The sequence below is a fragment of the Salinispora fenicalii genome (assembly GCF_000514815.1).
GTDB classification, from domain to species: domain Bacteria; phylum Actinomycetota; class Actinomycetes; order Mycobacteriales; family Micromonosporaceae; genus Micromonospora; species Micromonospora fenicalii.
Map to the genome: position 1 here is coordinate 1 of NZ_AZWQ01000021.1, position 165572 is coordinate 165572.

Sequence of the window (165572 nt, forward strand, 5' to 3'; positions counted from 1 at the left end):
AGAAGAGGGTGTCGAGGACGCCCAACTGGGACGCTCCTGGCGGCCTGCCGTGGCGTGTGCTGGTGTCTGTCCGTGTTGCCGTCACTGTTGCCGTCAACCAGGTCCTGTGCCGAGGGCCGACACGGTTGCGCTCGATGAAAGCCCAGGTCAACGACATGCCATCGTAGGTCACTCTCCGTGCTGGCCGTGAGAATGCCACACGTACTATGTGGGGCCGCTGACAAACCGGTACTCGTACACAATTGCGGAAAGCGTCGGTCAGAAGGTGAATCCCAACAAGGTCCTGATTATGAGCCGAAGCACCTTAGGCATCATACGGGTGTAAATCGCATTCCATTTAAGCACGCAGTTGCTGGAGTCAGTGAGGGGGCTGGTGTAAAATGGTACGATAAGTTTCCCAAAAAGGTGCTCGGTGCCCTGCCGCAAGATTCTGTATCTGTTGGGGCGATGGACGTCGTTGGCAGTACCATATACGGTTTATCCTATGATAGGGAGGCATTTCAGGAATTCGGTGGAGGGTATCCAACAATGCATCGAGCGCCCGATAACTACAAAGGCAAACATCGCCGTAAGTGATCGGAGAAGGTTGGCGGATGTGCGGAGATGACCGGTGTCGGTAGAGATAGGTCGCGATTTCTATTGGGTGCTGCATGGGGCGTGTCGCGCAGCCCCGGCGCTCCGTCAGTCGGTGATTGGGACTGATACTGTACTGATCAGCACGATGAACAATTTTCCCGGATTTCGTAAAGTGCTGAATCCAGTCCGTGTCGAAAGCGCTGGCCGTGATTTCGTTCAGGGTGGTGGCATCAGTCGTACTCCTCTCTCGGTGGATGCGGAGTTGAGGCTAGACCGGACCATGAGGGAAGTGCACTGGAGGGCGTTCGGCTGGGCGGCGGCAGAGGCTTCATCAAGTTTGCCTCGTTGGGATGATGAAGTTGGAGTGGCCGTACGTCTAGCGATGGCGATTGCTGAGGCACGCGATGCGCCATGGGTGGGAGCCGACCACTTGCTGGAGGCGCTCCTGGCGGATTCGGCTAACGCGGCGAACAATTTTGTCCGTAAGCAAGGGGTGGATCTTGATCTTTTGACCGAGGTGGCACAACGGACCTGGCCGGTTCCTGGTGGGAGTCCACCGCGTCAAGCGCTTGTGGAGATGCTCAATCGAGTCGGTGTCCTTATTCAGCCAGGTCGAGAGAATCGTCGGCGGACAGCTACTCTGAAGGGGAGGGCGGCGGCCAGCGTCCTCCGATTAGTGGCTCAAACAAATCCCGTGCTTTTCCTCCTGGAGGACGAGGCCATCGCGGAAACGGTTCGCTTGGGACACGACCGAACAACATTGATTCACCTCATCCTGGCTGTCTTGGTTCTTGAGGAGGAGATGATGACAAGCGGGCTCTGTCCAACAGCCGGATACATGCAATCCTGTGACTTCGTGCTACGGCACTTTGGGATTGACCGAGAAGCTACTATTTTGGCCGCCGCGTCTAATCTTCAAGTAGGAGAAATTGCATCACCGCAGCGGCGTCGAAGCTGGCGAAGTAGCTCGAAAAACCCACCATGGACTGTGGCTGCTGTGCGGGCCGCCGAAGCAGCACGACTTATGGTATCTTCTGGTAATGGGGCTGCTTTGGGCAGCGCACACCTCCTGCATGCGGTTCTTGCCGATTCTGACAACTTGGGCCGAAGAGTATTAAGCGAGCAGTTCGTGGATACGGGTGCTGTGCAAGACCTGCTCGTCCGCCGCCTAGGGCTGGCGAGTAGCCCTGATGGTAGTTGAGATTAAATCTCCAGGGCCAAAGGGGATACCGGGCCGAATCTGCGCCACCCGCATCGCGGCGGTGGTCGCGGTGCGCTACTGCTTCACTGCTCCACCGAGGCAGTGGACGTTGTCGCGCGCAGACGAGATCAATCATCAGAAAGAAGTATGTGCCTCCGCTGGCCGTGGAGCTAAGTCCTTTGACGGGGACTGCGTAGATCTCGTTCTTTCTCACTTTCGGTGGTGACGGAAGGTGGTCGATGTCGTTGAGACCTTGTGTGCGAGATCGATGATCTTACGAAGATGGTGTTCTCAGGGTTGCTGCCGCTGGTGATCGACGACGTGACGGACGAGGGCAAGCATGTGAGGTCGGTAGGGCGGCCAGAGTTCAGATGAGATTAGCGGCCCGCTCGTAATTGATCGTCCATCGGAGAACCTGGTCGCCGCCCTCTGTTACCGCCGGATGTGAGACAGGGCTGCTTGCGAGACAGCCGCAGACGGCACTAACTGTCGCCCGGTTCCTCAATCAGGGAGAGCGCGCCTGATGGGCAGAGTTCGACGGCCTCGCGAGCGCGTTGTGCGGCTTCGCCTTCGGGGTGTTTGGTGATGAGCATGACGATGCCGTCGTCATGCTGGTCGAACACGGTCGGGTCGGTTAGGACGCACTGGCCGGCCCCGATACAGACGTCGGTGTTTGCCTCGATTCGCATGTGGTCCTCCGTTACCAGGCGACGGGGAGTTTTTCGGCGCCGTAGACGAACGCGTCGGACTTGAACGGGATGTCGTCGAGCGGTGCCGCCAGGCGGAGGGTGGGGATGCGGCGGAACAGGGTGTCGAAGACGATTTGCAGTTCCATGCGGGCCAGGGTTTGGCCGATGCACTGGTGTGGGCCGAAGCCGAAGGCGACGTGGTGGCGCGCGCCGCGTTCGAGGTCGATCCGGTCTGGGTCGGTGAAGACCGTCGGATCGTGGTCGGCGGCCAGCCCGGAGATGACGACTCCGTCGCCGGCGTTGATGGTGGTGCCGCCGAGTTGTACGTCCTCGGTGGCCACCCGGGCGGTGACCGTGTCGGCGATGGTGAAGTAGCGCAGTAGTTCCTCGACGGCCGGCGGCGTCTTCTCCGGGTCCTCTTTGATCATGGCTAGCTGGTCGGGGTTTTGGAGTAGCCCCACGACGCCGAGGGAGATCATGTTCGCGGTGGTTTCGTGACCGGCGATGAGCAGGAGGAAGGCCATACTGACCAGGCTCGTGCGGTCGAAGGTGCCGGCCGCGCGTTGCTTGGCGATCTGCCGGCCGAGCAGGTCGTCGGTGGGGTCGGTGACCTTACGGTCGATCAGCGCGCCGAGGTAGGTGTTCAGTTCCCGCTGGATGCGGGCCCGGACCTCCGGTGGTGTGTTGTGCCGGACCAGGGGGCCGCTGTGCGCCTGGAAGAAGTCGTGGTCAGCGTAGGGGACGCCGAGTAGCTCGCAGATGACCAGCGATGGCACCGGCAGCGACAGCGCTTCGACCAAGTCGGCGGAGCGTTGCTCCGAAGACAACATCTCGTCGATGTGCTGGTCGACGATCTGCTGGATCCGTGGCCGTAGCCCGGCCATCCGCCGGACGGTAAACTCGCCCATCAGGGCCCGCCGCGCCTGCGCGTGCTCGGCGCCATCCATGCCGAGCATGGAGGTGGGCTGGTCCTGCAACTGTTTCCTTGTCTCCGGGTCGGTGCTGACGAACGGGAAGTTGTCCCTGCGGCGGTCGGAGGAGAATCGCCGGTCGGCCAGGACAGCGCGTCCCAGCTCGTGCCCGGCGATCCACCATGCATCGCCGCCGTTCGTCAGGCGGACCTTGGTGATCGGGGAGTGTTCCCTGATCTGTTCGTATTCGGCGGGTGTGCTGAAGGGGCATCCGCGTGCGACGGGAAACTCGACGTCGGCGAGGTCGCCGGAGGCAGGCACTGACGTAGCGGTCGAGGAAGTCCCTGAGGGGGTGGTCGAGGAAGTCCCTGGCGTAGTGATCGAGGCAGTCTCTGGCATGGCGATCGTCACCTCGCAGAAGTGGATGTTGTTCCGCCTGCTCGGCCTCAGGCTAGTCGGACGGTGGCACTCCGTCCATGCCCGACCACCAATGGTGACGTTAGTCTGTCTACCCGGCCGGGCGGGCCGACAGTGGACACCTATCCGATCCGGATCGCTTCGATGGTGGTGCTCGTGCGCGCCGTACGGAAGGTGGCGATCACCGCGGTCGCGGCGAGCGCGAGGCTCGTGGCGAGGATCAGGTAGTAGGACGGAGGTAGCCAGGTGATCGTTCGTTCGCCTTCGGTGAGGCCGGCGACGATGCACCAGGCGCTGAGGATCCCGAGCCCGACGCAGAGTGCGAAGACCGTGGCGAGCGGCAGGGCTGCTTCGGCGACGATGACGCAACGTACCGTCAATGCGGGCATTCCCATGAGGCGGAGCAGGCCGAGTACCCGTTTGCGGTCCAGGATGGCGGCGATGCTGGAGACGGTGAGGGAGACCGCGGAGATCAGGGTGGCCACGAGCACGGCCAGGTGGCCGAGGTTGGCGTAGCGGTCGGCCCAGGTTCGCCACCGGGTGCCCTCGCGGTCGGCCTGGGTCATGGGCGGATACGACAGGCGTAGTTCGCTGCCAAGAATGGCGGTGCGGGCGCGTTCACCTTGTTCACTTTTTAACTTCGGCTTGTAGCTGGGAGAGGCGGGCCGCGGTCAGGTCGATCCAGCGCAGGTCCGCCTCGATGTGGAACAGGGCGTGGTCGCAGGCGAGGACGACGGCGAGGCCCGCTCCCCGCTTCTCGTTGGTCAACTCCCGCATCCGCGCCATGTGCCGGCTTCGTTGCAGGTCCAGCAGTCGGCCGGCATCGTCGCCGAGGAGTAGCGCGATGATTGTCTTGGCGAAGAGGTCGCTCTGCAGGGTCTCCGACGGCACCTCAGGAGTGAAGATCCACTCCAGCACCCGGGCACGGCCGGCGGGGGTGATCCCGTAGCGCTTGCGCTCGGGGCCGGCGCCGGCCTCAGCGCCGATCGCCACGATCCAGCCGTTGCGCATCAGCCGGGTCAGGGTGGTGTAGACCTGCCCGAAAGCCAGTGGTTTCTTCAGCCCGAACCAGCGGTCGTACCGGCCTTTCAGGTCGTAGCCATAGCTCGCACCGGTGCCCAGGAGGCCGAGGAGGGTCGTCGTGTTATCCACGTTCCGGACTATATGCACGCGGTATCTACACGTGCAATCTACTGTGGCTGGTGGTTCATCGAAGGGCGGCGGTCGCGGGGATTCTGGGTGAGCGTCAACTTGTGGTTGACGATGGCCATGCGTCAACTTATGGTTGACGCATGCCTGAACCATTGATGATTACCCACCCGGTACGCCTCGACGAGCTGATCGACCACATCAAGCAGGCGCACACCAGCGCACTGGACCAACTCGCCGACGCGGTCCTGGCCGGGGACCACCTCGGCGAGGTGGCCGACCATCTGATCGGTCACTTCGTCGATCAGGCCCGACGCTCGGGCGCCTCGTGGACCGAGATCGGCCGCAGCATGGGCGTCAGCAAGCAGGCCGCCCAGAAGCGTTCGGCGGCGAAGGTGGCGACGGCTGCGGCGCTGGAGTCGGATGGCGGCTTCAGCCGCTTCACCACCCGGGCTCGCAACGTCGTCGTCGCCTCCCAGGAGGAGGCGCGCGCCGCTGGAAACGCCGAGATTGGTCCGGCGCACCTGGCGTTGGGTCTGCTGGTCGATCTGGATGCGCTCGCCCCGCAGCTGATCAAGGCGCGCGGGGTGTCCCTGGACCGGCTCCGGGACGCGGTCGCGGCGACCCTACCGCCGCGCGTCGCGCAGGTCCCGGACCTGATCCCGTACGACGCACGAGGCAAGAAGGTGCTGGAGCTCACCTTCCGGGAGGGGCTTCGCCTCGGCCACAATTACATCGGTACCGAGCACATCTTGCTAGCCCTGCTTGAGGAGGAGGACGGCGACGGTGTGCTCACCGGCCTCGGCCTGGGAAAGGAAGGGGTGGAGGCCGCGATCCAGGGCGCACTCGCCGCGCTCACCCGCAAGGGCTAGGCGAGGCGGAGAGGGGAGACGTGATGGGGCAGCCGTTGCGCATCGCGGTGGCACAGCCACGATGCGTCGCGTACGACGTGTTGGTCAACGCGGAGGCGCACGCGGAGGCCGTCCGGGCGGCGGACGCGCGGGTGGTGGTGTTTCCCGAGCTGTCGCTGACCGGCTACGAGCTGGACGCGGCGCCGGTCGCTCCCAGCGACGAACGGCTGACCCCCATCGTCAACGCCTGTGCCGACATCGGGGCGCTCGCGCTCGTCGGTGCCCCGGTGCCGGGTCCGAGCATCGGCGTGCTGGCGGTGGACGGGGAGGGCGCGCGGGTGGCCTACCGGAAGGTCCACCTGCACGGTCCGGAAGCTCTCCACTTCGTCCCCGGCGAGCCGGCCGTGATCGACGTGGACGGGTGGCGGCTGGGGCTCGCCGTCTGCCGCGATACCGGCGTCCCCGAGCACGCCGCGCAGACGGTCGCGCTCGGGATCGACGGCTACGTGGCCGGGGTCGTCCACGCCGAGGACGAGGCCGAGCTGCACGGCGAGCGGGCCCGTCGGGTCGCCGCCGATCACGGTATCTGGGTGGCCACGGCGGCCTTCGCCGGTCCGACCGGTGGCGGCTTCGCCCGAACGTCCGGCCGCTCGGGCATCTGGTCCGCGGCCGGGGAACTGGTCGCCGAGGCGAGCTCTGCGCCCGATGATCTGGCCCGCACGGTCTTCGCCAGGAGTGTGCGCTGACCCGGCCCGGTCAGCACGGGTGATCTGCGGGTGACTGGTGGTTCCTCCTGGTCGACGGTGGGTGGTGCTGGATCATGCCCGGTCGGGGCGGAGTGGAGCTCACTCAGACGCCGGTGGTGATGCAGAACGGGTGACCGGCGGGGTCCAGCAGCACTCGCCAGCGATCCGGCTGTGGCTGGGTTGGGGGCTCGGTGGCGCCCAGGGCGAGTAGCCGGGTTTGGGCAGCGTCGAGGTCGTCAACGGCCAGGTCGAGGTGAGCCTGCTTCTCCTGGGATGGGTCCGGCCAGGTGGGAGGCGTGTATCCGGCCAGCCGACTGAAGCCGAGTCCGGGAACGCCCTCCTCGCCGAGGAGGGCGAACTCGTCGGAGGAGTAGGTGATGGGCAGGCCGAGAGCGGTGCTGTAGAAGCGTGCCAGCGCGATCGGGTCGGGGCAGTCGAAGGTGACGGCGACGTATCGGGCCGCAGCTGCCGAGGTTGCTTCGGTGCTCATGGCGGAGACGGTACTCCGGGGGTCATCGCGGGCAGGGATACCCCTGGAACGTCTTGAAGACGCTGCGGGTGCCGATCATGGTGGTGCACCTCTGGTGCTGCGGATGATCAATCGAGAACCGACTGTGCCGTAAGCATTAACCAGTATGAAACAAATACCAACTCAACTCTTCGTGTACGCCTTGCTTTCGGGATGCCTTGCATGGTGCAGGATTTGTCCGAATCCACTGACATTCCTGCTGGTGGTACCGGGTCTCCGGGCGACCGCGTGGCGAGCGGCCGTGGTAGGCAATGTGGGGGCATTGTCGACTATGGTGCGATCGCGCGTTCTATTGCTCCACGCCGAATCCTAAAGCTGGCGGCCCCAGCGGTATCAACGGCTCAAGTCGCATCGGTCTGCGGCGTCACCGCAGGGCCCGGCGTGATTAGCGCGGTGGCGGCAGCGGCCTGCTCCATCGAGCCGGATATCACACCAGACCCGGCTCCGCAGCGGCTGGCGGTCCTCCTCGCTGAGCGTGGTTTCGCCGAAGTCGAGGACAGTGACGTGGGCGAGGGAGTCGCGGAGCGCCGTGGCGAGGCGGACCGCATCGTCCTGGTTGGTGAGTGTGGTGGGCAGGTGCAGTACCCAGCGCGCGGCCATCCGCGCTACCCGCTGTTGGCTGTGCCGGGAGCGCGATACGTGCTGGTGTTCCCCATCCGGCGAGCGTGGGTTGCGTCGGTAGCGTGCGGCGCGTCGGTAGCCCGTGGCGCGTCGGTAGCGTTCGGCGCGTCGGTGTGGTGGCAGCAATCGGTGTGCCGGGACTGCCACTGGCGCAGGGCCTGTCGGATCCGTTCTGCCTCGGTGTTCGCGGTGGTCAGATCGCGGTGCAGCCGGTCGATCTCGTCGGCGATCCGGCTCAGGTACTCGTGCACCTGCTTCGGGTCGAGGCCCCGTCGGCGGACGTCAAAGATGGCGCTGCGGAGCTGGTACGCGCGCAGCCGGTCCTCGCTCGGGTAGATCATCGCTGGGCCGCCTTCGGGCACGCGACCGAACCATCGCCGATGGTCTCCATGGGTACTCCTTCTGGTTGCTGTCGAGGCCGGGGCGGGCACCTGGATGAGGTGGAGGGAGGCGCCCGCCCCGGGTGACCGCCGCCAATATGTGGCCGTCCCAGACAAGATTTATTGCAACTCTGGATTGATGCAATGCCTCGCGAGAGGATGCGGACCAAGGGATGAGGTGCCTAACGCGACGACAGTAAAGGAGATGGCGTGGACGATTCGGGGAGCACCGTTCCGCGTAGGCAACTCGGGAGATATCTGAGAGAGCTTCGAGAAAACGCGTATGTCACGGTGTCGGCCGCCGCGAAGGAACTGGAGTGGTCGGCGCCGCGGATCTGGCGGTACGAGACTGGCCAGGTCCCCATGCATCCCAACGATGTGGAGGCAATGTGCCGGGTCTACGGGGCGGCCCGGGAGACGATCGAGACGATGCGGGCGCTGGCCCGGGAGACCAAGGCGCACGGCTGGTGGCACAGCTACGGCTCGGCGATCAAGGACTGGTTCAAGCTCTTCGTTGGCCTGGAAGCCGCCGCGACCCGGATCCGACACTATGAGGTCAACCTTGTACCGGGCTTGTTGCAGACCGTGGAGTACATGACCGAGGTGATCGCCACCGATCACCCGCAGCTCAGTGCGGCGGAGCGCCAGGCGAAGGTGGAGGTCCGCCTGCACCGGCAGCGGTTGTTGGCTCGGGCGATCCCCCGGGCGCCCCAGCTCGACGTGGTGCTGAACGAGGCGGTGCTGCGACGGCCGCTGCGCGACCGGTCGGCGATGGTGCGCCAACTCGAGGCACTGCTCGTCACCGGGGAGCGGCACAACGTCGGCCTCCGGGTGCTGCCGCTGAGCGCCGGGGTGTTCCGCTGGGCGCAGGCGGGCACCTTCACCATGCTGGAGTTCCCGACCGACGTGCGGGAGCCGGAGCCGACCACCATCTATATGGACGGGCCGTGCGGGGCGGCCTACCTTGACAAGGCCCACGAGATCCAGACCTACGAGGACGCCTGGCGCTCGCTCAGCGAGCGAACGCGGGGTGTTGCCGAGTCCCGTGAGTTGATCGCGGCGATTGCGAGGGAGATGACCGATGAGGCGTGACGGGGTGTGGCGTAAGTCGTCCCGATCCGGTGGCGAGGGAAACTGCGTCGAGGTGGCGGCGTTCGCCGCCCCGGCCGGCGCACGGAATAGCGCTGTCGGCACAGGAGACGGCGTTGTCAGCGCACGAGACGGGGCTGTCGGCACAGGAGACGGGGCTGTCGGCGCATGGGAAGGCGTTGTCGGCGTACGGGACAGCAAGGACCGGCCGGGGCCGGCGCTGAGCTTCGACTCGGCGGCCTGGGCCCGGTTCGTCGCCGCCGTCCCGGCCGGGGAGCGCGACCACCAGCTCTGAGCTGCTGCTGACCGGTGTCGGCCAGGATGCCGGCGCCGGTCTGCGGCGGAGCGGTTTAGGCGCCCGACGGGGTGCCGGCACCGGCCTTCGGCGCGTCGGCTGAGGCTCCCGGCGGGCGCCGAATCGGCTGGGGAACAATGGCGGGGTGACTTCTCCCCGCGACGTCGTGTTGCTCGGCTCCACCGGTTCGATCGGCACCCAGGCCATCGACATCGTGCGCCGTAACCCGGACCGGTTCCGGGTGGTGGCGCTCGGCGCCGGTGGTGGCAACGTCGGGTTGCTTGCTGAGCAGGCCCTCGAGCTCGGCGTGGAGGCGGTCGGCGTGGCGCGGGCGTCCGCCGCGCAGGATCTCCAGCTCGCCTTCTACGCGGAGGCGAGCCGCCGTGGCTGGGCCCGGGGCGAGGTCAAGCTGCCGAAGATCATCGCCGGGCCGGACGCGATGAGCGAGCTGGCCCAGTGGCGTAGCGACGTGGTGCTCAACGGGGTGGTCGGCTCGCTCGGGCTCGCGCCGACCCTGGCCGCGCTGCGCGCCGGACGTACCCTCGCCCTGGCCAACAAGGAGTCGCTGGTGGCCGGCGGCCCCCTGGTGCGGGCCGCGGTGACCCGACCGGGGCAGATCGTCCCGGTCGACTCCGAGCACACCGCGCTCGCCCAGTGCCTGCGCTCCGGGTCCCGTCCCGAGGTACGCCGGTTGCTCGTCACCGCCAGCGGCGGCCCGTTCCGGGGGCGGCGGCGCGACGAGTTGACCCAGGTCACGCCGGAGCAGGCGCTCGCCCACCCGACTTGGAACATGGGGCCGGTCGTCACGATCAACTCCGCCACGATGGTGAACAAGGCGTTGGAGGTGATCGAGGCGCACGAGCTCTTCGACGTGCCGTACGCCGACATCACCGTGCTGGTCCACCCGACCTCGGTGATCCACTCGATGGTCGAGTTCGTGGACGGCTCCACCATCGCCCAGGCCAGTCCGCCGGACATGCGGCTGCCGATCGCGCTCGGCCTCGGTTGGCCGGACCGGGTCGCCGACGCCGCCCCCGCCGTTGACTGGACAACCAGTCACACCTGGGAGTTCGCACCGCTGGATGACGACGCGTTCCCGGCGGTCGCGCTCGCCAAGGCGGCCGGCGAGGCCGGGTGCTGCCGGCCGGCGATCTACAACGCGGCCAACGAGGAGTGTGTCGCGGCGTTCGTCGCCGGACGGCTGCCGTTCCTCGGCATCGTCGACACCCTGGAGCAGGTGCTGGCCGAGGCACCCGACTTCGGTGAACCAGGTACCGTCGAGGACGTGCTCGCGGCCGAGTCGTGGGCGCGCGGGCACGCGCAGACAATCATCGAGAAGTCAGTGGAAGGAGCTTGATGGCCTACCTGCTCGGGGTGACGCTCTTCGCCCTCGCCATCCTGATCTCGGTGAGTCTGCACGAAGCGGGGCACCTGCTGACGGCGAAGGCCTTCGGCATGAAGGTGACCCGCTACTTCGTCGGCTTCGGCCCGACCCTCTGGTCGTTCAAGCGGGGTGAGACGGAGTACGGCCTCAAGGGCATTCCGCTCGGCGGCTTCTGCAAGATCGTCGGGATGACCCCGCAGGACGACGACGTCGACCCGGCCGACCAGCCGCGGGCGATGTGGCGGTTCCCGGTCTGGAAGCGGACGATCGTGATGTCCGCCGGCTCGATCACGCACTTCGCGCTGGCCCTGATCGCGCTCTGGATCATCGCGATCACCGCCGGCCTGCCCAACCCGAACTTCCCGAGCACCCTGGCGCAGGTCCGGCAGGAACCGGCGGTCATCCAACTCGCGAGCTGCGTCGTCCCGGAGAACGAGGCCCGCGCCTGCACCGACGCCGACCCGGCCAGCCCGGCCGCGCAGGGCGAGCTGCGCGACGGCGACCAGATCACCGCGGTCAACGGCACCCCCGTCACCAGCTACGGTGACCTGCTCGTCGCCCTGCGCGCCCAGCAGCCGGGGCAGCCGGCGCAGGTCGACTACCTGCGCGACGACCAGCCGGGCAGCACGACCGTGACGCTCGGGCAGACCCAACGCCCGCCGCTGGACGACCCGGAGGGCACCGTCGGGCCGGTCGCCGCGCTCGGCGTCGGGCTCATCCCCAGCACCCCCAGTCGGATCGAGTACGGTCCGATCGGCGCCATCGGCGGCACCGCCGAGTTCACCGGCACCATGGCGGTGAACACGTACGAGGCGATGAAGCGGATCCCGCAGAAGGTCCCGGCGCTCTGGACGGCGATCACCGGTGGCGAGCGGGACGTGGACACCCCGATCAGCGTGGTCGGCGCGAGCCGGATCGGCGGCGAGGCGGTGGAGAACGACGCCTGGCTGCTCTTCTTCATGCTCTTCGTCTCGCTGAACTTCTTCATCGGCGTGTTCAACCTGCTGCCGCTGCTGCCGCTGGACGGCGGGCACATCGCCATCGCCTGGTTCGAGCGCGCCCGCTCCTGGGTCTACGCCGGGCTGCGCCGCCCCGACCCGGGCCGGGTCGACTATCTCAAGCTGATGCCCGTGACGTACGCGGTGATCCTGATCGGTGGCGCGTTCACGCTGCTGACCGTCACCGCGGACGTCGTCAACCCGATCACGCTCTTCACAAGGTGAGTGCCTGAAGTGACCGCTGTCAGTCTCGGTATCCCCGCCGTACCGCCGCCGCCGCTCGCGCCCCGTCGCACGAGCCGCAAGATCATGGTCGGTTCGGTGCCGGTCGGTGGGGGCGCACCGGTGTCGGTGCAGTCGATGACCACCACGCTCACCGCCGACGTGAACGCCACGCTGCAGCAGATCGCCGAGCTGACCGCCGCCGGCTGCCAGATCGTCCGGGTCGCCGTACCCAGCCAGGACGACGTCGAGGCGTTGCCGGCGATCGCCCGCAAGTCGCAGCTCCCGGTGATCGCCGACATCCACTTCCAGCCCCGGTACGTCTTCGCCGCGATCGAGGCGGGCTGCGCGGCGGTACGGGTGAACCCGGGCAACATCCGGCAGTTCGACGACAAGGTCAAGGAGATCGCGAAGGCCGCCGGCGACGCGGGCGTACCGATCCGGATCGGTGTGAACGCCGGCTCGCTGGACAAGCGACTGCTGGCCAAGCACGGTAAGGCGACCGCGGAGGCGCTGGTCGAGTCGGCGCTCTGGGAGTGCTCGCTCTTCGAGGAGCACGGCTTCCGAGACATCAAGATTTCGGTGAAGCACAACGACCCGGTGGTGATGGTCCGGGCCTACCGGCAACTCGCCGAGGCGTGCGACTACCCGCTGCACCTCGGGGTCACCGAGGCAGGGCCGGCGTTCCAGGGCACCATCAAGTCGGCGGTGGCCTTCGGCGCGCTGCTCGCCGAGGGGATCGGGGACACCATCCGGGTGTCGCTCTCCGCCCCACCGGTGGAGGAGATCAAGGTCGGCGCCGCGATCCTGGAGTCACTCGGCCTGCGCGAGCGCGGTCTGGAGATCGTCTCCTGCCCGTCCTGCGGCCGGGCCCAGGTCGACGTGTACAAGCTCGCCGAGGAGGTCACCGCCGGCCTGGAGGGGCTGCCGGTGCCGCTGCGGGTCGCCGTGATGGGCTGCGTCGTCAACGGCCCCGGTGAGGCCCGGGAGGCCGACCTGGGGGTGGCCTCCGGCAACGGCAAGGGCCAGATCTTCGTCAAGGGCCAGGTCATCAAGACCGTCCCGGAGGGTCAGATCGTGGAAACCCTCATCGAGGAGGCGCTTCGCCTCGCCGAGGAGATGGGCGCCGAACTCCCCGAGGAGTTGCGGAGCCTGGCCGGCAGCGCCACCGTGACCGTGCACTGATCGGCCCTTCGGGGCGGAGGGCTCTCAGGTGTCGGCGGGCGCGGGCGGGTGCCCGACGAGGTCCGGAACACCCTCGACGAGGTCCTGGACACCGATGACGGCGAGCAGTCGCAGCTGCTCGACGGCGGGACTGCCGGCCGGCGCGGTGAAGAACAACAGGCGTTGCCGACCATCCTCGCTGAGCAGGTTCTGGCAGTTGACGTCGATCACACCCAGGGTGGGATGGACGATACGTTTGCGTTCACCCCGGCGGACGGCCACGTCGCCGGTGTCCCAGAGGGCGGCGAAGTCGGGACTGCTTCGCCGGAGGCGGGTGACCATGTCGGTGGCCCGCTGGTCGTGATGGCGGCGGGCGACCGCGGCCCGCAGATCCGCGACGAGGACCCTGGAGTGATGCGGATGGTCCTCGGGCGGGTAGATGGATCGGCTACGTGGATCGGTGAACCAGCGGTAGACGAGGCTGGCGGCCGGGCCGGTGGCGGCGGGCTGGCGTCCCAGGAGCGCCACCGCGAGCGGATTCTGCACGACGGTCTCGTGTAGGTCGGTGATGATCTGCGCCGGTGTGGTGTCCAGCCGGTCCAGCAGCGCGAGCAACGCCGGTGGCACGTGTTCGGTCCCGCCACCGGTGGCTGGAGCCGGTCGGCCCGCGAGGTGGAACAGGTAGTCGCGTTCGTCGGCGTCCAGCCGCAACGCCCGCGCCAGCGCGGCAAGCATCTGGGGCGACGGCTGCGCGCCGCGACCGCGTTCGAGCTCGACGTAGTAGTCCACTGACGCACCAGCGAGGTGGGCGACCTCGTCGCGGCGTAGTCCGGGCACCCGCCGACGGGGCCCGGCCGGCAAACCCACCTCGGCAGGGGTGATCCGCGCCCGCCGGGTCCGCAGGAAGACGCCCAGTTCAGCAGTGTTCACCTGTTCAGTCTGACCCTGCACCCGGGGGTTAGCCAGGGGACGGCAACCCCCGGGTAACGGGCACCTGGTTCCGTTTCGCGTGCTAGAGCACGGTAGAGGACGTACGCGACGGGCCGGCGCTGACCGGTCTCCCCGACCCTCGGCCCCGGCTCGTGGGCTGAGAGAAAGAGGAACGGACATGGCAACCAGCACGGGTGAGGCGGTCGGTGCCCGCGTGGCCCTCGTGACCGGAGGTTCGGGCGGTATCGGAAGCCGGGCCGCCATGCGGCTGGCCGAGGACGGGTTCGCCGTCGTCGTTGGCTACACGGCAAACCGGCCCGCCGCGGATACGGTAGTCGAGGAGATCACCGCGAGCGGTGGAGCCGCGGTCGCCGTCGGCGTGGATGTGGCTGACGAGCAGGCGGTGGACGCCGTATTCGATACGGCCGAGAACAGGTTCGGCGGAGTCGACGTGGTCGTGCACGCGGCAGCGCGGATGCGCCTGTCCCCGATTGCCGATCTTGATCTGGCCGAGCTCGACGACATGCACCGGACGAACATCCGTGGCACGTTCGTGGTGGCGCAGCAGGCCGCCCGGCGGGTTCGCGACGGTGGTGCGGTGATCACCTTTTCCAGTTCCGTCGTCGGGCTGGCCTTCCCCGAGTACGGGGCCTACAGCGCGAGCAAGGGTGCCGTGGAGGCGTTGACGCTGATCCTGGCTCGGGAACTGCGCGGTCGGAACATCACCGTCAACGCGGTCGCGCCCGGTCCGACTGCGACCGAACTGTTTCTTCAGGGCAAGGACGAGGCCACGATCGCCCGACTGGAGGCCCAGCCACCGCTGGAGCGCCTCGGCACCCCGGAGGACGCGGCCGAGGTCGTCGCCTTCCTGGCCGGGCCCGGTCACTGGATTAACGGACAGGTCGTGCGAGCCAACGGCGGCATCATTTAAGAACATCGACGTGACTAGTCGACCTGTACGACGTGAACGTGCTGGGCATCCAGCGTCGGTTGTCGGAGTTCGAGCAGTTGACCGACCCGGGTGACCCGGTCGGCCAACGCCGGCTCCGTTGATCTGGCAGGCTGAAAACCGTGCTGACGACGCCGGTACGGCAACTCGGGGAATCGGAGCGTCGCGCAGTTGAGCAACTGCTCGACCTCGACCCGTACGCGGGCGCACAGGTCGCCGAGCGGGTCGCCGCGCGCGGGCTCGGCTGGTGGCGGTCCGAGGGCCGGGTCCTCGGCTACGGCCCCCGTCGAAACCTGGAATCCGTCTGCTGGCTGGGCGGCAACCTCACCCCGGTGCTCGCGACCGAGCCGGCGATCGCCGCCTACGCCGACCTGCTCGCCGGGCAGGAGCGGCTCTGCTCGTCGATCGTCGGCCGGGCCGACGCGGTGCTCGGCCTCTGGGAACGGCTCGCCTCGACCTGGGGCCCGGCCCGCGACGTCCGCCCCAACCAGCCCTTGCTCGCCACCGACACCGTGCCCGCTGTGGCCCCGGACCCGCAGGTGCGCCACGTACGCCGCAACGAGGTGGATCGGCTCTTCCCGGCCGCCGTGGCCATGTACACCGAGGAGGTCGGGGTCTCGCCGTTGACCGAGGACGCCGGGCGCGGTTACTACCGTCGGGTCCAGGACCTGGTTCGGGCCGGTCGGGCGTACGTCCGCTTCGTTGACGGCGAGGTCGTCTTCAAGGCCGAACTGGCGGTGGTGACCCGGCGCACCGCCCAGGTGCAGGGGGTCTGGGTGGCCCCCGAGTGGCGGGGTCGGGGGATCGCCGCGGCGGCGATGGCCGCCGTCGTCCGGGACGCGCTGCACCGCTGTGCGCCCACGGTTAGCCTCTACGTCAACGACTTCAACCAGGCCGCCCGGCGGGTCTACGAGCGCTGCGGCTTCCGCCCGGTGGGCACCCTGGCCACCGTCTTGTTCTGAGCGAGTAACCCGCAGCCAACCGCTGGATCAGCCCCCGCCGGCAGCTCCGGCGCAATACCGGCACGACCCTGCGCCGCGAAGCGTCAGCGAGGAGGCAGGGCGGATGCGCGCAGTGCCGCGGCTAGCCACTCCCACGGGAACTGCTCCTGCGGCGCGTTGTTCACGGTCGTGACCAACGCCATGTACCGGTCGAACGGACCCTCCGGCTGCGGCGGCGTGCGGTCCCACTCCGCACCCGCCAGCATGTGGTCAGCCGCCTGGATCCGGAACTCAGGAGTGTCGGGTGACCCGGGGCTGTCTGGCGTTGCGAAGACGCCGGTCAACCACCCGATCCATTGGTCGGCGATCTCCCGCCCCCGTGGCGAGTCCGGTGGCACCTGCTCTCGCGACGCGTCCATCGCGGCCTGGCTGATCGGCGTGGCCGCCTCCAGGCTGTCCAGCATCGGCGACGAGGTCATCAGCGGCCCGGCCCCGGTGGTGCATGCCTCGTACAGCTGACGGCGTACGGCCTGCCGCGCCTCGTTGTCCTGGACCAGCTCGGCCAGCTCGATCCACGCCTCCAACTGGGCTGTGGCGGGATAGTCGGGCAGTTCCGGCCGCACCGCCCGCCACCACTCAGTCATCCGTTCCGGCGGCTCCCAATCGGTGCAGACCTCGGTCCAGAACTCGTCTATCAACTGGTGGCGCTCCTCGTCCGACAGTCCGACCAGCTTGTGCATCAGCAATACCTGCTCGGCCGTGGAGTCCTGTTTGAGGATCGTCGACAGCACCGCGCGACGCCTGCGCAGCCCCGCCTCCTGTCGCTCCAACAGGGCCAGGTGGGTGGCGGCCAACTCGCGCAACGTCGCCTCACCGGCCAGCACCCGCCGGATTTCGCCCAAGCCGGCACCGAGCTCCCGTAGCGTCCGGACCAGTTCCAGCCGAGCGATGGCCGACACGTCGTACAGGCGGTGGCCGGCCGCGGTACTGGCGGAGGGCGTGACGACACCGACGTCCGCGTAGTACCGGACGGCGCTGATGCTCAGGCCGGTCCGCCGGGCGACATCCCCGATTGGGTACAGCTTGTTCATGTCCATGCGGCTCACCTTGCAATCTCCAGCGGCTTGAGATGCAAGTGCTGGTCCAGCACCTCTGACGAGAGCTTCACCCCCGGTGTGTCCGTCGGCGACCCTGAGGCACGCCACCAACCGGCGGCGAGTGAGACGCAGACAGCGTGAACCCCAGGACGGCGACCGGGCATGAGGAAGTGTGACCACTGAACCAGGGTTGCAAACCCGTCAACGTGAACCGGGGAGCCCTACGGCTGGCAGATCGTCGCCCGCCGACGGACTCCCGGTCGACCAGCCCCCGGACGAGGTGCTGATCCAGCAGTCCCTGCTGGTAGCGGAGAGGTTCGGGCCGCTGTTCGACCGGCACGCCAGCGCCGTACACCGGTATCTGGCCCGGCGGATCGGATCGGACGCCGACGACCTGTTGGCCGAGACGTTCCTGATCGCGTTCCGGCGACGAGCGACGTACCGGAAGCTGCACGTCAACGTACGTCCCTGGCTGTTCGGCATCGCCACCAACGTGCTGCGCCGACACGCGCGTCAGGAGAAGCGGCGGTACCGGGCCCTGGCCCGGGTCCCAGTGGATCCCGGCGGCGAGGCGTACGCCACCGACGATGCGCTCGGGCGGCTGGACGCCCAGTCCCTGCGCCGGGACCTGGCCGCCGCGCTGGCCGTGCTCAAGCGGGGCGACCGCGACGTCCTGCTCCTGTCCGCGTGGGCGGAGCTGTCGTACAACGAGATCGCGGCGGTGCTGGACATCCCCGTCGGCACCGTTCGCTCCCGCCTCAACCGGGCGCGACGGGTGACCCGTGCGGCCCTCAGCATCACGATCACCAGCGAGGAACGCGCATGAACGAGATCGCTCTGCTGCAGGAACATGGTCCCGATTCGGCACCCGCCACCGAGAGCGTGCTGAACTCCGCCCGCCACCGTCTGTTGACCGAGATCGCCGACGCGTCCGGCGAACCCCGGCAGCGGTGGGCGGGACTGCACCGCCAGCACGGCTTCCGGCGGGCCCGGGTACTGGCCATGACTGTCATCGCGGCCAGTGCGCTCTTCGTCTTCTCGGTGGTGGTCGGTGGTGTGATATCCGCCGAGCAGTCGCGGGACCGTACGCCGACCGCTGTCACCCTCGTCGCGTTCCAGATGCCGGTCTTCCCGCTCGCCCTCGATCCGGTGCCGGCTGGTCTGACGGCTCCGTTTTTTGATTTGGACGGTCGCTTCCTCGCCGGGTACAGGGCGACGGATGGGGAGAGCGGTGTGAACTTGATTGTTTATGACCGGCGCCCCGATCCCCGCGAGACCACCAGACCGGTGAGCGTGCACGGCCAACGCGGCGAGTTGTGGGAGGACCGTTCGCAGAATGGGCCCACCCATGTGTCAGTGATGTGGGAGTGGGAGCCGGGCCAGTGGGCGCAGGTCACGGGCCGAGGCCGGTTTAGCACCGAGGCGGCTGTCCTGGCCCTCGCGGACACGGTCGTCGAGCGGCCACAGGAGGTGCCGTTGCAGGTCCGCCTCGCGCCGGTGGGCTGGGAAGTGTTCGCCTTCAAGGACGACCGGATTCTCACCCTGAAGGACGAGAACTCGGACGCCACGATGAACGTGCATTTGGCTGAGCGGCCCCAGCCGGACCTTCTGGGCAACATCATGGGGGCCCAGGAGGTGAGTACGGTCCAGGTCGACGGCCGGGAGGCCCACCTCGTCCGGGCCGACGAGATCTGGTTCCTCCAGGTCCCGCTGCCGGACGGCTCGGTGTTCAACCTGCAGGCGCCGCTCTTCATGACCGCGGATCAGGTCGTGGCCATCGGCGAGCAGGTGACCGTGGAGCGTTGACACCCCCGGCGAGCCCGCAGTGTCAGTCCCTGCTGCTTGGGTGGCGGCATGAATAGTCGGCACGCCGCGGTGTGGACTGTCGTTCACCACGAGCGCGCGGCTCTCGTGCGCAGCCTGGAGACCCTGGGGACCGAGCAGTGGGCTGCTCCGACCGCCTGCCCCGGATGGGATGTCCACGACGTCGTGGCCCACCTGGTCGACACCGCGAAGACGACGCGGCTCAGCTTCGTCCGAGACATGGTCACCGCCCGCTTCGACTTCGACCGTCAGAACGAGGTGGGTCTCGCCCGCGAACGGTGCGAGGACCCGGTGGACACCCTCGCCGCCCTCCGTGCGGTCGTGACCCACACCAGCACCCCACCGGCCGCGATCGTCACCCGCCTCGTCGAGGCATTCGTCCATGGTGAGGACATCCGACGGGCAGTGGGGCTTCGCGGTGAATACCCGGTCGAGCAGGTGGCGGCGGCGCTGACCTTCCAACTACGGACGACGGTGAAGCTGGGCGGCGGCAAGGAGCGTGTGAGTGGGCTGCGGTTGGTCAGCTCGGACGCTGCCGTCGACAGTGGAGTCGGGCCCGAGGTACGGGGTTCGGCTCTCTCCCTCCTGCTCGCGGTCTCCGGTCGGCCGGTTATACCCGACGAGCTCACCGGGCCCGGAGTCGCGACCCTCATCGAGCGCGTCACCTCCGGACGGTGACCCAGGTGGTGCCCGCGATCATGCCGAGCCGAAAGCGGGCGCTCGGCATCTCGGGGCTGGCCATCCCGGGCAGGCCTGCGGGCGCTGTTGCCCGGCCACTGGCCAGTCGAGCAGACTCCATTCATGGGTGATCAGTGGGAGGGCAAGGGCTTCGGCTGGCAAAACATGTTCGTCCCGCCTGCGCAGGACCCACGGGACCAGGACACCGCCCACGGCGAGCGAGACGTGCTCCTCCGCTACCTGAGCTTTCAGCGGCAGACGTTGCGGCTCAAGTGCGCGGGGCTGACACCAGAGCAGCTTGCGAACCCCGTGGTACCTCCGTCGGAGCTGACGCTGCTGGGGCTCGTCCGGCACCTGGCCGCGGTCGAGCACGGGTGGTTCCAGCGGGTGATGCAGGGCGACCGCGGTCCGCGCCCCTTCCGCCCCAACGGAGTGCACAGCGAAGAGTTCACCTTTCCGATGCCCACGGACTCCGACGTCGAGGCGGCATTCCAGGAGTGGCAACGGCAGTGCGATGCCGCCGACGAGTTCGTGGCGCGAATGGAGCTGGACGCCCGGGGAGCAGACGATGTGGAGCTACGTGAAGTCCTGGTCCACCTGATCGAGGAGTACGCCCGCCACCTGGGCCATGCCGACCTTCTTCGCGAGTGCATCGATGGGCGCAGAGGGCAGTAGCTAGATGTCCAGGCCGTCCCGGAGACGACTGTTGGCCGGCACCCTGGTTCGGGTGCCGGCCAACAGCTTCTTTCCCCCTTGTGTGGGTTAGGTCTGTGGGTGGGGGTTTGTTTGTGCCTGGTGGTGTGGGTGGGGTCAGCTGGTCCAGTGCTCGGCGACGAGGTCGGCGGCCTGGGTCTCCCACTGGGCGTAGTGGAACGGGTAGGCCGACACCTGTACCGTCTGGGCGGCCTCGGTCAGGGGCATGTCCTGCCAGCCCTCGACCTGCTTCAGCCCGTCCAGGAACGCGGTGGTGGAGTAGGCGGGGTCGGTGATCTGTTCCACCGTGCCCCAGCCGGATGACGGGCGCTGCTGGAACAGGCCCTGCGAGTCGTGGTCGTTGCGGTCACCCAGGTGTCCCAGGTTCTCCAGCTTCGACTCCTGCAAACTGGTAGCGATCGCCACGACCGCGGCGCGCTCGTCCATGTCGGCGTTCTTCGTGGCCTCGATGATGGCCTTCACATTGCCGGTCTGCTCGTCACCCAGGTCGATACGCGACTGCTTGCCCTGGGTGCCGTGCGGGATCAGCGTGTCCATGTCCGGCTTCGCGACCTGAACGGCTGCGGCGGCCGGGGNGGGGGTGGGGGTGGTGTCGGTGAGGGTGGCCAGGGGGCCGGCGACGACACCGGTGGACAGGGCCAGACCAGCAATACCAAGCACACTACGACGCAGAATCGTGTTCATCAGGGGNTGCTCCATTCGGGGGTCGACACCCGTCACGCACGCCCGAAGGGGGGTTCGGGCGGCAAAGGGGTGCAAGCACCGTCCGGCGCTCAAAAGAACAAGAAGAGAAGAGGGGGTCGGCTACCGCGGCCCTCACCAGGGAGGCACACACATACGGCGCCGGGTCCAGATGTAACGACCGGCCGCCCACCACCATTCCCGGGGGGCTGACCCGGCTGGCATCCGCCATCGGCGGGGCACCTGCTCGGTCGTACGCAGGGTGTAACGCCCCGACGGCCGCCGGGATTCCGCCCCCACGATGTCCCCGGTCACACCGCAAGCGGGCATTAATCGGACGCCAGTGAATTGTGCGCTGAAGGGCCCCAGACAACGCGCAACGTGATCCGCTGCCGATCCGGGACTCGCAGTCAGCTTGGCTGGCGTCCCGACGGGTGCGCCCGGTTCGGCAGGGTCAAAATGCGTTGAGAGACGGGTGCCCACCGGGCGAGGCTGGGCGTTCCAGCGCCGCTCGTCGTTAGGTTTTCCCGTGCGCCTGCTCCGTGACCTGTGGGCCACCGCGCCCCGCCGCATGACGATCGTGGGCATCCTGGTCCTGCTCGGCGCCGGCGGTCAGGCCGCTGCCGCCGCGTTGGCCGGGCCGGTTCTGGTGCACCGCTCCGTCGGTGCCTTCGCCCTGCTCGCGGTGGCGCTGGTCGCCGCCGTCGTCAGCGCTCTCGTGGTCAATCTGGTGCTGGCGGGGGTGACGGCCGACTGGTCCGCCGCCGTCCGGCGCCGGCTCTGCCGGGTCGCCTTCGGGCAGGACCTGCCCACCTTGGAGGCGACCCCGGTCGGCGAGCTGCTAGACCGGATCGACGGCGACGTCTACCAGGTTGCCGCCGGAATCCGAGCGCAAGGCATCCGCATCGCCCAGATGCTGACCGCGGGCCTGCTCTCCGCAGTCGTCGCACTGGGCGTCTGGTGGCCGGCCGGGCTGACCATGCTGCTGCTCGCCGGCGTCCTGGCCGTCGGCCTACGCCGGCCCACCGCGCGCATTGTTCCCGGCCGAATGGCCGAGGAAGCGGCCTGGTCCGACCTGGCCGCGGTGATGGAGGAGGCCGTCCACGGCCAGGATGACGTGCGGACCAGCCTCGCCCAGCCGTACGTGCTGCGGCTCTGGGCCACCCGGGCGGCGGCCGTGCTCGCCCGGGGGATGCCGGTGTGGCGGATGTCGGCCCGGGTCACCACCACCGCGGTCGGCGTCACCAGCGTCGGGATCGCCGCGGTGGTGCTCGCGGGAGCGTGGGCGCTGACCAGCGGTCGGGTGGACGGCGCCCGGCTGACCGCCGTGTGGCTGCTCGCCATCGCTTACGGCGCGACCGTCGAGCACGTCAGCCGGCTGGTGCCGGAGATCCAGTACGCACTCGGTGCCTGGGGCCGCGTACGGCTGCTGGCGGGTTCCCCGCAGGAGCCGGTGGGCGGGCTGGTCCCGGTGGACGGCGATCTGACGGTGCGCGGTCTGACCTTCCGGTATCCGGCGGCCGAAGGCAGCCGTGGGCCGGCCCTGCGCGACATCCACCTCACCTTCACCCGTGGTCGTTCGTACGCCCTGGTCGGCCGGACCGGTTCGGGTAAGTCCACGCTGGCGAAGGTGCTCACCCGGGCGGTTGACGTGCCGGCCGGGACAGTCCTGCTTGGCGGCCATGATCTGCGCGACATCGATGTCGAGAAGCTGCGCCAATGGGTGGCGGTGGTGCCGCAGCGTACCGAGATTCTGGCCGGCACCCTCGCGGAGAACATCGCCCTCTTCGACCCGGGCTTGCTCGACGCCGCCGCCGATGCCCTGCGCGAACTGGGCCTCGACGGCTGGGCCGCCGAACTCCCCGACGGGCTGCGGACCCGGCTCGGCGAGGGTGGGCACGTCCTCTCGGCCGGTCAGGAGCAACTGGTCGCGTTCGCCCGGATTCTGGTGCGGGACCCGCACGTGGTGATCCTGGACGAGGCGACCGCCCGGCTCGACCCGGTCACCGAGGCGCGGGTGCAGGCGGCCACCGAACGGCTGCTGCGCGACCGGATCGGCATCGTCATCGCGCACCGGCTCTCCTCGGTCCGACACTGCGACGAGGTGGTGGTGCTGGCCGATGGCGCGGTGTTGGAGGCCGGGCCGCTGCGGGAGTCGGGGCGTTTCGCTGAGCTGCTGGCCATCAGCGACGCCGCTACCAGCGACGCCGGCACCCGCGACGCCGGCATCTCGGCCGTCGTCCCCGTCAGCACCAGTGTCCACGCGCCCGTCCAGGTTGGCAGCGGTGGCCCTAGCCCCACCAGCGGCGTCGGCGCTGGGATTGGGTTGCTGGACGGCCCGAAGCCGGATGCCGGGCCCGAACTCGGCCCGGTCGTCGCCCCGGCGAAGCCCACCTCGCCGCTTCCCGCGGACCTCTCACCAGCGGGAGCCGCGCCACGCACAGCAGCACCCACTCTGGATCTCTCGTCATCAGCCGTGGATGTCTCGCCGCCAGGCGAGGAGCGCCGGCCGCCGGCTACGGACGCCTCACCGGCGGTGGCGTCCCTTGGTCGGACGCTGCGGGAGCTCTGGCGGCTGCTCCGCAACGACCCACGGTACGGGCTGGCGGCCATGGCGCCCTTCATGGTGCTGGTGTTGGTCGGCCTGGATGGCCCGGTGCTGCCGTGGCTCTGGGCGGACGTGGTCGACGGCGTCGGTGAGCCGTGGCTGCCGGCGCTCGGCATCGCGGCCGGGCTGCTGGTCACGCTGCCCTTCCACTGGTACACGATGTTGTGGTTCCAGACCTGGTGGGTGCGGCAGATGCTGCGGATCAACCTTCGGCTGGTGCATGGGCAGACCGGGCCCCGGCGGGTCAGCGGCTACACCCCCGCCGAGGTGGTCGCCCAGGGCGGTGACACCGAACGGGTTGTGGAGCTCGCCGACAACGTGGTGGACCAGTTCTTCGGCCTGGCCCTGCTGGTGGCGATGACCGTGATCTCCGGCAGCGTCGTACCCGGGCTCTTCTTCCTCGGGACGATGGTGGTGTCCGCGCTGGTGGCCATCCTGTTCGGCCCGGCTCTGGAGCGCAGCGCACGGGCGACGGTGACGGCGCGGGCCGCGTACGCGACCGCGCTGGTCTCCGGGCTCTCCGCCGCGCGGACGGTGAAGCTGGCCGGCGCGACTGGGCCGGTGCTCGACCACCTCGCCGACCTGGATGCGATCCGCAGCGAGCGTCAGCGGCGGGAGATCACCATCCAGGTGTGGTCCCGCTCCACGCCATCGGTGGTCAGCGGGCTGTTACCGATCGGCGCGTGGGCGCTGTTCCTGGCCGGTGTTCTGTCGGCCGGCGCGACCCTGGTCGCCGTCTCCACCCTCGTCGCGGCGCGCTGGATCGCCTGGACCGCGGCGTCGCTGCTCTCCCAGGTGCCGTCGGCTCGGGTGTGGACCCAGCGGACGGTGGCGATGACCGGGGCGCCGGCGTACTCGGCGGGGCTGCCGGGGGTCGACCCGGCCGCCGGTACCGCTCCGGCGCCGCTGGCGCCGGCCCGGCACCCACTGCGTCGGCTCGAGTTGGCCGGGTTCGGGGTCCGCCACCCGGACGGGGTGGTGGCGGTCCGCGATGTCGATCTGACGGTCGAACGCGGCCAGCTCGTCCTGGTGGTCGGTCCGGTCGGGTCGGGCAAGTCGTCGCTGCTGCGGGCCCTCGCCGGGATCGTGCCGCACACCGGCCGGGTGAGGTGGAACGGCGTGCCGGTGGCCGAGCCGGAGCTGTTTCTCCGCCCGCACCAGGTGAGCTACGTCGGTCAGCAGCCCCGGGTGCTCTCCGGGACGGTCGCCGACAACATCACCCTCGGCTATCCGGTGGATGCCGCCGCGGCGGCATCCACCGCCCAGCTCGAGCCGGACCTGGCGGCCTCCGGGGCCGGTCTCGGGCTGGTCATCGGGCACAAGGGCACCCGACTCTCGGGCGGGCAACTGCAGCGGCTCGCCCTGGCCCGTGCACTCGCCCCGGGGAGCGAGCTGCTGGTCGCCGACGACGTCTCCTCCGCGTTGGATGTCACCACGGAGCTGGCGCTCTGGGCGGCGCTGCGACGGCACGGGGTCACCGTGCTGGGGTCGACCTCGAAACGGGCGGCGCTGCTCCGTGCCGACCATGTCCTGGTGCTGGAGGATGGCCGGGTGGCCGCCCAGGGCCGCTGGTGTGAGCTGGCGGCCCAGTGGTCCCACCTGGCCGGCTGACAGGAAAGGCCCGGGTGCTGGGCGCGGGGTGCCGGCCGAGTCGGTCGGGACCTATACCGGCCGAAGCGGCCGGGTCGGTCGGGTCGGCCGGGTCGGTCGGGAACGATGCCGGCCCCGCCCCAGCATCGGGGCGGGGCCGGGTGGGGATCCGCTCAGGCCAGGGCCGGAGCCGGCTCCGGGCGCTGGCCGGGCCGGGAATCGTGCTCGACCGGGTCCTCGTCAACCAGGCTCCGCTGACCGGCCGAGTCGTACGCGGTCCGGTCGAGGGTGCCCTCCCGGGCTGCCACGATCGTCGGTACGAGGGCCTGCCCGGCGACGTTGGTCGCGGTGCGGGCCATGTCCAGGATGGGGTCGATGGCCAGCAGCAGGCCCGCGCCGGCCAGCGGCAGGCCGAGCGTGCTCAGCGTCAGCGTGAGCATGACGATCGCGCCGGTGAGGCCGGCGGTCGCCGCCGAGCCGACCACGGAGACGAAGGCGATCAGCAGGTAGTCGGTGATGCCCAGCTCTACCCCGAAGACCTGCGCCACGAAGATCGCGGCCAGGGCCGGGTAGATCGCCGCGCAGCCGTCCATCTTCGTGGTGGCGCCGAACGGGACCGCGAACGAGGCGTACTCGCGGGGGACTCCCAGCCGCTCGACCGCGCGCTGGGTCACCGGCATGGTGCCGACCGAGGAGCGGGAGACGAAGGCCAGCTGGATCGCCGGGCCGGCGCCGGCGAAGAAGCGCAGCGGGTTGAGTCGGCCGGCGCCGAGCAGTAGCAGCGGGTAGACCACGAAGAGCACGATCGCGCAGCCGACGTAGACGGCGGTGGTGAAGCGGGCCAGCGGGGCCAGCAGGTCCCAGCCGTAGGTGGCGACGGCCTTGCCGATCAGGCCCAGGGTCCCGATCGGGGCGAGCCGGATCACCCACCACAGCGCCTTCTGGACGATCTCCAGTAGGGCCCGGTTGAGTGCGACGAACGGCTCGGCGGGTGGGCCGACCAGCAGGGCCGCTGCGCCGATGACGAGGGCGAGGAAGACGATCTGGAGGACGTTGCCCTCGACGAAGGCGCCGACCGGGTTGGTCGGGACGATGCCGGTGAGGAAGTCGGTCCAGGCGCCGGTCCTGGTCGGGGCGGTGGCGTCGGCCGTGTCCAGGGCGACCCCGCGGCCGGGGTTGGTGAGGAGCCCGAGGCCGATGCCGATGCTGACCGCGATGAGCGCGGTGGCACCGAACCAGAGCAGGGTGCGCAGCGCCAGCCGGGCGGCGTTGGCCACGCCCCGCAGACTGACCACGCTGATCACGATGGCGGTGAAGACCAGGGGTGGCACGGCGAGTTTGAGTAGCTGGACGAAGAGGCCACCGACGGTATCGAGGCCGCTGGCCAGCCAGCTCAGCTCAGCGGCCCGGGCGAGGTAGCCGAGGGCCACGCCGAGGACGAGGCCGAGCAGAATCTGCACGGAGAAAGGGATCTTGCGCATGAAAGGTCCAAGTCTGGAAGAACGAAAGGTACGGGCGGCGTCAGAGCTGCGGCCGCGCCGGACAGACGCCGCTGGCCTGCCGTCGAAGGTCGACGTACAAGCGAACGGTGAGATTCCAGACGTTGGTCATTGCCGGACGACGTTACACGGCTCTCCGCCGTCTGGGGAGCGGTGAACTAGTGACCCTCCCCACCCGGGTGATCCGGGCCGGCACCTGCACCAGCGACGCTGCTCGAGGCCGGCACCTGCACTGTTGACTTCGCCGCTCGGGCCGGCACCCGCACCGTTCGGCCCCGCCGGTCCGGGCATCGATATCCTGACGCCGGAGCGTCGCCCGGGATCCGGGTCCGTTCCACCCCCCGACCTTCCCACCCCCGAAGGACTCGCGATGACCGTGGCATATCTGGTGGCTGGTGTCCGTACCCCGATCGGGAGGTACGCCGGGGCGCTCGCCGGCGTCCGCCCCGACGACCTAGCCGCGCACGTGATCCGAGAGTTGATCGCCCGGTACCCGACGGTGGACTGGGCCCGGACCGACGACGTGATCCTCGGCTGCGCGAACCAGGCCGGTGAGGACAACCGCAACGTAGCCCGGATGGCGGCGCTGCTCGGTGGGCTGCCCGAGCAGGTGCCCGGCAGCACGGTCAACCGGCTCTGCGGCTCCGGCCTGGACGCCCTCGCCCTCGCCGCCCGCTCCATCGTTGCCGGCGAGGCCGACCTGGTGCTGGCCGGCGGGGTGGAGAGCATGAGCCGGGCGCCGTTCGTGTTGCCCAAGGCCGAGACCGCGTTCTCCCGTAACGCGGAGGTCTACGACACCACCATCGGCTGGCGGCTGGTCAACCCGCTGCTGGAGCAGGGTTGGGGTATCGACTCGATGCCGGAGACCGCGGAGAACGTGGCCGCCGAGTACGGCGTCGCGCGTGTCACCCAGGACGAGTTCGCGTACCGCTCCCAGCAGCGCGCGGCCAAGGCCCAGGCCGACGGTCGGCTTGCCGAGGAGATCGTGCCGGTGTCGGCCCCGGCCGGCCGGCGGGGGACCACGCTGGTGGAGGTCGACGAACATCCGCGGGAGACGTCGCTGGCGAAGCTGGCCGCGCTGCCCACCCCGTTCCGAGCCGGGGGCACGATCACCGCCGGCAATTCCTCCGGTGTCAACGATGGCGCGGTGGCGCTGCTGGTGGCCTCCGAGGCAGCACTGACACGGTACGGCCTGACCCCGTTGGCTCGGGTCGTCGGCTCCGCCGCGGCCGGTGTGCCGCCGCGGGTGATGGGCATCGGCCCGGTGCCGGCCACCCGCCGGCTCCTCGACCGGCTCGGCCTGGGGGTGGGCGACCTGGACGTGGTTGAGCTGAACGAGGCGTTCGCCGCGCAGGCGGTGGCGGTCCTGCGGGAACTGGGTCTGCCGGAGGACGCCGAGCATGTCAACCCCAACGGGGGTGCGATCGCGTTGGGGCATCCGCTCGGCGCGAGTGGGGCCCGGCTGGCGCTGACCGCTGCCCTGGAGCTGCGTCGCCGGGGCGGCCGGCGGGCGTTGGCCACCATGTGTGTCGGGGTGGGCCAGGGCATCTCGCTGCTGTTGGAGTCCGTGCGGTGAGCTGTTGGAGTCCGTGCGGTGATCAGTGGCCCCCGCCGGCACCCTCCCGCCCGGATTGACGCGCGCCTACAGTTGTCTGCATCTAAACGATCTGCGGGTCGGCCGGTGGCCTCCGCGTGTCCGCATGCGTCCCGACACCGGTACCCTCCCGCACCGCGGCGACGACTTGGGGTGTAGCACTGTGCAGAAGCAGGACGGACTTCCCGCCGAGATCGACCTTTCTCGCCCGAGCGCGGCCCGGGTGTATGACTACTTTCTCGGCGGGGCCCACAATTTCGAGATCGATCGGCAGCTCGCCGAGCAGATCGCCAGCATGACGCCGAATCTCGCCGGTACCATGCGCGCCGGCCGCGAGTTTCTCCGCCGCGCGGTCCGGGTGCTGTTGCACGACGGCATCGACCAGTTCCTCGACATCGGTTCCGGCATCCCGACGGTCGGCAACGTGCACGAGGTGGCCCAGGCGGTCAACTCGAACGCCCGGATCGTCTACGTCGACATCGACCCGGTCGCGGTGGCGCACAGCCGGGAACTGCTGGTGGGGAACGACCGGACCGGGGTCATCCACGCCGACCTGCGCTATCCCGAGCGCATCCTGGCCGAGGCTCGGGCGCTGAACCTGCTGGACTTCGACCGGCCGCTGGGCATTCTGCTCGCCGGGGTGGTGCACTTCATCGGCGACGATGACCACCCGGGCGATCTCCTCGCCACGCTCCGGGCCGCCGCCGCGCCCGGAAGCCACCTGGTGATCTCGCACTCCACATTCGAGGACCAGCCGCGCGAAATGCTTGATGCCCAGCGGTTGTCGGCGCGTACCGACACCGAGATCACCCTGCGCTCCCGTGCCGAGATCACCGGCTTCTTCGGGGACTGGACCCTCCTGGAGCCGGGGGTGGTTCACATGCCGTTGTGGCGGCCGGATTCCGCCTCCGACGTGGACGACAATCCGGAGCAGTTCGGCGCCTTCGGCGGGGTCGCCCGACACGGCCAACCGGTCGGCTGATCGCAGTGGCCGTTGTCCTGGAGTCCGGAGGGCGCGACCGTAGCCAGGCCGGCGCCCAGGGGTTTGCGGCCGAATGGGCCCGCGCCGTACGCCGGCTCGGCTTCGTCCCGTTCAGCGCCGAGGAGACCCAGCGGCTGTTGCACCTGCACACCGTCCGGCTGGCCCAGGCGCTGCGCGCCGAACCGTTCTCGTCCCACCCCGCGGCCCAGGTCGGCCAGGCGCTGGCCGAGGCGCACCTGACCGAGCCGGGGGTGCTCGACTGGTCGGTACGGGCGCTCGGTGATCAGTTCCTCGCCCGGGTGCTGCCCGACCTGGTCGGTCAGGAGGAGGTGGCGAGCCGGGTAGCGGCGTTGCAGGGCGCGATGGCAGCCGGATTCGCCGTCGCGTTGCGTGACCGTACCTTCGCCCAGCAGGAGCGGATCGCCCGCTCGGCCTGGCAGGCGCGGGACGAGGTGGAGCAGGCGTTGCGGGACAGCGAGGCCCGGTTCCGCGCGGTCTTCTCCGGTGCCGCCATCGGGATCGGCATCGGCCTGGTCGATGGCCAGATCATCGACGTCAATCAGGTCTTCGCCGACATGCTCGGCTACACGATCGAGGAGCTGCGGCAGCGCAACGTGTCGTCGCTGTTCCACCCCGACGACGCCGCCGGGATATGGGAGTTGTACCAGGAAGTCGTCGAGGGCAAGCGGGACTCGGTCCGGGTCGAGAAGCAGTACTACCGCAAGGACGGCACGGCCGTCTGGACCGACCTGGCGGTGTCGCTGGTCCGGTACGACGACGGCCGTCCCCGGTTCACCGTCGCGGTGGTCGAGGACATCACCGAGCGCTACGAGCTCCAGCAGCGGCTCCGGTTTCAGGCACTGCACGACCCGCTTACCGGCCTGCCCAACCGGACTCTCTTCTTCGAAACCCTCGGGGTGGTCTTTGACAACGCGGGTGCTGGCCGCCCGGTAGGGGTCTGCTTCCTGGATCTGGATGGGTTCAAGGCGGTCAACGACAGCCTTGGTCACGATCTGGGTGACCAACTACTCGTGGTGATCGCCGACCGGTTGTCGGACTGCGTCGCCGGGTTCGGGCACCTGGTGGCCCGGATGGGGGGCGACGAGTTCGTCATCCTGGTCGACGACGGGGAGTCCCTTGACGACGTGGTGAGCGTCGCGGAGGCCGCACTGGCGGCCGTCGCCGCACCGATTCGGATCGGTGACCACCAGCTCATGGTCTCGGCGAGCATCGGCATCGTCGAGTGCCCGGTGCACTCCACTGACCCGTCGGAGCTGATGAAGGCGGCCGACACCACGCTGTACTGGGCCAAGGCCGAAGGGCGTGGCCGGTGGGCGGTCTGGGACCGGGAGCGAAGCGCGCGCGAGATCGCCCGATCCACGCTGGCCGCCGGGCTACCGGCGGCCCTGGAGCGGGGTGAGTTCGTGCTGGACTACCAGCCGATCGTCTCCCTGCAGGACGGCTCGATGCTGGCCGTGGAGGCGCTCGTCCGCTGGCAGCATCCCAAGCTGGGTCGGCTCAGTCCGGCCCGGTTCATCGGGCTGGCCGAGGAGACCGGGTTGATCGTCCAACTCGGGGAGTGGGTGCTGCGCCAGGCGTGCCGGGACGCCGACGCCTGGCGACGTGAGGTTCCGGAGGCTCGCCTGGTCGTCAGCGTCAACCTCGCCGCGCGTCAGGTGGAACATCCCACCATCGTGGACATGGTGGCGGAGGCGTTGGCCGACAGCGGGCTCCCCGCGGAGCTCCTGCAGTTGGAGCTGACCGAGAGCGCTCTGATGGGCACCGAGGGGGAGCCGCTGCGGGCGTTGCACCGGATCGCCGGGCTGGGGGTGGGGCTGGCGATCGATGACTTCGGCACCGGCTACTCGAATCTGGCGTATCTGCGCCGGTTGCCGATCCGGTCGCTGAAGTTGGCGGGCCCGTTCGTGGAAGGGCTGCGCGAGGATGGAACAGAGCGGGCGGCCGGCCAGCGGGACGAGCAGATCGTGGACGCCCTGGTGCGGCTGGCGCGGGCGCTCGGGTTGTCGGTAACCGCGGAGGCGGTGGAGACCGGGGTGCAGGCCGAGCGGCTGCGGGCACTGCGGTGCGACACCGGGCAGGGCTACTGGTTCGGTGCGCCGGGACCGGCGGGCGAGGTCACGGCCCGGCTTCGGGGGGAGTGCACCTGAGCGGCGGGTGATCCCCGTCAACCGAGCGCATGTCGCCGTGGGCCGGCGGTGCGCCGTGGGCGCGGGGAGCGGCGGCGCGGAACCCGTCGGGGTACGGCGGATCACCGTACGTGAGAGAGAGGTTGGATCCCGCGCCACCGCTCCGCCGGGCGTTGCCGAGCGCCCGGCGCTGGCCCGTCCGGATCGGGCCTGGTCACTGCAGCCAGGATGCGGCCGGGGCCGGCAGTGGGGCAAGTCAATTCGGGTGGTGCGTGCTCGGCTGCGGTGGCCGGGGCTATGGGCGCTAGGCGGTGTCGGGGCTGCGGCGTGATGGGCGTCAAGCGGTGTCGAGGTCGCGGCGCTAGGCTTGCGCCATGACCGTCCGTGCGCCGTTGACCCCCGGCACGCTCTCTCCGTGGCGGCAGGTGTCCGCCCACATTCCCCGACCTGAGTACGTGGGCAAGAAAGAGCCCAAACAATGGCGTGGCTCACACGTGCAGACTCCGGAGACCATCGAGCGGATGCGGGCCGCCGGTCGGTTGGCGGCGCAGGCCATTGCGCTCGCGGGCGAGCACTGCAAGCCGGGGGTCTCCACCGACGAGATCGACAAGGTGGTGCACGAGTTCCTCTGTGACCACGGCGCCTATCCGTCAACGCTGGGCTACCGGGGGTTCCCCAAGTCCTGCTGCACCAGCCTGAATGAGGTGATCTGCCACGGCATCCCCGACTCGACGGTGCTCCAGAACGGCGACATCATCAACGTTGATGTCACCGCCTTCCTTGACGGGGTGCACGGCGACACCAATGCCACCTTCTGCGTGGGTGAGGTGAGCGAGGAGGTCCGGTCGCTGGTCGAGCGGACCCACAAGGCGACGATGCGGGGCATCCGGGCGGTCGCCCCCGGTCGGCAGATCAACGTGATCGGTCGGGTGATCGAGTCGTACGCGAAGCGCTTCGGTTACGGCGTGGTGCGCGACTTCACCGGGCACGGCATCGGCGAGGCGTTCCACAGCGGGCTCTATGTGCCGCACTACGACAGTCCTCGGCCCACCGATGTGATGGAGCCGGGCATGACCTTCACCATCGAGCCGATGATCACCCTCGGCACCTACCAGTACGACATGTGGGATGACGGCTGGACTGTGGTGACCAAGGACCGGAAGTGGACCGCCCAGTTCGAGCACACGATTCTCGTGACCGACGACGGCTACGAGATCCTGACCCTGCCATGACCGAGACCCCGGCGGCGCTGCGGGAGGCACACCATGCGGACGTCTCCGGCGGCTGGCTGCGCCCCGCGGTCTTCGGGGCGATGGACGGACTGGTCACCAACATCGCCCTGATCGCGGGGGTGGGAGGTGGCGGGGTGTCGGCGCGTGCCGTGCTCCTCACCGGCACTGCCGGCCTGGTCGCCGGCGCCATCTCCATGGGGCTGGGGGAATACACCAGCGTCCGGTCGGCTAACGAACAGGTCGCCGCGGAGGTGGCCAAGGAGCGGCGGGAGCTGGAACGGCATCCCGAGGTCGAGGCACGCGAACTGGCGGACACCTGGGTGGCCCGCGGCCTGCCCCGGGAGCTCGCGACGCAGGTCGCGGAGGCGGTGCGGCGCAATCCCGAGGAGGCGCTGCGGGTGCACGTGCGGGAGGAGTTGGGCGTCAACCCGGACGACCAGCCGAGCCCGTGGGCGGCGGCGATTTCGTCGTTTGTCTGCTTCTCTGTCGGCGCCCTGGTGCCCCTGCTGCCCTACCTACTCGGCAGCACCAGTCTCTGGCTGGCGCTCGGTGTCGGCGGCCTCGGACTCTTCCTGGCCGGCGCGATCGTCGCCCGGTTCACCAGCCGGCGCTGGTGGGCGGCGGGCCTGCGTCAGCTGCTGCTGGGTGGCCTCGCCGCCGCCGCGACCTACGGCATCGGAACCCTGATCGGTATCCAGGGCGGGCTGTAGGAGGAGTTCCGGTTACTCGGCGACGGGCGACAGCCGGAAAATGTGGATCTTGCGGTCGCCGGCCCGCTGCACGTAGGTCTGGTAGGCCGGCCACTCGGTCACCAGCAACTGCCAGAGTCGGTCTCGCTCGGCGCCCTCGGGCGTGTCGGCGCGTACCGGAAACCGGCGTCCCTTGATGTCTACCTCGGCCTCGGGGGTGGCGAGCAGGTTCAACGCCCAGGCGGGCTGGTGGGTTTGTCCCCAGTTTGACCCGACCACCACGTAGCCGTCTCCGTCCGGCACGTACAGCAGGGGGTTGCTGCGGGGTTTGCCGGAGCGACGGCCGGTCGTGGTGATGACCAACGACGGGAGAAGCCCGAGGGCGATCACCCGCCCGCGGCTGAGCCGCCCGACCGCACGGTCGACCGGGACGAGGAGCCGGGCGGCGGTGCTGAACCAGCGGTGGTGACCGACCCGGCGGGTGAGGGAACCCAGAATGGACATGGAGAGCATTCTGCCGATCTACGGCCGGGGTCGACGCTCCGGCCCCGTGGTCAACGACCCGCACCCGACGGGTCAGGCGGTCCTTCCGGGGAAGGGCGTGGTCAGGGGGGTGGTTCCCGCGGTTCGTCGCCAGCGGGTAGCCCGCACCGCGCAGTCAACCAGCGCCGCGAGCGCACGTTCCCGCTCGGCGCCGCTGGTGGCGGCCACCGCCGCCTGCCAGAATCTCGCCGTACGTTCCTCGACCTCAACGGCGAGCCGGAGGGCGCTCGGCTCGTCGGTGACGGGGAACGGCAGGGCGTAGCCGGCCTGGTCGGCCGGGAGGCTGTCGCCAGCGTCGGTGAGGTGCAGCACGAGGTCGTCTCGACGGCGTCGGTGTGCCGCCTCGGCGTCGCGGGCCGCCTCTTGGGCGGGACCGGCCAGGCGTACCCCAATCGGGCCGTAGGCCCAGATGGCGGCGTACTCGGCGGTCAGCGCCGCGGCGTGGGCGGAGTTCGTGCCGGGGGTGGGTGTGTTCACTGCAGCGCCTCCAGGTGGCTGGCGCGGGCGGCGGCGATGCTGGCGAGCAGCGCGGCCCGCTCGGCCGGTGCGGCCAGGCAGGCCCGGGTGGCCGACTCGCCGGCCGCCTGCTCGCGTTCGCGTAGCGCGGTGAGCGTCGCGTCGGAGTCGGCGGGGGTGCTGGCGGTCGGGGTGGCCGATGGTAGGGCGACCTTGGTGATCCGGGCCAGCTCCGCCGCGTGCGCGGCGTGCGCGTCGGTGATCGGCGTCAGCCGGCCGGCGAGCGTGGGATGTGTCGTGGCGGCGTCACGGTAGGCCGCGCTGAGCGCGAGCGCTTCGTTCACCATGGGGGCGAGTGGGTCGGGTGGGGGCGGTTCTCGGTTGAACGGGTCACAGCCGGTGAGTGACGGCACGGCGGCGCTGAGGGTCAGGAGGCCGCCCACTCGTAGCACATTTCGCCGGGAATGTCCCTTTGTTTGGTCTGGAAGCATGTCTCGCTGCGTCACTTTGCCCATCACCGCCCAAGTCAACACTATGTTGGTCAGCCCCGCGGGCGCCGGAGTCGGTGCGCCGGCCCATCCGACTGGCGGGCGGCGCGTTACGCTCTGCGCAACCACCGGCGCGTCCGCCCCGGTGGCGTGTAGCTATGGCGACCGACCGGGCGCCGCCAACAGCAGATAGGGGCGCTAGATGAGCCAGCGTGGCCGGGCCACCAGGCCCACCGGGCCGACGGGGCGACCGCGGCGCACGGGTGGCCAGCGCAGCACCGGTCGGGTCGGTCGCGGCGGCGATCTCGCCAGCCGGCGGGCCCGGCTGCACGAGGTCGTCGAACCAGTCGTCGCTGCGGCCGGATACGACCTGGAAGAGCTGTCGATTTCCCGGGCCGGCCGGCGCCACGTGGTGCAGCTGATTGTCGACGCCGACGGCGGTATCGACCTGGACGCCGTCGCCGATGTCTCGCGGGCGGTCTCCGCCGCCTTGGACGCGGCCGAGGAGGCGCGTGGGGACATCGTTGCTGGGGAGTACCAGCTCGAGGTCAGCTCACCGGGTGTGTCCCGCCCGCTCACCCTTCCCCGGCACTGGCGGCGCAACGCCGGTCGCCTGGTGCGGGTCATGGTCCGGGGTGGGCCGGACGCCGGCGACCGCCAGGTCACCGGCCGGGTGGTCGAGGCGGACGATGAGCAGGTGGTGTTGGAGACCGACGCCGGTCGGGCGGAGTGGCGCTACGCCGACCTGGGCCCCGGGCGGGTACAGGTCGAGTTCACCCGCCCGGGCGAGGCGGATGGCGCTGACGGCGCCGACGAGGTCGGCGATTTCGACGACGACGACGATGATGATGTGGAGGGCGAGGAGAGGTGAACATCGACCTCGCGGCGCTGCGCGCACTGGAGCGTGAGCGGGAAATCCCGTTCGACACGATCCTCGCGGCGATTGAGACCGCGCTGCTGACGGCGTACCGGCACACCGAGGGTGCGCAGCCGCACGCACGGGTGGAGATCGACCGTAAGACGGGCGCGGCCTTGGTCTTCGCCCAGGAGGTGGAGCCTGACGGCGGTGTGGTGCGGGAGTGGGACGACACCCCGCACGACTTCGGTCGGATCGCGGCGATGACCGCCAAGCAGGTGATTCTTCAGCGGCTGCGGGAGGCCACCGACGAGGTGCACTTCGGCGAGTACGTGGGTCGTGATGGGGACCTGGTGACCGGGGTGGTCCAGGCGCACGAGGCACGTGCCGAGAAGGGCATCGTCAGTGTGGACCTGGGCAAGCTGGAGGGGGTACTGCCCCAGTCCGAGCAGGTTCCCGGTGAGCAGTACGCACACGGCGAGCGGGTGCGTTGCGTCGTGGTGCACGTGGCCAAGGGCGTACGTGGTCCGCAGGTGACCTTGTCCCGCTCGCACCCGGCGTTGGTGAAGAAGCTCTTCGCCCTCGAGGTGCCGGAGATCGCCGATGGCACGGTGGAGATCACTGCGATCGCCCGTGAGGCAGGTCACCGTACGAAGATCGCTGTCCACTCCACCGCGGCGGGGGTGAACGCCAAGGGCGCCTGCATCGGGCCAATGGGTCAGCGGGTGCGGGCGGTCATGAGCGAGCTGCACGGGGAGAAGATCGACATCATTGACTGGTCGGAGGATCCAGCGGCCTTCGTCGGTAACGCACTTTCGCCAGCCAAGGCCCTCCGAGTGGAGGTGGTTGACTTGGCTTCCCGTACTGCCCGGGTGACAGTGCCGGATTTCCAACTTTCATTGGCTATCGGGCGTGAAGGTCAGAATGCCCGGCTTGCCGCCCGATTGACCGGTTGGCGGATTGATATTCGCTCCGACGCCGAGCCGGCTCGCCCGGCGGGCGACGCCGATGCCGATCACGTCCCGGAGCCGGGCCGCGCGATCTCTGGGGGCTAGGGGTAGACTTTCCTAGTGGTACGACGCGCGCTGCCGGAGCGCACCTGTGTGGGTTGCCGGTCTCGAGCGTCAGCCAAGGAACTGCTGCGGGTTGTCGCGGTGGGTGATGGGGCTGGTCACAGCCTTCGTCCCGACCCGGCCCGCAGGTTGCCGGGTCGGGGGGCGCACGTGCACCCAGATCCGGCCTGCTTCACGCAGGCGGTGCGGCGTCGTGCTTTCGGGCGGGCGCTGCGCCTCACCGAGGTCCCTGACCATGGTGAGCTTGCGAAGTGTATCGATGCGCCAACCACGACGTCCGGTCAACCCGACCGGACGCGGGTCGCTAGCAAGGTAGGACGACCGACATGAGCACACGATGAAGTCGCAGAAATGACCAGGCTTCAAGTGCACGAGTGAGGTCGCTGCGGGTGCTGCCCGCACGACCTCGGAATGAGGAGTGCAGTGGCAGGAAAGGCCCGCGTACACGAGCTCGCCAAGGAGCTCGGGGTCGAAAGCAAGACCGTTCTCGCCAAGCTCAAGGAGATGGGCGAGTTCGTGAAGTCCGCGTCCAGCACGGTCGAGGCGCCGGTCGCCCGACGGCTGCGTAACGCGTTCGTCAACAACGCCGGCTCGCCCGCGCCGGCGGCTCCGCCGGCGGCGACCCCGTCGACCCCGACCCCGACCCCGTCGACCCCAACCCCAGCCCCGACCCCGACCCCTCCCCGGACCCCAACCCCGGCTCCGCCCTCGGGCGGACCCCGCGTCACGGCCAAGCCCATGCCGCCTCGGCGGCCGGGTGCCCCGACGCCTGGCCCGAAACCCAAGGGTCCGGTTCCGGGTCCGCCGCAGTCCGCGACACCGGCTGCCAAGCCGGCGAGCGCCCACGACATCGAGGTGGCGGCCGCCGAGGCGCGTGCCGCCGCGCTGAAGGCCGAGCAGGAGGCCGCGGTCAAGGCCGCGCAGGCTGCCCGGCAGCAGCAGCGGGAGAACGTCCGGCGGGAGCCGCCCACCGAGGGTGGTCCCCGCCCGGGTCCCCGCCCCGGCCCTGGCACGATGCCGCCCCGGCCCGGCTCTCCGGCTGCCGGACGTTCCGGTGGGCCCACCCCGGGCCCCGGGCCCCGGTCCGGCGGTCGTCCGCCGGCGCGTGGCGCCGGTAACAACCCGTTCGGCATCCAGGGCGGCCAGCAGCGTCCCCCGGCCGCCGGTCCGGGTGGTCCGCGGCCGAGCCCGGCTTCCATGCCGCCGCGGCCGAGCCCGGCTTCCATGCCGCCGCGGCCGAGCCCGGCTTCCATGCCGAGCCAGCGTCCAGGCCGCCCCGGTGGTCCCGGTTCCGGTCGCCCCGGCGGCGGCGCCGGCCGCCCCGGCGGTGGCGGTGGTGGTTACCGCAGCGGCCCCGGTGGCGGTGGCGGCGGTGGCGGTTTCCGCAGCGGCCCCGGTGGCGGTGGCGGCGGTGGCGGTTTCCGCAGCGGCCCCGGTGGCGGTGGCGGTGGCTTCCGCGGTGGCCCCGGTGGCGGTCGTCCCGGTGGCGGTGGCCGTGGTCGCGGCGGCGGTGCCGCGGGTGCCTTCGGGCGTCCCGGTGGCCGGCCGACCCGCGGTCGCAAGTCGAAGAAGCAGCGCAGACAGGAGTTCGACAACCTGTCGGCTCCGACCATGTCCTCGGGTGCGCCCCGGGGGCAGGGTCAGACCGTCCGGTTGTCCCGAGGCGCCTCGTTGTCGGACTTCGCCGACAAGATCAACGCCAACCCGGGCTCGCTGGTCCAGGAGATGTTCAACCTGGGCGAGATGGTGACCGCGACTCAGTCCTGCTCCGACGACACCCTGCTGCTCTTGGGTGAGCACCTGGGCTTCGCCGTCCAGATCGTCAGCCCGGAGGACGAGGACCGCGAGCTGCTCGCGCAGTTCAACATCGACCTGGACGCCGAGGTGGCGGAGGACCGTCTGGTCAGCCGGCCGCCGGTGGTGACCGTCATGGGTCACGTCGACCACGGTAAGACGAAGCTTCTGGACGCGATCCGGAAGGCGAACGTGGTGGCCGGCGAGGCGGGTGGCATCACCCAGCACATCGGTGCCTACCAGGTCCACGTCCCACACGAGGACCAGGACCGGGCGATCACCTTCATCGACACCCCCGGTCACGAGGCATTCACCGCCATGCGTGCCCGTGGCGCCCAGGTCACCGACATCGTGATCCTGGTCGTCGCGGCCGACGACGGGGTGATGCCGCAGACGATTGAGGCGTTGAACCACGCCAAGGCGGCCGACGTGCCGATCGTGGTGGCGGTCAACAAGGTCGACAAGCCGGATGCCAACCCGGACAAGGTCCGCCAGCAGCTGACCGAGTACGGACTGGTCGCCGAGGAGTACGGCGGCGACACCATGTTCGTCAACGTGGCGGCCAAGCCGGGCACCGGGATCGACAGCCTGCTTGAGGCGGTCCTGCTGACCGCGGACGCGTCGCTGGAGCTGACCGCTCCGACGGACGGCCCGGCGCAGGGTGTGGCGATCGAGGCGCACCTGGACAAGGGCCGGGGCGCGGTGGCGACGGTGCTGGTGCAGAAGGGCACCCTGCGGGCGGGCGACTCGATCGTCGCCGGCGGGGCGCACGGCCGGGTCCGGGCGATGCTCGACGAGAACGGCAACCAGGTCGCCGAGGCGGGTCCGGCCCGTCCGGTGCTGGTGCTGGGTCTGACCGCGGTACCCGGGGCGGGCGACACGTTCCTGGCCGCCGAGGACGACCGCACCGTGCGGCAGATCGCCGAGCAGCGGCAGGCACGACGGCGGGCGGCGGCGTTCGCCAACTCCCGTGGCCGGGCCACCCTCGAGACGCTCATGGAGCAGCTCAAGGCGGGCGAGAAGACCTCGCTCAACCTGGTGCTCAAGGGCGACGTTTCCGGCTCCGTGGAAGCGCTCGAGGATGCCCTGTTCAACCTCGACATCCCCGAGGAGGTCCAGCTTCGAATCATCCACCGGGGCGTCGGGGCGATCACCGAGAGCGACGTCATGCTCGCGAGCGCCTCATCGGAGGCGGTCACGATCATCGGCTTCAACGTGCGGGCCGCCAACAAGGTTCGCGAGATGGCCGACCGCGAGGGCGTGGAGATTCGGTACTACACCGTCATCTACCAGGCCATCGAGGAGATCGAGGCGGCGCTCAAGGGCCTGCTCAAGCCGGAGTACGAGGAGGTCGAGCTGGGCACCGCGGAGGTCCGCGAGGTGTTCCGTTCGTCCAAGGTCGGCAACATCTCCGGCTGCATCGTTCGGTCGGGCCTGCTCCGGCGCAACGCCAAGGCTCGGCTGCTGCGCGACGGCGCGGTGGTGGCGGACAACCTCACCATCAGCTCGCTCAAGCGGTTCAAGGACGACGCGACCGAGGTACGCGAGGGCTTCGAGTGTGGTCTGACGCTGGGCGGTTACAACAACGTCCAGGTCGGCGACGTGATCGAGACCTTCGAGATGCGGGAGAAGGCGCGCGTCTGATCCGGTAGGGACACAGATCAAGGGGTTTACGCCACGATGCGTAAACCCCTTGATCATGTTCGGGTTCGTCCGTAGTCTCCGGGACGATGTTCACTGGAACTGCGGTATTCGACCTGCTGCTGCCGGGCGACTCCCGGTCGTTGAAGGCCAAGCGGTCTTACGTTCGGCCGATCGTGGCGGCGCTGCGCCGCGTCGAGGTCTCCACCGCCGAGGTGGGGGCGCTCGACCTGCACGGGCGGGCGGAGATCGGCGTCGCGGTGGTGGCCGCGACGGCGGCCCACGTACGCGAGGTGCTCGACTCGTGTGAACGCCTGGTCGCCGGCCGTCCCGAAGTTGAGCTGTTGTCGGTACGTCGGCGGCTGTACGGCGCGGACGACTGATCGAAAGACGCCGTTGCGGGGCTGCTCCGCGGGCGGCCACCGTACCGGCCGCGTACGGGCGGACCGGCGGCGCGGGTAGTGTTCGTGGTGTTGGCCGGTGGTGTGGGCACTTCAGGTGCCCGGCGGCCGGGAGCGGTACGCCTGGAGGTGGCGAGATGTCGGATCCGGCCAAGGTGCGCCGGCACGCGGAGCGGGTGCGTGAGCTGGTGGCGTCGGTGGTGCGTAGCCAGATCAAGGATCCCCGGCTGGGCATGATCACCATCACGGATGCGCGGATCACCGCTGACCTCCGCGACGCCACGGTCTTCTACACGGTGCTCGGCGACGCGGCTGCCCAGGCGAGCACTGCCGCGGCGTTGGAGAGCGCCAAGGGAATGTTGCGCAGCACCGTCGGGAAGGCGCTGGGGCTGCGTCACTCGCCGACGCTGACCTTTGTCCTGGACGACGTGCAGGACCAGGTCAAGCACATTGACGACCTGCTCGCCCAGGCCCGCCACGCGGATGCCGAGGTGCAGCGTCTCGCCACCGGGGCAGAGTACGCGGGGGAGGCCCAGCCGTACCGGCTGGAAGAGGAGCCTGAGGCCACCGGGGACGAGGTGTCGCCGCCGGGCGGGGATCAACGGTGACTGACGCCGGGGGGCGGTCCGCGCCAGCGGATGCCGATTGGGCGGCGGCGGTGGCCGCGGTCCGCGCGGTGCCGCCCGCGGGGCGGGTGCTGCTGGTCTGCCACGTGAACCCGGACGGTGACGCGCTCGGCAGCATGCTCGGCTTCGCTCTCGGGCTGCATCGGCTCGGTCTGCGACAGGTGCAGGCCACTTTTCCCGGCCCGCCGCGGCTCTCGGAGCCGCTACGCGGGCTCCCCGGCGAGCAGCTGCTGGTCCCGGCTGCGGAGGCGGTTGTCGATCCAGACCTTCTGATCAGCTTCGACGCGGCGAGCGAGTCCCGGTTGGGGGAGCTGGCTGACCGGCTGACGACCGCCGGCAGCACGTTGGTGCTCGACCACCATGCCTCGAACCCCGGCTTCGGTGCGGTCAATCTGATTGACCCGCGGGCGGCAGCCACCTCGGTGCTTGTGGACGAGCTCCTTAGCCGGCTGGGGGTGCCGCTCGACGCGGAGATCGCGGAGTGCCTTTATGTGGCGTTGACTACCGATACCGGTTCCTTCCGGTACGAGGCCACCACCGCGGCGGTGCACCGGTTTGCGGCCCGGCTGCTCGCCACGGGTATCAGTCCCGGTGATATCTCCCGTCGCGTCTTCGACACCCGCCCGTTCGGCGCCGTGCGGCTCAGCGCCGAGGTGATCGGTCGGGCCCGGTTAGAGCCCGCCGCGGCGGATGGTCACGGTCTGGTGTGGACCTGGGCGACCCAGGACGACCTGGCCCGGCATGGGCAGCCCGGGTACGTGCTGGAGGCGCTGATCGATTCGGTGCGGTGCACGGCGGAGGCTGACGTGAGCTGCGTGGTGAAGCAGACCGCCGACGGCGATTGGGCGGTGTCGTTGCGAAGCAAGGGTGCGGTGGATGTGAGCCGGGTGGCGGTGGAGTTGGGTGGTGGAGGGCACCGGCTCGCCGCCGGCTTCACCGGCCAGGGCAGCGCCGACGACGTGGTGGAGGCGATCCGGCGGGAGCTGGCCGCAGCGCTGCTCCCCTCGAACGGCGATTGAGGAGCAGCCTCGCGGCAACGGTTGACTCAGCCCTACGGTTAGTTGTTGGCTGGTCTTTCGGTTGATGATCTGTCGACAAAGATCAGGGTCGGCTTACGGGTGTCCGGTCTTCCCGCCGTTGATACTGGTGGGCAGAATTGCGGAATGGAACAGCCCCGTGACCTGACTATCGAGGCGCCGCGCGCCTGGGATCGTCCCGCTGTCACCGTGCCGGTGCTTCTCTGCCTGTCGTTGGTGGGTGGCCGGTTTCCGTCCTTCTCGATTGAGGCAAATCTGTGGACGCTCGGCACTGGTGGTGTTCTGATCTGGCTTGGCCTGGGTAGTCGGGTGCCCCGGCGGCCCGCACCGGTTCGACTCGACCGGGGTGCGGTGTGGTGGACGTTGCCGGTGGTGGTGTTCGTGGTCTTCGAGGGGGCCACCTTCGTGGCCGCAGCGGGTGACGACTTCCCGACCTTCTCGCGGCTGGCGGATCCACTGCTGGAGGACGGAGTGATCCGCTCAGCGGGTTGGTTGGCCTGGTTGTCTGCGTTCTGGGGGCTGGTGCGGCGATGATGCGGCTGTTGGCGATCGGCGGTTTCCTGGTGGCGGTGGCGCTCTTCGTCGCCGTGGAGTTGGCGGCCCGCCGGGAGGGTTCTCGCATCCCTACTCTCGGTGAGGTCTGCGCGTACGTGATGCGGTATGAGGTCGGCTCGGTGCCGGTCGGCCGGATTGGGGTCTTCGGCTTCTGGTGGTGGTTGGGCTGGCACTTCCTGGCTCGTTGAGGTGCCGTGTTCGGGCGCTGTGGCGCGGTCCGGATGGTGGGAACTGCCGGCGGTAGGCGGACCTGAACGATAGCTTGGGTATTGACCGATGCCGTGCTGATGGTGCTGGTCGTGAGCGATGGAGCCGTACCCGGCGTCGCCGCTCTCCAGGGTCAGACCGACCCGGGCTCGCTGCTCCGTGTGCCGCTCCGGCAACCCCGGGCGCCCCGCGGGTGGCAGACCTTGCCCGTGAGTGTCACCGCTGCGCTGGTGGCTCGTGCCCTGGAAGGGGCTTCCCATGTCGAACAAGCCCAAGCCCGATACCGCTGACGAGGCACGTGAGCTGCTGCGCCGTGCGTTGCAGACCTCGATGGATACGCGCCAGTGACGTCGCCGATCGCCTGATGTCCTCTTCCGACGGGCGGCATTGGCCGCCCGTCGTCTGGGTCGGTCGCTCCGGGTAAGTGGCGAGCCACAATTGCGGTCCTTACTGGACCCGTGCCAGGATCAGCGACGATGAACTCGCCGGCCGCCACCGCAACCCGCTCCGCCTCGCCTCGCAGGATCGCCGCGCTCGCCTTGCCCGCCCTGGTGGTGCTTGCCGCCGAACCACTGTATGTGCTGGTGGACACGGCGGTGGTGGGACACCTCGGCCGGGTCCCGCTCGCCGCGTTGGCGATTGGCGGCACCGTGCTGACGCTCATCGCCTGGCTGGGCACGGTCGTCGCATACGGCACCACCGGACGGTCCGCCCGGCGGTTTGGGGCCGGTGACCGCACCGCCGCCGTCGCCGAGGGGGTCCAGGCCTCCTGGCTCGCGCTCACCGTAGGGGTCCTCGTCGCAGTCGGCATGCAGGCCGGCGGTGGCGTGCTCGCCCGCACCCTCGTCGGGGCGGACAACGAGGTGGCGGAGGCCGCCGCGCAGTGGCTGCGGATCGCGGCGCTCGGCGCACCAGGGCTGCTCCTCGCCGCTGCCGGCAACGGTTGGCTGCGGGGCGTCCAGGACACCCGCCGGCCGCTGTGGTTCGTGCTCGGCCCGAGCCTGCTCTCCGCGGTGCTCTGCCCGGTGCTGGTCTACCCTGCCGGGCTCGGCCTGCCCGGATCGGCGGTGGCCAACGTCGTGGCGCAGACGATCTCCGGTGCGCTCTTCGCCGGGGCGCTGATCTCCGAGCGGGTAGACCTACGCCCCCGTCCCCGGGTCCTCGCCCAGCAGCTCGTGCTCAGTCGGGACCTGCTCATCCGTGGCATCGCCTTTCAGGCGAGCTTCCTCTCCGCCACCGCGGTGGCCGCCCGCTTCGGGGCGGCGGCGGTCGGCGCCCACCAGATCGTCCTGCAACTCTGGTTCTTCACCGCCCTGGTGCTCGACGCACTCGCCATCGCCGCGCAGGCCCTCGTCGGTGCTGCGCTCGGCGCCGACGACGCGGCCGGCGCGCGCGGACTGGCCCGCCAGATCGGGCTGCTCGGCGCTGGCTGCGGCGTGGTGTTCGCGCTGATCATCGCGGCCGGCGCCGGGGTGGTACCGGGCTGGTTCAGCGCCGATGGGCAGGTCCGTGAGGAGGCGATGGTGGCCTGGCCCTGGTTCGTTGCGATGCTGCCGCTGGCGGGCGTCGTCTTCGCCCTGGACGGGGTGTTGATCGGCGCGGGCGACATCCGCTACCTGCGGAATCTCACGATCGTCGCGGCGTTGGGGGGATTTCTGCCGGCCATCTGGCTGGCGTACGGACTAGACCTCGGACTCGGTGGGATCTGGGCTGGACTCACCTTCTTCGTGGTGCTCCGGCTGGCCGCCCTGCTGCTGCGGCTGCGCAGCGGTCGCTGGGCGGTCGTCGGCGCGGTCCGGGCCTGAGTCGCCGGCGTGCTCCGGGCCGGACCACGCCGGACGGATTCAACCACCGGCCGGAGCGGCCAGCGGTGCCTGAGTTAGGACGAGACCATGCTGGATCGCAGGGCGTAGATGGCCAGCACCAGCCCCAGGGTCACGGCGAAGCAGACGACGAAGCCGACCACCTTCATCGTGTTCGGGAAGCGCTGATACAGCCGGTGCCGGTCCTGCCGTACCTGCCACCGGCGATGCAGGGCGGTGGCACCCGGGAGCGCGAGCAGCGCGGTGGCGATCCGGTCCCCAGCCGTGCGCCGCGAGGGCGGTGGGTCGAGCATCCAGGCGGGGAGACTGGGCGGCTGCTCCGGCTGGTGCAGCCGAGGGGGCCGGCTCTGGTTTTGGGGCGACATGGACACGAACCTCCGGGTGGGCTAGGCGCTCCTTGATAGCAGTAGGCGTCAATGCGACTCGTCGCGGAAGGAGCGGGCGGGTGGCACGGACGTCCGGGTGGGCGTCCCGGTGCCGGCCGGGCCGGCCCGTCTGGCAGGCTTGGCGGTCGTGAGCGCAGACGGACTGATCGTGGTCGACAAGCCCGGCGGCATGACATCGCACGATGTGGTGGCGCGGGTACGCCGGCTGGCCCGAACCCGGCGGGTCGGGCACGGTGGCACGCTCGACCCGATGGCGACCGGGGTCCTGATCGTCGGCGTGGGGCGAGCCACTCGGCTGCTGACCTATGTGATCGGGGCCGGCAAGAGCTACGCCGCCACGATTCGGCTGGGGCAGGCGACGGTCACCGACGACGCCGAGGGGGATGTGATCTCCAGCGCCCCGGCTGGTCTGGTCACCGAGGAGGCGGTCCGGGCCGTGCTGGCGGCGCAGACCGGTGCCGTAGACCAGGTGCCTAGCGCGGTCAGCGCCATCAAGATCGACGGTCAGCGGGCGTACCGCCGGGTTCGGGAGGGGGCCAGTGTCGACCTGCCGCCCCGGCGGGTCACCATCTCCCAGCTCGACGTGCGGGCGTTGCGGCGGGACCAGCCGGACGTGGTGGACGTGGACGTGGACGTCACCTGCTCCTCCGGCACGTACGTGCGGGCGATCGCTCGAGACGCGGGCCAGGCGCTCGGCGTCGGCGGGCACCTCACCGCGCTGCGGCGTACCGCCGTGGGCGGTTTCACCCTCGCCGAGGCCGCTACCCTCGATGACCTGGAGCACCGGGCACCCGAGGTGGTCACGCTCTCCCTCGCGGCGGCGGCTGACCGGTTCTTCCCGCGCCGCGAGGCGACCGCCGAGGAGGAGCGGGTGCTCTCCCACGGCGGTCCGTTGGACCCGGTGGGGATCGACGGCCCGTACGCCGTCTTCGGCCCAGCGGGTGGGTTGGTCGCTATCGTCAGCGAGCGGGCCGGTCGGGCCCGTGCGGAGATCGTGCTGGCCCCGGCCTGATGGCACAGCGGTCGGGACAGCGGCAGGGGAGGAGCGTTATGCAGCGGTGGCGGGGGTACGACGCGGCACCCGGCGGCTGGGGGCGGTCAGTCGTCACCATCGGCGTCTTCGACGGCGTGCACCGGGGGCACCAGGCGATCATTGGGCACGCGGTGGCCCGGGCCCGGGAACTCGGCGTCAAGTCGGTGGTGGTCACCTTCGATCCGCACCCGGCCGAGGTGGTACGCCCGGGCTCGCACCCGGCGGTGCTCACCGAGCCGACCCGCAAGGCCGAGCTGATCGAGGCGCTCGGCGTGGACGTGCTCTGTGTGGTGCCGTTCACCCCGGACTTCTCCCGGCTGTCGGCGGAGGCGTTCGTGCACGACGTCCTGGTCGAGCACCTGCACGCCGCGCTGGTGGTGGTGGGGGAGAACTTCCGGTTCGGGCACCGAGCCGCGGGGGACGTGGCGTTGCTGGAACAGCTCGGTCGGACCTTCGGCTACGCCGTCGAGGGGGCGCCCCTGGTGGCCGAGGCGGGGACAGTCTTCTCCTCGACCTACATCCGATCGTGCGTCGCCGCCGGAGACGTGGTGGCCGCTGCCAGCGCGTTGGGGCGATCGCACCGCCTGGAGGGCGTGGTGGTCCGCGGCGACCGACGCGGTCGTGAGCTGGGCTTCCCCACCGCCAACCTGCTCTGCCACCGGTACGCCGCGGTCCCGGCTGACGGCGTCTACGCCGCCCGCCTGGTGCGGCGGGGGCAGCGGGAGCCGCTGATGGCGGCGGTGTCGATCGGCACGAACCCGAGCTTCTCCGGCCGGGAGCGGCGGGTCGAGGCGTACGTGCTCGACTTCGACGCGGACCTGTACGGCGAGCGGCTGGCCCTGGACTTCGTGGCACACCTGCGCGGGCAGGTCCGCTACGACTCGATTGAACCGTTGGTGGCCCAGATGACCGTGGACGTCGAGCGTACCCGTCTAGCCCTGGGGTGATCACGGAAAGTGATTGGGTTCGACACCCCGTCGGGCCCTTGCCCGGCCCGTCGCGACCGGGGCTGGTAGCCTGACGAAGACGTCGGCGCACCGACGTGGGTCCTGGCGTGCCTGCACGACGCCGCGGGTGCGAGGACCGTCCGCCGCCGGGCATCGCCCGGCCCTCCGGGTAAGCCCGCTCTGGCGGACACGACACCGATTCACTCACCGAAACAGGGAGAACATGGCGCTCGACCAGCCAGCCAAGGCCAAGATCCGCGCGGAGTACGCGACCGTCGAAGGTGACACCGGTTCGCCGGAGGTGCAGGTCGCCGTCCTCACCAAGCGGATCGCGGGCCTGACCGAGCACCTGAAGGTGCACAAGCATGACCACCACAGCCGCCGTGGGCTGCTGCTGCTGGTCGGCCGCCGCCGTCGGCTGCTCAACTACGTGCAGAAGAAGGACATCAACCGCTACCGGTCGCTCATCGAGCGGCTCGGTCTGCGCCGGTGACGTGACGGGGGAGTGGCCGCTCGGCCGCTCCCCCGCTCCAGTTCGCCGCCAGAAACTCCGACAACCAGGGCCGCACGACCCCCCGACCACCGGGAGCCGGTCAGCGCACCGGTCTCCGGTAGTGGCCTCCGGGCATCCGGCACCTCGCCGATCCGCCCGGGCGCTTCGATCGAAGACCGGCCGTCTGAACAGCTGCGCGTTGCGGTCCGTAGACGCGAAGGAGCGCAACCACAGATGACCGAGAGCAACCTCGGTACCCAGTCCCGTACCGCCACGATCGACAACGGGGCCTTCGGCACCCGTGTGATCACCTTCTCCACCGGCCGGCTGGCCCGCCAGGCCGCCGGCTCCGTCGTCGCCCAGCTCGGCGAGACGGTTGTCCTCTCCGCCACCACCGTTGGCCGGCAGCCGAAGGAGCACTTCGACTTCTTCCCGCTGACCGTTGACGTCGAGGAGCGGATGTACGCGGCGGGCCGGATCCCCGGCTCGTTCTTCCGCCGGGAGGGTCGCCCCAGCGAGGACGCGATCCTCACCTGCCGGCTGATCGACCGGCCGCTGCGTCCCTCGTTCGTCAAGGGCCTGCGGAACGAGGTCCAGGTCGTCGAGACCGTCCTGGCGCTCGACCCCAGCCACCCGTACGACGTGGTGGCCATCAACGCCGCCTCGATGTCGACGAAGCTCTCCGGCCTGCCGTTCTCCGGCCCGATCGGGGCGACCCGGATGGCCCACATCGACGGCTCGTGGGTTGCCTTCCCGACCCACGAGGAGCTGGGGCGCGCCACCTTCGACATGGTGGTCGCCGGTCGGGCCCTGCCCGACGGTGATGTCGCGATCATGATGGTCGAGGCGGAGGCCACCGAGCACACCGCGAAGCTGGTCGCCGACGGTGCCTCCGCGCCGACCGAGGAGGTCGTGGCGAGTGGGCTGGAGGCGGCCAAGCCGGCCATCCGGGAGCTGTGCCGCGCGCAGAGCGAGCTGGCCGAGATTGCGGCCAAGCCGGTCGCCGAGTTCCCGGTCTTCCTCGACTACTCCGATGACGCGTACGACGCGGTCGCGGAGCTGGCCCGGGAGGACGTGGCCGAGGCCCTGAAGATCGCCGGTAAGGCCGACCGCGAGGAGGCCCTGGACCGGATCAAGGCCCGGGTGCTCGAGGAGCTTGGCCCGCGCTTCGAGGGCCGGGAGAAGGAGCTCTCCGCCGCGCTGCGGTCGCTGACCAAGTCCGAAGTCCGCAACCGGGTGCTGCGCGAGCAGGTCCGCATCGACGGCCGCGGCCCGCGGGACATCCGTCCGCTGACCGCCGAGGTCGGAGTTCTGCCGCGGGTGCACGGATCGGCGATCTTCGAGCGGGGCGAGACCCAGATCATGGGCGTCACCACGCTGAACATGCTCCGGATGGAGCAGTCCCTGGACACGCTCTCTCCGGAGAAGTCCAAGCGTTACATGCACAACTACAACTTCCCGCCGTACTCGACCGGGGAGACCGGCCGGGTCGGTTCGCCGAAGCGGCGGGAGATCGGCCACGGTGCCCTCGCCGAGCGGGCCCTGATCCCGGTGCTGCCCTCGCGCGAGGAATTCCCGTACGCGATCCGGCAGGTCTCTGAGGCGCTCGGCTCCAACGGCTCGACCTCGATGGGCTCGGTCTGCGCCTCGACGCTCGGCCTGCTCTCCGCCGGGGTGCCGCTGAAGGCGCCGGTCGCCGGCATCGCCATGGGCCTGATCTCCGACGAGGTCGAGGGCAAGACCCGGTACGTGACGCTGACCGACATCCTCGGTGCCGAGGACGCCTTCGGCGACATGGACTTCAAGGTCGCCGGTACCCGGGACTTCGTCACCGCGCTTCAGCTCGACACCAAGCTCGACGGGATTCCGTCGGATGTGCTCGCCGCGGCGCTCCAGCAGGCCTACGAGGCCCGGCAGACGATCCTGGAGGTGATGCAGGCGGCGATCGAGGCACCGGCCACGATGAGTGACTACGCGCCTCGAGTCACCACCGTCAAGATCCCGGTGGACAAGATCGGCATGGTGATCGGCCCGAAGGGGCAGACGATCAACGCGATCCAGGACGAGACGGGCGCCGAGATCTCGATCGAGGACGACGGCACCATCTACGTCGGCGCGACCAACGGTCCCGCTGCGCAGGCCGCGGTCGAGCGGATCAACGGGATCGCGAACCCGACCCTGCCGAAGGTGGGCGACCGCTTCCTCGGCACGGTGGTCAAGACCGCCGCCTTCGGCGCGTTCATCTCGCTGCTCCCCGGCCGCGACGGTCTGCTGCACATCTCCAAGGTGGGCGACGGCAAGCGCGTCGAGAAGGTCGAGGACTTCCTCAACGTCGGTGACAAGGTCGAGGTGGAGATCGCCGACATCGACCAGCGGGGCAAGATCTACCTGGACAAGGTGCGTCCGGAGGGTGCCGAGGCTCCGGCGGAGGGCGCTGGCGAGCGGCCCGCTGGTCGGGACCGGGGCGACCGGGGACCGCGCGACCGCGGTGACCGCGAGCGTGGCGGCCGGGGTCCGGACCGCGGCGACAGCGGCGACCGTGGCGACGGCGGTGAGGGCGGCGAGTCGCGTCCGCGCCGTCGTACCCGGCGTAGCTGACCGTCGGACCAGCGCACCATCCACCCCTCGTTGAACCGGGAGCCCTTCGTGAGCCGGACTGTCTCCGTGCCGTCCATACCGGAACGACGGGGGGTGGCCGCGTTTCGGGGCGCTCCCGGCGGCGCTGCCAGCCGCGCCGTAACTCGTACGCTCAGTGACGACCCGCTGGGCGGCACGGTCCGCCGGACCGTGCTCCCCAGCGGGCTGCGGGTACTCACCGAGGCCATCCCGGCGATGCGTAGCGTCTCGTTCGGCATCTGGGTTTCGGTTGGCTCCCGGGACGAGACGGGCCCCCAGTCCGGGGCCGCCCACTTCCTTGAGCACCTGCTGTTCAAGGGGACGCACCGGCGGACAGCGCTGGAGATCTCGTCGGAGATCGAGGCGGTCGGCGGCGAGACCAACGCCTTCACCACGAAGGAATACACCTGCTACTACGCGCGGGTGCTCGACGACGATCTACCCCTCGCCATCGACGTGATGTGCGACCTGGTCGCCGACTCGGTGCTGACCCCGGAAGACGTGGAGGTCGAGCGGGGCGTGATCCTCGAGGAGATCGCCATGCACGACGACGAGCCCGGCGACGAGGTGCACGATCTCTTCGCCCGGGCCGTCTACGGCGAGCACCCGCTCGGCCGGCTGATCTCGGGGACGGAGCAGACGGTCACCCCGATGACCCGGCGGCAGATTCAGGGCTTCTACCGACGGCACTACACCCCGCCGCGGATCGTCATCGCCGCCGCGGGCAACCTGGACCACTCCAGTGTGGTCAAGCTGGTCCGGCAAGCGCTGCGGGGCACACCACTGGACACCGACCCGGCGGCGCCCGCGCCGTACCGGAGCGCCACCCCGGCGGCACGCACCCAGCCCGCGACCACCCTGGTCGGGCCGAAGGAGACCGAGCAGGCGCACGTCGTGCTCGGCTGCACCGGCATTGATCGGCGGGACGAACGCCGGTTCGCCCTTGGGGTGCTGAACAACATCCTCGGCGGCGGCATGTCCAGCCGGCTCTTCCAGGAGATCCGCGAGCAGCGGGGGCTCGCCTACTCGGTCTACTCCTACGCCAGCCAGCACGCCGACAGCGGCCTGTTCTCCGTCTACGCCGGCTGTGCGCCGGGTCGAGTCAACGAGGTGTTGGAGTTGATCCGCGCGGAGTTGGCCCGGATGGCCGCCGACGGACTCACGGAAGCCGAGTTGGCCCGGGGCAAGGGCATGAGTAAGGGCGCGTTCGTGCTGGGCTTGGAGGACAGCGGTTCCCGGATGAGCCGGCTGGCCAAGGGGGAGTTGCTGTACGGCGAACTGTTGCCGGTCGACACCTTGCTGGCCGAGGTGGACGCGGTCACCGTTGCCGATGTCAACACGCTCGCCGCGGAGTTGCTGACGCGCCCGATGTCGCTGGCGGTGGTGGGTCCGTTCGGCGAGTCCGACTTCACCGCCGAAGCGACCCCGACCACCCCCGCCTGACCACCCCTGCCGGACCACCCCCCGCCTGACTACCGCCTGCCGGACCACCCCCGCCTGGCTCCACTCTCCGCCTGGCTCCACCCTCTGCCTGGCTACCTTCGATCGCCCCAGCCGGAGCGCCGGAGGCGATCGTCACCATCGAAGTGCCGTCAACCCTCCTCCGAGGAAGTGCAGCTCAACCGCTCCGGCCGGTAGGGACCGCCAGCCCCCGAATCCCAGGCTGCGGGCACATCGGGCTACCGCGGCCCCACCCGGCGATGCGGATGTCCCGGTTGGGATAGGTTGTCGGCTGTGACTGACGAGCAGGACAAGAGCGCGGACGAGCCGCTCCGGGTCGGTGTGCTGGGCGCCCGTGGCCGGATGGGCATCGAGGTGTGCAAGGCGGTGGACGCGGCCCCCGACATGGAGTTGGTGGCCATGGTTGACCAGGGCGACTGGTTGTTCAACGCCTCCGACGCCGGAGCCGAGGTGATTGTCGACTTCACCACCCCTGACGTGGTCATGGACAACCTGCACTGGTGTATCGACCAGGGCATCAGCGCCGTGGTCGGCACCACGGGCTTCACCGAGGCACGGCTGGAGCGGATGCGCGGCTGGCTGGCCCGGAAGCCCGGGGTGGGCGTGGTCGTCGCCCCGAACTTCGGCATCGGGGCGGTGCTGATGATGCAGTTTGCCGAACGGGCTGCCCGCCACTTCGAGTCAGTCGAGATCATCGAGCAGCATCACCCGCGCAAACTGGACGCACCGAGCGGCACCGCGACGCACACTGCGCGCCTGATCGCGGCGGCCCGGGCCGCCGCCGGTCAAGGTCCGGCGCCGGATGCCACCCGGGACGAGGTGGCCGGTGCCCGCGGCTGTGACATCGACGGCGTACGCGTGCACTCGGTCCGCGCCACCGGCCTCGTCGCCCACCAGGAGGTGCTCTTCGGCGCCACCGGCGAGACGCTGACCATCCGGCACGACTCCTACGACCGGGCCTCCTTCATGCCGGGGGTCCTGCTGGCTACCCGCCAGGTGCGCAGCCGGCCCGGCCTGACGGTCGGCCTGGACACACTGCTCGACTGAGCGTTCGCCCCGCACCGGGGTCGTCCGGGAGCCGGGCTCCGCATTCGGGAGCCCGGACCCCGTGTTCCGGACCCCGTGTCCGGGAGCCGGGTCGTCAGGGAGTCGAAGTCGGCTCCGCGGGGACCGCAACGTGTAGTCGTACCTGGGCGACCAGCATGTCGTCCACGTCGAGCGCGCGGGTTGCCCCGTCCGGCTCCCACCCGGCGCCGGTCAGAAACCCCCGGGTCGCCGCATCGCCGTCGAACGCCCACGCCACCGCGCGGGTGAACCCGTCGTCGCGCCAGTGGTCCACCGCCGCGGCGAGCAAGCGGCTGCCGTGCCCCCGCCGACCCCAGCGCGGCTCCACCAGCAGGTCGGTGACCGCGACGACGTCCGGGCCAAGCGCCTCGGCGGGTTCGCCCGGCGCCTGGGCTTCGGCGTCGGCCGGACCGGAGGCGGCGAAGCCCACCAGATACGATTGCTCGGCCTGTTCGACGGCGACCAGCACCCGGTGGGCAGCCGAGGGCGGCTCTTGCACCGCTGCGGTCCACCGCTGGGCCAGCCACGCCTCGTCGAGGTTCGCGAGCACCTGCCGGGGCAGGATGCGGCGGTACGCGACCCGCCAGGTCGCGAGCTGGATGCGTGCGATGTCGCCGGCGTCCTGTGGACGTGCTGGGCGGACGTAGCCGAGAGCCATGGCACGAAAGCCTACGCAGGGTGGAGGAGGCGACGATGGCGCAGGGTGCCAGGCGAACGGTCCGACAGGTGATCGGTGTGGTCGGGCTCGCCGTCGGGGTGGCCCTGTTCCTGTCCGTGGCGGCGATGCGGCACGGCTTTTTTGACCTCGGGGTCTACTACGGCGCGATCCGCTACTGGGTGCACGACGGTGGCGAGATCTACGACTTCTTGCGCCCGTTCACCCAGTACGGCTTCACCTACCCGCCGTTCGCCGCCCTGGTCATGCTGCCGATGGCGTACGTCTCTTGGAACGTGGCGATCGTGCTGAGCGTCTCCGCGAGCGTGGTGGTCACCCTGGTGCTGTTCTGGTGGCTGCTTGACCCGATCTCGCGCCGCGCCGGCTGGACCCGCTGGTTCGCCATCGCGGTAGCGTTCTGCCTCGTCGCGGCGTATGAGCCGATGCGGGAGACGGTGAACTTCGGCCAGGTCAACATGTTGTTGCTGTTCCTGGTGGCGGTGGACCTGCTGCGACTACTGCCCTCGGGTAGCCGGTGGGCCGGCACCACCATCGGACTGGCCACCGCGATCAAGCTGACCCCGGGGATCTTCATCGTCTACCTGCTGGTGACCGGGCGCTGGCGGGCAGCGGTAACCGCGATGGGCACCGCCGCCGGCGCAACCCTGCTCGCCGCTGCCCTCTTCCCGGATGCCTCCCGGGAGTTCTGGACCGAGGCGCTGTGGAACACCGGCCGCGTGGGCGAGCTCTCCTTCGTCTCCAACCAGTCCCTCCGTGGGGTGGTGGCCCGGCTGAATCCGGAGGATCCGAGCACCGTCGCCTGGTTGGTGCTGGTGGTGGCCGTACTGGTGCTCTGGGCGTGGCGGGCCCGGTCCGCGGTGGCGGCCGGTGACGAGGCGACCGGGCTGGCGCTGACCGGTGTGCTGATGTGTCTGGTCAGCCCGGTCACCTGGGTGCACCATCTGGTCTGGCTGCTGCCGGCGCTCCTCCTGCTGTTGGATAGCGCGATGACCGCGCCCGCCGGCAGCCGTCGGCGTCGCTGGCTACTGGTGGCCGTGAGCGTCGCGTACGTGTTCCTGATCAGCCGGATCGTGTGGGCCTGGGAGCGGGACTTCTCCGGGATTGACGGCTTCCTCGGCAGCAACACGTACGTCTGGATCAGTCTGGCCCTGCTGGCGTTTCTGCCGATCCGGACCGCGGCGGACCGGGCTGCGGCCGGGACGGCCGGGCGGGAGGAGCGGGATCAATCCCGTACCGGTGTCGTACCGGTGACCTAGTGTCCCCGTGATGACCGCGCCGGAATCGCTCTCGCTCGCCCAAGCCCGACGGATCACCCTGGCAGCCCAGGGCTTCACCGACCCGTCGCCGACCGGTGTTCCCACGCGCCGGCACCTGCGTCGCGTGCTGGACCGGGTTGGCCTGATTCAGCTGGACTCGGTCAACGTGCTCCAGCGGGCGCACTATATGCCGCTCTACAGCCGCCTCGGCCCCTACCCGACGGCGCTGCTCGACACCGCTGCGTACCGCCGACCCCGGGAGCTCTTCGAGTATTGGGGGCACGAGGCGTCGCTGGTGCCGGTCGCGTTGCAGCCGGCGCTGCGCTGGCGGATGGCGCGCGCCCGTAGCCAGGCTTGGGGTGGCATGCGCCGGATCGCCGAGGAGCAGCCCGATCTGGTGGCGTGGGTCCGGGACGAGGTAGCGGCCCGTGGACCGATCACCGCCGCGGAGATTGAGCACGACGCTGACCGGGTGACCGGCAACTGGGGCTGGAACTGGTCCGCGGCGAAGCAGGCGCTGGAGTACTTGTTCTGGTCCGGCGAGGTGACGGCCGCCGAGCGTACGACGTCCTTCGCCCGCCGTTATGCCCTGCCGGAGCAGGTGCTGCCGGCGGCTGTGCTCGCGACGCCCACCCCGAGCGACGCCGAGGCGTACCGGACGCTGGTGGCTGTGGCCGCCCGCTCCCTCGGCGTGGCAGCGGAGCCGGAGCTGCGGGACTACTTCCGGTTGCCACTGGTGCAGGCTCGGGCGGCGATCGCCGAGCTGGCGGAGGCGGGTGAGCTGATCCCGGTGACCGTGTCGGGCTGGCGGCAGCCGGTCTGGCTGCACGCCGAGGCCCGGTTGCCCCGTTGGGTGCGGGGCAACCGGCTGGTCAGCCCCTTCGACCCGCTGGTCTGGGAACGGGGCCGCACGCAGCGGTTGTTCGACTTCAGCTACCGCATCGAGATCTACGTCCCGGCGCCGAAGCGGGTGCACGGCTACTACGTGTTGCCGTTTCTTCAGGGGGAGCGGTTCACCGCCCGGGTCGACCTGAAGGCCGACCGGAAGAGCGGTGTGCTTCTCGTGCCGGCAGCCTGGCAGGAGCCCGGCGTCGATGCGGGTGAGACGGCGCTCGCGCTCGCCGCCGAGTTGTACCGGCTGGCCGGCTGGCTGGGCCTGGACGCCGTGGCGCCACCGATGGCAGGTGACCTGGCGGTACCGCTGGCCGCCGCCCTCAGAAGCGTGGCGGGTGTACCGTGATCGACGTGACGAGCGTTGACGGGCCGCAGAGCCGGGCCGCCGCGGCGACTGATGCCCCGCCCCTTTCCGACGATGCTGTGCGGCCCTCGGAGGGTGCTGCCGGGCCCGCTGACGGTGCTGTGCGGCCCTCGGACAGCGTTGCCGGGCCAGCTGACGGTGCTGTCTGGACGTCGGATGTTGCTGGCCAGCGATCAGCGGCTGCTGCCCCGGCGCCTGATGGCTGGCCGGTGGGGGCGGTACCGGTCTACCCGGCTCCGCAGCCGGACCGACTGACCCGATTCGTACTCCGCCTCCACGAGCGCTCGCCTCGGTGGGCGGCGCCGCTGGCCGCCTTGGGCTGTGTCGGCGCCGGCATCAGCTACACGCTGCTGATCGACCCGACCCGGTCCGCGCCGGATGCGGCCCCCACCTGCATGCTCAAGCTGACGACCGGGCTCGACTGTCCGGGCTGTGGCGGTACCCGGGCCCTGTGGTACCTACTGCACGCCGACCTGCCGGCCGCTGCCCGGCACCATTTTCTCCTCGTCTTCGTGCTCCCCTTCCTGGCGTACCTGTTCGTGGCGTGGGCGGGCCGGCAGGCCTTCGGGTGGCGGTTACCCGAGCTGCGGATCAGCAACAAGCTGATCGGGGTTTTCCTGGCCGCCTGGTTGGCTTTCTCAGTGGTGCGTAACCTGCCCTGGGCGCCATTCACCGCGCTCTACGTCTGACTCTTCCTCGCCTTCGCGCTGCTGCCGCTGCCTGCCTTTGCTGCCAGCAAACCGCGTTCGCCTGCGTCGGCTCCGTGGCGGCGACTCCCGGACGACCTTGTCCGACCGGGCTTTGCGCTGCGGTCGACAAGGGGCGGCGGTCGACTAAGGGTGGCGCTCACCACACGCCCACCGCCTCTTCCCGTCGCGCCTGTACTCCCGTCGCGCTTGTGCCCGCCCCGGGGAGTGTGGCGGCCAGAGTCTGATCTTCGTCGACTGCGGGGTCCGATTTCCGTCGGCGCCGGTCGCGCCACTACAGTCGCAGGAATGCCGGACATGGTGCAGCCCCAGGTCAAGCTCATTGCGTGGACCCAATTCGCGGCCCCAGACGACGTTGGGTGGTCGACTGACGCCGACGGGGGGCAGGCGCTCGCGGAGTTCGCTGGCCGGGCCTGCTACCAGAGTTGGAAGAAGCCAAACCCGGCGACGGCGACCAACGCCGGCTACCTCGCCCACATTCTCGAGGTGGGCCACCTGAGCGTGTTGGAGCACGGCTCGGTGAGCTTCTACTTCACCGGGGTGTCGCGGTCGCTCACCCACGAGTTGATCCGGCACCGGCACTTCTCGTATTCGCAGCTGTCCCAGCGGTACGTGCCGGAGCGGGACGCCGCGATGGTGGAGCCGGCCGTGATCGCCGACGACCCGGAGCTGCACAAGCGGTTCGTGGAGGCCGCCGAGGCGAGCGTACGGGCGTACACCGAATTGCTGGAGGGCCTGGAGCAGCGCTTCACCGACGAGCCCAACGCCACCCTGCGGCGTAAGCGTGCGCGGCAGGCGGCGCGGGCGGTGCTGCCGAACGCCACCGAGACCCGCATCGTGGTCACCGGCAACTACCGGGCGTGGCGGCACTTCATCGGTATGCGGGCGACCGAGCACGCCGACGTGGAGATCCGCGAGCTGGCGGTGGAGTGCCTTCGCCAGTTGCAGGGGGTGGCTCCGAGCGTCTTCAACGACTTCGTGATCTCCTCCCTGCCCGACGGCACCGAGGTGGCGGCCAGCCCGCACGCGGAGGTGTCCTGAGCCCTTCCCCGTCGGGGGCTCGGAGGTCGTCCGCTAGGTTGGACGCATGACGAGTGACCTCCCCGACACTCCCCCCCGGACGGCCTCCCGGCCGTTCGGGCGGGTGCTCACGGCCATGGTGACACCCTTTACCGCCGACGGTGCGCTCGATCTGGACGGTGCGACCCGGTTGGCGAACTACCTGGTCGACGAGCAGGGCAACGACGCGCTGGTGGTCAACGGCACCACCGGTGAGTCGCCGACCACGACCGACGCGGAGAAGGAACGCCTGATCCAGACGGTGGTCGCGGCCGTGGGCGATCGAGCCAAGGTGGTGGCCGGGGTCGGGACCAACGACACCCGGCACACCATCGAGCTGGCCGCTGCCGCGGAGAAGGCCGGAGCACATGGCCTGCTGGTGGTGACGCCGTACTACAGCAAGCCGCCGCAGGCGGGCCTGGTGCGACACTTCACCGCGGTGGCCGACGCCACTGAGCTGCCGGTGATGCTCTACGACATTCCGCACCGCGCCGGGGTGGCGATCGAGACCGAGACGCTCGTCCGCCTCGCCGAGCACGGCCGGATCGTCGCGGTGAAGGACGCCAAGACCGACCTGACCGCCACCAGCTGGGTGACCAGCCGGACCGGCCTGGCTTTCTACTGCGGTGAGGACCCGCTCATCCTGCCTGCGCTGGCGGTGGGGTCGGTCGGGGTGGTGGGCACGTCGACCCACTTCACCGGGGCGCGGACCCAGGAGATGATCCGGGCGTTCGAGGCGGGAGACAACGCCACGGCGCTCGCCCTGCACCGGCGGCTGCTGCCGCTGTACACGGGTATCTTCCGGACTCAGGGCGTGATCATGGTGAAGGCCGGCCTGGCGGCGAAGGGACTGCCCGCCGGTCCGGTCCGTTCCCCGCTGGTGGACGCCACCGCCGACCAGCTTGCCCAGCTCCGCGCCGACTGTGCGGCGGCGGGCCTGGACCTCCCTGAATGAACGAACGACACGACGGACGCCGGGTGACGGCGTCGCAGAATGAGGTGAACGCGTGACCGAGGCGCGAATCGAGACAGAACTGCCGCCGCCGCTGCCCGAGGGCGGGCTGCGGATCATTCCGCTGGGCGGGCTCGGCGCCATCGGTCGGAACATGACCGTCTTCGAGTACAACGGGAAGCTGCTGGTCGTCGACTGCGGCGTGCTCTTCCCGGACGTGGAGCAGCCGGGCGTGGACCTGATCCTGCCCGACTTCGCCCCGATCCTGGATCGTCTCGACGACGTGCAGGCCATCGTGCTCACGCACGGTCACGAGGACCACATCGGCGCGGTGCCGTACCTGCTCGCTCACAAGCCGGACATCCCGCTGGTCGGCTCGGAGTTCACCCTCGCCCTGGTTGAGGCGAAGCTCGCCGAGCGGCGGATCCAGCCGTACACGCTGACGGTGCGGGAGGGCGGTCGGGAGCAGCTGGGCCCCTTCGAGTGTGAGTTCTTCGCGGTCAACCACTCGATCCCGGACGCGCTCGCCGTGGCCATCCGCACCCCGGCCGGTCTGGTGCTGCACACCGGTGACTTCAAGATGGACCAGCTCCCGCTGGACGGTCGGATCACCGACCTGGCCGGCTTCGCGCGGCTCGGCGCCGAAGGGGTGGACCTGCTCCTGTCCGACTCCACCAACGCCGAGATTCCCGGCTTCGTCACGCCGGAGCGGGAGATCGGCCCGGTGCTCGACTCGATCTTCGCCAAGGCTCGGGGCCGGATCATCGTTGCGTCGTTCGCCTCCCACGTGCACCGGGTTCAGCAGGTCTTCGACTCCGCGGTGGAGCATGGTCGCAAGGTGGCCCTGATCGGCCGGTCGATGGTGCGCAACATGGGCATCGCCCGCGACCTCGGGCTGCTGAACATCCCACCTGGGCTGGTTGTCGGGCTCGACGAGGCCACCAGCATGCCGCCCGACCAGATCGTGCTGATGTCGACCGGCAGCCAGGGTGAGCCGATGAGCGCGCTGGGCCGGATGGCCAGCGGTGATCACCGGCACATCACCATCGCCCCCGGCGACACCGTGGTGCTCGCCTCCTCGCTGGTGCCCGGCAACGAGACCTCGGTCTACCGGGTAATCAACCGGCTCGCCCGGGCGGGTGCCGTCGTCGTGCACAAGGACGTGGCCAAGGTGCACGTCTCCGGGCACGCCCCTGCCGGCGAGCTGCTTTACCTGCTCAACATCGTTCGGCCGAGCAACCTGATGCCGGTCCACGGGGAGTGGCGACACCTGCGCGCCCACGCCCGGCTGGGCATCGAGTCCGGCGTCGCCGCCGATCGGGTGGTGCTCTGTGAGGACGGCGACGTGGTCGACCTGGTCGAGGGGCGAGCCAGCCTGGTCGGGCAGGTCAAGAGCCGGTACGTCTACGTGGACGGTCTCGCCGTCGGTGACGTGTCGGAGTCGCTGCTCACCGAGCGACGGATCCTCGGCGACGGTGGGTTCATCGCGGCCACCGTGGTGGTCGACTCGGTCACCGGGAAGGTGGTTGGTGGGCCGACCGTCTCCGCCAAGGGTTTCTCCGAGGACCCGGAGGCGTTCAGCCCGGTGGTGCCGTTGATCACCGAGGCGCTCAACCGGGCCGCCTCCGATGGGATCACCGACCCGCACCAGCTGCAGCAGATTGTGCGACGCACCGTGGGGCGGTGGGTCAACGACGCCTACCGCCGTCGGCCCATGATCGTGCCGAACGTGGTGGAGGTCTGAGCCGAGGCGGGGCGAGGTCGGGGAGCCGGCCCGGGTCTAGGGCAGCTCCGCGACCGCGTCGGCGTACGCCGAGCCGGTGCGTACCGCGGCGGCCAGCAGCACGTCCAGCTGGGTGGGCGCGACCCCGTGGGACAGGTCGGTGCTGACATCACCGGCCAGCACCAGCTCCGCGCCGGAGTCGTGCACGTACGCCGTCGGTAGGAGCCGGTCCTGGTTCCAGGCGTTGCAGAACGCGTACGCCTCGGCACGTCGGTCGGCCGGCAACCGGCGGCTGGCCACGGCGCGTACGTGCAGGACCTCGCCGCGCTCGCCGGTCCGCCGTACCTGGATCAGCGCCTCGCCCCAGCGCCCCACAACGGTGTCCGTGGCGTCCAGGATGTACTGGTCGCCGCGCCGGTCCAGGGCGTTGGTGATCGCTGCCAGGCTGAGCGGGGCGGGCTGGTCGTCCGGTTGGTCGTCCGGTTCGCGGTCGGGTGCGTCGTCGTCTGGGCTCTCGAACGGCAGCGCTACCGGGTGAGCCAGGGCTCGTTCGGTGGCGCCCCGCACGTCCAGCCAGGACGCGATCCGTCCGGACTGGTGCCCGGTGCCGTTGCGCGCGTCGAAGCTGCCGGCGAGCCCGGTGGCCAGGTCGGTCAGCGTCGCCCCGAGGGCGGCGATGTCCAGGTCGGCCGGGGGTCGTTGCCCGTACGCGGGGCGGCGTATCCGCTGCTCGCCGAGGTCGGCGGCGACCGCGACCCCGCACACCAGCGCCCCGGCGGCGGCGAACTCCATCGCGGACAGCTCGTCGGGAGCCCGATCCAGCCGGGGTAGCTGCTCGGTGAGCAGGGCCAGCCCGCGGACCGGGTTCCCGCTGAGCGCGCAGAAGCGCAGGTGCGCCGCGAGGTACGCGAAGCCGGCCCGTTCGCGTCGGTGCCGCTGGTAGGCGCGCACGTGCGCCGCCGCGGCCGCCTCGGTCGCGCCGACCCGGAGCCACGGCAGCATCCCCGCGGCGAGCCCCCGCTCGGGTGCTCCGGTGCAGTCGTCCGGGTCCACGCCGGCCAGGACGTCCAGCGCGGCGGACCACTCCTCCCACCCGGCGAGCAGCTCTGCCCGTCGGACGGCGGCGCAGCTGAGGCAGCCGTCGGCCGGGGTGGCGGGCGTCGCTACCCAGCGGTCGTACCAGGATCGGGCGGTCGGCTCGTCGCCGAGGTGGTCGGCGATCCGGCAGTAGAGTTCGGCGGCGGTCGCGGTGTCGGCGGTGCCGAGGTCGTCGAGGAGGGCCCGGGCCTGGTCCAGGCCCCCACGCGGGCTACCGAGCAGGGCTTCGACCGCGTACCGCCGGTAGCGGGCCAGGGTTTCGTGGCCGTCGGGTGGCAGCAGGTCGGGCCGCCGGTCCACGGCGGCGAGGCAGCGGCGGACCGGTTCGACCAGGCGCCACCGACCTTCGTCGAGTAGGTAGGTCTCGATCAGCGCGAGCCGGGCGTCCAGCGCAGACTGGTCGTCGCCGGCGGCGTCGGCGCGCGCGGCGATCCGTTCCAGCTCGGCGCTGCGGGCCTCGCCGTCGGGGGAGTCCCGGGCGTCGGCCAACTCCTCGGCGAGGGGGCGGCCGTCCCGCCCGGGTCGTTGGCGCCGGGGTGGCCACCCCGGCCAGCCGAACTCTTCCAGCCCACGACCGCCGGGTTGCCCGATCACGACCGCACCCCGCCGGGCAGCCGGGCCACCTCGGTGGCGAGCTGGCAGCCGGTGGTGATGCCGCGGTCGAGGAGCCGGTCGAGTTGGTGTGGGGTCACCCCGCGCTCGAGGTCGGTGATGACTTCCCCGCAGATTCGCGCCTGACCGTCGTCTTCGACGTGTACGAACGCCTTGGGCCAGAGCCGGTCGTGGTTCCAGGCGTTGCAGAAGGCGTGCAGTGCGGGAACGTACTCGATCGCGAACGTGGGTGCCACGACGGTGCGTACCTGCAGTAGCTCCCCGGCGGTCCCGGGCCGCAGGAACCAGATGAGGCTGTCGGCCCACCGGCCGACCAGTTCCCCGGCCGGGTCGGTCTCCACCGTGTATCCCCGTCGGGTGAGTACGGTGGCGATCAGCTCATCGGTGAGTGGGCTCAGGGCGCCCGGGTAGCCGCCCAGGAGGCGGTCCGGAATGTCCCCGGTCGGCGACGCCATGCGGCATCCCTTCTGAGGCGAATATCACGACCGGCGGCGGATTCGCGTGCCGACGCGCGGACACGACCTGGAATAGCGGCGATCCGCCGGGTACCGCCGCTAGGTTGATGCTATGGCGGGCCGTACCTCTCAGGCGAGCCGGCGGCGCGGCGCGTCGCCGCGTGGCAGCGCGAACAACCGTGCCCGGCAGCCGGCGAAGAAGCCCCGCGCTGCCCCCAAGCGTCGTCCACCGGCCCGCACCAACCCGGCCGGCTCGGTGGGCCGGGCGCTCGGGGCACTGTGGATGGGCCTAGCGCACGGGGTGGGCTGGTCGGTTCGCGCCGCCGGCCGGCAGGCCGCCGCGGCCCGCGGCCTCGACCCTGAGCATCGCCGCGACGGCGCCGGGCTGCTGATGCTCGGCCTCGCGCTGCTCAGCGCGGCCAGCATCTGGTTCGAAAAGGCCGGACCGGTGGGGGAGCGGCTGGCCGACACCGTACGGCTGTTTCTCGGTGCGATTGCCGTCGTGGTGCCGGTGCTGCTGATGATCGGTGCCTGGCGGCTGATGCGGGAGCCGACCGTTTCGGAGCATCGGGGGCGGGGCCCGGTCGGCTGGGGGTCCATGCTGGTCGCTACGGCCGCGTTGCTGCACATCGGGCAGGAGCCGACCTCGCAGGTGCAGCGGGACTTCGCGGGCGGCCTGATCGGCGCGGGGGTGGGGAGCCTGCTGGAGCGGGCGGTGACGGCCTGGGTGGCCGTGCCGCTGCTGCTGTTGCTCTTGGTCTTCGGGCTGCTGGTGGTCACCGCGACTCCGATCAACAAGGTTCCGGAGCGGCTGGGTCTGTTGGCCGGCACGGTGGTCGGCACGTCGGCCGACGCGGGGGTCGCCGAGGAGGCCGCGGCGGAGACCGGCAAGCCGGTTCGCAAACGTGCGGCGAAGCGGACGCCGCCACCGCCGCCGGACCCGGATGACTTCGCCGATGATCTGGCGGGCGCGGACCTGCAGGAGACTCTGGTGCTGCCCCGCAAGTCGTCGACGAAGGTGCCGGCGAGTCGGAAGCCGGCGGAGCCGCCGGAGCATTCGCCGCTGCCCACTCGCGCCGAGCAGCTTGCGTTGACCGGGCTGGCGGGCGACTACGCGCTGCCCCCGGCGACCCTGCTGGGCAGCGGTGCCGCCCCGAAGAAGCGCAGCCGGGCCAATGACGAGGTGATCGCCGCGTTGACCGGGGTGTTCGAGCAGTTCGACGTGGATGCCGCGGTCACCGGCTTCACCCGGGGTCCGACGGTTACCCGGTACGAGGTCGAGCTGGGCCCCGGGGTCAAGGTGGAGCGGATCACTCAGCTTTCCCGCAATATCGCGTACGCGGTGAAGTCACCGGACGTGCGCATCCTCAGCCCGATCCCGGGCAAGAGCGCGATCGGTGTGGAGATCCCGAACACCGATCCGGAGAATGTCGCCATCGGCGACGTGCTGCGCTCCCGGGCAGCCACCAGCGATCATCACCCGATGGTGGTCGCGCTCGGTAAGGACATCGAGGGCGGCTACGTGGTGGCCAACCTCGCGAAGACGCCGCACATTCTCATCGCGGGGGCCACCGGCGCGGGAAAGTCGAGCTGTCTGAACTCACTGCTGGTCTCTCTCCTGACCCGGGCCACCCCGGACGAGGTGCGGCTGCTGCTGATCGACCCGAAGCGGGTCGAGATGACCGGCTACGAGGGAATCCCGCACCTGGTCACGCCGATCGTGACGAACGCCAAGAAGGCGGCCGACTCGCTGGAGTGGGTCGTGCGCGAGATGGATATGCGCTACGACGATCTGGCCGCCAACGGGGTGCGGCATATCGACGACTTCAACCGCAAGGTTCGCAATGGTGAGATCACGGCCCCGCCCGGCAGCGAGCGGGAACTGCGGCCGTACCCGTACCTGCTGGTGATTGTGGACGAGTTGGCCGACCTGATGATGGTCGCCCCGCGTGACGTGGAGGACTCCATCGTCCGGATCACCCAGCTCGCCCGGGCCGCCGGTATCCATCTGGTGCTCGCCACCCAACGTCCGTCGGTGGACGTGGTGACCGGTCTGATCAAGGCCAATGTGCCGTCCCGGCTCGCCTTCGCCACCTCGTCGCTGGCGGATTCGCGGGTGATCCTGGATCAGCCGGGCGCGGAGAAGCTGCTCGGTCGCGGTGATGGTCTCTTCCTGCCGATGGGTGCGGCCAAGCCACTTCGAATCCAGGGCGCGTGGGTGACCGAGCGGGAGATCGCCGATGTGGTCCGGTTCTGTAAGGAGCAGCGGGAGCCGGAGTTCCGCTCGGATGTGCTCACCGTGGCCCAGGAGGGCAAGAAGAAGATCGACGAGGACATCGGCGATGATCTCGACCTGCTGGTGCAGGCGGTGGAGCTGGTGGTGACCTCACAGTTCGGCTCCACCTCGATGCTGCAGCGCAAGCTGCGGGTCGGTTTCGCGAAGGCGGGTCGGCTGATGGATCTGATGGAGACCCGCGGCGTGGTCGGCCCGTCCGAGGGCTCCAAGGCCCGGGATGTGCTGGTGAAGCCGGACGAGCTGACGGATGTTCTGGTCGGCCTGCGCGGCGGCGACGACTGACCGCGGCCGCCGTCGTGCCCAGCGGGGCCGGTCTGGCCCCCGGTTCGGCCGTTAGTGGTAGATCTTCAGGCCCACCACTCCGGCGATCACCAGCAGGAGGCAGAGGATCCGGGGCAGGCTGGTTGACTCGTTGAGCGCCACCATTCCCACCACGGCGGTCCCGACCGCGCCGATGCCGACCCAGACCGCGTAGCCGGTGCCGACCGGGATCTCGCGGAGCGCGTAGGCGAGGCCGATCATGCTCAGGGCGGCCGTGATGGCGAAGACGATCGTGGGGACGAGCCGGCTGAAGCCGGCGCTGCGGTCGAGGGCGATGGCCCACGCGGTTTCGAGGAGTCCAGAGATCACCAGCACGATCCAGGCCATTGCCGGACGGTAGCAGCCGCCGGACCGGAGCAGCGCGCTAAAAGTGATCTTCACCACTCTCAGTAGAGCTAAACCTGACTCTATCTTGCAGGATCGGTCCATGCCGCTGCTTCTCACCGACTCTGAGGTCGCTGCCGGGCTCGATGCTCCGACGACCGTCGCCGCGATGCGGGACGCGCTGCGCGCCGCTCACGACGGTCGACTGGTCGCCCCGCCCCGAGCCACCGCGCCGCTGGACGGGGGCCGGATGGTGCTGACCGCCGGGCACCTGGTCGGTCAGTGGTACGGCTTCTGCTCGTACGACACCTTCAGGCTCCCGGGAAGCGAGCAGATGGTGGTGCTACACGACGCTCGTACCGGTGGCGTCCGGGCGGTCGCGGTCGGGGCGGAGCTGAGCTCCCGCCGTACCGGTGGGTTGGGCGGGGTCGCCATCGACGCGCTGGCCCGCCCGGACGCGGTCACCCTCGGGGTGGTCGGCTCGGGCCGGCAGGCGTGGACGCAGGTCTGGGCCGCCGCGGCGGTACGGCCCTTACGAGAGGTGCGCGTGTACAGCCGCTCAGCGGCGCGGCGTACCGCATTCGTCGACCGGGTCCGCGCCGAACTGGGCGTACCGGCGCGAGCAGTTGACTCCGCGGCGGCGGCCGTCGCCGGCCGGGACATCGTGGTGATCGCCACCACCAGCACCACCCCGGTCGTGGACGCCGCGGACCTCGCGCCCGGCGCCCACGTGAACGCGGTGGGCTTCAAGCAGGTCGACCGGCACGAGTTCGGCCCAGATCTGCTGGATCGGGCCGAGGTGCTGGTCACCGACTCGCCGGCCCAGGCCGCGGGGTACGCCCCGCCGATGCTCGCCGCCCTACCGCCGTACGTCGGACGGCTGCGCGACCTGGGTGCGGTCCTGGCGGCGGCGGTGCCCGGCCGGACCAGCGTGGACCAGATCTCCGCCTTCTGCTCCACCGGCCTTGGCGGGACCGAGATCTTCCTGCTCGATCGCATGGTCCGGATCGCCGCGACGGTCTGACCTGCCGCTGCGGCCCGGCGGACCGCAGCGCACCTGCCGCCGCGGCCCGGCGGGTTGGCTGACCTGCCGCTGCGGCTCCGGCGGGCCAGCTCCGGCGGGAGCCCGTTCGAGGCCTGCCGCTGGCGGTTGCCGGGAGGCCAAACCGCGCCCGGTACCCTCGGATGGTGTCTGCCACCCCTCCCGCACCCGCCGACGGCCGCCGCGTCGCCCTGCTGACCCTGGGCTGTGCCCGCAACGAGGTCGACTCCGAGGAACTGGCTGCCCGGCTGCACTCCGAGGGCTGGCAGGTGACCACCGACGGTGAAGGCGCCGACGTGGTGGTCGTGAACACCTGCGGCTTCGTCGAGAAGGCCAAGCAGGATTCGATCCAGACGCTACTGGCCGCCGCCGAAACCGGCGCGAAGGTGGTGGCGGCGGGGTGCATGGCCGAGCGGTACGGGCGGGAGCTCGCGGAGAGCCTGCCCGAAGCGCAGGCGGTGCTGAGCTTCGACGACTATCCGGACATCTCCGATCGACTCGGAGCGGTGCTCGCCGGGACCGCGGTTGCCGCGCACACCCCGCGGGATCGGCGGGAGCTCCTACCGCTCACCCCGGTACGGCGGGCGGAGGCGGCGGTGTCGTTACCGGGCCACGGCACCCCGGCCGCTGTGGCGCAGCCCGGTGTGCGTTCCGCTCCGATCGAGGTCGACGAGCGTACGCCGGCGCATCTGCGCCCGGTGCTGCGGCGCCGGCTCGACACCGGACCGGTCGCGTCACTCAAGCTGGCCAGCGGCTGCGACCGACGGTGCGCCTTCTGCGCCATCCCCACCTTCCGCGGTGCGTTCGTCTCCCGTCCGCCGGAGGCGCTGCTCGCCGAGGCGGAGTGGCTGGCCAGTACGGGTGTGCGGGAGCTCGTGCTGGTCAGTGAGAACTCCAGCTCCTACGGCAAGGACCTGGGCGACCCGCGGGCACTGGAGAAGTTGCTGCCCCAGCTCGCCGCGGTGGACGGCATCGTTCGGGTGCGGGCGAGCTACCTCCAACCGGCGGAGACCCGGCCCGGTCTGGTCGAGGCGATCGCCACCACGCCGGGCGTCGCCCCGTACTTCGACCTGTCGTTCCAGCACTCCAGCGAGCCCGTGTTGCGGCGAATGCGTCGGTTCGGCTCCACCGATCGGTTCCTGGAGCTGCTGAGCAGCATTCGGGCGCTGGCTCCGGAGGCCGGCGCGCGGAGCAACTTCATCGTCGGGTTCCCCGGCGAGACCCGGGCCGACGTCGCGGAGCTGGTCCGCTTCCTGGAGGAGGCGCGGCTGGACGCGATCGGGGTGTTCGACTACAGCGACGAGGATGGCACCGAGGCCGCCGGTCTGCCCGGCAAGGTCACCGCCGCCACCGTCAAGCGCCGCTACGACCGGCTCAGCGGACTCGCCGACGAGCTCTGCGCGCAGCGGGCCGAGCAGCGGCTCGGCTCGACGGTGCAGGTGTTGGTGGACTCGGTCGACGGCGGTGTGGTGGAAGGCCGGGCCGCACACCAGGCTCCCGAGGTGGACGGCTCGACCACCCTGGTCGCGCCCGCCGAAGGCGGGGTGGACCTGGCCGCCCTGCGCCCCGGTGACCTGGTTCAGTGCACGGTCACCGCCACGGAGGGCGTGGACCTGGTCGCCGTACCGGATGCCATGATCTCGGCGGCTCCTGGCGTGGCACGGTGACGGTGGGTCCGGGGGACTCGGCCGGCGCACCCGATGTGGGGCCAGGCCGGCGGCGGGACGCGGCGATGACCGGAGCGGCGGAGCCAGCCCCGGCGGCTCCCCGGGTGCCGGTGCTCAACGCCGCCAACGCGTTGACGCTACTGCGGCTGGTGCTGGTGCCGGTCTTCGCTGCCTCGGTGGTCGTCTCCGAGATGACGCATGTCGGCTGGCGGATCGTGGCCTGCCTGATCTTCGTCGGGGCTGCCTTCACCGACTTGGTGGACGGGTGGATCGCTCGCCGGTTCGGGCTGGTCACCTCGGTGGGCAAGGTGGCCGATCCGATCGCCGACAAGGCGCTCACCGGCGTCGCGCTGCTGCTGCTCTCCTTCTACGACCAGCTTCCCTGGTGGGTGACGGGAATAATCCTCCTGCGGGAGCTGGGCATCACCGCGCTGCGGTTCTGGGTGATCCGGCACGGCGTCATCGCCGCCAGTCGGGGCGGGAAGATTAAGACGGCCCTGCAGACCCTGGCAATCGTCTGGTACCTCTGGCCCATGCCGGCGCCGCTGGACCTGGTCGGACCATGGGTCATGGGTGCCGCGGTGGCGGTTACGGTGGTTAGTGGCCTCGACTACGTGGTGCAGGCGCTGCGCCTGCGGCGGCGAGAAGCGGGCTGACCAGGTCCGGCGAAGGGGGAGCCAGCATGGGGCTGGGAGCGGACGGCGAGCGGCCCGCCGAGGGCCCGGCCGCCAGCATCGTGCATGACCTGGCGGAGCGGCGGGAGACGCTCGCCACCGTCGAGTCGCTGACCGGTGGCCTGCTCGCGGCCACGATCGTGGAGGTCGCCGGGGTGAGCCGCGTCTATCGCGGCGGGCTGGTGGTCTACGCGACTGAATTGAAGTCCCAGCTGGCTGGAGTGCCGGCGGAGCTGCTTGCGAAGCGCGGTCCGGTCGACCCGGAGGTGGCCGTGGCGCTCGCGCTGGGAGGCCGGCGACGGTGCGCCGCCGACTGGGCCCTGGCCACCACTGGGGTGGCCGGACCGGAGCCGCAGGCCGGTAAGCCGGTCGGCCTGGTCTACGTGGCGGTGGCCGGTCCGAGCGGCAGCGTAGTCCGGCGACTGGAGTTGGGCGGGGGCCGTGATCTCATCCGGTCCGCCACCGTGGTGCAGGCGTTTCGACTGCTGGCCGAGCAGGTGGCCGGGGTGTCCCACGATGCCGCCGGCGGTGGTGCATAGTGACACCGACCGTGATACGGTCGGCACTCTTTGTCGACAGCGTTGCCGTTCGGTGGGCTCGCCGGCCCGCAGCTTGATGTGGCAGGCGGGGCGGTATGTCGGCCAAGCCAACACCGGGTACGGTTGCGGGAAGGTTCCGGTGGTCGGGGCCCGGATTCCCCGGGTCGTCGAGGCACGGAGTGTTCCTCCAGGGGAGGTGCGATGGTCCTGCTACGCCGGCTAATTGGTGACGCGCTACGGACACGCCGGCAGGGGCAGCACCGCACCCTGCGCGAGGTTTCCTCTGCCGCCAATGTCAGTCTCGGCTACCTCTCCGAGATCGAGCGGGGGCACAAGGAGCCGTCGAGCGAGCTGCTGGCCGCCATCTGCGACGCGCTTGGCGCCCGCCTCTCGGAGCTGTTGCGTGAGGTGAGCGACACGGTGGCGCTCGCCGAGCAGATGTCGGGAGTGCTGGTGCCGGTTCAGGAGGAGCCGACCGGGCAGCAGCCCGCCCCGGTCCCGGCCGCCAGCCGCGGCAAGACCGCCGGTCGGGCGGTCCGCCAGGTCTCCGCGGACGGCACTGTGTCGGTGCAGGTCCGCCAGGATTCGCCGCTCAAGGCGACCCTGCACACCCGGGTTCGCACAACGGACCGGGATGTGGTCTGCGCCGCCTGAGCGCGCGTAAGGTTGATCGTGGCCCCGCTGCGTTGTCGGCGGCTGCCCAAACTGGCATCCGCCTGCGACGATGGAGCCACCGCCGTCGTGGCCGGCCAGGTCGCGGTCGGCCGCGACGCTAGTGAGGGGATACCGCGGAGATGGCGAACCCGTTCGTCAAGGGTTGGAAATATCTGATGGCGCTCTTCGGCACCAGACTCGACGAGCGTGCCGATCCGAAGGTGCAGGTCCAGCAGGCGATCGAGGAATCTCAGCGGCAGCACCAGTTGCTCGTCCAGCAGGCCGCCGCGGTGATCGGTAACCAGCGGCAGCTGGAGATGAAGCTGTCCCGGCAGATGTCCGAGGTTGAGCGGTTGCAGGGCAACGCCCGCCAAGCCCTGGTCCTGGCCGACCAGGCCCGCGCTCGGGGCAGCGTCGCCGAAGCCACCCGCTACGAGCAGTCCGCCCAGGCGCTCGCCACCCAGCTGGTCACCGCGGAGCAGGCCGCCGAAGACCTCAAGACCCTGCACGACCAGGCACTCGGCGCGGCGGCGCAGGCGCGTAAGGCGGTCGAGAACAACGCGATGATTCTCCAGCAGAAGCTCGCCGAGCGGGCGAAGCTGCTCAGCCAGCTCGAGCAGGCCAAGATGCAGGAGAAGGTCGCCGCGTCGCTGGAGTCGATGTCCGCGATCACCGCCCCGGGTACCACCCCCACCTTGGACGAAGTGCGTGAGCGCATCGAGCGGCGCTACGCCAACGCGATGGGCCGCGCCGAGCTCGCCGGCAACTCGGTCGAGGGGCAGATGCTCGACATCCAGCAGGCCGCCGTCGACGCGGCCGGTTCCGCCCGACTCGATCAGATCCGTGCCGGCATGGCCGGGGAGCAGCTACGCGGCGCGGTCGAGCGGCCCGCCGTTCCCCGCCCCGAGCAGCAGGGTGCTCCGGTCGCCGACCCGGCCGCGGCGGCCCGGCTAGACGAGATTCGCTCCACTCTGGGCCGCGAACGCGGCACCGGGGACAGCAGCGCCGCCGGCTGAGCCGGGTTGGGGAGGGGACGTGGCAGACGAACGGACGCGGTACTTCCGGCGGCTGCGCCGTCGGCGGCGGTCTGCCCGCCGATGGAGTGTCATCGCCGGTGGGCTCGGCGGCGCGGCGGCGGTGCTGACGCCGTACGCCGGTCTGGGGTTGCCCGACGCGGCCTGGGCCGCCGGCGCCGGCGGGGCGATAGTGCTCGCGGCCTGGCGCTGGGCCGACCTGCGGGCGCTCGCCGCCCAGCCGGCGCCGCCGGCGCTGGACCGAGCCGCGGCGGCGGCCCATTCGCGGGCCCGGCTGGTCGCGGCGGTGCAGCGCCTTCCGGCCGGCTCCGGCCTGCTCGCCGAGGCCCACCGGGTGCGGGCCCGGGTCGCGCTGCGCGGTACCAGTGCCGTCGAGCCGTGGGGCCGGCTGGATCGGGCCGGGGCGACCTTCGCCGGCCTGCGGGACCGGCTGACCGGGTTGGCGGCGCCCGCGGTCGCCGAGGCCACCGCGGCCGACCAGTCGCTGCGGGACCTTGCCCTCCAGGTCGCGGAGGTTGAACGGGCCATCCGGGTCGCGCCGCCCGAGACCCGGCCTCAGCTTGAGCAGGCCCGGGCGGCCCTCGCCGACCAGCTGCACAGCGGCGTCGCGGCGTACGAGCGGCTAGTGGGTGCTGCCGCTGGCTACGTGGCCGAGAACGTGCGGTCCGACGTCCAAGAACCTTCGACGGCCCGGCTAACTGAGGCGACCGACCTGCTGCACGGGGTGGCTTCGGCACTGGCGGAGCTGCGCACCACCGACCCCACCTTCCGTACCTCCTGAGGCAACGGAGCTGGCCGCACCGGCGGGTTGCCGGCGCGGTGACTCGACGACGTGACCCTCGGCTGGGCGAACCAGGCCGCTCAGCCGGGCGTTGTCACGGCGATCGGGGTGGTGAAGGGTGACATCCCGACGACGTTGAAGGCGCGGATCCGATAGTGGTAGGTGGCGTGGCGGGCCAGGCCGGTGTTGGTGAACCCCCGTCCGTTCACGGTGAAGGTGGCTACCTTTTGGGTGAACGCCGGGTCCGTGGCCCGCTGCACGGTGAATCCGGCGCCGGACCCGGCGGGTACGCTCGCCGCCCAGCCGAGGATGACCGTCGCCGTCTCCGGTGCGGACGTGGCGGTGGTGACCGTCACCGACTCCGGTACGCCGGGCCGGGGCGGTGTGGATACCTGAGCCACCGTGGACCACGGCGAGGCCGCGCCCAGGTAGGTGGTGCGCACCCGGTAGTAGTAGCGGGTGTCCGGCACCACGGCCGTGTCCAGATGGGTGTCCCCGACGCTGATGGCTGTGGTGCCGGGCCCGCTGGTGAAGGTGGGGTTGGTGGCGCGCTGCACGTCAACGCCGGTGGCGAAGGAGTGGTTGCGCCAGTGCAGCCCCACCCGGAGCGGTGCCGCCGGCGGCACCGCCGCGGCCAGGCCGGTGGGGGCGGTTAGCCGCACCGAGGCGGGCGCACAGTTCGACCAGGCCGAGCAGCTGACGTCGTTCTCCGCCCGGATGCGGTAGTAGTAGGTCACCCCGGGCGTGACGGTCGCGTCGGTGTAGTGGGTGGCGCTGGCGGCCACCGTGATCATGGCGAGCTCAGCGGTGAAGGTCGGGTCCACGGAGCGTTGGAGTTGGTGGCTGGTGGCGGCGGGCCGACTGCCGTTGCCGGTCCAGGCGAGCAGGATCGCTGGCAGCGCGGTGGCCGAGCCGGGCACCGGGGTCGCGGACAGTCCGGTCGGGGCCTGCGGCGCGACCCGCAGCACCAGCGGTCGGCTCAAGCCTTGGTCGCGATAGCCGGCGAGCTGGCTGTACCAGCGGTACTCCCAGCCTAGGTTGACTGGCTGGAGGACCGCCGGCGCAGCCTGGCCGTCGCGCGCTGCCCCGCCGAGGTGCACGCCGGTCGACCGTCCCGGTTCCAGCGTCCGTACGCTGTCCGTGATCTTGAATGGGAGGGGTGGCGCGACCGGGCGCAGCGCGACCACCACATCCTCATGCGGGTTGACCCGGACCACTTGTTTCCAGCCCACCTCGTTCGGGGCTGGTGGGCGCAGCGTGCCGTCCCACCCGGCCCGGTTGATCAGCTGCAGGTCGACACCGTCGAGGCGGACCGGCTGGGTGTGCTGGCTGGCGCCGCGCAGCCGCCACAGCTGCACGCCGCCGCTGGCTGGATCTCCCGGTGCTGTCGGCTCGACGACTGGCACCACTTCGGTGGCCGGGTCGGTCGGGCCGAGTGGCACCACGGCCGGGGTGTGTGGGCCTCCGGGCGGCGGGCCGACCCCGAAGCGGCCGGCGATTCGACCGTACGTGGGCTCGAAGACCTGCTCGATCACTTTCACCGCGAGCGGCAGCAGGACGGGGGACACGTCTTCGGCGGGGGTGAATGCGACCGTGGTGGCATGCACCGGGACGGTGGTCTCCCGCGCCGTGCGGGTGCCGAAGGCGGTGTCGTAGGCCGGCTGCGGCACGATCGGCGGGCGCTGACTGGCCGCGTACGCCCGAGGTAGCCGCTCCTGGAGGCGGGCCAGGTCGTAACGGGGCGCCGGGACACCGGTCACCCGGAACTGCAGCAGGGTACGGGTGTTCGGCCCGTACCCGGGACGGCTCGGTGGTGTCCCACCCTCGGCGGTGTAGTCCGCGGCTTCGGTGTGGTGGTCGTAGCGGGGGTCGAAGTCAGGCAGTGGGGCCGGGGCATCGTTGTAGAGGAGCACGGTGCTGCCGGGGGCGACGGTGGCGAAGTCCACCAGCACATCGGCCTGCTCTCCGGGGGCGAGTAGCAGCGTGTGCCGGTCAACGTTGAGGACGGTGGGGTCGCGCCGGTCGTACCGGTAGGTCACCGGCTGGTTGGGGAGTACCGCGGGGGCGGGTAGGAGGCCCCCGTCGTTGCCGATCTGCACTAGGTCAGGGCCGGCGGCAAGCGGATCCGGTACCCCGCCTTCCCGCCCGTCTGTCGGCCACCGGGTGGGTCGGCCGGGTACCGGACTCGCCGCCACCATCGGAATCTCGCCAGCGTCCGGGTCAGTCAGCTCGCCATCGTCGTTCCACATCGGGCCGGGGGAGCGCGTCTGGTAGAGCTGGAGGTTGAGGCTGCGGTCCAGGCACGCGTTGAGGACGCGGAACCGGTAGGCGCGTGGTTCGACCGCCAGCCAGGGGTACGCGACGCCGTTGATCAGTACCGTGTCGCCGTACGCGGCTGGGACCGCCGATGGGTGGGGTACGCCGGGTGCCATCGGCGGCTCGTCCGAGGCGTCGCCAATCGGGTCGTGGTGTGGGTTCGGGGCCGGCCTCGGTCTGAGGCTGTTGGGTTCGGTTGTGCTGTCGGGCCTGGGGCCGTTGGGCTCGGTGCCGTTGGGGCTGGCGGCGCCATCCGTCCCGAGCTCTTCGGCGGTTCGCGTCCACGGCCCGTAGTCCCAGCGCCCGGTGGGGTTGATGCCGTCGTCGCGGTACGGGTTCTGCCGGGGCTGGTAGATGTGTGGGTGCCAGAGGCTGCCCCGCGCGCCCCACCGGTCGCGGTCCCAGGTCGGGTCGGTGGCGGCCAGCTGGCTGTCGTCGGGTACGAAGGTCTTGTCCTCGAAGACCAGCGGGATCTGGTCGGCGGGCAGCACTCCGTCGGCGACCAGGTCGTCCTCGACTGGCTCGGTGATTAGATAGATACCTATTTGTCCGGAGTAGCTGGTGAGCCGGGCCAGTCCGACAGTGTTGTCGTGGAACGCGAGGAGCCGACCGCTCTGCTCGTTTGGGTAGTACAGCGTGGTGGCGCCCCTGCCGGGTGGTGGCATGTCCGGCACGGGGGTCAGTCCGGGACCGGTCGGGTATGGGGTGATCTCTGCAGCGGGCGTGATCCAATGCCATGGGTTTCCAGCGCTGATCCAACCGGTCTGGACACCAGCGAGGTGCAGCACCGCCCGATTCTGCGGGTATGGTGCCGGCCCGTCGAGTGGCCCGCGACCGGCCCCGTCGATGGTCGGATCAACGGGCAGGAACAGTTCACCGGCTCGGCCGGTGGGAAGCTGGTTGATGAACTTGACCCGTACTGGTCGGCCGCGCCGCGCGACGATCACCGGGCCGAGGTGGACCGGGCATTTCGGTGGGATGACAGTGTTGTGCCCAGTCGAATCGGTACCAAGGTTCAGCTGCCGGTATCCCCGCAGCCGGGTGGCCGGAAGGTCCCGGTGCAGCCGTTGCGCGTACTCCTGCAGACCGATTTCGTAATAGTCGCAGCCCGGGTAGGTGATGGTGTCGGGTACGGCCACCGGCAACCGGCCGGGGTCGTTGGCCGAGCCGAGCGTGGGCAGCGGGTCAACGAATTTGCGGATGCCGGTGCCAGGCACCACGGCGCCATCATCGTCCAGGCTCGGCAGCGGACTGTGGGCGTAGTTCGGTACCGGGCCGAAGTAGCGGGGTAGCGCCGCCGGGTCCAGTGTCGCTGGTGCTGGCCCGGCTGCGGGCCCTGCTGCCGGGGCCGGCGTCGCGGATGTCGGCGGTGCCGTCGCGGTGCCGTCTGCACCTCGGGCCGCCGGCACCAACGGATCGGAGCCATTGGTGGCTTGCGTCGGATCGGTGGCGGGTCGCTCGGCCCAGGGGATCCGGAGTCTGCGGAACAGGTCCATGGCTCTCCCGGCGTTGGGCGCGGTACCGACCACCTCGGTGTGGCGGTGGACGCGCAGAATAGACGGTGTGTGAGCACTTATTTGCAGGATGTGACCTGAGGGGTGGGTTTGGAAGTATCCAATCGTCCCTTTCTGGGCCAGCCCGCCGCGTCGTCCCGGTCCAGGCCAGCGAGGAGACGTAGCCCATCCTCGCTGGGGCTGCCGGGAGAGGCGGACAGCACCAGCAGTTCCACACCGGAGTCGTCCGGTGGTGCGAGGCTTTCCTGGTGCAGTTCCAGCAGCCCGACCAGCGGGTGCCGGTAGGACCGCCGTCCGTGGGGGCGGGCGCGTACGTCGGCACGTGCCCAGAGGCCGCGGAAGCGCTCGCTATTCATCGCCAGTTCGCCGATGAGCGAGGTGAGGCGGGGTTCCTCGGGGTACTTGCCGGCAGCCAGACGCAGGTGCCCGACCACGATGAGGGTGCACGCCTCCCAGTCGGTGTACAGGCCGTGCTCTCTCTCCTCAAGGAAGACGTGCCGGGCGGTGTTCGAGCCCGGCATCGGTAGGCCGTAGAGGAGCCGGGCGAGGCGGTTGCCGGCGAGCACGTCCAGCCGATGATTCATGATCAGTACGGGTGAGTCGGCCATCAGGTCGACGACGCGGAGCAACTCCGGCCGGATCCGCCCACCGGGCATCCGCGCGCGGTGGCGGCGCTGCCGGGCGAGTCTGTGCAGGTGCCCACGTTCGGTCTCATCGAGGCCGAGGACGCGAGCGAGTGCGTCGAGGACCTGGTCGGAGGGCTGGGTCGCGCGACCCTGCTCCAAACGTACGTAGTAGTCGACGCTGACTCCGGACAGGTGCGCGACCTCCTCGCGGCGTAGCCCCTGGACCCGGCGATGCCGGTCGGTGGGGATGCCGAAAGCTGCCGGATCGACCCGGGAACGCCGGGTCCGTAGGAAGCCCGCGAGACTATCCATCCTCCCAGTATTGCCGGGCCACGGCCGGGTGGGTGGTACTGCTGTTACCAGGATGTTCCGTCCGAGGAAGCGGCACCCCTGAATGTCGAGCGCCCCGGCGCCCAGGATCGAGACACCGACCTGAAGGGGAGCCCTCATGAAGACGCTGATCGTCTATGCCCACCCCGAGCCGAAATCGCTCAACGGCTCGCTGAAGGACCTCGCCGTCTCCACCCTGCGTACCGCCGGACACGAGGTGCGGGTCAGCGACCTGTACGCGATGAACTGGAAGGCGGTCGTGGACCGCGCGGACTACGGACCCGCCGCCTTCGATCGGCTGAAGGTCGCCCTGGACTCGGGCCGAGCCTTCGACGCCGGGACACTCACCCCGGACGTCCTCGCCGAGCAGGAGAAGCTGCTGTGGGCCGACACGGTCATCTTTCAGTTCCCGCTGTGGTGGTTCACCATGCCCGCGATCCTCAAGGGCTGGGTGGACCGGGTGTTCAGCGCCCACTTCGCGTACGGCGTCGGCGAGTACAGTGACACCAGGTTCGGTGAACGTTTCGGCGAAGGCACCCTGGCCGGCAGGAAGGCGCTGCTGTCGGTGACCGCCGGTGGATCGGAGCCGCACTACTCCGATCGGGGGATCAACGGACCCATCGAGGACCTGCTGTTCCCGATCCAGCACGGCATTCTCTACTACCCGGGTATGGAGGTGCTGCCGCCGTTCGTGCTGTACGGCGCTGATCGGCTGACCGACGAGGACTACCCGGACATCGCCAAAGCCTGGACGCAGCGCCTACTCACCCTGGAGTCGACCGAGCCGATCGCGTTCCGACAGCAGAACTCCGGCGACTACGAGCTCCCCTCGTTGCGGCTGAAGGAGGGGCTGGAGCCCCAGGGCCGTACCAGCTTTGGGCTGCACCTGAGGGACTGACCGGGGTCGCCCACCACCGTCTCGACGGTCTGTCTCAGCCGGGACGTTCGGGTTGGCAGGTCGGGCACCAGTAGGTGACCCGTTCATCCTGCTCCTGCCGACAGATCGTGGTGCCGCAGCGGAGGCAGGGCTGAGCCCGCCGGCCGTACACGTAGGTGGTCTGTCCCCGGTGCCGCGATCCGGTGGTGCTCTGGGTCCAGTGCCCCCGGTTGGCGGCGAGCAGCCGCTGCGCCAGGGCGACCAGGCCGATCAGGTCGGGTACGGCGCGCACCGGCGTCCACGGCGACACCCCGCGCAGGAACAGCACCTCGCACTTGTAGAGGTTGCCGACCCCAGCGAGGCTGCGTTGGTCGAGTAGGGCGGTGCCGATGGTGATCTCGGGGCCGGCGGTGAGGCGCCGGACTGCCTCGACCGGGTCCCAGTCGGGGCCGAGGAGGTCCGGGCCGAGATGGCCGACGAGGCGGTGCTCTGCGGCGGTCGGCACGAGGGCGAGGTCGTGCAGGTGATAGCCGACGGCCACCGCCCGGGGGCCGCGCAGCACCGCCCGGATCAGGTGTGCTGGGCGGGCGGACCAGCGCCGTCCGGGCGGATACGTTCGCCAGGTGCCGTCCATCCGTAGGTGCGAGTGCAGCGTCCAGCGCTCGCCGTCGCCGTGGTCGGTGTGCGGAGCCGCGAGCCGCAGTAGCAGGTGTTTGCCCCGGCTGGTTGACTCCCGGACCGTCCAGCCGGCGAGGTTCGTCGTGGCGAGCTGTGGCACGCGGAAATCAGCGCCGACCAACCGGTCGCCGGCCAGCGCCCGCTGAAGTACATGGGCGGTGTTCCAGACGGTGTCGCCTTCGGGCACCTACCCATCCTCCCGCTCGGGCGGCGTCGGCGCTGCCGTCAACCGGCGGTGACGCGGAGCTGGTCGCCCGGCACCACCCCGAGCAGGTCGGCGGCCCGCCCACCGTTGACCGCGACCGCGACTTGGCCAGCCGAGTCGACGTGCACCAGGAGTTCGCCCGGCCCGACATCACCGAAGGTGCGGACGCGTACCGCCGGCTGGTGCTCGACCCGGAGTGACCGGGGTAGTGGTTCCAGCAGGTTCCCCGACGCCGCCAGCTGCACGTTGCCGAAGTGGTCCACGGTCAGTATCTCGGCGGTGAACCCGTCGGTCTCCGGCCGGACCAGCGGCGCCGGCAGCCGGACCAGGGTACTGGGATCGATGGCCGGACCGGCGTCGGCGAGCGGCGCACCGAGCGCCAGTCGGGCCGTGACCGGCGCGAAGATGTCCCGACCGTGGAAGGTGGCGGACGGCTGCGCTCCGAGCCAGTCCCGGTTTGTCAGCTCCACCGCCGTGCGGACCCCGCCGAGCGCCACCGCCGCGTCCAGCAGCAGCCCGTTGTCCGGGCCGACCAGCAGTCCGTCCCCGGCGGCGAGGGCGACGGCCCGACGAGCTGTGCCCACGCCAGGGTCAACCACGGCGAGGTGGACGGCGGCTGGCAGGTACGGCACGGTCTGCGCCAGCACCGCGGCGCCCCGCCGTACGTCGCCGGGTGGGACCAGGTGGGTCACGTCAATCACCCGGGCGGTGGGTGCCACCTGGGCAAGCACTCCATGGCAGGCGGCCACGAAACCGTCGGCGAGGCCGTAGTCGGTGGTGAAGGAGATCCAGGGCGTCGGCGCCATGGACGGAAGGCTAGCTGAGTCGGCGGACCGATCATCCCCGTAGGCGGAGCCCGCGGGGGGTGGCCCGGAACCCGGCGGCGGTCAACGCGTCGCGCAGCGGTGACGAGCGCACCGCCTCGCCGTCGGCCCGTTCGACGGAGATCGTCCCGAGGGCTCCCCCTTGTACGGCGTCGGCGAGCGCCTTACCGGCCGTGGCCAGCAGGTCGCTGTCGTTGGTGAAGGAGAGCAGCGTCCGACCGCCCCGCTCGACGTAGAGAACCAGATTGCCGGAGACCAGCACCACCAGGGCGCCGGCCTTGCGGCCGGCCCGGTGCCCGGTCGGGGCGGCGCCGCCGTCCCCGGAGTCGACCACCCGCTCCGGCCAGGGCAGCGCCGCGCCGTACGGGTTGGCGGGGTCGGTTGCGGCGAGGACCAGGGCCAGGCCGGCACGGACCCGCCCGCCGTCAGCTGGGTCGGCCAGCGCGCGCAGTCGGTCGACCGCCCCGGGTACGGCGAACTGCGCGGCCCCCAGCCCTTCCACGAAGTAGCCGCGACGGGTGGCGCCCCGCTCCTCCAGCGCGGACAGTACCGGGTAGACCGCGGCGAACCCGCCGGGCACCTGCTCGGCCGCGACCGCTCCCCGAGTCACCACACCGTGCCGCTCCAGCAGCACGTCGGCGAGGGCCGCGGCTCGGCGGGTCGGGTCGGTGTCCCGCTCCGGTAGGCGCGACCAGCGGCCGGCGACGGTGGGCGGGCCGCTGCGTGCCGGTAGGGCGACGCGGCCGGGTCGCCGGTAGCGGGTGCGGGGTGCGGCCGGGCGGGACCGGTGCGCTCCGCGACCGGCCAGTAGGGCCCGCAGCGGGGCGAGAGTGTCGTTGGTCAGGTGACCGGCCCACACCAGATCCCAGACGGCGGCGGCGAGTGCGGCGTCGTCGGTGGAGCCCAACCGATCGGCGAGGGCACGGAAGAACAGCGCCTGTCCATCGTCGAGGGCGTCGAGCACCGCGTCGTGCAGCGGAGTACGGGTCAGGGCCGCATCCGGCGGGGGGAGTAGCAGCGGGGCGGTGTCCGCGTACGCGAGGACCACCCAGCCGTCCCCGCCGGAGATCGCCCCGGAGCCGGCCCACACCACCTCGCCGCTGGTACACAACTCGTCGAGCTGGGCGGGAGAGTAGTCGGCGATCCGGGCCGGCAGCACCAGCCGTTCCAGGGCGGACCCGGGCAGGGCCAGACCCTGCACCTGCTCCAGGGCCGCGGCTAGCGCCGGCACCCCCCGCCCCGCCGTCCCGACCTGTTGCCAGCGGGGCAGGAAGGTGGCCAGTGCCCGGGGCGGCACCGGCTCGATCTCCCGGCGCAGCGCCGCGAGGGAGCGGCGGCGCAGCATTCGTAGCACCTCGGCGTCGCACCACTGGACGCCGACCGTGTCGGGGGCGAACTCACCGGCGAGCACCCGCTTGGCGGCGGCGAGCCGGCGCAGCGCCCCTTCGACCACCGCCACCCCGAGCCCGAATCGGGCGGCGCAGGTGGCGGCGGTGAACGGCCCGTGCGTGCGGGCATAGCGGGCAATAAGGTCACCGAGCGGGTCGGCCACCGGGGTCAGGTACGCCTCGGCCACGCCGCCGGGCAGCGCCACGCCCAGCGCGTCTCGCAGCCGGGCGGCGTCCTCGATTCCCACCCAGCGTTCCTCGCCGGCGATGCGGACCCGCAGCACCCGGCGGGCAGCCACCAGTTCGGTCAGCCACTGCGCTGGCGCCCCGCGTTCGGCCAGCTCGGCGGTGCTGAGGTCGCCGACCACCCGCAGCAGCTCGACCACGTCCTCGGCGTCGCGGGGGCGGCGCTGTTCGGTGCGCCAGCGCAGCTGGCGTTCGGTTTCGGCGAGCACCGCCGGGTCGAGTAGCTCCCGCAGGTCGACCCGGCCGAGCAGCTCGCCGAGCAGGGCCGAGTCCAGGGTGAGGGCGGCGGCGCGCCGCTCGGCGAGGGGAGCGTCACCCTCGTAGAGGAACGTCCCGACGTAGCCGAAGAGCAGCGACCGCGCGAACGGCGACGGCTGCGCCGTCTCCACCTCGACCAGGCGTACGGTGCGGGCGGCCAGGTCGCGCATCAGGGCGGCGAGCGCGGGCTGGTCGAAGACGTCCTGAAGACATTCCCGGGCCGCTTCCAGGGTGACCGGGAAGTCCGCGTACTCCCGGGCGACGTCGAGGAGTTGCGCGGCGCGCTGCCGTTGCTGCCAGAGTGGCTGCCGGCGGCGTGGATCGCGGCGGGGCAGTAGCAGCGACCGGGCGGCGCACTCGCGGAACCGGGCGGCGAACAACGCCGACGTGCCCACCGACTCCTCGACCAGCTGGGTGATCTCGTCAGGCTCGAAGACGACCGCCTCCGCGCCCGGCGGCTCGGCGGCGGTGTCGGGCAGGCGGACGACGATCCCGTCGTCGGCGGGGAGCACCTGGGCGTCCACCCCGTACCGCTCGGTGAGCCGGCGGCCGATGGCCAGCGCCCACGCGGCGTTGACCTGGGCGCCGAGAACGCTGTGTACGGCGAGCCGCCAGTCACCCAGCTCGTCGCGGAAGCGCTCGACCACCACGGTCCGGTCGTCCGGCAGGGTACGGGTGGCCGCCTGCTGCTCCCGTAGGTACGCCAGCAGGTTTCCCGCTGCCCACTCGTCGAGGCCCCCGGTGCGCAGCGTGGCTATGGCGGCGTCGTCGTCGGTTTGCAGCAGGGTGCGGAGGCGGGCACCGATGGCCCGGCCCAGCTCCACCGGGCGGCCTGGCTGGTCGCCCTTCCAGAAGGGCATCTTGGCCGCCTGGCCGGGGGCCGGGGTTACCAGCACCCGGTCCGGGGTGATGTCCTCGATGCGCCAGGACGATGAGCCGAGGAGGAAGACATCGCCGACCCGCGATTCGTAGACCATCTCCTCGTCCAGCTCGCCGACGCGTGCGGCCCGCTCCGCTCCGGCCAGGAAGACGCCGAACAGGCCCCGGTCGGGGATGGTGCCGCCGCTGGTTACCGCGAGCCGCTGGGCGCCGGGCCGGCCGGTCAGCAGGTCGGTGGCGCGGTCCCAGACCAGGCGGGGCCGCAGCTCGGCGAAGGCGGTTGACGGGTAGCGGCCGGAGAGCATGTCGAGTACCGCGTGCAGCGCCGAGTCGGGCAGTTCCGCGAAGGGCGCGGAACGGCGGACCAGGTCGGCCAGGTCGCTGACCTGCCACGGGTCGAGTGACACCATCGCCACGATCTGCTGGGCCAGCACGTCGAGGGGGTTGCGGGGGTGGTGCAGCTCCTCGATCGCGCCTTCGGTCATCCGTTCGGCTACTACTGCGCAGGCGAGCAGGTCCCCTCGGTGTTTGGGGAAGACCACGCCCCGGGAGACAGCTCCGACCTGGTGCCCGGCGCGGCCGATTCGCTGGAGCCCGGCGGCCACGCTCGGTGGGGCCTCGATCTGCACCACCAGATCGACCGCGCCCATGTCGATGCCCAGTTCCAGGCTGGAGGTGGCGACCACCGCCGGGAGCTGTCCGGATTTGAGGGATTCCTCGATGTGTTCGCGTTCGCTTCGGGAGACGCTGCCGTGGTGGGCGCGGGCGAGCACCGGCGGCGCTCCGGTTCCCGACCCGGCCTGTGCCATCAGCTGGGCGGGCGGTCGGGGGGCGCGCCCTGGCCCGCCCGGCGTTGCGGTGCCGGGTGCTGCGGTGCCCGGCGTTTCGGTGCTCGGTGCTCGGGTGTCCAGCGCCTCGACGCCCGGGGCTTTGCCGGCGGACTCCTCAGCGGCCAGTTCGTTGAGCCGGGCGCAGAGTCGCTCGGCGGAGCGGCGGGAGTTGGTGAAGACGATGGTCGAGCGGTGCGCCCGGACGAGGGCGTAGACCCGCTCCTCCACCGCCGGCCAGATCGACGCGCGGCGGGGGCCGTCGAGGTCGGGCCCGGGCTGCTCCGGCTCGTCGAGGAGGGTCATGTCGGCGACCGGGACTTGGACGCCGACGTCGATGGTCTTGGCGGTGGGCGGGGCGACCACGTCAACTGGTCGGGCTCCACCGAGGAAGCGGGCGCAGGCGTCAACCGGCCGGACGGTGGCGGAGAGGCCGATGCGCTGGGCCGCGGTGGGCAGCAGCTCGTCGAGCCGTTCCAGCGACAGCGCGAGGTGGGCACCGCGCTTGGTGCCGGCCACCGCGTGTACCTCGTCGATGATGACCGTCTGCACGCCCCGGAGCGAGTCGCGGGCGGCGGAGGTGAGCAGGAGAAACAGCGATTCCGGGGTGGTGATGAGGACGTCCGGCGGGGTCCGGGCGAAGGCGCGGCGCTCGTCGGCGGGGGTGTCGCCGGTGCGCATGCCGACGGTGATCTCGGGCGGGGTCAGACCCAGTCGGGCGGCGGCCTGCCGGATGCCGGTGAGCGGGGTACGCAGGTTGCGTTCGACGTCGACCGCGAGCGCCTTGAGTGGGCTGACGTAGAGCACCCGGCAGCGCTGCCGGGGCTGCGCCGGGGCGGGCTCGCGGGCCAGCCGGTCCAGCGACCAGAGGAACGCGGCCAGGGTCTTGCCGGAGCCGGTGGGGGCCACGACCAGTGCGTTACGGCCGGCACCGATGGAGCGCCAGGCTCCCGCCTGGGCTGTGGTCGGCGCGGCGAACGCCGCGGCGAACCAGGCCCGGGTGGCCGGGCCGAACGCGTCGAGCGCCCCGCCGTCGGCCGTCTTTCTCTCCACGCCCCTATCGTGCCCCCACCGTCCGACAGGTACCGGGTGCTGCAGTGTTCTGTCCGGCTGCAGGGTAAAAGTATTGAATGTGACGATGGATAGCTTAAGTCTTACTTAACAGCTTGATTGTGACCCACAACATAAAGTAACTTCACTCGGAATGCGGCGCGAGGTGGGGGGGCGGATGACGGTCGAGAAGACGCCCGCGGCGCCGACAGTGAGCAGGCGGGCGGTGCGGGCGGGCACCGATGTGCTCATCCGAAAGGTCGACAGCCACCTCGCCGCTGTCCGCACCGGCCTGGCTGGCCCGGAGCTGGAGCTTGCGGAGCGACTCGCCACCGTGTTGCGGGAGTTGGTTGCCTCCACCGCCTGGGCCAGCGCCGCGGACCGGGGTCGAGTGCGCGCGGCTGTGCACTACTTCGTCCTGCGGCGGGAGAGTCAGGGTCGGTTGCTTTCGGTGCGGTCGCTGACCGCCGCCCAGCGGGTCGTCAACCGCGTCGTGCTCGACCTCGGGCGTCCTGACCTGCTGGTCGAGGCTCGTTGGGACCGTCCTCCCGGGAGTCCGCCGCGCTGACTGCCCCGAGGCCGCCACCGCGCTGGTTGCCTTCAGGGTCGGTTCACGTCTTGCCCTACGGGGAGTGTCAGGGCACGCTGAGATAGCGAAAGTTGTCAATGTAGTCCCCGATGTGCGGTCGTGCCCACCGGTACGGCCCGCCCCGACCCGGAGGACCCATGAGACCCCGTACCCCTAGACCCGTCTGGTCGACGGTGCTGGCCGTCGTGGCCGCGACGGCGCTGACCGCCACCGCGGCCGCCGCTGCGCCGGTGCACCCCCACCTCGCGCCGCCCTCGACTGCCGTCGACGCCCCGGACATCCCGCTGGCCAACGTGAAGGCCCACCTGACCCAGCTGCAGTCGATCGCCAACGCCAACGGCGGAAACCGGGCGCACGGTCGACCCGGCTACCTGGCCTCGGTGAACTACCTGCGGTCACAGCTCGACGCGGTCGGCTACACCACCACCGTGCAGTCGTTCACCTACGCCGGTGCGACCGGCTACAACCTGCTCGCCGAATGGCCGGCGGGTGACCCGGACGCCGTGGTCCTGACCGGAGCGCACCTGGACAGCGTCACCAGTGGACCGGGCATCAACGACAACGGGTCCGGCTCGGCAGCCATCCTCGAGGTGGCACTGGCCGTACCGAGCAGCGGCTTCACCCCGGACAAGCGGCTACGGTTCGCCTGGTGGGGCGCGGAGGAGCTGGGTCTGCGCGGTTCCCGTCACTACGTGAACAACCTCTCGGGCGCGGAGCGCGACCGGATCAAGCAGTATCTCAACTTCGACATGGTGGCTTCGCCGAACGCCGGCTACTTCGTCTATGACGGCGACGACTCCGACGGGGTGGGTGCCGGCCCCGGACCCGAGGGCTCCGCCGAGATCGAGCAGACCATCCAGGCGTACTACACCTCGATCGGCGTGACGACTCAGGGCACCGACTTCGACGGCCGCAGCGACTACGGGCCGTTCATCGCGGTCGGCATCCCGGCCGGGGGCACGTTCACCGGCGCGGAGGGCATCAAGTCCAGCGCCCAGGCGGCGCTCTGGGGCGGGACGGCGGGACAGGCCTTCGACTCCTGCTACCACCGTTCGTGCGACACCACCGCCAACGTCAACGACACGGCGCTGGACCGCAACGCCGACGCGATCGCGTACACGGTGTGGGAGTTGGCCCAGACGTCCCCGCCGGGTGACACGATCTGGAGCGACACCTTCGAGACCGCTACCGGCTGGGTCGTGGACCCGGCCGGCACCGACACCGCCACAACCGGGGCCTGGGAACGCGGTGACCCCGCCACCACCAGCAGTTCCGGGACCACCCTCCAACTCGGCACCACGGTCAGCGGTAGCTTCGACCTGGTCACCGGCGCGGCTGCGGGCAGCAGCGCGGGCAGTCACGACGTCGACGGTGGGGTCACCACGATCCAGTCCCCGGCGGTCAGCCTGCCGTCCACCGGCGCGCTGACCCTCAGCTTCTCCTGGTATCTCGCCCATCTCAGCAATGCCACCAGTGCCGACTACCTGCGAGTCCGGGTGGTGGGCAGCAGCACCGTGACGGCATTGAGTGTCACCGGCACGGCGAGCAACCGGGCTGGATCCTGGCAGCTGGCCAGCACGGATATATCATCTCTAAGCGGTCAGACAGTACAAATCCTGATTGACGTGGCGGATGCCAGCAACCCGAGCCTGGTGGAGGCCGCCGTCGACGACGTGCGGATCACCCAGAGCTGACCGTGCGCCGGAAGGGTCCGGGTCGCCGAGACCCTTCCGGCACCGTCAGCAGACTTTCAGCTACTCCAGATAAAATGGGCGAATGATCGACTCGTCTGCCCAGGAGGGCAGCAGTAGCGAGCCGGGTAGTGCCCGGCTATCCCTGGTCCCGATATCGACGGGAGCCCTGAAGCTCCCGTGTTGATCGTCGTTGGGCTCCTCTTCATCGTAATTCTCACTGCAGCCACCGGATACTTCGTGGCCCAGGAGTTCGGCTATGTCGCCGTAGATCGGGGCAAGCTCAAGCAGCGTGCCGCCGAAGGTGACAAGGCCTCCGCCCGGGCCCTGGAGGTGACCGGGCGGCTGTCGTTCATGCTCTCCGGCGCCCAGCTCGGCATCACGGTCACCGCGCTGCTGGTCGGCTACGTCGCCGAGCCGTATCTCGGCGCCGGCCTGGCTGACCTGCTCGGTCTGTCCGGGATGTCCGACCGGGTCAGCGGGCCGCTCTCCGTCGCGTTCGCGCTGCTCATCGCCACCATCGTGCAGATGGTGCTGGGTGAGCTGGCACCCAAGAACCTCGCTATCGCCCGCCCCGAGGCGCTCGCTCGGGCGCTCGCCAGTTCCACCCTGATCTACCTCAAGGTCGCCGGTCCAGTGATCAAGCTCTTCGACCGGGCTGCCGTCCGACTGCTGCGCCGGGCGGGTGTGGAGCCCGTCGAGGAGCTGCCCAGCGGGGCGACCCTGGAGGATCTGGAGCAGATCATCGCCGAGTCCCGCGAAGGCGGGCACCTGACCGCGGAGATGTCCACCCTGCTTGACCGCGGGTTGGACTTCCGTCAGCTCACCGCCGGGGAAGCCATGGTGCCCCGGGTCGACGTGCACACCGTCCGCGCCCACGAGCCGGTCAGCCGCGTCGTCGAGCTTCTCGAGACCGGCCGTTCCCGGTTCCCCGTCCAGGGAGCCGAGGGCGTCGACGACGTGATTGGTGTGACCGGCATCGCCGATGTGCTCGGCGTGCCGTTGGAGCGCCGGACCACCACCCCGGTCGGTACGGTGGCCGTTCCCCCACTGCTGGTGCCGGAGACCCTGCCGTTGCCGACGGTGCTGGACCGGCTGCGCTCCAGCCACCGGCAACTCGCCTGTGTGGTCGACGAGTACGGCGGCTTCGCCGGCGTGATCACCTTGGAGGACATCGCCGAGGAGCTGGTGGGGCCGATCCGAGACGAAGATGATCCGCCGGAGCGGATACCGACTCGACAGCGCGATGGCTCCTGGGTGGTGCCGGCCCGCTGGCGGATCGACGAGGTCGCCGACAGCACCGGGATCTCGCTGCCCGTGGCTCCGGAGTACGACACGCTCTCCGGACTGGTCATGCGGGAGCTGGGCCGGGTACCCGAGGTCGGTGACCAATTGGAGGTCGCCCTGCCGGCAGATGGGGATGAGGCGGCGGTCGGCCCTCGGGCGCTGGTCGAGGTGCTTGTGGTTGACCGGCACGTCGCCGACTCGGTTCGGCTGCGCCTGCAGGAGTCGGAAGGCCAGCCGGAGGTGCAGTCATGAGCGTCAGTGTTGCCCTCACCGCCTCGGTGGTCCTGCTGGCGTTGAACGGGTTCTTCGTCGCCGCCGAGTTCGCCCTCGTGGCGAGTAAGAGCTACCGGCTGGAACAGGCCGCCGCCGGTGGTGGCCGAGGTGCCCGAGCCGCGTTGGACGGCGTACGCGAACTCTCGCTGATGTTGGCCGGCGCGCAGTTGGGCATCACCCTGTGCACGCTGGGGCTGGGCGCGCTGGCCGAGCCGGCGATCGAACAGCTGCTCAGCCCGCTGCTGTACGCCGTGGGCCTGCCCAGCGCGGCGAGCCACGTGATCGCGCTGATCTTCGCGTTGAGCCTGGTGACCTTCCTGCACCTGGTGGTGGGGGAGATGGCGCCGAAGTCGTGGGCGATCACCGACGCGGAGCGGTCGGCGACGTTGTTGGCGCTGCCGTTCCGCGCTTTCGCCCGGGTTGCCCGGCCGGTGCTGTCGGCGCTGAACTCCCTGGCGAACGGCATCCTGCGGCTGGTCAAGGTCCAACCACAGGATCAGCTGGCCCAGGTGCACGGCCCGGAGGAGCTGCGTCTGCTGCTGGAACAGTCCCGCGAGCATGGGCTCCTCGGTGCCGAGCAGCACGAGTTGCTGACCAGCATGCTGCAGTTGCAGGGCACCACCGTGGCGCAGGTGATGGAGCCCTTTGACCGGATCGTCACCGTGCGCCGGGATGCGGACGCGGGCCAGATCGAGCAGGTCAGCCGCGACAGCGGGCGGTCCCGCCTGGCGGTGCTCGACGAGGCCGGTGAGGTGTGCGGGCTGGTGCACGTACGGGAGGCGGTTCGGGCGGCGGCCAGCCGCTCGACGGCGACCGCTGAGGAGCTGATGACGACCGCGTTCACCCTGCCCTCGTCCGCCACGGTCACCGAGGCGGTGGCGGCGATGCGGGCCCGACGCTCACAGCTGGCGTTGGTCCGCAACGGTGGGGGGCCGACCCGTCCGGTCGGTTTCGTCGCGCTGGAGGACCTGCTGGAGGAGGTCATCGGCGAGTTCGACGACGAGACGGACCAGGTTCCGCGGGGACGGCGGTTGCGCTGATCCGGTCTGGGTAACCGGGGCCGGTGCGGTTGACGGGGGTGTCGCCGGAGTCCGGTCGGACGGGGCTGACCGTCCGGACCGCGCTGGCCAACCCGAGTACCCGCCCCGGCCTGCGGCTGCCGGGGCGGGTGACCGTCAGCGCGGGCTCGGTTGACGTTCCGGTGCTGCATGTCCGGCTCGGCCTGGTCACCTCGGCCGAGCCGGACGACCCGGAGGAACCCCGGCGGTTGGTGCAGTTCCATCAGGCGGAGATCGCCACCGGGTTCGTCCTGCGCGCCGGGCGGGCCCGCAGTATTCCGTTTTCGTTCCCGATGCCCTGGGAGACCCCGGTCACGGTCGTCGGCGGAGCACCGCTGCTCAGCCTGCGGATGGGGTTGCGTACCGAGGTGGCGATTGAACCTGGGCTGGATCAGGGCGCGATGGTGCCGCTCTTCGTGCACCCGCTGATCGCCCAGGCGCACATTCTCACCACGCTGGACCTGCTGGGGTTCAGCCTGCGACAGGCCGGCTCGGTTGCCGCCCGGTTGCCCGGGGTCGAGCAGCAGCTCTCGCTGTACCAACGGTTGGGCTACTGGGTCGCGCCACTGTATGCCGGCCCGATCACCGAGCTGGAGGTGACCTTCATCGCCAACTCCGCCGGCCTCGAAGTGCTCCTCTGGTGTGATCGGCGGCTGGCGTTGGCCGGGATCACCCACCAGAGCATCAGCCGGTTTCGGATCTGGCATGACGGCGCCGAGCGGCAGGACTGGGTGGCGATCGTGGATGGGTGGCTGCGGAGCGCGATCAACCGGCACGCGGCGATGGCGGCGCACGCCGACTGGTCGGCCCCGATCAATGAGTCCGCCCATGTGAGCCGGCCCCCGGATGATCCGCTGCCGCCCGGATTCGGGCTGGGCGGCACGGCCGGGGGCCCGGGTGTCGGCGGCGGCGGTGGCGACGGCACGTGACCCGGAGCGGTTCCCGGCGGGCGGTCTTCGCGCCGGGGCGGGTCAGCCGCTGACGGTGGCGATGGCACGTGACCGGCCGGTTCAGTGCGGTGGGGAACGGGCGGGGAAGGTCAGCCGCTGGCGGTGGCGAGCTTCAGGCTGAAGCCGAGGAAGAGCGCACCAACCGTGGTTGTCGCCCCCGCGGACAGGCGGCGGCGTTGCTGGAACTGGGTGGCCAGGAAGGTACCCGCGAAGATCAGTATGGTCAGGAAGAGCGCGCTGATGAGCTGCGCGATCAACCCGAGCAGTAGGAACGACAGCGCCGGCCAGGCGTAGTGCGGGTCGACGAACTGGATGAAGAACGAGACGAAGAAGAGGATCGCCTTCGGGTTGAGCAGGCTGATCACCAAAGCCCGACGAAACGGGCTGCGTAGGTGGGCGGCGTCGTCGGCGTCGAGAAGTCGCGGGGCTGCCGGGTCGTGCCGGGTCCGCCACCGCTGCCAGGCCCCGCGCAGCATCCCCAGGCCCAGGTAGCCCAGGTAGGCGGCGCCGGCGTATTTGATCACCAGGAAGAGCGGCGGGTACGCCTGGAGCAGGGACGCCACCCCGGCGGCCGAGAGGAACATCAGGACTCCGTCGCCCACGAACACCGCACCGGCCGCGCGGTAGCCGGCGGCCACGCCCCGGCGGGCGGCGGTGGAGAGCACGAAGAGTGAGTTGGGTCCGGGCAGCATGATGATCGCCACGGTGCCCAGCACGTACGTCCAGATGTCGGTGATCCCCAGCACGCCGGACATCATGCCGGTGCTGACGCCACCGGGGCGAGTCTTTTCGCGGCGCTGGTCTGTGTCGTTGGCCACCGCGAGGGCAGGGCACGGGGCTGTGCGAACGGTCAGGGTGCCGGGTCGGGTGGCTGGCGGCGGCTGCCGACGATGTCGGCGAGGTTGGTGAGCAGCGCGGCGGCGACGATGCCGACCTCCACGACGAGTGCGTAGCGGAGGGCGGTTGACCAGTGTCCGCCGTTGGCGGCGACCGTGCCGAGCAGCGTTGCGGTGATCACCGTCAGCCCGATCGTGGCGCCGACCTGTCGCATGGTGCGGTACATGCCGGCGGCGCTGCCGGCGTCGGACTTTGGCACCTGCGCCAGGGTCAGGGTGTTGTTCGGTGTGATCACGAGCCCGTTACCGACCCCGGCGAGAAACAGCGGGAACGCGTTCACGACGGAGAATGCGGTCCCGGTAGAGCTGGTGAGGGCGGTCATCAGGGCGAGGCTCGCCATGACGGTGAGCAGCCCGATGGAGATCAGCCGGCGGCCGAGTCGTCTGACGTGTCGACCGCCGAGCAGCGCGCCCAGCGCGGACCCCACCGCGAAGGGAACGATCGTGAGACCGGTGTGCAACGGACTGCGGTGGAGACCGTACTGCAGGTGCAGGCTGAAGATCAGTGGTAGCGAGGTGAAACCGGCGTAGTAGAAGAAGCCGAGCAGTATCCCCAGGCGGTACGTCCGATGGGTGAACAGGCGAAAGTCGAAGACCGGCGGGTGTCGCCGTGCAGTGGACGTCTCCCAGGATCGGAAGGCGACGAGGACGCCGATTCCGGCCGGCACCAGCAGCCACGGCAGCAGCCCTTTCCACTGCTCCCGTTGCAGCGCGGGCAGGATCACCAGCATGATTCCGGTGCCCAGCAGCAGTGTGCCGATCAGGTCGGGTCGGTGATCTGTCTGGTGGCTCAGCGGCTTCGCCGGAAACTGCCGCCAGACGAGCACCGCCGCGGCGACGCCGACCGGGACGTTGCTGAGAAAGACCAGTCGCCAGCCGTTCTCCACCCCACCGAGAGCGATGATCAGCCCGCCGATCACCGGTCCGATCGCGGTGGCGACGCTGGTCGTGGCATTGAGAATCCCGAACGGGCGGCCCCGCCGCTCGGGGTGGAACAGCTCCTCGACCAGGGCCGTGATCTGGGGAACGAGGACACCGGCCGCGGCGCCCTGCGCGAGCCGGGCGACGACCAGCGCGGTGCCGGAGCCGGCCGTTCCGGCGATTGTGCTGGCCGTGATGAACAACGCGAGGCCGAACAGGAGTGCGTGGCGTCGCCCTCTGGCGTCACCGAGTCGTCCGGCGGGGACGAGTGCGAGCGCGAACATCAGCGCGTAGCCCGAGACGACCCACTGGACAGCACCGGTGCCGGCGCCGAGCGCGCGTTCGATCGAGGGCAGCATCACGTTGATGACGCTCAGGTCGAAGAAGCTCAGGAAGGAGACGGCCGCCGCGATGGCGATGATTCGCCACCGTCGGGTGTGCTCGGCCCCGCTCGGGGCGTGCGACCGCGACATCCACCCCTGCCTGATTCTGAGCTGACCGCTTCGTGCTCATCGAAGGTAATGCGGGATGTCACCGGAAGCCGGGAATGTGACTAAAGATCTTGAAGGTCCGGCATCGGCATGTCAGCACCTGTTTGCCGCGCTGTTACTGCTGGGGCCCGCGTTTCGTGGTGGGAGACCGGCAGGATGAGGCGGTGGCTGCGCTAGACCCACAGCAGGAACCGGCGGTGCAGGTCGGCTGTCGGGTGGGTCTGGACCTGGGCTAGCTGCTCGGCCGCTTCGGCCATGAGCGCGCCCAGGTAGATCCGCAGCGCGGTGCGGTCGTTGCGGTATTCGGCCAGCAGGGCGTGTCGGGCTGTCGGGCAGGGCCACTCCGCCGGACAGCTGCCGCATCCCCAGAGCGGGCGCATCGGTAGGTGTGGTCGGTCGGCGGCCGGGTCGTCCGGAGTTGATTGTGGGGGCCTCGGGCTGCTCGTCATCGCAGCACCCGGAGCACGATGGCGGCCACGATGATCACCAGGATGAGCGCCGCGATCACCTGGTGCCGGGTGGTGGCTGGCGGTGGGGGTGTGGTTGGCGTGCTCGGCCGCACCCGGTCGCCGTCGGGCAGCGGCGGCGACCCGTGCGGGTCGCGATACGCGCGTCGGTCGGGGTGCGCCGGCTGGTCGCGGTGCACTGGCTGGTCGGCGGGTGCGTTGTCCTCGGCCATCACAGTCTCCGTAGCCCCGCGAGTACCGCGGCGAGGATGTCGTCACCGGGAACGGTGTGGACGACCCGGGCCCGGCCGACCGCCCGCCCGCCGGAGAGCAGCCGCTCCAGCCCCACGTCGGAGACCGTCACCGGGTGGTCGGGGTTGATCGCGTCGGCGAGCGCGGTGTGGCGCGTCCGTCGCGGTAGGAGTGGTGGTGGTGCGGTGGTGGTCGTTGGCACGGCTCGCCTCCCGGGTGTGGTGGTTGTTGGTTGTGGAATGGACCGCCCCATCACCCCCCTCCCGGTGGTGGGGCGGTCCGGCAGCGCCTCCGGCGGGTCGGGCCTCCACCGGCTCACGCCGTCTACGGGCAGTTTTCCGACAGTTGTGGGGCCAACACACCACGTAGTACTTAGTTTTTGGGACGTCTGGAACGTTTGAGGGAGGTTGGAGCATGAACCACGCAGTCATCGCGGCGATGGCGGAGGCGGGTGAGACCGCCGAAAGCCTCGCAGCTCAGGTCGGTGTGGACCCGAAGACGGCCGCGAAGTGGGCGAGCCGTGGACGGATTCCCCAGACCCGGCACCGCGCGAAGGTGGCCACGATTCTCAAGCGGGAGGTGGAGGACCTGTGGCCGGATGCGGTGCGGCGCCGCGAGCCGGCATGGTTCCGCCCGTGGGCCGACATTGAACGCGAGGCGGTGTCGCTCCGCGCGTTTCAACTTGCGTGGGTGCCGGGCCTGCTGCAGACGACGGCGTACGCCCGGGCGACCCTCACCGGTGAGGCGCTCAGCCCCGAGGCGGTCGAGGAACTGGTCGACGTGCGGATCAAGCGGCAGGCGATTCTGCGTCGAGACCGTGCGCCGATGTTCATCGCGGTGCTGGACGAGCTGATCCTTCGTCGGTCCGCCTACGGTGACCGGGCGTTGATGCGGGAGCAGTGCGAGCAGTTGGCGGCCTCCGCGGAGTTACCGAACGTGTCCATTCATGTCGTGCCGCTCTCAGCCGGTATGCACCCTGGCCTCGGTGGTCCGTTCACCCTCGCCGAGTTGGAGAAGGGCACAGTGGTAGCCCATGTAGACAGTCAGGCGAAGGCGCAACTGGTCGATGGCGTCACGGATATTGCTACGCTGAGTCGACGGTGGGAACGCATCCGCGGGGAAGCTCTCTCCCGGGGGCAGTCCCGAGACCTGCTCAGGGAAGCGGCAAGTTCATGGACCTGATCGGTGCGCAGTGGCGCAAGAGCAGTAAGAGCGGCAACAACGGCGGCGACTGTGTTGAGGTCGCCGGTAACCTTCCCGGCGTCGTGGGTGTCCGGGACTCCAAGGACCCGACCGGGCCGGCGTTGGCTTTCGGTCCAGCGGCGTGGCGGGCGTTCGTCGCCCAACTCCCCGGACAGCCCTGACCCCGCCCACGGGCAGCCCCGACCACTCCGTAGAACACTGAACCCCCAACCCGGCAGACTGCCAGGTTGGGGGTTCAGTCGATCTGACCGCCGGTCCTGCCGGTTGCGGCGCCCGAGCTAGTGGTAGACGCGAGCGACGGCCTCCGGTGTAGTCACGGCCGGTGTCGGGCCGGGGGAGCCCCGGTGCTGGTGGAGTTACAGGACACCGGCGCTGTAGTTCTTGAAATAGTGCACGCCATCACTGGCTGTATCCCCCAGCGCCTTTCGCCGGTTAGTGTTGAACCAAAGCTTGTCCTGGTTGGCAACTCCGACCCCCTCTATCTCGAAGAGATTGGGGTAGGCGCTGGAGGTGATCCGGAATGATAGATCCCGGTCCGCTTCTATCGTGCCCGAGGCGGTGGCTATATTACGGTAGACAAGCACGATGCTGACGTTTTCGTGAGTCAGGGGAAAGTATAGGGTGTTGTTGTGGTAGCCGATCCCTTGAGTTTCGAAAGAGGTAATATTGGGGACGGTGCTTCCATTAACGAGCGCATCCTCGATGTTGAGGTCGAAAGTACTGGTTACGTCGATGGTGCCGCTGGTTGCGGAGAGGGGGAGTGTGCCTCGGTAGAAGGTGTGGTGGTTCTTGAAGAGGAAGTAGATATTGTTTGCATCCTTGCTGGTAATTTTCACGCCCGACATGGACTTGTTGAGATTGTTGTGGCGAATTGTATAGCTGCCCACTTGGTAGTATGTGGTTCCTACGTACTTCAGCTTCACAAGGCTCGTGCTGCCCGCCTTCATTGTGACGACGAACATGTAGAAGCTTCCGTTGTTCGAGTGCAGCGCCATGTCATTGGCATGTCCAAGCTGGCTCGTGTAGGTCTGCCCACTATCGCCATTGGTCATGAGCGTGGTGCTTCCGTCGCTCATCTTGGTGCGGTAGATGACTGCTGCGGTATTGCCCTTTTGGATTTTTGCTGAGTAGACGTAGGTGGATCCCACGCCAAAAGCCTGCGTTGAGTAGGAACTATGTGCGTTGCCGAGGGATGCGACCGTGCTGTATGTGTTGAAATAATCTGCGCTGGCGGCTACGGGTGCCACCACTAAGGCGGAAATTGAGGTGACCATGAGTATTGCTATACGCGCTAGATTTCTCTTGACCGTATTTCTTGACACGTGTGTCTCCTCTGATTTTACCAACATGGACAGGTGCTTCTCAATGATCGTGTACCCGTACACGGTCTGGTTGCTGTACTATCAGGACTCAGTGTAGTTTTGGCGCTGGTTGCCCCCTTCGGTGCGTAATCTAAACGTGTAGTTCGGCGAAGCGCAACTCCGTCGCTGTCCATGCCGGACCGCCATGTGCCAGCCGTCTTGGGTGTCGAGCCGGGTCTCTCGTCGTGAATGACGATAATGGCGTCCTCGTCGTTGAGATGGATGCAAACCTCGACCGCCGTGCCGCGGGTGCCGAACCGCGTTGCCGATCTCCGGCGCCGTGGCGCGTCCGGGAATCCAAGAATCGGCCGGGTCGGCGTTGGTCTTTGCCCAGCGGCGTGGCGGGCGTTTGTCGCCCAGCTCCCCGAGCAGTTCTGCCCTCCCCGGCAGTCCTGACTCCACCCCCGGGCAACCTTGACCTGGCTGTTGAGTCCCGGGTTGATCAGACAGCAACGACTGGTAGTCGTACGGTGACTGTCAGTCCCTGCCCGGGTGTCGAGTCCAGGGTCGCGGTGCCGTCGTGTGCTTCGACGATGTCGCGGACGATGGCCAGGCCCAGTCCGGTGCCGCCGGGCGCGGACCGTCCGGGGTCGGCCCGCCAGAACCGGTCGAAGGCGTGCGCCAGCCCTTGGGCGTCGAGCCCGGGACCCGCATCCTGCACGACGAGAACGGCCTCCTCGTCGTCGCGGTGGACGCGAACCTCGACCGCCGTACCGGGTGGGGTGTGCCGAACCGCGTTGCCGACCAGGTTCTGCACCACCTGGCGGAGCGCGATCGCGTCGCCGGTGACGGTCACCCGTTCCGCTACGGCGAGAGTGAGCCGGTGGTGGGTGGCGGTGAACCGGAGGCTGTCCAGCACATCCGCGCAGACCCGGCCCAAGTCGACCTCGTCGTGTGCCAGGGGTTGGTGCGCGTCCAGCCGGGCCAGGGTGAGTAGCTGCTCGACGAGGGCGCCCATCCGGGTGCTCTCGGTGCGGATCCGGCGCATCGCCTCGTCCACGCCGTCCCAGTCGGTGATTCCGTCGTTGAGGTAGAGGTCGGCCCAGCCGTGCACCGCGCTCAGCGGCGTACGCAGCTCGTGTGAGGCGTCGGCGACGAACGTCCGGGTTAACGCCTCGCTGCGTTCACGCTGGTCGAATGCCTCGTTCAGGGCGGTGGCGACGCTGCCGATCTCGGTGCCTGGGTCGCCCACGGGTACGCGTCGGCGCAGGTCGCCACGGCCGATCTCCCGGGCGGTGTCCGCCACGGCGCGCAGCGGGCGTAGCCCGGTGGTGAGTACCAGCCGGGCCAGCGCCACCCCCAGGACGACGATGAGCAGCCCGGCGGCCACCTGGATCAGGACCAGCCGGCGCAGCGTCGCCGCGTTGTCCGCCAGGGTCACCCCGACCACCAGTCCGGTCACCGGACGGACCTGCCCGTTGATCTCCAACGGGAGGGCCTGCTCGGGGGGAAGTAGCTCGCGGCGCACCCGCAGTGCCGTCTCCGGATCGTCACCGATGGTCACCGGATGTGCCGGCAGCTCGTTGATCGGCGGCACCACGGGCCGCCGTGCGTCACCGTGCTGCAGCGGCAGCCGGCCCAGCACCAGAGTGCCCTCGGCGTCGTAGAGGGCCAGGTAGGCGTTGGCGGGCACGAGCTGTTCCATCCCGGCGGTCGGCATGGCCTGCCCGGCGAGGCGGGCCCGCGCCAGGCCCCGGTCGAGGACCAGCTCGATGGTGTTGTCGACCCGCTCGTCAAGGAACCGACGCAATGCCAGATAGGCGGTGACATCAGCGGCCAGCAGCCCGACCACCAGCAGCGCGACCGTGCCCACCAGCAACCGGCCGCGGAGGCTCCGCACGGCCGGGCGCCTCATTCGGGCGGTTCCCGCAGGACGTAGCCGAAGCCGCGCACCGTGTGCAGCAACGGCGGATCCGAGCTGTCGATCTTGCGGCGGAGCTGGCTGATGAACTTCTCCACCACCCCCGGGTCACCGGGGAAGTCGTACTGCCAGACCTGGGCGAGGATCTGCTGCTTGGATAGGACCCGGCCGGCGTTCTCCAGCAGATGCCGCAGCAGCCGGAACTCGGTCGGCGACAGCTCGACCGGCGTACCCGCCCGGGTGACCGTGTGCGCGTCCTCGTCGAGTTCCAGGTCGGCGACGGCGAGCCGGTTGGTCGTGCCGGGGCGCCCACCGAGGCGGCGCAGCACCGCGTTCACCCGGGCGACCACCTCCGCCACGCTGAACGGCTTGGTGATGTAGTCGTCGCCGCCGAGGTTCAGCCCGGTGAGTCGGTCCTCCAGCGAGTCCTTCGCCGTCAGGAAGACCACCGCGAGCTCCGGGAGCCCACGGCGCAGGTCGTGGACCAGGTCGAAGCCGGAGCCGTCGGGCAGCATCACGTCCACGATCGCCAACTCCGGAGCCAGCTCACCGGCGACCCCCAGCGCCTCGGCCCGGGAGCCGGCGGACCGGGCGTCGAATCCGGCGACCCGTAACGTGCGCAGCAGCAGCTCGGCCAGCGCCGGCTCGTCGTCCACCACCAGCACGCGGGCCCGCCAGACCGAGCTCAGCTCGGCGGTTGATCCCGGCCGTGGTTGCCGGGCGGAACGTCCTGTCGGTCCGGCCATGGCGTCAGTATCGCCGGTGCGGGGACCGGGGAACCTGCCAATCGGCTGCCGAACGGCTGACGGTTTGCTGAAGACCCGACAGATCGTCCGCTGACTGCCCCGGGTGGGGCCGGGTTCGAGTCGCCCGATCCGGATCGTCAGCAAACGGGAAGGTACGCCGGAGGGGACCGGCAGGTCGGTGCGTTTGCCTTGGGGCATGAGCCGGACTGATCTGTCGACCAAGGCCCGCCGACCGCGCCGGACCTCCGCCTGGAGCCGGACCAGATCCCGTCGTACCGGATCCCGCCGTACCGATCGCTCGCTGGCCCGCCGGCTGCGGTTGCCGCTGGTGCTGGTCGTCGTCGCGCTGGTGCTGGGCTACGGCGCCGACCGGTTCCTCGCCGCCGCGGTCGAACGGCGGGTGTCCGCGGCGGTCGGCTGTCGCCTCGACGGTGCCGAGCTGACCACCTCGCTGCCCGGCCCGCTCATCGCCCCGCGGCTGGTGACCGGGGACCTGGGTACCGTGACCGTGCAGGGCGCCATCGACACCGAGGCCGGGCCCACCCACCTCCAGCTCTCCCTGCGTGACGTGCACGCCCGGCCGTTCTCGGACGAGCCGGTCGAGGTCGCCGGCGCCGAGGCGACGGTGACCCTCCCGTACGACCAGCTGCCCGGCACCGAAGCGGGCCAGCAGCGGTTCGAGAACGCCGGTGACCAACTCGCCGTGGTCCGGCCGGGCGTGGTCCTGGGCGGCGACATTCGCGTGCTCATGGACCTCGCGGTGGCCGGCGCGGAGCTGGTGCTCACCCCGGCCACGGTCGAGGTGGCCGGGCAGCAGCTACCCGTGGACCTGGTCGCCCCGCTTCTCGGCGTACGCGACCCGGAGCTCGCGGGGCAGTTGGAGCCGCGCCAGGTCGCCCTGCCGGGCCTCCCGAACGGTCTTACGCCCGACAGAGTCGCCGCCGGCCCCGATGGCCTGACCCTGCACGCCAGCCTCGACACCAACGAGCTCACCTCCGCCGCGGGCGACTGCCGCGCGTGACACCCCTTGATCCAGTGACCCAGGCCCACCCCACTCCCTTCGGAGGTTTCCTTGCGTAACGCCCTGTACTCGTACGGCCGGTTGGCTGCCCGCCGGCCCTGGCAGCTGCTCACCGCCTGGCTCCTGGTGGCCGTGGCCGTCGTGGGCGCGTGGGTGGCGGTGGGCACCAGCATCGACGACGCCATCACCATTCCGGGCAGCGACAGCAGCCGCGCGCAGGAGATCCAGAATGCGGTCTTCCCCGCCTCCGCGCTCGGCAACGGCACCTTGGTGTTTCACGACGCGGACTCCTCGGTCACCTCGCCCGAGGGGCGGGCGGCGATCGAGGCTTCGCTGCTGGCGGTGCGGGATGTGGACGGGGTGACGCAGGTGGTGCCCCCGTTCCCGCAGGAGCCCGGCCAGCCCGCGCCGCGGATCAGCGCCGACGGGCACACCGCGTACGCGCAGGTCTACTTCGATGTGCCGTCCGCGGCCCTCAGCGAGCAGGATGCCGACCGTGTGTTGGCCGCCGCCAGCCCGGCCGTGGACGCCGGGCTGGAAGTGCTCCCCGGAGGTCAGCTCGCCCAGGCGGCGACCGGCGATCCGGGGCACCGCAGTGAGTTGATCGGTCTGGCCGTGGCCGCCGTCGTTTTGCTGGTGGCCCTCGGCGCGGCCGCGGCGATGGCCCTACCCCTGGTCTCCGCGTTGGTCGGTCTGGTGCTCGGGCTCGCCGCCATCGGACTGCTCAGCCAGGTAGGAGCGATCCCGGACATCGCGACGACGGTGGCGAGCATGATCTCGCTCGGCGTCGGCATCGACTACGCGCTCTTCATCGTCGTGCGGTACCGCACGGCCCGGCAGGAGGGGCAATCGCACGAGCGGGCGTTGGGGGTCGCGGTGGCCACCGCGGGTGCGGCGGTGCTCTTCGCCGGCGCCACCGTCGCCGTCGGCCTGGGTGGTCTGCTCCTGGCCGGGCTGCCGCTGCTGACCGCGCTGGGGTGGACCGCCGCCGTGGCGGTTGGGCTGTCGGTGGTGGCCGCGGTCGGCGTGCTGCCGGCCGTCCTCGGGGTCGTCGGCTCGCGGCTCGACGCCGGGGCGCTGCCACGGCGTCGGTCGAAGAAGGCAACGAAGGTGGGCTGGTGGCACCGGACCGGCGAGCGGACGGCCCGGCGGCCGTGGCTGGCAGTGGTCGGCTCGCTCCTGGTGCTGGCGGTCTTCATCGCGCCGGTGGCGGACCTGGAGCTCGGCCAGCAGGACGGCGGCCACGACCCGGTCGGTACGCCCACCCGGCAGAGCTACGACCTGCTGGAGTCGGCGTTCGGCCCGGGTGTGAACGGGCCGCTGCTGGTTGTCGCCGACCTGGGGGACACCGCCCAGACCGACCCGGCCACGGTGCAGCGGCAGGCCGCCGCCCTCAGCTCCGCCCTGACCGACGTGCCCGGCGTGCAGTCCGTGCAGGGGCCGCGGGTCTCCACCGACGGCAGTGGCGCGCTCTGGCAGGTGGTGCCGACGACCGCCCCCAGCGACCCGGCCACCGGTGACCTCGTCACCCAGCTGCGCGAGGAGATCCTGCCGCCGCTGGCGACCGACGGTACGCAGCTGCACGTCGGTGGGCAGACCGCCGCGAAGATTGACTTCACCGACCAGGTGGCGGAGCGGCTGCCGCTGGTGCTGGCGGTGGTGATCGCGCTGAGCTTCCTGCTGCTGGTCGTCCTGTTCCGATCCTTCGTGATTCCGCTGACCGCCGCGCTGATGAACCTGCTCTCCGTCGGCGCCGCGTACGGCATCCTCACCTTCGCCTTCGCCGAGGGGCACCTCACGGGGCTGCTCGGGCTGGACGGGCCGGTGCCGATCGAGAGCTACATCCCGCTGATCCTCTTCGCAATCCTGTTCGGACTGTCGATGGATTACGAGGTCTTCCTGGTCTCGTCGATCGCCGAGCGGTGGCACGCGGTCCGGGACAACCGGCGTGCGGTGGTGACCGGGCTCGGCTCGGCGGGACGGGTCGTCACCGCGGCAGCGTTGATCATGTTCAGCGTCTTCATCAGCTTCGCCGGCCAGGACAACCCGTTGATCAAAATGTTCGGGGTGGGGCTCGGCGTGGCGGTGCTGCTCGACGCGGTGGTCGTCCGCGGGTTCCTGGTGCCGGGGATCATGGTGCTGCTCGGCCGCGCCAACTGGTGGTTCCCCCGCTGGTTGGACCGGTTCATGCCCCGGGTCGACCTGGAGGCGTCCCCCGTGACCGACGAGACGCCCGATGGGCTCCCGCCGACCGACGCCCAGGTCGCCCTGGAACGCGTGAGCGAGTAGCCGTCCCCATCGGTGCGGACCGACCTCCGCCGGAATGTCCAGCCGGACCCCTGGTGGGTGTCCGTCCAGCCGAACGCCTCGCCCGCGACGCCGAACCCGCGAACTCGCCAACTGGACGGCGAGTTCGCGGGCGTTGCGGGGTCGTTCGCGCCCGTGCCACTGGGGCTCTGTCGTGCAAGGAAATCGTCAAAGTACTTGCAAGTCCGCCACTGCAGGGTGATGCCAGCCGGCCGGGCCTCGGAGCGCATCCACCAGCGGTCCGGGGCCCGGCTCAGGAGCATCTTTCCTATGAGCGGGAGCCCCCATGTCACGAGTGTCGAGCATTCCGGACAACGGTGAAACCACCGCCCGTCTCCTCCTGCAGCGTCTGCGTGACCACGGGATCACGAACGTCTTCGGCGTTGTTGGACGGGAGGCTGCATCGATCCTCTTCGACGAGGTCGAGGGCCTGGACTTCATTCTGACCCGGCACGAGTTCACCGCGGGTGTCGCCGCCGACGTCCTGGCCCGGATCACCGGCCGGCCGCAGGCCTGCTGGGCAACCCTTGGTCCCGGCATGACGAACCTGACCACCGGTGTCGCCACGTCGATCCTTGACCGCTCGCCGGTCATCGCACTCGCCGCGCAGTCGGAGTCCCACGACATCTTTCCGAACGACACGCACCAGTGCCTCGACTCCGTCGGCGTCATGCGACCCATGACGAAGTACGCCCGGGAACTGGAGCGCCCCAACGAGGTCACCGACCTGGTTGATTCGGCGATCAGTGCCGCTATGAGCGAGCCGGTTGGGCCGAGCTTCCTGTCTCTCCCCGTCGACCTGCTCGGCGCCGCGGCTGACCTGTCATCGCCCCGGCCGCCGACCCACCCTGTCGCCAAGCCCGTCGCCACCGTCGACGCGAACTGGCGGCACGCGGCCGACCAGGCAGTGGACCTGCTCGCCCGCGCCGAGCACCCGATTCTGGTGGTCGGCGCGGCGGCGATCCGCTCCGGGGCGGTCCCGGCGCTCCGAGAGCTGGCCGAGCGACTTCGGATCCCCGTCGTCACCACCTACCTGGCCAAGGGCGTGCTGCCGCACCGACACGAGCTCAACTACGGTGCCGTGACCGGCTATATGGATGGCATCCTGTCCTTCCCCGCGCTCGAGACCCTTTTCGGCCCCGCGGATCTCGTGCTCACTGTCGGCTACGACTATGCCGAGGATCTGCGGCCCTCGATGTGGGGCCGAGGCGGGCCCAAGAAGACCGTGCGGGTGTCACCGACGGTCAATCCGATCCCTCGGGTCTACCGCCCTGATGTCGATGTGGTGACCGACGTCCTCGCCTTCGTGGAATATCTGGACGAGCGGGCCACCTTCGCGGCGAAGACCCCGCACGACATCTCCGCCCTGCGCGCCCGGGTCGCCGAGTTCCTGGCTGACCCGCAGAAGTACGCCGACGGCATGCGGGTGCATCAGGTCATCGATGTGATGAACACCGTGATGACGGAGACCGCAGATGCCGGACAGGGCACCATCGTGTCGGACATCGGCTTCTTTCGACACTACGGTGTTCTGTTCGCCCGTGCCGACCAACCGTTCGGCTTCCTCACCTCGGCGGGCTGCTCCAGCTTCGGATACGGCATCCCGGCCGCCATCGGAGCCCAACTTGCGCGTCCCGGTGAGCCGACGTTTCTGATCGCAGGCGACGGTGGCTTCCACTCCAACAGTGCCGACCTGGAGACGATCGCCCGCCTGAACCTGCCGATCGTCGCGGTCGTGGTCAACAACGACACGAACGGTTTGATCGAGCTTTATCAGAATCTCGGGCACAAGCGTTCACATGACCCCGCGGTGAAGTTCGGTAGCGTCGACTTCACTCAACTGGCCCAGGCGAACGGCATCGACGCGGTACGCGCGACCAGCCGTGAGGAGTTGCTTGCTGCCCTGCGTAAGGGGGCGAGTTCCGGAGGGCCGTTCCTCGTCGAGGTACCGGTCAACTACGACTTCACGTCCGGTGGTTTCGGGGCACTGAGTATCTGACATGGTCACTACACTGCCCGCTGCGACCGGCTTCCTGGCCGTGGCCTCACCAGATAGCGGAGTCGCGCTCCGGCCGGCCTTCGCCGCGCAGGGTTCCCGAACCGTGGTGCGGGAGAGCAACGGTAGGCAACATCTGTACGCGGTCCTGCTGCACGCTGGTGCTGTCCCCGATGGGTCCGTGGCCCGCCGCGGCGGCACCGCCGTGCTACTCGCCGGGGAACTCTACAACCAGCCCGACCTGTGTTCGCTGCTGCCCGACGGTGCCGCCGCCGACAGTGACGTCCATCTGGTGCTCGCGCTGCTCGACAGATACGGCGTATCCGCGTTCCGGCTGTTGAATGGTCGGTTCGCGGTCGTCGCGATGCTCGGGAACCGGGTCCTCCTCGCGACCGACCACGCGGGTTCGGTGCCGCTGTACGTGACCGCCAGGCCAGGCCAGGTCGCAGCGGCGACGGAGGCGAAGAGCCTGGCCGGCACGGCGGGCGTGGGCGTGCCGCCCGGCGCTCGGTCCCTGGCGGCGCTGCCCGGCGCTCGGTCCCTGGCGGCGCTGCCCGGGGTGTGCCAGCTGAGGGCCGGCATGGTCCTGGAGATCGATGTCGCGAAGGGCGCGACAGATGTCCACCGCACCTGGAGGCCGCCGCTCGAGCGTCGCATCCTGCCCGAGGGGGAGGCCACTGACCTGGTCCGGGACACGCTACGGCACGCTGTGCGGGCCCGGACCGGGACGGACACGCCCTTGGTCGTCATCTCCGGCGGCATCGACTCGTCGAGCGTCGCGGCGCTCACGGTAGAGGCGGCTGGCGGCGCAACAATCGACACGCTGGCGATGGGCTCCGAGCATGACAACGAGTTCCCCGAGGCCAGGACCGTCGCCGAGCACCTGGCTACGCGACACAGCGAAATCATCGTGCCGACCGCCGATCTGCTGGCCCAACTGCCGTACGCCGTCTGGGCGGCGGAGACCACCAACGTCGACATCATCGAATATCTGCTGCCACTGACGGCGCTCTACCTTCGGGTAGGCGATACGCCCCGGCGCATCCTCACCGGGTACGGTGCCGACATCCCCCTCGGCGGTATGCACCGGGAGGGCCGGCTACCCGCGCTGGAGCAGGCCGTCAGCCATGACATGGCCACCTTCGACGGGCTCAACGAGATGACCCCGGTCCTGTCCGCCGTCGGGGGCCACTGGTCCACACACCCCTTTTGGGACCGCGAGGTGTTGGCGGTCCTGACCTCGCTCGAAGCCGGGCTGAAGCACCGCTACGGGCGAGACAAGTGGGTGCTACGTACCGCGATGGCAGATCTGCTGCCGGCGACGACCGTGAATCGGCCGAAGCTCGGGGTGCACGAGGGCTCCGGCACCACCGCCGCGTTCTCCGCGTTGCTCGTCAGTGCCGGGGTGCCCCCGTCCCAATTGCGCGAAGCCAAGTATCTCGTCCTCCAGGCGCTGTTCCGCCGAGTTGTCGCCAATGGAGAGCACCCGGATGCTGTTGACTTCGCGAAAACTGTCGACGAGGTCGCCGGAATGCAACGCCGGTCCGTCGGATGACGAGCGGCTTCCGTGTGTCCTGACCTTCGACCGGAAGAGCGGTGAAGTGGTGGAACGTATAGACACAAGCATCTCACCCCGCTACGCCCAGATCCCCACGTTCATGCGGCTGCCCTTCGACCGATCCCCTCGCGGTTATGACGTTGTGGTCGTCGGCGCACCCTACGACTCGGGGGCGAGCTATCGGCCCGGCGCTCGGTTCGGCCCGCGTGCCATCCGTTCGGAGTCGGGCCTCATCCACGGTGTCGGAATAGACCGGGGCCCGGGCACCTTCGACCTGATTCGCTGCGTCGACGCGGGTGATCTCGACCTCACGCCGTTCAACATGCAGATCGGCATGGACTCGGCCCAGCGGGGGCTCGAACAACTCCTGGAGCACAACGCGGCGCTTCTCATGCTCGGCGGCGACCATTCGATGACGTTGGCCGCCCTGCGCGCTACCGCCGCCAAACACGGGCGCCTCGCCGTCCTGCACCTCGACGCGCACTCGGACACCAACCCACCGTTCTACGGCGGCGAGTACCACCACGGAACCCCGTTCCGGCACGCCATCGAGGAAAAACTCATAGACCCGCACCAGACAATTCAGATCGGGATCCGTGGCCACAACCCGCGACCTGACTCACTCGACTACGCGCGGGGGCACGGCGTACGGATCGTCACCGCAGACGAGTTTGCCGCGCATTCCGCGGAGAGCGCGGCAGCTCTTGTGCACAGCGTCGTGGGGGACAGCCCCCTCTACGTCTCCGTGGACATCGATGTCGTCGACCCCGCCTTCGCGCCTGGCACGGGTACTCCCGCCCCCGGTGGTCCCTCATCGCGCGAGATCCTCGCCCTGCTGCGCGCGGTCGGCGCGCTGCACCCGGTCGGTTTCGACGTCATGGAGGTATCACCGCTCTACGACCACGGCGGCATCACCGCGATCCTGGCCACCGAGATCGCCGCCGAACTGCTGTACCAATACGCGCGTGCCCATCACCCGGAAGGGAAGAGACCATGACCACGATCGACTGCAGCGCCTACTCGACGCAACTGCTCGCTCTCGCCGCTCGGCTGCCCCGGGTGCCGCGTGCCGACCTGTACGGCTTCCTGGAAGCGGCGAAAGGCTTGTCCGGCGAACTGCCCGGCGAGCTCGGCGACGCGCTTGACAAGTTCAACACGAACGGCAGCGTCGACGGCCACCTTGTCCTGTCCGGGCTACCAGTCGAGGACGAGGGGGCCCTGCCGGCGACCCCGACGAGCACCCCGGCACCTGAAGATCGGCCGCTGCTGACCATGGAGGCGATGCTAGCGATCTTCGGCCGGCGGCTGGGCCTGCACACCGGCTACCAGGAGCTGCGTAGCGGGACCGTCTTCCACGATGTCTATCCGTCACCCGGAGCGCATCATCTCTCCTCCGAGACCTCCGAGACGCTGCTCGAGTTCCACACGGAGATGGCGTACCACGTCCTGCAGCCGAACTACGTCATGCTCGCCTGCTCCCGGGCCGACCACGAGCGGCGAGCCGCCACGCTGGTGGCGTCCGTGCGCAACGCGCTACCCCTGCTGGCCGCCACGACCCGCGCTCACCTCTACGAGCGGCCGATACCGTGTGCGGTTGATGTCGCGTTCCGTGGCGGCGTCGACGACATCGGCACGATCGCCGCCGTCAAGCCGTTCTATGGCCCCGAGTCGGACCCGTTTCTCGGCTACGACCGGGAGCTGCTCACCCCCCGGGACTCGCGGGACGTCGCGGCCGTCGCGGATCTGTCGAACGCACTTGACAAGATCACCGAGGCGGTCTACCTCACCCCCGGGGACGTCCTGATCGTGGACAACTTCCGAACCACACATGCTCGTACCCCGTTCAGCCCCCGCTGGGACGGGCACGACCGCTGGCTGCACCGCGTCTACATTCGTACCGAGCGCAACGGTCAGCTCAGCGGCGGTGAGCGCGCGGGTGACGTGGTGGCGTTCACCCCCCGCCGGTGACGCCGCGATGGGTGGCGGCCGAGTGCTGACGGAGTGACCACAGACTGGCGAACGCCGCGCGGCCGGCCCGGGCCGCGGCGGCTAGCCGGATAATGGCGGTTGAGCACAGGTTCCGTGTTCGGCTCGGCATTCAGGAGGACAACCCACTCATGACCGACAGCTCTGTCTCCGCGCCACGGGGCTTCGCGGTGCACACCGCCCACGTGGGCATCCGCGAGGGCGAACGGGACGACCTGACCATCCTGTTCTCGACGCTCCCGGCCGCCGTCAGCGCGGTCTTCACCCGGTCACGGTTCGTCGGTCCCAGTGTCACACTGAGCCGACTGGCCGCCGCCGACGGGCGGGCCCGTGGGGTGGTTGTCGTCGCCGGAAACGCGAACGTAGCCACGGGGGCCCGGGGCCTCGAGAACGCGCGTGAGCTGCGGCTTCTTGCCGCGAAGGCGATTGGGGCAGCGGAGGAGGAGCTACTGGTCGCCTCCACTGGTGTCATCGGGCGGCAGTATCCGATGGATGGCTTGCGAAAGCATCTCACCGCTGTGACCAAGCCTCCGGCGGACAGCGGGTTCGTGCGGGCGGCACGGGCGATCATGACGACCGACACCCGGGAGAAGATCGCGGTACGCCGGATCGGCGACGCCACGCTCGTCGGCATCGCCAAGGGCGTCGGCATGATAGAGCCGGACATGGCCACGCTGCTGACCTACTTCGCCACCGACGCACGGCTGGCCCCCGGGGAGCAGGACCGCCTCTTCCGTCGCGTGATGGACCGCACCTTCAACGCGCTCAGCATCGACACCGACACCTCCACCAGCGACTCGGCGGCCCTCTTCGCCAATGGTCTGGCTGGCGAGGTCGACGCGGAGGAGTTCGAGCGGGCGTTGGCTTCGGTCGCGCTTGAGCTCGTCAAGGAGATCACCCGCGACGGCGAAGGCGCGACCAAGACGATCACCGTTGAGGTGAGCGGTGCCCGCGATGTGGACCAGGCGAAGCGGGTCGGGAAGGCCGTCGTCAACTCACCGCTGGTCAAGACCGCCGTCCACGGCGGTGACCCCAACTGGGGCCGGGTCGCGATGGCTGTCGGTAAATGCTCCGACGACACCGACATCGATCAGGACGCGGTGACGATCCGGTTCGGCGACACGGTTGTCTACCCGCCGGCCGGCACTCCAGTAGATCAGAACGATGACCGGGCCCGTGAGCTCGTAGCCGAGCATCTTGCCCAGGATGAGGTCGTCATCGGTGTCGACCTCGACATCGCGGAAGGGGCCTTCACGGTCTACGGATGTGATCTGACCACCGACTACGTTCGTCTCAACGCGCACTACACCACCTGAGCCAGAGCGGGTGTCGCCGACTGACCCGGGGGCGCGGGTCGATCCACGCCCCGGCGTTCGGTCAGTTGCCGACGAGGCCCATGAGAAAGGCGTCGTAGCGCGTACCCGAAATCGCGGCGGGGGGCAGGGCCGCCTCGATTTCCAGGAGCTGCCCGGCACTGAGGTTCGTCTCGATGGCCGCAAGGTTCTCCACCAGGTGATCGCGGCGCCCGGTGCCCGGAATCGCCACGACGTCCTCGCCTCGATGGTGTAGCCAGGCCAGGCTCAGCTGGGCGAGCGTCAGCTCGTGTCGTTCGGCAAGCGCCCGCAACGGTTCCAGGGCAACAAGATTGCGGGGCAGGTGCTCCTCGGAGAACCGCGGCAGGGTACGCCGGAAGTCGCCTTCGCGAAAGGTGGTCGTCGGGGTGACCTGCCCGGCGAGAAATCCGCGCCCCAAGGGGCAGCTGGCGATAACTCCCACACCGAGTTCGCGACACACCCCGAGCACGTTCTCCTCGATGTCGCGGGTCCACAGGGACCACTCGGACTGCACGGCCGTGACGGGATGAACGGCGTGCGCACGCCGCAGCGTCTCCGCCGAGACCTCGGAGAGGCAGACGTGACGAACTTTGCCTTCCCGGACGAGCTCGGCCATCGCTTCCATGGCCTCCTCGATGTGTTCACCCGGCGCGACCCAGTGCTTGGTGTAGATGTCCAGATGCTCCACGCCGAGTCGGTTCAGTGACGCCTCACAGCGACTTCGGATGTAGGCGCGGTCGCCGCGAACCCCCAGGAAGTCGCCGCTGGCAGACCGTTCGAGCCCCACCTTGGTGGCGATGAGGATCCGGTCGCGCCGGCCCACCACGGCCGCGCCGACCAGCCGTTCGCCATAGCCGAGGCCCTGGACGTCGGCGGTGTCCAATAGGGTCACGCCTCGATCGATCGCCTCGTGCACGGTGGCGATCGCCTCGGCCCGGTCCGTCTCGCCGTAGAACGAGCTCAGGCTGAGACAGCCGAGCCCTTGCCCACTGACGGCAAGGTCACCCAGCTTTCGGGCGGGTGTCCTGCTCCGGTCAGCCGAGGAGTCGGTCACAGCTCTCCTCCAGTACGTCCAGTGCGTCGTTGAGCAGGGTCTCGGGCATCACCAGTGAAGGTAGGAAGCGGAGCACGTTGCCGTAGGTGCCGACGGTGAGGAGGACGACGCCCTCCGCCTGGCAGGCCCGGGCCAACCGGTCGGCCCCGTGCGCGTCTGGGCGGCCGGTGTCGGGGTGCACGATCTCGGCGCCGATCATCGCTCCACGGCCCCGCACCTCTCCCACCTCGGGGTGGGCGGCGGCGATCGCGGTGAGGCGGGTGGTCAGTGTGGTCCCGATCTGCCGTGCCTTCGCCCGCAGATCCTGCTCCCGCATGGAGCGGATGGCAGCGAGGGCCGCGGCGCAGGCGACGGGGTTTCCGCCGAACGTCCCACCGAAACCGCCGGGCTGCACCGCGTCCATGAACTCCGCGCGCCCGGTGACCCCGGCCAGTGGCAGACCACCGGCGAGCGCTTTCGCGGTGATGACCAGATCTGGCGTGATTCCCTCGTGGTCGCTGGCGAACCAGGCACCGGTCCGACAGAAGCCGCTCTGAATTTCGTCCGCTACGAAGAGCGCTCCGTTGCGGCGGCACCAGTCCGCCAGTTCGGTGAGGAAACCCGGGGCCGGGACGACAATCCCGCCCTCTCCCTGCAGCGGCTCCACCACCACCGCGGCGACGTTCTCCGCGCCGACCTGGCGTTCGAGCGTCTCCACGGCCCGGCTGACCGCCTCCTTTCCCGTCATGCCCTTCGGGTCGCGGTACGGGTACGAGGCAGGAATGTGGTGAATATCCGGCACGAACGGCCCGAAGTGCTGCTTGTAGGGGGCGTTCTTGGCGGTCAACGCGAGCGCCAGGTTGGTCCGGCCGTGGTACGCGTGGTCCAAGGCGACGATCGCCGTACGTCCCGTGGCCGCCCTAGCGACCTTGACGGCGTTCTCGACGGCCTCAGCACCGGTGCTCAGCAGCACGGATCGCTTTGGATGGTCGCCCGGAGTCAGCCGGGCCAGTTCCTCGCACACCGCGACGTAGCCCTCGTACGGTGTCGCCAGGAAGCAGGTGTGCGTCAGGGACGCCACCTGCTCGCGTACCGCGGTGACGACCTCCGGCGCGGGGTTGCCCACCGAGGTCACGCCGAGGCCCGAGCCGAGGTCGATGAGGGTGTTGCCGTCGACGTCGTGCAGCAGCCCCGCTCCGGCCGCCTCGATGAACGTCGGAACCGCGCAGCCGACGCCCCGCGCGACCGTTGCCCCGCGTCGCTCCAGCATGCTCCGGGACCGTGGCCCGGGTAGCTCGGTAACCAGTTCACGCTGCAAGGCCCGAACGGAGGTGGTCGACATGGTCACGAGTCTCTCCTCTGGACTTCTGCGAGTTCGAGGCCCAGGCCGGGCCCGCCGGACTGTCGCTGACGGCGTTGTTCGCTCACCGAGCGACCACATGAAACGGATGGTATCAACCGTGGTGGATTAATTTCGAAGAGTGATGGGAAGAATTCATCAAGGTTTTTCCAAGATGGATTCAAACACGGCGGGTGATCCTTCTTGGGCCGATGACAAGGGGATGACCATGGCCATGCTGAACCTCAGTTCCGACGAACTGCTCACCACGACCAAGTCCGTTCGTAAGCGACTCGACCTCACCCGCCCTGTCCCGCTCGAACTGGTCAAGGAGTGCCTGAAAGTAGCGCTGCAGGCGCCGACGGGAAGTAATCGCCAAACGTGGCACTTCGTCGTCATCACCGATCACGACAAGCGCAAGGTGATCGGTGACTTCTATCGGCGTGCGGTGCACACCTACCTGGCATCCGAGGGCTCCTGCGGAACGCTTTTCCAGGAGGACGCCGAGCGGCACCGCACACAGCAGCGGGTGGCCGACAGTGTTGCCTATCTCGGTGAACACATGGCCGAGGTTCCGGTACATGTCATTCCCTGCCTTGATGCCACCGCCGCGCCGGAATACAACGATGCCGGCCGGTGGGGATCGATCATCCAGGCCTCGTGGAGCTATTCGCTCGCAGCCCGGGCGCGGGGCCTGGGCACCGCGTGGACAACCCTGCACCTCATGTACGAAAGGGAGATTGCTGACCTGTTGGGGCTGCCCGACGGGCTGATCCAGGCGGCGCTGCTGCCGACGGCCTACACGATCGGCACGGACTTCAAACCGGCCCCACGACAGCCACTGGAGTCGGTGCTGCACCTCAACTCGTGGACGGCGGGGTGACGGGCGCCCGCGGCAACCAGGTGGGACGGCGGGCGGTGGGGCTGCGGGACAACCTGGTTCCGTTCGCGCCGCAGGGCTGGCTGGCTCGCCCCTGCGGCGGCGACGCTGGTGTGGAGCTTCGTCGGCTGAGAGGCGCCTACACGGAGAGTTTCGCCACCCCGCGACGCGAGCGGGGCTACCGGAGCCCGAACGGGTACCAGAGCGGGGGCAGCCGTTTCGCCGCCTGTTCGGCCAGTTCGAGGATAGGTCTGATCGCCCCCCAGGCGCCCGTGTTCAGAGCTACCCTCCGGCCGCGGAGGACTGCCTCAAGGCTGGCGGCTCCGCCAGCGCCACTTGCGGTCCGCACTCTGCTCACCAGGTGGTGAAGTTCAACCCTGCGGGTGGGGCTCATGTCCGTCAACACCAGGTCACGCACCAACTCCTGGGCGAAAGTGAGGTTGTTGTCGGCGACACAGGAGCGGATCAGGCCAGAACGCAGCGCGCTGTGCACAGCGTCCACCGGCACGCCCAGCAGATGTAGGACCGACGACAGGAGTCGAGGCTCGACCACGGTACCGATCACGGCACAGACCTCGACTACCGCGAGCGCATCCGGCGGGCACTCCGCCAGCCGTCCCCGGACGACGACCTTCACCCGGAAGGGTAGTTGCCTTCGGAGGGTGTGGGAGTCGACTTCCGGCGTCAGTGAGAGGGCCATCCGGGTTAGCAGGAAGGGGTTGCCGCCCGTCAAACGGTGCAGGTTCGAGATCTCGTCCGAAGAGACGTCCATGCCGCAAAGACTCGTGATCACCGCTTCGGATCCAGCTCGCGGAAACGGCGTGAGTAGGAGATCGTCAACTATGTCCTCCTGGAGGATTCCGGAAAGCGTTTGCTGTAGTTCCGGATTGGTTGATACGGCATGATCGCGCACGGTGGCGATTACGGTGAACCGGGGGTCTCGGGTCTCCCGAATCAGCCGGTGCAGCAGGTGCAGGCTCCCACTGTCCGTGTAGTGGATATCTTCGAGGAAGAGCGCGATCGGTGCCTGCCGACCGGCCTTGTCGATAGCCCGATACACCTCCTCGTAGCTCGGCCGCCGCTCTGGTGCCGGGTCGCTCCGATCTTCCGTCGTCGCCTCGTCGTTCGCCATGGCGTTGGGTCGGGCGACGCAGCGGCGTGACGTCCGAGCTACCTGGCCCCAGATGTCCAGCTCCGACGCGTCGGTGGAGTGTTTCCCCCGGGCCCAGATGACCTCGGTCCCGGCGGCGAGGAGTTCCCGCTCGAATGCCTGGAGGAGGAATGTCTTGCCCACTCCTTGTTCGCCAACGACGAGTAGCACCCGGCCGTAGCTACCGGGTTCCGCCATCATCCGGAGACGCGCCATGGCGGCACGGCGTCCGACCAACCGTTCATCGGCGGGTGGAAGCGGGCTCGTCGGGGTTTCAACGGTGGGAGTTGGCATCGACTCCGTGTCCGGGGTGACCACCACGGGCTCACCGATCGAAAGCTCCTTCCGGAGGACGGCCTGGTGCAGCTTCTGTAGCTGGGTGCTGGCATCTACTCCGAGTTCAGCGGCGAGGTAGGAACGAATGTGTTCGTAGGTCAGCAGTGCTTTCGCTGGTTGGCCGCTGTGGTACTGGGCCAGCATGAGTCGGCCTGCCAGGCGTTCTTGCATGGGGTTGCGGCGGACCTCTTCCCCCAGCCGCTCGATCACTTCGTCGTGCTGGTGCAGCTTGAGCGCTGCGTCCGCCCAGATCTGCAGTCCTCGGAGTCGTAACTGGTCGAGACGGGTGGCTTCGAGTGCCGCGAAGCTGTAGGCCGTCAGCTCGTCGTACGGCGTGCCGTGCCAGAGGGAGAGGGCGGACTCTGCAGCTCCTTTCGCGGAGTTGGGATGACCTTCGTCCATTAGTTCCGAGGCGAGCTCGATGGCATCTTGAAACTGCACGAAGTCGGTGCACCCGAGGTCTGTCTCCAGCATGTAACCGGACGCTAGGTGGCGGATCCTGATCTGGAACTGGTGGTTCGTCCCGGAGGTTTCATCAAGTGACTGCCGCAACCTCGAAATGTACGAATAGATTGTGCTACGAACAGATGCTGGCGGCTTTGCCCCCCAGAGCGAGTCAATTATCCTTGGTATGGAAATGGACTTTCCGGCATTGATGAGTAGTAGTGCGAACAGGGCGCGTTGGCGTGGAGGTCCAAGACGGAAGCACCGTTTGTCGCCGGCTCTGATCGAGATCTTTCCCATCGTCTGGATCGTCACGGCCGAGGCCGTGGCGCACCTTGAGTACGGGGTGGTGAGCGCGCGGTTCGGGTTGGTGGCTCGGCGTGGTTCCTCGGCTGATTTGGCTCTGCCTCGCGGTGGCGGTGTCCCGGTGGTGTGGCCAATCGGCTTGGCCTTGTCGGCGGTCTTGCGGAGCTCGGTGATGTACGTCTGTGCGGTGCGGTTGGCCGGAGCGCCCCCTTTGCCGCTGGGGCGTTCCGGTGGTTGCTTCGTCTTCACGGGACTTCCTCACGTCGGTTGTTCGACGGTGGCGGGGAGGGGTCGGGTAGCCGACAAGCGGGAGGGGGCAGAGGGTGGGTGTCGCAGAGTCAGGGGATGAGCGCGACGCGAGCCGCCCGACTTTGATCGATATATATAAGTAGAGGGTGTTGGGGGGCGGCTTTGATACATCAATCCGTCAAGATTTTGCGCCCAGGACGACCGTCTGCCGGTGTTGACCAGGGCTTCATCGCGTCAGCCGATCGGTGTGGGGCGTGTTCGGCGAGCTGGTTCGGATGGATGCCGACGTGGGGATCGAGCTGACCGGAGCACTGTCGAGGGTCGTGCCAGGTTCAGCGGCCGTACCCGGGTGAGATCGACGATGCCCCCCGGCGTCGCGGAAGGCGCTGTCCGCGCTGCTTATCGGCGTGGCCCGGCGGTGCCGGTTGGGCGGGCATACGCAAGGATAGGTATGCCGTTCACCCCTTACCTGCGGGAGTCGTCTGTGACTACCGACCTGACCGCGCCGACCCGGATCCGGTCGGATGTGGCGCCGATCCAACGGCGAACCCTGGGTCTGCTGTTCGGCACCCAGATCATTGGTGGCATCGGCGTCACCATCGGAGTCGCGGTCGGGGCGCTGCTCGCCGCCCGGATCGCCGGCACCGCGGTCGCCGGTCTGACCCAGAGCGCCGCCGTGGTGGGCGCCGCGCTGCTCGCCATCCCGATCACCCGGATCATGAACGGGCACGGGCGTCGTCCGGGGCTGGTCGTCGCCTACCTGGTCGGCGCGGTCGGCGCGGTGCTGGTGGTGCTCGCCGCGGTCACCCGAGTCGTGCCGCTGCTCTTCCTCGGCAGTCTGCTGTTCGGGGGCGGCACCGCCGCGAACCTCCAAGCCCGCTACGCCGCGGTGGACCTCGCCGAGCCGGCGCGTCGGGGCCGGCAGCTCGCCCTGATCGTCTGGGCCACCACCATCGGGGCGGTGGCCGCGCCGAACTTCGCGGCGCTCGCCGACACGGTCACCGGCGGGTGGGGGCTACCGCCACTGGCCGGCCCGTTCGCCTTCAGCGCCGTCGCCTTCGTGCTGGCCGCCGGCGTGCTCTTCGCGCTGCTGCGGCCCGACCCGCTGCTCACCGCGCGGCGACTTCCGGTGGCCGAACCCGTGACGCCCCCGAGTTCGGTGGCCGAACCCTTGACGCCCCCGAGCTCGGTGGCCGAGCCCGTGACGCCCCCGAGTCCGGTGGTCCGGCGCGGTGCGGGGATGCGGGCGGCCTGGCAGGTGGTACGCGACCGCCCGGCGGCCCGGCTCGGTGTCGCGGCGGTGGCGGTCGGGCACGCGGTGATGGTGGCGGTGATGTCGATGACCCCGGTGCGGCTCGGCGAGTCGCACGGCGACGCGGACGTCCTACGGGTGGTCGGGATCGTGCTGAGCCTGCACATCGCCGGCATGTACGCGCTGGCCCCGCTGGTGGGCTGGCTCGCCGACCGGCTCGGCCGGCGGGCGGTCATCCTGGGCGGGGTCGGGCTGCTGCTCGCCGCGTGCGCCGTCGCCGGCACCGCCGCCCACCACACGCCGCAGCTCACGGTGGGTCTGGTCCTGCTCGGGCTGGGCTGGTCCGGCACGATGGTGGGCGGCTCCACGCTGCTGTCGGAGTCGGTGCCGGCGGCGGTGCGGCCCAGTGTGCAGGGCTTCTCCGACCTGACCATGGGGCTGGCCGGGGCCAGCGCCGCCGCGGTCAGCGGGTTCGTCATGCGGGCGGCCGGCTATCCGGTGCTCACCCTGCTGGCGGCGATCGTGGTGGTGCCATTGGTGGCGTTAGCGTTACGTCGGGGGCCCACCGAGGGCGCCTGACCGGGAGGATGACACGTGCGGCTGACCGACTTCTGGGCGCGGCTGGAGGAGGCGTTCGGGCCGGGCTACGCGGCCAGCATCGCCAGCGACCAGGTCCTGGCGCCCCTCGGCGAGCGGACGATTGAGCAGGCGCTCGCGGCGGGGGAGGAGACCCACGTCGTGTGGCGTGCGGTGGTCGCCGCGTACCCGGACCGGGTGCCCGCGCGGCTCCGCTGAGTAGGCATTTCGTTACGTTCGCGGGTCGCGCCCCTGCTCGTACACCTGTTCGGCTATTGTCCACAGCGAGGCGCTTATCCACAGCTCGCGGCATGGTCGCTGGTGTTCTGTCGGACCATGCGCCTAGCGTGTCCGCGTGACGCGAAGCTCAGCGAAGTCGGCGAAGGCAGGGGTGGCGACGATGGCGGCAGTGCCTGATCGGGAGAGGGCACTCGACCTTGCTCTCGCTCAGATCGATAAACAGTTCGGCAAAGGTTCGGTGATGCGACTGGGGGAGCGCCCGGTCGTGCAGACTGCGGTGGTTCCGACCGGGTCCATCGCGTTGGATGTGGCCCTCGGCGTGGGCGGCCTGCCCCGGGGGCGGGTCATTGAGGTCTACGGCCCGGAGAGCAGCGGTAAGACGACGGTGGCACTGCACGCGGTGGCCAACGCCCAGCGCTCCGGCGGCATCGCCGCCTTCGTTGACGCCGAGCACGCCCTCGACCCGGAATACGCCCGGGCCCTCGGCGTCGACACCGACGCCCTGCTGGTCTCCCAGCCGGACACCGGCGAGCAGGCCCTGGAGATCGCGGACATGCTGGTCCGCTCCGGTGCGCTCGACATCATCGTCATCGACTCGGTGGCCGCGCTGGTGCCGCGCGCCGAGATCGAGGGTGAGATGGGTGACAGCCACGTGGGTCTCCAGGCCCGGCTGATGAGCCAGGCCCTGCGCAAGATGACCGGTGTGCTCAGTCACACCGGCACGACCGCGGTCTTCATCAACCAGCTCCGCGAGAAGATCGGTGTCATGTTCGGCAGCCCCGAGACCACCACCGGTGGGCGGGCGCTGAAGTTCTACGCCTCGGTCCGGCTCGATGTGCGCCGCATCGAGAGCCTCAAGGACGGCACCGACGTGGTCGGTAACCGCACCCGGGTCAAGGTCGTGAAGAACAAGGTGGCCGCGCCGTTCAAGCAGGCCGAGTTCGACATCATGTACGGCAAGGGAATCTCCCGCGAGGGGTCGCTGATCGACGTGGGTGTCGAGCAGGCGATCATCCGGAAGTCCGGCGCGTGGTACACCTACGAGGGTGATCAGCTCGGCCAGGGCAAGGAGAAGGCCCGCGAGTTCCTTCGGGAGAACCCGGACGTGGCGGCCGAGATCGAGAAGAAGATCCTGGAGAAGCTTGGCGTCGGTGCCGGTGCGGGTGACGCCGCTGGCGGTCCGGAGCTGCCGCCGGTCGACTTCTGAGTAAGGACCGGTGACGTCACGACGAGCCCGTACGGGGCGGGGGTGGGACGCCAGCCCACCGCGCACGGGTGATGCCACCGCGGCGGCAGCCCCTCGCCGTGGTCGACGTAACGCTGACGCCGCGACCAGCTCGGCCTCGCCCACGGACGAGGCCGAGCTGGCGCGGGAGGTCTGCCTGCGGCAGCTCGCCGTGCGTCCGCGTACCCGGGCCGAGCTGGCCCGAGCGCTGTCGCGGCGGGGCATCTCGGCGGAGGTCGCCATGGCGGTCCTCGACCGCTACGACGAGGTCGGCATGATCGATGACGCGGCTTTCGCGCGGGCCTGGGTCTCCAGCCGGCACGCTGGCCGTGGCCTCGCCCGCCGTGCCCTCGCCACCGAGCTGCGTCAGCGTGGCGTCGATGGTGATGTGGCGAAGGCTGCGCTCGGCGAGCTGGATGACGAGACGGAGGCGGAGACGGCCCGTGCCTTGGCGGAGCGGAAGCTGCGCGGCACCCGGGGCGAGCCGGCTGCGGTGTTTCGGCGGTTGGTCGGCATGCTGGCCCGCAAGGGCTACTCGCCAGGGGTGGCGATTCGGGCGGTGAAGGAGGCCCTCGCGGCGCAGAGCGCCGAGGCGGCCGAGTTCGCGGAGCAGATCGAAGCTGAGGCGCTCAGTGACACCGAGGTCGATCCTTGATTGAGAAGCCTACGTAGCTGCGTGGTATCCGCCATGCCAGCCAAGGCGAATTAAGTCCCATTTGTTCGCTTTGGCCTGATCATTGATCAGCGTTGCGTAATGCTGTAAATCCTCTCCGTTCGGATGTATTGATCATCGTTTCCTTGACCGGACCGGCTCCGGGGACCTAGCCTCGCCATAAGGCTCACATTGCCCGACCAGCGCAGGCAAAGCGCACAACATAGATCGCGTAACAGAACCGCATCACTTTGGCCGATTCGTTGGCCCTGTGTCAGCTCCGGACCCGGCCGGTCCGGAGCCGACGCGACAACTGCAGCTCCCGTCGGCAGTGCCGCCGCGGCACCGTCGACGGGAGGGCTCCCCTTTCGGCCAGCCGCTCCGGTCGGGCGTCCAGAGCCGCGGGAGCGCGCCCACCGCACGTTGCCGGCGGCGCGACGGTCAAGGGGAGGCGCGCGATGGCGAGGCGGCAGGGGTCGACAGGAAGTTCACCATGAACGGGCTCGACACGGTCCTCCTCGTGGCCGTTCTGCTACTTACCGTCGTGGTGGTCGGCGCGGTGCTGGTGGGCGTCCGGGCCGTACGCGGAATCACCGGCACCTCGCGGCCCGAGGACCCGGCCTTCATCGCGGAGAAAGACCGCCAAGAGCAGTCCCTCGCCGCGCTACGGTCGGCCGCCGACGAGGCCAACAGCACCATCGACGCGGCGAAGTCCGCTGCCGCCGCCGCCCGCACCGAAGCCGCCGCCGCCCGCGCCGAAGCCAAGGCCGCCCGCGCCGAAGCCCGGCGGGTGCTCGACGGCGCCCGCGCCGAAGCCGACACCATCCTGGAACGGGTGCACAAGCAGGCCGAGGCCGAAGCCGAACAGCTACGGACCGCCGCCCGGCGCAGCGGAGAACGGGAAGCCACCGTCCTCGCCGCGACCACTCGGGAACAGGCGGCCGAGGTGGAGCGGCGAGCCGCCCGGATGGACGACCGGGAGCGGCTGCACACCGAGGAGGTCGAGCGGCTCGCCGAGCGGGACCGGCAGCTCAGTGCCGCCAACGCCGCCCTGGAGGCCCGGGAGTCGGCGCTCGCCGAGCGGGACCGGGAGCTGGAGCAGGCCGAGCAGCAGCGACGCCGCGAGCTGGAGCGGGTCGCGGGGCTCACCGCGGAGGCGGCCCGCGGCGAGCTGGTCGAGGCGATCGAGGCGCAGGCCAAGCGGGAGGCCGCGCTGCTCGTACGGGACATCGAGGCCGAGGCGCGCAGCACGGGCGAGGAACGCGCCCGGCACATCGTGGTTGACGCCATCCAGCGGGTGGCCAGTGAGCAGACCGCGGAGAGCGTGGTCAGCGTGCTGCACCTGCCCGGCGACGAGATGAAGGGTCGGATCATCGGTCGGGAGGGGCGCAACATCCGCACCTTCGAATCGGTCACCGGAGTCAACCTGATCATCGACGACACTCCGGAGGCGGTGCTGCTCTCCTGCTTCGACCCGGTGCGTCGGGAGGTCGGCCGGCTCACCCTGGAGAAGCTTGTCCTGGACGGGCGCATCCATCCGCACCGGATCGAGGAGGTGTATGACCTGGCCCGGCAGGAGGTGGAGCAGCTCTGCCAGCGCGCCGCCGAGGATGCCTTGGTCGAGGTCGGCATCACCGAGATCCACCCCGAGCTGGTCGGCCTGCTGGGCCGGCTGCGCTACCGCACCTCGTACGGGCAGAACGTGCTCAAGCACCTCGTCGAGAGCGCCCACATCGCCGGGATCATGGCTGCTGAGCTGCGGTTGGACGTGCCGACGATCAAGCGGTGCGCGTTCCTGCACGACATCGGCAAGGCGCTCACCCACGAGGTCGAGGGCAGCCACGCCATCGTCGGCGCCGACGTCGCCCGCAAGTACGGCGAGAGCGAGGACGTCGTGCACGCCATCGAGGCGCACCACAACGAGGTGCCGCCGCAGACCGTCGAGGCGGTGCTCACCCAGGCCTCGGATGCCTGCTCCGGGGGTCGACCGGGGGCCCGCCGGGAGAGCCTGGAGGCGTACGTGCGGCGGCTGGAGCGGATCGAGGAGATCGCGGGGGGCAAGCTCGGCGTGGAACGGGTCTTCGCGATGCAGGCGGGCCGGGAGGTCCGGGTGATGGTCCGGCCGGACGACGTGGACGACATCAGCGCCTCCGTGCTGGCCCGGGATGTGGCCAAGCAGATCGAGGAGGAGCTGACCTATCCGGGGCAGATCCGGGTCACCGTGGTCCGCGAGTCCCGGGTCACCGAGATCGCCCGCTGAGCCGTCGATAGGCCCGCCGCGTCGGTGCTCATCCGTTCACCGTGTTGCGTGCACGCCTGCTCAACGGGAGCGTGTGCGCAGCTGTCAACGGTCGGCCCGGGAAACCCGGGCCGACCGTTGCATGAGTCGGTCAGGTACCGCCAGCGCCCTCGGCTTGCGAGGTGAGGGCGGCCGGCGGCAACTGCGGGGCTGGCGTGTTGGCGGTGCGCCGGCCGCGGGAGAGCCGGTTCTGGACGGCCTGGGCCAGCTTCGACAGCGAGTAGTTCACGGCGATGAACAGCACGGCGAGCACGGTGTAGACCTGGATGGGGTTGTCCAACACGCCGATGATCTGCTTGCCGATGTTGAGCGTCTCCTCATAGCTGATGATGAAGCCGAGCGAGGTGTCCTTCAGGACCACTACGAGCTGGCTGATCAGCGCGGGGAGCATGATCCGGAATGCCTGCGGCAGCAGGATCATCCGGGTGGTCTGCAGCGGGGCGAGCCCGATCGCGGCGGCGGCCTCGGCCTGCCCGCCGGCGAGGCCCTGCATGCCGGAGCGGAGGATCTCGGCGATCACCACGGAGTTGTAGATGGTGAGGCCGATGACCAGGTACCAGAGATTGTCGAAGGTGATGCCGAACTCGGGGAACCCACGCGCCACGAAGAAGATCGTGATGACGACGGGGAGACCTCGGAAGACCTCGACGCAGAAGCGGGTGACGATCGACAGCGTGCGGTTCAGCCCGCGGAGCAGGTAGGCCAGGGGAGCGGCGAACCCGGCGTAGCGGCGCTGGGCCAGGCCCTTGAGCTGGATCCGCAGCACCGCCAGCAGGGTGCCGACCACCAGCGAGGTGACGATGGCCAGCGCCGCCGCGATGAGGGTGTTCTTGATGCCGACGCCGAGTCGTTCCCAGACCAGGGCGAAGTTCTCGTTGCCGGGGTCGATCAACGGACCCCACAGCTCCATCGAGAGCTGGCCGGTCTCATCCAGCGGCCGGTAGATCAGGAAGTACGCGCCGACCAGCAGCCCAATGAGGGCGGCGACACTGCTGAACAGGGTGATCCGGCGCTGCCGGGGCCCGGGGACGTCGTAGAGGACGCTGCTCTGCTGGGTCATCGGGCCACCGCCTGCCGCTGTTCGATTCGGTCGAGGAGCATGCCCAGGGGCACGGTCATGATCAGGTAGCCGATCGAGATGCCGATGGCGACGGGGATGAAGGGCTCGCCTCCGGCCGATGTCAGTTGGTCCGCGGTTGCGGACAGGTCGCCCACGACACCGAAGAAGCCGATCAGCGCCGAGTTCTTGATCATCGCGATGATCACGGACCCGAGTGGAACCACCGACGCCGCCCACGACTGCGGCAGCACCACGTACCGCAGGTTCTGGGTGAAGGTCAGCCCGAGCGACCGAGCCGCCTCCGCCTGGCCGGCGGGTACCGCGTTCACGCCGGAGCGCAGCGCCTCGCAGACGAACGCCGCGGTGTAGAGCGTCAGGGCGATCAGCCCGAAGCGGAAGTACGGCAGGTCGGTGCCGAGCCGGCTGAACACGATGTCGAGCCCGGGGATGCGGAGGAAGTCCGCGTTGGAGCCGAGCGCGGGGAGGCCGAAGGCGGCGAAGAACATGACGATGGTCAGCGGCAGGTTACGGAAGATGTTGACATACGCGGTACCGACCGCTCGCAGGGGCGGTACCGGGGAGATCCGTAGCACCGCCACGACGGAGCCCAGAATCAGGGCTCCGATCGCGGCGAGGAAACAGATCTGGAGGGTGAGCCAGAATCCACTCGCGAAGACGTCGAACTTGTCGATGAGCACACTCACGGTCGGTCTCTCTCCCCACCCTCCAGATCAGCCCGGGTCAGCTCAGTAGCGGTCGATGGTCGGCGGCGTGCCGAGCTCGGCACCGAACGTGCCGGCGGTGTCGTCCCAGGCCTGCTGCCAGCTGCCGTCGGCGAACGCCGCTTCCAGCACGTCGTTGACGAAGTCGCGGAACTCGGTGTCGTCCTTCTGCACCCCGATGCCGTAGGGCTCCTTGGTGAAGTTCTCGCCGGCCAGCTTGAAGGATTCCTCGTCCTTGGCGATGTAGCCGAGCAGGATCACGTTGTCCGTGGTGACCGCGTCGACCTGGCCGCCCTGGAGCGCGTCGCGGCACTTGTCGTACGTGTCGAAGAGGACTAGCTGGGAGCCGACGTCCTTGACGTACTGCTTGATCTCCTCGGCCGGAGTCGATCCGGTTACCGAGCAGACCTTCTTGGTGCCGTCGGAGAACGAGTCCGGCCCGGTGATCGAGGTGTCGTCCTTCTTCACCATGATGTTCTGGCCGGCCTCGTAGTACGGCCCGGCGAAGGCGATGCGCTCCTTGCGCTTGGGGTTGATCGTGTAGGTCGCGGCGACAAGGTCGACGGTCTCGTTGACGATCACGTCCTCACGAACCTTCGAGGGGGCCTCGACCCACTCGATCTTGTCCTCGGGGATACCCAGCTCCGAGGCGATGATCTTCGCGATCTCGACGTCGAAGCCTTCCGGCTGGCCGGACAGGCCCTTGAGGCCGAAGCCCGGCTGGTCGAACTTGGTGCCGATGGTGATCGCCTGGGCCTCGTTCAGGCGCTCCATGGTGCTGCCGGCGGCGAAGGACTTGTCGCTGCCGCCGCTGCCGGTCTCCTCGCCAGCGTCGTCACCACATGCGGTCAGGCCGAGTGCCAGTGCGGCGACCGCGGTGAGCACCGCCGCGCGCTTGGTACGCATATCTGTCTCCTTTTCGACGGGGCGGGCCGGGGGCGGCACGCCCACAACGGACGCCTAGTGCGTGAGGATCTTGGAAAGGAAGTCCTTGGCCCGCTCGCTGCGCGGGTTGGCGAAGAACTCCGTCGGGGGTGCGTCTTCGACGAGTTGGCCGTCGGCCATGAAGACCACCCGGTTGGCCGCGTGGCGGGCGAAGCCCATCTCGTGGGTGACCACGACCATCGTCATGCCCTCGCGGGCCAGGGAGGTCATCACGTCCAGCACCTCGCCGACCATCTCCGGGTCCAGGGCGCTGGTCGGCTCGTCGAAGAGCATCGCCTTGGGCTGCATCGCCAACGCCCGGGCGATCGCCACCCGCTGCTGCTGACCGCCGGAGAGCTGGGCCGGGAACTTGTCGGCCTGGTTGGCGATGCCGACCCGGTCCAGCAGGGCCAAGCCGCGTTCGCGGGCCGCCGCCGGCTTCTCCCGGCGGACCTTGATCGGCCCGAGGGTCACGTTCTGCAGGATGGTCTTGTGCGCGAAGAGGTTGAACGACTGGAACACCATCCCGACCTCGCTGCGCAGCTTGGCCAGGGCGCGGCCCTCGGCCGGCAGCGGCTGACCGTCGAAGGTGATGCTGCCGGAGGTGATCGGCTCCAGCCGGTTGATGGTGCGGCAGAGCGTCGACTTGCCGGAGCCGGACGGTCCGATCACCACGACGACCTCGCCGCGCCCGACCGACAGCGAGACGTTGTCCAGTACGTGCAGCGGCCCGAACCACTTGTTGACCGATTCCAGCACGATGAGCGGTTCGCTCGTCGTCACGTCGTCCACCGTCCCTGTCGTCACGGGTGGGAGGCCGATTGACCTCCGGTTGGCAAACTCTAGGCGGGGAGATGTGGCGTGGGGTGGCTCAGATGGTCACGGAGCAGTAACACCATTCCGCGATGAGCTGGGGAGGCGGCTTTCTGGCCGCTCGGTGGGCCTCACGGGGTCGGGTTTACTCCGTGTCGTACGGCGGAGGGCCGCCCTATACCCGATAAAGTGTCATCTTCCCGCTGGTTACCGCACCATCACTCGAGGGAATTTTGCCCGGAATGGTCACAGACCGGTAACTTGCCCCCGGCTGGGGCTAAATGCCCCCCACCATCGTCAGTAAGGCCCGATCCGGGGCCGGTGAGACGATCGCAGCGAGGAGGCGGCATGACCGAGCTGTGGAACTGGAGAATTGACCAGGTACGGCCGGCCGAGGTCTGGCCGGCGCTGGCCGAGGCGCTTGGCCGGGTGGTGATGCCGCTGGCCGTCGCCGACCCGGCGCGCCTGCCGAGATACGCCGTGGTCTGCGACATCTGGCAGGCGCCGGGAGAGTTCGCCACCATCGTCGACTGCTACGGCGTGCCGGACACCCTGGCCGAGTTGCCCAGCATCGCGACCCTGGCTCGCCTGCTGAACCGCAACTGCGTGCTGCGCGACGACACCCTCGACGAGACCCGGCACCTGCTGGTGGCCCCGGACGGGACGATCCGCCCGGTGCACTTCGACGTCCGGGAGACCGACGACGGCGAGGTGCTCAGCCACCAACGACTCTGCACCGAAGCCAACCCTGGCTGTCGCGGTTGGTCCCGGTGCCACCGCTCCCGTTGGGCCCCCGACTCGGTGCTGCCCGCCCTCGCCGCAGCCTGACCTGCGCGAAGAGCGAAGTGTCCGGGCGCCATTCGGATCGTTAACCATCGACGTGCGCCAGCCGGCACCAGCGACCATGATCGAAATGTCGGCGCAGTAGGTTGGTCAGGTCCTGATGGTCGGTAGGTGCGGGCCTTATGCGATCGCCGTCTTTGGATTGCCTACCCACGGAGGTGGGACACATCGCTAGGCTGGCTTCGTGCAGCTACCGCAGCTCGCGAGCCGTACCGGTCAGGCCCAGCTGAGCCGGTGGGCCAGCTTGACGGCGCCGGCCCGGACGTCGAGGACCTTCCGGTCCGGTGGTTGATCATGCGGGTTGGAGTGCTCATTCTGCCGTCCGCTTCCTGGACGCAGGCTCAGGAGATGTGGCGAACCGTGGACGAGATGGGGTTCGCGCATGCCTGGACGAACGATCACATCGCCTGGCAGGACAGGGTCGGGAAAGAGTGGTATTCGGCCGTCCCGACACTGGCCGCCGGGGCGGTCGTCACCCGTCGGATCCAGTTCGGCACTCTCGTCTCGTCGCCGAACCTCCGCCACCCAGTGCCGTACGCCAAGGAGGTCGTCACCCTCAACGACCTCAGCGGCGGGCGCTTCATCCTCGGCATCGGTGCCGGTGGGAGTGGAATCGACGCGATCAGCCTCGGCCAGGAGCAGGAGTGGACCGCCAACGAACGCGCCGAGCGGTTCGCCGAGTTCGTGGAGTTGATGGCCAGGCTGCTGTCCAACCCCGTCACCGATGCCGACGGCAAGTACTACCGGGCGCGGCAGGCACCCATCATGCCGGTGGACACCCCGCCCGTACCCATACCGCTGGCGATCGCCGCCTACGGTCCCCGGGGCATGGCCCTCGCCGCGCGTCACGGCGAGATCTGGGTGACCAATGGCCGGTCCCCGCGCAACGGGGTCGTTGCCCCGGTGGCCCGACCCGACGACGTCGCGGGACAGGTACGTCAGCTGGTCAACATCTGCGATGCTGCCGATCGTGACCCGGCAACCCTGCGTCGGCTGTTGATGTACGTGAACCGGGAGCCGCCGGCACTCGCCTCCCTGGACGTGTTTCGGGAGACCGTCGACACGTACCGCCGGGTGGGAATCACCGACCTGGTCGTGCCGTTCCCTGGGCTGGCGCCCTTCGAAACGAGCATGGAGGTGCTCGAACAGGTGGCCGGGATTCTGCCCGAGCTGTGAGGTGGTAGCTCGATTCCGATCCATCCGGTCAGCCCGGATAGGCTGTCGTGGTCATGACTACCGCAGCGGCGAGCAGCCCCCGCACCTACCAGGTGCGCACCTACGGCTGCCAGATGAACGTGCACGACTCCGAGCGCATCTCCGGCCTCCTCGAGCAGGCCGGCTACCTGCGGGCCGGGGCCGCCGACGACAGCCCGGACGTGGTTGTCTTCAACACCTGCGCCGTGCGGGAGAACGCCGACAACCGGCTCTACGGCAACCTCGGTCAGCTGCGTCCCCGCAAGGACCAGCACCCGGAGATGCAGATCGCGGTGGGCGGCTGCCTGGCGCAGAAGGACCGCAGCGAGATCGTCCGCCGGGCGCCCTGGGTGGACGTGGTCTTCGGCACGCACAACATCGGGTCGCTGCCGGTGCTGCTGGAGCGGGCCCGGCACAACGCCGCCGCCGAGGTGGAGATCCTGGAGTCCCTCGAGGTCTTCCCGAGCACCCTGCCGACCCGGCGGGAGTCAACCTACGCCGGCTGGGTGTCGATCTCAGTGGGCTGTAACAACACCTGCACGTTCTGCATCGTGCCGGCGCTGCGCGGCAAGGAAAAGGACCGCCGCCCCGGCGACATCCTCTCCGAAGTGCGCGCCCTGGTCGACGAGGGTGTGTTGGAGGTGACCCTGCTCGGGCAGAACGTCAACTCCTACGGCATCGAGTTCGGCGACCGGTACGCCTTCGGTAAGCTGCTGCGCGCCTGCGGCGACATCGACGGTCTGGAGCGGGTGCGGTTCACCAGCCCGCACCCGAAGGACTTCACCGACGACGTGATCGCCGCGATGGCCGAGACACCGAACGTCTGCCCCTCGCTGCACATGCCGCTGCAGTCCGGCTCCGACGACGTGCTGCGGGCCATGCGACGCTCGTACCGGTCGGAGCGGTTCCTGGGCATCATCGAGAAGGTGCGGGCGGCGATGCCGGACGCGGCGATCACCACGGACATCATCGTCGGCTTCCCCGGCGAGACCGAGGCCGACTTCGAACGCACCCTCGATGTGGTCCGCGCGGCGCGGTTCTCCTCGGCATTCACCTTCCAGTACTCCAAGCGCCCCGGTACCCCCGCCGCGACCATGGCCGACCAGCTACCGAAAGCGGTGGTGCAGGAGCGCTACGAGCGGCTGATCGACTGCGTCGAGGAGATCACCTGGGCGGAGAACCGGCGGCTGCTGGGGAAGACCGTGGAGGTGCTGGTGGCCGTCGGCGAGGGGCGCAAGGACGAGCGCACCGGCCGGCTGTCCGGGCGGGCCCGCGACGGCCGACTGGTGCACTTCGACGCCGGCAGCCTCGCCGGGCAGATCCGTCCAGGGGACATCGTGCAGACCGTCGTCACCTACGCCGCCCCACACCACCTCAACGCTGACGGTGAGCCGCTGGCACACCGGCGCACCCGGGCCGGCGACGCGGCCGAGGCGGGGCACCGACCCCGTACCGCCGGGGTGTCGCTCGGGCTGCCCACGGTCGGCGCTCCGCCGCCGACGCCCCCCGCGGCCTCGTCGGCCTGCCCCTGCTGACATCGGGGCTGACGCTGTGCGGTTGACCCCTGAGCCTGCCGCAACGCGGGGCTGAACACGTCGGGGCCCCGGTTCACGAGGAACCGGGGCCCCGGGGCGGCCTAACGGATCAGCTGGACTGCTCGGCCAGGCTGAGGAACTGACGCTTGGAACCGAGGGCCTGCTCGGCGTCGCGGACCCGCCGGGCGTCCCCGGCGGCCTTCGCCCGGGCCAGCCGCTCCTCGGCCTCGGCGACCTGCGCCCGCATCTGCGCAAGCAGGGGGTTGTCCTGGGGGGAGGTGCGTCGCCACGCGGAGTCCATCACCTCGCGGACCTTGTCGTCGACCGCGCGCAGTCGACGCTCCAGGCCCCCCGCGGCCTCCCGGGGCACCCGCCCAGCCTCGTGCCACTGCGCCTGGATCTCCCGGAGCTTCGCCTGCGCGCCCTTCGGGTCGCCGTCGACATCCAGGGCCTCGGCCTCCGCCAGGAGCGCCTGCTTGCGCTCCAGGTTGGCGCGCTGCTCGTTGTCCCGGGCGGAGAAGACCTCGCTGCGCCGGGTGAAGAACGCGTCCTGCGCGGCCCGGAACTTCTCCCAGAGCCGCTGCTCGGCCTCCTTCGAGGCTCGGGGCGCGACGCGCCACTGGTTCATCAGCTCCTTGAGCTGGCCGGCAGTGTGGGCCCACTCGGTCGAATCCTGAAGCTTCTCGGCCTCGACGACCAACTCCTCCTTGATCGTCTGCGCCTGCTTCCGCTGCGCGTCCAGCGAGGCGAAGTGGGCGCCCCGGCGGCGGGTGAAGCCGTCCCGGGCCGCCGCGAACCGCTTCCACAGCTCACCGTCGGTCTTCCGGTCCACCCCGCGGATCGACTTCCACTCCCCGAGGATCTCCTTGAGCCGGTCGCCGGCGGTCTTCCAGCCGGTCGATTCGGCGGCCAGCTTCTCTGCCTCCTCAACCAGCGCGGTCTTGCGGGCGAGGGCTTCGCTGCGGGCGGCGTCGCGGGCGGCCCGAGCCTCGGTGGCCTTCTCCTCCGCGAGGGTGGCGAGCCGGTCCAACCGGTTGGCGAGGCCGTCGATGTCGCCGACGACGTGCGCCTCGGCCAGCGAGGCGCGCAGTCGGCGGATTGTGCTGAGCGAGTGGTTCGCATCAGCCGCGCCCGAGTTGAGTCTGGCCTCGGTCAGCTCCACCTCGGTGATCAGATCGGCGAACCGGCGGGCGAAGTGCGCCAGCCCCTCCTCTGGTGCACCCGCCTGCCAGGAACCGACTACCCGCTCGCCCTCAGCGGTTTTCACGTAGACGGTGCCGTCTGCGTCCACCCGTCCGAAGGCAGTCCAGTCGCTCATGTTGCCCATCCTCGTTCTCCCGGCGTCACGGGTCAGTCCCGCGCGCCGCCACGGCGCAGCCCAACGTTCTCCACGGCATTGTCACAGGTGCGCCCCCGCCTCCGTCGAGCGCCTATCGCCGACCGTGACCATACGGTGTCCTAGCGCCCCGGTGGGCCGCATGGGGCGAGTGTCGGAACCTCCATTTGGGTGTACTCGTCGGTAGCCGGAATTCCGATGTTCGGCCGCGGGAAGGCGCGCGGCGGTGCCTCCGGACCAGCCGCTACCGTGGCCCTCGTGCCCCTGGTCGCCGCCGCCGTCTGTCCGCACCCGCCGCTGCTCGTTCCCGAGGTGGCGGGCGCCGCGTCCACCGAGTTGGACGAGCTGCGTACCGCTTGCGATGTGGCCGTGGCCCGACTGCTCGCCGCCGAGCCGGACCGGATCGTGGTGATCGGGTGCGGGCCGTCGACTATGACCTTCAGCGCCGCGGAGCAAGGCTCGTTCCATCGGTACGGGATCCACCGGCGGGTGCCGCTGTCGCCGACCAACGCCGCGGACCGTGCCGACAACGCTGCGGTCGGGCCGGCGCGCCTGCCGCTGAGTGTGACGATCGGGGCGTGGCTACTCGGTCGCGCCGGCACGGCGCTGCCCCGTTCCGCGATGGCGGTCGCCGCCGACGAGCCCGCCGCCCGCTGCGCCACCCTCGGCGCGGGCCTGCTCAACCCAGACCTGTTCGATCCGGACCTGTTCCACGCGGGCCTGTTCGATCCGGACCTGCTCAACGCGGGCCTACTCGGTTCAGTGACCGGGAACGCGTCGGAGGGCGGTACGTCCACTCGGCTCGGACTGCTCGTCCTAGGTGATGGGTCGGCCTGCCGGGTGGAGCGGTCGCCCGGCTATGACGATCCGCGCGCCGAGCCGTTCGACCAGGCGGTGACGCGGGCACTGGCCGATGCGGACACCCGTGCCCTCGGTGCGTTGGACGCGGAGCTGTCGGCGGGGCTGAAGGCCACTGGCCGCGCGCCCTGGCAGGTCCTGGCCGGCGCGGTTCGGGCGGCTGGGGGTGCTTGGCGTGGTGAGCTGGCCTACGCCGCGGCCCCCTACGGCGTGACCTACCTCGTCGCTTCCTGGGCGCCGTCGGGAGCGGCCCGGTGAGCGCCGCCGGCGTGGCTGAGGGCGCTCGCCCGGAGGAGGCCGTGGTGCCGGCTGAGGGCGCCCGCCCGGAGGTGGCCGCCGGCGCGGCTGACGGTGCCCCTCTGGCGGCGGACGGGGTGCCGGCTGACGGTGACCCGCCGGTGGCGGGCACGGTGGTGGGCGTGGTCGGTCCGACCGCGGCCGGCAAGTCGGCGTTGAGCATCGCCCTCGCCCATGCCCTCGACGGCGAGGTGGTCAATGCCGACTCGATGCAGCTCTACCGGGGCATGGATATCGGCACCGCCAAGCTGACCATCGGCGAGCGTGCGGGCGTGCCGCACCACCTGCTGGACATCTGGCCGGTGACCGAGCCGGCCAGCGTCGCCGAGTACCAGCGGCTCGCCCGCGCGGCGATTGACGACATCCTGGCCCGGGGGCGGGTGCCGCTGCTGGTCGGCGGTTCGGGCCTCTACCTTCGCGCCGTGCTGGAACGCTTCGAGTTCCCCGGCACTGATCCGGTGCTCCGGCAACGGTTGGAGGCGGAGCTGGCGCAGGCCGGCCCGGCCGCCCTGCATGAGCGACTGCGCGCGGTTGACCCGGACGCGGCGGCGAACATTCTGCCGGGCAACGGTCGGCGGATCGTCCGGGCGTTGGAGGTGATCGAGCTGACCGGCGCGCCCTTCGCCGCCGCGCTGCCCGACCCCAGACCGTACTACCGGTCGGTCCAGGTCGGTGTTGACCTGGACACCACTCAGCTCGACGAGCGGATCGCGCTGCGGGTGGACCGGATGTGGGCCGACGGCCTGGTCGCCGAGACCCGGGTGCTGGCCGACCAGGGTTTGGCCGCCGGGCGTACGGCCAGCCGTGCCCTCGGCTACCAGCAGGTCCTGCGGTTCCTGGCCGGAGAGCTGACCGAGGCCGAGGCGTACCAGGAGACGATCCGCGCCACCCGCCGGTTTGTCCGTCGCCAGCGGTCCTGGTTCCGCCGGGATCCGCGGATCACCTGGCTCGATTCGGCCGGAGCCGGGCTGGTGGCAGAGGCGCTGCGAGTGGTCCGGCCCGCTGCGCGATGATGGGGCCGTGGAGTTCACCAAGGGGCATGGCACCGGCAATGACTTCGTGATCCTGCCCGATCCCGACGGCACCCTCGAGCTGACCCCGGACTTGGTCGCGGCCTTGTGCGACCGGCGGCAGGGGGTCGGTGGGGATGGCGTGCTGCGGGTGGTCCGTGCAGCGCGGCACCCCGCCGGGGTGGCCCTCGCCGGTGCGGCCGAATGGTTCATGGACTACTGGAACTCCGACGGCTCCGTGGCCGAGATGTGTGGCAACGGCGCCCGGGTCTTCGTCCGCTACCTGCTGGAGACCGGGCTGGCTGTGCCGTCGGACGCGGCGCTGCCGGTGGCCACCCGGGCCGGCCTGGTGTGGGCGCGGGTCGAGGGGGAGGAACTGGCGGTCGAGATGCGGCGGCCCCAGTTGGCCGGCACGTCGTTCGCAGTGCTCGGCGGGCTGGCCCTGCCCGGCACGGCGGTTGATGTCGGCAACCCGCACCTGGTCTGCCCGGTGCCGGCTGGGCTGGAGCTGGCGGCTCTCGACCTGTCCCGGGCCCCTGAGTTCGACCCGGTGATCTTCCCGGCCGGGGTCAATGTCGAGTTCATCACCCTCGGGGACCCGACGGAGGGCACCGATGGCCACGTTCGGATGCGGGTCTACGAGCGGGGTAGCGCGGAGACCCGCTCCTGCGGCACCGGTGCGTGTGCGGTAGCCGCGGTCGTCCTGCGGGACACGGGCCGGGACACCGGTGTGGTCGCCGTGGATGTGCCCGGCGGTCGTCTGGTGGTGACCCAGACCGCCCAGGGCTGCTGGTTGGCGGGGCCCGCCGTACTGGTGGCGAGCGGCGAGGTTGCGGTCGGGGCGCTGGTCTGACCACCCGGCGTGGCCCGACCCGTTCGGGCGGGTGGTTGAGTGGTGCGCCAGACGCCATGGCCGTGAGCGTCGGCCCACGAACTACCGCTATGGGCCGTTACCCGGTGTGGCGTAGCTCCGCGAGGAGTTGCTCCACCCGGTATCGGATCTCATCACGGATCGGGCGGATCGCCTCGACGCCCAAGCCGGCGGGGTCGTTGAGATCCCAATTCTCGTGGCGCCCGGCTGGAAAGTCGGGAAGATCACTGCGGCATCCGATGGTGATGATGACGTCAGCGGACGCCACGGTCGCGGGCCGCAGTAGCGTCGGCACCTGATCGGTGATGTCGATGCCGACCTCCCACATGGCGACCGCGGCGGCGGGGTCGACCTGGTGGGCGGGGGCGGAGCCGGCGGAGCGCACCTCGACGGTGTCGCCGGCGAGCCGGCGTAGCCAACCGGCGGCCAGCTGCGAGCCGCCAGCGTCGTGGCGGCAGACAAACAGCACAGTGGGTTTGTCGGCCGCGGTGGATTCGGAGGAAGCAGCCCCGAGGTGCTCCTCGTCGATCTGGTGTGAGCTGGGCGGCGGGCTGACCGTGCAGCGGCGGCGGTCCGCTTGACGGGTCGGTGGCGCTTGGCTTCCCGTCGCTGCCGGCTCCGCGGGGACGACGACCTGGTCGGCCGCGGCGCCGGCGTCGGGGTAGAGGGCGATGAGCAGGACGACGCCGAGGGCGAGTCCGGCCAACTGGGCCAGGATGAAGCCGGGCACCGAGGTGGGGGCGATGCCAGCGAAGGTGTCGGAGAACGCCCGGCCGATAGTGACCGCGGGATTGGCGAAGGAGGTCGACGAGGTGAACCAGGAGGCGGCCCCGATGTAGGCGCCGACGGCGGCCGGGGCGACCGAGGCACGCCCGGACCGGGCGAGGGCGAAGATCAGTAGGACCAGCCCGGAGGTGGCGACAATCTCGCCGACCCAGAGGTGCCAGGCGGCCCGCTCCCGGCCGGCGAAGTCGATCACGGCGAGGTCGAACATCAGATGTGCCAACACCGCACCGGCGATCCCGCCGAGGATCTGGGCCGCTCCGTAGGCACCCAGGGAGCCGGCGGTCAGACCGGTGCCGGCACGCCGCCCGAGGAACCAGTCGGCGGCGGAGACGACCGGGTTGAAGTGGGCCCCGGAGACCGGTCCGAAGATCAGGATCAGCGTGCCGAGGGTGAAGGCGGTGGTGATCGAGTTTGCCAGCAGCTGAAGGCCGACCTCGTCGGGGGCGAGGGTGGTGGCCATGATTCCGGAGCTGACCACGGCGGTGACCAGCAGGGCGGTGCCGGTGAACTCAGCCAGCAGGCGTCGCCAAAGTGTGCCGGTCATCGCTTGGTATCCCACCATCTGCGGTCGCCGAGGATCGGCGAGATGCGGTTACCAGCTGTGGTGCTGCCCAAACTACGCCCGGACCACCTGCTGGTCGAGGTGATCCGGGTGCGGTGGGTGCGGACCCTAGGGGGTGGCGCTCGCGTTGGCGGCGATCTCGGGCAGGTCGGCCGGGCCCGGGTCGGCGGCGGGCGGTGGGGTGGTCGCCGGGTTCTGCGCGGCGGCGCGGACTGCCGCGGCGACGGCCGGAGCCACCCGGGAGTCGAAGACGCTGGGGACGATGACCGTTGGGTTGATCTTCTCCTCGCCGACGACATCGGCGATGGCCTGGGCCGCGGCGATCGCCATCTCCTCCGTGAAGCCCTCGGCGTGCGCGTCCAGCATCCCCCGGAAGACACCGGGGAAGGCCAGCACGTTATTGATCTGGTTGGGCTGGTCGGAGCGGCCGGTGGCGACCACGGCGGCGTGCTTGCGTGCCTCCCGCGGGTCAACCTCCGGGTCCGGGTTCGCCAGCGCGAAGACGATCGCGTCCTTGGCCATGGCGGCGATGTCGTCTCCGGTGAGCAGGTTGGGGGCGCTCACGCCGATGAAGACGTCCGCGTCCCGTACCGCCCCGGCCAGGTCGCCGGAGTAGCTATCCCGGTTCGTGTGCTCGGCCAGCCACTGCCAGGCCGGGTTCAGTCCGGTCATGCCACGGTGCAGCGCACCCTGCCGGTCGTACGCGATGATGTCGCCCACGCCCTGGCGCAGCAGCAGCTTCATGATCGCGGTGCCGGCGGCCCCCGCGCCGGAGACCACCACCCGCACCTGCGCCAGCTCCTTACCGACGACGCGGAGCGCGTTGGTCAGCGCGGCCAGCACGCAGATCGCGGTGCCGTGTTGGTCGTCGTGGAAGACCGGAATGTCCAGCGCCGCGCGCAGCTGTGCCTCGATCTCGAAGCAGCGCGGCGCCGCGATGTCCTCCAGGTTGATCCCGCCGTACGCGGGTGCGATCGCCTTGACGATCGACACGATCTCGTCGGTGTCCTGGGTGTCGAGCACCACGGGCCAGGCGTCCACCCCGCCGAAGCGCTTGAACAGTGCCGCCTTGCCCTCCATCACCGGCAACGATGCCGCTGGCCCCAGGTTGCCCAGGCCGAGCACGGCGGAGCCGTCGCTGACGACCGCCACCGTATTGCGTTTGATGGTCAGGCGCCGCGCGTCCGCCGGGTTCTCCGCGATCGCCTGGCAGACCCGGGCCACCCCCGGGGTGTACGCCCGGGACAGCTCGTCTCGGGTGCGCAGCGCGACCTTCGGGCTGACCTCGATCTTGCCGCCGAGGTGCAGCAGGAATGTGCGGTCGGAGACCTTACGCACGTTGACCCCGTCGAGCGCGGTGAGCGCGTCAACCACCTGGTCGGCGTGGTTCGCGTCGGCAGTGTCGCAGGTCAGGTCGACGGTGACGTGGGTGTGGTCGGAGTCGACCACGTCGAGCGCGGTGACGATTGCCCCGGCCTCGCCGACCGTGGTGGTCAACCGCCCGATGGAGGAGGCATCCGCGGTTACTGCGACCCGGACCGTGATCGAGAATCCGGCACTCGGCAGTCGGGTGGTGGCCACACAGTTCCTTCCGATGATGCTGAACGACTCGCCCCGCATTTCTACTCGCCCCCGGCTACCGCGCCGCATCCGACCCCGTTACCAGCCGGTAGCCCGGGCATATTGCCGATGCGGGTGGCGTTGTCACATGTCAGGATTGCTAGGAGCCGGCCGCAATTTCCCGGCAGCACGGCGGGCAAACAGCCGGCCGGCAGCAAACAGACAGGAGGCGCGGTTTGCGAGAGCAGGAGACCTTCCTTCCCGACGAGGGCGACGAGTTCGACGCCACCACCGGTGAATTCGAGCTGTCGGAGCGGCAGGCGCTGCGGCGGGTCCCCGGCCTCTCCACCGAGCTGACCGACATCACCGAGGTTGAGTACCGCCAGCTCCGACTGGAGCGGGTCGTCCTGGTCGGGGTATGGACCGAGGGCTCGCAGCAGGACGCCGAGAATTCCCTCACGGAACTGGCGGCGCTGGCCGAGACGGCCGGCTCGCAGGTGCTTGAGGGGCTGATCCAGCGCCGGCAACGGCCCGACCCGGCCACCTACGTTGGCCGCGGCAAGGTGGATGACCTGGGGGCGGCCGTGCTCTCCAGCGGCGCCGACACGGTGATTTGCGACGGGGAGCTCTCCCCGTCCCAGCTGCGCAACCTGGAGCAACGCACCAAGGTGAAGGTCGTCGATCGCACCGCCCTCATTCTGGATATCTTCGCGCAGCACGCGAAGAGCCGGGAGGGTAAGGCGCAGGTCGAGTTGGCCCAGCTGGAGTACCTGCTACCCCGGCTGCGGGGTTGGGGTGAAACCCTTTCCCGGCAGAGCGGTGGATCCGGCCGCGGCGGTGGTGCCGGCGGCGGCGTGGGCCTGCGTGGCCCGGGTGAAACCAAGTTGGAGACCGATCGACGGCGGATCCGGCATCGCATCGCCCGGCTGCGCCGGGAGATCAAAGCCATGCGCACGGTACGTCAGACCAAGCGTGCCCGTCGCTATCGCAACGAGGTGCCGGCGGTGGCCATTGCGGGCTACACGAACGCCGGCAAGTCCAGCCTGCTGAACCAGCTGACCGGGGCCGGCGTGCTGGTGGAGAACGCCCTCTTCGCCACGCTGGACCCGACGATCCGGAAGGCGATCACCTCCGACGGGCGTCACTTCACCTTCTCCGACACGGTGGGCTTCGTCCGGCATCTGCCGCACCAGATCGTCGAGGCGTTCCGCTCCACCCTTGAGGAGGTGGCGGAGGCCGACCTGGTAGTACACGTCGTTGACGGCACGCACCCGGACCCGGAAGAGCAGGTTCGTGCCGTCCGTGCCGTGCTCGCCGAGGTGGGCGCCGACCAGCTGCCGGAGCTGCTGGTCGTCAACAAGGTCGACGCGGCTGGCGAGGAGACCCTGCTCCGGCTCAAGCGACTCTGGCCGGAGGCGGTCCTTGTCTCCGCGCACTCCGGGTACGGCATTGACGATCTGCGCCGCTCGGTCGAGGCCCGGCTTCCCCGTCCGGCCGTGGAGGTCCGCGCGGTCCTGCCGTACGAGCGGGGTGACCTGGTGGCCCGGGCGCACCAGCAGGGCGAGGTGCTCAGTACGGCGCACCTGCCCGAGGGCACCCTGCTGCAGGCCCGGGTCGGTGCGGCGCTCGCCGCCGAGTTGGCGCCCTTCCAGTCGACCGAGGTGACCGGTCCGGAGCCGGCGACGGTGGGCTCCGGGGTGCGTTCGTAGCCGTTCAGGGTGGGCGGTGATGATCCGCTGCCATGCGACACTAGGTGGATGCGTCGCTTTCTCGCCCTGATCACGGGTGCCCTCAGCCTGCTGGGGGCAGCCGTGGTAGCCATCGGTGTAGTCCTGGTCGTGGTGCCGTCGCCGGCTGCGGCGGAGGGGCAGAAGCGTTGCACCGTCACCGACGATCGGCTGCGAGAGTTGTCCGGGCTGGTGGCCACCGAGACCGGTTACATCGTGGTCAACGACAGCACCGACGTGGAGAGCCACAGGCGGGTCTTCTTCCTGGACGCCGACTGCGAGATCACCGGGGATCCGGTCCGCTACTCCGTCGGCGGTCCCCTCGACACCGAGGATCTGGCGTTGTCGCCAGACGGAAAGACCCTCTGGGTCGCCGACACCGGCGACAACGTGACCAGCAGTAGCCGCCGGGAGCGGGTGGCGGTGTGGAGCATGCCGGTGAGCGGTGACGAAAGGCTGACGCTGCACCGCCTCGCGTACCCAGACGACGAGCCGCGGGACGCCGAGGCTCTGGTCATCGACGATGACGGCGTCCCCGTGATCATTACCAAGGTCGCCGCCGGCAAGGCCGAGATCTTCACCGTTGATGGGGAACTACCCAGCGGCGACACCGAACCGGGCAAGATGAAGAAGCTCGGCGAGGTGGAGCTACCGACGACCGAGACCGAGAACCCGCTCGGGGTGCTCGGACGCACGGCGATCACCGGAGCTGCCCGTTCCCCGGATGGCGCTCGGGTGGTGCTGCGTACCTACGCGGACGCCTTCGAGTACGACGTCGTTGACGGCGACCTCGTGACGGCGCTGACGACGACGGAACCGCGGGTGACTCCGCTCGAGGATCCGTTTGGTGAGGCGATCACCTACACCCCGGACGGCAAGACCTTTCTGACCGTCTCCGACGCCGGCCAGCTCGACGACGGCGAGCCGGTCGACGTCTTGTCGTACGCGCCGACGGCGAAGACGGAGCCAGCCCCGAACGCCGACGGATCGGAGGAGTCAGCGGCTTCCTGGTTCGACAGCCTCTCCCTGCAGGAGGTCGCGTACCTGGTTATCGCCGCCGTGGGCCTGCTCGGTGTGGGACTGGTCGGGGCGGGCGTGACTGGCGTCGTGCGGGCCCGGCGGCGACCGGCCGAGGCTACGGGCGCCAGCAGGCCAGCCGATGACAACGGTTCCCGCGGCCCCACCGAGCGTCCCCGCGGCGCTGTTTACGGCGGTGCGCCGGCCGCCGGGGTGCGCCGGGAGCCCGGTCGGGCGGTAGCCCCGACCGACCAAGGTGGGTTTGGCGGTGGCCGTCCGGCGGAGGGGGGTAGTCCCGCTGCTGGTGTCTACGGCAGGCGGCCCGCCGATGGTGCTGGTGGGCCCCGTCCCGCTGCGGGCGCCGGTGGCGGTCGCGCGGCCGGCGGGGGGCGTGGCGGCGGTGTGTATGGCGGGGAAGCCGGTGGCGGCGTGTACGGCGGTGGTCGTGCCCAGCCACCGCGCCGCGACGGCGGTGCGGCTCCGCGCGATGGTCAGCGCCGCGAGTCCGGATCCGGCCCCAGCGGGCCCGTGTCGGAGTCGGGCGGTGGACGCGGCCACTACGGCGGCCGCTACTGATCCGGCCAGCCACTACATGGGCCGCTACTAATCCGGCCGCTGTTACCGGTCCGGCCGCTGCTACGGCGGCCGGCACTACCGGTCCGGCCGCTGCTACGGCGGCCGGCACTGGTCAGATCCGTCGGAGCACCGTGACGACCCGCCCCATGATGGTGGCGTCGTCGCCCAGGATCGGGTCGAAGGCCGGGTTCTGCGGCATCAGCCAGACGTGTCCGTCCCGCCGCCGGTAGGTCTTCACCGTCGCCTCGCCGTCGAGCATGGCGGCCACGATGTCGCCGGATTCGGCGGTGGGTTGCTGCCGGACGACTACCCAGTCGCCGTCGCAGATCGCCGCGTCCAGCATCGAGTCGCCCTTGACCTGGAGCATGAAGACCTCTCCCTCGCCGACCAACTCGCGGGGGAGCGGGAAGATGTCTTCGATGGCCTGCTCGGCGAGGATCGGACCACCGGCAGCGATCCGGCCCAGCATCGGCACATAGGCCGGGACTGGTCGCTGTGCGAGTGCCGCCTCATCATCGAGAGCATCGCCGGGGGGCCGGACGTCAACCGCGCGCGGCCGGTTTGGGTCGCGGCGCAGAAAGCCCTTCTTCTCCAGTTCTTTGAGCTGGTAGGCAACGCTGGACGGTGACACCAGCCCGACCGCCTCGCCGATCTCGCGCACGCTCGGCGGGTAGCCGTGTCGCTCGACCCAGGTGCGAATGAAATCCAGGATTCGCCGTTGTCGAGCGGTTAGTTCAACGGTTTCCGGTTCCGGGAACGCGCTGACGACGGGGGTGACCGGGCGCACAGCGGGCGAACCGGTGCGGCCCCGCGCGGCACGTCGACGGCGGGTGCTCGCCGTGCCCGCCTCGGTAATCTGCTGCGGGCTCTTCGGCCGGTTGGTCCGCTCCTCGGTCACGTCCGTCCTCCCTGGTCGGCGCTTGGGTGCCCCGTCGTTCGTGGTGTTGGCTCGCGGCGGAAGCCCGTCATGAGCCGGTCGTCCCTGACCGTATAGGCGAGATCAGCCTTCTTCAAACATCTGTACGACCTTGGCCGGCGTGTCGGGGTGGTTCTCGCCTGGGTCGCACTCCTGTTCTGGTAAATAGTACGACGGATCGTACTTGTGTTCTAATTCTGGGCTTGCGGGATGGTTGGCCGGAGTAGCCCGTAGCGATTCGGGGGTGCGGAGGGTTGGAGTTCTCGGTGGCGTTTGGGACCGGCCAGGCGGGCCACGTAGGTGGGGTGAGCCAGGTCGCTTGGTGACGCGCCGGACAGGCTCGCCAACTTGACCTCAGTTCCCGGGCGGCATACGGTCGACCCCTAGATGTAGTAGTCATTGGGCAATAGTTGCCTATAGGTTGGGTTCGACTACGGACCGCACTTCATCCGCCAGCACGGCGAAGACCGTCGAAAGGACGGCTCCGCCGTGGTGACGCGTGTCCGGGTGCGGCCCGGTTCGGCCCATGGCCGATGAAGGAGGTCGGGCTCCATGCGGTGTCCGTATTGCCGGCACCCCGACTCCCGGGTCGTCGACTCGCGGGAAGCCGACGACGGCCAGCTGATCCGGCGCCGGCGGTCCTGCCCAGAGTGTGGCAAACGGTTCACCACGGTGGAGGAGGCGGTCCTCGCGGTCGTCAAACGCAGCGGGGTCACCGAACCCTTCAGTCGTACGAAGATCATCGGCGGGGTGCGCAAGGCGTGCCAGGGCCGTCCAGTTGACGACGACTCCATTGCCCTGCTGGCGCAGAAGGTCGAGGAGACCGTACGGGCTAAGGGCGCTGCCGAGCTTCCCAGCCATGAGGTCGGGCTGGCCATCCTGGGGCCGCTGCGGGACCTGGACGAGGTGGCCTACCTCCGCTTTGCCAGCGTCTACCGGTCGTTCGAGTCGCTGGCCGACTTCGAGCGAGAGATCGAGACGCTGCGGACCGCGGCGCAGGTCCGCGAGGGAGGCTGAGGCGGTCGGGGCAGCCGGCCCACCAGACAGGACCGCGCGTGAGGCGCGGACGGGTTTGACGGTTAGACCGCGCGTGAGGCGCGGACGGGTTTGACGGTTAGACCGCGCGTGAGGCGCGGACAGGTTTGACGGTAAGGCCGCGTGCAGGACGCGGACGAGGGGCGATGAGATGCCGGGGGACGGTGTGACAACGAGCAAGTCACGGAGCAAGGCGGGAGCGGGTCTGAAGGTCGAGCGGGTGTGGACCACTGAGGGAGTCCACCCGTACGACGAGGTGACCTGGGAGCGTCGGGACGTCGTGATGACGAACTGGCGGGACGGCTCGATCAACTTCGAGCAGCGCGGCGTGGAGTTCCCACAGGAGTGGAGCGTCAACGCGGCCAACATCGTGACCACCAAGTACTTCCGGGGTGCGGTGGGGACCCCGGAGCGGGAGTGGTCGCTTCGGCAGTTGATCGACCGGGTGGTGGCCACCTACCGCACCGCCGGTGAGGAGTACGGCTACTTCGCCACCCGGGCCGACGCCGAGATCTTCGCCCACGAGCTGACCTGGATGCTGCTGCACCAGGTGTTCAGCTTCAACTCGCCGGTCTGGTTCAACGTCGGCACGTCCTCCCCGCAGCAGGTCAGCGCGTGCTTCATCCTCTCCGTTGACGACTCGATGGACTCCATCCTGGACTGGTACAAGGAGGAGGGGCTGATCTTCAAGGGCGGCTCCGGCTCCGGGGTCAACCTCTCCCGGATCCGCTCCTCGAAGGAGTTGCTCTCCTCCGGCGGCACCGCCTCCGGCCCGGTCAGCTTCATGCGCGGCGCCGACGCCTCGGCCGGCACCATCAAGTCCGGCGGCGCGACCCGGCGGGCGGCCAAGATGGTCATTCTCGACGTCGACCACCCGGACATCGAGGAGTTCGTGGTCACCAAGGCGCGCGAGGAGGACAAGGTCCGTGCCCTGCGCGACGCCGGATTCGACATGGACCTGGGCGGCGCGGACATCGTCAGCGTGCAGTACCAGAACGCCAACAACTCGGTCCGGGTCAGCGACGAGTTCATGACCGCGGTGCAGGACGGCGGCACCTTCGACCTGCGTGGCCGCCTCGACGGTACGGTGATCGACACGATCGACGCGAAGCCGCTGTTCCGGACCATCTCCCAGGCGGCCTGGGAGTGCGCCGACCCCGGGCTCCAGTACGACGACACCATCAACGACTGGCACACCTGCCCGGAGACCGGGCGGATCACCGCATCGAACCCCTGCTCGGAGTACCTGCACCTGGACAACTCCTCGTGCAACCTGGCCTCGCTCAACCTGATGCGGTTCCTCCGCGCCGACGGCGGCTTCGAGGTGGAGAAGTTTGTCCGTTCGGTCGAGTTGGTCATCACCGCGATGGACATCTCGATCTGCTTCGCCGACTTCCCCACCGAGAAGATCGGCGAGACCACGCGGGCGTACCGGCAGCTCGGCATCGGGTACGCCAACCTCGGTGCGCTGCTGATGGCCTCCGGCCTGCCGTACGGCTCGGACCAGGGTCGCACGCTGGCCGCGGCGATCACCTCGCTGATGACCGGCACCGCGTACCGGCGCTCCGCCGAGCTGGCCGGCATCGTCGGCGCGTACGACGGCTACGCCCGGAACGCCGAACCGCACAAGCGGGTCATGCGCAAGCACGCTGCCGCGAACGACGAGATCAAGCCCACCGGTGCCGTCGCCACGGCGGTGCAGCGGGAGGCCACCCGGCAGTGGACCCTCGGCAACAAGGTCGGCGACCGGAACGGCTGGCGTAACTCGCAGGCCAGCGTCCTGGCGCCCACCGGCACCATCGGCCTGATGATGGACTGCGACACCACCGGCGTCGAGCCGGACCTGGCGTTGGTCAAGTTCAAGAAGCTGGTCGGTGGCGGCTCGATGCAGATCGTCAACCAGACCGTGCCGCGCGCCCTGCGCACCCTCGGCTACCCGGAGGAGCAGGTCGAGGCGATCGTCGAGCACATCGCCGAGCACGGCCACGTGGTGGACGCCCCGGGTCTCAAGCCGGAGCACTACCCGGTCTTCGACTGCGCGATGGGCGAGCGGTCCATCGCCCCGATGGGCCACGTGCGGATGATGGCGGCTGTCCAGCCGTTCATCTCCGGCGCCATTTCCAAGACGGTCAACATGCCGGAGCAGGCCACCGTCGAGGACGTCGAGAAGATCTATTTCGAGGGCTGGCGGCTCGGCCTCAAGGCGCTGGCGATCTACCGCGACAACTGCAAGGTCGGCCAGCCGCTGTCGGTGGCGAAGAAGGAGAAGGCCGCCACCCCCGCCCCGGTGGAGGCGGCGCCGGCCGCGGTCGAGAAGGTCGTGGAGAAGGTCATCGAGTACCGGCCGGTGCGGAAGCGGCTGCCGAAGAAGCGTCCATCAGAGACGATCTCCTTCTCGGTCGGCGGGGCGGAGGGCTACCTCACCTCGTCGTCCTACCCGGACGACGGCCTCGGTGAGGTCTTCCTCAAGATGTCGAAGCAGGGCTCGACGCTGGCCGGCGTGATGGATGCCTTTTCGGTGGCCATCTCCATCGGTCTCCAGCACGGCGTCCCGCTGGAGACGTACGTCAGCAAGTTCACCAACATGCGCTTCGAGCCGGCCGGCATGACCGACGACCCGGACGTGCGGATGGCGGCCTCGGTGATGGACTACATCTTCCGGCGCCTGGCTCTGGACTTCCTGCCGTACGAGCGCCGCGCGGAGTTGGGCATCTTCACCGCCAAGGAGCGGGCCGCCCAGCTCGCGGCCGAGGCGGAGGCGGAGGCGAACACGGCGGACCTCACCGCGATGGCTTCCTCCGCCCCGGTCGAGACCCGGCCGGAGGAGCCGAAGGTCGGCCCGATCGCCCAGCCGGCTCAGGAACTGGCCGACGTCGCGGCGGCACAGCCGGCGCCCTCGGTGGGGTCGAGCACCGAGCTGCTGGAAGCGGTGATCGGTAAGGCTGCCGACGCGCCGCTCTGCTTCACCTGCGGTACGAAGATGCGCCCGGCGGGCAGCTGCTACGTCTGCGAGGGCTGCGGATCCACCAGCGGTTGTAGCTGACGTATGTGCCACGTGTGACCTCGGGTGAAGGGTGCCCGGGGTCACACGTGTGGCGGCCGGTGCGGGGCATCGGACTCTCCTCCGTGGTGCGATCCTGAGGGCGTGACGGCAGCCGATACCTATCGCACCTTCGCCACCCGGGAAGCGTGTGGCGTGTCGCCGGCGTACGAGCGCTTGGCGCTGGCGGTCTCCGGTGACGCTGAACTGCTCGCGTTGATCGAGTCGCTTCCGCCGGCCAAGCGGCAACCGAATCTGCTCTTCGGGGTGGTTCGGCTGCTCGGTGGCCCGGTCGAGGACCCGACGGCCTTTCACGCCTATGTCCTGGCGAACTGGCCGGCGATCGAGGCGGAGATCCGGCGCAGGGCGACCCAGACGAATGAGGCCGGGCGGTGCGCCGTCCTGCTGCCGTTGCTCGCCGCGCTACCCCAACCGCTCGCACTGTTGGAGGTCGGTGCGTCGGCGGGGCTCTGTCTCTACCCCGACCGGTACGCGTACCGCTACGACCGCCAGCCGCTGGGCGACGGCCGCCCCGTCCTCGACTGCTCGCTCACCGGCACCCTGCCCCCGAGCCGGCTCCCCACCGTGGTGTGGCGGGCCGGGCTGGACCTCAATCCGCTGGACGTGACCGACGCGGACGATCTCGCCTGGCTGGACGCTCTCATCTGGCCGGAGCACGCCCACCGGCGGGCACGGCTGCGGGCGGCGGCGAATCTGGTCGCGGCCGATCCGCCGCTACTTGTCCGCGGTGACCTGGTGGACGACCTGCCGGCGGTGGCCGCGCTGGCCCCACCCGAGGCGACCCTGGTGGTCTTCCACACGGCGGTGCTGTACCAGGTGCCGGAGCACCGACGCCGCGCCTTCGTCGATCTGGTTCGTGGGCTGCCCGGCACCTGGATCGCCGCGGAGTCTCCACGTTCACTGCCCTACGACGGACTGCCCGAGCCACCCGGTGCCGGCTTCAGCCATGTGCTCGCGCTCGACGGGAAGCCACTGGCCTGGGTTCAGGCGCATGGGCAGGCCGCAGCCTGGTTCGGCTGAGCTCACCGGCCCGCGGTGGCAGCGGCTGGTTGAGCTGGTCACCGGCCGGCGGTGGGTGCCGCCGCGGGGTCCCGACCGCCGGGTCCTACACTGCCCGGCGTGGGTGGGAAGCGACAACCGTTGGCGAACCGGCCGTTGACCGAGCCGCACCCGTCTCGGTTGCCGCCCGAGGACCCGCAACGTGAGCGGATCTGCGCCGCCCACGCCGCTGCCCTGGCGGCCGGAGAGGCCGGTTACCCCGACCCGGCCACCGGTCTGTTCGTGCTCACCGCCGGCTTTCTCGCCCGCCGTGGTACCTGCTGCGGTCGCGGCTGCCGCCACTGTCCGTACCTCGACTGAACCCTCAGCCGGGTCGGTGCGGCGCGCGGCTGCCGAAGTCGCGTCAGCCGGCGGCGACGAAGACGCGGGAGGCCACCTCGCGGGGGAGGCGGACGCGATCGCCGTAGCGGTCGATCGACACGCCGTCCCGCTCCTGGGCGACGGTCACCGTGGCACCTGGGTCAACCCCGGCGGCGTGCAGCTGGCGCAACACGTCCGAGTTGCTTTGGAGGCTCTCGCAGATTCGCCGGACCACGACCGTGCCGGAGAGGCCGGGGAACGCCAGGTTGCGCTCTCCCTCGGCGGGCTCCGCGGCGGAGGGGTCCGCCGACCCCAACGCCTCCAGCCCGGGGATCGGGTTGCCGTACGGCGACCGGGTCGGGCGGTTCAGTAGGTCGTAGACCCGCTGCTCGACGGCGTCGCTCATAACGTGCTCCCACCGGCAGGCCTCCTCGTGGGCCTCCTCGTAGGGCATGCCGATGACGTTGACCAGCAGGAGCTCCGCTAGCCGGTGTTTGCGCATCACGGAGACCGCCGCATCGCGGCCGGCTTCGGTGAGCGTGAGGTGGCGGTCGCCCTCAACGGTGAGCAGGCCGTCCCGCTCCATCCGGGCGACGGTCTGGCTGACCGTGGGACCGCTCTGGCGTAGCCGCTCGGCGATGCGGGCACGCAGCGGCGGCACACCCTCCTCCTCGAGCTCGAGGATGGTCCGTAGGTACATCTCGGTCGTGTCGACCAGTGAGTGCGCGATGATCTCAATCACCCGTTAACGAGAAACAAATCGGACGACAAGTGTCTCACGCACGACCCCCACTCATCCACGTGACCCGCTGCCGCAGGTTGTGGTTGACCATGGCGGTCGCCGACTCCAGCTGGGGTTTCGCGGTCACTAGGCCCTCGGATTCGGTGTGAGACACGTCGATGTTACCTGCGCCGATGGCGCCGGTCGCTGAGGCTGGACCCGTCGGCGCGAACTGGCGACAGAGAGTCACGTATGCCAGATCGGCATGAAGTTCACTCCTTCCGTCTTCGACGGCATTCCCAACCCCCTGCCAAGGTCGAGTCCCGGCACTCTCCATGGTCGGGCCAACGACAAGTAGGGAGTCATGATGACGATGTCGACACGGCGGGTGGTCGCCGCAGTTGCCGGGGCGACGGCACTCATTCCGCTGTCCGCCTGCGCCACCGCGGACACGACCGGGGAGCGGGAGCGCGGCAGTGTGACGACCGTCGGTACCTCAGCCGCTGCGGACCTGAACCACGAGTTCCGGCAGCTGGAGGAGAGCTTCGACGCTCGGCTGGGGATCTACGCGGTCGACACCGGCACCGGTCGGACGGTCCGCTACCAGGCCAACGAGCGGTTCGCCTACGGCTCGACCTTCAAGGCGCTGGCCGCCGCCGAGGTCCTTGACGCGACCACCGACGCCGAGCTGGAACAGGTGGTGCGGTACTCGGCGGACGACCTGGTGGACTACTCGCCGATCACGGAGCAGCACGTCGCCGAGGGCATGACGTTGCGGGCCGTCGCCGACGCCGCCGTTCGCTACAGCGATAACACCGCCGGCAACCTGCTGCTCAAGCACCTTGGGGGGCCGGAGCGGTTCGAGCAGGAACTGAAGGGAATTGGCGACAACGTCACCGACGCGGCTCGATACGAAACCGAACTCAACGAGGCAATCCCGGGCGACCCACGAGACACCAGCACCGCCCGAGCCCTGACCGAGGACCTGCGAGAGTACGCCGTTGACGACGCGCTCGAACCCACCGACCGCGACCTCCTCAACGCCTGGTTGCGGGGCAACACCACCGGTGGCGAGCTGATCCGCGCCGGCGTCCCCGACGGATGGGTGGTTGGGGACAAGACCGGGGCAGCCGGGTACGGCACCCGCAACGACATCGCGGTGATCTGGCCGCCGGATCGCGCGCCGATCGTCCTCGCCGTGCTGTCCAGCCGGGACGAACCGGACGCCAGCTTCGACAACGCCCTCATCGCCCAGGCCACCGAGGTGGTCATCGCTCAGCTGGGAACCTAACCCCACCAGGGCGGGGCGCCCGTACGCAGATAGCCGTGCAGCACCCGCGCGACATGCGCCATGGTCGCCTCGCTGCCCGGCTGTGCGACGGCGGGTACGCGGGAGGCGGTCAACGCGGCGACCGCGTACGACTGCCCGTCGGCGTGCTCCACCACCCCCACCTCGTGTCGCAGATGCAGCAGGGTGCCGGTCTTTGAGGACCAGCGGGTGGCGTCGGAGGTGAAGTCGGGTGCGAGTCGATGCCGGAGCAGGTTGTCGGCCATCAGCTCGCGTACTCGGGCGGCGGTGGCCTCGCCGATCGCCGTGGGCCGCCAGACGGCCTGCAACAGGTCCACGAAGGCCCGGGCCGACCCGGCGTTGGCGCGGGTGACGTCGAGTTGGGCGACCGGGTGGCCGCTCCCGGCGGTCGCGGCGCCGATGGCGAGCGCCTGAGCCAGGTGCGCCTCATCGGGCCGGAGCCGTTCCCTCGGCGTGTCGGTGAGGTCACTGATCCGGTGTCGTACGGCGATGCCCTCGATGCGGAGTCGCCGCAGCTCGGCGGCGACCGCAGCCGGTGGGGTCAGGTCGAAGAGGGCGTCGGCGGCGACCCCGTCGCTGATGGCGATGCTCAGGTAGAGCAGGTCGTCCAGGGCGATCCGGGCTGGGTGGCGAAACCGGCTCAGCCCGGTGGTGCCCGGTGTGGTGATCAGGCCGGGTGTGATGTCGATCGGCGTCGCCGGGTCGAGCTCTCCGCGCGCCACCCGTTCCAGGACAGCTACGGCCAGCGGCACCTTCACCAGCGACGCCGCCGGAAAGGGGACGTCGGTGTCGAGGCCGATCTCGTCTCCGGTGTCGAGGTTGCGGACGAGGAAGGCTCCATGCAGCCCCGCCTCCGCAAGGAGTTCGCGCGCGTTGCGCAGCACGGCGGAGACACTCACCTCGGCTCCCCGGTCGGTGGTTGGTCCGGCAGCCGGCCCCCGGCGGGTTCCCGGGGGTCGGCCGGGGCGCCCAGGCAGCGGGCGATCTCCAAGTGCAGGGTAGAACGCAGCTTGTCGAGGTCCTTGTGCGCACCGGCGGCGACGTCGTAGCCGCGCTGGAGCCGGGGATCAGCCAGGGTGCACCAGTGCAGCCCGAAGTCCTCGGCCTGCTGAGGGGAGCAGAGCAGCAGGTCAGGGGAGCTGAGGGCCTGGGCGGCGGCATCCACCAGGGACGGCGTGACCGCAACCTGGGTCGGTGCCAGACCGACGGACTGGCCGGTGCGGGTCAGCGGATCCCGCAGGTGCGCGACGTCGTCCTCCGGTTGAATGAGGATCCGCCGTCGCGCCGCCGTGTCGGTTCGGCCGGCGCGCAGGGTCTCCAGGAACACCATCCGGGCGGGGAAGGCGGTCCGGGAGGCCAACCCGAGCGGAATCCGCCAGACCGCCGCCTCGGCCGGAACCGCGACGATCCCGGCGCTGACCTCCAGGGTCCGACAGAGCTGTTCGCGCACCGGCGGGTCGGCCGGCCGTACCTCCAGCTGGATCCGTTGCCGCCGCCCGGCGGCCACCAGGGCGGCCAGGCGGTTGGGTGGGCAACTGTCGGGTACGGCGAGGCGCAGCGGGCGTAACTGAGCCCGCTCGGCGTCCTCGGTCATCGCGTCGGCGAGGTCGACCAGGCGGCGCGCCGTGCGCAGCATGTCCTGGCCGAACGGCGTCAACCGGACCGCCCGGGAGGACCGGTCGAAGAGCGGGGCGCCGAAGTGTTTCTCCAGGACGGCGATGCGCCGGCTGGCCACCGACTGTGGGATTCCCGCCGCTGCGGCGCCGGAGGTGAAGCTGCCGTGGCCGCTGACGGCCACGAAGGCCCGGCAGGCGGCCACCACATCCACCCGCCGATTCTACGCAACCGGATGGTGTTGACTGGGCGTCATGCCCAGTACCGAAAGCCTGTTGGTCGAGGCCGACCAGCTCGATGCCGAGATGCACGGTGCCGACCCGCCGACCCTGCTCGACGTCCGTTGGCGCCTGACCGGCCCGCCCGGGCGCGACGACTACGCTTCCGGGCACCTGCCCGGTGCGGTCTTCGTCGACCTGGACACCGAACTGTGTGGCCCACCCGGCGCTGCCGGCCGGCATCCGTTGCCTGACCCCGCCGCGCTCCAGGCCGCGCTGCGGGCCGCCGGCGTCCGGGCCGGGCACCCGGTCGTGGTCTACGACGGTGGGGACGGCATGTCCGCCGCCCGCGCCTGGTGGACGCTGCGCTGGGCCGGCCACCGGCCGGTACGCCTGCTGCACGGCGGCCACCCCGCCTGGGTGGCGGCGGGGCTGCCCACCTCCACCGAGGTGCCCACCCCACGCGCTGGTGACGTTGAGGTGCGCCCTGGTGCCCTGCCGGTGCTGGTCGCGGCCGAGGCGGCCCGGCTGGCCGCGGCCGAGGCGGGGACGCTGGTCGACGTCCGCGCCGCACCGCGCTACCGGGGGGAGACCGAGCCGGTCGATCCGGTTGCCGGGCACGTGCCGGGTGCGGTCAACCTGCCGGCACCGGAGTACGTCACTGAGGGCCGCTTCCCGGCGGCCGACGTGCTGCGGGAGCGGTTCGCCGCCGCCGGAGTGGCCGCCGTCGAGCCGGTCGGGGTCTACTGTGGCTCCGGCGTGACCGCCGCCCAGGCCGTTCTCGCCCTACACCTGGCCGGTCGCCCGGATGTCGCCCTCTACGTCGGGTCCTGGAGCAATTGGGTGGCCGACCCGTCCCGCCCGGTCGCGACCGGGCAGGAACCCGGGGCCACCCCGGCCTGACCCCCGGCCCCACGTCACCGGGGGCGGTGACCCGCGCCACGGGGTGCCACTCATGTTTCCGGGAACGACTGCCCACGCCGCGCCGACACCGGCGGCGTGGGCAGCGCGTGCGACAGGCCCGCGGAGTCCTCGTGCGACGATAGGCCCATGTCGGACGACACAGTGGTGGTGTGGGGCGAGGCACTGCTCTCCTACAACCTCGGCGACCACCCCCTCGACCCGGTACGGGTCGAGCTGACCGTCGCGCTCGCCCGAGAGCTGGGTGTGCTCGGGCGTCCGGGGGTGCGGCTGGTCGAGCCGAAGCCCGCCGACGACGAGCTGTTGACCCGGGTGCACGACCCGGCTTACCTGGAAGCCGTGCGGGCCGCCCCGCAGGATCCGCTCTGCACCGGGTTCGGGCTGGGTACCCCGGACAATCCGGTCTTTCCGCAGATGCATGAGTCCAGCGCATTGGTCGCCGGGGCCACCGTCGCGGCAGCCGAGGCGGTCTGGCGGGGCACGGCACGTCGGGCGGTCAACGTGGCGGGCGGGCTGCACCACGCGATGCCTGACCGGGCCGCCGGCTTCTGCGTCTACAACGATCCCGCCGTGGGCATCGCCCACCTGCTCGACCTGGGCGCGCGTCGGGTCGCCTATGTCGATGTGGACGTTCACCACGGCGACGGGGTGCAACAGGTCTTCTGGGATGATCCGCGGGTGCTCACGGTGAGCCTGCACGAGACTCCACTCGCGCTCTTTCCGGGCACCGGGTTCCCCGACGAGACCGGTGGTCCGCAGGCCCAGGGAACCGCGGTCAACGTGCCGCTTCCACCAGGGGTCGAGGACGCCGGCTGGCAGCGGGCGTTCCACGCGATCGTGCCGTCGGTGCTGCGCGCGTTTGCGCCGGAGATCCTGGTCACCCAGTGCGGCGCGGACGCGCACCGGCTCGACCCGCTAGCTGACCTGCGCCTGTCGGTGGACGGGCAGCGTGCCACCTACATCACTTTGCGGGCGCTCGCCGACGAGCTCTGCGAGGGTCGTTGGGTCGCCACCGGCGGCGGCGGATACGCGCTGGTCGAGGTCGTGCCCCGGGCCTGGACCCACCTGCTCGCGGTGGCCACTGGTGAACCGCTCGCGCCGGCGACGCTCTGTCCGCCCGCCTGGCGCGAGCTCGCCCAGGTCCGCCGTCGGGGACAGGAGGTGCCGTTGCGGATGACCGACGAGGTCAACCCGTCGTACGAGCCGTGGCAGCCCTCCGGGGAGCCGAATTCGGTGGACCGGGCCATCGTGGCCGCCCGCAAGGCGGTGTTTCCGCTGCTCGGGCTCGACCCATACGACCCGCGCGACTAGGGCCCGTGTTGAGTCACCCGCCGGTCGCGCTGACCTTCGACGACACGGCCCGAACGCGGCGGGAGGAAGGACGCTCGCGTGACCACAGGTGAACAGCCAGTGGACGTGCTGCTCAGCGACGGCACCACGGTCCAGTTGCGGCCGATCCGGCCAACGGACGCGCCGGGCATCGTCGCCATGCACTCGCGCTTCTCCGAGCGCACCCGCTACCTGCGCTACTTCTCGCCGTACCCAAGGATTCCGGAGCGCGACCTGCGGCGGTTCGTCAACGTTGACCACCACGACCGGGAAGCCTTCGTCGTGCTGGCCAGCGACCAGATCGTCGCGGTCGGCCGGTACGAGCGGCTGGGCCCAGCCGCCACCGAAGCCGAGGTCGCCTTCGTGGTCGAGGACGCATACCAGGGCCGGGGAATCGGATCGGTGCTGCTGGAACACCTCGCCGACGCGGCCCGGCGGGTCGGCATCCCGACCTTCGTGGCGGAGGTGCTGCCGGCCAACAACGCGATGCTCCGGGTCTTCGCCGACTTCGGCTATCAGGTGCGGCGTCAGTTCGCCGACGGTGTCGTGCACCTGAGCTTCCCGATCGCGCCGACCGAGGCGACCCTTGAGGTGCAGCGGGGCCGCGAGCATCGCACCGAGGCCCGGTCGGTCGCCCGACTGCTCGCGCCGCGGGGGATCGCCTACTACGGGGCCAGCGCCACCGGGCAGGGGGTCGGCGCGGCGGTCCTCGGGCACCTGCGCGACTACGGGTTCACCGGTGCGGTGGTGCCGGTGCATCCGAGCGCGCGAATGGTGGCCGGGCTGCCCGCGTACCCGTCAGCCGTCGCGGCGGGCCGGCCGATCGACCTGGCGGTGGTGGCGGTGCCGCCGGCGGCGATGGAGACGGTCGTCGCCGATGCGGCCGCCGCCGGAGCGCACGGTCTGGTCGTAATCAGCGCGGGTTTCGCCGAGGCCGGTGCGGACGGCGCGGTCGCCCAGCGTCGGCTGGTTCGGGCGGCGCACGCGGCGGGCATGCGGATCATCGGCCCGAACTGCTTGGGGATGGCGAACACCAGCACCGAGGTACGCCTGAACGCCACGCTGGCGCCGCGGTTGCCGGTCCCCGGTCGGGTGGGGCTGTTCAGCCAGTCCGGTGCGTTCGGGGTGGCGCTGCTGGCCGAGGTGGAGCGGCGGGGACTTGGGCTGTCCAGCTTCGTGTCGGCCGGGAACCGGGCCGACGTCTCCGGTAACGACCTGTTGCAGTACTGGCAGGACGACCCGAACACCGATGTGATCCTGCTGTACCTGGAGACCTTCGGCAATCCCCGCAAGTTCGCCCGACTGGCCCGGGGCATCGGGCGGGATAAGCCGATCGTCGCGCTGGCGCCGTCGGCCCACGCATCCGGTCCCGGCACGTCAGCGGGTTCCGGCACGGTCGTGACCGGTTTGGGTGCAGCGGGTCCCGGTGCGGTCGGCCCCGAGGCGACAGGCCCGGATGAGGCCGCGATCAGCGCCCTCTTCGCCCAGTCCGGGGTGATCCGGGTGGACACCGTCGCCGAATTGCTCGATGTCGGCGTGCTGCTGGCCAACCAGCCGCTGCCCGCCGGCGACCGGGTGGGGATCGTCGGGAACTCCTCGGCGTTGACCGGGTTGGCCGCCTCCGCCGCCACCGCGGCGGGGCTCACCGTAGCCGACGGCTACCCCCGCGATGTCGGACCGAACGCCGGGGCGGCCGACTTCGCCACCGCTCTCGGCGCCGCCGTGGCCGACGACGGGGTGGACGCGCTGGTAGCCGTCTTCGCCCCGCCGCTGCCGGGCCAGCTACCCGACACCGAGACTGACTTCACCTCGGCGCTGCCCGCGGTGCTCGCCGGCGGCAAGCCCACCGTGGCGACGTTCCTGGCCGGACGCGCCCCCTCCGGGGTGCCCGCGTACCCGAGCGTGGAGGAGGCGGTGCGCGCCCTGGGGCAGGTGACCGCGTACGCCGGATGGCTGCGTCGCCCCACCGGCACGTATCCGGAGCTGTCGGAGGTGGATCGGAACGCGGCCCAGGTGGCGCTGCGGCCGGAGGCGTTCGACCCGGCCGGGCTGCTCGCCGCGTACGGGATCAACGTGGTCGAGTCGGTGCTGGTGACGTCGGAGCAGGAGGCCGTCGCGGCGGCGCGAAAGCTGGGATACCCGGTGGCGATAAAGGCCGCCGACCCCGGTCTTCGGCACCGGCTGGACCTGGGCGCGGTCCGCCTCGACCTGGCCGACAAGGCACGGGTACGACGCGCGTACGCCAAGATGGCGGCGGAGTTCGGCGCGGATGTCCTGGTCCAGCCGATGGTCGCGCCCGGAGTGGCCTGCGTGGTGGAGCTGGTGGAGGACCCGGCCTTCGGGCCGGTGGTGGGCTTCGGCGTGGGGGGTGTCGCCACCGAGCTGCTGGGCGACCGGGCCTGGCGGGCGGTGCCGTTGACCGACCGCGACGCCGCGGAGTTGGTTGACGAGCCCCGCGCGGCCCCACTGCTGCGCGGTCATCGTGGGGCGGCGCCGGTGGACCGCAACGCCCTGGCCGAGTTGCTGCTGCGGGTCGGGCGGCTCGCCGACGAACAGCCCCGGGCCCGCACTCTGACGCTGAACCCGGTGCTGGCCCGGCCGGACGGCTTGTCGGTGCTGCACGCCACCGTACGGCTCGGCTCCGCTACCGTCCGCCCCGACACCGGCCCCCGCCGCCTATGACGCGGGTCCGTGCGGTGTGGCCTGGAGCGGACGGTTCCGTAGCTGGTCGCGCGGGTCAGCAGGCGTACGCCTCCAGACGCTGTGCCCGCTCCGGGGCGCGCAGCTTGTGCAGGGTCCCCTTCTCGATCTGGCGGATCCGCTCCCGGGAGAGGCCGAATTCCCGACCGACCTCGTCCAGGGTGCGCTGCCGTCCGTCGTCCAGCCCGAACCGGAGACGGATCACCGCCTGCTCCCGCTGGGAGAGGGTGGCGAGAACACCCCGCATCTCTTGGCGCAACTCGCCACAGCTGGCGGTCTCATCGATCCTGGCGGTCGAGTCCACCGCGGCGACGAAGTCGCCGAGCGGGCTCTCGCCGTCTTCGCCGACCGTTTGGTCCAGGCTCACCGGCTCCCGGTCGTAGGAGATCAGCTCGATCACCTGGATTTCCGGGATGTCCAGTGTGCGCGCCACCTCCGCGACCGTGGGCTCGCGGCCCAGCGTGACCGACAGCTCGCGCCGGGTCCGTACCATGCGGTTGACCTGCTCGACCATGTGTACCGGGATGCGGATGGTGCGGGCCTGGTCGGCCATGGCGCGGGTGATGGCCTGGCGGATCCACCAGGTGGCGTAGGTGGAGAACTTGTAGCCCTTGGTGTAGTCGAACTTCTCGACCGCGCGGATCAGGCCGAGGTTGCCCTCCTGGATCAGGTCGAGGAAGGCCATCCCGCGGCCGGTGTAGCGCTTGGCGATGCTGACGACCAGGCGGAGGTTCGCCTCCAGCAGGTGGTCCTTGGCGGCGCGCCCCTCGGCGGCGACGAGCTCCAGGTCGGCACGGAGCGCGACGGAGACTGGTGTGCAGGTGGCCAACTTGGTCGTGGCGAAGAGCCCGGCCTCGATCCGGCGGGACAGTTCGACCTCCTGGGCGGCGGTCAGCAGCTTCGTCCGGCCGATGCCCTGGAGGTAGGCCCGGACCAGATCGGTGGAGACACCGCGCTCGTCAGTGGCGTCCAGATCGGTGAGGGTGTCGGCGCCGCCCGTGGGGCGCATCCCGTGATCCATCATCTGTAGAGCCATCTTTCGTCTCTCCCCGTATCCACGTCTGTGCCGTGAACCGGCGCGGTTCCGCCGGTTGACAGTCAGCTTGGTGCGCCGGGCGTGAAACGGGAGTGAGGCGCGATCCGCAGCGGGACCGGATGCGGGTGCTCCGGGTCACACCCAGCCTTCTCGAGCGGCGTACCAACCGAGCTGCATCCGGGACGCCGCCCCGGCGAGATCCATCAGGTGGCGCAGACGCCGTTGCAGGGTACGCAGCGACAGGCCGAGCTGGCTGGCCACGACCGCGTCGGTGAGCCCGGCCAGGAGCAGGGTCAGGATCTGGCGGTCCATTTCCGTCGGGCTGTCGGCATGGCCGTCGGGGTCTTCGCTCAACGTGCCGGCCGCCGACAGGGTCAGCGGGTGGGCCTCCCGCCACACGGCTTCGAAGAGCGCGTCCATCGCGGCCAGTAGTCCGGTGCGGTGTAGCAGCACCGCACCGGGCTCGCCCTCGGATGTGTCCGTTAACGGGACCAGTGCCAGCGCGGCATCAGCGATGATCAGCTTGATCGGCAGCGACTCCGTCACCCGTAGCTGAACACCATCGCGGAGGGACTCCAGGGTCTCCGCGACCACGCCGGGCGCTGCCAGCGCCGGCCGGTCGATCACCACCCGGAACCGTACGCCCTGTCGCACCGCCACCGACTCCACCGTGTTGGCGCCGGGTGGCACGGCGACGAAGGGAGGGGTGACGAAGCTGCGGACCTCACGCCGGGCGGCGTGCTGCACCTGGGCGAACCGGTGGCGGAGGGCGTCAACACCGGTGATCACCTCGATCAGCTCGCCGAGGGAGCGTTCCGTGCTGGCCCCGCGGTACTCCTCGGCGAGGGTGACCAGGGCCAGCTCCGCGGCGCGCAGCGCGGACTGCTGCTCGCCGATCAGTGCCCCGAGCGCGACCGCCGGCGGCGCCACCGAGAACGCATCCTCCGCCGTCTGCTTCGTCAGGCCGCGGTCGGTGAGGCGGGACAGCGCCGCAGCCGCGTCCGCCACGGGTATCCGCAGGACATCGGCGAGCTCGACCGGTCCGGCCTGACCCTGCCGGACCAGTAGGCGGTAGATCGTCTCGTCGTTGTGGCTGAATCCCAACACGCCCAGCATGAGTGGCTGCCTCCCTCGGCCCGCTGCGGCATGGCGGGCATGAGCCACCCGGATGCACCTGGAACGGTCGTCCGCGCTGGCCAGGGGCCCCGGCGGGGTCCCCGGACGATACCGGTCCGGGGGCCCCACCGGCCACTTCATCGCAGGCCGTAGGCGCGGATGAGTTCTTGGCGGATGGCGAAGCCGGCGTCGGTTTCGGCGGCGGCGCGGATGGAGATGAAGCCGTCGGGTTGCTTCGGCAGCTTCAGCTGTCCGGTGTGGCGGTCGCCGTCACCTTGGTTGAGGGTGACGGGTTGCCAGGTGGTGCCGTCGTCGTAGGAGACCTCAAGCTCCACCGAGGTGATGGTGCCGGCACCGGTAGTGCCGGGTCGTGCTCCGGCGGTGATACTGACTTCTTGCTGAGTGCCGGCTTTGACGTCACCTCGTAGGTCGGTTTCCAACTCGTAGTCGAGTTGGAGCAGCGGGATGGGGATGGGCTCGTGTAGCGGAGCGTCATTGGTGCTGGAGATGAAGTCCCACTCGGTGTGGGTGCGGGTGGAGAGCCGCCACTCATCTGCCGGGCGCGACGCGTCCAGCACCAGCCGGTAGGGCAACGTGCCGCTCGGCACCTTCCGAAAGCCCAGGGAGGCGGCCCTGGTGTTCTCGAACAGGAGGGTGTCGCCCTGGTAGAGCTTCAGCTGGGTCGGCACCGCGCGGTACGGGTAGTACCCGCCGTGCTCAAGTACGGTGCCCGACGGGCTCCACGGCTGCACCTCGAAGAAGACGATGTCGCCGGCTCGATTGTTCTGTGCGCTGCCGTCGGTCCGGCCGAAGGCTGGCCGGACAGCGGGTGCGAACCAGTCCAGGCTGGTGGTCGACCCCTTGTCGTACGAGTTGATGTGGGAAGCGTCAGTCCAGAAGCGTTGCTGATGGGTCTCGCGCCAGTCGATTCCTGGGGTGACCCACTCGGTACGGGTGCCGGGGTGCCACTCCGGCTCGAGGTAACCGAAAGAGACGGCGAAGGTCAGGTCATTGCGGTAGCCGTAACCTTCGGTGTCCTGAACGGCGTGGTAGCGGGCATCGATGCGGGCCAGGTCGCTGTGCCTCGGGTGGTAGGTGAGCGGCTGTTCCGGTACCTGCTCCCGCCAGACCTGGGTCAGGTCGTAGATGGTGTCGGGGTACTGCTCCTGGCTGACCTTCAGTTTCGGCAGGCCGTGTTCAGCGAATTTGATCAGGGCGTTTCCGATGTCGCGGTGGATGCTGGCGACGGGAATGGGTGCCTTAACAGGAATGGGCGATTCGCCGACCCATTCATAGAGGATTCCGGGGTTGTCGTTGACGATCAGGAGCATTTCGGCTCCGGCGGCTACCGCGGCGGCAGTCTGGTCGGCGGGGTTGACCTCGTCGTTGCGGGTGACGACGGCGATTTTGCCGTCGGCGTCGAGGTTGGTGTAGTCCTCGGGGGTGCCGTTGCCGGCATAGATGGGGCGTAGCCACTGGGTGCCGGTGGTGATGGTGCTGCCGGGTTGGACGGCTGCGTCGATGGGGAGTAGGCCGAGGGCGCGCAGGCTCAAGACCGGCTCGCCCTTACGCCACCGGGCCGTCATAGCGAAAGAGGTTTCGCTGCTCTTCTCGGTCGGCAGTACGTACAGGTCGTCGTACGCTTCCGGGATTTTGTTTATGTAGTGGAAGGGGCGGCCTTCGGGGTATTCGACGACGTACTCGAGTTTGCGCTGTCGGTCTTCGGTGCGTTGGGGTGTGGTGGTGTCGAGGAGTCGGGCCTGGCTGGCGTCCAGCGTTACCTCGGTTGGTTTGTCGAGCACGGTTTCCGGGGCGACCAGCAGGGCGAGGCCGAGGGAGTCAGCCCGTTCACCTGCAACGTTCAACTCGCCGTACACGGTGTAGGTCCCGGGCCTGCGGCGTAGCGTCCGCTCACCGTCAACGTCAAAGAACACGGGCGACGAATCGGCGGATGTGATCGCGAGGCGTGCGCTGGCGGGTTCGCCGTTACGGTCGCGGAGTTTGATGGTGAGGTCGTAGTGTTCGTCTTCTTTGATGAGGCCGAGGCTGGTGCGGGTGACGGTTTCGCCGGTGGTGGGGTCGGTGCCGACGAGGTAGCCGGTGTGTTCGCCGATGTCGGCTGCCGTTGGGTCACCGGTGACCGGGACGTCGACCTGACCCTCGGCGGGCACGGTGACCGTGTGGGTGTCGACGGTGAATGCGTCGTTGCCGGTGGTGGTGAGGTTGAGGGTGATTGGGGTGGGGCTGGTGTTGGTGAGGGTGATTGGTTTGGTGACGGGGGTGTCGGTGGGTTGGTGTGGCCAGTCGAAGTAGCCGAAGTAGGCGGAGCCGGTGGCTCGTACGGTGGTGTCGATTGCGGCGGCGATGTCGAGGCGGCCGGTGCCGACTTGGTATGCGCTGTAGGTGTCGGCTAGGCCCTCGGTGCTGCTCATGAGGGCGGTTTTGAGCTGCTGGCCGGTCCAGTTGGGGTGTTGTTGGGCGAGGATGGCGGCTGCTCCGGCCACGTGTGGGGTGGCCATGGAGGTGCCGTCCTTGCTTTGGTACATGCCGTCGCCGGGGCTGTGTTGGGATCGGGCGGCGTTGATGGCGACGCCGGGGGCGGTGAGGTCAGGCTTCAGCGCCCCGGTGCGGGCCAGTGGTCCGACGCTGGAGAAATTGGCGCGTTGGTCCTGCTTGTCGACGGCGCCGACGGTCAGCGCGCTGGCCGCGGTGCCGGGGGTGCCGATGGTTCCGTAGTTGTTGCCGGCGGCGATGACGAAGAGGGTGTCATGCTGCGCCGAGAGGTTGTCCACGGCGAGGGTCAACGGGTCGAGTCCGTCAGTGCGGGACGAGTCACCGAGGCTCATGTTGATGACGTCGGCGCCGGATTCGGCGGCCCACTGCATGCCGGCGATGATCCAGGAGTCCAGGCCGTACCCGTCGTTGTTGAGGACTTTGCCGATGAGTAGGTCGGCTCCGGGTGCGACGCCGGTGTTGTCGCTGTCGGAGGCGGCACCGGTGCCGGCAACGGTGGAGGCGACGTGGGTGCCATGCCCATCAACATCGGTGGTGTCTTCGTCGGGGACGAAGCTGACCGCGTCCTTGATTTGGTTGGTGAGGTCGGGGTGGGTGGGGTCGATGCCGGTGTCGAGGACGGCGACGGTGGTGCCGTCGCCGTCGTAGCCGGCCTCCCATGCTTCGGGGGCGCCGACCTGGGGGACACTCTCGGCGAGGGTGNCGGTTACCTGGCCGTCGAGCCAAAGTTTGGGAACGCTGCTTTCCGCGCGGGTCTGATCGGAGCCGGAATCGGCACTGATGGTGGTCCAGAGGGTGCGGGTGTCTTCCTTGTCGGTGGTGAGGGCGTGGCCGTTGATGGCGGGTAGGTCGTGGGTGAGGGTTGCCCCTTCCGGTGTAGCAGCGGTACGGGCTGCTGTTTCGGGGTAGGTGGCGATCAGCGGTATGTCGGTGGTGTGGTCGTCGTCGTAGCCCATTTCGATTAGGTCGGTGATGTTGAACAGCCGCTGGTCGAGTTGGTCGTCGGCGAGGAGTGGTTTGGCTTCGTCGGGGATGACGTAGAGGTCGTCGCCGTGTTGTTGGACGCTGAAACCGCCGGTGGCGTCGTCGGGCTGGTCGACCTCGGCCATGGTTTTGCCGCTGGTGAGGGTCCGGACGGTGACGACGTCGCCGGTGACCAGGGTGACGGTGTGTGCGCCGGTGATCGCGCCCGCGGGTGTGCCGGTTGAGGCTGAGGGGGGTGGACCGGCGGTCGCGGCGGTGGGATTGATCGCGGCGGCGGAGGCCGCGATCATCCCGGCGGCCACGATGGCGGCGATCAGCCGCTGGCGTGACCCGCCAGTGGCAAAGGGTCCTGGATTCGAAGACATGGGCTAGGTTCTACCTATTTTGGTCGGCTAGGTGAACCTTTGGCGACGGGCGGGTAGCCGCCACGGCGCTACTTCGCCACCGCGTGACGGTGACTTCCGCTACCCGGCGGGGTCCCCGGACCGTTCTCGGTTCGGGGACCCCGGTGGTTGGGTCAGTGTCCCCGGACCGTCGCTGGGTTCGGGGATCGCACCGGTCAGTTCAGCGCAGGCCGTAGGCGCGGATGATTTCCTGTCGGATGGCGAAGCCGGTGTCGGTTTCGGCGGCGGCGCGTACAGAGATGAAGCCGTCGGGTTGCTTCGGTAGCTTTAGCTTTCCGGTGTGGCGGTCGTTGTCGCCCGGTTTGAGGGTGACGGGTTTCCAGGTGGTGCCGTCGTCGTAGGAGACTTCGAGCTCCACGGTGGTGATGGTGCCGGTGCCGGAGCCGCCGGGCTGTGGTTTGGCGGTGATGCTGATTTCCTGCCGGGTGCCGGCCTCGACGTCGCCGCGCAGGTCGGTCTCCAACTCGTAGTCGAGCTGGAGCAGTGTGAGCGGTTCCGGGTCGAACGGGCCAGCGTCGTTGGTGCTGGAGATGAAGTCCCACTCGGTGTGGGTGCGAGTGGAGAGTCGCCAGTCGTCGGCCGGGCGCGACGCGTCCAACACCAGCCGGTACGGCAGGGTGCCGGACGGCACCTCCTTGTGTGGCAGGTAGGCGCCGACGGTGTTCTCGTGCAGCAGGGTGTCACCTTGGTAGAGCTTCATGTTGGTCGGCACCGAGCCGTAGTTGAAGTTGCCGGCGTGTTCGAGCTGGGTTCCCGAGGGGCTCCAGGTCTGTACGTTGAGGAGCATGCTGTCCTGGTACCGGCTATTGCCGACGCTGTAGCCACGGCCGAAAGCAGGCCGGACGGCGGGCGCGAACCAGTTCTGGCGGGTGGTCGTGCCCTTGGCGTACGTGTTGATGAACGTCCGGTCCTCCCAGTCGTCCTGGAAGCGGGTTTCGAACCAGTCGGTCTCTGGGCTGACCCATTCGGTGCGGGTGCTGGGGTATTGCTCGCGCTCGGGGAACCCGATCGCGGGGATGAAGGTCAGGTCGTAGCGGTAGCCCCCACCAGTGGTGTCCTTGATGGCGTGGAAGTGGTTGTCGATTCGCGCCAGGTCCTGATGGCTGGGGTGGTAGGTGAGTGGCTGGTCCGGCACCTGCTCTGACCAGGCCTGGTTCAGATCGTAGATGGTGTCGGCGTACTCCTTCTGACTGACCTTCAGTGGCGGCATGCCGTGTTCGGCGAATTTGATCAGGATGTTTCCGATGTCGCGGTGGACGCTGGCGACGGGGATGGGCGAGTCACCGACGTATTTGGAGTGGATTCCGGGGTTGTCGTTGACGACCAGGAGGAGTGCGGCTCCGGCGGCGACTGCTGCGGCGGCCCGGTCGGGTGCGCTGATAACGTCACTGCGGGTGACAACGGCGATCTTGCCGTCGGCGTCGAGGCCGGCGTAGTCCTCGGGGGTGCCGTTGCCGGCGTAGACGGGGCGTAGCCATTGGGTGCCGGTGGTGATGGTGCTGCCGGCTTGGGCCACGGCGTCGATGGGGAGCAACCCGAAGGCACGCAGGCTCAGGACCGGCTCACCCTTACGCCACCGGGCTCCCAGGGTGAACGAGCTCTCGGCGGGCTTTTCGGTCGGCTGGACGTACAGGTCGTCGTACCAAATCGGAATTCTGTAGGCGAACCGGAAGCTATCGGTGTCGGTGTAGTCGACGGCGTAGTTGAGAGTGCGCTGTCGGTTCTCGGTGCGTTGGGGGGTGGCGGTGTCGAGGAGTCGGGCCTGGCTGGCGTCCAGCGTTACCTCGGTCGGTTTGTCGAGCACAATCCCTGGGGCGACCAGCAGGGCGAGGCCGAGGGAGTCCGCCCGTTCACCCGCAACCTCAAAGTCACTGCTCAGGGTGTAGGTCCCGGGTGCAAGGCGCAAGGTCCGCTCACCGTCGACGGCGAGGTATCCGGCGAACCTTTCTCCGGCCTCGTTCAGCAGGACGGTCGCGCTGGTGGGTTCGCCGTCGCGGTCGCGGAGTTTGATGGTGAGGTCGTAGCGTTCGTCTTCTTTGACGAGGCCGAGGCTGGTGCGGGTGACGGTTTCGCCGGTGGTGGGGTTGGTGCCGACGAGGTAGCCGGTGTGTTCGCCGATGTCGGCTGCCGTTGGGTCGCCGGTTACCGGGACATCGATCTGGCCTTCGGCGGGGACGGTGATGGTGGAGTCGTTGAGGGTGAATGTGTCGTTGCCGGTGGTGGTGAGGTTGAGGGTGATCGGGGTGGGGCCGGTGTTGGTGAAGGTGATCGACTTTGTGACGGGGGTGTCGGTGGGTTGGTGTGGCCAGTCGAAGAAGCCGAAGTAGGCGGAGCCGGTGGCTCGTACGGTGGTGCTTACCGCTGCTGCCACGTCGAGGCGGCCGGTGCCGACCTGATAGGGGGTGTAGCTGTCGGTCAGAGCTTCGGTGCTGCTCATGAGGGCGTTCTTGAGTTGGGTTTTGGTCCAGTTGGGGTGTTGTTGGGCGAGGATGGCGGCGGCTCCGGCCACGTGTGGGGTGGCCATGGAGGTGCCGTTGAGGCTTTGGTACATGCCGTCGCCGGGGCTGTGTTGGGATCGGGCGGCGTTGATGGCGACGCCGGGGGCGGTGAGGTCAGGCTTGAGGGCTCCGGTGCGGGTCAGTGGTCCGACGCTGGAGAAATTGGCGGGTTGGTCCTGCTTGTCGACGGCGCCGACGGTCAGCGCGCTGGTTGCGGTGCCGGGGGTGCCGATGGGCCCGCCGTAGTTGTTGCCGGCGGCGATGACGAAGAGGGTGTCATGCTGCGCCGAGAGGTTGTCCACGGCGAGGGTCAACGGGTCGAGTCCGTCAGTGCGGGACGAGTCACCGAGGCTCATGTTGATGACGTCGGCGCCGGATTCGGCGGCCCACTGCATGCCGGCGATGATCCAGGAGTCCAGGCCGTACCCGTCGTTGTTGAGGACTTTGCCGATGANNAGGTCGGCTNCGGGTGCGACGCCGGTGTTGTCGCNGTCGGAGGCGGCACCGGTGCCGGCAACNGTGGAGGCGACGTGGGTGCCATGCCCATCAACATCGGTGGTGTCTTCNTCGGGGACGAAGCTGACCGCGTCCTTGATTTGGTTGGTGAGGTCGGGGTGGGTGGGGTCGATGCCGGTGTCGAGGACGGCGACGGTGGTGCCGTCGCCGTCGTAGCCGGCCTCCCANGCTTCGGGGGCGCCGACTTGGGGGACGCTGTCGGCGAGGGTGCCGGTTACCTGGCCGTCGAGCCAGAGCTTGGGAACGCTGCTTTCCGCGCGGGTTTGATCGGAGCTGGCGGTGAGGGTGTTCCAGAGGGTGCGGGTGTCTTCTTTGTCGGTGGTGAGGGCGTGGCCGTTGATGGCGGGTAGGTCGTGGGTGAGGGTTGCACCCTCTGGTGCGGTGGTGGTGGTGCGGGCTGCTGTTTCGGGGTAGGTGGCGATGAGGGGTAGTTCGGTGGTGTGGGCGTCGTCGTAGCCCATTTCGATTAGGTCGGTGATGTTGAACAGTCGCTGGTCGAGTTGGTCGTCGGCGAGGAGTGGTTTGGCTTCGTCGGGGATGACGTAGAGGTCGTCGCCGTGTTGTTGGACGCTGAAGCCGCCGGTGGCGTCGTCGGGCTGGTCAACTTCGGCGATGGTTTTGCCGTTGGTGAGGGTCCGGACGGTGACGACGTCGCCGGTGACCAGGGTGACGGTCTGTGTGCCGGTGATGGTGCCTGCGGGTGTGGTTGTGGGGGGTGGGCCGGCGGTCGCGGCGGTGGGATTGATCGCGGCGACGGAAGCAGCGATCATCCCGGCGGCCACGACGGTGGCGATCAACCGCCGCCGTGACCCGCCAACGGCGGGGGGTTCTATATGGGAAGGCATGGATCTAGTTCTACTGATGTTGCCCGATCAGGTGAACAGCTTTCTGCTGGCGGGTAGCCGTCACGGCGCTACTTCGCCACCGAGTGACGATGACTTCCGCTGCTGGGCGTCTCGAGCGGTCGGCGGGCTGAGGCCCAGCTTCGTTGTCTAGAGCATGGTCTGGTGTAGACCGGGCGGGGTCCCCGGAGTGTTGTTGGTTCGGGGACCCCGTTGGTTGGGTCAGCGCAGGCCGTAGGCGCGGGTGATTTCTTGTCGGATGGCGAAGCCGGTGTCGGTTTCGGCGGCGGCGCGGAGGGAGATGAAGCCGTCGGNTTGTTTCGGTAGCTTCAGGGTTCCGGTGTGGCGGTCGTTGTCGCCCGGTTTGAGGGTGACGGGTTTCCAGGTGGTGCCGTCGTCGTAGGAGACCTCAAGCTCCACCGAGGTGATGGTGCCGGAACCGGTGCCGCCCGGCTGTGGTCGGGCGGTGACGCTGATTTCCTGGCGGGTCCCAGCTTTGACATCGCCGCGTAGGTCGGTCTCCAGCTCGTAGTCGAGCTGCAGCAGCGTGATGGGGACGGAGTCGAACGGGCCAGCATCGTTGGTGCTGGAGATGAAGTCCCACTCGGTGTGGGTACGGGTCGACAGTCGCCAGTCGTCGGCCGAGCGCGATGCGTCCAACACCAGCCGGTACGGCAGTGTCCCGGCCGGCACCGCCTTGTTTGACAGAATGGCACCCGTGGTCTGCTCGTGCAGCAGGGTGTCGCCCTGGTAGAGCTTGATGTGTTCTTGGGAAAGAAGCCCCGTCGTCCCGCCATAGTCGAGCACGGTGCCCGAGGGGCTCCAGGGGTGCGGGTTGAGAGTCATGTAGTCCTGGTACCGACTGTTTTGGACCCGGGCCGACTGGTTGAAGGCCGGTCGGATGGCGGGTGCGAACCAGTTTACTGTGTTGGTCGTGCCTTTCGCGTAGGTGTGTTGGTCAGCCCTGACGTTCCAACCGGGCTGTTCGTGGTATTCGATCCAGGGGATGTCTGGGGTGACCCATTCGGTGCGAGTGCCGGGGTACGACTCTGGCTCGTTAACCGCGATCGGGAGGCCGATGGTTGTGTCGGCGCGGTAGCCGGAACCTTCGGTGTTGTGGACGGCGTGGTAGCGGGCGTCGATTCGGGCCAGGTCGTGGTGGTTGGGGTGGTAGGTGAGGGGCTGGTCTGGTACCTGTTCCCGCCAGACTTTGGTCAGGTCGTAGATGGTGTCGGGGTACTTGTTTTGGGTGACCTTCAGCGGTGGTATGCCGTATTCGGCGAGTTTGATCAGGGCGTTTCCGATGTCGCGGTGGATGCTGGCGACGGGGATNGGTGATTCGCCGACGTTTTCGTGGAGGATTCCGGGGTTGTCGTTGACGANNAGGAGCANTTNGGCTCCGGCGGCTGCCGCGGCNGNGGCNCGGTCGGCTGCGCTGATGTCGTCGTTGCGGGTGACGACGGCGATTTTGCCGTCGGCGTCGAGGTTGGTGTAGTCCTCGGGGGTGCCGTTGCCGGCGTGGATGGGGCGTAGCCATTGTTTGCCGGTGGTGATGGTGCTGCCGGGTTGGACGACGGCGTCGATGGGGAGTAGGCCGAGGGCGCGTAGGCTCAGGACTGGTGCGCCTTTGCGCCATTTAGCTGCCATGGCGAATGAGGTTTTGGTGGCCTTCTCGGTCGGTAGGACGTATAGGTCGTCGTATGCCGCTGGGACAGAATGGTTGTAGTAGATCGGGGCGGTACCGGTGCCATGGTCGATGGTGTACTGGAGATAGCGCTGTCGGTCTTCGGTGCGTTCGGGTGTGGTGGTGTCGAGGAGTCGGGCCTGGCTGGCGTCCAGGTTCACCTCGGTTGGTTTGTCGAGCACGACTTCCGGGGCGGCCAGTAGGGCGAGGCCGAGGGAGTCAGCTCGTTCACCCGGGATCTCCGCCTTCGTCTCCAGGGTGTAGGTCCCTGGCGGGAGGCGCAGCGTCCGTTCGCCGTTGACCGGGATGTACCGGGGGAACCAACTGTCGTCCGCCCGTAGCACGACAAACGCTTGGGTGGGGTCGCCGTTGCGGTCGCGGAGGTTGATGGTCAGGCCGTAGCGTTCGTCTTCCTTGAGGAGGCCGAGGGCGGTACGGGTGATGGTGTCGCCGGTGGTGGGGTCGGTGCCGACGAGGTGGCCGGAGTGTGAGCCGACGGTGATTCCACTCGGGTTGGCGGTTACGGGGACGTCCACCTGGCCGCCCGCGGGCACGGTCACGGTGGAGTCGTTGAGGGTGAATGCGTCGCTGCCGGTGGTGGCCAGGTCGAGGGTGACCGGGGTGGTGCCGCTGTTGGTGATGGTGACTGGTTTGGTGGCGGGGGTGTCGGTGGGCTGGTGTGGCCATTCGAAGTAGCCGATGAAGGCGGAGCCGGCGGCGCGTACGGTGCTGTTCACGGCCGCTNNCACNTCNAGTCGGCCGGTGCCGACCTGGAACGCGGTGTAGCTGTCGCTCAGCGTCTCGGCGCTGCTCATCAGGGTGTCTTTGATTTGTTGGCCGGTCCAGTCAGGGTGTTGCTGGGCGAGGATAGC

Annotated in this window: 135 protein-coding genes and 4 pseudogenes; 87 read left to right on the forward strand and 52 right to left on the reverse strand. The window is 69.8% G+C overall.

The window, feature by feature from the left end:
• The first annotated feature begins 721 nt into the window (after nucleotides 1–721).
• Nucleotides 722–1777: a Clp protease N-terminal domain-containing protein gene (locus tag B116_RS26580; RefSeq protein ID WP_155255743.1), complete on the forward strand. Its 1056-nt coding sequence runs from the start codon at nucleotides 722–724 to the stop codon at nucleotides 1775–1777.
• Nucleotides 1778–2259: 482 nt separating this feature from the next.
• Here the strand turns inward: B116_RS26580 and B116_RS0111040 are convergent, their stop codons facing one another.
• From B116_RS0111040 to B116_RS0111055, 4 genes and pseudogenes are all read right to left on the reverse strand, one after another.
• A complete protein-coding gene (locus B116_RS0111040) occupies nucleotides 2260–2466 on the reverse strand; it encodes a (4Fe-4S)-binding protein (protein ID WP_018722102.1) in 207 nt (68 codons plus the stop codon).
• Nucleotides 2467–2477: 11 nt separating this feature from the next.
• Nucleotides 2478–3776, reverse strand: coding sequence for a cytochrome P450 (locus B116_RS0111045; RefSeq protein WP_027660123.1), 1299 nt, complete (start codon nucleotides 3774–3776; stop codon nucleotides 2478–2480).
• Between the two features lie 140 nt (nucleotides 3777–3916).
• Nucleotides 3917–4414: pseudogene (locus B116_RS0111050) on the reverse strand (FtsX-like permease family protein); the annotation flags it as partial.
• A 7-nt stretch (nucleotides 4415–4421) separates the two neighbouring features.
• On the reverse strand, nucleotides 4422–4946 hold the full coding sequence (locus B116_RS0111055) for a PadR family transcriptional regulator (protein ID WP_018253657.1): 525 nt from the start codon (nucleotides 4944–4946) through the stop codon (nucleotides 4422–4424).
• A 140-nt stretch (nucleotides 4947–5086) separates the two neighbouring features.
• Between B116_RS0111055 and B116_RS0111060 the strand changes: the two genes are divergently transcribed.
• Nucleotides 5087–5815, forward strand: coding sequence for a Clp protease N-terminal domain-containing protein (locus B116_RS0111060; RefSeq protein WP_027660125.1), 729 nt, complete (start codon nucleotides 5087–5089; stop codon nucleotides 5813–5815).
• A gap of 23 nt (nucleotides 5816–5838) precedes the next feature.
• Nucleotides 5839–6540 carry a carbon-nitrogen hydrolase family protein gene (locus B116_RS0111065; RefSeq protein WP_027660126.1) on the forward strand — a complete coding sequence of 234 codons (702 nt, stop codon included), beginning with the start codon at nucleotides 5839–5841 and terminating at the stop codon, nucleotides 6538–6540.
• Between the two features lie 103 nt (nucleotides 6541–6643).
• Here B116_RS0111065 and B116_RS0111070 read toward each other — a convergent pair whose 3' ends face one another.
• The 3 genes and pseudogenes from B116_RS0111070 to B116_RS28255 all read right to left on the reverse strand — a co-directional run.
• A complete protein-coding gene (locus B116_RS0111070; RefSeq protein ID WP_018722096.1) occupies nucleotides 6644–7030 on the reverse strand; it encodes a VOC family protein in 387 nt (128 codons plus the stop codon).
• 372 nt (nucleotides 7031–7402) lie between these two features.
• Complete coding sequence (locus B116_RS0111075; RefSeq protein WP_027660127.1) at nucleotides 7403–7669, reverse strand: hypothetical protein; 267 nt, start codon at nucleotides 7667–7669, stop codon at nucleotides 7403–7405.
• 110 nt (nucleotides 7670–7779) lie between these two features.
• Nucleotides 7780–8031: pseudogene (locus tag B116_RS28255) on the reverse strand (DivIVA domain-containing protein); the annotation flags it as partial.
• 249 nt (nucleotides 8032–8280) lie between these two features.
• Here B116_RS28255 and B116_RS0111085 point away from each other — a divergent pair.
• From B116_RS0111085 to ispG, 5 genes are all read left to right on the forward strand, one after another.
• Nucleotides 8281–9162: a helix-turn-helix domain-containing protein gene (locus B116_RS0111085; RefSeq protein ID WP_027660128.1), complete on the forward strand. Its 882-nt coding sequence runs from the start codon at nucleotides 8281–8283 to the stop codon at nucleotides 9160–9162.
• A 4-nt stretch (nucleotides 9163–9166) separates the two neighbouring features.
• Nucleotides 9167–9454 carry a DUF397 domain-containing protein gene (locus B116_RS0111090; protein WP_027660129.1) on the forward strand — a complete coding sequence of 96 codons (288 nt, stop codon included), beginning with the start codon at nucleotides 9167–9169 and terminating at the stop codon, nucleotides 9452–9454.
• A gap of 145 nt (nucleotides 9455–9599) precedes the next feature.
• On the forward strand, nucleotides 9600–10811 hold the full coding sequence (gene dxr / locus B116_RS0111095; RefSeq protein WP_027660130.1) for a 1-deoxy-D-xylulose-5-phosphate reductoisomerase: 1212 nt from the start codon (nucleotides 9600–9602) through the stop codon (nucleotides 10809–10811).
• The gene (locus B116_RS0111100; protein ID WP_018722091.1) at nucleotides 10811–12061 is read left to right on the forward strand and encodes a M50 family metallopeptidase; all 1251 of its coding nucleotides are present in this window, start codon (nucleotides 10811–10813) and stop codon (nucleotides 12059–12061) included. The genes dxr and B116_RS0111100 overlap by 1 nt, the downstream gene beginning before the upstream one ends.
• 9 nt (nucleotides 12062–12070) lie before the next feature.
• Nucleotides 12071–13243: a flavodoxin-dependent (E)-4-hydroxy-3-methylbut-2-enyl-diphosphate synthase gene (gene ispG / locus B116_RS0111105; protein ID WP_018722090.1), complete on the forward strand. Its 1173-nt coding sequence runs from the start codon at nucleotides 12071–12073 to the stop codon at nucleotides 13241–13243.
• Between the two features lie 24 nt (nucleotides 13244–13267).
• Here ispG and B116_RS0111110 read toward each other — a convergent pair whose 3' ends face one another.
• Nucleotides 13268–14152: an MmyB family transcriptional regulator gene (locus B116_RS0111110; protein WP_027660131.1), complete on the reverse strand. Its 885-nt coding sequence runs from the start codon at nucleotides 14150–14152 to the stop codon at nucleotides 13268–13270.
• Between the two features lie 178 nt (nucleotides 14153–14330).
• Between B116_RS0111110 and B116_RS0111115 the strand changes: the two genes are divergently transcribed.
• Complete coding sequence (locus B116_RS0111115; RefSeq protein ID WP_018722088.1) at nucleotides 14331–15083, forward strand: SDR family oxidoreductase; 753 nt, start codon at nucleotides 14331–14333, stop codon at nucleotides 15081–15083.
• 140 nt (nucleotides 15084–15223) lie between these two features.
• On the forward strand, nucleotides 15224–16063 hold the full coding sequence (locus tag B116_RS0111125; protein ID WP_018722086.1) for a GNAT family N-acetyltransferase: 840 nt from the start codon (nucleotides 15224–15226) through the stop codon (nucleotides 16061–16063).
• 83 nt (nucleotides 16064–16146) lie between these two features.
• Here B116_RS0111125 and B116_RS0111130 read toward each other — a convergent pair whose 3' ends face one another.
• Nucleotides 16147–17139: a MerR family transcriptional regulator gene (locus B116_RS0111130; protein WP_027660132.1), complete on the reverse strand. Its 993-nt coding sequence runs from the start codon at nucleotides 17137–17139 to the stop codon at nucleotides 16147–16149.
• A gap of 280 nt (nucleotides 17140–17419) precedes the next feature.
• Here B116_RS0111130 and B116_RS0111135 point away from each other — a divergent pair, with 280 nt between their 5' ends.
• From B116_RS0111135 to B116_RS0111150, 4 genes are all read left to right on the forward strand, one after another.
• The gene (locus B116_RS0111135; RefSeq protein WP_018722084.1) at nucleotides 17420–17965 is read left to right on the forward strand and encodes an RNA polymerase sigma factor; all 546 of its coding nucleotides are present in this window, start codon (nucleotides 17420–17422) and stop codon (nucleotides 17963–17965) included.
• Nucleotides 17962–18945 carry a hypothetical protein gene (locus tag B116_RS0111140; RefSeq protein WP_027660134.1) on the forward strand — a complete coding sequence of 328 codons (984 nt, stop codon included), beginning with the start codon at nucleotides 17962–17964 and terminating at the stop codon, nucleotides 18943–18945. The genes B116_RS0111135 and B116_RS0111140 overlap by 4 nt, the downstream gene beginning before the upstream one ends.
• Before the next feature lie 48 nt (nucleotides 18946–18993).
• Nucleotides 18994–19641 carry a maleylpyruvate isomerase family mycothiol-dependent enzyme gene (locus B116_RS0111145; RefSeq protein ID WP_027660135.1) on the forward strand — a complete coding sequence of 216 codons (648 nt, stop codon included), beginning with the start codon at nucleotides 18994–18996 and terminating at the stop codon, nucleotides 19639–19641.
• Between the two features lie 123 nt (nucleotides 19642–19764).
• Nucleotides 19765–20316 carry a DinB family protein gene (locus tag B116_RS0111150; RefSeq protein ID WP_018722081.1) on the forward strand — a complete coding sequence of 184 codons (552 nt, stop codon included), beginning with the start codon at nucleotides 19765–19767 and terminating at the stop codon, nucleotides 20314–20316.
• Between the two features lie 135 nt (nucleotides 20317–20451).
• Here B116_RS0111150 and B116_RS0111155 read toward each other — a convergent pair whose 3' ends face one another.
• Nucleotides 20452–21039: a hypothetical protein gene (locus B116_RS0111155; RefSeq protein WP_027660136.1), complete on the reverse strand. Its 588-nt coding sequence runs from the start codon at nucleotides 21037–21039 to the stop codon at nucleotides 20452–20454.
• A gap of 526 nt (nucleotides 21040–21565) precedes the next feature.
• Between B116_RS0111155 and B116_RS0111160 the strand changes: the two genes are divergently transcribed.
• Entirely contained in the window at nucleotides 21566–25255 is a 3690-nt protein-coding gene (locus B116_RS0111160; protein ID WP_027660137.1) for an ABC transporter ATP-binding protein, read from the forward strand.
• Between the two features lie 152 nt (nucleotides 25256–25407).
• Here the strand turns inward: B116_RS0111160 and B116_RS0111165 are convergent, their stop codons facing one another.
• On the reverse strand, nucleotides 25408–26715 hold the full coding sequence (locus tag B116_RS0111165) for a dicarboxylate/amino acid:cation symporter (RefSeq protein WP_027660138.1): 1308 nt from the start codon (nucleotides 26713–26715) through the stop codon (nucleotides 25408–25410).
• A 388-nt stretch (nucleotides 26716–27103) separates the two neighbouring features.
• On the opposite strand from B116_RS0111165, the gene pcaF reads away from it, so the two are divergent.
• The 5 genes from pcaF (at nucleotide 27104) to B116_RS0111195 (ending at nucleotide 33398) form a co-directional block, all read left to right on the forward strand.
• On the forward strand, nucleotides 27104–28309 hold the full coding sequence (pcaF, locus tag B116_RS0111175; RefSeq protein WP_027660139.1) for a 3-oxoadipyl-CoA thiolase: 1206 nt from the start codon (nucleotides 27104–27106) through the stop codon (nucleotides 28307–28309).
• Nucleotides 28310–28490: 181 nt separating this feature from the next.
• A complete protein-coding gene (locus B116_RS0111180; protein WP_027660140.1) occupies nucleotides 28491–29309 on the forward strand; it encodes an SAM-dependent methyltransferase in 819 nt (272 codons plus the stop codon).
• Between the two features lie 5 nt (nucleotides 29310–29314).
• Entirely contained in the window at nucleotides 29315–31477 is a 2163-nt protein-coding gene (locus B116_RS0111185; protein ID WP_027660141.1) for a putative bifunctional diguanylate cyclase/phosphodiesterase, read from the forward strand.
• 353 nt (nucleotides 31478–31830) lie between these two features.
• Nucleotides 31831–32688 (forward strand): type I methionyl aminopeptidase, encoded by an 858-nt coding sequence (map, locus tag B116_RS0111190; protein ID WP_026321691.1) that lies wholly within the window; start codon nucleotides 31831–31833, stop codon nucleotides 32686–32688.
• A complete protein-coding gene (locus B116_RS0111195) occupies nucleotides 32685–33398 on the forward strand; it encodes a VIT1/CCC1 transporter family protein (protein WP_018722072.1) in 714 nt (237 codons plus the stop codon). Before map ends, B116_RS0111195 begins: the two co-directional genes overlap by 4 nt.
• 12 nt (nucleotides 33399–33410) lie before the next feature.
• Here the strand turns inward: B116_RS0111195 and B116_RS0111200 are convergent, their stop codons facing one another.
• The 3 genes from B116_RS0111200 to B116_RS0111210 all read right to left on the reverse strand — a co-directional run bounded on the left by B116_RS0111200 (nucleotide 33411) and on the right by B116_RS0111210 (nucleotide 34828).
• On the reverse strand, nucleotides 33411–33881 hold the full coding sequence (locus tag B116_RS0111200) for a nitroreductase family deazaflavin-dependent oxidoreductase (protein WP_018722071.1): 471 nt from the start codon (nucleotides 33879–33881) through the stop codon (nucleotides 33411–33413).
• A gap of 72 nt (nucleotides 33882–33953) precedes the next feature.
• Nucleotides 33954–34397: a ferritin-like domain-containing protein gene (locus tag B116_RS0111205; RefSeq protein ID WP_018722070.1), complete on the reverse strand. Its 444-nt coding sequence runs from the start codon at nucleotides 34395–34397 to the stop codon at nucleotides 33954–33956.
• Nucleotides 34394–34828: a hypothetical protein gene (locus tag B116_RS0111210; RefSeq protein ID WP_033667580.1), complete on the reverse strand. Its 435-nt coding sequence runs from the start codon at nucleotides 34826–34828 to the stop codon at nucleotides 34394–34396. Before B116_RS0111210 ends, B116_RS0111205 begins: the two co-directional genes overlap by 4 nt.
• Before the next feature lie 238 nt (nucleotides 34829–35066).
• On the opposite strand from B116_RS0111210, the gene rimP reads away from it, so the two are divergent.
• The 10 genes from rimP (at nucleotide 35067) to B116_RS0111265 (ending at nucleotide 44859) form a co-directional block, all read left to right on the forward strand.
• A complete protein-coding gene (gene rimP, locus B116_RS0111215; RefSeq protein ID WP_027660143.1) occupies nucleotides 35067–35735 on the forward strand; it encodes a ribosome maturation factor RimP in 669 nt (222 codons plus the stop codon).
• Nucleotides 35732–36775 carry a transcription termination factor NusA gene (gene nusA / locus B116_RS0111220; protein ID WP_018722067.1) on the forward strand — a complete coding sequence of 348 codons (1044 nt, stop codon included), beginning with the start codon at nucleotides 35732–35734 and terminating at the stop codon, nucleotides 36773–36775. Before rimP ends, nusA begins: the two co-directional genes overlap by 4 nt.
• Before the next feature lie 15 nt (nucleotides 36776–36790).
• Nucleotides 36791–37123 (forward strand): YlxR family protein, encoded by a 333-nt coding sequence (locus tag B116_RS26590; RefSeq protein WP_026321689.1) that lies wholly within the window; start codon nucleotides 36791–36793, stop codon nucleotides 37121–37123.
• Between the two features lie 93 nt (nucleotides 37124–37216).
• Nucleotides 37217–40231: a translation initiation factor IF-2 gene (gene infB, locus B116_RS0111230; protein ID WP_018722066.1), complete on the forward strand. Its 3015-nt coding sequence runs from the start codon at nucleotides 37217–37219 to the stop codon at nucleotides 40229–40231.
• 86 nt (nucleotides 40232–40317) lie between these two features.
• Nucleotides 40318–40611 (forward strand): DUF503 domain-containing protein, encoded by a 294-nt coding sequence (locus tag B116_RS0111235; protein ID WP_018722065.1) that lies wholly within the window; start codon nucleotides 40318–40320, stop codon nucleotides 40609–40611.
• 155 nt (nucleotides 40612–40766) lie between these two features.
• Nucleotides 40767–41237 (forward strand): 30S ribosome-binding factor RbfA, encoded by a 471-nt coding sequence (gene rbfA / locus B116_RS0111240; protein WP_018722064.1) that lies wholly within the window; start codon nucleotides 40767–40769, stop codon nucleotides 41235–41237.
• Nucleotides 41234–42274, forward strand: coding sequence for a DHH family phosphoesterase (locus B116_RS0111245; protein WP_027660144.1), 1041 nt, complete (start codon nucleotides 41234–41236; stop codon nucleotides 42272–42274). The genes rbfA and B116_RS0111245 overlap by 4 nt, the downstream gene beginning before the upstream one ends.
• 144 nt (nucleotides 42275–42418) lie before the next feature.
• Nucleotides 42419–42826, forward strand: coding sequence for a hypothetical protein (locus tag B116_RS0111250; protein ID WP_018722062.1), 408 nt, complete (start codon nucleotides 42419–42421; stop codon nucleotides 42824–42826).
• Entirely contained in the window at nucleotides 42826–43035 is a 210-nt protein-coding gene (locus B116_RS0111255; protein ID WP_020608265.1) for a DUF6186 family protein, read from the forward strand. Before B116_RS0111250 ends, B116_RS0111255 begins: the two co-directional genes overlap by 1 nt.
• A gap of 495 nt (nucleotides 43036–43530) precedes the next feature.
• Complete coding sequence (locus B116_RS0111265; protein ID WP_027660145.1) at nucleotides 43531–44859, forward strand: MATE family efflux transporter; 1329 nt, start codon at nucleotides 43531–43533, stop codon at nucleotides 44857–44859.
• Between the two features lie 74 nt (nucleotides 44860–44933).
• Here the strand turns inward: B116_RS0111265 and B116_RS0111270 are convergent, their stop codons facing one another.
• Nucleotides 44934–45242, reverse strand: coding sequence for a hypothetical protein (locus B116_RS0111270; RefSeq protein ID WP_033667582.1), 309 nt, complete (start codon nucleotides 45240–45242; stop codon nucleotides 44934–44936).
• A gap of 97 nt (nucleotides 45243–45339) precedes the next feature.
• On the opposite strand from B116_RS0111270, the gene truB reads away from it, so the two are divergent.
• From truB to dapB, 6 genes are all read left to right on the forward strand, one after another.
• Complete coding sequence (gene truB, locus B116_RS0111275; RefSeq protein WP_018722057.1) at nucleotides 45340–46275, forward strand: tRNA pseudouridine(55) synthase TruB; 936 nt, start codon at nucleotides 45340–45342, stop codon at nucleotides 46273–46275.
• Between the two features lie 38 nt (nucleotides 46276–46313).
• The gene (locus B116_RS0111280) at nucleotides 46314–47243 is read left to right on the forward strand and encodes a bifunctional riboflavin kinase/FAD synthetase (protein WP_018722056.1); all 930 of its coding nucleotides are present in this window, start codon (nucleotides 46314–46316) and stop codon (nucleotides 47241–47243) included.
• Between the two features lie 223 nt (nucleotides 47244–47466).
• Nucleotides 47467–47736 (forward strand): 30S ribosomal protein S15, encoded by a 270-nt coding sequence (gene rpsO, locus B116_RS0111285; RefSeq protein ID WP_018722055.1) that lies wholly within the window; start codon nucleotides 47467–47469, stop codon nucleotides 47734–47736.
• Nucleotides 47737–47970: 234 nt separating this feature from the next.
• Nucleotides 47971–50334, forward strand: coding sequence for a polyribonucleotide nucleotidyltransferase (locus B116_RS0111290; protein ID WP_027660147.1), 2364 nt, complete (start codon nucleotides 47971–47973; stop codon nucleotides 50332–50334).
• 93 nt (nucleotides 50335–50427) lie between these two features.
• On the forward strand, nucleotides 50428–51795 hold the full coding sequence (locus B116_RS0111295; RefSeq protein ID WP_397540722.1) for a M16 family metallopeptidase: 1368 nt from the start codon (nucleotides 50428–50430) through the stop codon (nucleotides 51793–51795).
• A 291-nt stretch (nucleotides 51796–52086) separates the two neighbouring features.
• Nucleotides 52087–52860 carry a 4-hydroxy-tetrahydrodipicolinate reductase gene (dapB, locus tag B116_RS0111300; protein ID WP_018722052.1) on the forward strand — a complete coding sequence of 258 codons (774 nt, stop codon included), beginning with the start codon at nucleotides 52087–52089 and terminating at the stop codon, nucleotides 52858–52860.
• Between the two features lie 94 nt (nucleotides 52861–52954).
• Here the strand turns inward: dapB and B116_RS0111305 are convergent, their stop codons facing one another.
• On the reverse strand, nucleotides 52955–53536 hold the full coding sequence (locus B116_RS0111305) for a GNAT family N-acetyltransferase (RefSeq protein ID WP_018722051.1): 582 nt from the start codon (nucleotides 53534–53536) through the stop codon (nucleotides 52955–52957).
• A 35-nt stretch (nucleotides 53537–53571) separates the two neighbouring features.
• On the opposite strand from B116_RS0111305, the gene B116_RS0111310 reads away from it, so the two are divergent.
• From B116_RS0111310 to B116_RS0111335, 6 genes are all read left to right on the forward strand, one after another.
• Entirely contained in the window at nucleotides 53572–54810 is a 1239-nt protein-coding gene (locus B116_RS0111310) for a glycosyltransferase family 87 protein (RefSeq protein ID WP_027660149.1), read from the forward strand.
• Nucleotides 54811–54820: 10 nt separating this feature from the next.
• Entirely contained in the window at nucleotides 54821–56050 is a 1230-nt protein-coding gene (locus B116_RS0111315; protein WP_027660150.1) for a winged helix-turn-helix domain-containing protein, read from the forward strand.
• Nucleotides 56047–56757, forward strand: coding sequence for a DUF2752 domain-containing protein (locus tag B116_RS0111320; RefSeq protein ID WP_027660151.1), 711 nt, complete (start codon nucleotides 56047–56049; stop codon nucleotides 56755–56757). The genes B116_RS0111315 and B116_RS0111320 overlap by 4 nt, the downstream gene beginning before the upstream one ends.
• Nucleotides 56758–57072: 315 nt before the next feature.
• A complete protein-coding gene (gene thyX, locus B116_RS0111325) occupies nucleotides 57073–57816 on the forward strand; it encodes an FAD-dependent thymidylate synthase (protein WP_026189578.1) in 744 nt (247 codons plus the stop codon).
• A 46-nt stretch (nucleotides 57817–57862) separates the two neighbouring features.
• Entirely contained in the window at nucleotides 57863–58789 is a 927-nt protein-coding gene (gene dapA / locus B116_RS0111330) for a 4-hydroxy-tetrahydrodipicolinate synthase (RefSeq protein WP_018722047.1), read from the forward strand.
• Between the two features lie 52 nt (nucleotides 58790–58841).
• A complete protein-coding gene (locus tag B116_RS0111335) occupies nucleotides 58842–60530 on the forward strand; it encodes a ribonuclease J (RefSeq protein ID WP_018722046.1) in 1689 nt (562 codons plus the stop codon).
• A gap of 36 nt (nucleotides 60531–60566) precedes the next feature.
• Here the strand turns inward: B116_RS0111335 and B116_RS0111340 are convergent, their stop codons facing one another.
• Nucleotides 60567–62201, reverse strand: coding sequence for a type III secretion system chaperone family protein (locus B116_RS0111340; RefSeq protein ID WP_018722045.1), 1635 nt, complete (start codon nucleotides 62199–62201; stop codon nucleotides 60567–60569).
• Nucleotides 62198–62674, reverse strand: a complete 477-nt coding sequence (locus B116_RS0111345) for a type III secretion system chaperone family protein (protein ID WP_027660152.1) — start codon at nucleotides 62672–62674, stop codon at nucleotides 62198–62200. Before B116_RS0111345 ends, B116_RS0111340 begins: the two co-directional genes overlap by 4 nt.
• A gap of 112 nt (nucleotides 62675–62786) precedes the next feature.
• On the opposite strand from B116_RS0111345, the gene B116_RS0111350 reads away from it, so the two are divergent.
• On the forward strand, nucleotides 62787–65252 hold the full coding sequence (locus B116_RS0111350; RefSeq protein WP_027660153.1) for an FtsK/SpoIIIE family DNA translocase: 2466 nt from the start codon (nucleotides 62787–62789) through the stop codon (nucleotides 65250–65252).
• A gap of 51 nt (nucleotides 65253–65303) precedes the next feature.
• Here the strand turns inward: B116_RS0111350 and B116_RS0111355 are convergent, their stop codons facing one another.
• The gene (locus tag B116_RS0111355; protein ID WP_025619211.1) at nucleotides 65304–65618 is read right to left on the reverse strand and encodes a DMT family transporter; all 315 of its coding nucleotides are present in this window, start codon (nucleotides 65616–65618) and stop codon (nucleotides 65304–65306) included.
• 100 nt (nucleotides 65619–65718) lie between these two features.
• On the opposite strand from B116_RS0111355, the gene B116_RS0111360 reads away from it, so the two are divergent.
• From B116_RS0111360 to pspM, 7 genes are all read left to right on the forward strand, one after another.
• Nucleotides 65719–66639, forward strand: a complete 921-nt coding sequence (locus B116_RS0111360) for an ornithine cyclodeaminase family protein (RefSeq protein WP_027660154.1) — start codon at nucleotides 65719–65721, stop codon at nucleotides 66637–66639.
• Nucleotides 66640–66800: 161 nt separating this feature from the next.
• Complete coding sequence (gene rimO / locus B116_RS0111365) at nucleotides 66801–68324, forward strand: 30S ribosomal protein S12 methylthiotransferase RimO (protein WP_027660155.1); 1524 nt, start codon at nucleotides 66801–66803, stop codon at nucleotides 68322–68324.
• Between the two features lie 65 nt (nucleotides 68325–68389).
• Nucleotides 68390–68980, forward strand: a complete 591-nt coding sequence (gene pgsA, locus B116_RS0111370) for a CDP-diacylglycerol--glycerol-3-phosphate 3-phosphatidyltransferase (protein ID WP_026321685.1) — start codon at nucleotides 68390–68392, stop codon at nucleotides 68978–68980.
• 26 nt (nucleotides 68981–69006) lie between these two features.
• Entirely contained in the window at nucleotides 69007–69537 is a 531-nt protein-coding gene (locus B116_RS0111375) for a CinA family protein (protein ID WP_027660156.1), read from the forward strand.
• A gap of 201 nt (nucleotides 69538–69738) precedes the next feature.
• Nucleotides 69739–70191: a helix-turn-helix domain-containing protein gene (locus B116_RS0111380; RefSeq protein ID WP_018722037.1), complete on the forward strand. Its 453-nt coding sequence runs from the start codon at nucleotides 69739–69741 to the stop codon at nucleotides 70189–70191.
• A 140-nt stretch (nucleotides 70192–70331) separates the two neighbouring features.
• A complete protein-coding gene (locus B116_RS0111385; RefSeq protein ID WP_018722036.1) occupies nucleotides 70332–71207 on the forward strand; it encodes a PspA/IM30 family protein in 876 nt (291 codons plus the stop codon).
• Nucleotides 71208–71226: 19 nt separating this feature from the next.
• A complete protein-coding gene (pspM, locus tag B116_RS0111390; RefSeq protein WP_027660157.1) occupies nucleotides 71227–72006 on the forward strand; it encodes a phage shock envelope stress response protein PspM in 780 nt (259 codons plus the stop codon).
• 80 nt (nucleotides 72007–72086) lie between these two features.
• Here the strand turns inward: pspM and B116_RS0111395 are convergent, their stop codons facing one another.
• Nucleotides 72087–75908 carry a hypothetical protein gene (locus tag B116_RS0111395; RefSeq protein ID WP_188116021.1) on the reverse strand — a complete coding sequence of 1274 codons (3822 nt, stop codon included), beginning with the start codon at nucleotides 75906–75908 and terminating at the stop codon, nucleotides 72087–72089.
• Nucleotides 75896–76774 carry a helix-turn-helix transcriptional regulator gene (locus B116_RS0111400; RefSeq protein WP_027660159.1) on the reverse strand — a complete coding sequence of 293 codons (879 nt, stop codon included), beginning with the start codon at nucleotides 76772–76774 and terminating at the stop codon, nucleotides 75896–75898. Before B116_RS0111400 ends, B116_RS0111395 begins: the two co-directional genes overlap by 13 nt.
• A 136-nt stretch (nucleotides 76775–76910) precedes the next feature.
• On the opposite strand from B116_RS0111400, the gene B116_RS0111405 reads away from it, so the two are divergent.
• Nucleotides 76911–77690, forward strand: a complete 780-nt coding sequence (locus B116_RS0111405) for an NAD(P)H-dependent oxidoreductase (protein WP_027660160.1) — start codon at nucleotides 76911–76913, stop codon at nucleotides 77688–77690.
• Between the two features lie 34 nt (nucleotides 77691–77724).
• Here B116_RS0111405 and B116_RS0111410 read toward each other — a convergent pair whose 3' ends face one another.
• From B116_RS0111410 to B116_RS0111420, 3 genes are read right to left on the reverse strand one after another with little or no spacing between them, the layout of a single operon-like run.
• Nucleotides 77725–78534 (reverse strand): DNA-formamidopyrimidine glycosylase family protein, encoded by an 810-nt coding sequence (locus B116_RS0111410; protein WP_027660161.1) that lies wholly within the window; start codon nucleotides 78532–78534, stop codon nucleotides 77725–77727.
• A 38-nt stretch (nucleotides 78535–78572) separates the two neighbouring features.
• On the reverse strand, nucleotides 78573–79358 hold the full coding sequence (locus B116_RS0111415) for an S-adenosyl-L-methionine hydrolase (RefSeq protein ID WP_027660162.1): 786 nt from the start codon (nucleotides 79356–79358) through the stop codon (nucleotides 78573–78575).
• Nucleotides 79359–79389: 31 nt separating this feature from the next.
• On the reverse strand, nucleotides 79390–84027 hold the full coding sequence (locus B116_RS0111420; RefSeq protein WP_027660163.1) for an ATP-dependent helicase: 4638 nt from the start codon (nucleotides 84025–84027) through the stop codon (nucleotides 79390–79392).
• Nucleotides 84028–84202: 175 nt separating this feature from the next.
• Here B116_RS0111420 and B116_RS0111425 point away from each other — a divergent pair, with 175 nt between their 5' ends.
• From B116_RS0111425 to B116_RS0111445, 5 genes are all read left to right on the forward strand, one after another.
• The gene (locus tag B116_RS0111425) at nucleotides 84203–84592 is read left to right on the forward strand and encodes a hypothetical protein (RefSeq protein WP_027660164.1); all 390 of its coding nucleotides are present in this window, start codon (nucleotides 84203–84205) and stop codon (nucleotides 84590–84592) included.
• Nucleotides 84593–84750: 158 nt separating this feature from the next.
• Nucleotides 84751–86307 carry a M20/M25/M40 family metallo-hydrolase gene (locus B116_RS0111430; protein WP_027660165.1) on the forward strand — a complete coding sequence of 519 codons (1557 nt, stop codon included), beginning with the start codon at nucleotides 84751–84753 and terminating at the stop codon, nucleotides 86305–86307.
• A gap of 177 nt (nucleotides 86308–86484) precedes the next feature.
• Nucleotides 86485–87843, forward strand: coding sequence for a hemolysin family protein (locus B116_RS0111435; RefSeq protein WP_027660166.1), 1359 nt, complete (start codon nucleotides 86485–86487; stop codon nucleotides 87841–87843).
• The gene (locus tag B116_RS0111440; RefSeq protein ID WP_018722025.1) at nucleotides 87840–88904 is read left to right on the forward strand and encodes a hemolysin family protein; all 1065 of its coding nucleotides are present in this window, start codon (nucleotides 87840–87842) and stop codon (nucleotides 88902–88904) included. The genes B116_RS0111435 and B116_RS0111440 overlap by 4 nt, the downstream gene beginning before the upstream one ends.
• Nucleotides 88905–88927: 23 nt before the next feature.
• Nucleotides 88928–89851, forward strand: a complete 924-nt coding sequence (locus B116_RS0111445) for a sporulation protein (RefSeq protein ID WP_026321683.1) — start codon at nucleotides 88928–88930, stop codon at nucleotides 89849–89851.
• 110 nt (nucleotides 89852–89961) lie between these two features.
• Here the strand turns inward: B116_RS0111445 and leuE are convergent, their stop codons facing one another.
• From leuE to B116_RS0111470, 5 genes are all read right to left on the reverse strand, one after another.
• Nucleotides 89962–90630: a leucine efflux protein LeuE gene (gene leuE / locus B116_RS0111450; RefSeq protein ID WP_027660167.1), complete on the reverse strand. Its 669-nt coding sequence runs from the start codon at nucleotides 90628–90630 to the stop codon at nucleotides 89962–89964.
• Between the two features lie 92 nt (nucleotides 90631–90722).
• Nucleotides 90723–92162: an MFS transporter gene (locus tag B116_RS0111455; RefSeq protein ID WP_027660168.1), complete on the reverse strand. Its 1440-nt coding sequence runs from the start codon at nucleotides 92160–92162 to the stop codon at nucleotides 90723–90725.
• Between the two features lie 191 nt (nucleotides 92163–92353).
• The gene (locus tag B116_RS0111460) at nucleotides 92354–92629 is read right to left on the reverse strand and encodes a hypothetical protein (protein WP_026321682.1); all 276 of its coding nucleotides are present in this window, start codon (nucleotides 92627–92629) and stop codon (nucleotides 92354–92356) included.
• Nucleotides 92626–92859: a hypothetical protein gene (locus B116_RS0111465; RefSeq protein ID WP_027660169.1), complete on the reverse strand. Its 234-nt coding sequence runs from the start codon at nucleotides 92857–92859 to the stop codon at nucleotides 92626–92628. The genes B116_RS0111460 and B116_RS0111465 overlap by 4 nt, the downstream gene beginning before the upstream one ends.
• Nucleotides 92859–93080: a hypothetical protein gene (locus B116_RS0111470; protein WP_027660170.1), complete on the reverse strand. Its 222-nt coding sequence runs from the start codon at nucleotides 93078–93080 to the stop codon at nucleotides 92859–92861. Before B116_RS0111470 ends, B116_RS0111465 begins: the two co-directional genes overlap by 1 nt.
• Nucleotides 93081–93292: 212 nt before the next feature.
• Here B116_RS0111470 and B116_RS0111475 point away from each other — a divergent pair, with 212 nt between their 5' ends.
• Entirely contained in the window at nucleotides 93293–94060 is a 768-nt protein-coding gene (locus B116_RS0111475; RefSeq protein WP_018722018.1) for a DUF5753 domain-containing protein, read from the forward strand.
• Complete coding sequence (locus B116_RS0111480) at nucleotides 94051–94242, forward strand: DUF397 domain-containing protein (protein ID WP_027660171.1); 192 nt, start codon at nucleotides 94051–94053, stop codon at nucleotides 94240–94242. Before B116_RS0111475 ends, B116_RS0111480 begins: the two co-directional genes overlap by 10 nt.
• Nucleotides 94243–94437: 195 nt before the next feature.
• Here B116_RS0111480 and B116_RS0111485 read toward each other — a convergent pair whose 3' ends face one another.
• From B116_RS0111485 to B116_RS0111500, 3 genes are all read right to left on the reverse strand, one after another.
• Nucleotides 94438–95403, reverse strand: coding sequence for a hypothetical protein (locus B116_RS0111485; RefSeq protein WP_223874563.1), 966 nt, complete (start codon nucleotides 95401–95403; stop codon nucleotides 94438–94440).
• Nucleotides 95404–95884: 481 nt separating this feature from the next.
• Nucleotides 95885–97297: a sensor histidine kinase gene (locus B116_RS0111495; RefSeq protein ID WP_027660173.1), complete on the reverse strand. Its 1413-nt coding sequence runs from the start codon at nucleotides 97295–97297 to the stop codon at nucleotides 95885–95887.
• Complete coding sequence (locus tag B116_RS0111500; RefSeq protein WP_027660174.1) at nucleotides 97294–98049, reverse strand: response regulator transcription factor; 756 nt, start codon at nucleotides 98047–98049, stop codon at nucleotides 97294–97296. The genes B116_RS0111495 and B116_RS0111500 overlap by 4 nt, the downstream gene beginning before the upstream one ends.
• Before the next feature lie 196 nt (nucleotides 98050–98245).
• Between B116_RS0111500 and B116_RS0111505 the strand changes: the two genes are divergently transcribed.
• The 7 genes from B116_RS0111505 (at nucleotide 98246) to argJ (ending at nucleotide 108233) form a co-directional block, all read left to right on the forward strand.
• Nucleotides 98246–99070, forward strand: a complete 825-nt coding sequence (locus B116_RS0111505; protein WP_018724129.1) for an LmeA family phospholipid-binding protein — start codon at nucleotides 98246–98248, stop codon at nucleotides 99068–99070.
• 51 nt (nucleotides 99071–99121) lie between these two features.
• Nucleotides 99122–101359, forward strand: coding sequence for an MMPL family transporter (locus B116_RS0111510; protein WP_027660175.1), 2238 nt, complete (start codon nucleotides 99122–99124; stop codon nucleotides 101357–101359).
• Between the two features lie 304 nt (nucleotides 101360–101663).
• Nucleotides 101664–103376, forward strand: coding sequence for a thiamine pyrophosphate-binding protein (locus B116_RS0111515; RefSeq protein WP_033667585.1), 1713 nt, complete (start codon nucleotides 101664–101666; stop codon nucleotides 103374–103376).
• Between the two features lies 1 nt (nucleotide 103377).
• Nucleotides 103378–104928, forward strand: a complete 1551-nt coding sequence (locus B116_RS0111520; protein WP_027660177.1) for an asparagine synthase-related protein — start codon at nucleotides 103378–103380, stop codon at nucleotides 104926–104928.
• A gap of 103 nt (nucleotides 104929–105031) precedes the next feature.
• Complete coding sequence (gene speB / locus B116_RS0111525; protein WP_317888961.1) at nucleotides 105032–105928, forward strand: agmatinase; 897 nt, start codon at nucleotides 105032–105034, stop codon at nucleotides 105926–105928.
• Nucleotides 105925–106899: a clavaminate synthase Cs1 gene (gene cs1, locus B116_RS0111530; RefSeq protein WP_027660179.1), complete on the forward strand. Its 975-nt coding sequence runs from the start codon at nucleotides 105925–105927 to the stop codon at nucleotides 106897–106899. The genes speB and cs1 overlap by 4 nt, the downstream gene beginning before the upstream one ends.
• Nucleotides 106900–107048: 149 nt before the next feature.
• A complete protein-coding gene (gene argJ / locus B116_RS0111535) occupies nucleotides 107049–108233 on the forward strand; it encodes a bifunctional glutamate N-acetyltransferase/amino-acid acetyltransferase ArgJ (RefSeq protein ID WP_027660180.1) in 1185 nt (394 codons plus the stop codon).
• A 61-nt stretch (nucleotides 108234–108294) separates the two neighbouring features.
• Here the strand turns inward: argJ and B116_RS0111540 are convergent, their stop codons facing one another.
• Entirely contained in the window at nucleotides 108295–109305 is a 1011-nt protein-coding gene (locus B116_RS0111540; protein WP_027660181.1) for an aldo/keto reductase, read from the reverse strand.
• Nucleotides 109286–110632, reverse strand: coding sequence for a 4-aminobutyrate--2-oxoglutarate transaminase (gene gabT, locus B116_RS0111545; RefSeq protein WP_027660182.1), 1347 nt, complete (start codon nucleotides 110630–110632; stop codon nucleotides 109286–109288). Before gabT ends, B116_RS0111540 begins: the two co-directional genes overlap by 20 nt.
• 220 nt (nucleotides 110633–110852) lie before the next feature.
• On the opposite strand from gabT, the gene B116_RS0111550 reads away from it, so the two are divergent.
• Nucleotides 110853–111506: a nitroreductase family protein gene (locus B116_RS0111550; protein WP_082312793.1), complete on the forward strand. Its 654-nt coding sequence runs from the start codon at nucleotides 110853–110855 to the stop codon at nucleotides 111504–111506.
• 175 nt (nucleotides 111507–111681) lie between these two features.
• Here the strand turns inward: B116_RS0111550 and B116_RS0111555 are convergent, their stop codons facing one another.
• Both B116_RS0111555 and B116_RS29000 read right to left on the reverse strand, forming a co-directional pair.
• On the reverse strand, nucleotides 111682–113463 hold the full coding sequence (locus tag B116_RS0111555) for a BTAD domain-containing putative transcriptional regulator (RefSeq protein WP_027660183.1): 1782 nt from the start codon (nucleotides 113461–113463) through the stop codon (nucleotides 111682–111684).
• 63 nt (nucleotides 113464–113526) lie between these two features.
• Nucleotides 113527–113733, reverse strand: a pseudogene (locus B116_RS29000) (AfsR/SARP family transcriptional regulator); the annotation flags it as partial.
• 706 nt (nucleotides 113734–114439) lie between these two features.
• On the opposite strand from B116_RS29000, the pseudogene B116_RS25040 reads away from it, so the two are divergent.
• The 5 genes and pseudogenes from B116_RS25040 (at nucleotide 114440) to rny (ending at nucleotide 120193) form a co-directional block, all read left to right on the forward strand.
• Nucleotides 114440–115844: pseudogene (locus tag B116_RS25040) on the forward strand (MFS transporter).
• Nucleotides 115835–116035, forward strand: a complete 201-nt coding sequence (locus B116_RS0111570; RefSeq protein ID WP_018220599.1) for a DUF3046 domain-containing protein — start codon at nucleotides 115835–115837, stop codon at nucleotides 116033–116035. The pseudogene B116_RS25040 and the gene B116_RS0111570 overlap by 10 nt, the downstream one beginning before the upstream one ends.
• A gap of 181 nt (nucleotides 116036–116216) precedes the next feature.
• A complete protein-coding gene (recA, locus tag B116_RS0111575) occupies nucleotides 116217–117263 on the forward strand; it encodes a recombinase RecA (protein WP_018253569.1) in 1047 nt (348 codons plus the stop codon).
• 10 nt (nucleotides 117264–117273) lie between these two features.
• Nucleotides 117274–117936, forward strand: a complete 663-nt coding sequence (locus B116_RS0111580; RefSeq protein WP_027660184.1) for a regulatory protein RecX — start codon at nucleotides 117274–117276, stop codon at nucleotides 117934–117936.
• A gap of 490 nt (nucleotides 117937–118426) precedes the next feature.
• Nucleotides 118427–120193 (forward strand): ribonuclease Y, encoded by a 1767-nt coding sequence (gene rny, locus B116_RS0111585; RefSeq protein WP_018724114.1) that lies wholly within the window; start codon nucleotides 118427–118429, stop codon nucleotides 120191–120193.
• Between the two features lie 130 nt (nucleotides 120194–120323).
• On the opposite strand, the gene B116_RS0111590 is transcribed toward rny, so the two are convergent.
• The 4 genes from B116_RS0111590 to B116_RS0111605 are packed head-to-tail and all read right to left on the reverse strand — an operon-like array spanning nucleotide 120324 to nucleotide 123730.
• Nucleotides 120324–121292, reverse strand: coding sequence for an amino acid ABC transporter permease (locus tag B116_RS0111590; protein WP_018724113.1), 969 nt, complete (start codon nucleotides 121290–121292; stop codon nucleotides 120324–120326).
• Nucleotides 121289–121996 (reverse strand): amino acid ABC transporter permease, encoded by a 708-nt coding sequence (locus B116_RS0111595; protein ID WP_027660185.1) that lies wholly within the window; start codon nucleotides 121994–121996, stop codon nucleotides 121289–121291. The genes B116_RS0111590 and B116_RS0111595 overlap by 4 nt, the downstream gene beginning before the upstream one ends.
• A gap of 42 nt (nucleotides 121997–122038) precedes the next feature.
• Nucleotides 122039–122920 (reverse strand): glutamate ABC transporter substrate-binding protein, encoded by an 882-nt coding sequence (locus B116_RS0111600; RefSeq protein ID WP_018724111.1) that lies wholly within the window; start codon nucleotides 122918–122920, stop codon nucleotides 122039–122041.
• Nucleotides 122921–122974: 54 nt separating this feature from the next.
• Nucleotides 122975–123730 (reverse strand): amino acid ABC transporter ATP-binding protein, encoded by a 756-nt coding sequence (locus tag B116_RS0111605; protein WP_027660186.1) that lies wholly within the window; start codon nucleotides 123728–123730, stop codon nucleotides 122975–122977.
• A 369-nt stretch (nucleotides 123731–124099) separates the two neighbouring features.
• On the opposite strand from B116_RS0111605, the gene B116_RS0111610 reads away from it, so the two are divergent.
• From B116_RS0111610 to miaB, 3 genes are all read left to right on the forward strand, one after another.
• Nucleotides 124100–124579, forward strand: a complete 480-nt coding sequence (locus B116_RS0111610) for a hypothetical protein (RefSeq protein ID WP_027660187.1) — start codon at nucleotides 124100–124102, stop codon at nucleotides 124577–124579.
• A gap of 309 nt (nucleotides 124580–124888) precedes the next feature.
• Nucleotides 124889–125770 (forward strand): LLM class flavin-dependent oxidoreductase, encoded by an 882-nt coding sequence (locus B116_RS0111615; protein WP_027660188.1) that lies wholly within the window; start codon nucleotides 124889–124891, stop codon nucleotides 125768–125770.
• 53 nt (nucleotides 125771–125823) lie between these two features.
• Entirely contained in the window at nucleotides 125824–127323 is a 1500-nt protein-coding gene (miaB, locus tag B116_RS0111620) for a tRNA (N6-isopentenyl adenosine(37)-C2)-methylthiotransferase MiaB (protein ID WP_033667589.1), read from the forward strand.
• Nucleotides 127324–127432: 109 nt separating this feature from the next.
• Here the strand turns inward: miaB and B116_RS0111625 are convergent, their stop codons facing one another.
• A complete protein-coding gene (locus tag B116_RS0111625) occupies nucleotides 127433–128641 on the reverse strand; it encodes a DUF349 domain-containing protein (protein WP_026322054.1) in 1209 nt (402 codons plus the stop codon).
• A gap of 267 nt (nucleotides 128642–128908) precedes the next feature.
• On the opposite strand from B116_RS0111625, the gene B116_RS0111630 reads away from it, so the two are divergent.
• From B116_RS0111630 to dapF, 3 genes are read left to right on the forward strand one after another with little or no spacing between them, the layout of a single operon-like run.
• Nucleotides 128909–129775 (forward strand): class III extradiol dioxygenase subunit B-like domain-containing protein, encoded by an 867-nt coding sequence (locus B116_RS0111630; RefSeq protein WP_027660190.1) that lies wholly within the window; start codon nucleotides 128909–128911, stop codon nucleotides 129773–129775.
• Nucleotides 129748–130827 (forward strand): tRNA (adenosine(37)-N6)-dimethylallyltransferase MiaA, encoded by a 1080-nt coding sequence (gene miaA, locus B116_RS0111635; protein ID WP_027660191.1) that lies wholly within the window; start codon nucleotides 129748–129750, stop codon nucleotides 130825–130827. The genes B116_RS0111630 and miaA overlap by 28 nt, the downstream gene beginning before the upstream one ends.
• Nucleotides 130828–130834: 7 nt before the next feature.
• Nucleotides 130835–131677, forward strand: a complete 843-nt coding sequence (dapF, locus tag B116_RS0111640) for a diaminopimelate epimerase (RefSeq protein ID WP_027660192.1) — start codon at nucleotides 130835–130837, stop codon at nucleotides 131675–131677.
• A gap of 97 nt (nucleotides 131678–131774) precedes the next feature.
• On the opposite strand, the gene B116_RS0111645 is transcribed toward dapF, so the two are convergent.
• Nucleotides 131775–133025 carry a phosphatase gene (locus B116_RS0111645; protein WP_018724102.1) on the reverse strand — a complete coding sequence of 417 codons (1251 nt, stop codon included), beginning with the start codon at nucleotides 133023–133025 and terminating at the stop codon, nucleotides 131775–131777.
• A 126-nt stretch (nucleotides 133026–133151) separates the two neighbouring features.
• A complete protein-coding gene (locus B116_RS0111650; protein WP_027660193.1) occupies nucleotides 133152–134663 on the reverse strand; it encodes an NAD-dependent malic enzyme in 1512 nt (503 codons plus the stop codon).
• 176 nt (nucleotides 134664–134839) lie between these two features.
• On the opposite strand from B116_RS0111650, the gene hflX reads away from it, so the two are divergent.
• Complete coding sequence (gene hflX, locus B116_RS0111655) at nucleotides 134840–136312, forward strand: GTPase HflX (protein ID WP_027660194.1); 1473 nt, start codon at nucleotides 134840–134842, stop codon at nucleotides 136310–136312.
• 48 nt (nucleotides 136313–136360) lie between these two features.
• On the forward strand, nucleotides 136361–137923 hold the full coding sequence (locus tag B116_RS0111660) for an SMP-30/gluconolactonase/LRE family protein (RefSeq protein WP_027660195.1): 1563 nt from the start codon (nucleotides 136361–136363) through the stop codon (nucleotides 137921–137923).
• A 112-nt stretch (nucleotides 137924–138035) separates the two neighbouring features.
• Here the strand turns inward: B116_RS0111660 and lexA are convergent, their stop codons facing one another.
• Complete coding sequence (gene lexA, locus B116_RS0111665; protein ID WP_027660196.1) at nucleotides 138036–138821, reverse strand: transcriptional repressor LexA; 786 nt, start codon at nucleotides 138819–138821, stop codon at nucleotides 138036–138038.
• Nucleotides 138822–139391: 570 nt separating this feature from the next.
• Here lexA and nrdR point away from each other — a divergent pair.
• The 4 genes from nrdR (at nucleotide 139392) to B116_RS0111685 (ending at nucleotide 144294) form a co-directional block, all read left to right on the forward strand.
• Nucleotides 139392–139856 carry a transcriptional regulator NrdR gene (gene nrdR, locus B116_RS0111670; RefSeq protein ID WP_018724097.1) on the forward strand — a complete coding sequence of 155 codons (465 nt, stop codon included), beginning with the start codon at nucleotides 139392–139394 and terminating at the stop codon, nucleotides 139854–139856.
• 169 nt (nucleotides 139857–140025) lie between these two features.
• Nucleotides 140026–142917 (forward strand): vitamin B12-dependent ribonucleotide reductase, encoded by a 2892-nt coding sequence (locus B116_RS0111675; protein ID WP_018724096.1) that lies wholly within the window; start codon nucleotides 140026–140028, stop codon nucleotides 142915–142917.
• 102 nt (nucleotides 142918–143019) lie between these two features.
• Nucleotides 143020–143955: a DUF2332 domain-containing protein gene (locus B116_RS0111680; protein WP_027660197.1), complete on the forward strand. Its 936-nt coding sequence runs from the start codon at nucleotides 143020–143022 to the stop codon at nucleotides 143953–143955.
• Between the two features lie 99 nt (nucleotides 143956–144054).
• Nucleotides 144055–144294, forward strand: coding sequence for a DUF5522 domain-containing protein (locus tag B116_RS0111685; protein WP_033665691.1), 240 nt, complete (start codon nucleotides 144055–144057; stop codon nucleotides 144292–144294).
• A gap of 43 nt (nucleotides 144295–144337) precedes the next feature.
• Here the strand turns inward: B116_RS0111685 and B116_RS0111690 are convergent, their stop codons facing one another.
• On the reverse strand, nucleotides 144338–145036 hold the full coding sequence (locus tag B116_RS0111690; protein WP_018724093.1) for a metal-dependent transcriptional regulator: 699 nt from the start codon (nucleotides 145034–145036) through the stop codon (nucleotides 144338–144340).
• A gap of 343 nt (nucleotides 145037–145379) precedes the next feature.
• On the opposite strand from B116_RS0111690, the gene bla reads away from it, so the two are divergent.
• The gene (bla, locus tag B116_RS0111700; protein WP_397540720.1) at nucleotides 145380–146306 is read left to right on the forward strand and encodes a class A beta-lactamase; all 927 of its coding nucleotides are present in this window, start codon (nucleotides 145380–145382) and stop codon (nucleotides 146304–146306) included.
• Here bla and B116_RS0111705 read toward each other — a convergent pair.
• Both B116_RS0111705 and B116_RS0111710 read right to left on the reverse strand, forming a co-directional pair.
• A complete protein-coding gene (locus B116_RS0111705) occupies nucleotides 146303–147223 on the reverse strand; it encodes a serine hydrolase (RefSeq protein WP_027660199.1) in 921 nt (306 codons plus the stop codon). The genes bla and B116_RS0111705 overlap by 4 nt on opposite strands.
• Nucleotides 147220–148152 carry a LysR family transcriptional regulator gene (locus B116_RS0111710; protein ID WP_027660200.1) on the reverse strand — a complete coding sequence of 311 codons (933 nt, stop codon included), beginning with the start codon at nucleotides 148150–148152 and terminating at the stop codon, nucleotides 147220–147222. Before B116_RS0111710 ends, B116_RS0111705 begins: the two co-directional genes overlap by 4 nt.
• A 40-nt stretch (nucleotides 148153–148192) precedes the next feature.
• Here B116_RS0111710 and B116_RS0111715 point away from each other — a divergent pair, with 40 nt between their 5' ends.
• The 3 genes from B116_RS0111715 to B116_RS0111725 all read left to right on the forward strand — a co-directional run bounded on the left by B116_RS0111715 (nucleotide 148193) and on the right by B116_RS0111725 (nucleotide 153088).
• A complete protein-coding gene (locus tag B116_RS0111715; RefSeq protein ID WP_027660201.1) occupies nucleotides 148193–149059 on the forward strand; it encodes a sulfurtransferase in 867 nt (288 codons plus the stop codon).
• A gap of 147 nt (nucleotides 149060–149206) precedes the next feature.
• On the forward strand, nucleotides 149207–150388 hold the full coding sequence (locus B116_RS0111720; protein WP_027660202.1) for an acetoin utilization protein AcuC: 1182 nt from the start codon (nucleotides 149207–149209) through the stop codon (nucleotides 150386–150388).
• Between the two features lie 78 nt (nucleotides 150389–150466).
• Nucleotides 150467–153088 (forward strand): bifunctional acetate--CoA ligase family protein/GNAT family N-acetyltransferase, encoded by a 2622-nt coding sequence (locus B116_RS0111725; protein ID WP_027660203.1) that lies wholly within the window; start codon nucleotides 150467–150469, stop codon nucleotides 153086–153088.
• A 55-nt stretch (nucleotides 153089–153143) separates the two neighbouring features.
• On the opposite strand, the gene sigB is transcribed toward B116_RS0111725, so the two are convergent.
• From sigB to B116_RS0111750, 5 genes are all read right to left on the reverse strand, one after another.
• Entirely contained in the window at nucleotides 153144–154142 is a 999-nt protein-coding gene (sigB, locus tag B116_RS0111730) for an RNA polymerase sigma factor SigB (RefSeq protein WP_033665690.1), read from the reverse strand.
• A gap of 135 nt (nucleotides 154143–154277) precedes the next feature.
• Nucleotides 154278–155258 carry a TrmB family transcriptional regulator gene (locus tag B116_RS0111735; protein WP_027660204.1) on the reverse strand — a complete coding sequence of 327 codons (981 nt, stop codon included), beginning with the start codon at nucleotides 155256–155258 and terminating at the stop codon, nucleotides 154278–154280.
• A gap of 137 nt (nucleotides 155259–155395) precedes the next feature.
• Complete coding sequence (locus tag B116_RS0111740; RefSeq protein ID WP_027660205.1) at nucleotides 155396–159121, reverse strand: S8 family peptidase; 3726 nt, start codon at nucleotides 159119–159121, stop codon at nucleotides 155396–155398.
• A 199-nt stretch (nucleotides 159122–159320) separates the two neighbouring features.
• Nucleotides 159321–163019: a S8 family peptidase gene (locus B116_RS0111745; protein WP_027660206.1), complete on the reverse strand. Its 3699-nt coding sequence runs from the start codon at nucleotides 163017–163019 to the stop codon at nucleotides 159321–159323.
• A 219-nt stretch (nucleotides 163020–163238) separates the two neighbouring features.
• Nucleotides 163239–165572, reverse strand: a 2334-nt coding sequence (locus tag B116_RS0111750; protein WP_027660207.1) for a PA domain-containing protein, incomplete at its 5' end; no start/stop codon positions are given.

Excerpts from the sequence above, each read along its gene's own strand:
- B116_RS26580 (WP_155255743.1), top strand. The coding sequence starts at position 722 with ATGAACAATTTTCCCGGATTTCGTAAAGTGCTGAATCCAGTCCGTGTC.
- B116_RS0111040 (WP_018722102.1), bottom strand. The coding sequence starts at position 2,466 with ATGCGAATCGAGGCAAACACCGACGTCTGTATCGGGGCCGGCCAGTGC.
- B116_RS0111045 (WP_027660123.1), bottom strand. The coding sequence starts at position 3,776 with ATGCCAGAGACTGCCTCGATCACTACGCCAGGGACTTCCTCGACCACC.
- B116_RS0111060 (WP_027660125.1), top strand. The coding sequence starts at position 5,087 with ATGCCTGAACCATTGATGATTACCCACCCGGTACGCCTCGACGAGCTG.
- B116_RS0111065 (WP_027660126.1), top strand. The coding sequence starts at position 5,839 with ATGGGGCAGCCGTTGCGCATCGCGGTGGCACAGCCACGATGCGTCGCG.
- B116_RS0111070 (WP_018722096.1), bottom strand. The coding sequence starts at position 7,030 with ATGAGCACCGAAGCAACCTCGGCAGCTGCGGCCCGATACGTCGCCGTC.
- B116_RS0111075 (WP_027660127.1), bottom strand. The coding sequence starts at position 7,669 with ATGGCCGCGCGCTGGGTACTGCACCTGCCCACCACACTCACCAACCAG.
- B116_RS0111100 (WP_018722091.1), top strand. The coding sequence starts at position 10,811 with ATGGCCTACCTGCTCGGGGTGACGCTCTTCGCCCTCGCCATCCTGATC.
- B116_RS0111115 (WP_018722088.1), top strand. The coding sequence starts at position 14,331 with ATGGCAACCAGCACGGGTGAGGCGGTCGGTGCCCGCGTGGCCCTCGTG.
- B116_RS0111130 (WP_027660132.1), bottom strand. The coding sequence starts at position 17,139 with ATGGACATGAACAAGCTGTACCCAATCGGGGATGTCGCCCGGCGGACC.
- B116_RS0111140 (WP_027660134.1), top strand. The coding sequence starts at position 17,962 with ATGAACGAGATCGCTCTGCTGCAGGAACATGGTCCCGATTCGGCACCC.
- B116_RS0111145 (WP_027660135.1), top strand. The coding sequence starts at position 18,994 with ATGAATAGTCGGCACGCCGCGGTGTGGACTGTCGTTCACCACGAGCGC.
- B116_RS0111150 (WP_018722081.1), top strand. The coding sequence starts at position 19,765 with ATGGGTGATCAGTGGGAGGGCAAGGGCTTCGGCTGGCAAAACATGTTC.
- B116_RS0111165 (WP_027660138.1), bottom strand. The coding sequence starts at position 26,715 with ATGCGCAAGATCCCTTTCTCCGTGCAGATTCTGCTCGGCCTCGTCCTC.
- pcaF (WP_027660139.1), top strand. The coding sequence starts at position 27,104 with ATGACCGTGGCATATCTGGTGGCTGGTGTCCGTACCCCGATCGGGAGG.
- map (WP_026321691.1), top strand. The coding sequence starts at position 31,831 with ATGACCGTCCGTGCGCCGTTGACCCCCGGCACGCTCTCTCCGTGGCGG.
- B116_RS0111195 (WP_018722072.1), top strand. The coding sequence starts at position 32,685 with ATGACCGAGACCCCGGCGGCGCTGCGGGAGGCACACCATGCGGACGTC.
- B116_RS0111200 (WP_018722071.1), bottom strand. The coding sequence starts at position 33,881 with ATGTCCATTCTGGGTTCCCTCACCCGCCGGGTCGGTCACCACCGCTGG.
- rimP (WP_027660143.1), top strand. The coding sequence starts at position 35,067 with ATGAGCCAGCGTGGCCGGGCCACCAGGCCCACCGGGCCGACGGGGCGA.
- B116_RS0111235 (WP_018722065.1), top strand. The coding sequence starts at position 40,318 with ATGTTCACTGGAACTGCGGTATTCGACCTGCTGCTGCCGGGCGACTCC.
- rbfA (WP_018722064.1), top strand. The coding sequence starts at position 40,767 with ATGTCGGATCCGGCCAAGGTGCGCCGGCACGCGGAGCGGGTGCGTGAG.
- B116_RS0111250 (WP_018722062.1), top strand. The coding sequence starts at position 42,419 with ATGGAACAGCCCCGTGACCTGACTATCGAGGCGCCGCGCGCCTGGGAT.
- B116_RS0111255 (WP_020608265.1), top strand. The coding sequence starts at position 42,826 with ATGCGGCTGTTGGCGATCGGCGGTTTCCTGGTGGCGGTGGCGCTCTTC.
- B116_RS0111265 (WP_027660145.1), top strand. The coding sequence starts at position 43,531 with ATGAACTCGCCGGCCGCCACCGCAACCCGCTCCGCCTCGCCTCGCAGG.
- B116_RS0111270 (WP_033667582.1), bottom strand. The coding sequence starts at position 45,242 with ATGTCGCCCCAAAACCAGAGCCGGCCCCCTCGGCTGCACCAGCCGGAG.
- B116_RS0111280 (WP_018722056.1), top strand. The coding sequence starts at position 46,314 with ATGCAGCGGTGGCGGGGGTACGACGCGGCACCCGGCGGCTGGGGGCGG.
- rpsO (WP_018722055.1), top strand. The coding sequence starts at position 47,467 with ATGGCGCTCGACCAGCCAGCCAAGGCCAAGATCCGCGCGGAGTACGCG.
- B116_RS0111290 (WP_027660147.1), top strand. The coding sequence starts at position 47,971 with ATGACCGAGAGCAACCTCGGTACCCAGTCCCGTACCGCCACGATCGAC.
- B116_RS0111305 (WP_018722051.1), bottom strand. The coding sequence starts at position 53,536 with ATGGCTCTCGGCTACGTCCGCCCAGCACGTCCACAGGACGCCGGCGAC.
- B116_RS0111310 (WP_027660149.1), top strand. The coding sequence starts at position 53,572 with ATGGCGCAGGGTGCCAGGCGAACGGTCCGACAGGTGATCGGTGTGGTC.
- B116_RS0111315 (WP_027660150.1), top strand. The coding sequence starts at position 54,821 with ATGACCGCGCCGGAATCGCTCTCGCTCGCCCAAGCCCGACGGATCACC.
- thyX (WP_026189578.1), top strand. The coding sequence starts at position 57,073 with ATGGTGCAGCCCCAGGTCAAGCTCATTGCGTGGACCCAATTCGCGGCC.
- dapA (WP_018722047.1), top strand. The coding sequence starts at position 57,863 with ATGACGAGTGACCTCCCCGACACTCCCCCCCGGACGGCCTCCCGGCCG.
- B116_RS0111345 (WP_027660152.1), bottom strand. The coding sequence starts at position 62,674 with ATGGCGTCGCCGACCGGGGACATTCCGGACCGCCTCCTGGGCGGCTAC.
- B116_RS0111350 (WP_027660153.1), top strand. The coding sequence starts at position 62,787 with ATGGCGGGCCGTACCTCTCAGGCGAGCCGGCGGCGCGGCGCGTCGCCG.
- B116_RS0111355 (WP_025619211.1), bottom strand. The coding sequence starts at position 65,618 with ATGGCCTGGATCGTGCTGGTGATCTCTGGACTCCTCGAAACCGCGTGG.
- B116_RS0111360 (WP_027660154.1), top strand. The coding sequence starts at position 65,719 with ATGCCGCTGCTTCTCACCGACTCTGAGGTCGCTGCCGGGCTCGATGCT.
- rimO (WP_027660155.1), top strand. The coding sequence starts at position 66,801 with ATGGTGTCTGCCACCCCTCCCGCACCCGCCGACGGCCGCCGCGTCGCC.
- pgsA (WP_026321685.1), top strand. The coding sequence starts at position 68,390 with ATGACCGGAGCGGCGGAGCCAGCCCCGGCGGCTCCCCGGGTGCCGGTG.
- B116_RS0111375 (WP_027660156.1), top strand. The coding sequence starts at position 69,007 with ATGGGGCTGGGAGCGGACGGCGAGCGGCCCGCCGAGGGCCCGGCCGCC.
- B116_RS0111380 (WP_018722037.1), top strand. The coding sequence starts at position 69,739 with ATGGTCCTGCTACGCCGGCTAATTGGTGACGCGCTACGGACACGCCGG.
- B116_RS0111385 (WP_018722036.1), top strand. The coding sequence starts at position 70,332 with ATGGCGAACCCGTTCGTCAAGGGTTGGAAATATCTGATGGCGCTCTTC.
- B116_RS0111400 (WP_027660159.1), bottom strand. The coding sequence starts at position 76,774 with ATGGATAGTCTCGCGGGCTTCCTACGGACCCGGCGTTCCCGGGTCGAT.
- B116_RS0111405 (WP_027660160.1), top strand. The coding sequence starts at position 76,911 with ATGAAGACGCTGATCGTCTATGCCCACCCCGAGCCGAAATCGCTCAAC.
- B116_RS0111415 (WP_027660162.1), bottom strand. The coding sequence starts at position 79,358 with ATGGCGCCGACGCCCTGGATCTCCTTCACCACCGACTACGGCCTCGCC.
- B116_RS0111425 (WP_027660164.1), top strand. The coding sequence starts at position 84,203 with ATGACGGTCGAGAAGACGCCCGCGGCGCCGACAGTGAGCAGGCGGGCG.
- B116_RS0111430 (WP_027660165.1), top strand. The coding sequence starts at position 84,751 with ATGAGACCCCGTACCCCTAGACCCGTCTGGTCGACGGTGCTGGCCGTC.
- B116_RS0111440 (WP_018722025.1), top strand. The coding sequence starts at position 87,840 with ATGAGCGTCAGTGTTGCCCTCACCGCCTCGGTGGTCCTGCTGGCGTTG.
- leuE (WP_027660167.1), bottom strand. The coding sequence starts at position 90,630 with ATGATGTCCGGCGTGCTGGGGATCACCGACATCTGGACGTACGTGCTG.
- B116_RS0111455 (WP_027660168.1), bottom strand. The coding sequence starts at position 92,162 with ATGTCGCGGTCGCACGCCCCGAGCGGGGCCGAGCACACCCGACGGTGG.
- B116_RS0111460 (WP_026321682.1), bottom strand. The coding sequence starts at position 92,629 with ATGACGAGCAGCCCGAGGCCCCCACAATCAACTCCGGACGACCCGGCC.
- B116_RS0111465 (WP_027660169.1), bottom strand. The coding sequence starts at position 92,859 with ATGGCCGAGGACAACGCACCCGCCGACCAGCCAGTGCACCGCGACCAG.
- B116_RS0111475 (WP_018722018.1), top strand. The coding sequence starts at position 93,293 with ATGAACCACGCAGTCATCGCGGCGATGGCGGAGGCGGGTGAGACCGCC.
- B116_RS0111480 (WP_027660171.1), top strand. The coding sequence starts at position 94,051 with ATGGACCTGATCGGTGCGCAGTGGCGCAAGAGCAGTAAGAGCGGCAAC.
- B116_RS0111495 (WP_027660173.1), bottom strand. The coding sequence starts at position 97,297 with ATGAGGCGCCCGGCCGTGCGGAGCCTCCGCGGCCGGTTGCTGGTGGGC.
- B116_RS0111500 (WP_027660174.1), bottom strand. The coding sequence starts at position 98,049 with ATGGCCGGACCGACAGGACGTTCCGCCCGGCAACCACGGCCGGGATCA.
- B116_RS0111505 (WP_018724129.1), top strand. The coding sequence starts at position 98,246 with ATGAGCCGGACTGATCTGTCGACCAAGGCCCGCCGACCGCGCCGGACC.
- B116_RS0111515 (WP_033667585.1), top strand. The coding sequence starts at position 101,664 with ATGTCACGAGTGTCGAGCATTCCGGACAACGGTGAAACCACCGCCCGT.
- B116_RS0111520 (WP_027660177.1), top strand. The coding sequence starts at position 103,378 with ATGGTCACTACACTGCCCGCTGCGACCGGCTTCCTGGCCGTGGCCTCA.
- speB (WP_317888961.1), top strand. The coding sequence starts at position 105,032 with ATGCGGCTGCCCTTCGACCGATCCCCTCGCGGTTATGACGTTGTGGTC.
- cs1 (WP_027660179.1), top strand. The coding sequence starts at position 105,925 with ATGACCACGATCGACTGCAGCGCCTACTCGACGCAACTGCTCGCTCTC.
- argJ (WP_027660180.1), top strand. The coding sequence starts at position 107,049 with ATGACCGACAGCTCTGTCTCCGCGCCACGGGGCTTCGCGGTGCACACC.
- B116_RS0111550 (WP_082312793.1), top strand. The coding sequence starts at position 110,853 with ATGGCCATGCTGAACCTCAGTTCCGACGAACTGCTCACCACGACCAAG.
- B116_RS0111555 (WP_027660183.1), bottom strand. The coding sequence starts at position 113,463 with ATGCTGGAGACAGACCTCGGGTGCACCGACTTCGTGCAGTTTCAAGAT.
- recA (WP_018253569.1), top strand. The coding sequence starts at position 116,217 with ATGGCGGCAGTGCCTGATCGGGAGAGGGCACTCGACCTTGCTCTCGCT.
- rny (WP_018724114.1), top strand. The coding sequence starts at position 118,427 with ATGAACGGGCTCGACACGGTCCTCCTCGTGGCCGTTCTGCTACTTACC.
- B116_RS0111590 (WP_018724113.1), bottom strand. The coding sequence starts at position 121,292 with ATGACCCAGCAGAGCAGCGTCCTCTACGACGTCCCCGGGCCCCGGCAG.
- B116_RS0111600 (WP_018724111.1), bottom strand. The coding sequence starts at position 122,920 with ATGCGTACCAAGCGCGCGGCGGTGCTCACCGCGGTCGCCGCACTGGCA.
- B116_RS0111610 (WP_027660187.1), top strand. The coding sequence starts at position 124,100 with ATGACCGAGCTGTGGAACTGGAGAATTGACCAGGTACGGCCGGCCGAG.
- B116_RS0111615 (WP_027660188.1), top strand. The coding sequence starts at position 124,889 with ATGCGGGTTGGAGTGCTCATTCTGCCGTCCGCTTCCTGGACGCAGGCT.
- miaB (WP_033667589.1), top strand. The coding sequence starts at position 125,824 with ATGACTACCGCAGCGGCGAGCAGCCCCCGCACCTACCAGGTGCGCACC.
- B116_RS0111625 (WP_026322054.1), bottom strand. The coding sequence starts at position 128,641 with ATGAGCGACTGGACTGCCTTCGGACGGGTGGACGCAGACGGCACCGTC.
- B116_RS0111645 (WP_018724102.1), bottom strand. The coding sequence starts at position 133,025 with ATGACCGGCACACTTTGGCGACGCCTGCTGGCTGAGTTCACCGGCACC.
- B116_RS0111650 (WP_027660193.1), bottom strand. The coding sequence starts at position 134,663 with ATGCGGGGCGAGTCGTTCAGCATCATCGGAAGGAACTGTGTGGCCACC.
- B116_RS0111660 (WP_027660195.1), top strand. The coding sequence starts at position 136,361 with ATGCGTCGCTTTCTCGCCCTGATCACGGGTGCCCTCAGCCTGCTGGGG.
- nrdR (WP_018724097.1), top strand. The coding sequence starts at position 139,392 with ATGCGGTGTCCGTATTGCCGGCACCCCGACTCCCGGGTCGTCGACTCG.
- B116_RS0111675 (WP_018724096.1), top strand. The coding sequence starts at position 140,026 with ATGCCGGGGGACGGTGTGACAACGAGCAAGTCACGGAGCAAGGCGGGA.
- bla (WP_397540720.1), top strand. The coding sequence starts at position 145,380 with ATGATGACGATGTCGACACGGCGGGTGGTCGCCGCAGTTGCCGGGGCG.
- B116_RS0111715 (WP_027660201.1), top strand. The coding sequence starts at position 148,193 with ATGCCCAGTACCGAAAGCCTGTTGGTCGAGGCCGACCAGCTCGATGCC.
- B116_RS0111720 (WP_027660202.1), top strand. The coding sequence starts at position 149,207 with ATGTCGGACGACACAGTGGTGGTGTGGGGCGAGGCACTGCTCTCCTAC.
- sigB (WP_033665690.1), bottom strand. The coding sequence starts at position 154,142 with ATGGCTCTACAGATGATGGATCACGGGATGCGCCCCACGGGCGGCGCC.
- B116_RS0111735 (WP_027660204.1), bottom strand. The coding sequence starts at position 155,258 with ATGCTGGGCGTGTTGGGATTCAGCCACAACGACGAGACGATCTACCGC.